The sequence below is a fragment of the Micromonospora sp. DT178 genome, assembly GCF_049841695.1.
Taxonomy (GTDB): domain Bacteria; phylum Actinomycetota; class Actinomycetes; order Mycobacteriales; family Micromonosporaceae; genus Micromonospora.
Genome location: NZ_JBNCKV010000001.1, coordinates 1 through 223,754, shown reverse-complemented (window position 1 = coordinate 223,754; position 223,754 = coordinate 1). Strand labels below are relative to the sequence as shown.

Here is a 223,754-nt window from a genome sequence, read left to right as displayed (position 1 = left end):
TGGCGACCGCCACCGTCCCGGGCGAGTTCTCGCTGGTCTACCTCGTCTACAACACGATCTCGAACCTGCTCACCCAGGCCGGGCAGGTGGCCTGCTTCCGCAACGCCGCCCGCCACCTCGCCCCGGGCGGCCGGTTCGTGATCGAGTTGTGGGTGCCGGAGTTGCGCAAGCTCCCACCGGGCCAGGAGGCGACGGTCTGGTCGTCCGAGCCGGGGTACATCGGCCTGGACACCTACGACCTGCTGCACCAGCAGGTCGTGTCGCACCACTTCCAGTTCGACGAGAGCACGAACGCCCGGCTGTTCCGGTCACCGCACCGCTACATCTGGCCGGCGGAGTTGGACCTGATGGGCCAGCTGGCCGGGTTCGAGCTGGAGAGCCGGCACGCGGACTGGTCCGGCGCCGAGTTCACCGCCGACTCGCGGTCCCACGTGTCCGTCTACCGCCTGCCAACCCCGAACTGACGCACCCGGGCCGCCGCCCCACCGGCTGGCGCAGCTCCGGGCCGTAGCCGCACCGGCACCCGGGCCGCCCGACCGGGCCAGACCGGCCGCCGGTCACGAACCGGCGCGCGGCAGGCCCCCGCGTCAGGCCGAGTGCGAGCCGCGGCCGGACTGGTAGGGCCGGCCACGCAGGCCGCCCGAGCGGCGGTAGGAGACCGAGCCGCCGTTGGCCGCCGCCGGCAGGTCCGCCGGGCGGTCCAGGCCCATCGCGGCGCGGCGCACCACCTCGCGCTGGGCCGCCAGGCGGCGCTGCGCCTCGCGGCGGGCCGCCGCCCGGCGGGCCTGCTCCCGCCGCACCTCGGCCTGCCGGGCGGCCAGCCACGCCGCCTCGCGGGCCTGCGCCCGCCGCCGCCGGCGATCCGCCACCGCCAGCCGCCGCAGGTGTACGACGTACGCGACCAGCAGCGCGGCGGTGACCCCGAAGCTGACCCAGAAGCCGGGGCTGACCACGATCACGCCGATGAGCTCGACGAAGTTCAGCAGCAGCAGCGCGGCGAGCACCCGGCGGCGCCGGTAGACGGCGGGGGCGTGCTGTCGCCGGGGTGGCGGCCGACGGCGGCCCTTGCGGGGAGCCGGCGGCACGGCGCGCAGCCGCTTCGACCGGCGCGCGACGGGGGGCGCGGAGACCGGCGCGGAGAGCCCGCCCGTGTTCGCGTCCTCACTGAGGGTGATGACGAGGCTGCGGGGCGGGTGCACCGGGCGGCGCCCCGGCACAGTGCGGCGCCGCCGGCGGCGCTGGAGCACCCGCGCCGTCGACTGCGCCCGCTCCGCCACCAGCCGCTCGGTGGCGTCGTACCGGCGAACCAGCGCCGGAGCGAGGGCGAGCAGGCCGGCGGCGGCGAGGACGGCGAGGAGCACCGAGGTCGGCACCCTCACCCCTCCCGTCACCGAATTCGGAGCAACCGCCGCCCGGCCGCAGGATCTTCCACCGATGGTGGTCGGGTGCGCGGATCGTACGGGTGGAGCAGCGCTTGCCACAGCTTGCAGTTACTTGAGGTTACGGGCCGTGGACGCGGATGCTGACACGCCGCGCCGATCCCGTGCGTGGGACGGCTCACCCCGCGGTGGCGCGGACCCGGTGCCAGCGGGCCAGCAGCCCACCCTCGGCGGCGACCTCCTCGCTGGTCATCGCGTATCCGATGTGATCACGCCACGCACCGTCGATGTGCATGTAGCGCACGTGGTACGACTCCTCGCGGAAGCCCAGCTTCTCCACCACCCGCCGCGACGGCCGGTTCTCGGGGCGGATGTTCACCTCGACCCGGTGCAGTCCACCCTCGCCGAACGCGTGGTCGACCGCGAGCGCCAGCGCGGTGGGGATGACGCCGCGACCGGCCACCCGGGAGTCCACCCAGTAGCCCACGTACGCCGAGCAGAACGCCCGCCGCACGATGCTGCCCACGTTGAGGTGGCCGACCAGCCGCTCCCGGCCGTCCTCGCGCAGGCAGACGGCGAAGGGCATCCCCTCGCCGGTGCGGGCCGAACGGCGCTGGTCGCGGTACACCCAGCGGAACGCGGCCGGCGAGTTCAGCTCGTACCAGCTCCCCGGCAGGGACGACTCCCATGGCGCGAGCCATTCCCGGTTGGCGCGGCGCACCTCCGACCAGGCGGCGGCGTCCGAACGTCGGTAGGGCCGCAGCAGCACCGGCCCGTCGGCCAGCACCGCCGGCCACCCCGGCGCCCGCCCGACCCCGAACAGACTCACGAACCAGACCTTCCGCTCACGACCGACGAAACCGATGCCCCGGCGACGCTCACCGGCGCCGGTCCAGTAGGAGGACGTCCACCGTGGACCCGGCCGCCGCGGTGGTCACCCGCTCGCCGAGCACCATCAGCCCGTTCGCCTCGGCCAGCCCCGAGAGGGTGTACGGGCCACCGTTGAGCGGCTGCACCGTGTAGCCGCCGCCGCGCCGCTCGGCGACGTGCGCGGGACGGAACTCGCGCAGCCCCACCGGCGACGAGATCGTCTCCAGCAGGTGCGCGCGGACGCTGGGCCGGAACACCGGCTCCGCCCCGGCCAGCAGGTTGATCGCCGGGCGGGCCAGCACCTCGAAGCCGATCAGGGCCGAGCCCGTGTCGCCGGGCAGGCAGACCACCGGCACCTCCTCGGCGCCGACCGTGCCGAACCCGAGCGAGGTGCCGGGATAGAGCGCGACCTCGGTGAAGGTGACCGGGCCGGCCCGGCTGCCCTCCCGCCGGGAGAGGATCCGCCGCACCATGTCGCCCGGCCCGGTGCCGGTGCCCCCGGTGGTGATGATCAGGTCGGCGCGCAACGTCTGGTCCTCCAGCAGCCCGCGCAGCCCCTCCGGGTCGTCGTCGCAGATGCCCACCCGGTACGCCAGGGCGCCCACCTCGGCCGCGGCAGCGGTCAGCGCGTGCGAGTTGGCGTCGACCGTCTGGCCGGGCTGGCTGCCCCGGCCCACGTCGACCAGCTCGTCGCCGGTGGCCACGATGACCACGCGGGGGCTGGGCCGCACCACGACGTGCCCGATGCCGGTGGCGGCGAAGACCGCCACCAGCGCCGGCGAGACGTAGGTGCCGGCCCGGGCCAGCAGGGTGCCGGCGGGCAGCTCCTCGCCGGCCCGGCGCACCCCGTACCCCCGTTTGGGCACGCGGAAGATCTCCACGGCGGCCATGCCCTGGTCGGTCCACTCCACCGGCACGACCACGTCCGCGGCGAGCGGCAGCGGCGCCCCGGCGGCGACGGAGAAGCAGGCGCCCGGGGTGAGCCGGACCGGCCGCCAGCTCGCCGCGCCGAGGTCGCCGACGACGTTGAGCCGGACGTTGCGCCCGCCCGGCCCGCCGGACTGGGTCGGGACGTAGCCCACGCCCCGACCACCTCCGGAGATGTCCTCCCAGCGGGCCGCGTACCCGTCCACGGCCGACTGGTCGAAGGCCGGGAAGGAGTGCGGCGCGACGACGTCCTCGGCGAGGACGTTGCCGTGCGCCTGGGTGAGGTCGAGGTCGAGCGGAGGCAGCGCGCGTAACCTGCGCAGCACGCTGCCCAGGTAGTCGGCGAGCGGCGTCAACTCGTTCGCGGCCGCCTCGGCGTCGGCCGACGCTGTCATGTACCAGTCACGCCCGACGCGTCGGAGTTGACGAACTCGGCCAGCCACTTGCGGAACTCGGCGCCGAGGTCGTCGCGCTCGGCGGCGATCTGCACCACGGTCTGGAGGTAGCCCAGCGGCATGCCGGTGTCGTAGCGGGTGCCCCGGTAGACGATCGCGTGCACCGGGGTGCCCTCGCTGCGCAGCAGCTCCATCGCGTCGGTCAGCTGGATCTCCCCGCCGCTGCCCGGCTTGGTCCGCCGGATCGCGTCGAAGACGCTGCTTGGCAGCACGTAGCGGCCCAGCACGGCGAGGTTGCTCGGGGCGTCCTCCGGCTTGGGCTTCTCCACCATGCCGGTGACCCGGACGACCTCGCCGATGTCGGACAGCTCCGCCTCCGCCGGCTCCACCGAGGCGATGCCGTAGCGCTTCGTCTCGGCCGGGTCGACCTCGAAGAAGGCCAGCACCACGCCGCCGGTGCGCGCCTGGAGCTCCAGCATGGCCGGCAGCAGCGGCTCCGACGGCTTGACGAACTCGTCACCCAGCAGCACCGCGAAGGGCTGGTCGCCGACGTGCGACTCGGCGTAGCCGACGGCGTGGCCCAGGCCGAGCTGCTCGGGCTGCCGGCAGGTGTAGATCTCGGCCAGCTCGCTGGGGCCGCGCACAGCGGCCAGCCGCTCGGTGTCGCCCTTCGCCTCCAGCCGTGCCTCCAGGTCGGGGCGGCGGTCGAAGTGGTCCACCATCGACGTCTTGCCCCGCCCGGTGATCAGCAGGACGTCGCCGATGCCGGCCTGGGTGGCCTCCTCGACGATGTACTGCAGCACCGGCCGGTCGACCACCGGGAGCAGCTCCTTGGGCACCGCCTTCGTGGCCGGCAGGAACCGGGTGGCCAGACCGGCGGCCGGGATGACGGCCTTGACCGCGCGGGAGCGACCGGTTGCGGCGGTCGCCGATGAGGGGTTCGCTGAGTGCTCCGACATGTCGCGAGACTATCGGCCACGGCTCTGTCGTGGAGGGTGAGGACCGGAAGACGCGCCGCCGCAGGGACCCGGCCGCACCGGGTCGGGTGCGGCCGGCGCGCTCCCCTGGGCAGTGTCGGCCGGATCGGCCGGTTCGGGGCGGGTCCGCACCGGCTGGCGGGGAGCGCCGGCGCGCGGCAGGCCGTCCTCGGGAGTGGCCGCCGCGGCCGGGACGGGGATCTCCCGCGTCGGCGGTCCGGCCCGCTCCTCGGCGATCCGCCAGGTGTCCCGGCCGGCCGCCTTGGCCGCGTAGAGGGCGTCGTCGGCGGCGTCCAGGACCTGCTGGCCGGTGCTGCCGTGGTCGGGGTGCACCGCGATGCCGATGGAGACGGTGACTCCGATGGCCACGGCCGCCCCGCCGTGCCCGTCGGCGGCGATCGGGGCGCCCCGGATCGCCGCGCCGAGCCGCTCCGCGACGATCGCCGCGCCCCGGGCGTCGGTCTCCGGCAGCAGCAGCACGAACTCCTCGCCGCCCTGCCGGAAGGCGAGGTCGACCTCGCGGATCTCGCCGCGCACCCGGCGGGCGAACTCGGCCAGCACGGCGTCCCCGGCCGCGTGCCCGTACGTGTCGTTGACGTCCTTGAACCGGTCCAGGTCGAGGGCGAGGATGCTGAGCATCCGGCCGAACCGGCTCGCCCGCTCGACCTCCCGGCGGATCGACTCCCGCAGGTAGCGGTAGTTCCACAGCCCGGTGAGCGGGTCGGTCAGCGAGAGCCGCTGCGCCTCCTCGTGCACCCGGACGTTGTCCACCGCCACCGCGGCGTGGCCGGCGAAGGTACGCAGGGTGACGAGGTCGTCGTCGTCGAACTCGTCCGCGCCGAGCCGGTCGTAGAGGGCCAGCACGCCGAGCGCCCCCGCCGGGGCGGCCGGCTCCGCCCCCGGGCGCGGGGCCGGGCCGTCGCGGGCGGTGGCGTCGGGCGGGCCCGTCGTGCCGGGGGCGGCGAACGGCACCGCGATGTACGTCCGGCAGTGCGGCTCCCCCGGCGGCGCGGCGGAGGGCTCCACCCGCCCCCGGCGCGGCTCCCCGGTCGCCGCGACGGCGCCCACCACGCCGCTGCCCAGCGGCACCCGCAACGGGCCCGGGCGTTCGTCCGCCGGGTCGGGCGCGTCCAGCCCTTCGGTGCACTGCGCGACGAGCACCCCGCCGTCGTCGACCAGCAGCACCGCCCCGGCCCGGGCGCCGGTCGCCGCGATCGCGCTGTGCAGGATCACCCGCAGGATGCGTTGCAGGTCGTGCGTGCTGGCCAGGGTGTCCCCCAGCACCGCGAGGTGCCCGCGCAGCTGGTCGCGGCTGCTGGTCAGCGCCGCCACGTAGGTGCCCGTCTCGCGGGTCATCCGGTTGAACGCGCCGGCCAGCCGGCCGATCTCGTCCCGGCTGCGCACCGGCACCCGGGCGGTCAGGTCGCCGCGCGCCACCCGGTCCACCGCGCCCGCCAGCTCGACCAGCGGGCGGGTGGTCACCCGGGCCAGCCGCCAGGCGGCCACCACGGCCAGCAGGGTCGCCACCAGCACCGCCGAGCCCAGTGCGACGTACAGGCCGCGTGGTCGTTCGCTGGGCACCGAGAGCACCAGCGGCAGGGGCTGCCCGGCGGACGGGCCGACCAGGCGGACGTACCGGCCGTCGGGGGTCTCGGTGACCCGCTCGCCGTGCAGCGTGTCGGCGGCGGCGAGCACGGCGTCGCGTACGCCGGTCGACTCGGTGCTGTGGGCGAGCCGGACGGGCGCCGCGGCGTCGTCGATCAGGGTGACCGCCACCCCCGTCACGGCCGCGAGGCGCGCGACGAAGGCCGGGTCGACCGGCTGCGCGGCGGTGACCGTGCCGAGCGGCCCGCCGGCCCGGTCGCGCAGGTCGGCCCGGGCCGCGAGCGCCCGCACCGGCCCGGCGGCCGGCGGGTCGGCGCAGTCCCGCCAGGGCGCCGCGGGGCCGCCGGGGCTGGCGTAGGTGACCCGGCCGCTGACGTCGGCGACCCGCACGGCGGCGGCCAGGCCACGGCGGATCACCTGGCTCGCGGCGGCGGGCCGGTCGCCGGCCAGGGCGACCGCGTCGGCGGCGGCCCGCAGCTGCTGGCAGAGGGCGTCGACGGAGGTGCGCACGGTCGAGGCGGCCACGGCGAGCCGCTCGGTGGAGCGGCTCGAGTCGACCGCCGCCACGGTCGCCCCGACGAACATCACCCCGAGCACCACCGGGCCGAGCGCCACCGCCAGGAAGGCTGTGGTCAACCGCCCGCGTAGCGTCACTCGGTCCCCCCGGAAGTTCCGCCGCCGTTGCTTGCGATGCTGACACAGAGCCACCAGGCGGCAAGCGTTGCGTCAGGAGTGTTGCGTGCCCGATTTTTCTGATGGAGCGGAAGAGGCGAAGCGGGATGTGCGTGCCGCCGTGCTCGCCCGCCGCCGGGAGCTGAGCGCGCCGCGGCGGGCCGACGCCGCTGGGCGCGTCCAGGCCGAGCTGGTGGCTCTCGTACGCCGCCTGCGCCCGCTGCGGATGACGGCGTACGTGCCGGTCGGCTCCGAGCCGGGCGGGCCCGACCTGCCGGCGGTGCTGCACGCGGCGCTGCCGCCGGGCGGAAAACTGCTGCTGCCGGTGCTCCGCGACGACCTCGACCTGGACTGGGCCGCCTGGAGCGGGCCGGCCGGGCTGGTGGCCGCCGGGCGGGGGATGCGCGAGCCGGCGGGGCCGCGACTGGGCCGGGCGGCGGTCGCCGGGGCGCAGCTGGTGGTGCTGCCCGCGCTGGCGGTGGACCGCCGAGGGCTGCGGCTGGGCCGGGGCGGCGGCTCGTACGACCGGGCGCTGGCCCGGGTGCCGGCGACCGCCCTGACCGTGGTCCCGCTGCACGACGGCGAGCTGGTGGAGGCCCTTCCCGCCGAGCCGCACGACCGACCGGTCCGCGCGGTCGTCACGCCCGCCGACGGCCTGCGTACGCTGGACGCCGCCCCGGGGGGCGTGGCGGGTGTCGCGCCCCACACTTCCGCTGGACGAATCCGGGGGCGATGACGCACCATTGGCACTCGAATACGTCGAGTGCCAACCGGCCGTGGCCAGATCCGGAGGAGAACGTGCCCACGTACCAGTACGCCTGCACCGCGTGCGGCCACCAGCTCGAGGCGGTGCAGTCCTTCTCCGACGCACCGCTGACCGAGTGCCCGGCGTGTGAGGGACGGCTGCGGAAGGTCTTCAACTCCGTCGGCATCGTGTTCAAGGGGTCGGGCTTCTACCGCACGGACTCGCGCTCGTCCGGCTCGGAGAGCACGAAGACCGGCGCCGCCGCCAAGCCGGCGAAGTCCGACTCGTCCTCCGGCGGTGACTCCGGCTCGTCCGGCGGGTCCTCGTCGTCGGGCTCGTCCGCCGGTTCCTCGTCCTCGTCGTCGGGCTCGTCCTCGTCGTCGGGCTCGGGCGGCTCCACCGGCGGCGGGGGCAAGGCCCCGGCCGCCAGCAGCGCCAGCTCCTCCTGACCCACGCCGCCCCGGCCCGGGACCGGCCCCCGAATCTGGGCCGGTCCCGGGCCGGGGCGCGCTCGTCCACAGCTCGGCGGAGGTTTTCCACAGCCCGGCGCGGGTCCTCGACAGGGCACCGACGGGCGTCCACCGGGCGGCGGTGGCCCGCTCAGTCCCAGTGCGGGGGGCGCTCCGCGAGCAGCCAGTCGTCGTTGCCGCCCGAGCGCTCGCCCCAGCCCCGGTCGGTGTCGTCGGCGGTCTGCTCGGGCAGCACCACGAAGTCGTCGCTGAGGTCGACGGCGCGGTCGTCGTCGCCGCGTGCCGTCGGCGTGCCCGGATCCTCGGTGATGCTCACGAGCGGCAAGACTAGCGCAGCCACCCCCGGCGGGAGCGGCGGACGAACCGCCGGGCCGCCGCGTCCGGCCGGCCGCCGGGCCGGGGCGTTGGTAGCGTCGGACGGCGTGACGACCCCCACCTCCGGCGGCTCCCCGGACGACTACTGGCGGCGGCCCGACGCCTCGCCCGAGCGGCCCACGGGCGTGCCCCCGGGGCCGGCCGCGTCGCCCCCGGCGCGTGGGAGCGGCTACCCGGGCCCGCCCGCGACCACCCCGCCCCCGGCCGGATGGCGCCCACCGGTGCACCTGCGACCGCCACCGCCCCGGCGACTGCCGCCGCAGGACATGGCGGAAATCGACGCGGCAGAGCAGCGGGCGCAGCGGCTCACGTACGGCGTGGGCACGGTGGCCGCCGTGGTGCTGGTGGTCCTCGTCTGCGTGCTCTGCTCCCGGCTCGTGTTCTGACCGGGGCCCGGTGGCCGGCCTCCCGCCGCCCGTCGGCCCGCCGCGACCGGCGGGACGTCAGAGGGTGTTGCCCCAGACGGTCTCGGCCCCGGAGTGCCCGGTCAGGTAGACGTAGACGAGGCTGACGACGCCGAGCGCCACCACCGCGACCGACAGCACCGGGGTCACCCAGGACGGCAGCTTCGGCACCCGCCGGTGCCCGCTCGTCACCGCGAGCAGCAGCAGCGACGCCACGGCCAGCGGCAGCACCCAGCGGAACAGGATGTCGCCGTAGCGCGAGTGCGCGAAGATCTGTTCCACGATCGGGCCCTGCATGCCCCGGGCGACGAACGCGTCCGTCAGCTCCTCCCCCGACTCGACCGCGACGAAGGCCGACACGGGCGCCACCACGGCGAGGATCGCCACCGCCCAGTCCAGCCGCGACCGGAACCGGGGCAACGCCACGTACGCGGCGGAGAGCAGCGCCAGCAGCGGCACGAGCACGACGACCGCGTGCACCACCAGCACGTGGGCCGGCAGACCCAGGATCTCCTTGAACATCCACACCTCCGGCGGTACGCGGTCGCGGGGCCAGCGTACGGTGCGCCGGTCGACCCGCCCAGTCAATCTCGATCGGGAACACGCGCCCGGAGCCGGTCCGGTTCACCGTTCCCCGGCGAGGAGCCCGCCGACCCGGCGGCCGGCTCGGGGCGACCGGGTTGTGGCCGGCGCCACCTCTCCCGGAGGCCGGTTGTCGGTCCCCGGCCCGCGTGCTGTCATTGGCACGTGCCCGGTGGCGAGGAACTGCTCCGGTCGAGGGGCCTGCGGGTCACCCGGCCGCGTCTCGCCGTGCTCGACGTCCTGGCCGCCGGCGGCCACCTCGAGGTCGACGAGATCACCCGCCGGGTGCGCCAGCGCCTCGACTCGGTCTCCACCCAGGCCGTCTACGACGTGCTGGGCGCGCTGTCCCGGGCCGGGCTGTCCCGCCGCATCGAGCCGGCCGGCAGCCCCGCCCGCTACGAGGCCCGCGCCGGGGACAACCACCACCACGTCGTCTGCCGGGGCTGCGGCGAGATCGCCGACATCGACTGCGCGGTCGGCAGCGCGCCCTGCCTGGACCCGGACATCGCCCACGGGTTCGAGGTCGACGAGGCGGAAGTGACGTTCTGGGGCCTCTGCCCCACCTGCCAGGCCCGCCGCTCCGCCGACGACTGACGGCCGACGGCTCTCCGCGCGGCGCCCGGTGGCGGGGCGTGGCACGCTTGGGCGGTGGACTCCGATGACCTCGGCCTCTTCGGTCCGGGTTCGGTCACGTGGAAGGTGCACGAGGAGCCGATCCTGATCGTCGCCGGCCTGCGTTCGCTCTACCTCCAGTCGTTGCATCCCCGGGCCATGGCCGGGGTCGCCCAGAACAGCAACTACCGCTCCGACGCCTGGGGCCGCCTGGTGCGCACCGCCACCTACGTGGGCACCACCATCTACGGCACCACCGCCGAGGCGGAGGCCGCCGGGCTCCGGGTCCGCCGCCGGCACGCCCGCCTGCGGGCCACCGACCTGTTCACCGGGGAGGAGTTCCGGGTCGACGACCCCGAACTGCTGCGCTGGGTGCACGTCACCGAGGTCGAGTCGTTCCTCGACACGGCCCGCCGGGCCGGGCTGCCGCTGACCGCCGACGAGATCGACGGCTACTACACCGAGCAGCGGCGCTCCGCCGCCCTGGTCGGCCTCGACCCGGCGACGGTGCCGGGCACCGCCGCCGAGGTGGCCGACTACTACCGGCGGATCCGTCCGGAGCTGCGGATGACCCGCGAGGCGGCCGAGACCGCGCTCTTCCTCACCGCGCCGCCGATCCCGTGGAAGCTCAGCCTGCCCGCCCGGATCGGGCTCAACCTCGGGCCGCCCCGCTGGGCGTACTTCGGCATCGCCGGCACGGCGCTCGCGCTGCTGCCGGCCTGGGCCCGGCGGATGTACGGCGGGCTCGGCCTGCCCACGACCGCGCTCTCGGCCGACCTGAGCGTCCGGGCGCTGCGGCTGACCCTCGCCGCGTTGCCCCGCCGGTGGCGGGAGGGGCCGTTGCAGCAGGCCGCCAAGGAACGCGCCGCCGCCGCCACGTTGACGGCCCCGGGCGCCGCCCGGCTCGCCGGCACGCCGGCCTGAGGGCGACGGCTGGGCGGCTGCCGGCTGGGCCGTGCCCTGCCGCTCAGTCCTGGCCGGGCACCGGATCGGCGGCGCGCTCGACGGCCGCCCACGGCTCCTTGCCCGGCGCCTGCGCCCCCACGGGGCAGGTGCGCCGGTAGTCGCACCAGCCGCAGCGCGGGCCCGGCGTGGTCGGGAACGCCTCGTCGGGGTCCTCCCCGTCGGCGACCGCCCGCTCGGCGGCCATGATGTCGCGGGCGGTCTCCTCCGCGCGGGTGAGCTGCCGGGCCAGGGACTCCACGGTGTGCTCGTGCGCGGCCACCGTGCCGGTCGGCAGGTGGTGCAGCTCCACCCGGCGGCACGGCCGGCGGAACACCCGCTCGGCGGCGTACGCGTAGAGCGCCAGCGCCTGCGAGCCGCGCGCGTCGTCGGCGTCCAGCCCCGTGCGGCCCGTCTTGTAGTCGACGATCACCAGCTCCGGGCCGTCGGGCCCGGGGCGGGAGTCGATCCGGTCGGCCCGGCCGTTGAAGGCCAGCACGGCGGTCTTGACCGCCACCACCCGCTCCACGCCGAGCGGGTCGGCACCGGGCTCCAGGGTCTCGACGTAGGACTCCAGCCAGCCCAGGGCCCGCCGGTAGGCCGCCCGCTCCTGCTCGTCGTCGCGGTAGCCCTCGCGCACCCAGGTGCCCTTGAGCAACGCGGCGAGCGCCTCCGGCCGGCGCCGGTCAGGGCTCAGCGCGTACCAGTTCTTCAGGGCAGTGTGCACGCTCGCGCCGAGGGAGTTGTGCGCCCACGGCGGACCCTTCTGCGGGGCCGGACGGTCGACGTAGGAGTAGCGGTAGCGCCGGGGACAGTCGGCGTAGGCGCCCAGCTTGCTGGGGGTGCAGACGAAGAGCCGCTCCGGCATGCCCTCGAAGCCGAGCTGCTCGGGCTGCTCGCCGCGCTGCCGGGGCGCCCGGCCGCCGCCGGTGGAGGACCGTCCCGCTGAAGAGGCTCGTCGCACACCGCGATCCTGCCATCCACCCCCGACGGAACCGGCCGCCGGTCAGGTCATGTTGGCGTACTGGGTCACGAACGCGGCCACCGCGTCCGCGATGAGCTGCACCGCGATCGCGGCCAGCAGCAGGCCGGCGATCCGGGTCAGCACCTCGATCCCGCCGGGACGCAGGATCTTGACGATCCCGCCGGAGAACCGCAGCACGACCCACACGGTGACCATCACGGCCACGATCGCGGCGGCGATGGCCGTGACGTCCGCCCCGCCGTCGGCCTGCTGGACGAAGAGCATGGTGGCCACGATGGCGCCGGGACCGGCCAGCAGCGGTGTGCCCAGCGGCACCAGGGCGATGTTCGAGGTGACCTGCTGGCTCGGGTCGTCGGCCTTGCCGGTCAGCAGCTCCAGCGCCACCAGGATGAGCAGCAACCCGCCGGCGGCCTGGAGGGCCGGCAGGTCCACGTGCAGGTAGTCGAGCAGCGTCTGCCCCGCCACCGCGAAGATCACGATCACGCCCAGCGCCAGGGCGACGGCCTGCCAGGCGGCGCGGTTGCGGTCCCGCGCAGTCAGCGGGCCGGTCAGCGCCAGGAAGATGGGCATCATGCCCGGCGGGTCGACGATCACCAGCAGGGTCACGAAGACCTCGCCGAACAGCTTGGCATCCACGTGATCAACGTAGCCGCGCCGCCGTGGGCGGAAACGCGGATCAGCCGGAAGCGACCTCGGTCACTCCGCTCGCCTCGGCGACGATCCGCTCGTACGCCCCGGGGTCGGTGGTGAACGCCCCGAGCCGGACGGTCTTGTGGGTGCCGTGGAAGTCCGACGAGCCGGTCACCAGCAGGCCCAGCTCGTCGGCCAGGGCCCGCACGTGCGCCCGCTCGGCCGGAGAGTGGTCCTCGTGGTCGACCTCCAGCCCCGCCAGCCCGATCGCGGCCAGGTCGGCGATCAGCTCGTCGGGCGCGATCCGCCCCCGCCGGGTGGCCCGGGGGTGGGCGAAGACCGGCACGCCGCCCGCCGCGCGGACGAGCCGGACCGCGCGGAAGACGTCGATGTCCTCCTTGGGTAGGCGGTAGCGCTCGCCCAGCCAGTCCGGCCCGAACGCCTCCGTGGTGGTGGCCACCAGGCCGGCCCGGATCAGCGCCTGCGCGATGTGCGGCCGGCCCACGGTCCCGCCGCCCGCGCCGGTCAGGATCTCCGGCCAGCTCACGTCGATCCCGTCGGCCCGCAGCAGCGCCACGATCCGCTCGCCCCGCTCCTCGCGGGCGGCCCGCACCCGGGCCAGTTCCGCGACGAGTTCCGGGGCGTCCGGGTCGAACAGGTACGCCAGCAGGTGCAGCGGCAGCGCCGGCTCCTCGCCGTACCACCGGCAGGAGAGCTCGGCGCCACGGACCAGGCTGAGCCCGGCCGGCAGCGCCGCCAGGGCCGGCGTCCAGCCGGCCGTGGTGTCGTGGTCGGTGATCGCCACGACGTCCAGCCCCGACTCCGCCGCCGCCCGCACCAGCTCGGCCGGGCTGAGGGTGCCGTCGCTGGCGGTGGAGTGGGTGTGCAGGTCGATCCGCGGTGCCGCGCTCATCGGCCCGACGCTACCGGCCGGCGGCCCGCCCCGGGCGCGCGGGCGCGGTCAGGGACGGCGGTCGCCGCCCACCGGCACCGCGCGTTCTCCCTCGGGCAGGCCGGTCACGGGCACGGACACGGACACCTCGCCGTCGAGTGCCCGGCTCACCTCGACCCGCACCAGGGCGCCGTCCGCGTCCGGGTAGTGGGCCGTCCCCCGCGGCGTCCACGCCACCGGCCCGGCCACGGGCGGGCCGGCCGGGCGGGTCGCCGGTGCGGGGGCGAGCCGGTCCAGGTCGACCAGCAACGCGCGGTCCTGCCGGCCCGCCTTCCCGTTGGCCAGGAGCCACCGCCCGTCGGCGGACACCCCGCCGGCTCCGTCGCCGGCCAGCGTCGGCCCGCACCCGGTCCGCACCGGCGCGAGGTTCCGGGCCGGGTCGAGCAGGGCTATACAGGGTCGGCGGGGGGTGCCGGCGGAGACCAGCGCGACCGCCAGCCCGTCGGGGCGGGCGCCGTAGACGTGCAGGGCCGCGTCGCCCGCGTCGCGCGGCGGACCCGCCGCCGGGCGCCACAGGGCGTGACCGGGCCGGTCCGGGTCGAGGCGGACCAGGACCGTGTCGCCGGCGAAGGCGACCGGCGCCGCGTCGGACGGTGCCGGAGTGCGGGCGGCGGCGACGACCTGGGTGCCGACGATGCCCGCGACGACCAGATCCGCCCCCTCCCGCCAGGCGACCTGCCGCCCGTCCGGGCTGAGGACGATGTCCCGCGCCCCGGCCAGCAGCAGGTGCGCCGTGCCGTTCGGCAGCACGACCCACAGCGACCGGCCGGCCGCCGTCGGCGCGCCCACCACCGCCCAACCGGCCCCGTCGGGCAGCCGCTGGGCACGCTCGGCGGCCGTGCCCACCTCGGGCAGGGGGAGCCGCTGCCCGCCGACGGTGACCAGCACGTCGTGGAGGATGAGGTCCACCTCGCCCCGGCCCAGGTCGGCCTTCGGGACGGCCGACAGCTGCGGGGTCGGGTCCGGCAGCGGCGAGGCGTACGGGTCGCCGAGCACCACCGTGGGATGGGTGGGTCGGCCGGGCTGCTGCCCCAGCTGCGCCATCCCGGCGCCGACCGTCACGGTGGCCACCGCGGCGAGGGCGATCCCGGTCAGCGTCCGCCGGCGCCGGGACCGGTCGGCCCGCCGGATCGCCAGCCCCGCCGGATCGGCGACGAGCGGGCGCGCGACGGACACCCGGCGGGCGAACGCCTCCCGTACCGCCTGCTCCAGCTCGTCCTCGGTCACGGCGAATGGACGCGTCGGGCCTTCGGTCCGGTTGTCACCACGGCCGACCGGACGGCTCACCGGTGTTCCCCGGTGCCGGCCGGTACGACCGGGAAGGCGGCCTGCCGGCCGCGCTGCTCGTCGCGGGCGGTACGCGCCCCGGCTCCGGCCCGCGCCCCCGACGCGACGGGCACCGGGTCGCCCGCCGACTCGTCGGTCGGCTCGGCGTCCGGCGTGCGACGCCCGGCGTCCGACGCCGGAGGCACGGTGGCCGCCTGCGCCGGAGGTTCGGTGGCCGCCTGCGCCGGAGGTTCGGTGGCGGCACCGCCCGGGACGGCGGCGCTGCCCGCCGCGGCCGGCGCGACGAGCGGTGGCCTGGCGTTCGTCGCCGCGACCACGGCCGCCGCGTCCTCGCCCACCACCATCGTCGGCGCCCCGTAGGCCGTCGACCGGCGGACCGGCGCGGGACGGTCGGCGCCGCCCTGCGCGGGAGCGGGACGGTCCGCGCCGCCGCGGGCGGGGGTGGACCGGTCGGTGCCGTCGTCCCGGGGCAGGGCCGGGGTCGGGTCGGCCCCGGTCGGCAGGTCGAGGGCGGCCTCGGCGCCCATCCGGCGGCGCAGGGTGCCCAGGGCGCGCGACGTCTGGCTCTTGACCGTGCCCGGCGAGATGCCGAGCAGCGCGGCGGTCTGCGCCTCGGACATGTCCTCGTAGAAGCGCAGCACGAGCACCGCCCGCTGCCGGCTGGGCAGCGCGCTCAGGTGACGCCAGAGCAGGTCCCGGTCGAGCTGCTGCTCGATCTCGTCGATGCCGGGCCGCTCCGGCAGCACCTCGGTGGGGCGTTCACCGTGCCAACGCCGCCGCCACCAGCTGGTCGAAGTGTTGATCATGACCCGGCGGGCGTACGGCTCGATCGCCTCGATCCCGCCGAGCCGCTTCCAGGCCAGGTACGTCTTGGTCAACGCGGTCTGCAACAGGTCCTCGGCGGTGGCCCAGTCCCCGCTGAGCAGGTAGGCGGTGCGCAGTAGGGCGCTGGAGCGGGCCGCGACGAAGTCGCGGAACTCCTCCTCCAAGGGATCCCTGCTCACCACCGGCCACCTCCGCGCCCCGTTTCCCTGGCAGGTTGCCATGCCCGGGGTGCTCGGGTCGACGGCGAACGGTGCGCAGTTCCTCCGATGTTCGGACGAAAAGTTTCACGCCCCGTCGTCGGCCTTGGCCTCGTCGGCCTCCTTGCCCAGCCGTGCCTCGACCGCCTGCGGCTCGTACATCTCCTCGACGACGCGCAGGTAGAGCTCGTTGGGGTTGGGCAGGTTCTTGATCTCACGCAGCGCCTGCTCCTGACCGGCGGACTCCAGCACGAACGTGCCGTAGTTGAGCGCCCGGCCGGTCGGGGTCTGCTCGTACTTCATGTCGGTGACCCGGACCAGCGGCATCATCGCGACCCGCCGGGTGATGATCCCGTTGACCACCATCACCCGCTTGTTGGTCAGGATGAAGCGGTCGTACCACCAGTCGGCGACCTTCCAGGCCACCCACCCCATCACAGCGAACCAGAGCAGCACCGCGATCGTGGTGAGCGCGCCCACGTCCTGCCCGGCGAGGAAGCCGGAGAGGTAGCCCAGCACGAAGGTGGCGGCGATGCCGACCAGCAGTGGGGTGGAGAGGTGGATCCAGTGCCGCTTCCACTCGCCCCGGTAGCGCTCGGTCGGGAAGAGGTAGCGGGCCACCAGCGAGCTGGGCTCGTCCTCCAACGGCAGCACCCGGCGCGGCGCCATGCCGGCGGCGTCGGCCCGCAGACCGGCCAGCTCGTCCTCGGAGATCTGCGGCGGCTGGTAGCCGGCCTCCGGGTCACGGACCCAGGCCCGACCGGACCGCCCCTCCCCGGCGTACGCCGGGCCGTCACCGAAGCCGGCGTCATCCGAGAGGGAGGGGCCGTCGGAGAGGCCCGGACCGGTGCCGTAGCCCGGCCCGTCGTCGGGACCGATCCGAGGGATCGGCTCCGTGTCTCGCTCCCGGCGCTCCCGATCGGGATCGTCGGGATCGAAGGGTGGACCGGAGGGGTTTCCCATCGGCGGCTAGGCGACGAGGCTGGTGAAGAAGTCGCCGAACCCCTGGGCGATGTCCATGATCCCGCCGCCCAGTGACTTGAACACGTCCGCCGCAGAATTTGGCCGATATGCGACGAAAAAGATCAAGAATGCGATTCCGGCCCAGGTGAGGACCTTCTTGACCATGGCGGGCCATCCTCTCGCGCGGCGCCGGGTCCCATTACCGCAGCGGCACCCAGAGTATCAGTGTGGTGTCGTACAGTGAATATCTGCGTCCGTTCTCCGACATTCCGGGATGCCTGTCAAGCCCTGAGGCCCGTCAAGCCTTCCCGTGCAGATACGGAGACGGTGCGCCGTACACGAGCTCGGGCGGTGTCCACTCGGTCAGGTCGTGCAGCACGACATCTTCCGCGAGCAGGTGACCCGCACTCGCCGGCCAGGCTATCGCATGGAGCCACAATCCCCGAGCCTCGCCGGCGTACGCGCTTCGATCCGTCGGCGAGTTCACGAGCCACAGTGGAGTGGGATGACCGGCCACCTTGATCCTGGCCTGCCCGACGTGCTCCGGATGCCCCGGCCCGGGATCGGTCAACGCCTGCGCGAGTTCCGGGCCCGGATCCGGGCCGGCCAGCCCCGCGAACCGGGTGCCCAGGCCGACGCCCGGCTCCTCGGCCACGAAGACCAGGTCCGCGGGGCCCCCGCCGAGTGGCTCCGGCCCGGCGCAGGCGACCGCCGTGGCACGCACCCCGGTGCGGTCGTCGCCGGCGTACGCCACGCCGGTCATGGTCCAGCCGGTCGGCAGCGGCCACGGGCACCACAACGGCGTCCTCGGCCGGGTCGGCGGGTCGGCGGCGGCGACGATCCGGTCCACCACGCTGGCCACGATGTCGGTCCCGATGTGCTCGGGCACGTGCAGCGGGGAAACCGGCCCGCAGTCCAGGCAGCGCGACTCGGTGTGCATCAGGTCCGGCGCCCGCACCGGTCCACCACATTTCGGGCAACTCACCGCGACACTCACCATCCCACCGTCACCCCCGCACGCCGCCCCGTCAAGCGGAGCGCCCGTTTCGGTGCCGCCGGACGGCGTCGGGCGGCCCTACATCGGGCCCGCTCAGCGGTGCCGCCGGACGGGACCGCATCGGGCCCGCTCGGCGGTGCCCGGGCCGCGTCGGGCGGGACCGTCTCGGGCCCGATCAGCCCGGTGGTGGACCGGCGTGTGCACGGATCCAGGCGTGCATGGCGATGCCGCTGGCCACGCCGGCGTTGATCGACCGGGTGGAGCCGTACTGGGCGATCGAGAAGAGCTGGTCGCAGGCGGCACGCGCCGGGTCCGAGAGGCCCGGGCCCTCCTGCCCGAACAGCAGGACGCAGCGCCGGGGCAGGGTGGTGCTCTCCAGCGGTCGGGAGCCGGGCAGGTTGTCGATGCCGACGACCGGCAGTTCCCGCCCGGCCGCCCAGGCGACGAACTCCTCGATGGTCTCGTGGTGCCGGACGTGCTGGTAGCGGTCGGTCACCATGGCACCGCGCCGGTTCCACCGCCGGCGGCCGACGACGTGCACCTCGGCGGCGAGGAAGGCGTTGGCGTTGCGGACGACCGTGCCGATGTTGAAGTCGTGCTGCCAGTTCTCGATCGCCACGTGGAAGTCGTGCCGCCGCCGGTCGAGGTCGGCCACCACGGCCTCGCGCCGCCAGTAGCGGTACCGGTCGACGACGTTGCGCCGGTCGCCCTCGGCGAGCAGCTCGGGGTCGTACCGCGGGTCGTCCGGCGGGTCCCCGGGCCACGGTCCCACGCCGACGTCGAGCTGGTCTCCGGTCACGGTCACGCAGGGTACGGCCTGCGGGCCCCGCCCCGGGTCGCCACCCCGGCGCGCCACTGCCCCGGGCCGGGGCGGACGGACCGCCCGGCGCGGCTCAGCGCAGCCCCAGCGCCCCGCCGAGCCGGTCGAGGAAGCGACGGTCGGCGGGGGCCGGCGGCAGCCCCGGGGCCCCGGCCGTCGCCGCCCTGCACACCCGGGCCGCCACCGACTGCACCCACTGCCGGTACGCGGCCGAGTCGGCGGGGTCGGCCCGCCGCCGCAGCACCCGGGTCGCGGCCCGGCAGGCGGCGAGCAGGTCCACCACGTCGGCGAGGCGCTCGACGGGATCGGTCGCCCCGTCGTGCCGGGCGTAGATGGCGGCGACCACCGCGCGTACGAGATCGCTGTCGAAGGCCCGGCCGGCCGCGACCGCGTCCAGGCCCGCGAGCCCGGCGGCGACTCCCGGGTGCTGCCGTCCGGGGCCGGGCGCGGCGGCGGCCACGATCACGCGGCCGGGCAGGCTGGTCAGCAGATCCCACTCGGCGGCGGAGTAGACGGCGGTGGTCAGCGGTGCGGCACGGCGGCCGGCAGAGGACGGCTCTCCGGCGACGGAGTGGCTCATGGGGACCTCCGGCGCCAGCATATGCCCCGGATCGGAAAAAGGGCCCCTACCACCCGGAACCCGGATGAGAAGGGCCCGTCGATCAGCGCGGCTCGGGGAAGCTGGGCCGTTCCGGGTCGACGCCCTCGGGCACCGCCGTCGCCGCGTACTCCTTCTTGGGGACCATCACCCGGCGGCGGAACACGCACACCATCGTGCCGTCCTGGTTGTAGCCCCGGGTCTCCACGGAGACCACGCCCCGGTCGGGCTTGGAGGACGACTCGCGCTTGTCCAGCACGGTGGTCTCGCCGTAGATCGTGTCGCCGTGGAAGGTGGGCGCCACGTGCCGCAGGGACTCCACCTCGAGGTTCGCGATGGCCTTGCCGCTGACGTCGGGCACCGACATGCCCAGCAGCAGGGAGTAGATGTAGTTGCCGACCACCACGTTGCGCTTGAACTGGCTCGCCGTCGCGGCGTAGTGCGCGTCCATGTGCAGCGGGTGGTGGTTCATGGTGAGCAGGCAGAAGAGGTGGTCGTCGTACTCGGTGACCGTCTTGCCGGGCCAGTGCCGGTAGACCGCGCCGACCTCGAACTCCTCGTAGTAGCGGCCGAACTGCATCCTTGTCCCCTTCGACGGGCGGCGATGGAGTTCGGCACAGCATGCCTTATGGAGTGTTAAGGCGAGGCGCGGGGCGCGGGGCGTGCGGAAATGTCACACCGCCACAACCGGGGGGAGACGCAATGAGCGGCGGGGCCCTCCCCGGCACCCGCCGCCCACGCTCTGATGCGGAAGATTCTGCCGCACGACAAGGGGACCCGAACAGAGACGGAGGTCACATTTACCTTTTCGTAACACTACTGTGCGTGCTTGACCGACCGGCCCCCGGCGATCTCCACACGCCGGATAGCCGCTTGTCAACCGCCTGATTGCTCATTCGTTCCGGTCAATCGTGTCGATCTCCATGGAAACGCTCCCATCACGACCGGTCACGCAAATGCGTCGTGCACTTGCGTACCGCAACGGCAGGCGGGAACAACCGACATCGATGCGAACGTGACCTGCGCAACGCCGTGACGAGGACGTTTCGGCGGGGGCGGGCCGGGAATTCCACGCGGTACGCCCTGGTTCCACCAGACGTAGCTATTCCGCGCCGATCGGAGACTTTCATGGCAACCGTAGAGCTGACCACGGCAAACTTCGACGAGGTGACCGGCAGCGACGGCATCGTGCTGGTCGACTTCTGGGCCGAGTGGTGCGGCCCGTGCAAGCGGTTCGCCCCGGTCTACGAGCGCTCCTCCGACAAGCACTCCGAGATCGTGTTCGGCAAGGTCGACACCGAGGCGCAGCAGGAGCTGGCCGCCAAGTTCGACATCCGCTCGATCCCGACCATCATGGCGATCCGCGACGGCGTCATCGTCTTCGCCCAGCCCGGCGCCCTCCCCGAGTCCGCCCTGGAGAACCTGATCGAGCAGGTCCAGGCCCTCGACATGGACGACGTCCGCAACAAGCTGGCCGGGCACAGCCACTGAGCCGCGGCGCTCCACGACGGCCGGGCCCCGACGGGCCCGGCCGTCGTCGTCCACCCGCCGGGTGACGGGGGGACCGGCACACGCGCTCCGCCCGCGGCCGTGGACGCAGGCGCCCCTGGCCCGCCGGCCAGCGGGAAGTGGCCGTCGGAGGGAGCCGGGGCGGGCGGTACATCCCGTATCGTCACGACCCGATGGAAACCTTGACCACCCGCGGTCGCGCCGCCCGGCTCGCCGCCACCGCCCTCGGCCTGACCGTCCTGCTGGCCGGCACCGCCTGGGGCACCGACGACCACTTCCCGTTCGGCCCGTTCCGGATGTACTCCACGTCCAACCCGCCGAACTCCCCCGCCCCGGACACCCGCGTCGAGGGCGTGGACAGCAGCGGAGCGGTCGTCGACCTGGGCGAGCGGGCCACCGGCATCCGCCGGGCCGAGATCGAGGGCCAGCAGAGCCGCTACGCCGCCGACCCCGCGCTGCTCGCCGAGGTCGCCGACGCGTACGCCGAGCGCCACCCGGGCGCGGCGGAGCTGGTCGAGGTCCGCATCGTCGTCCGCTGGCACGGCATCCGCCACGGGCGACCCACCGGCCGCTGGACCGACGAGACCGTGGTCGCCTGGCAGGCGGACCGGTGAGCCGCTGGCTGACCGAGGCGGTGCCCCGCGGTCGGGTGGCCGCCTTCCGCACGCTGATCTACCTCTTCGTCGCCGCCGACCTGGTCGTCTTCACCCCCTGGGTGCGCACCCGGGTGGCGGTGCCCGGGGAGCTCTACCAGCCGCTGCTGGTGGGCCGCGTGCTGCCCCTGCCGACGCCGACCCAGACGCTGGTCACCGTCGTCTTCTGGGCCCTGCTGCTGCTCGCCCTGCTCGCCGCGACCGGCCGGGCACCACGCCTGCTCGGCTGGGCGGTCTTCGCGCTCTACTTCGAGTGGATGATCGTCGCGATGAGCTACGGCAAGGTCGACCACGACCGGTTCGGCCTGCTCGTCGCCCTGGCCGTGCTGCCCACCGCGGGCCGGGCCCGGCACGGCGACGCCACCCGCACCGAGGCGGGGGGCTGGGCCCTGCGGGTCACCCAGATCGCCGTCATCTGCACGTACTTCCTGGCCGCCTGGGCCAAGCTGCGCTTCGGCGGGCTGGACTGGCTCACCGGCTCGGTGCTGGCCCGGGCCATCCTCCGGCGGGGCACCGAACTGGCCGATCTGCTCGCCTCGGTGCCGTACCTGCTGATCGTCGCCCAGTTCGGCATCGTCGCGTTCGAGCTGCTCAGCCCGGTGGTCTTCCTGCTCAGGGAGCGCTGGCGACTGGCCACCGTGGGCTTCTTCTACTCGTTCCACCTGGTCACCGTCGCGACCATCACGATCTCGTTCGCCCCGCACCTCGCGGCGATGACCGCCTTCCTGCCGCTGGAGCGGGTCCGGCCGGTGGTCTGGGCGCGCCGGCTGCTCACCCGCCGGGGGCGGGACACCGGAGCGCCCGCCGGCGCCGCGCCGGCACTCGCGGGTCAGGCGTCCGCGGCGGGGCGACCGGACGGTCCGTAGAGGCGCTCCCGCGCCTCCTGCGGCAGCGCGCAGGCGGCCGTGCCACCGGGCAGCCGGTGCCGGTTGCGGGCCACCCAGCGGTACGCGGGCCACGCGGCGGCGCGTACCGGGGGGAACCGCAGGCCGGCGCCCGCCACCCGCCAGAACGGACCGCTGTCGCCGAGGAGCCGCGCGATCGCGTCCGGGCCGGCCGCGCGGGAACCGTCGGCGCCCACCCACTGCACCGCCTCCTCGCACTCGGCCTCGCTCAGGCCCAGCGCGTCGAGGTCGGCGAACTGCCACGGCACCACCCGCACGCCGGTCGGAATGCGCCGGTCGATGAACTCGGCGCACCGGGTGCAGAACGCGCAGTCCCCGTCGTAGACGAACGTCGACCTCTCCATGCCCTCCATCCTCCACCCGCCGACCGTGCGTCCGGCGGCGAGGTGGTCGGGAACACGGCGGGTGGCTTGCGCTCCGCTCGTACGCGCGTGTTCGAATGAAGGCCATGCGCTGGGACAACCTCGCCGCTCCCCCGGACGAGGGGGTCCCCGACCGGGCAGCGCCGGCGACACCACCCCTGCCGCTGGCGCTGCCCGGCGCGGTCGCCCGCACCTTCGACACCCCGGGCTTCGCCGGCATGACGTTCTACGAGGTGCAGGCCAAGTCGATCATCAACAAGGTGCCCGGCACGTCCCGGGTCCCGTTCGAGTGGACGATCAACCCCTACCGGGGATGCAGTCATGCATGCAAATACTGCTTTGCACGTAACACGCACACCTATCTCGACCTCGACGCCGGGGCGGACTTCGACCGGAAGGTCATCGTCAAGGTCAACGCCGGTGAGCTGGTCCGGCGGGAGCTGGCCGCGCCGCGCTGGCGGGGCGCGCACGTCGCGATGGGCACCAACGTCGACTGCTACCAGCGGGCCGAGGGGCGCTACCAGCTCATGCCGCAGATCATCGCGGCGTTGCGCGACTTCGCCAACCCGTTCTCGATCCTTACCAAGGGCACGCTGATCCTGCGTGACCTGCCGCTGCTGCGCCAGGCCGCCGAGGTCACCCGGGTCGGCGTGTCGTACTCGGTGGGCTTCGTCGACGAGCGGCTCTGGCGCGCGGTCGAGCCGGGCACCCCCAGCCCGAGGCGGCGGCTCGACGCCGTACGGGCGCTGGCCGACGCCGGCTTCGACGTCGGCGTGCTGATGGCGCCGATCCTGCCCGGGCTCAGCGACGACGACGCCTCGATCGACGCGACCGTGGCGGCCATCGCCGCCGCCGGGGCGAGCAGCGCGACGCCGTTGGCGCTGCACCTGCGGCCGGGGGCCCGGGAGTGGTACGCGCGTTGGCTCGGCCGCGAGTTCCCGCACCTGGTCCCCCGCTACCGCGAGCTCTACCGCTCCGGCGCGTACGCCCCGCAGTCCTACCAGCGGGAGCTGACGGCGCGGGTGCGCATCGCGGCCCGCCGGCACGGGCTGCACCGGGGCGAGCGCGGCGACGACCGCCGCCCGACCGACCCGGTTCCCGCGCCGCCGGCCGCCGAGCAACTCACTCTCCTGTAGACGGCGCTGCCGGCGTAAGGGAGACGAGCACGAGGGGTCCGGCCGCGCGCTCGCGGGCGGGGGCTGAGCGGCGGGGTTAGAGTCGGCAGGTGCGCTCCGCTCAGCAGATCCTCGCCGACTCCGCCGTGATCGCCGTCGTGGGCGCGTCCCGCGACCCGCGCAAGGCCGCGCACAGCGTGCCGTTGCAGATGCAGCGGTACGGCTGGCGCATCATCCCGGTCAACCCGACGGCCGACGAACTCTTCGGTGAGCGGGTCTACCGGTCCCTGGCCGACATCCCGCATCCGGTGGACCTGGTCGACGTGTTCCGGCCGGCGCAGGACGCGGTCGACGTGGTGCGCGAGGCGGTGGCGATCGGCGCGCCGGCGGTCTGGTTGCAGCTCGGCATCGTCTCGGCCGAGGCGCGGCGGATCGCCACTGAGGCGGGCATCGACTACGTCGAGGACCGCTGCCTGATCGTCGAGCGCGCCGCCGCCGGCCTGACCCGACTGGGCTGATCGGGCGTACGGCGGGCGGCGTGGGTGCCGTCGGCTCGGCCCTGTCGAGCTGATGTCGTGAACGACTCGCGCCGCACGGCCCCGGGCGATGTCAGGGGCGACTCACGCCCGCGTTCCGGGTGGTGTCGCAGCCGACTCACGCCCGCACGTCCCGGGCGATGTCGTGGACGATTCAGCTCGACAGGGGCCGGCTGGCGGCACCGCCCGTGGGCCGGTGCCGCCGGCGCGGCGCAGGCGTCAGAGCTTGTACTCCTTGAGCAGGCCCCGGGAGATGATGGTCTTCTGGATCTCCGAGGTGCCCTCGCCGATGAGCAGGAACGGGGCCTCCCGCATGAGCCGCTCGATCTCGTACTCCTTGGAGTAGCCGTAGCCGCCGTGGATGCGGAACGCCTCCTGGACGACCTCGGCGCAGTACTCCGAAGCGAGCAGCTTGGCCATGCCGGCCTCGACGTCGTTGCGCTGGCCGGCGTCCTTGAGCCGGGCGGCGTTGACCATGAGCGCGTGGGCGGCCTCGATCTTGGTGCCCATCTCGGCGAGCTTGAACGCGATGGCCTGGTGCTTCGCGAGCGGCTGGCCGAAGGTGCGGCGCTGCTGGGCGTACGCGACGGCGAGTTCGAAGGCGCGGATCGAGATGCCGCAGGCGCGGGCGGCCACGTTGACGCGGCCGACCTCGATGCCGTCCATCATCTGGTAGAAGCCGCGGCCGACCTTCTCCGCGCCGCCGAGGACGGCGGACTCGGGGACGGTCACCCCGTCGAGCACCATCTCGGTGGTCTCGACGCCCTTGTAGCCCATCTTGTCGATCTTGCCGGGGATGGTCAGGCCGGGCGCGGTCTCGCCGAAGCCGGGCTCCTTCTCCAGCAGGAAGGTGCTCATGTTGCCGTAGACGGAGTCGGCGCCGGTGTCGGTCTTGACCAGGGTCGCCACCACGGAGGAGTACGCCCCGTTGGTCAGCCACATCTTCTGGCCGTTTATGACGTACCGGTCGCCGTCGCGCACGGCCTTCGACTTGATCGCGGAGACGTCGGAGCCGCACTCGGGCTCGGACATCGAGAACGCGCCGCGCACCTCGCCGGTCGCCATCTTCGGCAGCAGCCGGGCCTTCTGCTCGGCGGAGCCGTGCTGGGAGATCAGGTACGCGACGATGAAGTGGGTGTTGACGATGCCGGAGATCGACATCCAGCCCCGCGACAGCTCCTCGACCACCAGCGCGTAGGTGAGCAGGGACTCGCCGAGCCCGCCGTACTCCTCGTCGATGGTGAGGCCGAAGAGCCCCATCTCGCGCATCCCGTCGAGGATGTCGCTCGGGTACTCGTCGGCGTGTTCCAGCCGCTGCGCGTGCGGGATGATCTCCTTGTCGGCGAACTCCCGGACGGTCTCCAGGATCGACCGCTGCACATCGGTCAGGCCGGGCGTCTGGGCGAGTCGGGCCATCTCAGCCTCCGGGGGTCGGCGCCTTACTCATGGGTAACTGAACGCTTCGTCAGTATTGGCCGCACGGCGGTCGAGGCCAAGGTGACCAGTCCACACAACCGCTGTGAAAAGGTTCACCGCTGCGGGTAGCGTCCGGCAAGAGGGGACGCGATCCGCCACCGGCAGGAGGAGACCGTGAGCCAGCCACCGTCGTCGGGGCCGCCCGATCCGGACCGGTCGCCGTCGCCCTGGGAGCCCCCGCCGGGGCACGACCCGTCACGGTACGAGCCGCCGCCCGCCCCCGAACCGCCGTCCTACGAGCAGCCGTCCTACGAGCAGCCCGGCTACGAACAGTCGTCCTACGAACGGCCCGGCTACGGACAGCCGTCGCACGAGCAGCCCTCCTACGGGCAGCCGAGCTACGAGCAGCCCGGGGAGCCGCCGCACGGGCAGCAGTGGGCACACCAGCCCCCGTACACCCCGCAGGTGCCCTATGGGCAGTACGGCCCGCCGTCCGGTCACCGGCCCGGCGGGACGAACGTGCTGGCCATCCTCTCGCTGGTCTTCGCGTTCGTCTTCTCCCCGGCCGGCATCGTCCTCGGGCATCTGGCCAAGCGGCAGATCCGCACCACAGGCGAGGAGGGCGACCAGCTCGCCACGTGGGGCCTCATCCTCAGCTACGTCATCACCGGGCTCGGCCTGCTGGCCTGCTGCGGCTGGATCGCGCTGTTCGCCGTCGCCGGCAACAGCGGCCCCAACTACTGAGCCCTCAGATCAGCGGAACTCGGCCTCCCGGACGCTGTTGCCGCCGTCCACCACCAGCATCTGCCCCGTGATGTACGAGGCGGCCGGCGAGCAGAGGAAGGCGATCGCCGCGGCCACCTCGTCCGGTGTGCCGGGGCGGCCGACCGGGGTACCGAGGCCCTGCCTGATCTCCGCCACCGTCGAGGCCGCGGTGTGGATGGTGCCCGGCGCGACCGCGTTGACGGTCACCCCGTCGGCGATCATCTCCATCGCCAGCGCCCGGGTCAGCCCGACCACACCCGCCTTGGCCGCCGCGTAGGCCGCCTCGGTCGGCAGGGCGTTGACCGGCCCGGCGGTGGCCGACAGGTTGACGATCCGGCCCCAGCCCCGCTCGGCCATGCCGCCGATGAAGGCCCGGCTGCACAGGAACGCGGTGGTGAGGTTGCGGTCGATCTCGCCGCGCCACTCGTCGTAGCTGAGCTGGGCGACCGGGCGCAGCACCTCGGGGCTGGCCCGGCTGGCCAGCCCGGCGTTGTTGACCAGCACCTCGACGTCCCCGAGCTGCTCGGCGACCGCGTCGGCGAGCGCGCCCACCTCCGACTCGTCGGTGAGGTCGGCGACGAAGCCGGTCACGCCCAGCTCGCCGGCCCGTTCGTGGATGCGTCGGGTGGTGGAGACGATGGCCACCCGGGCGCCGAGGTCGGCCAGCCGGCGGGCCGTCGCGTACCCGATGCCGTCCGGGCTGCCCGCCCCGGTGACCAGGGCGACCTTCCCGTCGAGCCGCATGGTCACCGGGTCCGGCAGCGGCGCGGGCTCGTCGGTGCCGGCGGCGCCCGGTTGGGCGGCGGCGCGGGTGCGCCGGGCCACGCCGGGGCGGCTCGCGTCCCGTCTCGGTCGGCTGCCGGAGCGGTCCGCGGCTCGCGCGTCAATCACCATGCCAGGATCCTGCCCGCTTCCCCGGGCGCGGGCAACGCGGCACACCCGGTGGCGACACCTCGGGGTCTGGGCAGGGCTGACTACCCTGACGGGCGCACCCCGACCCTACGGAGCAGACGAATGACATATCCCCCGCCCTCCGGCGGCTGGAACGACCCGGCGTGGTCGGGCCAGCAGTCGAGCCCGCCCGCCGACCCCGCCCTCCCGGTGAGCGGTCAACCCGTCCCCGCCCAGCCCACCGGCGCCGACCCGTACGCCCCGGCGGACCCGTACGCCCCGGACCCGTACGCGGGCGGCGACCCGTACGCCGGGATGAAGCAGGCCTCCGGGCAGCCCGGGCCCGCCGCATATCCGCCGGCCTACCCGCCATACGGCTACGCCCCCGCGTTGAAGACCAACGGCCTCGCCATCGCCGCCCTGGTGCTCGCGCTGGTCGGCATCGGCTCCTGCATCACCGCGCCGATCGGCGCGATCCTCGGCCACGTCGCGCAGAACCAGATCCGGCAGTCCGGCGAGGGCGGCGAGGGCATGGCGAAGGCTGGCATCATCGTCGGCTGGATCGTCACCGGCCTGTACCTGCTGGTGGTCCTCTTCTACGTGGCGATCATCGTCTTCGCGATCTCCCAGTCCGGCAACAGCAGCAGCTACTGACGCGACGGTGCCGCCCCGGCGTGGACCGGGGCGGCACGGACGATCGGAAGGGCGGAACTACTCCGCCGGCGGGGTGAACGACGAGGTGCGGGTCATGCCTGCGGCCCGGCCCTTCGCCGCCACCACGAGGGCCATCTTGCGGGACGCCTCGTCGATCATCTCGTCGCCGAGCATCACCGCGCCGAGCCTGCCGCCCGCCTCCGACGTGTAGTGCTCGTACGCGTCGAGGATCAGCTCGGCGTGGTCGTAGTCGGCCTGGGCCGGCGAGTAGACCTCGTTCGCGGCGTCGATCTGGCCCGGGTGCAGCACCCACTTGCCGTCGAAGCCGAGCGCCGCCGAGCGCTTGGCCACCTCACGGAACGCGTCCACGTCCCGGATCTGCAGGAACGGGCCGTCGATGGCCTGCTTGTCGTGCATCCGGGCCGCCATCAGGATGCGCATGAGGATGTAGTGGTAGGGGTCGCCCGGGTAGTCCGGGATGAGCGCGCCGACCACCAGGGACTTCATGTTGATCGAGGCCATGAAGTCGGCCGGACCGAAGATGATGGTCTCGACCCGGGGCGAGGCGGCCGCGATGGCGTCCACGTTGACCAGGCCGGCGGCGTTCTCGATCTGGGCCTCGATGCCGATCCGGCCGACCTCCAGGCCGAGCGTCTTCTCCAGCTGGGTCAGCGTCATGTCGAGCCACTGCACCTGGGCCGCGTTCTGCACCTTCGGCAGCATGACGCAGTCGAGGTTGGCGCCGGCCCCCTCCACCACGTCGATGACGTCGCGGTAGGTCCACGGCGTGGTCAGGTCGTTGACCCGCACGACGCGGGTCTTGCCCGACCAGTCGCCCTCGTTGAGCGCCGCGACGATGTTCTTCCGGGCGTCGGGCTTGGCCAGCGGGGCGACCGCGTCCTCCAGGTCCAGGAAGACCTGGTCGGCCGGGAGGCCCTGGGCCTTGCCGAGCATCTTGACGCTGGAGCCGGGTACCGCGAGGCAGGACCGGCGGGGGCGACCGACTGCGGCCATGGATGTGCTCCTTCCAGCGTGCGGCGGGCACGCCGACGTCACCTGACGAGGACTTAACGATCCCAAAGGTCTTTGTGACGCCACGGTAACCTCGTGCCGTGACCGGGGTGAATGAACCTGTGGAAGATCTCACTGGGCGTCGGCTCGTGGTGGTGACCGGGGCCAGTTCGGGCATCGGGCTGGCGGCCGCCGTCGACCTGGCGCGCCGCGGTGACCAGGTGGTACTGGTCGGCCGGGACCCGGCCCGGCTCCAGGCCGCGGCGGAACAGGTGCGGGAGGCGTCCGGCGAGCGGCCGGAGCTGTTCCGGGCCGACTTCGCGGTGTTGGACGACGTCCGCCGGCTGGCCGGGAAGCTGCGCGAGGCGTACGACCGGATCGACGTGCTCGCCAACAACGCCGGTGCGATCGCGCTCCAGCCGCTCACCACGGTCGACGGCTTCGAGCTGTCGATCCAGGCCAACCACCTGGCCCCGTTCCTGCTCAGCAACCTGCTGCGCGACCGGATCGGCCGGATGGTGGTGACGGCCTCCGGCGCGCACCGCCATGGCGTGCTCGACCCGGCCGACCTGAACGCCCCGCTGCGCCGCTACTGGCCGATGCGGGCGTACGGCACCAGCAAGCAGGCGAACATCCTCTTCGCGGCCGAGGCGGCCCGGCGCTGGCCGGAGGTCCCCGCGTACTCCTTCCACCCGGGGGTGGTGCGCAGCCGGTTCGGCAACGACAACCGACTGGTCGCCCTGGGCATGCGGATCCTGCCGTTGCGCAGCCCGGAGAAGGGCGCGGAGACACTGGTCTGGCTGGCCCACCAGGACCCGGAGCGGCTGGTGACGGGCGGCTACCACATCGACCGGCGGCTGCGCCGACCGCTGCCCAAGGCGGCCGACCCGCAGCTCGCCGCCCGTCTCTGGGCGGCCAGCGCCGACGCCGTCGGCATCGCCGGATAGCGGGGCCGCCCGGCAGACGGTGCCGCCGGATTTGCGGTGTCACCGGGGCCGGGGCGCTGCGATACTCCGCCGCATGACGACCACGGGGAACGACGCCGGCGCCATCCTGCGCGTGCTCGGCGAGGACAAGGAGCTTCCGGGCCGGCTCGACGCCGAGCTGACCATCTTCAACAACCGGGCCACCGGCGCGGACGACGAGGCCACCCTCAACGTCCGGGTCGACGACGCCGACGGCGAGCTGGTGGCCGGCCTCACCGGCTGGTCCTGGGGCGGCTGCGCCGGGATCAACATGGTGTGGGTGCGCGAGGACCGCCGCGGCGAGGGCTGGGGCGGCCGGCTGCTGCGCGCCGCCGAGGACGAGGCCCGCCGGCGCGGCTGCACGGAGATGTCGGTCTCCTCGTTCTCGTTCCAGGCGCCGGAGTTCTACCGCCGGCACGGCTACCTCGACACGGGCCGAAGGGAGGGCATCCCCGGCGGCCACGTCGACCACCACTTCTTCAAGTCGCTGGTCACCGACCCGGCCGCCGCCGTGCGCCTGGTGGCGCTGGTGGAGCTGGCCCCCGACGCGGTCGAGGCCGGCCAGCGGTACGAGGACGCGGTGCTCGGCCTGCTCGGGCGGCACGGCGGGCGGCTGGAGCGTCGGCAGCGCACCGGCGACGGGCGTACGGAGGTGCACCTGATCCGGTTCGACACCCGCGACGGCTACGACGGTTTCCTGGCCGACCCGGAGCGGGTGGCGCTGCGCGAAGAACTGGGCGACGCCGCCCCGACCACCCGGGTGCTGGACGTCCACGAGGTCTGAACCGGCGCGGGTGCGGACAGGCTCGTTCCCCTCCGGGAGCTGTGTTCACTGTGGACGGTCTGATACGGTGCAACACAGTGATCAACGCCGATTAGTGAGGGGAGCTCCCACATGACCGAGCAGATCGAGGCCTTCGAGCCGGTGGCGTCCGACGACTACGACCAGGAACTGACCTGCCTGGAGCCTCCGGTCGAGGCCTGACCGGTCGAAGCCTGAGTAGTCATGCGTGTCCGTGTGTCCCGGCTGGTCGTCTTCCTGTGGCGTGACGGCCAACTGGTCTGCGACGACCCGCTGAGGCACCGGCAGTTCGCGCTGACCGTTGAGGCGGAGAGGCTGCTGCGCGACTACGCCGACTGGGCCGAGCTCGACGGCCGGCTCGCGCAGCAGCTCCTCGACGCCCACGTCCTCGTCGCCGAGGGCTCGCCCGAACACGCCCGGGAGGAACGCCTCGGCGCCTGGCGCGACCTGGGCCCGGCGGCCACCTACTACCACCTGGCCAGCCGCACGCTCGGCAGCGACGTCTTCCGCTCGGCCGCCGAGGACGCCGCGGTGCTCCGCGCCAAGACCGGCCAGCCGGAGCCGGTCAAGGAGCACGACGGTCCGCGGATCGCCCTGCCCCCCGCCGACCCGCCCGCCGTCGACTTCACCGCGGTCCTCGACGCCCGGCGGTCGACGCGATGGTTCGACCCGGACAGCCCGGTGCCGCTGTCGGCGTTCGCCGCCCTGCTGCGCTGGACGGCCGGGGTCCGCCGCGAGGTGGACGTCTCCGGAGTCGGTACGGCGCTGCTCAAGACCGCCCCCTCCGGCGGGGCCCGCCACCCGGTCGAGGTCTATCCGGTGGTCCGCGACGTGGAAGGGCTTGAGCCCGGCGTCTACCACTACGCGGTGCGCCGCCACGAGCTGGTGCGGCTCGCGCCCGCTCCTGGCGAGGACCAGCTGCGCGAGTGGTGCGGCGGTCAGCCGCACGCCGCCCAGGCCGGCTTCCTGCTGATGTACGCGGCGGTGCTCGACCGGACCGTGTGGAAATACCCGGCCGCGCGCGCGTACCGTGCGCTGCTGCTCGACGTCGGTCACCTGAGCCAGACCGTATACCTGACCGCGACCGCGCTCGGTCTCGGGACGTTCTTCACCGCCGCCACCCGCGACGCGCCCGTCGAGGACGCCCTCGGCCTGTCCTGGCCGGACGAGATCTTCCTCGGCGTGTCCGGCGTCGGCGTGCCGCACCCCGCCGAGCGGGACCGCCAGGCGGCGATGCTCGCGGGCGGCGACGCGGCCTTCTCCTTCCCCCCGGACGCCTGGCACGGACGGGGCGAATGACGCCGAGGGTGACCGTCGACCTGGCCCGGCTGGACGCGAACATCGCGCGGTACGGCAGGCGCGCGGCCGAAGCCGGGGTGGCCCTACGGGCGCACGTCAAGGGGCACCGGAGCCCCGAGATCGCCGCCCGGCAGGTGGCCGCGGGCGCGGTGGGCGTCGCGGTCCACTCGGCGGCGGAGGCCGAGGCCTACGTCGCGGTGGGCGTGACGGACGTGGCGGTGGCGTGGCCGTGGCGCGATCCGTGGCGGTGGACCCGGTTCGCCCGGCTCGCCCGGCACTGCGCGGTGACGGTGCACGTGGACCACCCGGACGCCGTGGCCGGGCTCGGCGCGGCGGCCGAGGCGCACGGCGTCGAACTCGGCGTACGGATCGAGGTCGACACCGGTCTGCACCGGGTCGGCGTCGACCCGGACGCGGCCGGGGAGTTGGCCGCCGCGGTCGCGAGGACCGGCGGGCTGCGCCTGGCGGGCGTGACCGGGTACGTGGGGATCGTCGATCCCGCCGCCGCGCACGACCGGGAGGATCTCGGCCGCCGCCAGGCGCGGCTGCTGGTGTCGGTGGCCCAGCGGATCCGCGCGGCCGGGTCGCCCTGCCCCGAGGTGAGCGTCGGGGGCACCCCCACCCTCGCCGGCGCGCTGGACGTCGCCGGCGTGACCGAGGTGTGCGCCGGCGCGTACGCGCTGCTCGACGGCGGGCTGGCCCGGCTGGGCGAGTGCGATCCCGAGGCGGTCGCGATCGCCGTCACCACGACCGTCACCGGTAACGACGGGCAGGCGCTGCGCACCGACGCCGACGCGCTGCTCGCGGGCGCCGACCAGACCTGGATGAGCGGTGTCGTGATGACCGGGCCGGACGGCGCTCCGGTCGCCGCGGACTCGGTGTCGGTGGGCGACGAGTTGCGGGTGCTGCCCGGGCACGTGTGCCCGGTGGTGGCCCGCCGGCCGCTGCTGCACGTGCTCGACAACGGCGAGCCGGTGGCGCGGTGGCAGGCACTGGTCCGCCCGGACCGGGCATGACCGACACCGTCGCGTCCGTGGACCGCCCGGCGGACCCGCTGCGCGAGCGCCGGTTCGTCCTGTTCGCCACGGCCAGGACGATCTCCGTCTTCGGCAACGCGATGGGGCCACTCGCGCTGACCTTCGCCGTCCTCGACCTGCCCGGCGGATCGCCTCCGGCGCTGTCGCTGGTGCTCGCCGCGATCTCGGTGCCCAGGATCGCGCTGATGCTGCTCGGCGGCGTCATCGGCGACCGGCTGCCGCGTCACCGCGTACTCGTGGCGGCGGAGCTGATGTGCGGCACGGCGTACGGCGCGATGACCGTCCTGGTGCTGACCGGTCGGGCGAGCGTCGCCACCCTCGCCGTCTGCGCGGCCGTCGCCGGCACCGCCTCCGCCCTGCTGCTGCCCTCGCTCAACGGGCTGACCGCCGAACTCGTCGCGCCCGGGGCGCGGCAGCGCGGCAACGCCGTGCTGCGGCTGGGTACGAACACCGCCACGGTGGCGGGCTTCACCGCGGGCGGGGCGCTGATCACCTGGCTGGGACCGGGTTGGGCGCTGGCCCTCGACACCGCGACGTTCGCCGTCGCCGCCGGGCTTCTCGCGCGGCTGCGCCTCACCGCGACCACCCGGACGGCCCGGCGGAACCTGCCCGCCGAACTCCGCGACGGTTGGCGCGAGTTCGTCCGACGGCGGTGGCTGTGGCAGATCGTGCTCTGCGCGGCCGTGATCAACGCCGCCGTCGGGGTCACCTTCGGGCTCGCGGGGCCGCTGCTCGCCAGAGCGCACCTGGGCGGCGCGGGCGCGTGGTCCGGCGTCCTCGCCGGGTACGCGGTGGGGATGTTCGCCGGCGTGCTGGTCGCGCTGCGGATCAGGACGACCCGGCCCCTGCGCACGGCCGTCCTCGCCGTGTCGATGCTGGGACTGCCGGCGTTGCTGCTCGGAGCCGGTGCCGCGCTGCCGTTCGTGATCCTCGCCGCCGTGCTGGCCGGGGTCGCCTTCGACGTCTTCGGCGTGCTGTGGGAGACCACCGTCCAGTCCGAGGTGCCGACGGAGGCGATGTCCCGCGTGAGCGCGTACGAGTGGCTGGGGGCGGTGGGACTCGGACCGCCGGTCATGATCGCCGCCGGTTTCGTCGTACCCGGGATCGGCGTGCGGACGACCCTGCTCGGTCTGGCCGCGGTGATCTTCGTCGCCGCGCTCGTCCCGTTGGCCAGTTCCCCCGTCCGGCACTACGAAAGGCAACTCGATGGCCGAGTACGTTGACGCCTTCGTCACGGCGTATGACCGCTTCTGGGCGCCGTACCCCGAGCGGATGGGCGACGCGTGGCTGCGGCTGCACGCGCACGTGGCACCCGGCGCCGAGCGGAGCCTGCTCGACGTCGGCTGCGGCACCGGCATCGTGGCCGCCCGGTTCGCCGCCGCCGGCTACCGGATCGTCGGCGTCGACGTCTCCGAGGCGATGATCGCCCGCGCGCGCGAGCGGCTGGCCGGCACCGACGCGGTGCTGATCGCCGCGGACGCCGTGGACTTCGAGGTGCCGCGGCCCTGCGCGTTCGCGGTCTCCACCTACGACATCGTCAACCATGTCGGCGGAATCGACCGGGTCCGCGCCTACCTGCGCCGCGTCCACCAGGCGGTCGCCCCGGGCGGATGGTTCGGCTTCGACATGTCCACGGTCAGGGGACTCTCCGCCGACGTCCCACCGGTCAGCCGGCAGGACGAGGCCGTCTCGGTCGTGGTGGCCCGGGGCCCGCTCGACGGCGATCGCCGCCCGCTGCACGTCACCGGTGAGCTACGCACCGACGACGGCCGCGCGACCCCCTTCGCCACGACGATCACCAACACCGCCCATCCCGTGGCCGACGTGCTCGCCGCCCTGGCGGACGCGGGCTGGGTGACGAGCCACGTCGCCGCGATCGACGACCTGCTCACCCCGGTACCGGACCCGGAGGCGCTGCCCCGGGTCGCCGTGGTCGCCCGCCGCCCCTGACGGCCGCCACCCGGCCCGCCGCCGGCGCCCGGCCGCGAGGGACCGGAGGGCCGGCCTGCCACCGGTGCCCGGCAGAGGGACCGGGGTGGCCGGCCCCGCGTGTGGGTGGCCCAGTCGGGGACGCCGGTGTGCACGTGACGCCACCACCCGCGACCGCGCGGGTCAGCCGGGCGGCGGGCCGGCGTCGGCGGGGACGGCGGTGGCGAGCGGTCGGAGGCGGCGGGCCGCGCGGGCGCCGCCGAGCACCACCACCGCGACGCCGGACAACAGCAGCGCCAGCCCGACCAGGGCGGTCACCCCCGGCAGCTGCCCGAGCCAGGCCCAGCCGATCAGGGCCGCGCCCGGAGCCTCCAGCAGGGCCAGCACGCTGACCGTGGTCGCCGAGACCTTCTTCAGCGCGAAGTTGAACATCGAGTGCCCGAGCAGCTGGGCGCCGGCCACCAGGGCCAGCACGACGAGCCAGGTGTCGGCGTCGAGGCCGGTCAGCGGCACCCGGCCGACCAGGCAGACCACGAGCAGGACCAGGGCGCAGACCCCGTAGCAGATGGTGGTGTAGGTGGTCGTGCTGATCGTCGTGCGGGCCCGCTCGCCGAGCGCGGTGTAGACCGCCGCGAACAGGCCGCCGGCCACCGCGAGCAGGTCGCCGGCGACGGCCCGGCCGGAGACGGCGAAGTCCGCCCCGGTCGCCACGACCGCCCCCGCGACCGCCACCCCGATGCCGACCCACACGGCGCCCGGCAGCCGGCGGCCCTGGGCGCGCGCGATCAGCCCCTGCCAGACCGGCTGGGTGGCGCACAGCGCGGTCGCCGCGGCGACCGAGGTGAGCTTGGTGCTGGGCATCCAGGTGGCGAAGTGCGCGGCGAGCGCGACCCCCGACAGCACGCAGTAGAGGCCCTCGCGCCGCCCGGCGCCGACCGTCAGCGACCGGAACTCGGCGCGTCGCCGGGCCACCGAGAAGGGGCCGAGCACCGCGACCGAGAGCAGGTTGCGCCAGAACGCGACGGCCAGCGCCGGCGCCGCCGCGAAGGCCACCAGCGGCGCGGACGACGAGACGGCGACCACGGCCAGGACGACCGCCCCGGTGGTCACCGGGTCGAACGGCGGGCGGTGCGCTGCGGGGGACACGAGGAGCAATCCTCACACGTCAGGAGTCGCCACGGAACGTCAGCACTCCGTTACGATCATGCCTGTCCGCGCCGGCGATTCCCCTACCGCCCGGAGGCGCTCCCCCATGCCCACGTACCAGGCGGTCCTGTTCGACTTCTTCGGCACGCTGACCCGTTCCGTCCAGCGGGGCGCGGCCCACCGGTCGACCGCCGAGCTGCTCGGCTGCCCGCCGCACACGCTCGTCGACGTGCTCGACCGCACCTACTACGAGCGGGCCTGCGGGCGACACGGCAACGCCGAGGCGACCCTGCGCTGGGTCTGCGAGCAGGCCGGCGTGCACCCGTCCGACGACGCGGTGCGCTCGGCGGTCGCCTCCCGGCACCGGGCCGTACGCGCCGACACCCGGCTGCGGGACGAGGCGGTGCCGACGCTGGCCGCGCTGCGCCGGCTCGGCCTGCGTACCGGGGTGATCAGCGACTGCACGCACGAGCTGCCGGCGTTCCTGCCGCAACTGCCGATCGCCCCGCTGCTCGACGTGCGGGTCTTCTCCGTGCTGGTGGGGCGCTGCAAGCCGGACCCGGCGCTCTACCAGGCGGCGTGCCGGCGGCTCGACCTGGCGCCAGCCGACTGCCTCTACGTCGGCGACGGCGGCAGCCAGGAGCTGACCGGGGCGGAGCGGGCCGGGATGACCGCCGTGCGGCTGGCCGCACCGGACCTGGCCGGTCACATGGTGTTCAACGCCGACGCCGCCTGGAACGGGCCGGTGCTGCGCTCGCTCGACGAGGTGGTCGGCCTCGTCGAGCGGGTGCCGGGGCCGGCGGACGTGCCCGTGCCGGCGGTCGCACCCGTGCCGGCCGGTTGCCTCTCCGCGTGAGCCCGGGCCCGGGCCTGGTGCCTCAGCGGCGGCGGACCCGGTGCAGGCGGAACGGCTTGCGGGTCGCCCGGACCGCCGGCGTCTCGCGGGGCACCTCGGCCAGCGAGTCCGCGGGCAGCCCGGCGCCGGCGACCGGCTCGCCGGCCGGCTCCAGCCGGTTCACCGCGCAGCCGTCGGCCGCCCAGCGCTCCACCAGCTCGGCCGTGGGCCCCGGCGCGTTGAGCCGCTTCGCGGCCACCAGCGGCGCGGCGGTCTCCCAGTGCTCGGTGCCGGGCGCCAGGCGGCTCACCCGGGCCGGCCAGGTCACGATCCGCCCGCCGTGGTCACCGCGCAGGGTGACCTGCGCCTCGGTCGCGTCGGCCAGGCCCGGGGCGGACTGCTCCCCGGGGCCGCTGACCACGAAGAGCGCCCCTTCCAGGGGCAGGCACCACAGCGCGAGCGCCGGCCCGCCGGGCACGCTCACCCAGGCCACGGCGGCCTTCTTCATCGCCTCGTCGACCAGCGGCGTGCTGGTCCGCTCCGCGTCGGTCACCCTCGCATCCTCCCGCATCAACCCTCGTCCCGTCAGCGCCGCCCGGGCGGGCGGCGCTGATCGCCGAGGTCAGCCGACGAACGGGGGAACGGTGATCTCGCCCCGCGCCACCGGCACGACGTGGCCGGCCACGGTGGCGCCCACCGCCTGACCGTCCGCGGCGGTCACCGTGCAGGCCAGCACGGACGGACGGTTGATCTCGATGCCCTGGTGGACGGTGTACTCCGCCCGCCCGTCGGCGGGCAGCAGGCCGCTGGCGACCAGCCACACCCCCAGGCCCAGGGCGGCCGAACCGGTGGCCGGGTCCTCCGGCACGCCGAGCCCCGGAACGAAGACCCGGGCGTGCGCGGTTTGGGCGGCGGCGTCCCAGGAGAAGACGCTGACGTGCTCCACTCCGTACCGCTGCGCCGCCGCCGCGTTGACCCGGGCGCGGGCCACCGCGTCCGGGCGGACCGGGAGGTACGGGAACTCCAGCCCGCAGCCGGCCACCCGGGGAGCCGGGCCGACGTGGTCGCCCGCGGTGAGCCCGGCCATCTCCAGCAGCGGCTCCGGGTCCAGCTCGGGGCCGAGAGTGGGTACGCCGCCGGTCAGCGTCGCCCCGGTGGCGGTCACCTCGACGGGCAGCACGCCCGCCCCGCATTCCTGAGTGACCTGCCCCACACCGAACATGCCGCGGCGGCGGGCGGTCACCGCCGCGCCGACGCTGGGGTGACCGGCGAAGGGCAGTTCCTCGGCCGGGGTGAAGATGCGGGCCCGGTAGGTGGCGCCGACCTGTGTGGGCGGGAGCACGAACACCGTCTCGGAGAGGTTGAACTCCAGCGCGAGCGCCTGCATCTGCTCGGTGGCCAGCCCTTCGGCGCCGAACACCACCGCCAGCGGGTTGCCGGCGAACGGGCGGTCGGTGAAGACGTCCACGATCTCGTAGGCCAAGGTCGACATGTTGATAAACACTAGGCGCTTAGGCTGGTGCCCGTGAGCACGCCGACCCGGGTCTACCTCGCCCGGCTCGCCGGAGTCGCCGTCTTCGATCCCAACGGCGACCAGGTGGGCCGGGTCCGCGACGCGGTGGGCAGGCTGCGGCCGACGCAACGCCCGCCCGAGGTGGTCGGTCTGGTCGCCGAGATGCCGATGCGGCGGCGGATCTTCCTCTCGCTGAACCGGATCACCTCCATCGACGCCGACGCGGTCGTGCTCGGCAGCGGCACGCTCAACCTGCGGCGCTTCGAGAAGCGCCCCAACGAGCTGCTCGTGCTCCAGGAGCTGCTCGACCGCCGGGTGCAGGTCGACCCCGGCGGGCAGTCGGGCTCCGTGGTCGACGTGGCGATGGAGTGCAGCCGGGGCGGCGAGTGGTCGCTGGCCCGGGTCGCCGTACGCGAGCAGACCGGCCGGTTGACCCGCCGGGGCCACCTGCACCAGGTCGAGTGGGAACGGGTACGCGGGCTCAGCGGCATCGCCGACAGCCGGGGCACGGCCAACCTGCTCTCGGTGCTGGAGGACATGCGCCCCGCCGACCTCGCCAACGCCCTCCAGGATCTCCCCGACACCCGGCGCAACGAGGTCGCCGCCGCGCTGGACGACGAGCGCCTGGCGGACGTGCTGAGCGAGCTGCCGGAGCGCGACCAGGTGGAGATCCTGGCCGCCCTGGACCGCGAGCGGGCCGCCGACGTGCTGGAGGAGATGGACCCGGACGACGCCGCCGACCTGCTCAGCGAGCTGCCGCCGCCCGAGCAGGACGTGCTGCTCGACCTGATGCAGCCGGGCGAGGCCGATCCGGTGCGTCAGCTGCTCAAGTACACGCCGGGAACGGCGGGCAGCGTGATGACCTCCGAGCCGGTCATCCTGCCGCCGGACGCCACCGTCGCCGAGGCCCTGGCCCGGATCCGGGAACCGCAGCTCTCCCCCGCGATCGCCGCGCAGGTCTTCGTGTCCCGGGCGCCGATGACCACGCCGACCGGCCGTTACCTTGGCATGGTGCACTTCCAGCGGCTGCTCCGCGAGCCGCCGGCCGACCTGCTCGGCGGCATCGTGGTCAACGACATCGACCCGCTGCGGCCGACCACCCCGCTGCCGGAGATCACCCGCCGGATGGCCACGTACGACCTGGTCGCCATGCCCGTCATCGACCGCAACAACCGGCTGGTCGGCGCGGTCACGGTCGACGACGTGCTGGACCACCTCCTGCCCCGGGACTGGCGGGACCGGGACGCCGCCGAGCGCCCGTCCACCGCCGGACCGACGCTGGACGGCGCGGATGGCTGAGCAGCGACGGGCGCAGCGGCTCGACCAGCCGCGCGAGCCCCGGGGCGTCAAGCTGCCCCGGTTCGACCCGGAGGCCTTCGGCCGGTGGTCCGAGGGGATCGCCCGGGGGATGGGCACCGCGAACTTCATCGTCTACATGACGATCGTGATCGCGCTGTGGTTCGGCTGGAACACCCTCGCCCCGGCGCACCTGCGCTTCGACCCGTACACCTTCACGTTCCTGACCCTGGTGCTGTCCCTCCAGGCCAGCTACGCGGCCCCGCTGATCCTGCTGGCGCAGAACCGGCAGGCCGACCGGGACCGGGTCTCCCTGGAGGAGGACCGCCGCCGGGCGACCATGCAGAAGGCCGACACGGAGTACCTGGCCCGGGAGATCGCCGCGCTGCGCAACGCGATGGGCGAGGTGGCGACCCGGGACTTCCTCCGCTCGGAGCTGGCCAGGCTGGCCGAGGAGCTGGACGAGGCGGGCCGGCGCCGGCAGCGGCTGGAGCGCCGGCAGCAGGACAGGATCCCGCAGCACGGCGACGGGCTGGAGGAGCCCCGCGACGACCTGGACGGCGACCAGGCCCACGGCGGCCGCCCGGAGGGTCGGGAGGCCGGGGCCTGAGCGGCCTGAACGCCGCCCGCCCCGGGGCACCGGCCGAGCGGGGCCGGCGCGATCGTCCCGCTTCGTCCGGTATGCCGTCCGCCCCAGCCGTCGCCATCGATTCGCTCACACCGCCCCCCGCTGACGGCGGTGGGGCACGGCCGCCGACGTAGCATTGCGGGCATGTCAGCACCCGTCAGCACCGTCTCCGACGCGATCCAGGCCGCGCTGGCCACCGTCAACGACCCGGAGATCCGCCGGCCCATCACCGAACTGGGCATGGTCCGCTCCGCCGAGGTCGGCGACGACGGCGTCGTACGGGTCGAGCTGCTGCTCACCGTCGCCGGCTGCCCGCTGAAGGACAAGCTGCGCTCGGACATCACGGCCGCCGTCGGCGCGGTGCCCGGGGTGACCGGCGTGACTATCGAGTTCGGCGTGATGAGCCCCGAGCAGCGCCAGGAACTCCAGGCGAAGCTGCGCGGCGGCGGCGCCTCCCAGGAGCCGGTCATCCCGTTCGCCCAGCCGGGCTCCCGCACCCGCGTGTACGCGGTCGCCAGCGGCAAGGGCGGCGTCGGCAAGTCCAGCGTGACGGTCAACCTGGCCGCCGCGCTGGCTGCCCGCGGGCTCTCCGTCGGCGTGGTCGACGCCGACATCTACGGCCACTCGGTGCCCCGGATGCTCGGCGCGGACGGGCGCCCGACCCGCGTCGAAGACATGATCATGCCGCCGCAGTCGCACGGCGTGAAGGTCATCTCGATCGGCATGTTCACCGCCGGCAACGCCGCCGTGGTGTGGCGCGGCCCGATGCTGCACCGGGCGTTGCAGCAGTTCCTCGCCGACGTCTACTGGGGCGAGCTGGACGTGCTCCTGCTCGACCTGCCCCCGGGCACCGGCGACGTGGCCATCTCCCTGGCCCAGCTGCTGCCCAACTCCGAGATCCTGATCGTCACGACCCCGCAGACCGCCGCCGCCGAGGTGGCGGAGCGGGCCGGCGCGATCGCGTTGCAGACCCACCAGCGCGTGGTCGGCGTCATCGAGAACATGTCCTGGCTGGAGCTGCCGGACGGCTCCCGGATGGAGGTCTTCGGCGCGGGTGGCGGCCAGGCGGTGGCCGAGTCGCTGACGAAGACCATCGGCGCGCAGGTGCCGCTGCTCGGGCAGGTCCCGCTCGACACCCGCGTGCGCGAGGCCGGCGACGTGGGCACCCCGATCGTGCTGGCCGAGCCGGAGTCGCCGGCCGCGAAGGCGCTGGGCCAGGTCGCCGACCGGCTCGCCGTGCGCCGGGAGTCGCTGCTGGGCAAGCCGCTGGGCCTCAAGCCCGCCGGCCGCTGACCGTACGCCGGCCACGGCCGGCGCTGTCGCCACCCGCACGGGGGCGGCGTTCCCCCGGGAGCGCCGCCCCCGTCGCCGTCTCCGGCGCGGCGCGGCGGGCGGGGTCAGGTCGCGTCGTCGTAGCTGGCCCGGGGGGCGGGGGCCGGGGCGCTGCCGGTGGCGGCGGCCGGACGGCTGCCGTTGGCGCGCACGTCGGCGGCGGAGGCCACGTCCTTCAGCTCGTTGTGCACGCCGGTGACGTCCGCCCGCAGGTTGTCGTAGACGCCCTGGAGGGGCTTCCGGATCGCCTGCTCGTCCTCCTCGCTGAGCAGGTGCTTGCGGATGAACGCCTTCGGGTGCAGATCCTCCAACTGGATGTCGGTGCCCAGCTCGCGACTGAGGTCGGTGGTGGCGTTGCTGGCCATCGTGCGCAGGTTGCGCACCATGCGCAGGCCGTCGCTGATCACCGCGGGCAGCCGGTCACCGAAGATCAGCAGCGCCAGGAGCAGCAGCGCACCGATCTCCCACCAGTTCAGGTTCTCGAACACTGCGCGGGCCTCCTTCGGCGTCAGCAGCAAGACTACGCACGTGGGGCACCACCCGGGGAGGGGGTGACCGGTCCCTACTTGGCGTCCGCGGCCAGGGTCACGGAGGCGTTCTGCCGGTTGGCGCCCCGGCGGTACTCCACGGTCACCACCGCGCCGGGTGCGAACTTGCGGACCAGGGCGATCAGGTCGGTCGGTTCGGTCATCGGGCGTCCGTCGAGCTTCAGGATCACGTCACCGGCCCGCAGCCCCGCGCCGGCCGCCGGGCCCGACGGCTCCACGGCCGCCAGGCGTACGCCGGCTCCCCCGGTGCCCGCGCCGGACCCGCCGACCTGGGCGCCGATCACGGTGCGCCGGGCCTTGCCGGTGCCGATGATGTCCTGCGTGATCCGCTTGGCCTGGTTGATCGGGATGGCGAAGGCGAGGCCGATGTTGCCCGCCTCCTGCCCCTCGGAGACCAGCGACTTGATTGTCGAGTTGACCCCGATGACCCGGCCCGCGCCGTCGACCAGCGGGCCGCCCGAGTTGCCGTGGTTGACCGCCGCGTCGGTCTGGATCGCCGCGTAGTAGCGCGTCGGGCCGCCGGGCTCGCCGGCCCGCATCGTCCGGTCCAGGGCGCTGACGATGCCGGCCGTGACCGTGTTGGCCAGCGAGAGCGGCGAACCCATGGCCAGCACCGGGTCGCCCACGGCCAGCGCGTCGGAGTCGCCGAACTCGACCGGCCGCAGGCCCGTCCGGGAGACCTTGATCACCGCGATGTCGGACTCCGGGTCCTGCCCGACGACGGTCGCCGGGGCCGAACTGCCGTCGTTGAAGACCACCGACGCCTTGCCGGTCGCCCCCGCCACCACGTGGTCGTTGGTGATCACGTGCCCGTCGGCGCTGGCGATGAAACCGGAGCCCTCGCTCGTGCCGCCGAGGCCCGCCACCCGGACGGTCACCACGCTGGGCAGCACCCGCTCGGCGACCCCGGCCAGCGACTCAGGCCGGCGCTGGGCCAGGCCGGGCGCCTGCGGGTCCGCGCCGAGCACCGTGCCGGCCACGCCGCCCCCGCGCACCGCGAAGGCGTACCCGAGCGCGCCGCCCAGGCTGCCCGCGAGCAGCGCGGTGATCAACGGGATGAGCAGCAACTGCCGCAGCGTCGGCCGGCCCGGGGCGTCCGGGTCGCTGACCGGCTCCGGCTCGGTGCCGGGGCTCGGCGCGGCCGGCAGCACCACGGCGGCCGGCGCGGCCGGGTCGCGCCACGGGTCGGCCAGCGCGTCGGACCACCAGGGCGAAGTCGTGCCGCCCCCGGCGCCCTGAGGCGTCGGCGGCGACCCCACCGGCGGATGTCCGGGCACCGGCGGTCGCGCCGGCGCCGGAGTTCCCCCGGGCTGGCGCCAGTCCCAGCCGTCGGTCACGTCGGTGCCCTCCCAGTCCATCCCCGGATCCCGCGCTCCACGGACCCGGCGACAGCGTCGCCCGGTCGCGCTCGCCGGAACACCGCTTCCAGGATTACACGGATGCCGCGGATGGAGTCACCGGTTGCCGACCGTGATCGTCGGGTGGCGGACGCGCGGCTGCGCCCGTTCGGCGTCGCCTCTAGGCTCACAGTGCCCACCCGCCCCCGCACCACGCATGCCGCCCGGAGGTGTCCCATCGCCACGGTCGCCGGTTCCGGCAATTCGACGGCCCAGACCCTGCACTTCGCCGAGTCGTACGTGACCGAGGATCTCGTCCTGCGCACCGCCCGCAGCCTGGCCCACGAGGTCGGCCTCGAGGCGGTCACGCCCGGCGCCGGCGCGGCGCTGCGGCTGCTCGCCGCCGCCGGCAGCGCCCGGGCGGTGGTGGAGATCGGCACCGGCACGGGAGTCAGCGGGGTCTGGCTGCTGCGCGGGATGCGCGCCGACGGCGTGCTCACCACCATCGACGTCGAGGTCGAGCACCAGCGGATCGCCCGACGCATCTTCACCGAGGCGGGCTTCGCCGCCGGCCGCACCCGGATCATCACCGGCCGGGCGCTGGACGTGCTCCCCCGGCTCGCCGACGGCGCGTACGACCTGGTCTTCGTGGACGCGGAGGCGACCGGGTTCGCCGCCTGCGTGGACGCCGCGCTGCGGCTGCTGCGGCCGGGCGGCGTGGTCGCGCTCAACGGCACGCTGGCCGGCGGCCGGATCGGCGACCCCGCCGCCCGGGACGTCGAGACGGTGACCGTCCGCGAGGCGATCAAGGCGATCCGGGAGTCGGAGCACTGGATCCCGGCGCTGCTGCCGGTCGGCCACGGGCTGCTCGCCGCCGTCAAGTGCTGACCCGCCGCTGACCGGGGGCCCGCCGGGGGCGGGCGCCGCCGGCCGGTCAACCCAGCGAGCCCAGCCAGCGCAGCAGCGAGCGTACGCCCCAGCCGGTCGCGCCCCGGGTCAGCTCGGCGTCGTCGCCGTCGGCCCACGACGGCGCGGACATGTCGACGTGCAGCCACCGGTCGCGCAGCCCGCCGGTGAACTCCCGCAGGTAGAGCGCAGCCATCACGGACCCGGCGCCCCGGTCCGGCGAGCTGTGCAGGTCGGCCAGCTCGCTGCCGAGGTGCTCGGCGTAGTCGTCGGGCAGCGGCATCCGCCAGGCGGCCTCGCCGGCGGCGGCGATCGCGGCCAGCACGTCCGCGGCGAGCCCGTCGTTGTCGCTGTAGAGGGCGCCGTGGCGCTTGCCCAGCGCGACCGCGTTCGCCCCGGTCAGCGTGGCGAGGTCGACCAGCAGGTCGGGCCGCAGCTCGGCGACGGCGTACGCGAGCGCGTCGGCCAGGACGAGGCGCCCCTCGGCGTCGGAGTTGGTGGTCTCGCTGGTCGTGCCGCCGTAGTGGCGGATGATGTCGCCGGGGCGGAACGCCGAGCCGCTGAGCATGTTCTCCGCCAGTGGCGCGAGCGTGGTGATCCGGACCGGCAGGCGCAGGGCCGCCGCGCCGAGGGTCGCCGCGACCACCGCCGCCGCCCCGGCCATGTCCTTGCGCATCAGCTTCATCGACGCCACCGGCTTGATGGAGATGCCGCCGGTGTCGAACGTGATCCCCTTGCCGACCAGCACCACGTGGGTACGCGCGTCGGCCGGCCGCCAGTCCAGCTCGACCAGGCGCGGGCCGCTGGCCGAGCCGCCTCCGACGGCGAGGATCCCGCCGAAGCCCTCGGCCGCCAGCTCCTCCGGGCCGCGTACGCGCAGGTGCAGGTCCGGCACGTCGGCGGCGAGGGCGGCGACCTGGTCGGCGAACCACTCGGGGTTCTTCACCGACGAGGGGGTGTTGGTGAGGTCGCGGGCGAACCGGGTCATCCGGGCCGTCGTCCGGGCCACCTCCAGGGTCGCGGTGTGCGCGTCCGGGTCGGCCACCACGACGTCGACCTCCGCCAGGGCGGGAGCGGTGCCGGCGTCGGTCAGCCGGAACCGGTACGAGGCCAGCAGCAGCCCCTCGGCCAGTCCGCGTATGGCCGCCTCGGTGGCGTCGGCCGGCATCGCCAACGTGACGTGGATCTCATCCTTCGCGGCCCGGGCCAGAGCGGCCCCGGCCGCCCGCCAGCCCGCCTCGTCGCCCTCGCCGACGCCGAGCAGCAGCAGCCGGCCGGGGTCCCGCCCGGGCCGCAACTGCGCCTGGACCTCGCCGGGACGCCCGGTCAGTCGTGCCGCCGGCACCAGGGCGGCGGCCTCCTCGGCCACGCCGTCGGGCAGCCTCGCCCCGGTCGGGGCCGGGCGGGCCTGGTCGTCGTCGGCCGGAGCGTGCCGGACGGGCAGAACGAGGGTGTCGAGCCGGTCCGGCTCGGCGAGCAGACGGATGGCGAGCACGCGGAGCCGTACCTCCAGGGAAGCTCGCGGAGCGCGGCTCCGCGGGGAATGAAGACCCTGAGCCACCGGCGGGGCCGGTGGCTCAGGGGTTGACGAAAGGCCCACGCGGGCGCGCGGACCGTTCCTCGGTCAGCCGGCGGCTGCCTTCAGTGCGTCGCCGAGTGCGTTGGCCTCGTCGGGAGTCATCTCGACGACGAGCCGGCCACCACCCTCCAGCGGGACGCGCATGACGATGCCCCGGCCCTCCTTGGTGACTTCCAGCGGACCGTCGCCCGTCCGCGGCTTCATCGCCGCCATGTTGTCTCCCCTCAGACCTACACCAGGGTCGGTGGGTTGCCCCACAGCCACTTCGTCTTGACCACCCGCAACGTACGCGGGGGTGTCGACCAACGATTTTCCCTGATGAACACCGCCGGACCCAAACCGAAGCAGCATTGATGTAACAGCATCTAGCTTATCCTGAGAAGGCCTGTCACAATGTGCGGTCATGCAGGCACGGTCGGCACTCTTCGACCTGTACGGCGACCACCTCCGGGCGAGGGGCGGCCGGGCACCCGTTGCCGCCCTGGTCAGGCTGCTGGCGCCGCTCGGGATCGCCCCGCCCGCCGTGCGTACGGCGGTCTCCCGGATGGTCCGCCAGGGGTGGCTCGACCCGTGCCGGCTGACCTCCGGGCCGGGATACTCGATCACACCGAAAGCCGCCCGCCGGCTGGACGAGGCGGCGGCGCGGATCTACCGGACCGGCCGGATCACCTGGGACGGGCGGTTCGACCTCCTGGTGCTGGAGGCCCCCCTGTCGCGGCGGGACCGGCAGCGGCTCGCGGCCAACCTCACCTTCCTCGGCTACGGCGCACTGGACGAGTGCACCTGGGTGGCGACCCGGCCCGGTGAGGACGTGGACGTGCTGCTCGACGAGGCGGGCGTGCGCTACGAGCGGTTCACCGCCGCGCACACCGCCGGCACCCCCGGCGCGATGGGCGTGGTGCGCCGGGCCTGGGACCTGGCGGAGATCGGCCAGGCGTACGAGCAGTTCGTCGCCGAGCAGCGACCCCTGCTGGCCGGGGTCACCGTGCGCAGCCTCGACGAGGAGGCGTACGCGGCCCGGTTCCGGCTCGTGCACGCGTGGCGTACCTTCCTGTTCCGGGACCCGCAGTTGCCCCCGGCGCTGCTCCCCGAGCGCTGGCCCGGCACCGCCGCGGCCAGTTTCTTCGACCGGCACGCGGCGCGACTGCGGCCGGCCGCCGACCGGTACGTCGAGCAGTGCCTCGACTCCGGCAACCGCATCGCCCGACAGAAGGGTCGTTAGAAGTGACCGAGCCGCTGCTCGTCGACCGCACCGACGCCGTCGTCACCCTGACGCTGAACCGCCCCACGGCGATGAACGCGCTCGACGTCGCACTCAAGGAGGCGCTGCGGGACACGCTGGCCGAGCTGGAGACCGACCGGTCCTGCCGCGCGGTGGTGCTCGCGGGCGCGGGTCGGTCGTTCAGCGCCGGCCAGGACCTGCGTGAGCACGTGCAGACCCTGGAGTCCACCGACGGCAACCCGCTGGACACCGTCCGCGCGCACTACAACCCGATCGCCGCCCGGCTGGCCAACCTGCCCAAGCCGGTGGTCGCCGCCGTGCGGGGGATGGCCGCCGGGGCGGGCGCCTCGCTGGCCTTCCTGGCCGACATCCGCATCGGCGGGCCGTCGACCAGCTTCCTGATGGCGTTCGCCAACGTCGGGCTCGCCGCCGACACCGGCGCCTCCTGGACGCTGCCCCGCCTCGTCGGGCACGCCAAGGCCATCGAGCTGCTGATGCTGGCCGAGCCGGTACGCGCGGCGGACGCCTGCCAGCTCGGGCTGCTCAACCGCCTGGTGGAGGACGACGAGCAGGTGCTGCCGACGGCGCAGGAGCTGGCCGCCCGGCTGGCCGCCGGCCCGACCGTCGCGTACGGGGCGATCAAGCGGCAGCTCTCCATCGCCGACGCCGGCACGCTGGCCGACGCCCTGGCCGCCGAGGCGCAGGCGCAGACGATCTGCGGGGGCACCGCCGACCACCGCGCCGCCACCCTGGCCTTCGTCAACAAGCAGAAGCCGGTCTACGAGGGCCGCTGACGCCCGCCGGGGGCGGGGTCAGTCGTCCTCCTCCGGATCCTGGTTGGCCTCCGCGCCGAGCACGAACGCCTGCATGGCCAGCTCGTCGCCGGAGGGCGAGACGAAGGCGGGCAGCTCGCGGGGGCCCAGCTCCTGCACGTAGGCCCAGAACAGGCGGACCGCCTCGGCGGGCGACGCGGCCTCGATCGGCAGGTCGAGGCTGACCAGCCAGGAGCGCCGCTGCGGCGGCGGGCCGAGCCGGTCGGCCAGCTCCCGGAAGGCCGACGGGTCCAGCGCGGTCACCGGCCCGTCGAGCGCCAGCGGGTCGGCCGGCACCGGCTCGTCGAAGGCCCGCCGGGTGTACGCCACCACCAGCGGCGCCTCGACCCGCTCGGACTGCGGGTCGTCCGGGTCCTCCGGCTCCTGGCCGCCGGCCCCGGTGACCCGGCCCAGCGCCACCAGCCGGGGCGGCGCGTCGACCAGCACGGCCACCCGGTCGCCGGGGCGGGGTCGGGTGGCGTCGGCCAGGCCGGTCAACTCGAGCGTGTCGTGGTGGACGAGCCGCTCGGCTTCGTAGCGCCCGGTGGGCAGCAGCACCGCCCAGGCGCCCGTGCCGTCGGCGGGGCGCGCCCCGTCCACCCGGTGCGCGGTGTCGGTCGTCATGGCCCCCATCCCATCACGCCGACCGTGCCGCCACGACGTGGCAGCCCGCAAGGTGGTCGTCGACCATCCCGGTGGCCTGCATCAGCGCGTAGGCCGTGGTCGGGCCGACGAAGCGGAAGCCCCGCTTCTTGAGCGCCTTGGCCATCGCGGTGGACTCGGCGGTCAGCGCCGGCACCTCCGCGAACGACGTGGGTCGGGCCGGCCGGGGCGGCGGGGCGAAGGACCAGAGCAGCGCGGAGAGCCCCTCGGGAAGCTCCAGCGCCGCCCGGGCGTTGGCGATCGCCGCCTCGATTTTGGCCCGGTTGCGGACGATGCCGGCGTCGCCGAGCAGCCGGGCGACGTCGGCGTCGCCGTAGCCGGCCACGGTCCCGATCCGGAACTCGTCGAAGGCCAGTCGGAACGCGGGACGTTTGCGGAGGATGGTCAGCCAGGACAGCCCCGACTGGAACGCCTCCAGCGTGAGCCGCTCGTAGAGCGCGTCGTCGCCGCGCAGGGGCCGGCCCCACTCGGTGTCGTGGTAGGCGGCGTAGTCGGGGGTGCTGTGCCCCCAGCCGCATCGCGGCAGCCCGTCGGCGCCGATCACCAGGTCAGTCACGCGTCCACGCTAGGGCACCGCCCCGACGGGCCCGTGGTCCGCGGTCCCGTGCCGCGCCCGCACGGCCGAGCCCGGTCCGACCGGGGTCGACGACATCGGGGCGTCCCGGTCACGCCGTCACCCCGATGTCAGCGACGTCGAGTCGATCAGGCCAGGTCGCCCCAAGGGGGCACGCGCACGATCCCCGGCCGCCCCGGTCAGGGGAGCCGGCCCTGCTCCACCAGCCGACCGAACTTCCTCAACGCCTGGCTCAGGCTGAACTTGGACCCGGGCCAGAGCACCGGCCAGGCCACCCGGCCCGCCGGCCCGCCGGGCAGGTGGAACCACTCGTGCCAGACCACCTGGGTGCGGTCCCGCTCCAGGGGCGTGCAGCGGAGCACGCCGGGGCCGCGCAGCAGCTTCCCGCAGTGCACGACGCCCACCTCGTAGGGCGCGTCCACCCGGACCACCCGCATCTCGTCGCGCAGCACGGCGGGGCCGAGCGCCGTGACCGCCTCGATCAGGCTGCCCTCGCCGCCGTCGCCCTCGACCACCCGGACGGTGGTGAAGGGGATCCAGTCCGACTGCCGCTCCCAGGCGGTCAGCGCCGCGAAGACCCGCTCCGCCGGCGCGTCGACGATCACCGTGGCGGTGACCTCGCCCGCGCCGGGCTGCGCCACGTCGCGCAGGTCGTCGCCGGGTTCCGGTCCGGTCACTTCGACTCCGACCCGACCACCGGGTCGGGGCTGGTCGCGTCGCCCGCCGGCCGCGTCGTGCCGTCGCCCGCCCCGGCCCGGTCCACGACGGCGTCGTCCCCGTCGGTCCGGTCCACGGCGGCACCGTCCACGGCGGCACGGTCCACGGCGTCGTCGTCGCCGGCCCGGTCCACGGCGGCACCGTCCACGGCGGCACGGTCCACCGCGGCATCGTCCTCGCCGGTCCGGTCCGCGGCGCGGTCGGCGGCGCGGTCGGCGCCGGTCCAGTCGGTGGCCCGGTCAGTGCCGGTCCGGTCCGCGGCACGGTCGGCGCCGGGGTGCGTGGCGGCTGCGGAGCCGGCCGGCGGCGCGTCCTTGGCCGCCGAGGCGACGGTCGGGCCCGCGAACGCGGGGATCGGCGCGACGACCACGTCGGTGTCCCCCGGGGCGTCCGCCCGATCGGCCCCGACCGGCACCGTCCCCCGGGCCTGCGGCGACGGCTCGGCGGCGGCGGCCGCCTGCTCCCGCGCCCGGCGCAGGGCGTCGGCATCCGCCGTCCGTCCCTCGCGAAGCGCGGCGACCTCCGCCTCCAGCACGCCGATCAGCTCGGATTTGTAGCCGATGTCGTAGGCCGCCCGGCGCATCGCGTGGTCGACCTGGGCCATGCGGTAGCCCCGCAGCGCGGTGTCGAACCGGACCTCGCCCACGTCGGACTCGGCGAGCGGGCGGGCCGCCGGCAACGGCACGGCCCGTCCGTCCGGCTCGGCCGGCACCAGGCCGGGATCCCGGCCGGAGACCAGCACCGTCACCCCGAACACGACCGCCGCGACGGTCAACGCCACGACCAGCAGGAGCAGAACCTGACCCATGCACAGATCGTGGCATGTCGAACCGCCGGGAGCGACCCCGCCACCCGCCGCGTCCCGGATCCGTGCCGGAGGACCTCCGCCCGACGCACCGGTCCGGGAGGCGGCGACGGCGGACCGGCGGGGCCCGACCCGGGCGGACCGGCTAGCGTCGTCATCGGCCGCCGGCGGGGACGGGTCGGCGGCGGACCTTCAGGAGGCGGCATGGCGGGGGCGCTTCGGCTCGGTGGGCGCACGTTCGGCCCGGACGAGCTGGTGGTGATGGCGATCGTCAACCGCACGCCGGACTCGTTCTTCGACCGGGGCGCGACCTTCGCCCAGGACAGCGCGTTGCGCGCCGTGGAGCGGGCGGTCGAGGAGGGCGCCGAGATCATCGACATCGGCGGGGTCAAGGCCGGCCCGGGCGCCGATGTCGACGTGGCTGAGGAGATCCGTCGCACGGTGGAGACCATCGCCGCCGTCCGGGCCGCCTTCCCCGACGTGGTGATCTCGATCGACACGTGGCGGGCCGAGGTGGCGGTGGAGGCGGTCGCGGCGGGCGCCGACCTGCTCAACGACACCTGGTCCGGCGCCGACCCTGCACTGGCCCAGGTGGCGGCGCGAACGGGCGCCGGCCTGGTCTGCTCGCACGCCGGCGGCCTGGCGCCCCGGACCCGCCCGCACCGCGCGGCCTTCGCCGACGTGGTCGCCGACGTGCTCACGACGGTGACCGGGCTCGCCGAACGCGCGGTCGCGCTGGGCGTACGCGCCGACGGGATCCTGATCGACCCGGCGCACGACTTCGGCAAGAACACCCGCCACTCGTTGGAGATCACCCGCCGGCTCGGCGAGCTCTCCGGCACCGGCTGGCCGCTGCTGGTGGCCCTGTCGAACAAGGACTTCATCGGCGAGACGCTGGACCTGCCGGTGGCCGAGCGGCTGGAGGGGACGCTCGCGGCCACCGCGGTCTCGGCCTGGCTGGGCGCCCGGGTGTTCCGCGCGCACCAGGTCCGCCCCACCCGTCGGGTGCTCGACATGGTCGCCTCGATCCGGGGCGACCGCCCGCCGACGCTGACCCGGCGCGGCCTCGCCTGACCGTCGCCGGGCGGGGACGGCGGGGCGACCGTCCAGTGGCGGCCGGCCTGCAGGTGGTCGACGACCGCGCGCTGGCCGCCCGGGGCCGTCAGGACCAGCGCAGGATGTTCTTCCGCCAGGCGTAGAGGATGCCGAGCGCCAGCACCGCGACGAAGACCGCCATCTCCACGACCGTGACCATGCCGAATCCCGGCCGGTCGAAGACGACCGCCCAGGGGAAGAGGAACACCGACTCCACGGCGAACAGCACGTAGAGGTACGCGTACACGTAGTAACGGATCTGCATCTGCGCCCAGTCGGCGCCGACGGGGTCGAGGCCGCACTCGTAGCTGGTGCGCTTGCCGAAGGGATCCGCCGGACGGGCGGGACGTAACACCCGGTTGGCCGAGAACGCCGTAACGAAGAAGAGGACGCTGGCGAGCAGAAGCAGCCCGAGCGTCGCGTACGAGCCCAGGTAACCGGTCACGGTCGCTGAGCCTACCGCTCCTCGTCGCCGCCCGGGTCGAACCCGTTACGGATTCGTTTCCCCGCGGGACTAGTGCCCTCTGGCAACAATTGTCGAATATTGGGATCTCACTCATCGTCACCGGAGGACAGATGGCTCGCGTGGACGTACGGCCCGGCCGGCGGGCGCGTGACCGACGCGCCGTGCCCCTGCTGGCGATCGGTCTCGCGGTCGGACTGACCGCCGCCGCGGTGCCGGGCTGGGCGACCGCCGCCCCGACCGCCGCCCGGGCCGCCTCCCCCACGACCGAGCCGGCCGGCGAGCCGGGCGGAGACCCACCCACGGCGGATCCGACGGACACGGCTCCGGTGCCCACCGAGGCGCCCTCGACCACCGCGCCACCGCCGGAGACCACGCCACCGGCCGCGACGACCGAGCCGGCCCCGACGACCACCGCTCCGGAGCAGCCGGCGCCGACCACCGCCGCGCCGACCACCGCCGCACCGCCCCCGGCGCCGTCGGTGCCGCCGGTCCGGCCCTCCGCGCCCGCCGCCACCCCGCCGGCGCCCCTGGCCGGGGTCAGCGTCACGACCGACGACATCACCCTGACCGCCGCGTACTGGAACGCGCCGAGCACGGTGACCACGCTGCGGGTGACCATCACGAACACGGGCACCACGCCCGCCCGGATCGGGCTGACCTACACGCTCCCGGCCGGGCTGACCGACGCCGGCACCGGGGGCTGCGCCCCGGTCGGCGGCGGGGAGCACCGCTGCGGCGAATGGGCGAGCGCGCCCGGCGCCCGGTTCAGCACCCTGCTCCGGGTACGGGTCGACGGCGACGCCTGGAAGCGGATGCCGCTCAGCGGCTCCGTCCGGGTCACCGCGACCGCGCCCGGCGTGCCCGGTGCGGTGGGCGACGACGAGGGCTTCGCGGTGCTCTTCCCGCCCGGCCCGCCGGTGCCGGGGATCAGGCTGGACGCCGACGCGGTCTCGTTCGACATCAGTGGCGGGTCGAGCGGGCTCGACGTGCGCCTGGGCAACACCGGGAAGGTGGACGCCGAGGGCCGGATCGAGGTGGTCCTGCCGGCCGGGGTGACCGTGCCCGCGCCCCCGTCCGGCTGCACCACGGTCGACCCCACCCGTACGCGCTGCCAGCTGGGCACCCTCGCCGCCGGCCGGACCGCGCAGCTGCGGCTGCCGGTCTCCGCGACCCCCGAGGCCCAGCGGCAGGCCCCGCTGGCCGGCGCGGTGCTCGGGCAGCTCGACCCGCGCAGCGGCCGGGCCCGGCAGGTGCAGATGAGCTTCCGGATCACCGCCGCCGCCGCGCTGGCGACCCCGGTGGCCTCGCCGCCCGCGCCGACCGGGTCGCAGGGCGTGCTCGCCGCCGACGCCCCGGCCGTCGGCGACGACGGCGGGGGCGGCTCGGTACGGCGGACGGCGATCCTGCTGATCGTGATCTCCACGCTGCTGGTGGTGTTCGCCCTCACGCTGGCGACCACCTCCCTGCGGCGGCGGATGACCGCCCCGGTGGCCGGACCGTCCACGGCACCGACCGAGTGACCCGGCCGGCCCCGGGGCGCCGGTCCGACCGGGCCGGCGTCCCGCCCGCCCCCGCCACCGGTGATCTGGATTACGGCGACGGGACGGAAACACCTCAAACCGGGGTGGAATCTCGCTGGATCCCATCCCACAGGGCGGCCTCCGAGAATGTTGGGGCGGCGATTCGACGTAGGCTCTCAGGTGAGGTAACTACAGCGGACCGGGCCCGCCTCGGCGGGTCTGGTGCAGCGGTGCGTCAAGGAGGTCACGTGGCCGGGCAAGGCGAGGTCACCATCACGTTCAGCCGCCCGCGCGACCGCGCCCAGCGAAGCGAGGTGCAGGCGTGACCAAGCAGATCCGTCAACTGGACCGGGTGGTCATCCGGTTCGCCGGTGACTCCGGCGACGGCATGCAGCTCACCGGCGACCGGTTCACCTCGGAGACGGCGCAGCTGGGCAACGACATCTCCACGTTGCCGAACTTCCCGGCGGAGATCCGGGCTCCCGCCGGCACCCTGCCGGGCGTGTCGAGCTTCCAGGTGCACTTCGCCGACTACGACATCCTGACCCCCGGCGACTCGCCGAACGTGCTGGTGGCGATGAACCCGGCGGCGCTCAAGGCGAACCTCGCCGACCTGCCCCGGGGCGCGGACATCATCGTCAACACCGACGAGTTCACCAAGCGCAACCTGGCCAAGGTCGGCTACCAGTCGAACCCGCTCGAGGACGACTCCCTCGCCGGCTACGTGGTGCACCCGGTGGCGCTGACCTCGATGACGGTCGGCGCGCTCGCCGAGCAGGCGGTGTCCAAGAAGGACGCCGAGCGGGCCAAGAACATGTTCGCCCTCGGCCTGCTCTCCTGGATGTACAACCGGCCCTACGAGTCGACGCTGCGCTTCCTGGAGCGCAAGTTCGCCGCCCGCCCCGAGCTGGTCGCGGCGAACGTCGCGGCGTTCCGGGCCGGCTGGAACTTCGGCGAGACCACCGAGGACTTCGCGGTCCGCTACGAGGTCAAGCCGGCGAAGATGCGGCCGGGCACCTACCGCAACATCACCGGCAACGCGGCCCTGTCGCTCGGCCTGGTGGCCGCCGGCGTCCGCTCCGGGCTGCCGGTCTTCCTGGGCGCCTACCCCATCACCCCGGCCTCGGACATCCTGCACGAGCTGAGCAAGCACAAGCGCTTCGGCGTGCTCACCATGCAGGCCGAGGACGAGATCGCCGCGGTCGGCGCGGCGTTGGGCGCGTCGTACGGCGGCTCGCTCGGCGTCACCACCACCAGCGGCCCGGGCGTGGCGCTCAAGAGCGAGACGATCTCCCTCGCGGTGGCGCTGGAGCTGCCGCTGGTCATCGTCGACGTGCAGCGGGCCGGTCCCTCCACGGGCATGCCCACCAAGACCGAGCAGGCCGACCTCAACATGGCGCTCTACGGCCGCCACGGCGAGGCCCCGGTCGCGGTGATCGCGCCGAAGTCTCCGGCGGACTGCTTCCACGCGGCCATCGAGGCGGCCCGGATCGCGCTGACCTACCGCACGCCGGTCATCCTGCTGTCCGACAACTACGTCGCCAACGGTTCCGAGCCGTGGCTGCTGCCCGACGTGGAGTCGCTGCCCGACCTGCGGGTCGAGTTCGCGACGAAGCCCAACGGCGACGACGGCACCACGTTCCTGCCCTACCTGCGCGACCCGCAGACCCTGGCCCGGCCGTGGGCCGTCCCGGGCACCGCCGGGCTGGAGCACCGCATCGGCGGCCTGGAGAAGGCCGACAAGACCGGCGACATCTCGTACGACCCGGCGAACCACGACTTCATGGTGCGCACCCGGGCGGCCCGGATCGAGACGATCCCGGTGCCGGACGTCGAGGTCGAGGACCCGGACGGCGACGCCCGGGTGCTGGTGCTCGGCTGGGGCTCCACGTACGGGCCGATCGGCGCGGCGTGCCGGGGCCTGCGCCAGCGGGGCCACACCATCGCGCAGGCGCACCTGCGGCACCTCGCCCCGATGCCGGCCAACCTCGGCACGGTGCTGCGCTCCTACGACCGCGTGGTCATCCCCGAGATGAACCTCGGCCAGCTCGCCCACGTGGTCCGGGCGAAGTACCTGGTCGACGCGATCGGCTACAACCAGGTCCGCGGCCTGCCGTTCACCGCCGCCGAGCTGGAGACGATGCTGGAAGAGGTCCTGAAGAATGTCTGAGCCCGTCGCCCTCAAGCTCACCGCCAAGGACTTCAAGTCCGACCAGGAGGTGCGCTGGTGCCCCGGCTGCGGCGACTACGCGATCCTCGCCGCGATCCAGCAGTTCATGCCGGAGCTGAACATCCCGCGCGAGCGGATCGTCTTCGTCTCGGGCATCGGCTGCTCGTCACGCTTCCCGTACTACATGAACACCTACGGGATGCACTCGATCCACGGCCGCGCCCCGGCGATCGCCACCGGCCTGTCGGCGAGCCGGCCCGACCTGTCGGTCTGGGTGGTCACCGGTGACGGCGACGCGCTCTCCATCGGCGGCAACCACCTGATCCACGCGCTGCGCCGCAACGTCAACCTGAAGATCCTGCTGTTCAACAACCGGATCTACGGTCTGACGAAGGGGCAGTACTCGCCGACCTCCGAGGTCGGGAAGGTCACGAAGTCGACCCCGGCCGGCTCGGCCGACGCGCCGTTCAACCCGCTGTCGCTCGCCCTCGGGGCCGAGGCCACCTTCGTGGGCCGCACCATCGACTCGGACCGCAAGCACCTCCAGTCGGTGCTGCGGGCGGCGGCGGAGCACCAGGGCTCGGCGTTCGTGGAGATCTACCAGAACTGCAACATCTTCAACGACGGCGCGTTCGACCAGCTCAAGGAGCCGGCCACCCGCGACGACTTCCTGATCCGGCTGGAGCACGGGCAGCCGATCACGTTCGGCAAGGACGGGCAGTTCTGCGTCGTGCACCCGCCCGGCGGGTTCGGCCTGGAGGTCCGGGAGACCGCGTCGGTCAGCCCGGGGGAGATCGTCGTGCACGACGCGACGGTCACCGACCCGGCGTACGCCTTCGCGCTGTCCCGGCTGCCCGGCCTGGACCTGCGGAACACCCCGATCGGCGTGTTCCGCTCGGTGGACCGGCCGTCGTACGACAGCGTGGTGCAGGAGCAGCTCGCCGAGGCGAAGGCGAAGGTCACCGAGACCCCGGAGCAGCAGCTCGCCGGCCTGCTCGCCAGCGGGGACACCTGGACCATCCTCTGACCGACGCGGCCGGTCGCCCCTGAGCGGGAGCCGGGCAGGCGCACCGCCGCGTTGCCGGAACGACAGGAGGGCCCGCAACCCGATCCCCGGGTTGCGGGCCCTCCTCGCTCACGTGTCGGGTCTCTGCCACCCGGTCGCCGGGTCGGTCGCCTCGGGACCTGAGCCGGTCGGGTCACCCGCTCCGGCGGGAAGGTCTGCCATCCCGTCACGTCCCGGCTGCGGCTCCTCCCCTTTGGAACAAGCGCAACCACCTGCGCAAACCGCCGACGCAGCCTGACTCGCCTCCGCCAGCATCCAGGCCTGGTTACGGTAAGTAACGGAGCCCGCCCTTCCGCCAGTTACTACAATGAGTGACGGCCTCGTCGGCACGGAAGGGCGGGGCGGTCGCCACCCTTGACGCCGCAATCTCGTGACCAGCGTCTTCAGCGTGACGCACCCTCGGGAGCGACGAAGTCCCACGCGCCCTTTGCTCTGCATCCTCATACGCAACAGGCACCCACGGTTACTGGTGCGCATGAGGATGCAGAGCAAAGCGTCCGGAGGACATGGGCCGGAGACCTACGGATCGAACACCGAGCGTAACTGTGCAGCCCGACGGGCAATGCGGCGCATGTTGCTCGGCGTCCCGTTGTGCCGCACCGGGCGGGCGCCGGCCCGACGCACGGGAGATCCGCCGCCGGCACCTGCGCGGCACCGGCGGCATGAGCCTCACCTGGCAGCGCGGCGGCGAGGCATCGCAACGACACCGGCAACGGCACCGGCACCGGCACCGGCCCGAGTCAGGGCGGGCCGCCGGTCAGGGGGCTGCGGTCGCCTGCGGGCGGTCGTCGCGTACGTGCACGAGCATGTCGCCGGTCTCGATGACCGCGCCGGCCTTGTCGGCCAGGGTGACCACCTTGCCCCGCCGGACCAGGGCGATGACCAGCGACTCCAGCTCCCGGGGGGAGCGGCCCACCTCGGAGCGCTCGGCGGAGCGCATCGCCAGCGCCATGCCCTGGCCGGGGGTGAGCAGGTCCTCCACCACGTCGATCAGCGGCGGGGCCGAGGTGGACAGGCCCAGCAGGCGGCCGGCGGTGGCCGAGGAGACGATCACGTGGTGGGCGCCGCTCTGCTTGAGCAGCGGGGCGTTCTCCGCCTCCCGGGCGGCGGCGATGATCCGCACCTGCCCGGCGGTGAGCTGCCGTACGGTCAACGCCACCAGGACCGAGGCGTCGTCGCTGTCGGTCGCGATGATCACCGCCTTGGCGTTGCGCACGTGCGCCTCGTTGAGCACCGACGAGCGGGTCGCCGAGCCCTCGATCGCCACCAGGCCGGCCGAGGTGGCCTGCCGCAGGGCCGGACCGCTGCGCTCCACCACCACGATCCGGGACTTGTCGAGACCGTTCTCCAGCAGGGCGGAGACCGCGCTGCGGCCCTTCGTGCCGTAGCCGCAGATGATGACGTGGTCCTTCACGGCTCTCCTCCACCGCGACAGGCGGCGCCCGGTGCGGTACTGCTCGGTCAGCACTTCCAGGGTGGTGCCGACCAGGATGATCAGGAAGATCACCCGGGCCGGCGTGATGTAGACGACGTTGATCAGCCGGGCGGTCTGGCTGACCGGGGTGATGTCCCCGTAGCCGGTGGTCGAGAGGGTGACCACCGCGTAGTAGAAGCAGTCGAGGAGGGTCAGCGCGTCCTCGTTGACGTCGCGGTAGCCGTCCCGGTCGAGGTAGACCACGGCGACGGTGGCGAAGACCAGGCCGATGGCGGCGGCCAGCCGGAGACTCAGCGCGCTCAGTGGGCCCCGTCGCTGGGCGGGAAAGTGGATCACGTGAGGGCCTTCCCCGGCCCTGTCGTCGCCTGCACGAGCACAACATAGCGGCCTGCACGGATCTCGCACGGCGGGGCCGTCGACCCGGGGCACGACGGCTCGCCCACGACGCGCGGCGGACGGGACGACCCGCGCGGCCGACAGAGGGCATGATGAGGGGTGTCCCCCGGACGACGAGCCCGAGAGTGAGGCCCGCATGTCGTTGCTGCGACGAGTGATCGGCGGGGTGCTGCGCCGGCTCCGGCTGCGGCAGGGCCGCACCCTGCGCGAGGTGGCCGAGGCCGCCGGAGTGTCCGTCCCCTACCTCTCCGAGGTCGAACGCGGTCGCAAGGAGGCCTCCTCGGAGGTGCTCGCGGCGATCTGCCGGGCGCTCGGCATCCACCTGTCCGACCTGCTCGAGGAGGCGCGCGACGACCTGCGTCGGGTCGAGCCGCGCATCCCGGCCGCGCCCCGGGCCGGCCTGGCCCGGCTGGAGCGGGCGGAGGTCGGCCGGCCCGACGCCGCCACCCCGGCCGTGCGGGTCGCGCCCCGGGCCGGCGGCCCCCTGCTCCACCTGGCTCCGCGCCCGGGCGGCACGACCCTCCGGGTCGGGCGGCCCACCTCCGCCGTGCACGGCCGCTCCGGCCCGCGTACCCGCGTCGCGCTTGGGTGCGGACGGGCGCGGGCGGGCGCGCGCGCATTGACGGTCGTCTAGCCGGCCGGTTCTGCCGTCGGCTGATCTGCCGCCGGCAGAATCATTGGCCCCGCGGGTGGCGTTCCGCGCAGGCTGGAGGTGCCGGTCCCCGGGCGCCCTCCGGTCGCCCGCCGGCAGTGCCGGAAGGGCGGACGCGATGATCGGTCTCGACGTGCGGATGTTGGACGGCGGGCAGCCGTCCTTCGGCGACCAGGTGTTCGACCGGCTGCTGAAGGAGCGGATCATCTTCCTCGGCACGGAGGTCACCGACGCCTCGGCGAACCAGATCTGCGCCCAGATGCTGCTGCTCGCCGCCGAGGACCCGGAGCGGGACATCGTGCTCTACATCAACTCGCCGGGTGGCTCGGTGAGCGCGGGCATGGCCGTCTACGACACGATGCGGTTCGTCCGCAACGACGTGGCCACGGTGGCGCTCGGCTTCGCCGGCTCGATGGGGCAGTTCCTGCTCTGCGCGGGCACGGCCGGCAAGCGTTACGCGCTGCCCCACTCGCGGATCATGATGCACCAGCCGTCCGGCGGGATCGGCGGCACCGCCGCCGACATCACGATCCAGGCGGAGAACATGCTGCACGTGAAGCGGACCATGCAGGAGCTGATCGCGCGGCACAGCGGGCGCAGCCTGGAGGAGATCCAGCGGGACTGGGACCGCGACCGGTGGTTCACCGCCGAGGAGGCCCGCGAGTACGGCCTGATCGACCGGGTGGTCACGAAGGCCGAGCAGCTCCCGGCGAGCTGACGGACCGGGCCGCGACGGGAGGTGGCGACACCGGCGTCGGACGCGCCCCCTCGATCCGCGTCCGACCTCCGGTACGCGATGGCCATCGCCGTGCTGGCCGCCGATACGACGGAGCCTATTCCCGCCAGTGGGAATCCGCGCGGACTGCCGGCGTAGCGTCTTGTACACGAATCTCGTTACACGAATCTCGCTACGTCCTGCGGCCCCGCCCGCACGAGGGCGCCGGTAGCGTGCCTGGGCGTGACCGAACCGGAGCACCTGCACGACACCCGATCGTCCTACGACACCCTGGCCGTCGACTACGCCGAACGGTTCCAGGACGAGCTGGTCGCCAACCCGTGGGAGCGCGCGGTCCTCACCGCCTTCGCCGACCTCGTACGCGCCGCCGGGAACGGGCCCGTCGCCGACGTCGGCTGCGGCCCCGGCCGGCTCACCGGGTACCTGCACGGGCTCGGGCTGGACGCGTTCGGCATCGACCTCTCCCCGCGGATGGTCGAGGTCGCCCGCCGGGCCCACCCCGACCTGCGCTTCGAGGTGGGCGCGATGCCCGGCCTGGAGCTGCCCGACGCCTCCCTCGGCGGCGTCGTGGCCTGGTACTCGACCATCCACGTCCCGGACGACCTGCTCCCGGCCACCTTCGCCGACTTCCACCGGGCGTTGACGCCCGGCGGCCACCTGGTCCTGGCGTTCCAGGTCGGCGACGAGCCGCTGCACCTGACCGAGGCGTTCGGCCACCCGGTCTCGCTGGACTTCCGGCGCCGCCGACCCGACCGGGTCGCCGACCTGCTGGCCGACGCGGGGCTGGACGTCCGCGTCCGGCTGGTACGCGAGCCCGAGACCTTCGGCAGCCAGCCGGAGCGCACGCCGCAGGCGTACCTGGTGGCCCGCCGGCCGGCCGGCTGAGGCGCCGGGTCAGCCCGCGCCGGTCAGCACCACCTTGCCGAGCGCCCGGCGCCCCTCCAGGTCGGCGTGCGCGGTGGCGGCGTCGGCCAGCGGGTAGGTCGAGACCAGCGGTCGCCACCAGCCCTGCCCGGCCAGCTCGAGCGACCGGGCGGCCAGCGCCGGGATGCCGCCGGGCAGGGCGCGGATCCGCTGCCCCAGCCAGCCCACGGTCAGGCCCCGGCCGACGACGTCGTCGGTGCCGATCCGGGTTGCCTCGCCTGCCGACCAGCCGAACATCATGAACCGGCCGCCCGGGCTCGTCAGCTCCAGGGCGGTCCGGCCGACCGTCCCGCCCACCCCGTCGTACACCAGGCTCAGGCCGCCGACCCGGTCCCGCACCACGTCGGCCCAGTCCGGGCGGCCGTAGTCCACCACGAGGTCCGCGCCCAGCTCGCGCAGCTTCGCCGTCCGGTCGGCCCCGCGCGCCGCCGCCACCACGGTGGCGCCGGTCGTCCGCGCGGCCTGCGCCAGCAGCCAGCCGACCCCGCCGGCCGCCGACGGCACGAAGACGACGTCGTCCGCCGTCGGCGGTTCCAGCTCGAAGATCCCGAGGGCCGTCCGGCCCGTGCCGACCGCGGCCACCGCCTCGGCGTCGGTCAACCCAGGCGGTACGGCGTACAGCGACGCGACGGCGGTGACCGCCTGCTCGGCGTACCCGCCCGGCACCATGCCCAGGTGCGCGACGACCCGCCTGCCGCGCCACGACCCGTCCACGCCCTCGCCCAGCCCGTCGACGACGCCGGCGACCTCCCGACCGGGGACGGTGGGCAGGTCGGGCAACGGCATCGGGCCGCCGGCCTCGCCCCGGCGCAGGGTCGTGTCGAGCAGGTGCACGCCGCTGGCCGACACGGCGATCCGGACCTGGCCGGGGTCGGGTGTCAGGTCGGGCAGGTCGTCGAGCACCAGGTTTCCGGGGGGACCGAACTCGTGAAGCCGAATGGCGCGCATGCCCCCATCCGACAACCTCAATCCCGCTTCAGGTCAACCCTCGCGGGGCGCTAGACGGTCGGCACCACCATCGGGGTGCCGGTCGCCGGGTTCGGTATCACCATGCTCGGCAGGCCGAACACCTCCCGCATGAGGGCGGCGTCCACCACGTCGGCCGGCGGTCCCTGCGCGACGACCCGGCCGTCCTTCATCGCCACGACGTGGTCGGCAAACCGGCACGCCTGGTTGATGTCGTGCAGGACGGCGACGATGGTGCGCCCCTCGTCGCGCAGCCGCGCGAAGAGGGCCAGCAGCTCGTACTGGTGGGTGATGTCGAGGAAGGTGGTGGGCTCGTCCAGCAGCAGGTACGGCGTCTCCTGCGCCAGCACCATCGCGATCCAGACCCGTTGCCGCTGGCCCCCGGAGAGTTCCTCGACGGGCCGCTCGGCCAGGTCCGTGACGCCGGCCACCGCCATGGCCGACCGGACGGCCTCCTCGTCGGCGGCCGACCCGGTGGCCAGCAGCGACTGGTGCGGGTACCGGCCCCGGGCGACGAGCCGCCGGACGACGATGTTCTCCGGCGCGACGAGGCCCTGGGGCAGGAACCCGACCTGCCGGGCGAACCGCTTCGGCCGGTGCCCGGCGACGTCCCGGCCGTCGAGGCGGACCGTGCCCGACGACGGCGTGAGCAGCCGGACGAACGCCTTCAGCAGCGTCGACTTCCCGCACGCGTTGGGCCCCACGATGGCCGTGAACGCGCCGTCCGGCACGGCCAGGCTCACCCGCGTCGACACCACCCGCTCGCCGTAGCCGAGCGTGACGTCCTCCGCGGTCAGGCGGTTCGTCACCGTCGTTTCACCTCCATGCCGAGCAGCCAGATGAGATAGCAGCCGCCGATGGCCGTGGTCACCACGCCGACCGGCAGCGCGACCGGCGCGAGCAGCACCTGCGCGACGAGATCGGCGGCCAGCAGCAGCACCGCGCCGGTCAGCGCCGCCGGCACCAGCGGCACACCGGCGGCCCGCGCGAGCCGGCGGCCGATCTGGGGCGCGGCGAGGGCGATGAACACCACCGGCCCGGCGACCGCGGTCACGGTCGCGGTGCAGCCGACGCCGGCCAGGACCATCAGCAGCCGGAGCCGGCCCAGGCGTACGCCGGTGGTGCGGGCGACCTCGTCGCCCAGCGCCGCCTGGTGCATGGCGTGCGAGATCGCGACGAGCAGCAGCACGAACAGGCCGATGACGACGAACGGGAGCCGGACCTCGGCCCAGTCGACGCCGTTGAGCGAGCCGGCGTTCCACCCGGTCGCGGCGAGCGCCACGTCGACCTCGGCCCGCAGGACGATCCAGGAGTTGAGCGCGGTCAGCATCGCGTTGACGGCGATCCCGACGACGACCAGCCTCAGGCCGCTGAGCCCGACGTCCAGCGACAGCACGTAGATGAGCGCGGCGGCCAGCAGCCCGCCGGCCACCGAGCCCGCCGCGAGCTGCCCGGCGGTGCCGTTCAGCACCGTGATCGCCACCAGCGCGCCGGTGTACGCGCCCGCGTCGAGGCCGATGACGTCCGGGCTGCCCAGCGCGTTGCGGGTCAGGTTCTGGAAGACCGCCCCGGCCAGCCCGAGGGAGGCGCCGAAGACGAGCGCCGCGGCCACCCGGGGCAGCCGCCACTCCCGGATGACGAAGGCCGACTCGCCGCCCCGGGTGAGGGCGGTGAACACCTCCGCCGGGGTGGCCCAGTCCTGCCCCTGGCAGAGGCCCAGCAGGGCGAGGGCCGCCGCGAGCGCGACGAGCGCCGACGACACGACGGCCGTGCGTCGTTCGACCTCGACCACGACCGGCCCCGCCCGCAGCGTCAGCGTGCTCACAGCGCCGCCGCGCCGTAACGACGGACGGCCCAGATCAGCACGGGGCCACCCAGGAACGCCGTCACGATCGACACCGGGACCTCGCCCGTGGGCAGCAGGACCCGCGAGCCGACGTCGGCGACGAGCAGCAGGATCGGCCCGAGCAGCATCGAGTAGGCCATGATCCACGGAATCGAGTCGACCGCCAGCCGCCGCGCCAGGTGCGGCACCATGAGACCGACGAACGCGATCGGCCCGGCGACGGCCGTGGCGACGCCGGTGAGCAGGGTGACCAGCACCAGGACGGTGACCCGGATCCGCGTCACGTGGGCCCCGAGCGCGTGGGCGACGTGCTCGCCGAGGGCCAGCGTGTTCAGCGGCCGGGCGGCGGCCGTCGCGGCGACCAGGGCGGCCACGGTCACCAGCGCGGGCAGCGCCAACGGCGTCTGCTCGGTGCCGGCCAGCGCCCCCACCGACCAGAACCGGTACCGGTCGAAGGCGTCGGGGAAGGTCAGCCGCAGGCCGAGCGAGACGCCCATCAGGACCCAGCTCAGCGCGACGCCGGCGAGGACCAGCCGCAGCGGCGAGGCCCGCCCGACGGCGTAGACCGCGACTGAGGCGAGGGCGGAACCGGCGACCGCGAGCCCGAGCTGGCCGGCCTGCGACCCGGCGACGCCCGCCAGGACGCCCACGTTGATCGCGAAGCCGGCCCCGGCGGTCACGCCGAGGATCCCGGGCTCGGCCAGCGGGTTGCGGGTCAGGGCCTGGATCAGCACGCCGGCCGCGCCGAGGGCGGCGCCGACGCAGACGCCGAGGATCGTGCGGGGCAGCCGGATGTCGCGTACGACGAGGTGGTCGGCGGTGCCCGCGAAGTCGGTGAGCGCCCGCCACACCTCGGCCGGCGCGACGGGGCGCGCGCCCACGGCCATGCTCGCGCCCGCCGCGACGACGAGCAGCGCGGCGGACACGAGCAGGAGGGTCGCCCGTCGGGGCAGCTCAGTCTTCAAGCCCGGCGATCCCGCGTTTCCAGTACCCGGTGACCAGCGAGTCGAGGCGGTCCCGGCTCCACGCACGCAGCGGTTTGATGTCGGTCGCCTCGCCGGCCGCGAACAGGAACGTCCGCCCGGCCGGCAGGCGCAGCGACCGCACCTCCTCCGCGAGCGTCGACCCGGCGCCCCCGCGCACCAGCCACGTCAACGCCACGCCGTCGCGCGGCGCCAGCGGGTAGTCCCGCTCGGCGGCGTCGTCGACCTCGGCCACCACGTGCGCCGACACGTCGGCCGGCGCCTCCTCCAGCCACCGGGCGACGGCCGGCAGGGCGGTGGCGTCGACCGCGAAGACGTAGTGGTCGTAGGTGTGCGGGAACGCCTTCGCCCCGGGCGGGCCCGCGACCGTCACCTCGTCGCCCACCGCCGCCGTCGCCGCCCACGTCGAGGCCAGGCCGCCGTCGTGCAGCACGAAGTCCAGGTCGAGTTCGTGGGCGGCGGGGTCGTACCGGCGCACGGTGTACTTCCGGGTGACCGGAAAGGGGCGGGGCCAGTCGAGCATCCCCTGCCCGTCCGGGACGGGGTCGCGCTGGGTGCCGTCCGGATCGGGAAAGACGATCCGGACATGGTCGTCGGCCTGGTACGTGTGGAAACCGGCGAGACCCGGCCCACCGAGGGTCAGCCGCAGCATGCGCGGAGTCACCGACCGCCGGGCGACGACCCGGACACGTCGTACGCCGATGGGGTAGCCGATCCGGGCGGTCCCGCTGCCGGCACGGTGGTGGGCGGCGACCCGACCGGCGGGGTCGTGACGGTCGGCGGTCATCGGGCGAGCAGCGGCGCGAACGCCTTGTCCAGGGCTTCGAGGGTCGTGAGCGCGGACTCGTAGGTCGACGCCTCCGTGTGCGCCAGCGGGAACACCCGGCCCGCCTTGACCGCGGGCAGCTCCTTCCACAGCGCGGAGTCGAGGACGTGCTTCACCGCCTCACCCGGGGAGCCGTCGGCCTCGAGCGTGTACGTGATGGCGTCGGCCTCGCCGAGGCTCTCCGGCAACTCCTCCAGCGCCGGATACTCGGTCACGTCGAGTGCGCCCCCGCCCTTCTCCTTGACCTGCCCGTAGTAGTTCACGCCCACGTCCTGGGCGATGTTGGTGCCCCACGAACCGGCGAACTCGCGGTGGAACGTGCCCTTGGCGACCTCGCCGTAGGCGCCCAGGTGGCCGAACTTCAGGCGGCTGAGCACGTCGCCGTACCTGGCCTTCAGCTCCCCCGCCCGCTTCTCGTACGCCTGCCTGGTCGCCTCGAAGTGGGCCGCGCGGCCGGCGGCGTCGACCTGCTTGCGGGACACCTCGCGCCAGGCGTCCGGCAGCTTGGGGCCGATCGCGACGACGGGAGCGATGCTCTCCAGCCGCTTCATGTCGATGTCGCCGAGGACCGGCTTCGGCACCCCGATCACGATGAGGTCCGGCTTGGCGGCGGCGATGGCCTCGTAGTTGGTCTCGGCGGCCAACTCGCCGGCGACCTTGGGCAGCCGGTCGTAGGTGGCCCGGTCCTGCTCGGTCATCATCGTCAGGCCGCGCTTCCAGGTCGAGATCCCGACCAGGGCGGCGTCCGCCTCGATGAGGACCGGCACCGCGTACCCGGTGGCGACGACCCGCTCGGGGTCGACCGGGATGTTGATCTCGCCGTTGTCGGCGGCGAAGACGCGGGTGTCGGAGGCGCCGTCGGACGTCGCGGATTCGGCGCCGTCGGATCCGCAACCGGTGACCACGGCGAGCGCCAGGGCGGCGGCGGCCAGGCGCCAGTGCTGTCGTACGGACATCTACTGTTCCTTCGAGGGGCTGCAAGGGGGTGGCAGCCCCACTGGGCTGCGAAGCTTAGGCTAGCCTTACCAACGTTTCCGGGATGTCGACGAGAGGTCAACCCATGTCGGGGAGAGGTCAGGTCACCGTCACGGACTCCCTCGGGGCGGACCCGGTCAGCTGCGAGGAGTTCGGCTACGGCCTCGGCCGGCCCGACGGCATCCTCGTCCTGAGATACCGCTCGGTGGCCCGCCTGGCGTTCGGCGAGAGCCGGCAGGACTTCCTGCACCAGCTCTACTGGTCGCCCGACGGCCTGCTCTCCGCCCGCCACGGCCGGCACACCGGCTTCATCGGCCCCGACGAGGTCTTCTGGGCCCACCGGGCGGTGACCCACGAGGTGCACGCGGCGGACCGGCAGACCGTCTACCGGATCTGCCTGCGCGAGGTGCCGGCCGCCCTGGACGGGCTGCGGGCCGGGGCCGCCCCGATCGACGCCGAGGCCGCCCGGCTCGTCCTCGCGCTCACCGACCCGGAGTACGACGAGCGCGACGCGCCTGAGGCGCGCCGCCGCATCATGGCCGGCATCGGCACCCCGCCCCAGCCCGTCGACGACCGGCAGTCGGGCCGCCCCGGCGTCGCGGCCACGGTCGCCCTGGCGCTGGCACACGACCCGGGCGACACCACCGGCCTCGCCGAGTGGGCCGAACGCCTGCACGTCAGCGTCAAGACCCTGCAACGCGACTTCACCCGCGAGTTCGGCATGTCGTACTCGCAGTGGCGGACCCGGTTGCGCCTGCGTGCCTCGCTGGCGCTGCTGGAGACGCGGCCCGTCGGCGAGGTCGCCCACCGCATCGGCTACGCCAGCCCGTCCGCCTTCATCGCCGCCTTCGCCCGGGAGTACGGCTACACGCCGGGCCGCGCCGCCGCGATGAGGCACGCCTCCGACGAGCCCCTGCCCCGGACGCGGAGGGCCTCCTCGTAGCCCTCCCGCCCGACCCCGGCGGGGAACATCCCGCGCGCGGGGAGGTTGGGCGAGACCCCGCTCCGGGTACCAGAAGGAGCCCGGACGGGACGCCGTCGCGGTCCGTCCGGGATTCGGTCCCCCGGGACGACCTTTAGACTAAGGTCACAGTCCGTAATCCGGATTCCCCGGACAATCGGAAGGACTACACGTGATCGAGACCATGCAGATGAGGCCGATCAACCCCGAGTCGGTGCCGGAGGCCACGGGCGGTTACCACAACGCGCTGGAGGTCCAGACCGCCGGACGGATGCTGTTCATCAGCGGGCAGATCCCCCAGTCCCGGGACGGCCACGTCCCGGCCACCCCTGAGGCGCAGTGCCGACTGGTCTGGGACAACATCCGGGCCGTCCTCGCCGACGCCGGCATGGACGTCGACAATCTGGTCAAGGTCACCACGTTCCTGGCCGACCGCCGGCACGCCGACGTCAACACCAAGGTCCGCAACGAGGTGCTCGGCGCGCACCGTCCGGCCCTGACGGTGATCGTCACCGGGATCTTCGACCCGGAGTGGATCATCGAGATCGAGGCGATCGCCGTCGCCTGACCGGCCGTCCGACGACCGGCCCGCCGACGACCAGCCGCCCGCATCCGGCCCACCGGCGCCCGGGCCGTGGGCAGCCGGGCCGCCGCACCCCGGGCCCGCTCGGGTCGGCTCACCGGCGCGGTCGGGCGGTCGTGGTGGGATGCTGCCCGTGCAGGGCGACGACCTGGTCGCACTCCGGGCTGCGGCCGAGTTCACGCACGTGGGCCCGGACGAGCTGGGGGATCCGGTAGCGGCCGTCCGGCAGCGCCTCGGCGAGCCCCGCGTCGACCAGGCGTTCGGCGGCGACCTCGGCGGCGGCCATCGGCTGGCCCGACAGCGCGGCGAGGTTCGCCACGCTGACCAGGCCCCGGTCCAGCCGGCTCAGCAGCCGCAGGGCCCGCAGCGCCACACCGTCGCCGTCGCCGTACCGGGTCAGCACCCGCACCGCGCCGGCGAGGCAGTCCCGGATCGTCATCGACTCGCAGACCAGGGCGTCGAGCCGGGCGGCGGGATCGGCCAGCCGGGCGGCGAAGGCGGCGAGAGACCAGTTCTGCCGCGTCGCCAGCCGGGCGGCCGCGATCCGCAGGGCCAGGGGCAGCGCGTCACAGCACGCCACGAGCGCGCGCGCCGCCTCGGGCTCGACGTCCACCCGCTCGACGCCGAGGTGGTACCGGAGCATGTCGAGCGCGTCGTCCGTGTCCAGGGAGCCGACGGAGACCCGGGTGGCGCCGTCGAGGGTGGTCATCCCGGACCGCGAGGTGACGATCAGGGCGCTGCCGACGGGCACCGGCCCGAGGACGCGCACCTCCGCGGCGGTAGCCACGTCGTCGAGGACGACCAGGACCCGACGGCCGGTCAACAGGGCCGACCAGCCCGACGCGGGGTGGTCGCCCGTCGGCGACGACAGCCCGAGCGCCTCGGCCACGACGCGCACCGCCCGGGCGGCCTCCGCCGGCCCGTCGGGTGTCCCCCCGCCCATGGGTACGAACACCGACCCGCCCGGATGCTCCGCGGCCAGCTCGTGCGCGGCGCGTACCGCCAGGGCCGTCTTGCCGGCGCCGGCCAGGCCCTGGACCACGCCCGGCCGCCCCGACCGCACGCCCCTGACCAGCCGGCCCAGCTCGGAGCCCCGCCCGTGCAGGGGCACCGGATCGGCGGGGAACCGGGAGGCCGGCGGGCCCGGCGTGACCACCCGGACGGGTGGGCGGGCCCCGGGGTGGTGCAGCCACAGCGCCGGATCGTTGCGCAGGATCCGCTGTTCCAGGTCGCGCAGGGACTCGCTGGGCTCGATGCCCAGCTCGTCGACCAGCAATCGCCGCAGGTCGCGGTACGCGCCCAGGGCGACCGCCTGCTGGCCGTCGCGGTACAGGGCGGTCATCAGGTGGGCGTGCAGGCGCTCCCGCAGAGGATGCTGGCTGACGAGCACCTTGAGTTCCGGCAGCAGCATGCTGTGCCGGCCCAGCTCCAGCTCGGCGCCGATGCGGGCCTCTACCGTCGCGATCCGGGTCTCCTCCAGACGGGCCACCTCGGCCATCACCAGCGGGGTCGGTCGGACGTCGGCCAGCGGGGCGCCACGCCACAGCGCCAGCGCCGCGTCGAACCCCTCGACGGCGGCGTCCGGCAGGCCGGCCGCGAGATCGGCGTGGGCCTGCCTGATCAGCCGCTCGCACTCGCCGATGTCGATCGTCTCGGCGGCGACCAACAGGCGGTAGCCGGGACTGCGGGTGGTCAGGACACGGCCGTCGCGGTCGTTCAGGGCGCGGCGCAGCCGCCACGCGTACCCGGCGACGAGGCCGCTGGCCGAGGCCGGCGGGTTGTCGTCCCAGAGCTCGGCCACCAGTTGTTCGAGCGACACCACCTGGTCGGCCTTGAGCAGCAGCATCGCCAGCAGCGCGCGCTGTTTCGCCGAGCCGATCCCCCGCCACTGGACGCCGTCGTGGAACTCCACCGGCCCCATCAACCGGAAGCGCGGGCGGGCGGGCGGTGCATGCGGCGGGATGGGCATCTCTGCTCTCGATTCGTGAGCGTGGTGGGAGTCGGTGCCGCTCAGACCAGTCCGACGTCCGCTGCCAGCCGCCGGCGGTCGACCTTGCCGTTGGCGTTGACCGGGAAGAACTCGACCCGGTGGTACCGCGCCGGCGCCATGTAGGGCGGCAGGTGGTCGGCCACCAGGGCCGCCAGGGCCGCCTCCGCCACGGTGTCGCAGGTGTAGAGCGCGTGCAGCTCGACCCCTCCGGCACCGGGCAACGCCAGGACGACGACGTCGTGCACCCCCGGGTGCCGGCGCAGGACTGACTCGATCTCACCCAGCTCGATCCGGTAGCCGTGGATCTTGACCTGGTCGTCGAGCCGGCCCAGGTGGACCAGTTCACCGCCCTCCCGACGGACCCGGTCGCCCGTCCGGTACCAGCTCCGCGGGCCGGGCGGGCCACCGACCGGGACCGTCCGGTGCCCGTCGTGGTCGACGAACCGGCCGTGGTTCTGCGCGGCGTCGAGGTAGCCGTCGAACCGCTGGCCGCCCCGCACGCAGAGTTCGCCGTCGTCTCCGGCGGCCCCGTCGGCCGCCAGCAGGACCCCCTCCAGGTGCGGATGGATCCGCCCGATCGGCACGGTGTCGTTGCTGGTGCGGGGCCACCGCGCCGGATCGGCGGGGAGCTGGTAGCGGGTGCAGGTGACGGTGAGTTCGGTGGGCCCGTACAGGTTCTCCAGGGTGCTGCCCGGCGCGGCGTCCGCCCACGCCCGCGCCTGGGCCAGGGTGAGCTGCTCACCGGCGAACAGGCTCCACCGCAGGCCCGGCATGCTGCCGGGCCGCAGGGTGCGCAGGCGGCGGGCCAGGGAGATCACCGACGGTACCGAGAACCAGTGGGTGATCCGGTTGTCGTTGACGTAGCGGACGGGAGCCAGGGTGTCGCCGGGCGCGGCGACCACCAGCAGCGCGCCGGACAGCCAGGCGACGAACATGTCGAACACCGACGGGTCGAAGGTCAGCTCGAAGGTCTGCGACAGCCGTGACCCCGGCCCCACCCGGTAGGCCTGCACGCAGTGCGCGAGGTACGGGGTGAGGTTACGGTGCCGGATCGGCACCCCCTTGGGCGTGCCGGTGGAGCCGGAGGTGAACAGGGTGTAGGCGACGTCGTCGGGGCCGCCGGCGTACGCGTCCGTCCACCGCTCGGCCGGCACGTCGTACCAGCGCTGCTCCGGGGTGTCGGGCAGGTGCAGGACGCCGGCCGGCCCGACCGCCTCGTCGGCCACCCGCCGGCCCGCGTCGTCGGCGAGCAGGGCGTCCACCCCGGCGTGGGCGCAGGTCCGCCGGATCCGTTCCGCCGGCGCGTCGGGGCCCAGCGGCACGACGGTCGCGGCCAGCCGCAGCGTGGCGAGATAGCCGACGTACGCCGCGAGGCTGCGCGACGCGCAGAGCCCGACGACCCGGGGCGGGCGGCCGTGCAGGGCGACCAGCCGGGTGGCCAGCCGCTCGACCCGGTCCAGGAGTTCGGCGTACGTCAGCTCGTGCCCGGCGACGCGCAGCGCCGGGGCGTCGGGATGCCGGCGGACGGCGTCGGTGAACCCCTGGAAGAGGGTCCGGCCGTCCGCGCTCACCGGGAGCCGCCGGTGGTCGCCGCCTCCGGCAGGTCCCCGCCGTCGTCGGCGGTGCCGGCGCCCCCGCTTTCGTCCGGGCCGCCGGACGCCGGCGCGGCGGTCGGGCCGTCGACCTCGGCGATCCGCTCCGCCGTGACCACCTTGAAGAACGGGTAGATCAGCAGCACGCAGAGCACCGCGAAGAAGCCGAACGCCACCTGGTAGGAGAAGACCTGGGCGAGGATGCCGGCGAGGATCGCGGCGACCGGGGTCATGCCCCAGGCCACGAGGCGGCTCGCGGCGCTGAACCGGCCGAGCATGTCGGCCGGCACCAGCGACTGCGTGATGAACCGGGAGTTGACCGTCCACATCGTGCCGCCGGCACCGGCGACGAACGCCGCGGCGCCGATGACCCAGGCGCTGGACGGCGCGGCGGGCAGCAGCGCGGGGGCCGCGACGAGGGCGAAGGCGCCGACGATGTCGGTGAACATGGACCAGCGTCGGCCGATCCACCGGTTGACCGGCCCGACGATGACGGTGCCGATCACCCCGCCCGCGCCGAGGCAGGTGAGCAGGAAGCCGTACTGCCGTTCGTCGAGGCCGAGCGGGCCGCCCACGGCGTAGACCGGGATGAGGGCGAGCCACGCCGCCCAGCAGCCGGCCATGATCGCGATGAGCAGCGCCATCGTCCGGAGCAGCCGATGCTGCCAGAGGAACCGGATGCCCTCGCGGATGTCCTCGTTGACCGATCGCTTGCGGGTGGTGGCGGCCACCTTGAAGTTGCCGACCAGCAGGAGCAGCAGGACCGCGCCGGCCACGTACGCGAAGCCGGTGACGCCGAGCGCCAACCCGAATCCGATCGCCACCAGGAAGCCGCCGATCGGCTGCCCGGCGAAGCCGTTGAACAGGTATTCCAGGGCGGTGATCCGCGCGTTGGCGGTCTCCCAACGGTGTTTCGGCACGGCCGACGGGACGATGGAGGCTCCCGCGATCCCGGCCACCACGTCGGCCAGGCCGATCACCAGGGCGGCGGCGTAGATCAGCGCCAGGGTGGGGCTCGCGGCGAGCACGGCGACGAGGAGCGCGCCGACGGAGACCATCCGCGCGATCTCGGCGGCCATCAGCAGGGCCCGCCGGTCCATCCGGTCGACGAAGACCCCGACGTGCAGCGCGGCCACCAACCACGGCAGGCTCATGATGGCCGCGACGGCGGTGACCACGACGGGCGATCGACTGATCTGGGCGGCGAGCAGCGGGAGGGCGATCCGGGCCACCGCGTCGGCGATGTTCGTGGTGCCCGTGAAGATGACCAGAATCCATTCGTTTCGCCTGGCTCCGGGCGGATCCGCCTGCGCTGTGGTTTGAGCTGTGGCCACGACAATCCCTCACACGGTCTTGAATTAGGAGAAGTGAATGGGAACTCTGCCGCGAAGTGCGCACACCACCCGGACAAACGATAAGGGACCATTTACCCGGTCGTGCGTGTCAATTAGCTGACACGCAATGCCGAGCGGATGGGCGACCGATCACGCACTTCCGCCCCGGTCATCCCCGGCAATTCCGATCGGGCTGGTCATCGGGGGCGGAGCGGAGGGGCAGGTCATCGGCGTCCGCGTTGACAGGGTGGTCGTACGCATATCGGCAGGCGGCTCCAACGATCGCGGAAAGTCCTTTTCGCACCTTATGGGAATACTCTGCGTTGTGCTGGTTGCACCATAGGTCATCCGGGGGGACGTGTCCATCCTCACGTCAGTGCATTGATCGGCCCCTCCGGCGGCGGCCACGACCGGCGATCACCGCCCGTCGGCGACCCGAATAATGCGTACGGGGCGTTTCTGTCGCCCGGTGCCGCATCTGGGCGATTACGGCGGCATTGCCGCCCCGTCGCGCACCGCCGCCCGGCCTCCGCCACTGGCCAGCACCCCTTTTGCGCCGCCCCGCCCGGAGCCGGACGGGGCACCGGGGTGCCGCCTGAATCAGCGACCAACGACATTCCATCTCGGGAACATCGAGAGAACATCGGCGCCGGGATGCTCGGACCCGTAGAACTTCCAAGCGCAAATTCAGTCGACCCCAACTCGATCGGCGCCTCGTCCGGTTTCCGATCGTTGCGCGGCCGACCTCAGGTGAACGGGAAGCAGGGATGACGACTCCAGCTGACCTCGACACGACGATCGCGAAGTACGCGTCGGTGGCCTTCGACGACTCGACCCCCCTGCTGGAGGCCGGCCTCGAATCGCTGTCCCTGCTGCGGCTCGCCGTCGAGCTGGCCGACGACGACGACGCGGAGATCGACGCCACCCGCCTGGTGGACCTCCGCACCGTGGGTGACCTCAAGCAGTGGCTACGCGAGCTGAGCGGCGTGGGAGCCGAGACCGGAGGCGCACGGTGACCACGACGGTCGGGACGGAACCCGCGACGGACACCGGGCCGGTGCGACTGCCGATCACCGAGTCGCAGAAGGGGCTGCTGGTCGTCAACGAACGCTCGCCCGGCCGCGCCGTCTACAACCAGCTCGTCCGGTTCGACATCGACCCGTCGATCCCCGACGAGACGATCGAGCGCGCGCTGGCCACGGTGGTCGTCGTCCAGCCGGCGATGCGCCAGGTCTTCGGGCTGCTCCCGGAGATGCACGCGCGGCTCACCCCGCCGCCGGGGCCGGAGGACTTCCCGCTCGAACGGGTCACGGCCCGGCTGCGCGACTTCGAGGAGGCGGTCGGCGCGGCACAGCGGCGGATCGGCCGACCCGAGTTCGACCTGGCCAACGGCCCCGCGTACCGCTTCGCCGTGGTCCGCTGCGTCGACGAGCCCCGCGTGGCCGTCCTCATGTGCGACCACCACATCATCCTCGACGGCGTGTCGATGGGGCCGCTGGTGCGGGACCTGGAGGAGGCGCTGTCCGGCCGCCTCGTCGGGGCGGAGATCGAGCAGCGGCGCGCCGCCCGCGAGAAGGCCTTCGTCAAGGAGCTGGCCGCGCAGAACCGCACCGCCACCTCCGACCGCGTCGTCGACCGGTCCCGGGAGTGGGCGGCCCGGTTGCGGGAGGTCCCGCCCCTGGTGCTGGCCCCCCTGCCCGGCCGCGCCGCGCAGACGGAGTTCACCGGCGACCGGGTCAGCTGGTACCTCAGCCAGGCCGAGACGGCCGCGCTGTCGGAGACCTGCCGGCGGCTGGAGATCTCCCCCTTCGTCTTCTTCTCCGGCATCTACGGCACCGTGCTGGCCCGGCACGGCAACGTGTCCAGCGTCCTGGTCGGCAGCCCGTTCATGGCCCGCCGCACGATCGGCGCGTTCGACCTCGGCGGCTTCTTCGTCAACACGCTGCCGGTCACCGTCGACGTGGAGTGGGGCCGCACCGTCGACGAGCATCTCGGCAAGGTGGTCCGGGAGTCCATCGACTTCTGCCGCGCGAACGTCGACGTCACCTTCAACCGGCTCGTCGCCGACGTACGGCCCGACCGCTCCAGCAACCGCAACCCGCTGTTCTCGGCGATGCTCGCCATGCAGGACACCTTCACGCCAGAGGCGGGCGGGGCCGTGCTGCGGGTCCTGGAGCCCGGCAACGGCACCGCCAAGTTCGACCTCTGGCTGGGCGCCACCCCCGTCGACGGCCGGTGGCTGCTCGAACTCGAGTACGACCGGCAGCTCATCGCGCCGGTCGTCGCCGACGGGCTGCTCACCTCGCTGCGCGACGCCGTACGCGGGGCGGTCTCGGACGGCTCGCGCCGGCTCGGTGACCTCTTCGCCGACGCCTCCGCCGCGGCCAGCGTCCGCTCCGACGGCTGGGCCAGCCCGCTGACCGGCGACACGCCGTGGGACTGGGTGACGGCGGCGGCCCGGCGGCGGCCCGACGCCCCCGCGATCGAGGACCCGACCCGCCGGCTCGACTACCGGCAGTTGCTGGCCGAGGCCGAGCGGATCAGCGCCGGGCTCGCCGCGCACGGCGTCGGCCCCCGGGCCGTGGTGGGCCTCGCCGCGACGACCCTCTGCGACACGGTGACCGCCATCCTGGCCATCCTCCGCCGGGGCGCGGCGTACCTCCCCCTGGATCCGGGCCTGCCCGCCGAGCGGCTGGAGTACATGGTCCGGCGGGCCGGCTGCGAGTTCGTCGTCGGCGAGGCGCTGGTGCCCGAGGTGCCCACGGTCGCGGTGGCGGACCTGGCCGCCGCGACGGATCCGGTGCCCGAACCGCTGGCCGATCCCGACGCCCCGATCTACGTCATGTACACGTCGGGCTCCACCGGGCAGCCCAAGGGCGTCCAGATGGGGCACCGCCCACTGGCCAACCTCACCAGCTGGCAGATCGCGGCCCTCGGCATGGACGCCGAGACCCGCTTCCTCCAGTACGCCCCGCTCGGCTTCGACGTCTCCTTCCAGGAGATCCTGCCGACCCTGGCGGCGGGCGGGACGGTGGTCTCCCGCGAGCCGGCCGACCGACGGATGTTCACCGCCGTGCTCAGCCGGATCGCCCGGACCGAGGTGACCCACGTCTACCTGCCGGTCGCGGCGCTGCGACCCCTGGTGCAGACCGCCGCGGGCCGCGGCACCCGGTTGCCCGCGCTGCGTTACCTGTGCGTCTCCGGCGAGCAGCTCATCGTCGACGAGGAGATCCGCGACTTCTTCCTCGCCCACCCGCACTGCACCCTGGTCAACCTGTACGGCCCCACCGAGACCCACGCGGTCACCTCGCACCGGCTGTCCTACCGGGACGCGGTCTGGCCGACCCACGTGCCGATCGGCCAGCCGTACCCGCGGGTGAGCGCGTACGTGGTCGACGCCACCGGCCACCTCGCCCCGCCCGGCGTCGCCGGCGAGCTGCTCCTGGGCGGGGACTGCCCCGCCGACGGCTACATCAACGACCCGGAGATCACGGCCGAACGGTTCGTGCCCGACCGCTTCTCCGGCACGCCCGACGCGACCGTGTACCGCACCGGGGACCTCGTGGTCCGCGACGACCGGGGCGACCTGGTCTTCCTGGGGCGGATGGACACCCAGGTCAAGATCCGGGGATACCGGATCGAGCTGGGCGAGATCGAGGCGGTCGCGAACCAGGTCGACGGCGTCCGACAGTCGGTGGCGGTGGTCCGGGGCTCCGGGGCCGACCGGGAACTCGGGCTGTTCGTCCGTCCCGACGCGGGCTCCACCGTCGACCCGGAACAGGTCCGCCAACGGCTGACCACGGCGCTGCCGGTCTACATGCGTCCCCTGTGGATCTTCCCGGTCGACCGGGTCCCGACCACGCCGACCGGCAAGACCGACCGCGACGCCCTGCTGCGGCTCGCCGACGAGCTGCTGGTCGAGCAGCAGAGCGCGGACAGCACGGAGGTCGCGTACGCCGACGACCTGGAGCGGGAGCTGGCCGGGCTCTGGGGCGGGGTGCTCGACGTCGAGGGCATCCGGCCGGACCGCCCGCTCATCGAGTACGGCGCCCACTCGCTGAACATCTTCACCACCCTCGCCGAGGTGCAGGAGCGCTACGGGGTGGCGGTGCCGCTGGTCGACTTCTTCGCCGCGCCCACCGTGGCCACCCTGGCGGGGCTCGTCCGCTCGGCGCGCGGCGACGACCCGGCGGTGACGCCGTGACGACCAGGCTGCCCGGCCGGCTGGTCCCCCTGCTGCGGCGGGGCGCCCGACCGACGTGCGTGCTGCTGCCGGGCGCCGGCGGCGGCCTGCACCCCTACCTGCGGCTCGCCGCGGCCATCGGCGGGACCCACAACGTCGCGGCGGTACGCGCGGCCGGCCTGCTGCCCGACGAGGAGCCGGACCTCAGCATCGCCGAGATGGCCGACGAGGCGGCGCGGGCGCTGGACGCGGACGGGACCGTCCCGGCGGCCGTCCTCGGCTGGTCCCTCGGCGGCTCGGTCGCCTGGGAACTGTGCGTCCGGCTGGCCGAGCGGGGGCACCTGCCCGACCTGGTGCTGGTGGACGCGACGCCGCTGCCGCGCCGCGCCACGGCCGAGGAGGACGCCCGGGTCCGCGAGACCGTCGTCGGGATGCTCGGGCCGCGCCCCGACCCGGCGACCGTCGAGCGGGTCCGGCGGGTCTTCGACACCCAGGTCGCCGCCCTCGCGGACTACCGGGCCGACCGGTCCTACGCCGGTCGGGTGCTGATGCTGATGTGCACCGACGAGGAGTTCGGGTTCCGGGCGGAGGCCTCGGCCCGGTGGCGGGAACTCGCACCGGACCTGCGCGCCGGGCGGCTCGACGCCGGACACTTCGACGTCTTCGACCCCGACCGCCTGCCGCAGCTGGTCGACGAGGTGACGCCGTTCCTCGGCCGGGCCTCCGGTGCGGTGCGGCGATGAGCCCGCTCGCGGTGGTCAGCGGCGGCACCCGGGGCATCGGGCTCACCTTCAGCCGCCGGCTGGTGAAGCTGGGGCACCGGGTGGTCGCGCCGTACCGGGGTGACGCCGTCGCGGCGGCGTCGGCGGCGGCCGAGCTCGGCGACGCGTTCCATCCCGTCCGGCTCGACGTCGGCGACCCCCCCGCGGTCGACGCCGCCGTGCGGACGGTCCTCGCGGAGCACGGCCCGCCGACCGTGCTGGTCAACAACGCGGGCATCAACATCGACCGGCCGTTCCTGGAGATGTCGACCGAGGACTGGCGGCGGGTGCTGGACACCAACCTCTCCGGCGTCTTCCACCTCACCCGGGGGTTCGCGCCGGCGATGCTGGCGGCCGAGCGTGACGGCGTGATCGTCAACGTGGGGGCGACCACCGGCATCCGCCCCCGCCGCAACGGCGTGAACTACTGCGCCAGCAAGGCCGGCCTGCTCCAGCTCACCAAGTGCCTGGCGCTGGAGCTGGCGCCCCGGATCAGGGTCAACTGCCTGATCCCCGGCATGACCGAGACCGACGAGCTGGTGACCCGGTTCCGGCTGGACGACCCGGCCGCCCGGGCGGCGGTGGTCGCGGAGATCCCCCGGGGCCGCATCGGCACCACCGAGGAGATCGCCGACGCCCTGGAGTTCCTCGTCGGGCCGGCGAGCGGATACCTGACCGGGCAGAAGCTGATCGTGGACGGTGGGCAGTTCATGTGGTGACCGATGTGGACGAGATCCTGGACGGCGCGACGCGGGCCCGGGCCGAGCTGCCCCCGCCCGGCGACGGGCGCTACGACCGGTACTGCGAGGCGCTCGCCGAGCGGCTCTCCTCCGGCTGGGCCGACGTCCTGGCGGCGAACGCCACCGACGTGGCCCGGGGCACCGAGGCGGGTCTCGGCCCCGAGCTGGTGGACCGCCTGGCGCTCGGCAAGCGCCACCTCGACGCGCTGGTCGACCTGATCGCGCGGACCCGCGCGGCGCTGCCGGCGGTGACCGCGCCGGCCGCCGGGCACCGGGCCGGCAACGGCGCCGCCGTACGCCGGCTGCCCAAGCCGCTCGGCGTGGTGCTGATGATCTTCGAGGCGCGGCCGACGGTGACGGTGGAGGGCGCCCTGCTCCCGGTGGCGGTCGGCAACGTGGCCGTCCTGCGCGGCGGGTCGGAGATCGCGGCCACCAACCGGGCCCTCGCCGTCGTCGTCGGGCGGGCGCTGGAGGACGCGGGGCTGCCCGCCGGCACCGTACGGATCGTCACCGACCCCGACCGCCGGCTGGTGCGGGCCCTGCTGAAGCGGCACGACGCGGTCGACGTGCTGATCCCCCGGGGCAGCCCGTCCCTGATCGACTACTGCCTGACCAGCTCCACCATCCCGGTCATCGCCAGCGGCGGCGGCGTCAACCACCTCTACGTCGACCGCAGCGCCGACCTGGAGCTGGCCGCCCGGATCGCACTCGACAGCAAGCTGGGCGAGCCGACCGCGTGCAACACCCTCGAACTGGTGCTGGCCCACGCCGACGTGGCCGAGGAGCTGACCCGGGCCCTGCTGCGGGCCGGCGCCGGGCTGCCCGAGCCGTGGCTGCTGCGGGTCGACCCCCGGCTGACCGCCGCCGTGCCCGCCGGGGCGCCGGTGGCCGAGCTGACCGCCGCCGACGACGGCCGCGAGTTCCTGGAACGCGCGGTCGGCATCCGGCCCGTCGCCGGTCTCGACGAGGCGGCGGCCCACATCCGCCGCTTCGGCTCCCGACACACCGAGGGCGTGGTGGCCGCCGACCCGGCGGTCGTGGCCGGGTTCCTGGCCAGGGTGGACGCCGCCGCGCTGGTGGTCAACGGCTCCCTGCGCCTGCACGACGGTCCGACGATGGCGCTGGGACCGGAGCTGTCCATCAGCACGGGCCGGCTGCACGTGCGCGGGCCCGTCGACCTGTCCGCCCTGCTGACCTGGAGCTGGGTCGTCGACGCCGGGGGCAGGCTGCGCGGCGACGGGACGGAGGCGGCATGACGGACCGGTCCCTGATCAACGAGGCCGTGAAACGGCTGGTCGTACGCGAGTCCCGGCTCGCGGTCGACCCCGGCACGGTCGACGACCACGAGCCCCTCAACGGCGACCTGCTGCGGGTCAACTCGCTGGGCTTCCTCGGCATGCTCGTCCGGCTGGAGGACGAGCTGGACGTGACGCTGCCGGACGACATCTTCGCCGGGCGGATCTTCACGACCGTCGCGGACCTGGTCGACGTCGTCGCCGACGTGGTGAAGGAGGAGTCGTGACCGAGACGCCCCGGGCCTGGCGCAGCGTCCTGCCGCACCTCGGCTACGAGCTGCCCGCGGACGTGACGCCGGAGGACACCGGTGGCCCGGTGACCGCGACCCTGCCCCTGGAGCTGATCCGGCAGAGCGTGTCGGCCCGGGAGTTCTGGCCGATCCCGGAGCCGGTGGCCGAGCGCTACCGGGCCTACCGGCCGGCGCCGCTGTGGCGGGCCCGACGCTTCGAGGCCGAGATCGGGGCCACCGTCCCGATCTACGTCAAGTACGAGGGCGGCAACATCTCCGGCAGCCACAAGTTCAACACCGCGCTGGCGCAGGCCCACTACTACCACCGCGCGGGCTTCCGGGAGCTGGTCACCGGCACCGGCGCCGGGCAGTGGGGCAGCGCCCTCGCCGCCGCCTGTGCCGCGTTCGGCATGGCCTGCACCGTCTTCATGGTCGGCGGGAGCCTGCGCGACAAGCCGTACCGGGGCAGCCTGATGCGCCTCTACGGCGCGGAGCTGCACGCCAGTCCCAGCCCGCTGACCGGGGTGGGACGCGCCGCCGCCGAGCGGCCGGGGCAGGGCAACAGCCTCGCGCTGGCCATCGGCGAGGCCGTCGAGTACGCCCGGGCGGACCCCAAGCGGGCGTTCTGCATCGGCAGCGGCGAGACGTACAGCATCCTGCACCAGTCGGTGATCGGCCTGGAGTCGATCGACCAGCTCGCCGCCCTCGACGCCACGGTGGACGCGGTGATCGGCTGCGTGGGCGCCGGCAGCAACTTCGGCGGGCTGGCCCTGCCGTTCTTCGCCGCCTGGCGGGCCGGCGAGCTGGACGTGCCCGCCGACCTGATCGCGGTCGAGTCCAGCGCCACCCCGAAGCTGACCCGGGGGGTGTACGCCTACGACCACACCGACTCCACCGGCACCGGCCCGATGGAGCCGATGTACACGATCGGCAGCGGGTACGCGATCCCCGCGTCGCACTCGGCCGGGCTGCGCTTCCACGGCGCGGCGAAGCTGGTCTCCGCCATGCGGCACCGGGACCAGATCTCGGCGCTGGCGGTGGGCCAACGGGAGGCGCTGACCGCCGGCCGGACGTTCGCCCTGACCGAGCTGGTGCTGCCCGCGCCGGAGTCGGGTCACGCGCTGGCCGCCGCCGCCCGCGTGGCGACCGGGCGCGAACCCGGGCACCCGGCGCGGCACGGGGTGCTGGTCTGCGTCAGCGGGCACGGCCTGCTCGACCTGGCCGCGTACGACAAGCTCCTCGCCGGTCTGCCCGAGGACCGGCCGGCCGACGCGGACGCGTTGCGGGCGGCGACGGCGTCGCTCCGCGCGGTCCACCCGACGTGAAGGGCGTGACATGGTCGCTGTGCCTGCGGTGCCGACGCGCAGCCGGGAGTGGACGCCGGTGCTGACCGGTCTCCGCGCCGACCTGCTGGACTGCGTCCAGGTGAACCTGGCCGCGCTGGCCGACCGGGCCTACCGGCCCGGGGCGCACCTGGCGCTCGGCGCCACCCTGCGGTTCCACGCCGCCGAGGGGCCCGCCGGGACGCCGGCGGTGACCGCGTCGGTGGACCGGCGGCTGGCCGAGGCGGCCGACCTGCTCGGCCTGCGGGTCGCCCGGCGCTGGGACGACGTGCCCGGCGCGCGGCTGCGCGAGCTGCTGGCGGAGCACTCGCCGCTCTACGTGGTCGCCGACACGTTCACCATGAGCTGGCTGCCGTACGCCGGCCACCAGCACATGGAGCACAGCTTCCTGCTGGTCGAGGCCGGCGAGCACTGCGTCGTGGTCGACGGCTACCACAACTCCACCCAGTGGGGTGACGCGCGACCGGGGACGTGGCGGATGTCGGCCGCCGACTTCGACGCGGCGGTGCCCCGGGCGACCGCGATGACCGTCGTCGCCGACGGTGCCCCGGTGCTCGACCGGACGGCGGTCCTGCGCGACAACGCCGCCGCGTTGCGCGCCGAGGCCGACCGGATCGAGGACTACCTGGCGGCGGTCCGGCGGCGGGCGGGCGAGGCGGAGGCGGCGGCCCAGCTGGTGCTCGACGTGTGGCTGCTCGGCCGCTCCCGGGCCCTGCACGCCGCCTGGCTGGCCGGCGACCCGGACACCGCCGACGCGGCGCGGGAGGCCGCCGAACGCGCCGACGCCTGGCTCGCCCTCGCCGGTCAGAGCTACGTGGCGATGCGCCGGGTCCGCCGGGGCGGCGTCTTTCCCGCCCCCGTCCTCGACCAGCTCGCCGGCCTGCTGCGCGACGACGTGGCGCTCGCCGGGCGCCTCGCCGACGCCGGGCCCGTGCCGCCGCCGCAGGACGGGCCGGCCGCCGACCCGGGCCGGATCCGCGCGGTGCTGGCCGACGAGGTACGCGCCGTCCTCGGCGTCGGTCCGGAGGTGCCGGTCGACGGGCGTCCGCTGCGGACGCTGTCGGGCTTCAACTCGTTCCGGCTGGTCGAGGTGATCGAGCGGGCGGAGACCCGGCTGGGGGTGGAGCTGGACCCGGACGACCTCACCGGGACGGCCCTGCACGACCTCGACTCGCTGGGCGTCGTGTTCGAGCGGGCCCGGCCGGCGACGCAGGGGGTGTCGGGCCGGTGAGCGGGCTGCTGCACGACCTGCTGGACCGCGCGGCGACCGCCCGGCCGGACGCGCCCGCGATCGCGCACGGCGACCTGGTCCAGAGCTACGGCGAGCTGGACGCCGCCAGTCGGCGGCTCGCCGGCTGGCTGGCCGGGCGGGGCGTCCGCCGGGGCGAGCGGGTGGTCGTCTGCCTGCCCACCGACCCGCTGCTGCCCGCCCTGCTGTACGCCTGCTCCCGGGCGGGCGCCGTGTTCAGCGTGGTCAACGACCAGTCCCCCGCGATCGCCCTGGCCCACGTGCTGACCGACGCGGAGCCCGCGCTGCTCGTCACCGACAGCCCCCGGGCGCTGGCCGCGGCCGCCGATCACGGGGTGCCGACCGTCGGCTCGACGGACCTGCGCGGCATCGTGCGGGACGGCCCCGACGCCGAGCCGGCGGCGGCCCCGCTGGCCGTCGACCCGGTCTGCCTCATCTACACCTCCGGCAGCACCGGCATGCCGAAGGCGGTGGTGTCCACCCACGCGCAGGTGGTCTTCGCCGTCGGCGCCATCGCCTCCCAGCTCGCCTACCGGGCCGACGACGTCGTGTGGTGCGCCCTGCCGCTCTCCTTCGACTACGGCATGTACCAGATCTTCCTCAGCACGCTGGCCGGCGCCCGACTGCACCTGGCCTCCCCCGCCGACACCGGCCCGACGTTGCCCCGGCACCTGGTGAACAGCGCCGCGACCGTGCTGCCCGCGGTGCCCGCGCTCGCCCGTGGCCTGGCCCGGATGCTGTCCCGCCCGGGCACGGCCACGCCCGCGCTGCGCCTGCTCACCAACACCGGCGCGGCGATGCCGCCCGAGGTCCTGCGCGACCTGCGCGCCCGGATCCCCACCCTGCGCGTACAGCTGATGTTCGGGCTCACCGAGTGCAAGCGGGCCGCGATCATGCCGGTCGACGAGGACCTGCGCCGGCCCGGCGCCTCCGGGCGGGCCCTGCCGGGCACCGAGATCCTGATCGTGGACGCGGACGGCGCGCCGGTGCCGCCCGGCACCGTCGGCGAGATCGTGGTCCGGGGCCCGCACGTGATGGCCGGCTACTGGCGTCGCCCGGAACTGACCGCGCAGCGCTTCCCCCGCGTCGAGGGGCTCTTCCCCCAGCTGCGCACGGGCGACCACGGCTGGCTCGACGCCGACGGCTACCTCTACTTCGTCGGCCGGCGCGACGACATCTACAAGGAGCGCGGCATCCGCGTCAGCGTCACCGAGGTCGAGGCGGCGGCGTACCGGATACCGCAGGTGCAGGCCGCCGCCGTGCTGCCGCCCCGCGCCGAGGACGGCGGCGACTCGGCCACCCTGTTCGCGGTGAGCGAGCTGACCGCGCCGGAGGTGCTCGCCGCGCTGCGTACCGAACTCGACGAGATCAAGACGCCCCGCACCTGCCTGGTCGTGCCGGAGATCCCGCTGACCCGCAACGGCAAGGTCGACCGGGCCGAGCTGTACCGGATGTGGACGGAGCGCGCCCGTGTCTGAGCTCGCGGCACTCTTCGACCGGCCGGACGCGCCGCAGACCCCGGCGTACCTCTACGACCTGGACGAGCTGGCCCGCTCGTACGCCGCGCTGCGCGCCGCCCTGCCCGGGCCCGCCGAGCTGTTCTACTCGCTCAAGGCCAACCCGCACCCGACGGTGGTCGCCGACCTGACCGCCGCCGGGTGCCGGGCCGAGGTCTGCTCCCCCGGCGAGCTGCGCGTCGCGCTGGCGGCCGGCTGCGATCCGGCCGAGGTCCTCTACACGGGTCCGGGCAAGCGGGACGTCGACCTGGTCGAGGCCGTACGGGCCGGCGTCGGGCTCTTCTCCGTCGACTCGCCGTACGGGCTGGACCAGCTCGACCGGGTGGCCCGGGAGCACGGCGTCGAGGTACGCGCGCTGGTGCGGATCAACGACGACACCCCGGCCCCCGGGCAGGGGCTCACCATGACCGGCGTCGCCTCGCAGTTCGGCGCGGACGTGCGCTGGGTGCTGGACCGGCCCGAGTTGTTCGGGCCGCGCCGGAACGTGGCCCCGGTCGGGTTCCACCTCTACATGGGCAGCAACGTCGACGGCGAGGACGCCCTGCTCGCCCAGTTCACCCAGTCCGTCGACACCGTACGGCGGCTGGCGGCGGCGACCGGGGTGCAGCCGGAGCTGATCGACCTGGGCGGCGGCTTCGGGGCGCCCTTCGCGCGGGCCGGCGACCGGCCGGAGCTGCCGAAGCTGGCGGACCGGCTGACGGCGCTGCTGGGCGACGCCTTCCCGGGCTGGCCGGAGCGCGGGCCGGGGGTCGCCTTCGAGTCCGGCCGGTATTTGGTCGGCACCTGCGGCACGCTGGTCACCCGGGTCCTGGACGTGAAGCGGTCGCAGGGCGCCACCGTGGTCGTGCTGGAGTCGGGCATCCACCACCTCGGCGGGATGTCCGGGCTGCGCCGGCTGCCGCCGATCGTGCCGGACCTGGTCACCGTGGAAGCGGCGGCCGGCACGCCGGCGCCCGGGACCATCGTCACCGGGCCGCTGTGCACGCCGCTGGACACGTGGGCCCGCGCCGCCGCCCTCCCGCCACTGGTCCCGGGCCAGCTGGTCGCCGTGCCCAACGTGGGCGCGTACGGCCTCTACGCCAGCCTGGTGGCCTTCCTCGCGCATCCCATGCCGGTCGAGGTCACCGTCGCCGGGGGCCGGATCACCGGCGTGACCCGGCTGGAGCTCACCCGGCACACCGTCATCGGCAGCGACAGGGGTTGATCTGACAATGGACGCCGCTTTTCCGGACCTGCTCAAGCCGTTCCTCAAGTACGCGGGAACGCAGCCCATCACCGCCGAGGCCTCGCTCAACGAACTGGGCCTGGACTCGATGCGCGCGATCGAGCTGCTGTTCACCATCGAGGACACCTACGGCGTGTCCATGCCCGACGAGCTGCTGACCGACAGCACCTTCGCCACCGCGGGCAGCCTGTGGAGCACCATCGAGTCGCTGCGGGGACGGGCGGCGTGAGCACCGCGACCCGCCACGAGGGGGCGCTGGAGGAGGTGCTGGCCGCCGCCGCCGCGCACGCGGAGCACGCCGACGAGACGGCGGAGTTCCCCACGGCGGCGCTGGACGCGATGCGGGCGACCGGCCTGCTCGGCCTGCTCGTGCCGGCGGAGCACGGCGGCGGTGGCGGCGGGCTCGGTGACCTCGTCGACGTGACGCTGCGGCTGGCCCGGGTGGACATGTCCGTCGCGTTGATCTTCGCGATGCACTGCCAGCAGGTCGTGGCGGTGGTCCGGCACGCCGACGGCCCGCTCGCCGAGCGGCTCCTGCCGGCCCTCGGCAAGGGGGACGTCTACCTCGCCTCGGTCACCACGGAGCGCGGCAAGGGCGGGCACCTGCTCAGCTCGGAGTCGACGGTCCGGCAGGACGCCGGGACCCTGACGATCGACCGGGACGCCCCCATCGTGACCGGCGGCCAGCATGCCGACGCGTACCTCATCACCACGCTGGCGCCGGACGCCACCTCGCCGAGCCAGGTCTCCCTGGTGTACGCCCGCCGCGACCAGCTCACGCTGGAGGTGCGCGGCGGTTGGCAGCCGCTCGGCATGCGGGCCACCCAGAGCGTGCCGATGCGACTGACCGGGCGGGTGCCGGCCGACCAGGTGATCGGCGCCCCCGGGAAGTTCCGCGAGATCGTCGCCCCCACCTTCGGCCCGCTGGCGCACATCGGCTGGTCGGCGGCGTGGCTCGGCGCGGCGACCGGCGCGCTGTCGAGGATCCTGCACCACATCCGCGACGCCGGCCGGGGCCAGTTCGATCCGTCGTCGGAGCTGCTGCTGACCCGGCTGGCCCGGGTCCGGGGCCGGCTGGACCTGGTCAACGCCCTGCTGCGGCACACCGTCGCCGCCGTGGAGAGCACCCCCGACGTGGCCGACCCGTCGACCCAGCTGCTGGTCAACTCCCTGAAGGTGCACGCCGCCGAGCAGTGCTTCGCCGCCGCCGACGAGATGGTGGAGCTGGTCGGCCTCCGGCACGGCTACCTCAGGTCGTCGCCGCTGTACCTGGAGCGGGTCTTCCGGGACCTCCGCTCGGCCTCGCTGAACTACGCCAACGACCGGCTGCTGCTGGTCAACGGGGCGCTGACGCTGCGCGACCGGCAGGTGCACCTTGCCTGAGCTGCGGACGGCACCGGCGACGGCCCGCACCGGGCCCGGCCCGGCGGCACCCGACCCCGGCGGCGACGTGGCCGCGCGTACCGGGGCGGCGCTGCGCGGGCTGACGACGCCCGGGGACGCCCGCGCGGTGTGGCGGGCGCTCGGCGAGCACGGCCTGCTGCGCGACCTCGGGCCGGCCGACCTGCCGGGGCTGCTCGGCACCCTCGACGCGCACTGCCCGGTCGGGGTGGTGCTGTCGGTCTGCGTCCAGGTCGCCAGCGCGCTGCCCGTCCTGCGCGAACAGGTCGACGCGGCGCCGGAGGACGGGCCGGTGCGGGCCGCGTACCTCGACGTGGTCGCCGGTCGCGCGACGCTCGCGCTGGCCGCGACGGACCGCGACGGCGCCGGCTCCGACCTGATGGAGCTCGGCACGACGGTACGCCTCGACGACCGGTCGCTGGTGCTCGACGGCGGGAAGCGGTGGATCACCAACGCCCGCACCGCCGGGCACGCGCTCGTGCTGGCCCGGCACCGCCCGCAGCGGCACTTCACCAGCTTCGTGTGGGTGCTGGTGCCCACGGACGCCCCCGGCGTCCGGGTGTCCGCGACCCGGGGCACCCCGCTCTCGGGCGCCGGCCTGGGCGACCTGCAATTCGACCAGGTGTGCCTGGACCGGTCGTACCTGGTCGGCCGGCCCGGCCGGGGGATGGTCAGCTTCGCCCGGCACATCGCCACGGAACGCTTCGCGGGCGGCGTGTGGGCCGCCGCGATGTGCCGGCGGGTGCTCGCCGACACCCACCGCCGGCTCGTCGACCGTCCCCTCGGCGGCGGCCGGGCCTGGGACAACGCGGCGATCCGGGAGCGGTTCGCCCGGTGCGTGGTGGAGGCCTGGCGGATCCAGGCGGCCTGCGACGCCCACCGGGTGAGCACCGAGCCCCTGGTGACCAGCATGCTGCTGAAGGTCTCGGTGGCGCAGGGCCTGGACGTGGTGCTCGGCGAGTGCGCCGCCCTGCTCGGCGCGGAGGCGTACGCCGAGGGCGGGCTGGCGCAGCTGCGGGCCGCGGCCGGCATGTTCGCCACGGCCGGCGGCGCCACCGGCGCGATGCTCGCCGGGATCGCCGAGCACGTGCCCGACCTGCTCGGGAGCCGACCGTGACGGCCCGGCAGCGGGCGGCGCTGGCCCGCCGGGCGCGGCCGCGCCGGGACCCGACGGGCCGCCACCGTGGCATCGTCCGGCTGCGGCTGGGCGCCCGGGTGCGGGTGGCCGTGGCCGATCAGCGGCTGCTCGCCCACCTTCCGCCGGCCCCGGCGGACCTGGCGACCGTCGGTGACCTCCCCACCGGGCCGCGCGCCGAACGGCTGGCCGCGCGGGCGCTGCTGCGCCTGCTGCTCGTCGCCGAGCTGGGCCCGACGGCCGGCGCCACGCCGATCGCCGCCCACGACGGCGGCCAGCCCCACCTGCCCGAGTGGCCGGGGGTCACGGTCAGCCTCTCCCACGACGCCGGGACGGTGGCCGCCGCGCTCGGGCGGGGCGTACCGGTCGGCGTCGACGTCCAGGTGCCCGTGCCCGCGCCGCCGGCGCTGCTGCGCCGCTGCTGCGCCCCGACGGTCCGCGCCGCCCTGGACCGGCTGCCCGGGCCGGCCCGGGTCCGCGAGTTCGCCTGGATCTGGACGGTGCAGGAGGCGTGCGTGAAGGCGACCGGCGCGGGCCTCGGCGGCCGGCCCTGGGCCATTCCGGTGCCGTCGGGGCGGCGGACGGGCCGGTGGGCCGACCTGCGGTGGGTGAGCCTGCGCGGGCACAGCCGCGTCCCGGCGAGCGTGGCGCACGGGGTGGGGACGCGATGACCGCCCCGGACCCCCGCTTCGCCGGGCTGAGCTGCTACACCGCCAACCTGGCCGGCTACCAGGCCGGCGAGTTCGCCGACGCCCCGGACCGGTTCGCCGACTCGGTACGCGTCGCGGTGCGCACGGACCTGCCGGAGCGGCAGCTCGCCTTCTCCCACCACGGGGTGCCGCTCGACCGGCTGCCGGACGGCACCCGGCTGACGTGGGCCACCGCCCCCGCCGACGGCGTCGTCGACTCCGTCGACGCGGAACTGCGCCGCCACGGCCGGGTGCTGGTGGTCACCGACAACGCGGCGCTGCCCTGGTCCCCCTCGACCGACGGCACCGCGCACGCGCCGCACTGGCTGCTGGTCGACGACCGGCGCGGCGACGACTGGCACGTGGTCGACGGGTTCAGCGGGCTGCTGCCCGCCGGCGAGCAGGAGCCGTACGCCGGCTGGCTCGGCACCGCCGGGCTGCTCGCCGCGATGACCCCGCCGCCGGCGTGGCGCCCGGAACAGGACCGGCGCAACGCGCTGGCCTTCGGCTTCTGGGCGCCCCCGCCGGCCGGCGGGCACCCGCACTGGCTGGTCCGTACGGACAGCGCCGGCGACGAGCCGGAGCTGCCCGGCGACTGGCTGCTCGACGAGGACACGGCCCTGGAGTTCCTCTGCGACCACGTCGTCGCGCACCCGCAGGCCGCCGCGTCGCACCTGGACGACCTGTGGGCCGTCGCGCAGCACCGGACGTTCCGGTACCGCCACCTCGGCGACGACGAGGCGGTGCGGGCCTGGGCGGACCTGCCCCGGGCCCTGCGCTTCGCGGTGGAGTCGGCCCGCCGGGGGCGCCCCCGGTCCGCGCTGGTGCGGACCACCTTCGACCACCTGCGGCACCTGGAACGAGACCGGTCGACCACCCCAGCGCCGGCGGCGGAACGCCCGCACCGGCAGACCTTGTGAAGGATGTGCGATGCAGACCCGTACCCTCTACGACTGGTTCCGTACGTCAGCCCGGCTGCACCCGGACAACGTGGCGATCGAGGTCGCCTCGGACGCACTGACCTACGCCGAGTTGCGGGCCGCGGCCGAGCGGTTGTCGGCCGCCATGCAGCGCGCGCCGGGGCGGCCACCCCGACGGGTCGGGCTGCTCACCTCCCGCAGCCTCGTCGGCTACGTCGCCTACCTGGCCGCCCTGCGGCTGGGTGCGACGGTGGTGCCGCTCAACCCCGCCAACCCGGCCGCCCGGAACCTCGCCATCTCCGACGAGGCGGGGCTCGACCTCGTCATGGTCGACGACACCTCCGGCGACGGGCTGGCCGAGTTCCGCGCGCAGACCACCGTCGCGGTCCTCGACCTGACCGGTGAGGGCTGGCGCCGGTTCCTCGCCCCGGGCGACGCGGCGGAGGTCCCGCCGGAGGTGGAGCGGGGCCGCGACGACTTCGCGTACATCATTTTCACCAGCGGCACCACCGGGAAGCCCAAGGGCGTGCCGGCGACCCACGCCAACGTCGACTCGTTCCTGACCGAGGTGATCAAGAGGTACCGGTTCCGGCCCGAGTCGCGGGTCTCGCAGACCTTCGAGATGTGCTTCGACGGCTCGATCCTGGCGATGTTCGGCGCGTGGGGCACCGGGGCCACCCTGTGCGTGGCGCAGCGCGGCGACGTGCTGACGCCGGTGCGCTTCATCAACACGAAGCGGCTCACGCACTGGCTGTCCGTACCGTCGCTGATCTCGTTCGCCAAGCGGCTGCGGGCGCTGGCGCCGGAGAGCATGCCGACCCTGCGGCTGAGTTCCTTCGGCGGGGAGCCGCTGACCATCGAGCAGGTGAACGACTGGACGGCCGCCGCGCCGAACACCGCCGTGATCAACTGTTACGGCCCCACCGAGACCACGGTCATCGTCACCGCGTACGAGGTGCCCGCCGACCCGGCCGCCCGGATCGAGTCGTCGAACCGGTCGGTGCCGATCGGGGACATCTACCCGCACCTCGACTACGTGCTGCTCGACGAGGACCTGCGCCCGTGCGACGACGGCGAGCTGTGCGTCCGGGGTGAGCAGCGCTTCCCCGGCTACCTGGACCCGACGGAGAACGCGGGCCGGTTCGTCTCCTTCGACGGCCACCGGGGCCGCCTCTACGACGGCACCGGGCCGCTGACCGCCGAGCACTGGTACCGCACGGGCGACCGGGTCCGCCGGGAGTTCGGCGAGCTGGTGCACCAGGGCCGGATCGACCACCAGGTGAAGGTGCGCGGCAACCGCGTCGAGCTGGCCGAGATCGAGGCCGCGCTGCGCGCCCACGCGGACGTGGTGGAGGCCGTGGTGCTCACCGTGGCCGGCGACGACGGGGAACTGGACCTGCACGCCGTCTACACCGGAGCGTCGCTGGCCGACGACGACCTCACCCGGCTGGTGGGACACCTGCCGCCGTACATGCGGCCACGGGCGTTCCACCACCGGGCGGAGATCCCGCTGACCGAGGTGGACAAGGTCGATCGCAAGCGGTTGACCTCCGAGCTGCTCGCCACCCGTGGCTGAGCAACGCGCCGGGGCCGCCCCGGGCCCGGTCCCGGCCACCGCGATGCAGGAGGCCCTGTGGTGGGTGCACCAGCGGGCCCGCAACCGGTCCGTCTACCACCTCACCTGGCGGCTCGCGGTCGACCAGCCGCTCGACGAGGCGGCGCTGGCCGTCGCGTGGCAGGCGATGGTCGACCGGCACGAGGCGTTGCGGACCTCGGTCGTACGGCAGGCGGACGCGGTCACGCTGGTGGTGGCGCCCCGGATCGTCGTGGGCCTGCACCGGGTGGAGGTGGACGACCCGGGACCGGCCGACCCGGGCACCCTGCTGCGGCTCGTCGCCGAGGAGGTGCACGCCGGGCCGATGGAGCCGGAGGCGGCACCGCTGGCCCGGATCACCCTGGTCCGGGTCGGTGACCGGCACGAGGTGCTGCTGACCGTGCACCACGTGGTGCTGGACGGTTGGGCGGTCCAGCTGCTCGTCGGCGAGTTGTCCGAGGCGTACGCGGCCGCGCGGGAGGGACGTGCCGTGAGCTTGCCGGCCGACCCGGTGCCGTTCAGCACGTACGCGCGGGAGCAGGCCGCGGCCCGCGCGGACGGCCGGTGGGACAAGAGCCTGGCGTACTGGCGCGACGCGCTCGCCGGCGCCGTCTCCGCCTCGTTGGAGCCCGACCTGCCGGGCGAGGTGGCCAGCGGCGCGCCCGGCGCGATCCTGCGCTACGGCTTCAGCGCCGAGGCGGGCGCCGGGATCGCCGCCCTGGCGAAGGCCACCTTCGCCACCCCGTTCGCGGTCGTCCTCGCCGCGGCGCAGATCGTGCTCGCCCGGGCCGGTGCCGGGCCGGACGTGGCGGTGGGCGTGGTGACCGCGAACCGGATGACCGCCCGCGACCAGGCGCTGCTCGGGTACACCGCCAACCTCTGCGTGGCCCGCGCCACGGTCGCCGAGGCGGACACCGTCGCCGGGGTGGTGGGCGCCGCGCGGGACGGGATGTGGCAGCTGCTCACCCACCAGGCGGTGCCGTACCCGGTGGTGTTCGGGGCGCTGCCCGAACGGACCCGGACCGCGCTGGGCGATCCCGCGCCGCTGCTGCTGAGCTACCTCGGCCCGATCGGCACCGACCTGCGGCTCGGCCCGGCCCCGGCGACGCTGCTGCCCAGCCCGAACCGGGCCGCCCGGGCCGACCTGGCGATGTCCGTCTGGGAGGCCGACGGCGGCTACCTCGCCGAGATCGAGTACCACGCCGGGCGCTACCGGGAGAGCAGCGTGCTGGCCCTGCTGCACGACCTGGACGCGGTGCTGGCCGACGGCGGCGCCGAGCCGCAGCGTACGGTCGGCTCGTTCGACGTCGCCACCCGCGCCCGTGCCGGCCGCGCGGCCCCGGCCGCCGTGGACCGCGACCGGGCGACCGGCCCGCTGCCCGAGTCGGCGGAATGGCGGCACGTCGTCGCCGCCTGGACCGACGTGCTCGGCGGCCCGCCGGCCGGCGCGGACGTCGACTTCTTCGCCGCCGGCGGCAACTCGCTGAGCGCCCTCCGCCTCGTGGACGCACTGACGGGCGACGGGCGGCCGACGGTGGACGTCATACGGTGGCTGGGCGAACCGACCCCCCGCCGGTTGGCCGACCTGCTGGGCAACGGGTCACAGCCGGTGGCGGCGGAGTCGACGCTTGTGGAGTTGCGGGCGGGCCCGGGGCTGCACCTGCACCTCGTGCACGGCGCCGGGGGCAGCCCGCAGGACTACCAGGACCTGCTGGCGGAGCTGCCGGAGCACTGGCGGGTGACCGCCTCCCGCGACAGCGCACAGCTGCCGGCGGTGGCGGCGCTGGCCCGCCGGTACCGGGCCGACCTGGACGCGGCGGGGCTGGTCCCGGACCTGCTCGGCGGCTGGTCCTTCGGCGGCCAGGTCGCCTACCAGATGGTGGCCGACCAGGTCGGGCGGCGCTCGGCGCTGGTGCTGCTGGACGCCGCCCCGCCGGTCGGGTACGAGCTGCCGGCCGACGAGGTCCGGCACCGCTTCGACACCTTCACCGAGAACATCCACCGGGCCCTCGACCTGGAGCCGGACGCCCCGAGGCCCCGGGTGACGGTTGGCCCGGAGCCGGCGGGCTTCGACGGGCGGCTGGCCCTCGGCACGCTCGCGGCCTGCCTGGCCGCCGTCGGGCAGCCCGTGCCGACGGCGTTGCTGGCGCACCGGTGGCGCAGCTACGAGCGCCACCTCCGGGCCAGCGCCGAGTACGTCCACGACGGCCCGGTCGACACGCCCGCGCTGGTGATCGGCGCGGACCTGCTCGACGCGCAGTTCGCCCAGTGGGCGGCACGGGTCGGGGCGGCCCGGTCCCAGCGGATCGGCACCGACCACTTCGGAGTGTTGCATTCCGCCGCCGTGACGCAGGTGGCGGCGGCCGTCATCGATTTCGCACGCGTCGCGGCGGCGCGAGGTTAACCAAGGAGGATCCGTGTTCGACTCGAGAGTCTTGTACCAGGAAGTGCGGGAGCACGTGGAGCGCGACGTGGCGCCGGACGACATCGCCACGGCCCGCCGCGACTTCTCCTACCTGGGGCACGCGAAGGTCTCCTTCGTCGCCCCCGACAGCGTCAAGAAGGCCGTCGCCGACGAGGTCAACGAGCTGATCGACAAGGCGGGCACGCGCCGGGACCTGCGGTTCGCCGAGACCGACTACACGCCGCGCCGGATGCGCAACGTGACCCGGGCCGAGATCGCCGAACTGGGCACCGTGATCAACGCGATCTACACCGCGGAGCCGATCCTGCGGGTGTTGTCGGAGGTGGCCGGCGAGCCGGTGCACCCGTGCCCGTACGAGCCGGAGCAGTTCGTCATCACCTGCCTGGAGAAGGACGGCGACACCCACGGCTGGCACTGGGACGACTTCACCTTCGCGCTGGTCTGGGTGGTCGAGTGCCCGCCGGTGGAGCACGGCGGCTTCGTCCAGTGCGTGCCCGGCACCACCTGGAACAAGGAGCGTCCGGAGATCAACCGGGCGCTGGTCAGCCGCCCGATCTACTCGATGGAGCTGTTCCCCGGCGACCTGTACCTGATGCGGACCAACACCACGCTGCACCGGGTCGCCCCGGTCCGCCAGGGCCGCCGCAAGATCATCAACATGGGGTACGCCTCGGCGTCCGACCTGACCCGCGACTTCACCCACGAAACCATGGACCAGCTGTGGGCGACCGTGCCCGCCGGAGAGGTGTGACCATCATGTCGACTCGGAACAACATCGCCCCCCAGCACATCGTGCTCGCCTTCTCCGGCGGGCTCGACACGTCGGTGGCCCTGGTCTGGCTCAAGGAGCGCTACCGCTGCCGGCTGACCGCCTTCATCGCCGACCTGGGGCAGGGCGAGGAGCTGGACACCGCCGCCCGCAAGGCCGAGAAGCTCGGCGCCGACGAGGTGCGGGTGGTCGACCTGCGCGAGGAGTTCGCCCGCGACTACGCCTTCCCCATGTACCGGGCCAACGCCCTCTATGAGGGGCAGTACCTGATGGGTTCCTCCATCGGCCGGCCGCTGATCGCCGCGGCGCAGGTGCGGGTGGCCGAGGAGGTCGGCGCCGACGCCGTGGCGCACGGGGCCACCGGCAAGGGCAACGACCAGATCCGCTTCGAGATGACCTTCGCCGCGCTGCGCCCCGACCTCACGGTGATCAGCCCGTGGCGGGAGTGGGACCTGGCCTCCCGCAGCGACCTGCTCGCCTACGCCGGCAGGCACGGCATCGAGCTGGACCTGAGCAGCGGCGAACGGCCGTACTCCATCGACAGCAACCTGCTGCACACCTCGTACGAGGGAGAGGCCCTGGAGGACCCGGCGCAGCCGGCGCCGGAGGGCCTGCTGTTCCGGGTGCGCGACCTCGCCGACACCCCGGACGAGCCCGAGACCGTCGAGATCCACTTCCAGGGCGGCAACCCGGTCGGCGTCAACGGGACGCCCCTGTCGGCCAGCGCCGTGCTGGAGACGCTCGACGAGATCGGCCGCCGGCACGGCATCGGCCGGCTGGACATCGTGGAGAACCGGATCTTCGGCATGAAGACCCGCAACATCTACGAGGCGCCGTCGGGCAGCCTGCTCTGGCACGCCCACCGGGCGGTGGAGTCGCTGGTGCTCGACCCCGAGGTGGCACAGCTCAAGGAGGAGCTGATGCCGAAGTACACCGCCCTGGTCTACCGGGGCCTGTGGTTCGCCCCCGAGCGGCTGATGTTGCAGACCGCCATCGACTTCAGCCAGCAGGACGTCACCGGCGACGCGATCCTGCGGGTGCACCGGGGCACCGTCCAGGTGATCGGCCGCCGTTCCCCGCACAGCCGCTACGACACCGCGTTCGCCACCTTCGAGGCCGACGACGTGTTCGACCAGCGGGACTCCTCCGGCTGGCTGCGGGTCAACACCGTCCGCTTCCGGGCCGGACGTACCGACGGGGCGGCGACGCGGTGAGGATCGTCTTCTTCGGGTACGGCGAGCTCGGCGCGACCGTGCTGCGGGGCATCGCGCCGCACCACGAGGTGCTGCTGGTGCTCACCCACCGGGCCGAGTTCAGCGGGCTCGGCGAGCCGGACGTGGAGCTGGCCGCGGCGGAACTGGGGCTGCCGGTGCGCTACTCGGCCACCGCCCGCGAGCCCGACCTGCACGAGCAGCTGCGCGAGCTCGCCCCGGAGCTCATCGTCTCCACCAACTGGCGGACCCGGGTGCCGGTGGAGGTGCTGCGGATCCCGGAACGCGGCGCGGTCAACACGCACGACGCGCTGCTGCCCGCGTACGCCGGGTTCGGCGCCGTCAACTGGGCGATCCGCAACGGCGAGGAGGAGACCGGCCTCACCGTGCACTACATGGCGGAGGAGCTGGACACCGGCCCGGTCATCACCCAGGCCCGCGTGAAGATCGGCCCGCACGACACCGCCGGCCAGATCCTGGAACGGCTCCTCGCGGAGTACGTGCCGGTCACGCTGGAGGCGTTGGACCGGGTCGCCGAGGGACACCGGGGCGAGCCGCAGCCGCCCGACGGGGCGTCGTTCTACCACCGGATCGGGGTCGAGGACACCCGCATCGACTGGCGGGACAGCGCCACCACGATCTGCAACCTGGTGCGCGGGCAGTCTGACCCGTTCGTGAACGCGTGGACGACGCACCGCGGGTTCCGGCTGTGGGTCAAGGCCGCCACCCGGCCGACCCGGGCGCACGGCGGCACGCCCGGCCGGATCGTCAAGGCCGACTACGGCGGCGTGGTCGTCGCCAGCGGCGGGCCGGGCGACGGCGACGACCGTGGGGTGGTGCTGCTCCAGGTCTCCACCGAGACCGGGCCACCCGTGCGCGCCATCGACTACTTCACCACCTTCGGCGAGTACCTTCACTGACGCGGTGGCCGGGGGCGCCGGTCATCGCGCACACGACGATGACGGGAGAGGTCGGATGATCGGTCGACTGCACTCGGTGGTGCTGGACTGTCCGGACGCCGAGAAGTTGGCGGAGTTCTACGTCGAGCTGACCGGCCTGGAGTGGGCCGACAGCGACGGGTACTGGGTGACGTTGAAGGGCGCGGACGGGCACCCCCGCCTCTGCTTCCAGAGCGTCGCCGACTACCAGCCGCCGCAGTGGCCGGATCCGACCTTCCCGCAGCAGGCCCACCTCGACGTGGAGGTGGACGACATCCAGGAGGCCGAGCAGGCGGTGCTCCGGCTGGGCGCCACCCTGCTGCGCGGCGGCGGGGGCCGCAACCACGGCTTCCGGGTCTACGCCGACCCGGCGGGACACCCGTTCTGCCTGGTCTGGGGTCAGGACTGACGCCATGACGAACCAGGACCGGGCAGTGGAGTTCCGCCGTACCGCCGGGGCGTTCGCCACCGGCGTCGGCATCGTCAGCAGCGTGTACGACGACATCCCGCTGGCGATGACGGTCAACTCGTTCACCACCGTCTCGCTGCACCCCACCCTGGTCCTGACCTGCCTGAAGCACCGGAGTCGACTGCTCGCCCAGATCCGCGACTCCGGCATCTTCGCGGTCACCGTGCTGGCGGCGGACCAACGGGACGTCGCCCGTTGGTTCGCCGACGCCCGACGGCCCTCCGGCGCGGCCGCGTTCGCCGGCGTCCCGGTGCACCGGGCGCCGGCCACCGGCTGCCTCGTGTTCAGCGAGGGACTGGCCTACTTCGACTGCCGGGTACGCGACCTCTCCGACCAGGGCGACCACTCGGTGGTCATCGGGGAGGCGGTGTCCTACGGCACGCTGAATCCGGCGAAGGCGCCGCTGCTCTATCTCCACGGGTCGTACCGGTCGATCGCACCGGCTCCCCCGGCGGTGTCGGCCGCGTAGCGGGCGGAGGCGGCCACCCGTCCTGACCCGGTGGCGTCGGCCGGTCACGTCGTCACCGGCTCACCCCGATGCCGTACGCGCGCATCCAGGTGTCGACCTCCAGCAGCGGCAGCACCAGGTGGGCCGCGTTGACGTGTGTCATCGTCCGGCTCCCCGACTCGATCAGCGCGCGGACGCGGTCGGGGTCGAACAGGCCGTGCAGCGGCGAGGTCTCGTCGACGACGAGTTTGTTGACCGCGCCCAGCACCGCGGCGTCGTAGCCGGGGTCGTGCATCGCCGGGTAGGCGCTCTTCCGCCGCCGCAGGATCTCCTCCGGCACCAGGTCGGCGACGGCCATCCGCAGCAGGCTCTTCTCCCTGCCGTCGGCCTTCTTCATCGACCAGGGCGTGTTCCACACGTACTGCAACAGCCGGTGGTCGCAGAACGGGACGCGGACCTCCAGGCCCGAGGCCATGCTCAGCCGGTCCTTGCGCTCCAGCAGCACGGACAGCGGCCCCTGGAGGCTGAGGTAGAGCGCCTCCCGCACGCGCGCCTCCGCCGGGTCCTCGCCCGGCAACCGCGGTACGGCGGCACAGAGCCGCCTGTAGTGGTCGCGCTCCAGCTCGTCGGGCCGGATCCGCCTGAGCACGTCGGGTGCCAGGCACTCCCACAGCCGTGGGGCGTCGCCCAGCCACGGGAACGTGTCCGCGCCGAGGGTCGCGGGATCGTGGAACCACGGGTATCCGCCGAAGACCTCGTCGGCCGCCTCGCCGGAGAGCAGGACGCGGGCGTCGGTGCGCTCCCGCACTCCCGCGAAGAGCAGGTACATCGAGGCGTCGAACTGGCCGCTGATCGGCCGGTCCATGGCGCGCATTGCCAACGGGCGGGCGTCCGCGACCGCCGCGGACGACAGCGCGACCACGGTGTGGTCCGTACCGATCCGTTCGCTCGCGATGCTCACGTAGGGCGCGTCGCGTTCGGGCCGCAGGACGGTCGGGCGGAACGACGCCTCGTCCTCGGGGAAGTCCACCGAGAAGGTGGTCAGCCTGCCCTCGCCGCGCGCACCGAAGGCGCGCGCGGCGATCGCGGTGGTGGCCGTGGAGTCCAGCCCGCCGGAGAGCAGCGTGGCGATCGGCACGTCGGCGACCAACTGCTGGTGGACCACCTCGAGGAGCAGGTCCCGCACGTTCCCCACCGTCGTGGGCAGGTCGTCGGTGTGCGGATCGGTGGTGAGCCGCCAGTAGCACTCCTGCCGTACGCCCGCGCGGTCCACCGTCACCACGTGTCCCGGCTCGACCTCGTGCAGTCCCCGCAACGGGGTCTGGCCTGGCAGCGCGAGCCGCCGGTTCAGCAGGACCGGCAGCATCGCCTCGTCCACCGAGGGGCGGAACACCGGGTTGGCGAAGATGGCCTTCGGTTCGGACGCGAAGAGCACGCCGTGCGGCAGCGGCGCGTAGAAGAGGGGCTTGATGCCGAGCCGGTCGCGGATCAGCACGAGTTGCCGCCTCGGTGCGTCCCACACCGCGAACGCGAACATGCCGACCAGGCGCTCGGCGCAGGCCGGCCCCCACTCCCGGTAGGCGTGCAGCACGACCTCGGTGTCGGAGCGCTCGACGAAGATGTGCCCACGTCGTTGCAGTTCGGCGCGCAACTCCCTGAAGTTGTAGACCTCGCCGCTGTAGGTGAGGACGGTCGCGGCGTCCGGCGCGACCATCGGCTGGCGGCCACCCACGAGGTCGATGATGGCCAACCGGCGGTGCCCCAGCGCGACATGCCGGTCGACCCACACGCCGTGGTCGTCGGGGCCGCGCTGCCGCATCGTCCCGGTCATCTCCCGGATCAGCTCGACGTCCTCCCCGAGGTCACGGGTGAAGTCGAGCCAGCCGACGATTCCGCACATTTTCCCTCTCCCCAGAAGTCACGCGGCCGCGGTCCGAGTCAGACTCTTCGCCCGGCGCATCGGTTTGCTCAGCGATGGAACGAGACACGTCGCCACGACGGCCACCGACGTCACCATCGCGACCCGCAGCCCGAACCGGTCGCCGACGAGGCCGGCGACGACCGCCCCCACCGGCATGACGCCCCAGGTGACGAAGCGGTGCACCGCGGTGGCGCGGGTCGACATGTGGTCGGGGGTAACGAGGTGGCGGATCGTCAACGCGTTGGTCTTGAAGGCCCCCGAGCCCGCCCCGTAGACGAACGTGCCGACGCTGATCATCACCGCGGCGTACCCACCGAACGCGCAGACCGTGGTGACGAGTCCCGCCACGATCGGCACGCTCACGATCCCGAGGGTCGGCCCGATGCCGAACCTCCGGGTCAGCCACCGGGCAAGCAGCGTGCCCACCGGGAAGCCGGCTCCGCCAAGGCCGACCGCGAGGCCGAAGACGGCCGGGGACAGGTGCAGGTGGTTGACCGCGAAGATCGCCACCATGGCCATGTACATCGCGATGCCGAGGTTGTAGACCAGGCCGCACGCCATGATCAGGCGCAGCAGCGGCTGCTGGAGCACGAACCGGATCCCGGCACCGACCTCCTGCCAGACCGGTTTGCGGTCCACGACGGGCACCGGCGCCGCACGGTGGCGGATCAGCAGCAACGTGACCATGCTGACGAGGAACGTGACGGAGTCGGCGAGCATCGCCCGCACCGCTCCGGTCAGGCCCACCACGAGGCCCGCCAGGCCCGGTCCCAGCAGCAATGCCATCGACTCGGAGAGGGTCAGCCGTGTGTTGGCCGCGTGCAGCCGGTCGCTGTCGGCGATCAGCAACGGCGCGTACGACTGGTAGGCGATCTGGAAGAAGACGCTGCACACGCCCGTCACCAGCGCGGCCACCACCAGGTGCGCGAAGCTCAGCACCCCGGCGAAGCCGGCCAGCGGCACCGACAGCACGGCCAGCGCGCGGATCCCGTCCGCACCGATCATCGACCGGCGCAGACCCACCCGCGCCACCCAGACGCCGGCGGGCAGCCCGATCAACAGGTACGGCAGCTTCACCGCCGCCGCCAGCAGGCCGACGTCGAACGCGCTGGCACCCAGCGCCTGCGTCGCCGCCAACGGCAGCGCGAGCATCAGGATCTGGTCGCCGACCAGGCTGACGCTCTGGCCGCCCCACAGCCACCGGAAGTCGCGCCAGCCCTGCTTCGCGTCCTCGCGTCCCCGTACGTCGACACTCATGACCGGGCACCTCCCGGTCGACACCGCACCACGGTCATCGGTCGGCCGCTCCCAGCAGGCAGCCGAGCATGGCGCCGCTCTTCACCGTGACCGCGCCCGGCCCGGTGGCCGTGTCGAACCGCATGAGACAGCCGGTGGGCACGCCCCCGACGCAGAACGGGCTGATCACCGGGTTGGCGAGCACCTCGTCGGTGCGACCGGACTCGTCCAGCATCACCCGCACCGGGCGTCGGACGGGCGTGACGAGTTCCTGCGCCACGTAGTACTCGGACTCCGTACCGGTACGCACCAGCTCGGCCCAACGCTCCGGCTCGGTGTTCGCGCCGAAGAACACCTCCAGCGACGACAGTCCGGCCGCGCCCTTGAGCACGAAGTGCTCCTGCCGCTCGACGAGCAGCCGGGGCAGCTCGTACGCGCGACCCCGCCAGTGCACCCGGCGCTCCCCCAGCACCCTGCTCCACGGCACGAAGCGCCGTACCAGCTCCCGGTCCTGCTCCGACATCCACGGCAGGCCCTCGGACAGCCAGGCCAGGACCTTCTTCGAGTCGACGAGCCGGGAGGTCTGCGACGGCACCGCGTGCATCCCGCCCTTGATGGCGGTCAGCAGCGGCGTCACGTCCCAGCCGAGCTGCCCCGCCTCGTCCTCGCAGAACTGGACGACACCGAGCAGATCGGTCGGCCGGATCTCGTCGAGCAGGTGCGGCAGCCGCGCGAAGCGGGCGGGCAGGCCGTGCTCGCCCAGCAGCTGGACCTGCATGTCGTTGACCCGGCCGCGCTTGCCGGGGTCCTCCAGCGTCCCGATCAACAGGGCGCCGGCCGGGAGGTTCAGCTCGGCGCAGGTTCTCCTGAGCAGCGCGGCGAAGAGCGCGAAGATGTCCTCGCCCGCGAGCGGCGGCAGCCCCGCCGCCGAGCGGACGCGGTGCCAGGCACGGCGCTGCTGCTCGAACTGCACCATGCCGCCGATGCCGGCGCCCACGTTGAGTTCGACGAACCGGGGGCCGTCCTCGCCGATCACGACGTCGGCGCGGACCACGTCACCGGTGTGCCGCAGCTCGAACGCCTCGTCCGGGTTCGCCCGCTGGTACTCGGCCGGGTCGACCCTCAGCGCGGCCATCCGGCCCGCCAGGTCCGGCGCCAGGCGCAGCACCGTCTGGTGCGACAGCTCGACCAGGCGCCTGGTGGCCGCCAGCAGCTCCCGGTACGCGTCGAGTGGCATGACGACGGGCTCGGCCGCGATCGGAAAGCCACCCATGGGAATGTCCCGCGTGTGGTCGGCGAGGATCTCGGCCACCCGCGCCGACGGCAGTCCGCTGAATGTCATGCGATGACGCTCCTCGTCGACGATCCTTCGGGTACGGGTGCGAGAAACTCGTCGAGGTCGACGTGGCGGGCGCGCCGCACGCCGGGAGAGTTCGCGGGGTAGTCGAGCCGTGGGGGCCGTTGGGTGTCGTGGAAGTAGACGGCCTCCAGGAAGCCCTGCTCCGTCTCCGCCACGAACGGGTTCGCCACCAGGAAGTCGCGCACCGCCGGGGTGTCCCGTCGGACCCGCAGCCACAACCGCTTGCCGCCGAAGTGGTTGGGCGGCAGGATCACGCGCGTACCGATGAGGCGCTTCGACTGGTACGTGCCCTTGCTGAGGAAGGGCTCCGTCCCCTGGAAGTCGAGCTGACGCACCCCGTTGGCCGCCGCCCACTCGATGAGCAGGACGTTCATCGCCTTGATCGCGCCGTTCGAGTAGTGCACGTCGGCGCCGTCACGCACTCCCACCAGCCGCGACGTCAGCACGCCGGTGGCCGGGTTCCAGTGGCACATCCGCCCGGCGATGCGCTCGCCGTCCTCGGTGAGCACGAACAGCCGGCCGGTGCGGAACAGGCATTCGTACGCCGACTCCCTGGATTCCGTGCGCTGCCGGGCGCCGTGCCGGTTGCGCATGGTGGCGCTGTAGTAGTGGTCGTAGAAGTGGTCGAACCACGCGGCGTCCCGCACGATCTCGCCACTCCACCGGTGCCTGCGCGAGTTCTTGCGGAAGTTGCGCCGCTGGTTCTTTGAGATCCGGCCGAGCACCGCCTCCGCGTCGCCGTCGAAGTCCACCACGAAGTGCACGCGCATCGGCAGGACCAGCGACGCGTCGGCAGGCATGCGCCGGGCCTGCGCCGCACTCGTGCCGAGGATCGTGATGTCGGCGTCCGGCAGCCGGTCGGCCGACCTCAGGTCGCGACCCCGCAGTGCGGTGGCGCGGCGCACCGCCGTCCGCTCCCCGTCCGCGCCGCGGCGCTGTTCGGTGAAGTCGAGCGTGTAGGCCAGGCCCTCCGGCAGCCCGGAGTACGAGATCGACAGGCCGCCGAGATCCGAGCGCACGGCGGGGAACCGGGCCCAGTCCCTGGTGTCCCAGGCGACCCGGGCCCTGGTCAGCAGCGGATGCCCGCTGTTGCGCCAGTGGTAGCCGGCGTGCAGGCGCAGCCGTCGGAGAAGGGGAACGCGGGCCGGGGCGATCGTTTCAGACACTGGATCGGTTCCTCGTCACTGCGCCGTGATCGCCTGGACAGGACAGCGGCTCGCCGCCTCGCGCACCGCGTCGTGCAGCTCGGCGGGCGGCCGGTCGTTCAGCAGCACGACCGTGCCGTCGGCGTCGTCCTGGTCGAAGAGTTCCGGCAGCGCGAGCGCGCACTGCCCGGAGCCGACGCAGAAGTCGCTGTCGACCTCGATTCGCACGTGTTCTCTCCTTCGTTCACCAGGTGACCGGCAGCTCGTGCACGCCGTAGACGCTGACGTTCGTCTTCAGCGGCACCTCGTGCGGCGCGACGGCCAGCGCCAGCCGGGGGAAGCGCCGGAAGATCGCCGGCAGCGCGACGCGCATCTCCATGCGCACCAGGTTCTGTCCGAGGCACTGATGGATGCCGTAGCCGAACGCCATGTGCCCGGCCGTCCGGCGGCCGAACTCCAACCGGTCCGGCTCGGGGAACCAGCTCGGGTCCCGGTTCACGGCGGGCAGCGAGATCGTGATCGACTCGCCGGCGCGCAGCAGGTGCCCCTCGAACTCCACATCCTCCAGCGGCGTGCGCGGCACTCCGAAGTGGAAGATCGTCAGGTATCTGAGCAGCTCCTCCACCGCGTTGTCGATCAGCGCGGGCTCCGCCTGGAGCCGGGCCAGGTGCTCCGGGTGCGACAGCAGGGTGAAGGTGCTCAGGCCCAGCGACCCCGCCGTGGACTCGTGCCCCGCGGTCAGCAGCAGCACCCCGATTCCGACGATCTCCTCTGTGGCGAGCGTGCCCTCCGCCGCCAGCATGCTCAGCAGCCCGCCGGTGTCGGTGTCGCGATCCACGACCAGTTGCCGCAGCAACCCGTACAGCTCGTCCATCGCCCGCGAGGCGTCCTCCGCGCTGGCCTCCAGGCTGAACAGCGTCGCGCTGTTGCGCTGGAACTCCGCCCGGTCGCGGTACGGCACCCCCAGCAGCTCGCAGATCGCCAGCGACGGCACCGGCAGCGCGAACAGCGACACCAGGTCGGCCGGCGGCCCGTGCTTCTCCATGGCGGTGAGCTGGTCGTCGACGATCCGCTCCAGCAGCGGCCGCATGTCCTTCATCCGCCTGGCGGTGAACTTCCCGGCCAGTTGCAGCCGCAGCCGGGTGTGTTCCGGCGCGTCCATGTCCACCAGCCAGCCGGGCAACGCGGGCGCGCCGAAGAACGGGTCCGCGCTCGGCCGCGCCACCGGCGCCCGCTTGAACTCCGACCGCGCGCTGAACCGCTGATCGGACAGCAGCCTCCTGGCCAGGCCGTGGCTGGTCACCAACCAGCCGACGTGCCCGTCCGGATAGACCATCCGCCGGATGGGCGCTTCCTCCCGGTACTCCGCCAGCTCGGCTGGCGGGTCGAACGGGGCGACCCGCGCTGTCGGCAACGGAACCGGCTTCATATCCTCACCTCTTCCTTCAGGAACTCGGCCAGCCGCCGCACCCCGGTGTCGATCTGGTCGACGTCGAGGTAGCTGCACGACAGCCGCAGCTGCCGCTCGCCGCCACCGCCGAGATAGAACTGGGCCATCGGGGTCCAGAGCACGCCGTACTTGCTCGCCGACCGCTCCAGCAGGTCGACGTCGGCCGCGACCGGCAGGCGCATGCGCACGAAGAACCCCCCGTCGGGCCGGTTCCACTCCAACCGGCCGGAGCGCGCGTCGCCGAGGTGCGCGTCGAGGGCCCCGATCAGGTGCTCAAGGTTGCGCCGGTAGAGCTCGGACTTGCGCCTGGACAGCTCCAGCAGGGAGCGGCCGTGCTCCAGCAGCATGCCCGCGATCACCGCCTGGCACAGCGGTGACGTGTTCACCGTGACCATGGTCTTGAGCGTGGCGAGTTCGTCGGCGAGCAGCCTTCCGCCGTGACCCACGCGCTGGTCGGCGACCACATAGCCGACCCTGGCGCCGGGGAAGCACACCTTGGCGAACGTGCCGATGTGGATGACGCGCCCGGCCTCGTCGAGCGCCTTGAGCGGCGGCAGTTGCTCGCCGGGCGGCGCGGTGAAGGCGTACGCGTCGTCCTCCAGCACGAAGAAGTCCTCGCGCTCGGCGAGCGCCAGCAGTTCCCGCCGCGCGGCCAGGGTCATCCGGCTGCCGCCGGGGTTGGAGAAGTCCGGCGCGACGTAGCACGCGCGGACCCGCCCGCCCGCCCGCCGGGCCTGCCGGCAGGCGGTCGCGAGCGCGTCGAGGTCGATTCCCGCCGGGGTCTCGCCGATCGCGCGGCGCTCGACGTCCAGCAGCCGGGCCGCCCCGGTCATCCCGACGAAGCAGGGATCGGCCACCGCGAGCACGTCGCCGCCGGAGCGGAACAGCGCGCGCAGGACCAGCAGCATGGCCTCCTGCGCGCCCACGGTGATCACGATGGCGTCCGGGTCGACGTCGATGCCGTGGTCCCGGGCCAGGGCGTCGCGGACGATGCCGTTGATCAGCCCCCGGCCGGGCCCGTACTCGTAGAGCAGCCGTTGCGCCTGGTCTGGCGTGCGGCCCTCGTCGCGCAGGTGCGCCAGGAAGCGGCCGATGTACCCCTGAACGTCGATCTCGGTGAGGAAGTCCGGGTGCGGCGCACCGGGCGCGAACGAGATCGCGTCCGGGTACCTGCCCATCACCTCGTTGAGGAAGCCGATCGACCCGAGCAGCGGGTCCCGCAGCGACGGATGCAGGGACTCCTGGTCGAGCCACCCGCCGCTCACCGGCGCGCCCCCGAGCGCTGCCAACGCCGTTCGACCTTGGCCAGGACGTCGTCGCTGTAGGCCCGGAGCGCCTGGGCGTACGCGAACTCGGCCAGGTACTCCCGGAACACGTCCAGCGGCTCCTCCGCGAGCGTCAGAACACGCCGGTTGGCGGCCACGGCCGGTGCGCCGAGTTCCCGTACGGCGCGCGCGATCGCGTCCGGCATGTCCTGCGGCGCGACGACCTCGTCGCAGATCAGCCGGCCCTCCGCGCTCGCCGCGGGGATGCTCCGCCCGCCCAGGATCACCTGGCGGGCGAGCCGCGCCCCGGCGAGCCTGGTGAGCCGGAGGTTGCCGAGCCCCGGCACGATGCCCTCCTCGGCCGCCGGCAGGCTGAAGTAGGCGTCGGGTTCGGCGATCACGCGATCGAGGACGAGCAGCAGCTGCATGCCACCACCGATGGCGAACGAGTCGACCGCGCCGATCCACGGTTTCGCGACCGTACGCTCCGACCAGGTGCCGGCCGCCGCGTCGACGAGCAGGCCGCGGCACATCTTGTTGATGTAACCGAGTTCCCGGCCCAGCAGGAACTCGAGCAACGGGATCGCGCCGTTGCGCAGGTCCTTGAGGTTGACACCCGCGCTGAACACCCGCCGACCCTGGTAGCGGGGGTGGTCCACCTCCCCGCCGCGCAGCACACCGACGCGCACCTGGTCGTCCAGCAGCACCAGGTCGACGGCCGTCTCCAGGTCGGCGATCAGGCCGGCGTCCTCGGCGTTGAGGCAGTGGGCGTTGCGGAAGGTGACCTCGGCGGCCTGCCCCCGGCGTTCGACCAGCACGGCGTCCAGCTCCGCCACGCCCGTACGCCGGAAGTCGGCGAGCAGCCCGAGGGCCCGCGGGGTGGGCATCAGCATCGCGTCGATCAGGTGCCGTCCGGCCGTGGCCGAACGCAGCACCGCCGCGCAGAAGATGCCCTGGTCGATCTCCCGGCCCTCCTTGTCCGCCTGCGCGTGCCGCAGTTCCGCCCCCATCTGGGCGGCCGACGGCACGAGCCCGGGAAACCGCTCGGCGGCGGCCGAGACGAGGGCGGGCAGTCGCGGATGGCTGGTGCGGCCGTCGGTGAGCAGGTCGTAGACGGCGTCCACGTGCAGGGCGAGGAACGCGCGGCGCGCCGCCCGGCAGGCGGCGTGGATCCGGTCAGCGGCCTGCCGCTGCGAGCCGTCGCGCGCGGCCTTCGCGGGCAGGGCGGCCAGCATCTCCTCGCCCACGGCGACGTACGCGGCCAGTTCCCGCGCGTCGTCGTCGAGCACGCCGACGAGGCTCAGGGCCGCCGCCTCCCACGCCAGCGCACCGGTGGCGGTCACGTGGCGGCTCCCACGGCCAGCCGCCGCAGTTCGCGGTCGCACGCGGCCAGGTGCACGCCGAGCGCGTCGTCGTACTCGGCGGCGGACGCCTCGAACAGCAGTTGCCGGCGCACCGCGAGTTCCTGGTCTGACACGCGGCCCATCAGCACGGTCGCCGTGTGCACCGCGTCGTCGAGGTCCTCGCTGACCTGGTCGACCAGGCCGAGTTCGGAAGCCTTCGCCACGGAGATGTCCATCCCCCAGATCACGATCTGGCGGGCCCTGGCGACCCCGAGGTTCTGCACCAGCCGGTAGACCGACATGCCCGGCCAGAAGTGCCCGTCGTTGACCGGCAGCACGAGCACCAGGTCCGGCGCGCCGATGCGGAAGTCGACGGCCAGCAGCAGGTCGAGTGCGGGGCCGCCACAGGGGCCGCTGGCCACCGCGACGTTCGCGGCCGGCAGCCGCTCGAGCCTGCGGACCGCCCGTTCCCACCGGTTGACGTCGCGGATGCCGACCTCGCCCGGCCACACCCGGCTCTCCGCCGCCGTGCCGTCGAGCCGCAGCACGACCACCGTCCGCCCGGCGCGTCTCTCCACCTCGTCACACATCGCGTTCACGGAGGCGGTCAGCTCCGCGAGCGGACGCGTGACGTCGACCGTCAGCGCGAGTCCGAGCCCGTCGGACACGCCTGTCAATTCGAGGTGCCTGCTCATCGTGGCGGCCTCCCCTTCCGTCACCAGGCCACCAGGGCCATTTCGATAGTTGATCCGGGCCCCATCGTCATGAGGACGCCGAATTCGCCGGGCGCCACGTTCCGCTCGGCGAGCAAACGCTCGTAGGAGAAGAGAAAGGACCCACTCGACAGGTTTCCGTGCTCCCGGAGGACACCTGTCGTGTGTCGCACGTCGTGTCGGGACAGCCCGAGATTCGCGCGCACGGAGTCGATCACCTTCTTGCCACCGGAGTGGATGATCCAGTGCGAGATGTCGGAGCGTCGCAGATCCAGCCCGTCGAGCAGCTTTCCGAGCGCGAGCTCGGCGTGCGCGCCGACCACGTACGGCACGTCCTGGTCGAGATGGAAGCTGAACTTGCCGTGGTCGTCGTCCCAGTCGTAACGCATCGCGTCGACGGCGTCGGGAATGATGCAGCTGGAGAAGCGCAGGAGCGCCGGGCCGGTGGGCGCGTCGCCGTCCGGCCTGCGCACCGCCACCGCCGCGGCACCGTCGCCGAACAGGCTGTTGACGACCGACGAGCGCATCGTGCCGTCGAAGACGTACGCCGCCGAGCACGCCTCGATGCAGACCATGAGCGCCAGCTCGCCGGGGCGTGCCCCGGCCCAGCCCGCGACCGCGGTCAGGCCGTTCAGCCCCGCGTTGCACCCCATGCCCACCACGTCGAGGCGCGAGCAGTGCACGCTGATGCCCAGTTCTTTGATCAACAGCGCGGAGAACCCGGGCGTGATGAATCCGGTCGACGAGACGCAGCACAGGTAGCGCACGTCGGACAGCGTCGCGCCGGCCGCCTTGAGGCACGCCTCGACGGCTTCGCTGCCCATGGCCAGACCGTTGGTGACGTGTTTACGCAGCAGTTCGCCCTGGCTTTCCGTACACCTCGAACCGTCGGGCCCGAGTGGCGGCAGCGTGAGGCCCCGGCGATCGATCGCGCTGTTGAGGAAGACCGACCTGATCCGCGGGTCGGTGATATGGAATTCGTCGAGCAGTTCATGCTGGCTGTACGACGTCGTCGGCACCGCGGTGCCGACCCCCACGATGCGTGGGGAATCGACCCGCTCCTTCACCCCGAGCCTCATCTACCTATTCCTCCCCATGAAGTGGAGCCGGCTAGACTCGCCGTCGTGTCCAATGGAGTGCGTTACGAGAAGAGCGGCCATGTCGCCGTCGTGACCCTCGACCGGCCCGAGGTGCTCAATGCGATGGACCTGCGCATGCACCAGGAACTCGCCCGGGTCTGGGACGATTTCGAGGCCGACGACGACATGTGGGTGGCCGTGCTCACCGGCGCGGGAACCAGGGCCTTCTCCGTCGGCCAGGACCTCAAGGAACTGGCCGAGCGGGTGCGGGCGGGCAGCGCGGGCACGGCGACCTTCGGCAGTCGCGGCAAGCCCGGCTGGCCCCGGCTGACCGAGCGGTTCGACCTGACCAAGCCGGTCGTCGCCAAGGTACGCGGGTACGCCATGGGCGGCGGCTTCGAGCTCGCACTGGCCTGCGACATCGTTGTCGCGTCGGCCGAAGCGACGTTCGCGCTGCCCGAGGCGCGGCTCGGCCTCATGGCGGGCGCGGGTGGCGTGTTCCGGTTGACCAGGCAGCTGCCCTGGCGCAGCGCGATGGGGCACCTGCTGACCGGCCGGCCGATGACCGCCCGACGCGCCTTCGAGCTGGGCCTCGTCAACGAGGTGGTGCCCGCCGACGAGCTCGACGCGTGCGTCGACGGTTGGGTGGCCGACATCCTGCGGTGCGCGCCGCTGTCCGTGCGGGCGATCAAGGAGGCGGCCACGAAGTCGGTCACCATGCCGCTGGAGACCGCGTTCTCGACCCGGTTCGTCTGGGAGGAACGGCGGATGCACAGCACGGATGCCGTCGAGGGGCCGCTCGCGTTCGTCGAGAAGCGCGAACCGCAGTGGCGGGGCCGCTGACCCGGCCATCAGCCGAGATAATCTTCCGCGCCGCCCTCGCGGACGGTGTCCAGGGTGAAGCAGTGGAAGCCCCCGCCGAACAGCCGGCGATGCCGGTGCCGGACCGGCACGACGGTGAAGCCGTTGCGCTCCAGCGTGCGCACCAGCTCCGGACACGCCTCGTTGACCAGGACCGTCCCCGGGTCGACCGAGAGCACGTTGAGGTCGATGAACGGGCTGGTGAGGATCAGGTCGTCGTCGTCGTAGCGGGGGAAGTTGTCACCCTCCGGCTCGGGCGCGACGATGTGGTCCCACCTGCGCAGCGGCTCGGGGAGCTTCTCCACCACCTGTGCGGAGCGCACCAGCAGGGTGCCCGGCCGCAACGCCAGCACCATGCTGTCGATGTGGCTGTCGCTGAGCTGGTGCACCCGGTGGATGCGGAAGCGCCCCTCCAGGTGTCGTTCGAGCCAGTCGCACGCCAGCGCGTGGTTCGCCGTCGAGACGTTGACGACGACGTCCCGACCCAGTCGCAGGCACTGGGCGCCGTCGAACATCATCTCGAACCCCACGTCGTACGGTGAGGGACCCGGATCCTCGATCGCCTCGGTGGGCCCGCCCGCCGTGCCGGTCCGGACGTAGGACAGGTCGAACGACGCGTCGGTCATCAACGGCCGAGGCATGACCGTCCACCGCGCACCCCGTCGGAAGTACTCGGCGAAGATCGGCTTGAGCAACTGCGTCTCGAAGTACCGCGAACGGATCATCGGTGGCGTCTCGATGATCTCGTCGCCGAGGATCAGGGTGTTGTCCCGCACGTTGAGCGGCGGGACGACGGCGGCCGACCACGCCGGCGTGGCCACCTCCACGGTGGACGCGTCCACGTCGAGCGGCCGGTGGACGGTGACCGACAGGGACTCGAGGGTCTTCGCGATCCCGTCGAGGTCCTCGCACAGTTCAGCGACGTACCGCTGCTTGATCGGCACCCGGCCGGGCTCCGGCGTCGGCCCGCCGGTGCCGCGCGCCGCCAGCCGCGGGTAGTACCACTCGGTGCGGAACGACCGGTTTTCCCTGATGTTGTCGTGGAAGAACAGGTCGAATGACAGCTCGCGCTCGTGCGACACGTAGTTCTCGGCCGACCCGACAATTACTTCCTTGAGCGGCGACCACTCATCAAAGCTGTTGAGCTGCATGCACTCCCCCGGGGCTGCATCCGATTAGTCTGCGCCGGACACCCCGCGGTGCCAGTGGTTCGGCCCTACCGGAGGTGTCAAGAGGTGCGCAAGACTCTGACCACAAGCGCTTTCATTCGCTGATCCGGGCACCTGAGGCGTTCGTAATCACCTAATCACAGAGAATCACCTCGGTACATGTGATCCACGTCACACTATTTGGGTCGCTCCGCCTTTCGGCCTTCCGGTAGTCTCGCCAACGCGGTCCACCCATTCAGTCTGCTCGATCGAGCCATGGGGTGATCAGAAGAGACGGGGGTCTCTGCGACAAATTCCGAGTTCAAACGCGGCCGCCACCCGCGATGGTGATTTAATCGCGAGATGGCGCCGAAACAATTCCTGCCCGGAATTCTCGCCAATCCACACAGGAGCGATGGGATTTATGCGCGCCGTACACGAAGGCGATCCGGTCTACGACCGTTTCCAGTTCTTGATGAACGCTCCCGCGTTGTTCAACGCGGTGGCCACCTCGGTCGAGCTGAGGATCTTCCACTTCCTCGCCGACCGGCCGGAGTCCACGTTCGACCAGATCCGCGAGTTCACGGATCTGCCGCCGCACCAGCTCCGCGTCCTCCTCCAGGCGGTCTGTTCGACCGGGCTACTGACCCGGCACGACGGCCGGTACGCGAACTCGACGGTCGCCCAGGACCTCCTCGCCTCCGACGACGAGGACAGTTGGGCGCACATCATCGTCGGCTGGAAGGAGGTCTACTACCCCGCCTTCGCGCAGATGACGAAGGCGCTGCGAGCGGGCACCAACACCGCGCTCGACGCCTACCCCGGCGACGAACCCACGCTCTACCAGCGGCTTTCCCGCGATCCCGAACTCGAGGCGGTGTTCCACCGCGCGATGAGCGCCTTCACGCTGCGCTCCGTCGACGCGCTGGTCGAACGGCCGGAGTTCGCCGAGGTACGGCACCTGCTCGACGTCGGCGGGGGCGACGGCACGACGTCCATCCGCCTCGCCGCCCGCCACGGTCAACTCAAGTCGACGATCTTCGACATCCCCAGCGTGTCCAGACTCGCCGACGGCAAGACGACCTCGCTGGCCGACCGGGTCGACCTGCTCCCCGGCAACATGTTCACCGACGACTTCCCCCTCGGCCCGGACGCCGTCCTCTTCAGCCACGTGCTGGAGATCTTCTCCGGCGAGCAGATCCTGGCGATGCTGAAGAAGGCGTACGACGTACTGCCGGCCGGCGGACGCGTATTCCTCTACGGCTACAACGTCTCCGACGACGAGACCAGCGGCATCTTCTCGGCGCGACTCGGCCTCTACTTCAACGTGCTCGCGAGCGGGCAGGGAATGGCCTACCCGGCGGCAGACTATGAGCGCTGGTTGCGTCAGGTGGGTTTCCAGGATGTGACGACGGTCCGCGGCCTTCCTTTCGAACACGGCCTCAGCATGGGCACCAAATAGCATCGACGACCGAAGTAAGCGCGGAACCGGAAGGCTGTCCACATGCTTCTCGAGAACGCCCTCGCACACTATTACCCGCAGGTTCAAGAGGCACTGCGAACACTGCTGGGCAATTCAGGGTCGAGCGAGTTCACGCCCGGTGTCGACCTGCCCGAACTGACGCCCGCGGTGCGCGAGTACCTTTCGGCCTCCGAACTGAGGCACACCCGGATGGGGCAGTACCGCGGCAAGGACCTCTCGCTGCTGGACCTCACCCGCAATCCCGGGACGATGACGACCAAGACGTTCGCCTCGCTGGTCATCGTCGCCCGCGCGGTTCGGCACATCCAGAGCACCGGCGAGCGCGTCACGATCGTCACGCCGTCCTCCGCCAACAAGGCCGTCGCCATGCGCGACGCGGTGCTGCGGGCGATCACCGCCGGGTTGGTCACGCCCGACCAGCTCAACGTCGCGGTCGTCGTGCCGGCCGGTTCCGTGCACAAGATCCGCGCGTCGGAGCTGCTCACCGACCCGCACCTACGCGCCCGCAATCCCATCGCGGTGTACCGCGGCGAGGTGGCCGGAACCGTGAAGACGATCGCGCGAAACATGTTCGACAAGCACGGGGAGGCGCTGGAGAAGAGCGCCAAGACCAACCTCTGGTACACCCTCCAGTTGGAGAACTACCTGGCCGCCGACGTGGTGCGGGCGCTGGCGGAGGCCGAGTTCTTCCCGCCGGCCACGGCTGAGCCGCGGCTGCACGTGCACGCCGTGTCCAGCGCGTACGGCCTGCTTGGGCACGCGTACGGCCGGGAACGGTTCGGCGGTCCCGGCCTGCCCTCGCGGTACTTCCTCGTGCAGCACCTCGGCGCGCCCGACATGGTGATCAGCCTCTACAACGACGGCGCATTCGACACCGCACACCTGCCCGCCTACTCCTACGAGGCGGAGTCCGGCCGTTACGTCCAGCGGGAGAGCCCGCACTTCCCAGCGGTCACCTTCGACCCGCGGGAGACGCTGGACCCGACCTTCTACACCAGGACCCCGGTGACCTCACCCCGGATGAACTCGCTGATCCACAACCAGGGCGGCGGCGGGGTGGTGGTCTCGCTCGCCGAGTGCCTCGAGCGGTTCGGCCAGGTGCGCTCCCTGCTGGGCGCGGCCGGCGTGCCGGTCGCGGCGAACCCGACCGCCCTGCGCGAGTGGTCGCTGGTCATGGCGGTGACCGGGATCCTGAACGCCATCGACCGGGACCTGGTGCCGGAGGACGACATCGTCGTGCACGGTTCCGGCTGCTACTCCGTCGGCGACTTCGACGAGGTGACCCTCCGCGACATGCACGAGGTCGGCACCGACGACGACTCGCTCAGGAACGTGGTGCTGGAAGCCACCGCGCTGTGACCGCCCACCGCCGCTCCACGAGGAAGGGACCCTCTCGATGCGCCTGAACAGCTACGACGACTTCTCACCACTCAAGGAGGTCGTCCTCGGCTCCGCGGCGAACTACCTCGAACGCATCCATGACCTGTCGTTCGACATGTTCGTCAGCGACAACCTCACCGGCGCCAAGGGCTACTACCCGAGCATCACGGACTGGCACGACGGCGCCTCCCGCGCCAGCCGCAACGAACCGCACCGGCTCGCGACGAAGAAGCGCTTCCTCGGCGAGCTCATCGAGGACGTCGAGGGCATCTCGACCATCCTCGAATCCCTGGGGGTACGGGTCCTGCGGCCGATGCCGCTCGACCCAGAGCCGAAGGACATGGCGACCCCCGCCTGGTCGGCGCCGGTCACTCCCCCGCTCAACGTACGGGACAACACGCTGATCCTCGGCGACGAGATCATCGAGACGCCGCCGACCCTGCGGGCGAGGTACTTCGAGACGCAGTTCCTCAAGCCGATCTTCATGCGGTACTTCGCCGAGGGCGCACGCTGGACGACGATGCCCCGGCCGATGATGACCGACGCCTCGTTCGACCCGGAGAACGTCGCGAACGCGGCGCCCAACATCGAGGTGCCGGTGCACCCGCAGCCGTCGCCGTACGACGTCGGCCCGGAGATCATGATCGACGGCGCGAACTGCCTGCGGCTCGGCCACGATCTGATCGTCAACATCTCCAACGCCAACCACGCGCTGGCGTGCGACTGGCTGGAACGGCACCTGGCGGGGCGCTTCCGCGTCCACCGCATGCACAAGCTGACCCAGAGCCACATCGACAGCGTGGTGATCCCGCTGCGGCCGGGCACCCTGCTCATCCGGTCCGAGCGGGTGCTCGACTTCCTGCCGGAACGGCTGCGCAGGTGGGACACGATCGTCTCGCCGGTTCCGGACGTCAGCGACTACCCGCAGTACGACAACGACGACCCGATCCCCGCCAGCCCGTACATCGACCTCAATCTGCTGTCGATCGACGAGAACACGGTGCTGGTCAACGACGCCTGCAAGACGCTGATCCGCACGCTGGAGGACCACAGGTTCACGGTGGTACCGGCGCGGCACCGGCACCGCCGGCTGTTCGGCGGCGGCTTCCACTGCTTCACCCTCGACACCGTCCGTACCGGCGGCGCCGAGGACTACCTCAGCTAGGAGGGGCTCATGGCGGTTCTCGACTGCGCATCGGCCCTGTCCGACGCACTGCTGGAGCGGAAGTTCGCACCGTTCTTCGGCACCCCCTGCGGCATCCTGGCGCCTCTCTACAGCCGGCTCGAGGCCGCCGCGAACCTGTGCACCGTCTCGCGCGAGGACAACGCGGTCGGTGTCGCCGCCGGGGCCGCGATGACGGGGAGGAGCCCCGTCGTCCTGATGCAGAACTCCGGCCTCGGCCAGTCGGTGAACGCCATCGCGTCACTCGTCGTGCCGTACCGGATCCCGATGCTCCTCATCGTCAGTCTGCGCGGCGTCCCCCCGGACTTCACCACGGAGAACATCGTCATGGGTCGTCTGACCGAACCAATGCTCCGCGAGGCGGGGATACCGACCGCCCAGCTCGACGAGGAGAACCTGTCGGCACGCACCGACTGGGCCAGCACCCTCGTCGTCGAGCGCCGCCAACCGGCGGCGCTGCTCGTTCCCCCGTCCCTGTTCGGGTGGCGGGCATGAACAAGACGGCCGCCATCCGCGCGCTCATCGAGGCGACATCCGCAGATCCGATCATCTTCACCACCGGTTACTCCTGCCGCATCGCCAGGAACGTGGCCGACCGGCCGAACCACTTCTACATGACCGGCAGCATGGGCCTGGCGGCCTCCATCGGCACCGGCATCGCCATGTCGACGGGCAAGCTCGTGGTCGTCGTCGATGGTGACGGCGCACTGACCATGAACCCTGGCTGCCTCATCACCGCCGGCGCGCTCGCCCACCTTCCGCTGTTCCACCTCGTCCTCGACGACGGCCGGTACGAGTCCACCGGGGGCCAGAACGTCCCGTCGCGACGCATCAACTTCACCGCTCTCGCCGAAGCCGCCGGATACACCGGCGTCTGGCACGTCGACGACCTGAGCAAGTTCAAGGAGTTGCTGCACAGCGAGCTGAGCACGTGCGCCAACCCCACGTTCGTGCACTGCGAACTCACCGAACAGGACGAGGCCGGCGCGCCGCCGAGAATCGAGGCCGAACTCGCGCAGCACCAGCTCCGGTTCAGCGGACACCTCGCCGCACGCCGGTGACCACCGACCGACGCCAACGCCGCTGAGGCCAGTTCCCAAGGCCACTCGTCGACAATCGTTCCGTGGATGGTCCGTGACGGTCCGGGCCATCCACGGACCGGCTGCGGCCGATGGTGGCGCAGGGATCGATGCAGTACGGCCAGCTAACCGTGCCCCTGCCCAAGCGAGCCGTTGTTTGCGCAGTGTGGGCACTCCGGGTCTCTACCGCCCGAGGGCCACAGGTACACGACCTCGTCGCCGGTCTCCTCCGCGAGCCGTTCGGCCAGCACCCGGCCGTTGGCACGCCAGCGCACCCAATCCTCGGTTGTCGTGGGCGGCGGCGTGTCGCACGTCCCACGCCATGCCGAGTGCTGGTGTCGGTCCTGCCAAGCCGCCCAGGTCTGCAGATCGGCGGCCAGCGCGGCGGAGATCCGTAGGTATGCGGGACCGACGGAGGCGCACACCTCTCGCGGCCGTTCGGCATGTCCCACGGGCAGCGTGATCCAGGCCCAGACAGGGAAGGCGCCGTAGTCGGTGTCGACGTCGAGCCGGCGCGCCCCGTCGGGCCGGCCATCGGGACAGTGACGGGAATGGAGTCGGAACTCCTTCATGGTCCGCAACTCAACACTCTGGTGGAGCTGAACTGCTCCATTGGGTCGATCACCCGCCCGTTCGGTCAAGATCACTGTACCTACTCGGCGCGGTACGCGAAGTGCCTATCGGTCGACGGTGACGTGCGCCGTCTTCGATGTCGGAGGAGCGAGGATAGACGACGGTCCCGGACACAGGAGGTGAGCCATGACGTCGAGCGGCGCCGAGCAGCCGCCCGTGTGGCCGGCCGCCGAGCACGTGCCGGCTGCGGAGTTGGCGTGTCGTCAGGGGATTCAGCCAGTCGCCTCCGTTGACGACCTGGCCCGGTCGGGCCTGTTCGGGCCGGACGAGGAGTTGGACGCCTTCCTCGCCGACCTGTACGCCTCCCGGCGGGCTGGCCATCCCGGGAGCCTCGTCGTCCTGGACACCGACGTAGCGTGTTCCTGCTGATCTTCGAGGTGCCCCCGGCAGGATTCGAACCTGCGACACACGGTTTAGGAAACCGATGCTCTATCCCCTGAGCTACGAGGGCGCGAGGGCCTAGTCTAGCGACCTGGGGGTTCACCTGGGGTGGCAGGGAGTGGCCCACGTTCACCCACGTTCCCCGGAACCCCGTTCGCCCAGCCCAGGACCACACCCGGAGCACACGAACCCCGGTTTGCGACCGGCGGTCGGCCGTGGTGACCCGCGTTGGCACCGGTTGACCCGGGTTGGCATCCGCTGGAGAGCACACACCGCGCACATCATCGAAGATCATGTGGGGCTACCCGCTTCCCCGGCTGGGCGCGCTTCCTACGGGGATGCGGCCACGTCGCCATCAGCCGGGCGGTGGCTCGGTCGCGGGTCAGCTCCGTCGGGTCGGCGAAGACGAGTCGACGTCACGCACGGACGGCGGGTCGAAGCCGCGTCGTCCGTCAGCGAGTCACCCACGCGCGGCTGGCTCATGGGGTGATGAGGTCGGCTACACCGTAGTGGCTCCACCAGGTAGGCCGATGTCTGCGGAGTTCGCCCGCGGTGCGGGTCAGCAGGAGCCAGTTTCCGTTCTGGACCAGCGCCGCGTCCTCCTGCCGGGCGGCCAACACCCGGGCCACGGCCTTCATCATGTTCGGGATGCCCTTGTCGACCACGTCGTCTGCCCGCATGGAGAAGTCGATGTCGACGTACGTCTCCGGCTCCCACTCCCAGCGGGCACCGTCGTCGGCCTCGGCATCGAAATAACCCTGGCTCCCTGAGGAGACGGTCAGCGCGTACCCGCGGGTGTCGTAGAGGCGAGCACTGAACAGCCGCGGGTTGGTGCCGCTCGGCCTGGGCTTCTCGGCGGCGTCCACCGCCACGAGATCAGCCACGTGGTCTAGGGGCAGGTCACCCGCCAGGGTCAACCTGAATTCGACAGCCATCTCTGCGCCTCTCCTCAGTCTCGACGGACGATCTGCACGATCGCGCCACTCGGCGTTACCGCGACGAGTTCTTTCAGTCTCTCGACGGGCCAGGTGTCGAACTGTGTCCGCAGGGCCGCGAGGTCTCCGTGCCAGTCGTGCAGGTTCAGCACCACGCGTTGGGTCTGTTCCTTGTCGACCTTGGCGCGGACCTCGCTCCAGACGCCCCGCACCGGCTTGCCGAGAGTGGGCGAATAGCAGTCGAACACATGACCCTCGATCAGGTAATCCGGGTCTTTGTTCGGGTTGCCCGAGTCGCCGGTACGGAGCCGGGCGTCGGCGATCTCCTGCCTGGTGGGGTTCTGGTGGACCCGGTAGCTCTTGCTGGCGACTATATCGGCGCATTCGTTCTCGAGCTCCAACGGACGCCGCCCTTCGTCGTCCAAGCGGGGCGGAATTCTGGTTCTCGGACCGGTCGGCGTCCCGCCCGGGACTCCGGTTGGCTGTCTGGTCCAGGGCGTGCCGTGGCCGTGGTCAGCGGATGTGGCGTCGCCGGCGGCATGAGGTGTCGACGGCGGGTCACCGTGCTCGGAAGGGGTAGGGCTGGTCGGTGGATGACCGCCAGCCCATGTCAGTTTCCCGAAGACCCCAGCTGCCGGGCCTGCGCGATCGCCGCTTCGACGGCCTGCCGGGCCCCGCCGGTGCGCGCAACGACCAGCACCAGGACCTGCTTGATGGCCTCCAGGGCCTGCAGCAGCGGCCCGGGCTGCCCGCCCTGCAGGACCATGGCGACGAGTTGCTGCGCCTCACCGACTCCGGTGATGGCCCCGGTCGCCGCGTCACGAGCGGCGTCCACGGCGCTCTGCACGGGCGCCAGCCCGGCGATCGTCTCCTGCGGGGTGGCCTCGTTCGGCACCACCGCGGTGGCCTTCGTCGCTTCACCGATCGAACCGGCGAGACTTCCCAGGCCGCCTTGGATGCTCGTGATCGCGTTGCGCACCCGCGCCACACCCGCCGCCACGGCCACGAAGCCCACGCCCGCGGCCCGTAACGCTACCTCCTGCGCCTGACTGTCAGCGGCGGCTGCCAACCCCTGCGCGCGTTCGACCCCGGTCATCAACGCGCGGAGCTCACCGGTGATCTTCTCGACCTGCGACACGTGGCCGGCGCCCCAATCGACGGTAATGAAAGTGCTTGATGCCTGAACCTACCGGGCTACTCGCGAGGCCACTAGACACCGGCTTTCGGCACCGCAGACAGCCACCGCGATGCGAACAAGTCGCTTGAGCGGCTTCCGATCCAGATTCCACCTCTGGTGGCAGGCGTGGATACCACTGGCCTCTCAGTTGTCGCCGATCCGCAACAGCGGCACGTCGTAGAGGCTCGCCTCAGGGATACGACGCATGACGGGCGCAGCGACCTCGATGATCAGCATCTCGGTGAGGAACTGGATCGTCGCGGCGAGCAGGTGACTGGTGTAGCCGGTCGCGCTGTGTGAGCAGCTCCTGCAACCGGAACAGGGTCGCGACACGCTGCCCGACGAGGTCGGCGCGATAGCCGGTGAGCTCGGCGAGGAGCCGGTCAGAGGGTTCCAGGATCGGGATATCGGAGCGCATGCGGATGGTCTGGGCGATGACCACCGCGTCGCGGGCGTCAGTCTTGTTCTCCCCGGCGAACGCGGCGGCCATGTGGAACGCGACCGTGCCGGAGACGTAGCGGACCTGGACCCGGCGCCGCCATAGCAGGGCCAGCAGCAGCGCGGACAGGCCGGTGGTGATGTCCACCGCCCAGCAGACCGGGCGGCCGTGCGTTGACACCTCGGCCATGACCGTCAGGAGGGCGGTTTCGTCGTTGGCGACGCGGCGGGAGTAGACCAACCGGCCGTCACCGTCGACCGCGGCGACATGGTGGTGGGCTTTGCCGATGTCCACGCCGATCCACAGCTTCCCCACCGTCTCGCCTGCCTTCGTTGATGAGTTTTTCGGATGGTCCTCGTCTGTGGATTCGGGTTGCCGGCACCTTCTAACGATGCGAACGCAGGTCGCGGGTCTCCATCAGCGGTCTACCGAATCTCGCAGACGACGAAGCGGCGGGTGGCATCTCCTACCGTCAGCCAAGCGATCTCGGCGAAACACACGCAGCCATACCCACCGTTCCCGGGCATCAGGGACTACGGCCACCAGGGCCGCGCCCGTTCAACCCGTCCGCCCGCGACGACGGGAGTGGATGGCACCTCGAAGGTCAGCCACAGAAACGGCGGAACACACAGAGGCCATCCCCACCCCCGGCCCAGCGGGCACGGCGACCCCAGCCTGCCGCACCCACCGCCGGAAATCTCGGACCCGCTGTGCGAGGTCCGGGAGCATCAGCCCCACATCGAGCGGGGAAGAGCTCGGTGTGACTGACCATGACGGAGGCCGCCGACCGCCCCGCGACCGGCGCGATTTTCACGCCAACCATCACCGCAGCGGCTTGAATAGCGGTGTGCAGGTCAGCAAGGACGGGCGGAGTTGGCGCATCGGCGCCGCCGCCGACGTGGGCTGGATCGCTGGTCACACCACTGCCGGCGTCTCGATCACCACCGCCATCCCAGAGATCTTCGACGCCTACGCCACCACGTACCAGGCCGACGACGTCACCGCCGCCGCCTACGAGCACGCCCTGGTGGAAGACCTCATCACGCACACCCCCGACCAGCCGTGGTGGCTGGCCTACCTCGACACCGGCGCCCACGACGTCGTCTTCCCCCATGCCCCCAGGGTGTCGCTCTACTGGAACTGGCCGTACGTGCTGGTCGAGGCCGGCCCTGAGCAGGCCCTAACCTGGCGGACCGGTGGTCACATGCGCCACCCCCGCGGATCGCTACCCGACCTGTTCTTCCCCGCAGACCGATCATGGCTGGTCTCCGCACTCTGGGACGACACCTGGACCTGCGTCGGCGGCCCGGAACCACTGATCCACACCCTCCAACGAGATCCCCTGGCCAACGCCCGCCGGGTTCGACCCGACGAAGACGCGCTGCCACCGGGCCTGACCCGCGAGTGACACCCCGAAGGCTGGCGACGGTCGAGTCAGCCGGAACCACGGGGTCATTTTCAGGCGGGGCCGACAGAGCCAGGTGCGCGCACTCTCCTGGGAAGGAACGACTGTTCGCTGCACGCACCCTCGTAACGCACCCGGGACGCTCGGTCAGCGGCTAGAGAGTTGACGGTTCCTGGCAGAGTCTACCGATCAACACGGTCTTGCCCTCGTCGCTGCGTCAGAGCAGATTGACCGCGTCGCGGCGGCGATGTAGCCGGCGTATGATCAGAATGATGCGGGTCCGCGGCCTGCCAACGACATCAATACCTGCGTGGCGAGTAGCTTGCGTATGCCGGTGACGGCGACTGTCCCCACGCGATCGTAGGGCAGCTCCAATTGCAGCCCCCTGGACTGCGTTGCGAAGGTCTGTCGTGATCTCGTCCCGGACGGAACGTGCCGCCCCAGCCGTTGAGTCCTCCGCGCTGGTTGGTACTGAGGGAAGCCATGCCGGAGATGCAGGCGCCGTCGACCAGGATCAGCCTCGCAGGACCGGAGTAGGTCGTCGTCATAGTCATCAACCCTTAGGATGTAGCGCCGTGCACCCCGGGTCCCGGCTGTCTGACAGTCATCGGGAGGTAAGGCGTCGAGTCCGACCATGGTGTGTTCCACCTGACCGCGACCGTACGTGCCTCGACCGTCAGGGCGGCGATGCGGTATTCGGCTCGTTAGGGGTAAGGGTCGATGCTTGGCAGTCTAGCGCCCGAGGTCCGAATCGCTCCAGGAGGAGAACACGGGGGCAATGCTGAGCTGGTTCCACACCGAGATGACCGGCCTTCTGCCGATCGACGATTTTCGCGATGCCGTGGTGAGCGCATGAAACGCCGAACGGCGGCCCGCTGAACCAGTCGGACCGCCGCTCACAGAATGTGGATCAAAGCGGGCGGATGTTCTCCGCCTGCGGGCCCTTCTGGCCCTGGGTGATGTCGAACTCCACCTTCTGATTCTCGTCGAGGCTGCGGAAGCCGCTCGCCGAGATCGCGGAGAAGTGGGCGAAGACGTCGGCGCCGCCGCCGTCCGGGCTGATGAAGCCGAAGCCCTTGTCGGCGTTGAACCACTTCACGGTACCTGTAGTCATGTCTGCTCCTTCGCAGGCTGTGAGAGACCGCACTGTGCGGACCCTTACGCCGCCGCGTTGATCACCCGCGTCGAAACGACACGAAAAACGAAAAGCGCCTGGATGGGTTTCAGATGCCCCATCAGGCGCCGGAAAACGTCTACGGAAATCAAAACTGCAACTCGGCTACCGTAGCACATGATCCGTCATCGATCCGATGGCGGGGAGTGGACCTGCCAATCAGCTTGCTTTCCTGCGGAGGCGCGCCCGGATCCACGCCGCGCTCGGCGAAACCCGGCGCGCCTGGCGATCGTGGACGCGCTCACCCTGGGTGACGCCGCTCCCCTCGACGAGATGCGCGACCTCCTCACCGTCCTCGACGCCCTCAACACTGCAACCGGCACCGACCGCGCCGATTTGCTCGACAGGCTTGCCACGTTCCACACCCGCCGCCACAGCCCTATCGACCATCAGTCCTTTGGTGAGCTGCTGCGCCAGCCACAGTCCCCGGTGGCCGACCTCCCCCGGCGACGGCAGGGCGACGTCTACCTCACCCAACCCAGGCCCGTCGTCGCTGACCTGGCAGGTCAGCAGGCCAGAGTGCTGGAACAGACGCACCTCGCCGCTACCCCCGCCATGGCGCACCACGTTGGTGACCAACTCGTGCACCGCCAACACGAAGTCCTCCAGCCCGTGGCCCACCAGACCCGCCGAACGGGCTGCCGCCGACCGCGTGTCGCAGCGCGGTCACCCGCGCAGCGGTGATCTCTTTCGACAACAACGCCGCTTCGTCGGCGCCACGAGCGGTGCGCCACCCGGCACCCACGTCGTCCGTCCCGCCGCTGCCCATGGTCGGACGCTACACGCGGCCGACCCGCCGCGCCCCGAGCACCGGCGGCCGACGGCCGCCTCGGACCGCTGGTCACGAACAGCAACATCCCGGCCGACGGCCGGGATGCGAAGAGGTGCGACGAGCAGGAGTACGGGCTACCAGGACCGAGCCGGGGACGGGGGACTCTCGCTCTGGCGGGCGGCCGGCTCATCACCCGACGGCCTCAGCCGAGAGCGGGCCGGCCAGTCTGCCGCCACGGCCCACGCTACTGCTTCTCGTTCTGCCGCAGGGCCTCCTCGAGCTGGTCTTCCAAGATGATGATCCGGCAGGCGGCTTCCAGGGCGATGCCCTGATCCACCATCTCGCGGGCCCGGGCGGCCAGACGCAACTGGTAGCGGGAGTAGCGGCGGTGCCCGCCGGCGGAGCGGTGCGGGTTGATCAGTTTCGCCTCGTCCAGGCGGCGCAGGAAGTCCTGCGTGGTGCCGAGCATCTCCGCGGCCTGACCGATGGTGTAGGCCGGAGTGTTCTCGTCGCCGAACATGTCATCGGGGTTTCGCCCCATGTCACCTCCACGTCGAGGGCCCCGGCGCTTACGCGCCGGGGCCCAGGGTTACGGGTCAGAACACCATCTACCGACAGGAACGTCGGCTTGTCGTATCCGCACCAGCCGCAACTGACGGCTTCGGGTGCGAGGATCGCATATGCGTGACCGGAGACCACCTCTCGTTCGATGGAAACTGCGGTGTCCGCCGAGCCTGGAATGACGGCTACTGGCGGGCGATCCAACGGTGTACGGGCCCTCCCTTTCCTCTGCGTCTTCTTACCCTTGCGGTCGTACGGTCTGCCGGCGCCGGAGCCCACGCGACTTCATGGCCCCGACACGTACGGCGAACATCAGCTGGAGCCCTGAGCAAGCCTTGGCCCCACCTGCGCGCCCCATCGCGCATCACACGTTGGGGCTGACGTACTCCTACTGCCGTTCTGGCGGAACGAATCCCGCTTCTTGCCGTCCGTCGTGACCTCACGGCCGGGCGGCCTCGTCTGCGTCTTTGACAGATCTTCTCTCTCGACTCGAAGAAGAGTATTCCACAACGCCGAGGATGTCTAGTTGTTCCAGCCTAGATTCTCTGGTCGGACGTCGTCAGGGTCACCGGCGTGCCCCAGCAGGCACGGCGAGGGCCGCGCCGACATCGACCCGACACCGGTACCGCCTACCGACCGATCAACAGCGCCGTACGGTCGCGACGCACTCCGGCTGGCACGCCCGTTGTCCCACGACAGCGAGACCCAGCCCTGCACGGTTCTCTCCACCGCGCCACGAGCATCGCGGACACCGATGACGGTCTCCGTTCTCTACGCTGCTCCCATGGCAGCGTGTCCCGAGCTGACCAGGCCGCTCCCCCACGCGGGGTCCGGTCATGGTCTCTCCGGGGCAACCCCGGGGACGCGACACTCACCTCGGCACGACACCACAGGTGCGTCGGCACGCTCCGCGAGCCTGTGCACCCGTACGACCGGGCATCGTCGGGACACGCTGCCACCCCTACCGGCCTGCCCGTGACCACCGTCCAGGCCCTGGCCACCGCGCTCGCCGACGCGTTCCTCGCCGGCGAGGGCTGGCGCCGCGCCGATCTCGTCGGCCAGGGTGGGCTCGTCCTCGGGGTCCGGCGGCGATGGCTGCGGCCGGTCGCCGACGCGGTGCTGGCCGCCTACCCGCACCCACCCACCGACCGGCCACGCGAACTGGCCACGTTCCTGAGCACCCTCGACCCGCTCCGCGCGGCAGTCGCCGCCGCCCGCCAGCACCAGCGGCCCATCGTCATCCGCGCGCGGCCCGTGACGCCGACCCGCACCGTCCGCCGCCCCTGGCACACCCCCGTCATCGACGACGTCAGCGACCTGGCCGCGATGCTCGACCTGAGCATCGAGCACCTCGACTGGTACGCCGACCGACGCGCCATGAACCGGCGCGCCACCGCCCACCGGCTGCACCACTACCACTACCGGTGGACCGACCACGGCCGGCTGATCGAGGCGCCGAAGTCTCGGCTCCGCGCCCTGCAACGCCGGCTCCTCACCGAGGTCCTCGGCCCCATGCCGGTCCACCTCGCCGCCCACGGCTTCGTACCCGGCCGCTCCGCGCACACCTTCGCCGCCGCCCACACCGCGCAGCCGGTCGTCGTCCGGATCGACCTGCTCGCCTTCTTCACCCACATCCCCGCCACCCGCGTCTACGGACTATTCCGCACCGCCGGCTACCCCGAACCCGTCGCCCACACCCTCACCGGACTCTGCACCACCCGCACCCCACACCCCGTCCTCCGCCGCGCACCAGCCCACCTACCGCACCGAGCAACGCGGCTCGCCACGCTGCGCACCAGCCACCTGCCCCAAGGCGCGCCCACCTCACCCGCACTGGCCAACCTGTGCGCCTACCGACTCGACCGACGCCTCACCGGCCTCGCCGACGCCTACGAGATCACCTACACCCGGTACGCCGACGACCTCGCCTTCTCCGGCAACCTCACCACCCGCCGAATCCACGACCTGATCACCGCCGTCACCGACATCGCCCGCGACAAGGGCTTCCAAGCCCACCCAGGTAAGACCCGCATCCGCGGGCGCGCCGACCGGCAACTTCTCGCCGGACTCGTCGTCAACCAACACCCCGCCACACAACGCGACGAATACGACCGGCTCCGCGCCATCCTCCACAACGCTGCCCGCACCGGCCTCGCCATACAGAACCGGACGGGCCACCCCGATTTCGCTCAATACCTCATCGGACGAGTTCTCTGGGTCGGTCATCACCACCCAGCACGCGCAGCCAAACTCGCCGCGCTGCTGGCCCAAGCTCTTGCGGCACCCTAGACTGACGCGGCGCGGCAGCTTCGCCGGATCTCGGCAAGGACACGTCGGACCAAACGAAGCATGGCCTGAGCAGGACTTACGCCTGTTCTGCTGATCTTCGGCAAGCGAGCACAGCAATGCGCGTGTGCGACCCGCTAACGTAAAGACAGAATAGGAACCCGCAGGCAGTAAGCCTCTGGGTACAGATAGAGCGTCGTCTTAGGAAACCGATGCTCTATCCCCTGAGCTACGAGGGCGCGAGGGCCTAGTCTAGCGACTGCGGGCTCACCTGGGGTGGCAGGGAGTGACCCACGTTGACCCGCGTCACCCGGGCCCCTGTTCTCCCAGCCCACGACCACACCCGGAGCACACGAACCCCGGGTTGCGACCGCCGGTCGGCCGCGGTGACCCGCGTTGGCACCCGGTCGACCCGGGTTGGCATCCGTCGGGCGCCACCGTGCACTTACTGCGGCCCCCGATGCATGTCCGGCGGCGAGCGGACCGGCCGGCCTCCGTCGGGCCGTACGCTGTCGCGTGCTTGACGGGAGTCGCGGTGCTGTCGCTCAGCCGGACCGTCGCGCCGGCCGCCGGCCCGGCATCCACCGCCGTCGCCGCAGCATCGACCCGGTAAGAGATGACGCCCGCGGTCGCGACGGCGCGCTCGGCCGCCGCGGCGTCGGCCGGGCAATCCTGTGGCAGAGCCTCACCCCCGCCCTGCCAGCAACCTTCCTCGCACTCGCCGGCGGCGTAGCCCTGCCTGGCGGCACGGGCACCGGGCTGGCCTCGCCCCGCACAGGGCGATGTTGTGTTGGCAAGGCCGGAAGCGGCCTCGGCCAATGTGCGGGTGGCGCGGCGACACTCGTGGAGGGATCTTCCAGTCTTCATCCTGGGAAGGGCGTTCGACCTCGGCGCCGATCGTTGGGATGGTCGAGGGTGTGGCTGGCAACGCCGTCCCACACGCCCACTTGCGCCCACGGTCGCGGGCCGTGGGTGCGGAGCGGGGGTGAGGTTGAGGGCAGGCTCCCGATCGGGGGTCCGCGAGGCAAGCGGGGGCATAGGGTCGCGTGGTGACTGATGCCGCCGTGCAGTCTGATGCTCAGTTGATCGAGGGTGTGACGCGAGTGCGGGCCGCAGCTGGGGCACTGCTGCTCGACGAGGCCGGCCGTGTACTGGTCGTGCACCCGACCTACAAAGACGTCTGGGAAGTTCCGGGCGGAATGCTGGAGTTCGGCGAGTCGCCGTTACAGGCATGCGAGCGGGAGATCGAGGAGGAACTCGGCTTAGCCCTACTCGTTGGCGACTTGTTGTGCGTGGACTGGGTGGCGCCGAGCCCGCCATGGGATGGCGGGCTGATGTTCCTGTTCGATGGCGGGGTGCTCAGTGGCGAGCAAGTCGCCGCGATGCGGTTGCGCCGGGAGGAACTGGACCGGTTCGAGTTCGTCGAACCAGCCGCCCTGGGACAGGTGTTGATCCCTCGTCTGGCTCGACGGATCACCGAAGCGCTATCCGCGCGGAATGGCGCTCGAGCCGTGTACTTGGAGGACGGCTCCCAGCCTGCCCGACGTGCCGCGTCTGAGGTAGATCGTCGCTGAGCCGGTGGCCCTGTAGGCCCCCGCCACAGCCGATGCGGCGCTCGCTTCGGCCGTGACGACGCATGCTGCACGGAGAAGCGGCAATCCTCAGTGTGGTCTGGCCACGGCATACTCGGCAGTCATGGGATTCGAAGAGGAGTGGCAGGACCTGGTTCCGGGAACCGACCGCATTTCCGGTATCGGGGTCGCGGTCGGCGGGCTCGACGGTGATGTCTGGACTGCCGGTCACGACCTGCTGTTCCCGGCGTGCTCGATCAGCAAGCACGTCGCCGCGTTCGGCACGCTGCGGCTGGTCGCCGACGCGACCCTCGACCTCGACACCGACGTCAACGCCTACCTGTCCGCCTGGCAGCTGCCGGGCACCGGCACGACCGTGCGCCAGCTTCTGGCCCACACCGCAGGCCTGACCAAGAACTGGTTCCCCGGGTACGCCGCGGGCCAGCCCGTGCCATCACTGCAGCAGATTCTGCGGGGTGAGCCACCGGCCAACACGCCCAGGGTCCGGCGCGAGCTGCCGCCGGGCACTGAATTCCGTTATTCAGGCAGCCACTACGCAGTTCTCGAGCAACTCCTGACCGACGTGACTTCGACGCCGTTCGACAAGCTGATGGCGACGCTCGTGCTGGAACCGGTGGGCATGGCGGAGAGCAGCTACGATCAGCACTTCCCGAACAGGCACCGGGACCGTGCGGCCCGCGGCCACTGCGGCGGCACCCCCGTGCATGGCGGCTGGCATACGCAGCCGGAGATGGCCGGCGCTGGGCTGTGGAGTACCCCGGCGGACCTGGTGCGGCTGGAGCTGGAAATCTGCCGTGCTGCCGCCGGCGAATCCGCGCTACTGCCGCAGGATCTGGCCGCGCAGATGCTGACCCCGCAGGTGCCCGGCGGGTTTGGTCTCGGCACCGAACTTGGCGACGGGCGCTTTGGGCATACCGGACAGAACACCGGCTACAGGTGCTTCTCGTTCGCCTGGCCGGTGTCGGGCACAGCGGTCGCCGTGATGATGAACGTCGAGGACTGCCGCGACACGATGCTCGCCCTCATCGAACTGGCCGACCGCAACTACGGCTGACGCCGGCAGCGCCAACTCACCCGGCATTGCGGGCACGCGGGCATTCTTCGAGAGAAGCTCCTCGACGAGGAGCGCGACGTGCTCTCATGGCACCGAGCGAGCGTCAGGGCGGCACCTGCGAGATCGACAAGTCAGCCGACTGCTCGTGCCGGGAGAAGTGCTGTTCGGACCCCCGTAAGGTATGGCCAATGGGGTGGGGGGCACTCGGGCAATGGGGTGAAGGCGCCGCTCGCATCGAACCGCTCGCTGGCGGAGTCGCCAACGACGTGTGGAGCGTGCGGGTCGACGGGCACCTCGCGGTCGGTCGTCTCGGCACCAGGAGCGACGCTGATCTTGCGTGGGAGACAGAGCTCCTCCGACACCTCGACCGTGAAGGTCTGACCGTGCCGGTCCCGATCCCGACTACGGACGGCCGGCTGTTCGTCGACGGTCTGGTGGTGATGACCTACCTGGATGGCGGACCGCCCGAGACGCAGGCCGACTGGCGTCGCGTGGCCGCCACGCTCCGCGAGTTGCACCGGCTGACGCAGGGATGGCCGCAGCGCCCGGGCTGGCGGTCGTCGACCGACCTCCTGCACGCCGAGACCGGGACGAAGATCGACCTTGGCGCGATGCCCCCTGAGGGCGTTGCTCGATGCCGGGCAGCGTGGGCGCGGCTCACCGGACGTCAGACATGCGTCGTCCACGGCAACCCCAACAACCCTGGCAACGTCCGTATGACCGCGAGTCAGGTCGCGCTGATCGACTGGGACGAGGCGCACGTCGACGTCCCCGACCTCGACCTCGCGCTGCCCGAAAACGCCGCCGGCCTCGACGACGGCGCGCTCGACATCGCCGGGCAGGCGTCGGCCGCATGGGAAGCCGCCGTCTGCTGGGACGACGAGTACGCAGTCAGGCGGCTCGCCGAAGTTCGAGCGGTCTGAGAACGCGTTCGAGGAGTGGGGTCAGGTCCGCTACGCCCTCGGCGGCGGCCCTCCGCGGGCTTCGAGCGCCGGTTCAGGTCACGACGCGGACGCCGGGCCAGCGTTCGGCGGGGCGGTGGCGGGCGAGTCGTTGCCGGAATATCTCCGGGCTGACCCTGGTCGGGTTGCGCCGCCACACGCTGTCGAGCAGGTCGTCGAGGCCGTGCGGCGCGCACACCGCGATCCGGTCGTGCGCGTCGAGGCGTACGGCCACGGCGGTGGCGTACTCGGGCCAGGTGGCGACCGCGTCGGCGATGGTGCGCAGCGGGGCCACCGGGTCGCCGCCGAACTTCGCGGGATACCAGGTGTGCACGGCGGCCTGGTTCTTCGCCTCCCACGGCGGATCCGGCCAGGCCGCCACGAGCCGCCGGGTGGCCCGGTCGTCGTTGTCGCGGCTCAGGTCCGCCGGGTCGAGGAAGACGACATCGACGTCTCGCACCAGCGAGGGGTCGAACCCGTCGCCGTACCGCTCGCCCCAGACGAGGTCGCGGATGGCGCCCGCGCCGATCCAGGCGTCCGGCAGGCCGCAGTCCCGAACGACGCCCAGCGCCCGCATCAGCCACGGGCTGTGCTGGACCAGGTCCCGCAGCTCGTCTTCCCGCATCAGTTCCCCTGGTTGCCGCTGTTGGATTCCTGGTCAGTCGAACAACCGGCCCAAGAGGGCACCCTGGCCGGATTGCAGACGTGCGCGGCCTCCAACGGTATCCAGAAGCACTCGAACCGGGTGGGCTCCCGCTCGCCGTCGTGGTCTTCCCGGCTCGCCCCACCGCTCGGGCGTCGCCCCATGCAGCGCCAGCTCGAAGACGTGACGACGCTGGATCTCGAATCGGAGCGGGCTGATGTCGTACTCGACCTCCCCCAGCTTGCGCACGACGGTGAAGCCCGTCAGTCCGGTCTCCTCGCGGGCCTCGCGCAGCGCCGCGTCCGCCGGGTCCTCACCCGGGCGGACGCTGCCGCCCGGCACCTGGATGCCCACCTCCTCGTAGCTGTGGTCCGTGTGACGGAAGACGAGCAACCGTCCCTCCCCCACCACGTAGCACAGAACCTTGTCCACGACGGTCTTCTTCGGCACGGTGCGATCTTCCGTATCGGCATCGGGCGGGACGTGACTGCGACAGCCCGCTCCGCCGGTCCTCGGAACCCCTGAGGCGAGTTCCTCCGGCACGCCCAGGCCGCCCCGGGTCACGCCCCGAGGCTGGCGGCGGGTCAGGAGGTTGCGGCGGGCTTCCTGGTGGGGTCGGCCGAGGTGGCATCCTGAGTGGGGCGGCGGGTCAGGACCCGAGGGCCGGAAGGCGTGATGGCGACCGTGTGTTCGGAGTGGGCGGTGCGGGAGCCGTCGGCGGAGCGGATCGTCCAGCCGTCCTTGTCGAACTTGATCTTGTCGGTGGAGCGGCAGAACCAGGGCTCGATGGCGATGGTGAGGCCGGGGTCGAGTTTCAGGCCGCGGCGGGGGCGTCCGTCGTTGGACACGTGCGGGGCCTCGTGCATGGTGCGGCCGATGCCGTGGCCACCGAACTCGGCGTTGACGCCGTAGCCGTAGGAGCGGGCGACCTCGCCGATCGCGGCGGAGATGTCACCGAGGCGGCCGCCGGGCTGGGCGGCGGTGATGGCGGCCTCCAGTGCGACCTCGGTGGCCTCGATCAGCTTCAGGTCTGCCGGGTCGGGGGTGCCGACGACGACGGAGAGCGCGGAGTCGGCGACCCAGCCGTCGATGCCGACCGCCATGTCGATGCTGAGCAGGTCACCGTCGCGCAGGACATAGTCGTGCGGCAGGCCGTGCAGCACCGCGTCGTTGACCGACAGGCACAGCACGTTGCGGAACGGGCCGCGGCCGAACGAAGGGGCGTAGTCCCAGTAGCAGGATTCGGCACCGCGCTCCTTGATCCGGCGGCGGGCGTGGTGTTCGAGGTCCATCAGGTTGACGCCGACCGCGGCGACACCACCCAGCTCGGCGAGCAGCTCGCCGACGAACTGGCCGGCCACCGCCATTCGGTCGATCTCCTCGGCGGACTTGAGTTCGATCACGACAGCCTCCCTCTCCCCTGTGCGGTATTTTTATACCACGCCAGGTCGGGACGCTCCGGGGGTATCCTGCTGGCATGGTGCGCCAACCACTCACCGCCGAACAGATCGCAGCGGGCCAGCGCCTCGGAGCTGCCCTCCGGGCCGCGCGGGCGGGCCGCAGCCTCGTCGAGGTGGCCCTGGCAGCCGGCATCTCCCCCGAGACGCTGCGCAAGATCGAGGCGGGCCGCCTTCCCGCACCGGCGTTCGGCACCGTGGTCGGCCTCAGCCACGCCCTCGACGTCCCCCTCAGCGACCTGGCCGACGTCTGGCGGGCCGACATGCCCGTCCGCCAGGCTTCCTAGAGACCAGCCGCTCAAGGCGGTGATGGCTGACGGAGCGGAACCGCGTCCGTGGAGGGAACCCTGCGGCCGGACGGCGCCGGCTCGGGGCGGGCCGTCCTCACCTCGCGGGTAATCGAAGGCCGTGGCCTCGGGCTCATGCCGGCCCGACGGTCTGTCCGCCGTCGATGACCATGGCGTGGCCGATGACGAAGGCCGCGGCGTCCGAGCAGAGCCAGAGCACGGCTGCGGCGATCTCGTCGGCGGTGCCCATGCGTCCGATCGGCTCCTGGGCGATGACGCGGTCGCGTCCTTCGGAAGTGCCGCCGGTGAAGCGGTCCATCATCTCGGTGGCGACGATGCCGGGGCAGACGGCGTTGATGCGTACGCCGGAACGGGCGTAGTCGAGGGCGGCGGACCTGGTGAGCCCGACGACGCCGTGCTTGGCGGCGGTGTAGGCGGCCTGTCCCGCGATGCCGACGACCCCGGCGCCGGAGGAGGTGTTCACGATCGCGCCACCGCCGTGCTGGAGCAGCAGCGGGATCTCGTGCTTCATGCACAGGAACACGCCGCGCAGGTTGATCGCGACGGTCCGGTCCCAGTCGTCCTCGGTAATGTCGGCGGTGGGCGTGACGGGCTGCTCGACGCCGGCGTTGTTGAAGGCGACGTCGAGGCGACCGAACGTTTCGACGGTCTGTGCCAGGGCGGCGGTCACGTCGTGGGACGAGGTGACGTCGCACCGGACGGCGAGCGCCCGACCGCCGAGTTCCTCGATCATGCGCGCGGTTTCCCGGACGCCTGGCTCGGAGACGTCGGCGGCGGTGACGCTGGCGCCGGCGCGGGCGAACGCCAGTGCGGTGGCGCGGCCGATGCCGCTGGCCGCGCCGGTGACGAAGGCGACCTTGCCCTCGTAGTCGGCGGTCTTGCCGGTGGCGGTCATGGTCTGCTCCTCGTCGTCGGGGGCGGTGGCGCCGGTGCTCGTCATGGCCTCGCAGCCCGCTGCGGAAGCTGCGGGGCCACCGGCTGGCTTCCCTCCCGTGCGGCGTTGAATCTGCTCGCGGTGCCAGCCGGCGCGAGCGATGGTGACGGTGGGACCGCCCTGCACTCTCCCGCGCTGATGCGCCGTCGCTGTCGGGCGGCGCGAAGGATCACGGACGTAGCAGCACCTTGATGGCGCGACGCTCGTCCATGGCCCGGTACGCCTCGGCCGCCCGGTCGAGGGGCAGGTCGAGGTCGAAGACCTTGCCGGGGTCGATCTGCCGGCTCGTGATCAGGTCGACCAGTTCGGGCAGGAAGCGGCGCACGGGTGCGGGCCCGCCGTGCAGGTGTACGTGGGAGAAGAACAGCTCCATGCCGGGCAGCCGCACGTCGTGGGTGACGCCGACGTAGCCGACGTGCCCGCCCGGGCGGGTGGCGCCGATGGCCTGCATCATCGACTCCTGGGTGCCGACCGCCTCGATGACCGAGTGCGCGCCCAAGCCGCCGGTCAGGTCCTTGATCCGCGCCACCCCGTCGGCGCCGCGCTCGGTGACGATGTCGGTCGCCCCGTACTCGATGGCGAGCTTCTGCCGTGGCTCGTGCCGGCTCATCGCGATGATCCGCTCGGCGCCGAGCTGCCGGGCCGCCAGGACGCCGAGCAGCCCGACGGCGCCGTCCCCGACCACCGCGACCGTCCGGCCCGGGCCGACCTCGGCGGCCACCGCGGCGAACCAGCCGGTCCCCAGGACGTCGGAGGCGGTCAGGAGGCTCGGGACCAGGTCGTCCGACGGCATGTCCGGGGTGGCGACCAGGGTGCCGTCGGCCAGGGGTACGCGCAGGTACTGCGCCTGGGCCCCGCCGATGCCCTCCCGGTGGACACACGCGCTCTGGTATCCGGACCGGCAGGTCTCGCAGGTGTTGTCGGAGGCGAAGAAGGAGCCGACCACGAACTGCCCCGGCCGCACCGTACGGACGTCGCCGCCGACCTCCTCGACCACACCGACGTACTCGTGCCCCATCGGCCGCGGCCCGTCGAGCTTCTCGATCCCCCGGTACGGCCACAGGTCGGAGCCGCAGACACAGGCCGCGGAGAGCCGGACGACCGCGTCCGTGGGCGCGAGGATCCGTGGCTCGTCGAGCCCTTCGACCCGGACGTCACCAGGGGCGTGCAGGACGGCACCACGCATGGCGGTTCTCCTCTGTCTCAGCTTGGACTCTGACCACGTTTCCCAGGCCGGCCAGCGGGTCGCGCGGCCGGCCACGGGACAACGGCCACCAGCAAAGCGCGGATCCCGCCGAACAGGGAGTTCCTGCTGAAGGGTGTACCGACAGGGCACCCCACCGCCGCGCCACGCGACGTACCGTCGGAGCCGTGGACAACCGCACCGAGGTCCGCGAGTTCCTCGTCTCGCGCCGCGCCAAGATCACGCCCGAGCAGGCCGGCCTGCCCGCCGGGACCAACCGCCGCGTCCCCGGGCTGCGCCGCACCGAGGTCGCCGCCCTGGCCGGGGTCAGCATCGAGTACTACTCCAAGCTCGAACGCGGCGCCCTGGCCGGGGTGTCCGCCAGCGTGCTCGACGCGGTCGCCCGCGCCCTACAGCTCGACGACGCCGAACGGGCACACCTCTTCGACCTCGCCCGCGCCGCCGACGGCAGCGCTCTGCTGAAGCCCCGGCGCCGCCGCACCAGGCAGTGGACCCCGCACCGCAGCCTGCAGTGGACCCTCGACGCCGTCACCGCCGGCCCCGCGTTCGTCCGCAACGGCCGCATGGACCTGCTCGCCGCCAACCAGCTCGCCCGAGCCTTCTACGCCCAGGCGTACGCCGACCCGCAGCGCCCGGCGAACATCGCCCGGTTCACGTTCCTCGACGACAACGCCCACGACTTCTACCCCGACTGGGACTCCGCCGCCGACGTCTGCGTCGCCATCCTGCGTACCGAGGCCGGCCGCGACCCGCGGGACAAGGACCTGCACGACCTCATCGGAGAGCTGTCCACCCGCAGCGCCGAGTTCCGCACCCGCTGGGGAACCCACGACGTCCGGCACCACGGCACCGGCGCGAAACGGTTCCACCACCACATCGTCGGCGACCTCACCCTCGCCTACGAGGGCCTGGAGATGGCCGCCGAACCCGGCCTCACCCTCACCATCTACGCCGCCGAACCCGACTCACCGTCCGAGGACGCGCTGCGCCTGCTCGCCTCATGGGCCGCCTCGCAGGAATCGGACACCACCGCGCAGAAACTGCCCACCGAGTAATTCACCCCAGCGCGCCGGACACCTCATTCCGACGGCCTGTAGGTGCGCTGCATGCCTGCAACCGCTGTGACTAACGGCAGCAAACGGGCACGAGGCCTTTGGGCAGGGTCACTCGCCGGGAGGGATGTTGTCGAAAGCTCCGTCGTGCCACAGGGCCGGGTTGTGCTTGCGCAGGGTTCCTGCGACCCGCGTCAACAGCAGCCAGTTGCCGTCCTGTACCAGTGCGGCGTCCTCGGCTCGATCGTCCAGCACACGGGCCACGGTCGCGAGCATGTTCGGGATGCCTTTGTCGCCCATGTCGTCGGCTCGCATGCGGAAGCCGACGTTGACATAGGTGTCCGGTTCCCACTCCCAGCGGGAGCCGTCGTCGTCCTCGGCGTCGTAGTAGCCGTGGCTACCCGCAGTGATGCTGACCGCGTAGCCGCGCTGTTCGTAGAGGTCGGCGCTGAGAAGTCGTGACTGACCGGGAAGCGTCGGCTTCTCGGTGGCCTCAGGAGCAGCGAGTTCAGCCATCTGCTCCAGAGGGATGTCACCCGCCAGCGTCAATCGGAACTCGACAGCCACGTCCGCGGCCCCCCTTCAGTCCCGGCGCACGATCTGCACGATCGCATGCCCTGGTGTCACCGCGACCAGTTCCTTCAGCCCCGTTATGGGCCAGTCGTCGAACTGCTTGCGCAGGGCTACGAGATCTCCACGCCAGTCCTGAAGGTTCAGCACCACACGCTGCGTCTGCTGCTCGTCGACCTTTTGCGAAACCTCGCTCCAGATGCCCCGCACCGGCTTGGACGCAGAGGGAGAGTAGCAATCGAAGACGTGGCCCTCGATGAGGTAATCAGGATTCTTGTCCGGGTCACCAGCGTCACGCGTGTGGGCGCGAGCGTCTGCCACCTCCTGCTTGGTGGGGTTCTGGTGAAGACGGTAACCCTTGTCGGCAATCGTGTCGGCGCACTCGTTCTCGAGCTGAACCGAGCGTTGCGCCACCACGGACTTCTGGTTGGGCGAGACCTTGGTCCGCGGTCCTGTCGGCGATCCACCGGGCACGCCGGTGGATCGCCTGCTCCAAGGATCGACTGTGGGGCTGCGATCAGTAGAAGCGTCACCCGGGGCAGGAGCGGTCGAGGATGTAGCACCGTTGTCGGGAAGGGCGGGGCTGGCCGGTACGGGACCGCCAGCCCCGGTCAGTTTCCCGAGGACCCCAGCTGTCGTGCTTCGGCGACCGCCGTTTCGATGTGTTGCCGGACGGTGCCGGTGCGCTGGGCCACCAGCACCAGGACCTGCTTGATGCTCTCCAGCGTGTGCAGTAGCGGGCCAGGCTGCCCGCCCTGAAGGACCATGGCGACGAGTTGCTGTGTCTGACCGATCTGGGCGATGGTTCCGGCCATCGCGTCGCGTGCGCTGTCCACCGCGGCCTGGACCGGTGTCAGCCCGGAGATCGTCTCCTGTGGGGTGGGTTCGTGCGGGACGCCTGCGGTGGCCTTCGTCGCTTCACCGATCGAACCGGAGAGGCTGCCGAGGCGGCCCTGGATTCCCGTGATCGCGCTGCGCACCCGGGCCATGCCCGCTGCCATGGCGACGAAGCCGGCCCCCACAGCCCGCAGGGCGACCTCCTGCGCCTGGCTGTCAGCGGCGGCCGTCAGTCCCTGCGCTCTTTCGACACCGGTCAGCAGCGCCCGCAGTTCACCGGCGATGTTCTCGAGGTGCGACACGTAGCCGACTTTCCGTCGAAGGCAATGAATGTGCTGGAGAGCTGAAACTACCCGGGGTATCCATTCGGCCACCAGACCTCACCGACAGCGGGCGCCTGCCGTGTGGACCATGACGGCTCGAACCTCGTCGCCGTACCAACCATGGTCCCGGTCCGGGTTCGCGAGGCGCTTCCAGCTTGCCCATGTCCCGCGCCTTGACGTAGGTCGGTGCTGAGCCGGTGGCTCCCACCGCTGCTGACGCGGCGCCCGCCCCGGTTCAGCGACAACACATGACGCCACCGATGGAGCACCACTCGACGCCGGCCTGGACGTTCGGCCGCGCCGGCACTCACGCTGCGAGTGCCGGCGTCGGGACGGTCGAGGCGCTCAGGCGCAGCCCAACCCCTGGGCGTACGCGGGCGGCGGGTTTCCGGCGGCGACCTTGTCGGCGATCTCCCAGAACACCTCCGGCCAGTCGCCCTCGTCGTTCATCTGGTGCAGCACCCGCCAGTTGTGGCTGCTGCGCAGGGCGTCGCCGGCCCGCTGGAGTGCGGCGGCGTCGCCGACCCGCTTCGCGCGTAGCCATTCGGCGATCCATGCGCAGCCGACCCGGGAGGTCACCTGTGCGCCGAACTGGTAGGAGTCGTTGGTGCCGACGTCACCCAGCGCGGTGGGGTCGAAGTTCGGCGGAAGCGGCACGTCGGCGAGCACCTTGGCCGCCTGCTCGTCCACCCGCCCAGGCGTGACGATCTCCGCCGGAAGCGCGGCCAGCCAGGTGCGTACGTCGACGCGGACGATGTCGGCGAGGACCCCGTCGAAGTCGTCCCGGCTCCAGCCTCCTCCGGTACGGAGTTCGACGAAGACACCGTCGCGGGGGCGGAGCATGACCGCGAAGTCGTCGGAGCTGTAGCGGAACAGGTCACCCGGCCAGCCGTCGACCCGTACCGCCTTCGGGGGGCTGACGTTGCGCCGGTCGGCGTGGAAGCCCTCGTACTGTGCGGCCGGGTACCAGTTCATCTCCAACTGGCGCCCACCGCTGCTGAACGCGATGGTGCCCTGCTGCTCGGTGAACCCGTAGACGGTGGTCACCTTCCAGCCCGGCTGGTCGATGAGCAGCCGCGGGTTCCCCTCGGCGGCCTTCATCGCCACGGGCGAGTAGACGACGGGGGCACCCGCGCTGGCGGCGTCCGTGGGAGGGGCCTGGCTGTCGTCCGGACGCTCTCGGAACACGGTGGAGACGGCGAGGACGCTGGTGAGGACGGCGGCGGCGGTCAGCGCGCCGGCGAAGCGGCGGACCGTGCCGCGCCCCATCCGGGAGCGTGGTGGCGGTGATTCGACGACGCGATCGAGCCTCGGCTCAGACATGATCTCCTCCAGGAGGATCTGCTTCGCCCCGTCCAGGTGCCCGACGACATCGGGTCGGTAGGGGTCGGCGTCTCGAACCATCCGGTCGAGGTGCTCCTCGGTCATCGGTCCTCCTTCGGGGTGGGTGCGGTCAGGACGTCGAGTACATGTCCGGGTGGGTCGGGGTCGTCACGGACGAGGTCGCGCAGCCTGGCCCGGGCGCGCGAGAGGCGGGTACGGACCACGGCCGGGCTCACCCGGAGGACCGCCGCCGCCTCACGGGGCTCCAGCCCCTCCCAGACGGTCAGCATCAGCACCTCCCGGTCCAGCTCGCACAGGCGGGCCAGCGCGGCCCGGACGGTGAGCCGTTCCGGCACCTCACTGCCCGGGTCGGCGGCGATCGCGGCCGTGATCCCCTGCCGTAGCCGCTCGCCCAGCCGCTGCCGGCGTCTGCCACTGCGGTGGTGGTTGGCGAGCACACGCCGGGCGACGCCGTACAGCCACAGCCGGGTCTCGGCGTCCGTCGGCATCTCGTGTCTGCGCCGCCAGGCCACGAGGAAGGTCTCCGCGACCACGTCGGCCGCGTCCTCGGGGTGCTCGACGCGCCGCAGGGCGTACGCCAGCAGCGGCTCGAAGCCGTCGGCGTAGACGCGTCGGAAATGGTCCTCGTGCTCGGTCGCGGAGGTCACGTCCATCCCATGTCCGGTCGGACGCCGATCGTGACGGGCCCGGCCCGGAACGGGCCTCGATCCGTCCCCGCGAGTCGTCCCGGCCGGCCGCGCCCCCCGGAGAGCTGCCGCGGCCCTCCGGTCAGGATCGGCCGGAGCTGATGCGGTCCAGGTGGGGCGCGAGTTCGTCGGTGATCAGCAGGTCGCGGCGGATCTCGTCGTGCGGGTAGCCGGCCCGGCCCACCATGTGCGCCGCGACGGGCGCGGTGGCGAGCTGGAAGGCGCCGACGAGCACGAGGGTGGTGATGTCCACCCCCGTACGCAGGCGCAGCGCGCAGCCGAGCAGGACGAGCAGCAGGCCGAGCACCTGGGGCTTGGCCGCCGCGTGCATCCGGGCGAGCAGGTCGGGGAAGCGCAGCAGCGCCGCCCCGGCGGCGACGCAGAGCAGCGCGCCGGCGATCAGGCAGACGCCGGCGGTGACGTCGAGGACGGCGTCGAGCGTCACTTGTCGTTCCTCCGGGCGGCGAACCGGGCGACGCTGACCGAGCCGACGAACCCGAGGATGGCGAGGACGACCAGCACGGGCAGCGCGGTGGCGTCGCGGCTGTAGGCGGCCTCGGTGGCGATGGCGGCGACGACGACGGCGAGCAGGACGTCGGTGGCGACGGCGCGGTCGAGGATGGACGGTCCGCGGATGATGCGGACGAGGGTCAGTCCGACGGCCACGGCGAGCAGCGCGGCGACGGTCACGGCGACGACGGTCAACTGGGTACCCCTTCCGGGTGGGCCGGCTCCGAGAGGCCGGCGGCGTGGGGTTGCGTCACGCGGCGCAGTTCGTCGGGCGAGCCGATGGCGGCGACGATCCGCGCTTCGAGGTCGAGCACGCCCTGCCGGAACCGCTCCACCTCCTCGCGGCTGCGGACGCCGATGACGTGCACGTAGAGGGTGCCGGTCGTCCGGTCGGCCTCGATGATGAGGCTGCCGGGCACCAGGGACAGCGCCTCGGCGGTCAGCGTGAGGTTGAGGTCGGTGTTGACCCGCAGCGGTACGGCGATGATCGCGCTGAGCGGGGGGTGCCCGATCCGCATCGCCAGCCAGGCGATCTGGGCGGAGGCGACCACGAGGTCCCGCAGGAACCGCACCCAGAACCGGGCGAGCGGCACGGGGCGGATCCGCCCGGCGAAGGTCACCGGCGGCAGCGGGAACACCGCCAGCAGCACGACGGAGAGCACCAGCCCGCTGATCACGTTGGCCCAGGAGAGGGTGCCCCACAGCAGGACCCAGACGCTGGTCAGCCCGGTCACGGCGACGATCCGGTTGCGCCGGCGGGCCCTGCGCGTCAGCGGCGGGTTCGCCGGCCCGGTGGGGCCCGTCGGATTCGTCCGGTCACCGGTCACGGGGCACCGTCCGGGAACACGGCCTCGACGTACGGGGTCCGGCGCAGCAGGTCGTCGGCGGCGTCGGTGCTGATGTCGAACAGCGGCCCGGCCACCGCGGTCAGCGCCAGGCCCAGCACCACCAGGGCGGCGGTCGACCCGATCATCAGCCGGGGCAGCACGACGCCCGACCCTTCGGGGTCCGGTGCCCGGCGCGGCTGCTCGGCGCCGTCGGTGCGGGCGGCCCGGACGGCGTCGCCGGCCTCCGGCATGTCCGGGTGCGGGGCGCGCCAGAAGGCGAGGTTCCACACGCGGGCGATGGCGTAGAGGGTGAGCAGGCTGGTGAGCAGCCCGCCGGCGACGAGCGTCCACGCCAGCGCGCCGCCGTCGTCCACGCCGGCCTGGACGAGGCCGAGCTTGCCGAGGAAACCGGAGAACGGTGGGATGCCGGCGAGGTTGAGCGCGGGTACGAAGAACAGCACGGCCAGCAGCGGCGAGAGTCGGGCCAGCCCGCCGAGGCGGTCCAGGGCGGTGCTCCCGCCACGGCGTTCGACGAGGCCGGCGGCGAGGAACAGGGTCGTCTGGATGGTGATGTGGTGCACCACGTAGAAGATCGCCGCGGACAGCCCGAGGGAGGTGCTCAGGCCGACGCCGAAGAGCATGTAACCGATGTGGCTGATGAGGGTGAACGACAGCAGCCGTTTGACGTCGGACTGGGCGACCGCGCCGAGGATGCCCACCACCATCGTCAGCGCCGCCACCACCAGCAGCAGGTCGGCGGTGCGCCCGCCGGGGAACAGCAGCGTCTCGGTGCGGATGATCGCGTACACGCCGACCTTGGTGAGCAGGCCGGCGAAGACCGCGGTGACCGGGGCCGGGGCGGTCGGGTAGCTGTCCGGCAGCCAGGCCGACAGCGGGAACACGGCCGCCTTGATGCCGAAGGCGAGCAGCAGCATCCCCTGCAGCACCAGCCGCAGGTCGTCCGGCAGCGCGTCGAGCCGGTCGACGAGCTGGGCCAGGTTGAGCGTGCCGGTCGCCGCGTAGACCAGGCCGATCGCGACCAGGAAGATCAGCGACGAGAGCAGGCTGACCACGACGTACGTGGTGCCGGCCCGGATCCGGGTCTCCGTGCTGCCGAGGGTCAACAGCACGTAGCTGGCCACCAGCAGGATCTCGAAGCCGACGTAGAGGTTGAACAGGTCGCCGGAGAGGAAGGCGTTGCACACGCCGGCGGTCAGCACGAGGTAGGTCGGGTGGTAGACCGACAGCGGCGTCTCCTCGTTGCCGTCGGCCGTGCCCTGCCCGATCGAGTAGACCAGCACGCAGAGGGTGACGGCGGCGGAGACGACGAGCATGAGCGCGGCGAGCTGGTCGGCGACCAGGACGATGCCCAGCGGCGCCACCCAGCCGCCGACCTCGACGACCAGCGGCCCGTCGACGGAGGAGCGGACCAGCAGCGTGGCCGCCACGGCGACGGTGGCGGCGAGGACCGTGAGGCTGACCCAGCGCTGGGCGCGGGGCCGGCCGACGAGCAGCAGCGTCAGGGCCGCGCCGAGCAGCGGCATCACCACCGGCAGGGGTACGAGCCAGGTCATCGGCCCCTCCCCGCGTCCCCGGCCGGGCTCGCCGTGGCGTCGTCGGCGGGCACGGTGACCAGGGCGACGTCGCCGTCACCGTCTCCGGCGTCGGTGTCGGCGGTGCCCGGCCCCTCGTCCCGGTCGGCCAGCTCCATGATCCGGCGGTCCTCGACGTCGTCCTGCACCTCGTCGTGCCCGTTGAGGTGCCAGCTGCGGTACGCCAGGGCAAGCAGGAACGCGGTCATGCCGAGGGTGATGACGATCGCGGTCAGCACCATGGCCTGGGGCAGCGGGTCGCTCATGTCCCCCTCGGCGGTGGTGCCGACGATCGGCGGCCCGCCGGCCCTGCCGCCGGTGAGCAGCAGGAGGTTGGCGCCGTTGCCGAGCAGGATGACGCCCATCAGCACCCGGGTGAGGCTGCGTTCCAGCAGCAGCGTCACCCCGGCGGCGAAGAGGACACCGACCACGAGGACGTAGGTCAGGTTCGGGTTCACACCAGCTCCTTCGTCCGGTCGTCGGCCTGTTCGGTCTCGCGTTGGTCGGTCTCCTGCTGGCGGTCCATCTCCGCGCCCAGGCTGCGCAGGATGTCCAGGACCAGGCCGACGACGATGAGGTAGACGCCGACGTCGAAGAAGACCGACGTGACGAAGTGGACGTGGCCGAGGACCGGCAGGTGCAGGTCCAGCAGGGCGCTCTGGAGGAACTCCCCGCCCAGCAGCATCGCGGCGACGCCCGTGCCGACCGCGACGAACAGCCCGGCGCCGAGCACCGCGCCGGCGTCGACGGGGGCGGCCCCGTTGAGTTCGGTGCGTCCGCCCGCCAGGTAGCGCACGGCCAGCGCGAGCCCGGCGACCAGCCCGGCGGCGAAGCCGCCGCCCGGGGCGTTGTGCCCGGAGAAGAGCAGGTAGATCGAGAAGAGCACGATGGCGTGGAACAGCAGCCGGGTGACGACCTGGAGGATGACCGACTGTTGGCGGGTGGTGGCGCCGGTGGTGAGCCAGCGGGGCCGCGCCGACTCGGTGCGGCCGACGCCGGGGATGCCCCTGCGCAGGTCGAGGTCCCGGGAGTGGCGGAAGATGAGGCTGGCCACGCCGGTGGCGGCCACCACCAGGACGGCGATCTCGCCCATGGTGTCCCAGGCCCGGATGTCCACCAGGGTCACGTTGACGATGTTCTTGCCGCCGCCGTAGGAGACGGCCTCGTCGGGGAAGTCGACGGAGATCGGGGTGGCGATCCGCGCTCCGGCCGCGACGTACGCCATGCCGGCGGTGACCACGCCCACGGCGACGCCGAGCGCGATGCGACCGCGCCGGCTGGACCGGATGGGCCGCTCGGAGAACTTGGCGGGGAGGTGGCGCAGGACCAGCACGAACATGACGATCGTGACGGTCTCCACCAGGAACTGGGTCAGGGCCAGGTCGGGGGCGCCGTGCAGGATGAACAGCAGCGCGGTGCCGTAGCCGGCGACGCCGACGAGGATCATCGCGGTCAGTCGGCGCCGGGCGCGGGCGGCGGCCACGGCGGCCACGATCACCACCGCGGCGGCGACGGCCTGCAACGGGGTGTCCCACAGCTGGAACCGCTGCGGCCAGGGCATCCCGGCCAGCAGCGCCCCACCCGGCAAGGCGATCAACACCAGCAGGATGACGCCGAGGTAGAACGGGAGGGATCCGCGCTGGGTGGCGCCGGTCAGCTCCACCGCGAGCCGGTCCACGCCGCCGATGAGCCGGTCGTAGACCGCGGCCCCGTCGAAGGGCAGGCGGGCCGCCGGGCCCAGCCGCCCCCGGTGCCGCAGGAGGAACAGCCCCACACCGCCGGCGACCGCCAGCGCCGACAGGCCCAGCGCCAGGGTCGGCCCGTGCCACAGCGCGAGGTGGTAGCCGGGCTCGGCACTCGGGTACAGGTCCGCGTACGGGGCGAGGACCTTGTCGACGGCGGGCGCGAAGAGCCCCGCCGCCAGGCCTGCGGCGGCGAGCACGACGGCCGGCGCGAGGAAGGGCCACCGGACCGGCCGGGCCTGGGTGGCGGGCACGTCGCCTTTGGTGGCGAACGCGCCCCAGACGAAGCGCAGCGTGTACGCCACGGTCAGCGCCGAGCCGAGCACCACGCCGGCGAGCACCACCAGGTCGGCGGTGCCGCCGTGCAGGAACGCCTCGACCGCCGCCTCCTTGGCGACGAATCCGGCCAGCGGCGGAAGGCCGGCCATGGAGGCCGCCGCGAGGCCGGCCACCGCCGCGAGCGCCGGTGCCCGCCGCCCGAGGCCGCTGAGTTCGCGCAGGTCACGGGTGCCGGCGACGTGGTCGACGACCCCGACGACGAGGAACAGGGTGGACTTGAACAGCGCGTGGGCCAGCACCATCGCCGCGCCGGCCAGCGCGGTGTCGCGGGTGCCGGCGCCGAGGACCACCATCAGCAGGCCGAGCTGACTGACCGTGCCGTAGGCCAGCAGCAGCTTCAGGTCGGCCTGCCGCAGCGCCGCCCAGCCGCCGAGGAACATGGTGATCAGCCCACCGGCCAGCAGCACGGGCCGCCACGGCGTGACCCCGACCACGGCCGGTCCCATCAGCGCGACGAGGAACACACCGGCTTTGACCATCGCGGCGGCGTGCAGGTAGGCGCTGACCGGGGTGGGCGCGGCCATCGCGCCGGGCAGCCAGAAGCTGAAGGGGAAGATCGCCGACTTGCTCAGCGCGCCGAGCAGGATCAGCACGAGGGCCACGGCCAGGTAGCCGCCGCCGGGCAGGTCCGTGGCGATCTCGGACCAGCGGTAGGTGCCGGCGTGCTGCCCGAGCATGACGAACCCGGCGAGCATCGCCAGGCCGCCCAGGGTGGTCACCAGCAGCGCCTGCATGGCGGCGCGCCGGCTGGCGCGTCTGGTGGGGTCGCTGCCGATCAGCAGGTAGGAGAGGACGGTCGTCAGCTCCCAGAACACGTACAGCAGCAGCAGGTCGTCGGAGACCACCAGGCCGAGCATCGCCCCGGCGAAGGCGACGAAGACGGCCGCGAAGCGGCCCAGGCCCGGGTCGTCGGAGCGGAAGTAGCGGGCGCTGTAGGCGAGCACCAACGCCCCGACCCCGCCGACGAGCACCACCATCAACCAGGCCAGGGTGCCCATCCGCAGGGCGATCTCCAGGCCGAGCTGCGGGACCCAGGTGACCGTCTCGACGACCGGGGTGCCGGAGCGGACCGTCCCGGTCCGGGTCAGCGCCCAGACCAGGGTCGCGGCCGGGGCCAGGGCCACCAGGTAGAGGGCCCGTCGCCCCCAGATACGTATCAGTCCCGGGGCGATCACGGCTGCGAGTGCGTGGACCGCCACCAGAACCAGCACATACCCTCCCCAGAGCTCGACAGCCGGTTAGCCAACCCTAACCGGTAAGGAGCGAATCTGCATATTGCCGATACGGGGTCGGCGGCGTGCCCGCGCCCGCCGAGCGGTCGTCGACCTCCCGCGCGCGGAGATCCACGGCGGCCGATGTGACGGCGTCGTCGCCCGCGCTCCCCCTGCCTATCATGATCAGGAGGCGATCGCCCACCCTCCGGATACCCTTGGCGGCCTGGCGAACAGGGCGGACGACGCGCACCCGGGCACGCCGGACGACGCCCGAGATCGAAGACGACGGATGGGTGGGACGATGCGGAGTGGGTTGCTGGTGTCGACCCGGACGGCGCTCGCCGGGGCGACGGGCAACGCCCTCGTGATGGGTGTGGCCGAGGTGAGCACGCCGCTCGGCTGGGTGCTGCTTCCGGGGCTGCTCGGCGTGTCCACCCGCCCCCGGGTGGCGGCGCTGGTCTCTGCCTGGGCGGCCGCCCTGCTGGCGGCGTCCGTGGTCGTCCCCGTCGTACCCGGGCACCGCGCCGACCCGTGGGCGCTCGGCGCCTCCGTGGCGAGCCTGGCCGCCGTACCGCTGCTGGCCTGGGCCAGGCGACGCCGCGAGGAGCGCGCGGTCGCCCGCGTGCCCGCGCCGCGCGACGTCGCCGTGTTCACCATGCCCGCCGGCACGGGCCGCGCCGCGCTGGCCGTCTGCCGCGCCCCGGGGGAGGTCGCCGCGGCGGTACCGCTGCGCCGGGGCGGCCTGCGCGTCCTCGTCGGCGTGGCGCACGGCGCCACCCTGGCCCGCCCGGAGCACACCCGGGCGCTGGAGTCGGCCTTCCGCGACGAGGCCCTGCGCGGCGGAGGATCGCTGCCGCGGATCGCCGGGGCCCTCGACCACCTCGTGCGGGACATCGCCCCGGGCGGCTACCTCGCCGCCACCCTGGTGGAGGTCTCCCCCGACGGGCGCGTCACCCTGCTGCGCCGCGGCGGCCCGGACGTCGCCGCGCACGCCGGGGACGCGACCCGTCCCGGGGACCTGCCCGACGCCGGCCCGCTCGGCCTGGCCGGGACGGTGCCGACGAGCGTGGCGGAGGCGCCGGCCGGCGCCCGGCGACTGGCGGTCGCCCCGGCCGCCGACGGCGCCGGATCGCGCCGGCTGACCGACGAGGCGCTGCGCTCCCCGCGTGCCGCGGACGCCGTGGTCGCGCTGACCCGACGCCCCGGCGGCGGTCGCCGGAGCGGCCCGGCGCTGGTGGTCGACCTGCGGCCCGAGCGGCCCGCCTGACCGCCGGCCCCGCCCCGGCGGCCGGCGGCGGGTCCGGTCAGCGCTGCCAGCGCACGACCCCGCCGACCACGGTGAGCGCCACCGTGAGGTCGCGCAAAGCCGCCGGCTCGACCCGGTACGGGTCGGTGGGCAGCGCGATGAAGTCCGCGAGCATCCCCGGGGTCAGCCGCCCCTTGAGGTGCTCCTCGTAGGAGGCGTACGCGCCGGCCTCGGTGAAGCAGCGCAGCGCCGTGTCGAGATCCACCCGCTCGTGCGGGTCCACGCCGCCGGGCGGGGTGCAGTCGGGCTGCTGCCGGGTCACCGCGGCGTGGATGCCGAAGAACGGATCCGGGTCCTCCACCGGGGCGTCCGAACCGAACGCCACCGTCGCGCCGGCGTCCAGCAGGCTGCGCCAGGCGTACGAGGCGAGGTCCCGGCCGGCGAGCATCCGGCTGGTCAGGGGGATGTCGCTGGTGCAGTGGGTGGGCTGCATCGAGGCGGTCACGCCCAGCCGGGCGAGCAGCGGCACGTCCGCCGGGCGCAGGTGCTGGGTGTGCTCGATCCGGTGCCGCAGCCGCCGTACCGCCCCGGCGACCGTCGGGTTGGTACGCGCCGACTCCTGCCAGTTGGCGTACGCCCGCAGCACCATCTGGTTCGCCGCGTCGCCGATGGCGTGCGCCGCGACGGCGATGCCGGCCCCGGCCGCCTTCGCCACCAGCCGCTCGAACTCCTCCGCCGGGGTGACCGCGATGCCGTGGTTGTGCGGCTCGCCCTCGTACGGCTCGGTCATCAGGCACGTGTGCGAGCCGAGCGCCCCGTCGGTGAAGATCTTGACCGGGCCGGTGCTGAGCCAGCGGTCCCCGTCGCCGGTCGCCCAGCCCCGGTCGATCACCTCGTCCAACGCGGTCGACGGGATGGACTTGTGCACCCGCAGCGGCAACTCGCCCCGGGCGTACAGGGTCTCGTAGGCGGCCCGGCAGTCCATACCGTCGAGGTCGTGGATGCTGGTCAGGCCGACGGAGAGCAGCCGGGGCAGGTGGGTACGCAACTGCGCGACCAGGTCGCCGGCGAGCGAGGAGCGCATGACGTCGTACGCCGCGTCCCCCGCCGCCTCCCGCAGGATGCCGGTCGGCTCGCCGCGTTCGTCGCGGACGATCTGCCCGCCGACCGGGTCGGGGGTGTCGGCGTCGATGCCGAGCCGGCGGAGGGCGGCCGTGTTGACCCAGGTGGTGTGCCCGTCGATGCTGGGCAGCACGGCGGGCCGGTCCGGGCAGACGCGGTCCAGCTCGGCCCGGGTCGGCTGCACCGGCCGGTCCCACTTGTGGCTGTCCCAGCGTCCCCCGAAGAGCCAGGCGTCGGGCGGCAGGGTGGCGGCGTGCCGCCCGATCCGCGTCAACGCCTCGTCGAGGCTCGTCGTACCGCGCAGGTCCACCTGCTCCAGGCCGCGCACGTAGAGCGCCGAGTGGAGGTGGCTGTCGATCAGCCCGGGCAGCACGGCCATCCCGGCGAGGTCGACCCGGCGCGCCCCGGCGCCGGCGCGGTCGCGGCACTCGTCGAGGTCTCCGACGGCGACGATCCGCTCGCCGCGTACCAGCATCGCCTCGGCGTGCGGGCGGGCGGGGTCGAGCGTGTGGATCCGGGCGTTCTCGAAAACCGTACCGGTCATGGGCTGCCTGCTTCGACGGTCGGGCGGGGGCCGTCCATGCTAGACAGCCCCGGCGACGGGCGCGGTGGCACCCGGAGGCGGGACGTCGGGGAGGGCCACCACCGGGCCGCCTGCGGTACGCTGCCGACCAGTCACTACTACGACCTGTCGTGATTGTCGTCGGGGGCACCCGCTCTCCGGCGGCCCGACACGGAGGTGCCGGATGGCTGACGACGCGGAGCTGACCGCGTGGGCGCTGGCCGCCGGCCGGGGTGACCGGGCGGCCGCCGCCTGCTTCGTTCGGGCGACGCAGCAGCAGGTCCGCCGCTTCCTCGCCGCGCTGGTCGCGCCCCGCGAGGCGGACGACCTGACCCAGGAGACCTTCCTGCGGGCGATGCGGTCGCTGCCGTCGTACGCCGGGCGCTCCTCGACGCGGACGTGGCTGCTCGCCATCGCCCGCCGGGTCGCGGCGGACCACGTCCGCACCGTGACGTCACGGCCGCGCACGGTGCCGATGCCGGACGGGTACGACGTCCCCGACCCGGCGCGCAGCGGCTTCGACCGGCAGGTCGTGCTCGAACGCCTCATCGCGGCGTTGCCCAGGGACCGGCGGGAGGCGTTCGTCGCCACCCAGGTTCTCGGCCTGTCCTACGCCGAGGCAGCGGAGGTGTGCGGCTGCCCGGTGGGCACCATCCGCTCCCGGGTGGCCCGGGCCCGGGAGGATCTGGTCGCCGCCGTGCGCAGCTGGTCGGAGCCGGACACGGGCCGGGGCGGCGACGCCACCGGCTGAGCCGCCTGCCCGCCCTGACCTGCGGGAAGGCGATGGTCCACGAAACCGCGCGGGAACCAACGACGGGTCCGGGACGACTACCGGTACATGGGGTGTGAGCAGTGGCGTGAGGTGCTGTCGGCGCAGTTGGACGGGGAGGAGACCGCGGCCGAGCGGACGGCGGTGGCGGCCCACCTGGCCGGCTGCGGCGGCTGCCGGACGTGGTACGACCGGGCCACGGCGGTGACCCGCCGGGCCCGACTGTCGGTCGCCGTCGCCGGTGACGACCGCACCGACGTCATCCTCGGCGCGCTGCCCACCCCCGCTCCGCGTCGCCGGCGGGAGCGGGTCGTGCTCACCCTGCGGGCGGTCCTGGGGCTGGTCGGGGCACTGCAACTCGTGCTGGGCCTGGCGCAGATCGGGCGCGGCACGGCGAGCGCCCACGCGCACGCGGCGGCCGGCGGGCTGATGTCGGGGCACCTGTGGCACGAGTCGGCGGCGTGGAACGTCGCCGTGGGCGCGGGTTTCCTCTTCGTCGCGGCCCGGCGCACGCCGCCGACCGGGCTGGTGCCGATGTTGAGCGCCTTCGTCGGCATGCTTGCGCTGCTCTCGGTCAACGACCTGCTGACCGGGCGGGTGGACACCGCCCGGCTGGTCAGCCACGGTTTCCTGCTCGCGGGCTACGTCATCGTCGTCGCCATGTCCCGCCCGGGGCTGCGCCCCGACGGCCCGGCGCGGCGCAGCCGTCCGGACGAGCCCCGCTGGAGCCTGCCCGCCGACGAGCCCACGGAGTCGCCGGGGCTGCGGCTGCTCCCGTCGCCGTATCCCGGCTCCGCGCGCGTCTCCGACCGCCGCGCGGCCTGACCGGGCTCCGGGCCGAGGTGCCCGCCCGGGTCGGAACATCCCCGGCTCCCCGCCCGGCCTGCCCCGAGGGCGGCTGCCTCGGCCGCCGACCGCTCGGCTGACCACCACCACCATTCAGGAGAAGCACCAGACATGCACACCCGGTTCCGCCGCCCGACCGCCGCGGCCCTCGTCGCCGCCGCGCTGGCCGCCGCCGCGCTGCTGCTCGTACCGGCCGCCCCCGCCGCCGCGCACAACACGCTGCGGGCCGCCAGCCCCGCCGAGGGCGACCGCCTGACGACCCCGCCGACGAAGCTCACGCTGGAGTTCGCCCAGCGGCTCGACCCGACCTTCACCACCATCGCGCTGACCGACGCCGCCCGGCGGAAGGTCCCCACCGGTGCGCCCGCCGTCGACGGGACGAAGGGCACGGTGACCGTCGACGAGACGCTGGGCGAGGGCACCTACACCGTGGCCTACCGGATCGTCTCCGCCGACGGGCATCCCGTGCAGGGGTCGTACCGGTTCACCGTCGCCGGCGGCGTCGACACCGCCGGCGGGGCGACCGCCACCCCGCCGACCGCCGCCGCATCGTCCGCCACCGCACCGACGGCCGCCACCGCGCCGCCGGCCGCCGTGTCGGTCGGACCCGCCGCCGCCTCGGCGACCGGCTCGGGCGGCCCCGGGACGGGCGCCGTGCTGCTGGCCGCCGGGGTCCTGGTGGCCGTCCTCGGCGGGGGCGCGCTGCTGCTGCGCCGGCGCCGCGAGACCCGCTGACCGGCAGCACCCCGACCCTCGGAGCCCCGGCACCTGCCCAGGGCCGCGAACCGCCGCCCTCCCCGAACCCAAGGGACACCGACGTGCCAGACACCACTTCCCGCCCCGCCCAGCCCGTCCGGGGCCCGGGCGCCGAGCCCGTGGCGACTACGGCGGGTGACGCCAACGTGGACGACCGGCTTGCCGCCGTCGCCCCGGTCGCGGCCACGCCCGGCCCCGACCTCCGTCCCGGCTCCCGGGGGCGTGGCGGGTGGCTCGTACCCGTCGCGGCCGTGGCGTCGGCGGTGGCCGTACTCCTGCTCGGCCTGCGTGCCGGCGACGCGCTCGCGGTCGCGATCCCCGGGCTGCCCGACCCGGGGCCGGTCACGACGTGGGCGCTGCCCGTGGTCCGGCTGCTCGCCGACGGCCTCGCCACCCTGACGGTCGGCATGGTGGTGACGGCGGCCTTCCTGCTGCCCGGCGACGGGCGCAGCGTCTCGGCGTACGGCTGGCTGCTGCTGCGCCGCGCGGGCGCGGCGGCGGCGGGCTGGGCGGTGACCGCGGTGACGCTGATCGTGCTGACGGTCTCGGACCTGCTCGGCGTCCCCGTGGACGAGCTCGGCGTCCCCACCGTGGTCAGCTTCGCCTCCTCGATCTCGCAGGGGCGGGCGCTGCTGCTCCAGGCGGGGCTGGCGCTGGCGGTGGCGGTGCTGGCCCGGGTGGGCGTCTCGCGTGGGCTCGCCGCCGCGACGGCGTTGATCGCGCTGGTCGGGGTGCTGCCGCCGGCGTTCACCGGGCACGCCGCCGGGGCGGGCAACCACCAGATCGCGGTGTCCAGCCTCGCCCTGCACGTGCTGGCCGCCGCCCTCTGGGTCGGCGGCCTGGTGGCGCTGCTGATGGTCCGCCGCAGCCGGCAACTGGCCGACGCCGCCGGCCGGTACGGCCGCCTCGCCCTGGGCTGCTTCGTGGCCGTCGCGGTGAGCGGAACGGCCAACGCCGCCGTACGCCTCGGCGACGTCTCCCAGCTCTGGCAGTCCCGGTACGGCTGGCTGGTCCTCGGCAAGCTCGTCGCCCTGGCGGTCCTGGGCACCCTGGGCGCCGTGCACCGGTCGCGGACCCTGCCGGCCCTGCGCGCGGGCCGGCGCGGCGCGTTCGCCCGGCTGGCCGCCGGCGAGGTGGTCGTGTTCGCCGCCACCGTCGGGCTGGCGGTGGCGCTGTCCCGCAGCCCCACCCCGGTGGCGCAGGACCCCCTCGACGCCGACCCGATCACCGAGCTGCTCGGCTTCCCGATGCCCGCCGCGCCGACCCCGGAACGCCTGGTGGGCCAGCCGCTGCCGGACATGTTCTTCCTGACCCTCACCGTCCTCGGCATCGGCGGTTACCTGGCCGGGGTGTGGCGGCTGCACCGGGCCGGGCACCGCTGGCCGCTGGCCCGGACCGCGAGCTGGTCGGCCGGTCTGCTGCTGCTGGCCGCCGTCACCAACCTGGGCGTGGCCCGCTACGCGTACGTGCTGTTCAGCGCCCACATGGTGCAGCACATGGTGTTGTCGATGCTGGTGCCGATCCTGCTCGTCGGCGGCGCCCCGGTCACCCTCGCCCTGCGCGCCCTGCGCCGCCCCACCGACCCGCAGGTCCGTGGGGCCCGGGAGTGGCTGCTGCTGGCGCTGCACAGCCGGCCCGCGAGGCTGCTCACCCACCCCCTGGTCGCGCTGGGCATCTACGCCGGCAGCCTCTTCGGTCTCTACCTCAGCGACCTGCTCGGCGCGCTGATGCGCTCCCACCTCGGGCACCTGGCCATGCTCACGCACTTCGTGGTCGCCGGGTACCTGCTGTTCTGGGTGCTCATCGGGGTCGACCCGGGCCGGCCGAGGCTCGCCCACCCCCTCCTGGTGATCATCCACCTCGCGTCGATGATGGCGCACGGCTTCTTCGGCCTCGTGCTGATGCAGACCACCAGCCTCATCGCCCCGGACTGGTACGTCGCCGTGCACCCGGACTGGGCGTCGTCGCTGATGGAGGACCAGCGGCTGGGCGCGGGCATCGCCTGGGCGTTCGGGGAGATCCCCGCCGCGGTCGTCCTGGTCGTGCTGGTCCGCCAGTGGATCCGCGCCGACCGGCGGGAACAGGCCCGCCTCGACCGGGCCGCCGCCCGCGCCGAGGCCACCGGCGAGCCGGACGACCTGGCCCGCTACAACTCCTTCCTGGCCGCCGCCGGCCGCGCCGATCCCGCCGGCCCTGATGGTTCCGCCGCCCCCGGCGACGGTCGGGTCCGACGCGCGGGGCCCGACTGAGGGCGCCTCACGCGGCGACGGTCATGGCGCGGGCGGGTGGTAGGTGATGGCGGGCCGCCCGGTGCCCGGGTGCGTCGCGACGTCGGCCCGCACCCCGTAGACGTCGGCGAGCAGCCCGGGGGTGAGGACCTCGGCGGGCGTACCGGCGGCGACGACCCGCCCGGCGGCCAGGACGACCACCGCGTCGCAGAACATGGCGGCCAGGTTGAGGTCGTGCAGCGCGGCCAGGGTGGTGACCCCGGAGCGGCGGACCAGGTGCAGCAGGTGCAGCTGGTGGCCGATGTCGAGGTGGTTGGTGGGCTCGTCGAGCAACAGCAGCAGCGGTTGCTGGGCCAGGGCGCGGGCCAGCTGCACCCGCTGCCGCTCGCCGCCGGAGAGGGTGTGCCAGCGGCACCCGGCGTACCCGTCCAGGTCCACCCGGGCCAGCGCGTCGGCCGCCGCGGCGCGGTCGGCGCCGCTGTCGGACCAGCGCGAGCCGCGGTGGGGCGTACGGCCGAGCAGCACCACCTCGCCGACGGTGAGGTCCAGGTCCGTGTCGGCGTGCTGGGCGAGCAGCGCCGTCCGGCGGGCCAGCGTGACCCGGGGCAGGGCGGCGACGTCGTCGCCGCCGACCGTGACCAGCCCGGCGTCCGGCGCGGCGAGCCGGGCGACGATCCGCAGCAGGGTGGTCTTGCCGCAGCCGTTGGGGCCGAGCAGCCCGACGAGGCTGCCCGCCGGCACCGCGCAGGTGACGTCGTCGAGGATCCGCCGGGCCGCGACGGACCAGGACACGCCGGTGACGGTGAGCATCAGCCACGCACCTTCCGGCGGTGCAGCAGGACCACGAAGGCGGGCACCCCGAGCAGGGCCGTCAGCACGCCGACCGGCAGCTCCCGGGGCGCGAAGAGGGTCCGCGCGGCGGTGTCCACCCAGACCAGGAAGATCGCCCCGGCGAGGACGACGACGGGCAGCAGGCGCCGGTGGTCCGCCCCGGTGAGGAACCGGGCGGCGTGCGGCAGGATCAGCCCGACGAAGCCCACCGCGCCGCTGACGGCGACCAGCGCCGCGGTGAGCAGCGCGGTGGCGACCAGCAGCAGCCACCGGACCCGGGCGACGGGGACGCCGAGGGTCGCCGCGGCGTCCTCGCCGAAGGCGAACGCGTTGAGCGTGCGGGCGTACGCCGCCACCAGGGCGAGCACGGCGGCCAGGACCGGCGCGGCCCAGGCCAGGGCGGCCCAGTCGACGCGGGCCAACGAGCCGGAGAGCCAGAACGTGATGCTCTGGGTGGCGTGCGGGTCGGCGACCCAGATGATGACGAACGAGGTCGCCGCCCCGCAGAGCTGCGCGACGGCCACGCCGGCCAGCACCACCCTGGTGGGGGCCAGTGCCGCCCGCCGGCCGGCCACCGCGGCCACGACCGCGAACGCGGCCAGTGCCCCGGCGAAGGCGCCCCCGGTGAGCGCGGCGACCCCACTGCCGAAGCCCAGGACGAGGACCGCGACCGCGCCGAGCGACGCCCCCGAGGAGACCCCGAGCAGGTACGGGTCGGCCAGCGGGTTGCGGGTGACGGTCTGCATCACCGCGCCGACGGCCGCCAGTCCGCCTCCCACGGCGGCGGCCCCGAGCACCCGGGGCAGGCGCAGCCGCCAGACGATGTGCTCGCGCAGCAGCGGCACCTCGGCGTGCGGGAGTCCCAGCCGGTCGGCCACGACCGACCAGACCGTCGACACGGGGATGTCGGCCGGCCCGACGGTGACGGCCACCCCGATCGACACGACCAGCCCGGCCAGCAGGGCGACCAGCAGCACCACCAGGCCGAGCGGGTTGGCCGCCCGGACTCCGGCGGGGGTGGCGCGGTCGGCGGACCCGAGGGCGGCGCGGTCGGCGGACCCGGGGCCGGCGCGGCGGGTCGGGTCGGGGGCGGTGCGGCGGGCTGGTCCGGGGCCGGCGCGGCGGGCCACGGCGGTCAGCGGTCCGCCCCGGCGGGGAGCTGCGCCACGCCCGCGGCGAGCGCCTCGACGCCCAGCACGACGCGCACCCCGGCGGAGGTGGAGGAGAACGGGATGACGACGAACCGTTGCCGGGCCACCGCCGGCAGCTCCTTCAGGCCGGGGTGGCGGGTCAGGAAGGCCCGCTTCGCGGCGGCCGCGTCCCAGCCCGCGTCGACCAGCACGATCACGCCGGGGTCGCGGTCCACGACCGCCTCCCAGCTGGTGTCGGCCCAGCCGCCGGTGAGGTCGCCGAACACGTTGCCCACCCCGACCGCCGACATGATCATGTTGGGGCTGCCGCAGCAGGCGCCCACGCTCGGGGCGTCGGCGCCGGCGTCCCACCAGAGCACGGACACGTCCCGCGCGCCGCCGATCCGGGCGGCGGCCGTCGCGATCCGGGCCCGCTGGTCGGCGATGAGCTTCTCGGCCCGCTCCGGCACCCCGAAGACGGCCGCCACGTCCCGGATCTCGGCGAACACGTCCTCGACGGTCAGCTTCGCCGGCCGGTGCTGCTTCGGGCACCCGGCCGGCGAGAGGTACGTGCCGATGCCGAGCCCCGCGAGCGCGGCGCGGTCGCCGACGCCCTCGTCGCCGAAGGCGCTGTGGAACGAGGCGTAGACGAAGTCCGGCGCCGCCTCCAGCAGCTTCTCCTTCGCCGGGTACCTGTCCGACAGCACCGGCACGGCGGCGTACGCGGCGGCGTGCTCCGGCAGGATCGCGTCGTCCAGGTACGCCGTGCCGGCCATCCGGTCGGCGAGGCCGAGCGCCAGCATGATCTCCGTGGCGGGCTGGTTCAGGGTCACCGCCCGCTCGGGCGGGGCGGCGACGGTGACCGGCGTACCGCAGTTGGTCAGCGCGACCGGAGCGGCGGACGGCGGGGGCGTCGTGGCCGGGGCGTCCGTGGCGCACCCGGCGAGCAGGACGACGAGGACGGACAGGGGCGCGGCAACGCGCCGGGACAGGGTGGACCGCACTGCGCGCACGCGCATCGGGACCGCCTTCCAACACCTCGTGGACGGGTCATCGCAGTGCCGTGGCCGGTCTCCTGGCTGACGGGAGGTGCGTCCGTGGCCGGCCTTCCCAGGCGGGTTACGCCCAGTGACCTCGTACGACGAGGGCCGCGAACTTCCCGATCACAGTGGCGAGGGCCGCACCGGTCTTGCACCGGCTTCCCGAGCACCACGGCAGCGTCACCCTAGCCGCCGACCGCCCCGAAAGTCACGTGACGAACACCGTCAGGGACGGTCCGCCGGGGGCTGTCGGGAGGGCGCGCCGGTCAGGGCTGCGCGGCGGTCGGCAGGTCGACCACCCGGGTGGCCCAGCGGGCCATCAGCGCCGGGTCGTGGGTGATGAGCAGCACCCCGGCGGCGTGCTGCCGCTGGTAGTCGGTGATGACGGCCGCGAGGTGCGCCTGGGTGGAGGCGTCGAGCATGGCGGTGGCCTCGTCGCAGAGCAGGTAGTCGGGCCGGTGCACGAGCGCGCGGGCGAGGCAGGCGCGTTGCAGCTGCCCGTCGCTGACCGCGTGCGGGCGGCGGGCGAGCAGGTCGGGCGTGAGGCCGACGAGGTCGGCCAGCTCCGCCGCCCGGGCCCGCGCCGGTTCCTCGGGCGTGCCGGTGGCGCGCAGCGGCTCGGCGATGATGTCGGCGAGGCCCAGCCGGGGATCGGTGGCGGCGCGGGGGCTCTGGAACAGGATCGCGACCCGGGTACGGACGGCGGCGGGCACCCGGTGCCGGGAACCCGCAACCCGGTGGCCGTCGAGGGTGACGTGCCCGGCCTCGGGGGCGTGCAGCAGGGCCAGCACCCGGGCGAGGGTGGACTTGCCGCTGCCCGAGGGCCCGCGCAGGCCGACCGTCTCGCCGGGCGCGACGCGCAGGTCGACGCCGTCGAGGACGCGCCGGCCGCCGTAGGAGACCGCCACCTCGTGGGCCGCGAGGGCGGTGCTGGTCGTGCCGGCGCTCCCGGCGGTGCTGGTCATGCCGGCGCTCCCGGCGGTGCTGGTCATGCCGGCGCTCCGAGGGTCAGCGGGTGGTGGCAGGCGACTCTGCCCGGTCCACCCGCCGGGGGTGCGGGCGGGGTGCGGCAGACGTCGGTGGCGCGGTCGCAGCGCGGGGCGAAGGCGCAGCCCGGAGGCAGGTCGGTGAGCATCGGCGGATGGCCGGGGACCGGCCGGAAGGCCCGCTCGGGCAGGGCGTCGAGCAGGCCGGCGGTGTACGGGTGGGCGGGCACCGCGAACAACTCGGCCGTCGGCCGCCGTTCCACGATCCGGCTGGCGTACATGACGGCGACCGTGTCCGCGACCCGGCGGGCGGCGGCCAGGTCGTGGGTGATGAGCAGGACGGCGCCGCCGGCGTCGCAGCGGCGACGCAGCAGGTCGAGGGTGTGGTCGACCAGGGGCCGGTCGAGGCCCGTGGTGGGTTCGTCGGCGAGCAGCAGCGGCGGGTCCGGGGCGAGGGCGAGGGCGGTGGCCAGGCGCTGGGCCATGCCGCCGGAGAGTTCGTGCGGGTAGCGGTCGAGGTCGGCGGGGTCGAGACCCACCTCGGCGGCGACCCGCTCGGCCGCCGCGGGCGCCTCGCGCCGGGTGTGCCCGTGGGCGCGCAGGGTCTCCTCCAGCAGCCGCCGGCCCGTCCGTACGGGGGTCAGGGCGGTGGCGGGGCTCTGCGGCACCAGCCCGACCGCGCGGCCGCGTACGACGCGGGCGAGGTGGCGCTCGGAGGAGCCGACCAGGTCGACCTGCGCCCCGGTGGGCGGGCGCAGGCGGGCGTGCCCGGTGACGGTGGCGTTGCCGGGGAGCAGGCCGAGCAGGGCGTGCGCGAGCACCGACTTGCCGCAGCCGGACTCCCCGACAACCGCCAGGAGCTCGCCCGGGTGGACGGTCAGGTGCAGGTCGGTGACGGCCTGCACGACGGCGTCGCGGAGCTGGAAGCGGACGGTCAGCCCGTCGACCTCCAGCAGGCCGGGCCGACCGTCGGCGGCGGTGCCACCCGGGCCGGCGCTGCCGGCGGTCTCGCCGGTGCCGGCGGTGCCACCCGGGCCGGCGTTGTCGGCCGGGGCGATGGTGTCGGCGGGGGCGGGCTCGCGGATGGTGGTCACAGGTTCAGCTCCGCTCGTACGCGCGGGTCGAGGCGGTCGCGCCACCGGCCCGTGAGGGCCGCCAGGGCCAGCGTGACGACGACGAGGAGCAGGCCGGGCACGATGCTGGCCCACCAGGCGCCGGTGAGCAGGGACCGCTGCCCGTCGTTGATCATGTTGCCGATCGAGGCCAGGTGCGGGGGCAGGCCGAGGCCGAGGAAGGACAGCGCGGTCTCGTGCCAGACGGCGTGCGGCACCATCAGCGTGGTGGCCAGCGCCAACCGGGGCAGCACGTGCGGAAGCAGGTGCCGGGTGATCACCCGGGCCCGGCTGGCGCCGCCGGAGATCGCGGCGTCGATGAACGGCCGGGTGCGCAGGCTGAGCAGCTCGGACCGGACGATGCGGGCGGTGGAGAGCCAGTGCGTCAGCCCGATCGACAGGATCACCGCGCCCAGGCTCGGCCGCAGCATCGCGACGATGAAGATGCCCAGCAGCAGGTGCGGCAGCGCAGCGATGGTGTCGACCACCCGCATCAGCACGCGGTCGACCCAGCCGCCGAGGGTGCCGGCCACCGCGCCGACGAGGCCGCCGATCACGGTGGCGACGAGCGCGGCGACCGCGCCGACGAGCAGCGAGACCCGCAGGCCGTAGAGGCTGCGGTGGGCCACGTCGCGGCCGAGGTCGTCGGTGCCGGCCGGGTGCGCCCAGGAGGGCGCGAGCCGGGTCCGGGCCAGGTCCACCGCGCTCTCGTCGAGCGGCCAGAGGACGGGGGCGAGGAGGCAGGCCAGGCCCGCGCCGACGAGCACGGCCCAGGCGACGGCGGCGCCGACCCGGCCCGTACGCGGCTTCGGCCGCCGGACCCGCAGGGGCAGGGCGAGGTCAGTCATCGAGGCGTACCCGGGGATCGGCGGCGGCGTAGGCGAGGTCGGTGCCGAGGTTCGCGGCCAGCACCACGACGGTGGTGGCCAGGGTCGTGGCGGCCAGCAGCGGGAAGTCGCTGCCCAGCGCGCCCTGCACGGTGACCGCGCCGAGGCCGGGCAGGGAGAACACGGTCTCCACCAGGACGGCGCCGCCGATCAGCTCCGGCAGGTGGGTGCCGACGAGGGTGAGGAACGGCAGCAGCGCGGTACGCAGGGCGTGGCCGAACAGGACGGTGCGGCCGGGCAGGCCCCGGGCCCGGGCGGCGAGGACGTGGTCGTCGCGGAGGCTGTCGGCGACGGCGTCCCGGATGAACAGGACGAACCACGGCATCTGGGCGATCGCCAGCACGCCCACCGGCAGGATCAGGTGCCGGGCCACGTCGACGGGGTCGGTGCCGGTGGCGGTGATGTCGGTGAGCCCGCCCGCCGGCAGCCAGCCGAGGGTGAGGGCGAACAGGGCGATCGCGGCCAGCCCGATCCAGAACACCGGCATCGACTGCACGGCGTACGCGGTGGCGCGCAGCGCCCGGTCGAACCAGCCGCCACGCCGGTACGCGGCCAGCGTGCCCAGCAGCAGGCTCGCCACGAGGACGAGGGCGAGTGCGGCGCCGACGAGCAGCAGGGTCCAGCCGGCACGGGCGGCGAGCACGGAGGTGACCGGCTCGTGGCGGCTGGTGGACCAGCCCAGGTCGCCCTGGAGCAGGTTGCCCACCCAGCGCAGGTACTGCACCGGCAGCGGGTCGTCGACACCCCAGTTGGCGCGGATCTGCGCCAGGTTCTCCTCGCTGGTGGTGAACGCCGCCGCGCCCGCGTACTGCTGGGCGGGGTCGATGGGCGAGGCCGCGCCGAGGGCGAACATGCCGACGCTGGTGGCGGCGAGGATGGGCACGGCCACCAGCAGCCGTCGGCGGACCACCGCGCCGGCTCCCGCCATCCGGCGCGTCCGACGCCGGGGGGTGGGCCTCGCCGGTGCCGGCGCGGCTGTCGGGGCGGGCGTCGTCACGACTTCCTCGTCCAGGTGTGGATGTTCCACCAGAGGCTGTTGGCGACGTCGTGCTCGTGCGGCTCCACCCGGGGGGTCACCCCGGCGAGCCCGTCCTTCACCACGTAGGTGTGCTGGAGGTAGGTGAGGAACACCCACGGCATGTCGGTGGCGAGCTGCTTCTGGAACGTGGCGTACGCGGCCTTGCGGGCGGCCGGGTCGGCGTTGGCGCGGCCGTCCTGCAACGCCTTGTCCACCACCGGCGACCGGTAGGAGCCGGGGTTGAAGAAGCCCTGACCGGCGAAGGCGGAGCCGAAGAGCTTGTAGGAGACGAAGTCCGGGTCGTACGGCGTGCCGTAGCCCATGACGAGCGCGTCGCTCTTCATCCGGGGGGTGATCGCGTCCCAGGTCAGACCCTCGGGAGTGATCTTGATGCCGACCTTCTTCGCGTCGGCGGTCACCGCGAGGGCGAGTTCCTTGCGGAGGCTGTCCGTGGCCGGGTACATCAGGGCGAACGCCGCCTGCCGGCCGCCCTTGGCGCGGATTCCGTCCGGGCCCGGCTGCCAGCCGGCGGCGTCGAGGGCGGCGGTCGCGGCGGCCGGGTCGGCGGCGGGTTTGCCGGCGATCGACGGCTCGGCGAACTCCGACGTCGGCGGGACCGGCCCGAACGCGGGCTCGCCCGCCCCGCCGAGCAGCCCGGTGACCATCGCCGCGCGGTCCACCGCCGCGTTCAGCGCCTGCCGCACCGCGAGGTCGGCGGTGACCGGGTTGCCCATCGGCAGCATCACGCCCCGGTAGTCGGCCGTGGGCACCCGCTGCACCCGGTAGCCGGCCTGCCCGTCGAAGCCGGTGGTCAGCTTCGGCGCCAGCTCCGCCACGTCGAACTCCCCCGCCCGCATCCGCTGCGCGCGTACGTTGTCGTCGGCGACGAACGCCACCACCACGCCGCCGTTGGCGGGCTTGCCGCCCCAGTAGCTCTCGTTGGCCGCGAGCACGAGCCGGTCGCCCGGGGTCCACGACGTCACCCGGTACGGGCCGGTGCCCACCGGCTTGCGGTTGAACTCGGCCTTGTTGATGTCCTGCCCGGCCAGCGCCTTGGCCGGCACGATCCCGAGGGCCAGCCGCTGCGGGAACGGCGCGTAGGCGTACTTCAGGGTGAACACCACGGTCGACGGGTCGGGCGCGGTGACCGAGGCGAGCATGTCCAAGTCGGAGCGGAGCGTGGAGTCGACCTTCGGGTCCAGCACCGCCTGGTAGGTGAAGACCACGTCCTGGGCGGTGAACGGGCTGCCGTCGTGGAACAGCACGCCGTCGCGCAGCTTCGCGGTGACCGTCCTGCCGTCCGCCGACACGGTCGGCAGTTCCCGGGCCAGCGCCGGCACCAGCTCGTTGCGGGCGTCGCGGGCGACCAGCCCGTCGAAGATCAGGGAGCCGCCGTCGACGCCGTAGTTCAGCACCGGGTTCAACGTGTCCGGCTCACCCGCCGTCGCCACGACGAGCGTGCCGGCGCCGGCCGCGCCCGTCGACGTGGTCGTCGGCGAGGAGCAGCCGGCCACGGCGAGGACACCGGCGGCGGCCACCGCCGCCACGCGCTTGGACACAGGCGTACCCATCACATGCTCCCGGGTCTGTTCTTCGCGCGACCGCCCGGCGTCACGCCGGGGCCGGCGTCCTGATCTGACCGACCGTGCCCGCGGCGGTCCACGGTCACGAGCGGGCGGACGCCCCGGCGATGGTCTGGATCATCGCGTGCCGGGGCAGCCGGCCACTAACGCCAGCATTCCGCAATTGCCAATCTTATGCAACAAGCGCCGACCGGCTGTGTCGCCCAGGCCACACCCCGTCCGCGTGGGAGCGCGACGGTCAGCCGGCGGCGCCGCGGTCGTACGCGGCGCGGGCGCGATGAACCTGCTCGATGTGCGTCTCGGCCCAGTTCTTGATCGCCTGCTGGATCGGAAGCAGGGTACGGCCCAGCGCGGTGATCCCGTAATCGACGCGCACCGGCACCGACGGCGTGACGGTGCGGGTGAGCAGGCCGTCGCGTTCCAGCTTGCGCAGCGTCTGGGTCAGCATCTTCTGGCTGGCGCCGGGGATGGTGCGGCTCAGGTCGCTGTAGCGCAGGGGCCCGTCGGCGAGGGCGGCGAGGACCAGCGTCACCCACTTGTCGCTGAGCGTCGCCAGCAGCTGGTGACCCGGGCACTGCGCGAGGAAGGCGTTGTACTCGTCGCGCTGGTGCTCCCGCAGCTGGGCGGCGCTGAGGGTCGCCATGACGGACCTCCGGGAGGGTTACGCACCTTCGGGTACCTACTTACCGTCGGAGAGTAGCAGCCCTAGCGTGAGCGGCATGAAGGCTGTTGCCGTACGCCGCTTCGGCGGCCCCGAGGTCCTGGAAATCGTCGATGTACCCGTGCCGGAGGCCGGGCCCGGCCAGGTGCGCGTCCGCGTGACCGCGGCGGCGGTCAACCGGATCGACCTGTCCACCCGCAACGGGGCGCTCAGCGAGGCCGGCCTGCTCGCCCCCGCCCCGGTGGTGTGGCTCGGCTGGGACGTGGCCGGGCAGGTCGACCAGGTCGGCCCCGGCGTCACCCGGTTCGCCCCCGGGGACCAGGTGATCGGCCTGCGCGACGTGCTGTCGGCCGGCGGCGCCCAGGCGGAGTACGTCGTCCTGGACGACCGCGCGGTGGCCCCGGTGCCGGCCGGCGTCCCCGCCGCGCGGGCCGCCGCCCTGCCGCTCGCCGGGCTCACGGCCGACCGGTCGCTCACCCTCACGGGCCTGCGCGCCGGGCAGACGCTGCTCGTCACCGGCGCCGCGGGCGGCGTCGGCGGGCTGCTGCTCGAACTGGCCGCCATGCGGGGCGTGCGCACCGTGGCCGTCGCCGACTCCGACGACGAAGCGGTCGTCCGCGGCCTGGGCGCGACCTGGTTCGTGCCGCGCACGCAACGGCTCGCCGAGGCCGTACGCCGAAAGGTGCCCGGTGGCGTCGACGCGGTGGTCGACGCCGCGGTGGTCGGCGTCGCGGCGCACGAGGCACTGCGGCCGGAGGGCACCTTCGTGGCCCTGGTCGCACCGTTCGCGCCGCCGCCCCTGCGGGCCACGCGCGTCGTCGTGCAGGAGGTGTTCGCCGACGGCGCGCGGTTGACCGAACTGGCCGCGCTGGTGGGCGCGGGACGGCTCAGCCCGCGCGTCGCGGACACCCTGCCGCTGGACCAGGTCGGCGTGGCCCACGACCGCCTCGCCGGAGGCGGCCTGCGCGGGCGCCTCGTCCTCACGCCCTGACCACACCCGGACGCCCGGCGGGGACGGCCCGGCTCCCACCGGGCAGCGCCTGCCCGGCGTTCCTGTCGTCGGGTCAGCCGACGGGAAGGGCGACCAGCCAGTCCTGCCAGGCCCGCTCGCTCCGGGCCGGGTCCTGCCCGGGGGCGAAGACGTGGTGGCCGAGGACCAGGGCGTCGCCGCGCTCGGCGCCGGAGTGGAGGAACCGGTAGAGCGCGTCGGGGGTGCGGACACCGACGTAGGTCGGGAGGCCGGCCAGGTCGACGACGCCGTCGATCGGGGGCAGCCCGGCGACGGTGAACCGGACCCGCTGCCCCTCGGCGAGCGGACCGGCGACGCCGAGGGCTTCGGCCACGGCCGCCCACGCCCGGTCCGCGCCGCCGACGCCCGGGCGGAAGGCCGAGACCGGGGTCGCGGTCCGGCCGGGGAAGTGGGCGAGGTACGCGGCCAGCGTCCCGAGGTACATGTCCCAGCCGACCCCCATCGCCTCGTACTCGGTCTCCCAGTCGTCCCCGAGGACGCCGCTCTGGACGAGCCGCAGGGTCGTGCTGCCCCGCTCGCGGCCCTCGATGAGGTATTCCATCGCCATGAAGGTGCCGTCCGGGGCCGTCGCGGTGCGGTCGGCGAGCCGCTTGCCGGGCTCCCACGCGGTGATCGTCGACTCCTCGACGTGGCCGGCCATGGTGAGGCGGGTCCGGCCCCCCTCGCCCGGCTCGACCTCGGTGCGGCCCATGAACCAGGAGTCGATGCCCGGACCGGTGGCGATGGCCTCCCACACCTGCTCGGGCGTGGCGGCCAGCTCGACGTCCTTGCGCAGCTCGAAGTGGTGTCCCATGTCAGTCAGTGCTCCTCGTTCGCGGTGCTGTCGTCGGGGTCGGCGCTGGGGTGCAGGGCGACCACCACCCGGTGCTCGCGGCCGCCGGGGGCGTTCTCGTCGTGGTACCTGCCGACCAGGGCGGTGACGGTGGCGGCCAGTTCCTCGGCGAAGGCCGCCCGGTCGGCCGCCGAGGCGAACCGGACGGTGCCGTCGACCGCGAACGTCGCCACCCGCTGCTTGGCCCGCTCGGCGCCGGTGATGAGCGCGCCGACGTCCTGCACGAGGCGGGCGGCCAGCGCCAGCAGCCATCGCGCCGACAGCCGGTCCGGCGACTGCGCCGGGTCGGGCCGCACGGCGGCGAGGGCCGCGGGCGAGATCACGTACGACGCCGCGGTCGCCCGCATGACCCGCTCGGTCACGTTGCCCTTCCGGCGCTCCTCCACCAGTTCGACCAGGCCGTGCTGCTCCAGCGCCCGGAGGTGGTAGTTGACCTTCTGCCGGGGCAGGCCGACGCGGGCGGCGAGCATCGTCGCCGAGGCCGGCTCGGCGAGCGCGGCCAGCAGCCGGGCCCGCATCGGGTCCAGCGACGCCTCGGCCGCCGCCGGATCCTCGATCACTGCGATGTCGAACATGACCACAGCGTCCCACCGACAGTTTTTCTTGTCAAGACAATCCGATTGATCGGCGAGGACGCCGCGCCGCTCACTCCTCCCGGGGGCGCAGGCGCACGCGGCGCAGCAGTTGGGCGTTGAGCGCCACCACGATCGTCGAGGCGGACATCAGGATCGCGCCGACCGCCGGGCTGAGCGTCACCCCGGCCCAGGCCAGCACGCCCGCGGCCAGCGGAAGGGCGACGACGTTGTAGCCGGCCGCCCAGCCCAGGTTCTGGATCATCTTGCGGTACGAGGCCCGGGACAGCCGGATCACGCCGGTGACGCCCCGCGGGTCGGACGAGGCGAGCACCACCCCGGCGGACTCGATCGCCACGTCGGTGCCGGCGCCGATGGCGATGCCCACGTCGGCCCGGGCCAGCGCGGGGGCGTCGTTCACCCCGTCGCCGACCATCGCCACCCGCAGCCCGCGCCGTTGCAGGTCGGCCACGGCGTCGTCCTTGTCGGCGGGCAGCACCTCGGCGAAGACCTCGTCGACGCCGGGACGGAAGCCGAGGTCGGCGGCGACCGCCTCGGCGACCGGGCGGGCGTCCCCGGTGATCATTACGATCTTGCCGACGCCCTGCTCCCGCAGCTCGGCGATCGCCTCCCGGGCCTCGGGGCGGACCTGGTCCTCCAGCGCGAGGGCGCCGAGCGCGGTGGCCGTCTCGCCGTCGAGGCGCAGCAGGTGCAGCACCGCCGCGCCCCGGCGCGACCACTCGCCCTGCCGGTCGGCCAGGTCGTCCGGCACCTCGGCGCCCAGCTCGCGGAGCAGGGCGGGACCCCCGACGGCGTACGCCGTGCCGTCGACCTCGGCGCGGACGCCGCGCCCGGTCAGCGAGCGGAACCCCGTCGCCCGCCGGGCCGCGCCGCGCTCGGCCCCGGCGGCCACGATGGCCCGGGCCAGCGGATGCTCGCTGTCCGCCTCCACCGCCGCCGCCAGGGCGAGCACCTCGTCCTCGCTGCCGTCCCCGGTGGCCGCCACCCCCGACACCACGTGCTCGCCCCGGGTGAGGGTGCCGGTCTTGTCGAACAGCACCGCGTCGACCGTGCGCATCCGCTCCAGCGCCAGCCGGTCCTTGACCAGGATCCCGCCCCTGGCCGCCACGGCGGTCGACAGCGCGATCACCAGCGGGATGGCCAGGCCCAGCGCGTGCGGGCAGGCGATCACCAGCACGGTGACGGTACGCACCACGGCCGCACCGGGGTCGCCGAGCACGGCCCAGGTCACCAGGGTCGCCAGGGCCACCACGGTCGCGACGTAGAACAGCCAGGCGGCGAACCGGTCGGCGAGCACCTGCGCGCGACCGCTGGACTGCTGGGCCTGGGCCACCAGGCGCTGGATGCCGGCCAGCGCGGTGTCCTCGCCGACCGCCTCCACGCGTACCCGGATCGCCGCGTCGGTGGCCACCGTGCCGGCGACCACCCGGTCCCCGACGCCCCGGGAGACCGGCCGCGACTCGCCGGTGACCATGGACTCGTCCAGCTCGGCGCCGCCCTCGGTGATCCGGCCGTCGGCCGGCACCCGGGCGCCGGGCCGGACCAGCACCAGGTCGTCGACCCGCAGGTCCGCCACGGACACCCGCTCGACCCCGCCGTCCGCCGTCACCCGCTCGGCGTCGTCGGGCAGCAGCGCCGCCAGGGCGGACAGCGCGCCCTGTGCCTGGCCGATGGCCTTCATCTCCTGCCAGTGCCCGAGGAGCATGATCGTGACCAGGGCGGCGAGTTCCCACCAGAAGTCCAGGTCGAAGACGCCGAGCGCGGTGGCCGCCGAGGCGACGTACGCCACCGTGATGGCCATCGCGATCAGCAGCATCATGCCGGGCGCCCGGTCGCGCACCTCCCGCACGGCGCCGACCAGGAACGGCCAGCCGCCGTAGAGGAAGACGACCGTGCCGAGGACCGGGCCGACCCACGCCACGCCCGGGAACTCCAGCCGGTAGCCGAACCAGTCCATCACCATCTCGCTGGTCAGGACGATCGGCACGGTGAGCGCCAGGCTCAGCCAGAACTTCCGGCGGAACATCTCCGGGTCGTGCCCGGCGTGCTTGTCGTGCCCGGCGTGCCCGCCCGCGCCGTGGGCGTGCTGGCCGGCGTGCGTGTCGGAGGCACCCGTCGCGCGGGGCGGGTGGCCGTCGTGGTGGTGCGTCTCGTGGGGCATCTGCGCCTCCTCCCGACCCACCATACATACCCCCTCCGGGTATATGCCGTCGGATCGCTTCGAGAAGCCGGCCCCGGGCCCGCGCCTCCCCCCGCGATCCCGCACGGCAGCCCCGGGTTTGGCCGACCCCCGGCGGGTCACCCGGGAGAGGCGGGCGGAGGGTTTGCGGCGGTGGGCGCCGGGAAGCTCGACGGTCGAACCCGCGCGAGAGGGAGATGACGCCATGCACGTGCTCCACGAGGATCCGCGCCGGGTCGCGGACGAGGCCGCGCCGCGTCCCGGGGGCGCGTCGTGAGCGGGCCGGTCGCCGCCGAGCCGGTCGGCGAGCTGGAACTCGTCCACGCCTTCACCGGCCCGATGCCCACCGGCGTGAGCGTCTCGCACACCGGCCGGATCTTCGTCAACTTCCCGAAGTGGGGCGACGAGGTGCCCGCCACGGTGGTCGAACTGCGCGACGGCCGCGAGGTGCCCTTCCCCGACCAGCGGTGGAACAGCCCGTCGGGCGACGACGACGCGGAGGCGTTCGTGTCGGTGCAGAGCATCGTCGTCGACCCCGCCGACCGGCTCTGGGTCCTCGACACGGGCAGCCCGATGTTCCGCCCCACCTCGCCCGGCGGCCCGAAGCTGGTCCGGGTCGACCTGGACACCGACACCGTCGCCCAGGTGATCACCTTCCCGACCGACGTCGCCCTGCCCAGCACCTACCTCAACGACGTGCGCTTCGACCTGCGCCGCGGCGAGGCGGGCGTCGCCTACATCACCGACTCCTCCGACTCCGGCCCGAACGGGATCATCGTGGTGGACCTGGCCAGCGGCGCGTCCTGGCGGCGGCTGCACGACCACCCGTCCACGAAGGCCGAGCCGCTGGAGACGTTCCGGCCCGTGGTCGAGGGCCGGCCGTTCCTGGAGCGCCCCGCCGACGGGCCGCCGAAGCCGGTGACGATGGGTTCGGACGGCATCGCCATCTCCGCCGACGGGGCCCGGCTGCACTACTGCCCGCTCGCCTCGCGGCGCTGGTACAGCGTGCCCACCGACGCGCTCACCGACCGTTCGGCGGCCGACGACCAGGTCGCCGCGTCGGTGGTGGACGAGGGCGACAAGGGCGGCGGCTCCGACGGCCTGGAGACCGACGACGCCGGCCGGCTCTACCTCACCTCGTACGAGCACGACGCGGTGCTGCGCCGCCGTCCCGACGGCGAGTACGAGACCGTGGTGCACGACCCCCGGCTGCTCTGGCCCGACACCATGTCCGTGGCGAGCGACGGGCACCTGTACGTGACCGCCAACCAGTTGCACCGCCAGGCGAAGTACCAGCGCGGGCAGGACCTGCGGCGCAAGCCGTACGCCCTGTTCCGCGTCCGGATCGACGCCGGCCCGGTCCGGCTGCGCTGACCACCGACACGACGGCGCCGGCACCCCGCGCGGGATGCCGGCGCCGTTGCCGTCCGCGGACCAGTCAGCTCATGGTGGCGAGCAGGTCCCGGCAGGCCCGCTCGCACGCGCGGCAGGCGTCGGCGCAGACCCGGCAGTGCTCGTGCATGCCCGCGTGGCTGGCGCACTCGTCGCCGCAGGACTTGCAGGCGGTGGCGCACGCCTCCAGCAGGGTGCGGCTGATGTTGGCGTCGTAGCCGGTGTGCCGGGACAGCACCCGGGCGGTCGTCGTGCAGATGTCCGCGCAGTCCAGGTTCGTCCGTACGCACTTCGTCAGCTCGGCGACCATGTCCTCGCTCAGGCAGGCGTCGGCGCAGGCGGTGCACGCCTGGGCGCAGGTGTTCAGTGCGTCGACGACGGCGGCCAGCTTGGCCCGGTCCAGATTGATCGACTTCGGGTACGTCTCGAGCATCGGCATCGTGGTGCTGGGCACGGCGTTCTCCTCTCGGTCATTGCCTGTGCACTACCCGCGACCGTCGCCCGGCATGCGGCCACCGGCGGTGACGGTCGCGTCCGGCCGTCGACCGGGCCGACCACCGCGCCCGGGTCCCACCGGCTGACCGGCTGCGAGGGCAACGGCGCGCCGGTCGTCGCGGTGGCCGATGATCGGGCCATGTTCAGACGCCTCCGCGAGACGGCCCGCGAGAACCGCCGGCAGCAACGGCTCATGTCGAAGTCGAAGAACCCCGACGGCTGCTGTGACTGCTGCGATCTGGGGCTGTTCTCCACCCTGCTGATGCTCGGCTCGGCGACGGCGGCGGCGACCCGGGCGCCGGTGCTGGACCGGGCGGGGGTGGCGGCGATCCGGGGCTACCGCCGGTGGCTGTCGCCGCACTGGCCGGGGCGGTGCCGCTTCACGCCGACCTGCGGGGCGTACGGGTTGACGGCGGTGGAGCGGCACGGGCTGGCGGTGGGGGGACGGCTGGCCGCCGAGCGGGTGCGCCGCTGCCGTCCCGGAGTGCCCCGGGGCACCCACGATCCGGTGCGCCGACCGATGAGCCGTGGAATGAGCCGACCGGAGATCGGGTAGAACGAGACCATGGGCCAGCTGAGCAGTTCCCCACCCCCGCCGCAGGCCGTTGAGCTGCGGCGGTGGACGTTGCAGGAGCCGGTGGACCTGCGTGCCCTGCGGGCGTCCCTGCACGAGGAACTGACCGGCGACGTGCTCGGTGAGGGCGAGGCCCTGGAGGAGGTTCCGGAGCTCGTCGCGCTGATCGCCACGGAGCTGGCCACGAACGCCCTGCGCCACGGGATGCCGCCGACCATCGTCCGGCTGCTCGCCACCGACGACTGCCTCATCCTCGACGTCGCCGACCACGACCTGGGGTCCCTGCCGCAGCTCGCCGAGGCCCGGCCCGTCGGTGACGGCGGGCGCGGCCTGGAGCTGGCCCGCGCCCTCTCCCTCGACGTCGGCTGGTACGCCACGGGCACCACCAAGAACATCTGGGCGTCCTTCCCCCGCACCGAGCGCCTGAGCGGCGCGCGGAGCGCCTGACCGGGCATCGGCCGGCGCAGAGCGGAACAGCCGACCGGGAGCCCGCCCCGGGGCGACGAACCGGTCGAAAGCCCCCTCCTGGCGTCCTGGCAGGTCGCGGGCCCGGCACCCGTTCCCGGGCGACCTACACTGGTCGCCGTGAGGAAGTCAGCATGACCAGCAGCGAGCGGCGGGCCGCGCAGGGCGGTCACATCTGCTGGTCGTACGACGACCCGGAATCCCTGGCCGACCAGGCGGAGCGCCACCTCGCCACGAGCCTCGCCGCCGGCGAGCGCTTCTGGTACGTGACGCCGCGCCCCTCGGACCTGGTGGCCGAGCGGCTGCGCGCGCTGCCGAGCTTCTCCGACGCCGTGAGTCGGGGCGCCGCCGCGGTGGTCCCCCTGGTCTCGACCTACTCGCCCGACCACGTCGTCGACCCGGCGGCGCAGGTCGCCGCCTACGCGGCGGCCACGGACGGGGCACTGGCCGCCGGCCACACCGGGCTGCGCGTGGTCGCGGAGGCCACCGAGCTGGTCCGCACCCCGGCCCAGCTCGACATCTTCACCCGCTACGAGCACCTCATCGACCGCTACATGCGCACCCGGCCGTTCAAGGCCATGTGCGCCTACCACCGGCTGAAGCTGGGCGACCGCACGGTCACCGAGCTGGCCTGCATGCATCCGCAGACCAACGTCGAGGACCTGCTGTTCCGGTTGTACGCCGTGGCGCCCGCGGACGGGCACGCCGCGCTCGACGGCGAGCTGGACATGTCGAACCACGAGCTGTTCCACACCGCCCTGGACCGCGCCGACCTGCGGCCCACCGACGGCGAGCTGGTGCTGTCGGCGGCCGACCTGCGCTTCGTGGACCACCGCGCCCTGACCATCCTGGCTGAGTACGCGCACCTCCGCGGCGCGACCGCCGTGCTGCGCACCCCCCGCTCGGCCGCGGCCCGTCTGGTGGAGCTGCTGCGCCTGCCCGGTCTGCGGGTGGAGATCACGCCATGAGGACCGGTGCGGCCGCCCACCACCACGGCTACTACCACGAGGCCGTGCGCTACGACTCCGACGACGAGCTGCTCGCCGTGGCGGTGCCGTTCCTGCTGGGCGGCGTCGAGGCGGGCGAGCCGACCTTCGTCGCGCTGGGCGAGCGCACCGGCGAGCTGGTCCGCTCGGCGCTGCCGGCCGGTTCCGGGGTCGAGTTCCTGCCCGGCGGCGACGTCTACGCCCGGCCCGCCGCCGCCATCCGCTCCTACCGTCAGCTCCTCGCCGAGCAGGTGGCCGCCGGCGCCGGGCAGATCCGGATCATCGGTGAGGTGCCCCCGGTCTCGTTCGGCGCGACCTGGGACTGGTGGGCCCGCTACGAGTCGGCGATAAACCACGCGTACGACGACTTCCCCCTGTGGAGCATGTGCGCGTACGACACCCGGATCACGCCGCCGGAGGTGCTGGCGGACGTGGCCCGTACGCACCCCCGGTTCGCCACCCCCGACGGGCGGCACGTGCCCAGCCCGACCTGGACGCCGCCGAGGGAGTACCTGCGGCAGGGCCCCCGGGTCGTGCCCGACCCCCTCCAGGCGCAGCCGCCGGCCGTGGAGCTGGCCGACCCGACGGCGGCCGAGGCGCGCGCCGCCGTGCACAAGGCCGACCAGGGCCAGGTGCCGGTCGTCGACCTGGAGGATCTGGTCGTCTCGGTCAGCGAGATCGTCACCAACGCGCTGCGCCACGGCAGGCCGCCGGTCCGACTGCGCGTCTGGGCCGGCGACGACCGCATCGTGGCGACGGTCAGCGACGGCGGCGAGGGGCCGGGCGATCCGTTCTGCGGGCTGCTCCCCGTGTCCGGCGGCGCCCCCGGCGGGCTCGGTCTCTGGATCACCTACCAGTCCTGCAACCACGTGACCTGGCAGCGCGACGACGGCGGGTTCACGCTCCGGCTGACGGCCGGGAAGGCGTACACCGGCTGACGGGCGCGACCCGGGCGGCCCCGCGTCCGGGCGGGCCCTCCCCGACGGCGGGTGCCGGCGGGCGGGGCCGACGCCGGTGGTACCAGGCGGCGAAGAGTGCGGTGGCGAGCAGCAGTTCGGCCACGTCGCCGCCGTAGTACATCAACCGGGCCGCCGCGCGCAGCGCCGCGACGTCCCGGTCGGGCAGCCCGGGCGGCAGGGTGGCGGCGTGCGCGTACAGGTACTTGGCCAGCACGGCGTGCCCGGCCCCCGCGCCGAGCAGCGCGCCGGCCCGCACCGCCAGGCCCGGCCGGCGCGGGGCCGGGTCCGGGCCGGCCACCGACCAGGCGAGCAGGTAGCCGGCGGCGACGTAGTGCACGTGCAGGGCGTGGTGCAGCACCGGGTTCCGCTCGGCCGCCGCGTAGAGCGGGGTGAGCAGCACCAACGCCAGCCCGCCGGTGGTGAGCAGCGCCGCCGTCACCGGATGGGCGAACACGTGCACCGGCCCCGCCCGCAGGAACCGGCCCACCCGGCGGCCGACCGGCGGCGGCACGACCCGCAGCAGCAGGGTCACCGGCGCGCCGAGGGCCAGCGCGAGCGGCGCGACCATGCCCAGCAGCAGGTGCTGGGCCATGTGGACGCGCGGGTCGCCGGGCCCGCCCGCCAGCGGGCCGAGGGCGACCGCGAGCACCGCGCAGCCGGCCAGCCAGGCGACCGTACGCCGGCGACGCCAGCCGCGCCGGTCCCGGGACACGGCCAGCAGGTAGCCGGCGGCGAGCAACGCGACCGCCGCGAGCGGCAGCGGGGCCGGCCCGGCGGCGGCACCGGTGTGCGCGAGCGCCGTCACCGGGCGTCGCGGCCGGAGCGGGACCGCACCCGCCAGGTCACCCACGCGCCGAGCAGCAGCAGCGCCACCGCCGCCACGTTCCACACCACGTCGTACGGCAGCAGGTGCACCCCGTAGCGGATCTGGTGCAGCCGCAGCACCTTGTGGTCGACGATCCCGTCGAAGAGCTGGAACGCCCCGGCGCCGAGCAGGAACCCGCCCCAGGCGGCCCGGGGCACCAGGGCGCCCCGGCGGCGCAGGTCGGCGTACCAGAAGAAGCCGCCGACCAGGGCGAGCAGCTCGGCCGAGTGCAGCAGCCCGTCGGAGAGCAGCCCGACGGAGGGGGTGGACCGGTCGTAGAAGTGGTGCCAGCCGAGGATCTGGTGGAAGACGATCTCGTCGACGGCGGCCATCACCGCCACCCCGATCACCGCGGCGGCGAGGACCGACCGGCGAAGATCAGGTGCGCCGGAGCCGATGCCCGGCAACCACGATCCCGCCATTGCACCACCTCGCCTCGCCCGCTTCCCCCGAACTACCCGGGACCGGCCGAACCATGCGGAACTTCCCCGGAGGGACGGGCGGTCCGGTGGCACGGGTCACGACCGGCGGACGGCACGCGGGCCCGGGGGTACCTTCGGCGGGCGGGCGACGATCGTTTCCCGGGCGCGGAAGAAGCAGACCCCAGGAGGACACGGCCGTGCCGGACGCCGAGGAACTGGTCAACGACGCGCTCGCGGCGGTACGCGGCACCGACGTACGCCTCGCGGAGCGGCAGCTGGACCGGCTGATGATCGGGTCGGGCGCCGCGGACGGCGCGGCGGCGGTGGACGCCGCCCTTCTGCGCCGGCTGGCCCGGGGCGTCGGGCGGCTGGCCCGGCACGGCTGGCAGCCGGTGGACCTCGCCCGGCTCGCCGCCCGCCGGCTCGGCCCCCGGGGGGCCGGGCTGGTCACCGACGCGCTCGCCGCGCAGCGCCGCGAGCTGGCCGACCCGGTGCCGCCGTGGTGGGACGACCAGCTGCGCGACCTGGGCGCCGGGGTGTGGTGGGACGCCGACGAGGGCCACCTGGCCGCCTGGTCCGCCCGCGCCGGCTGCGACCGGTTCACCGCGCTGCGGGCGGCGGTCGACGCGCTGGCCCTGGTCGAGGGGCTCCCGCCGATCGCCGTGCTGCGCCCGCCGCCCGGCGCGCCCGGGACGGCCGTCGCGCGTGGCGGGTCGGGCAGCGCCTCGCGGATGCTCGACCGGGTGCGGGCGCTGCTGGCCAAGGCGGAGTCGACCACCTACCCGGCCGAGGCGGAGGCGCTGACCGGCAAGGCCCAGGAGCTGATCGCCCGGCACAGCATCGACCAGGCGCTGCTGGCGGGCGTCGCCGAGCCCGCCGACCGGCCCGGCGGGGTGCGCCTCGGCACCGAGGCCCCGTACGCGGGCGCGAAGGCGCTGCTGGCGCAGGAGGTGGCGGCGGCGAACCGCTGCGAGGCGGTCTGGTCCGACGACCTCGGCTTCACCACCGTGCTGGGCTGGCCGGCCGACCTGGAGGCGGTCGAGCTGCTCTACACCTCGCTGCTGGTGCAGGCCACCGCCGCGATGCTGCGCGGCCGGGGGGAACGGCGGGCCAAGGGCACCGGCCGGCGGACCCGCGACTACGACGAGTCCTTCCTCAACGCCTTCGCGCTGCGGATCGGCGAGCGGCTGCGGGCCGCCACCGACGCGGCCGACCGCGAGGCGACGGCGCAGGCCGGGCCGGAGCGGCTGCTGCCGGTGCTCGCCACCCGCGCCGAGGCGGTACGCGAACGCCTCGACACGCTCTTCCCCGGCGTCGTCAGGGGCCGGCTGACCGTGCGCGACGCCGAGGGCTGGTCGTCGGGCACCTCCGCCGCCGACCGCGCCTCGCTCGGCGCCGGCCCCGCCCCGAAGCGCCAGGTACGCGGCCGGCGCTGAGATTCCGCACGGCCGGTTGTCGGAACCGGCGGGTCGGCTCCGACCTTTCACCGCAGACGCGCCACCATGGGCGCGGCCGACGCAACGAGGAGCACCCGATGAAGTACATGCTGCTGATCTGGAACCGCCCGGGGTTCGTTGAGGGGCTGTCGGAGCAGGAGCGCACCGCGCTCTTCGGCGAGGTCGACGAGGTCATGCGGGAGCTGACCGAGTCGGGCGAGTTCCTCGGCGGCCAGGCCCTGGCCGACCCCTCGCAGGCGCGTACGGTCCGGCTGGCCGGTGACCGGCCGGAGGTGACCGACGGGCCGTACATGGAGAGCAAGGAACAGTTCGCCGGCTACCTGATGGTCGACTGCGACAGCCCCGAGCGGGCCACCGAGATCGCCGCCAGCTGGCCGGACGTGCGGCGGGGCTTCGGCGTGCTGGAGGTGCGGGCGATCATGGACGAGGCCGGGACGGAGATGTGACCGGAGGGCACCTCGAGGACCTGCTGCGCGACCTGGCGCCGCAGGTCCTCGGCCTGCTCGTCCGCCGGCACGGCCAGTTCGACGCCGCCGAGGACGCCGTGCAGGAGGCGCTGCTCGCCGCCGCCGTGCAGTGGCCGGAGCAGGGCGTGCCGGACAACCCCCGGGCCTGGTTGCTCACCGTCGCCACGCGCCGGCTGACCGACGAGTGGCGCAGCGAGCGCGCCCGGCGGGACCGGGAGGCCGCGCTGGCCGCCCGCGAGCCGGCGTACGCGACGGTCGCGCCGGCCGCCGACGAACAGCCGCCGGCGGGGGACGACACCCTGGCCCTGCTGTTCCTCTGCTGCCACCCGGCGCTGGCCCGGTCGGCTCAGGTCGCGCTGACGCTGCGGGCGGTCGGCGGCCTCACCACCGCGCAGATCGCGAGGGCGTACCTCGTGCCCGAGGCGACGATGAGCCAGCGCATCCGCCGGGCCAAGCAGCGGATCGAGGCCGCCGGGGCGCGGTTCACGATGCCCGCCCCCGGGGACCGGGACGAGCGGCTACGGGCCGTGCTCCAGGTGCTCTACCTGGTCTTCAACGAGGGGTACACCGCGTCCAGCGGGCCGGACCTGCACCGGGCGGACCTGACCACCGAGGCGATCCGGCTGGCCCGGCTGGTGCACCGGCTGCTCCCGGGCGACGGCGAGGTGACCGGGCTGCTGGCGTTGATGCTGCTCACCGACGCGCACCGGGCCGCCCGCACCGGGCCGGCCGGGGAGCTGGTCCCGCTCGCCGAGCAGGACCGCGCCCGCTGGGACCACGCCGCCATCGCCGAGGGGACCGCGCTGGTCACCGAGGCGTTGACCTGGTCACCGCCCGGCCCGTACCAGCTCCAGGCGGCGATCGCCGCCGTGCACGCCGAGGCCCCGTCCGCCGGGCGCACCGACTGGCGACAGATCCTGGCGCTCTACCGGCTGCTGGCCCGGACCGCCCCGAGCCCGATGGTCACCCTGAACCAGGCCGTCGCGGTGGCCATGGTGGACGGTCCCCGCGCCGGACTGGCCCTGCTCGCCCCGCTCGACGACGACGACCGCACGGCCGGGCACCACCGGCTCGCCGCCGTCCGCGCCCACCTGCTGGAGCTGGCCGGCGAACCGGAGCGGGCGCGGGCGGCGTACCTGGCGGCGGCCCGGGGGACGACGAGCCTGCCGGAGCAGCGCTACCTGGAGTTGCGGGCCGCCCGGCTGACGGGGACCGATGAGTCCCGGTGCCCGCGGGAGTCACATTGACGGACGCCGGCCGGCGTGCGGCACGGGGTGCAGGCCGGCCGGCGTCCCGGGGTCAGGCGTCGGCGACGCAGGGCGACGCGCCGAGCGGCTTCAGGCGCGGCACTCGCGGGTGAGCTTCGGTGGGATTCCGGTGAAGGTGGAGTCCATCCAGGCGGCCGGCCGGACCGCCCGGGAACCGGCGTCGATCCGGTCGGCGGTCTCCTGGATCAGGGCGCGGATGTCCGGGTCGGCGGCGCGACGGGCCTGCCCGCGTACGTCGTCCGCCAGCTCCGCCAGGTTGCGCCGGAGCTGGTCGGCGACCTGCTCACCGGTGAGGTCGCGGGTGACCGAGGCGGCCGAGTCGGTGGCGATCCGCCGGCTGCCGGCGACGATGAGCCGGTCGACCTCGCGGCAGACCTCGGCGGTGTTGGCGGCGGTCGTGGCGACCGGGGAGGGGCTCGGGGCGGCGCTCGCCGACGCCGTCGGGCTCGGCGGGGCCGCGCCGGTCCGGGCGGCCTCCTCCCGCGCGCTGTCCTGGCATCCCACGGCCAGCACCCCGAGCGCCACCGTGGCGGCGGCGCGCCGCGCGTAGACGACGGATCGGGACAAGGGACCTCCCGTTCGGGGTCTCGGCCGTCAGGGGTGACGGCACGGGTTCGGCCGGCGCCGGGCGGCGGGACGTCGACCTGCCAACGAGTGGCGCCTCCCGCGGGACACGCCAGTACGCCCCCCGCCGGGTCGGCTTGAGACCGATCCGGCGGAGGGCGCGTACGCGGGTCAGCTCTTGAAGGCGTCCTTGATCTTCTCGCCGGCCTGCTTGAGCTTGGCACTGGCCTGGTCGTTGCGCCCCTCGGCCTCGAGCCGCTCGTTGTCGGTGGCCCGGCCGGCGCCTTCCTTCAGCTTGCCGGCCGCATCCTCGGTCGTGTTGTTGATCTTATCGTCGAAACCCATGTCAACCTCCCGATTGGCGGTGCCGGTACGCCCTTCGAATACCCCGTACCGCCGCCGTCCAACCGCCCCGGTCACCCACCGCAGGCGGGCGGCGCGGGCCGGCGGGCCGGCGGACCCGCCACGATCCGTGCCGCCGGCCCCTGGCGGGTGGGGGCCGGCGGCACGGGGCGGAGGGCTCAGGCAACCGGGCGGAAGCCCCGCAGCCGGAGGCTGTTGGCGACCACGAAGACCGAGGAGAAGGCCATCGCGGCGCCGGCGATCATCGGGTTCAGCAGGCCGGCGGCGGCCAGCGGCAGGGCCGCCACGTTGTAGGCGAAGGCCCAGAACAGGTTGCCCTTGATGATGCCGAGGGTGCGCCGGGCGAGCCGGATCGCGTCCACGGCGGCCATCAGGTCGCCCCGGACCAGGGTCAGGTCGGACGCCTCGATCGCCACGTCCGTGCCGGTGCCCATCGCCAGGCCGAGGTCGGCCTGGGCCAACGCGGCGGCGTCGTTGACCCCGTCGCCGACCATCGCCACCACCCGCCCCTCGTCCTGGAGCCGCCGCACGACGTCGACCTTGTCGGCGGGCAGCACCTCGGCGATCACCTCGTCGATGCCCAGCTCGGCGGCCACGGCGCGGGCGACGGTGGTGTTGTCGCCGGTCAGCAGCACCGGCGTCAGGCCGAGCGCCCGGAGCCGCGCGATCGCCGCCCGGCTCGTCGGTCGGACCACGTCGGCCACCGCGAGGACCCCGCGGGCCCGGCCGTCCCAGCCGGCCAGCACCGCCGTCCGCCCCTTCGCCTCCGCCGTGGCCACCGCCCGCGCGACCTCCTCCGGTACGTCGAGGCCGTGCTCGCGCAGCAGTCGGGGCCGGCCGATCAGCACCTCCCGACCGTCGACCGTCCCGCTCACGCCGAGCCCTTCGGCGTTGACGAAGCCGGTCACCGGCGGCAGCGTGCCCGCCTCGGCCGCCCCGGCGGCGACGGCCCGGGCGATCGGGTGCTCGGACGCGGACTCCAGCGCGCCGGCGAGCCGCAGCAGTTCGGCGCGGTCCTCGCCGGCCGCCGGGACCACGTCCACCAGGGTCATCCGGCCGGTGGTGACGGTGCCGGTCTTGTCCAGCACGACGGTGTCCACCTGCTTCGTGGACTCCAGCACCTCCGGCCCCTTGATCAGCACGCCGAGCTGCGCGCCCCGGCCGGTGCCGACCAGCAGGGCGGTCGGCGTGGCCAGCCCGAGGGCGCACGGGCAGGCGATGATCAGCACCGCCACGGCGGCGGTGAACGCGGCGGTGCCGCCCGACCCGCTGCCGAGCCACCAGCCGAGGGTGCCCACCGCGAGGGCGATCACGATCGGCACGAAGACGCCGGAGATCCGGTCGGCCAGCCGCTGCACCGCCGCCTTGCCGGTCTGCGCCTGCTCGACCAGCCGGGCCATCTGGGCCAGTTGGGTGTCGCCGCCGATGCGGGTGGCGCTGACCACCAGCCGGCCGCCCGCGTTGACGGTCGCGCCGACCACGGAGTCGCCCGGGCCGACCTCGACCGGGACGGACTCGCCGGTGAGCATGCTGGCGTCGACCGCCGAGGTGCCCTCGTCGACCACGCCGTCCGTGGCGATCTTCTCGCCGGGCCGCACCACGAACCGGTCCCCCACCACGAGCTGGTCCACCGGGATCCGGGTCTCCGTGCCGCCGCGCAGCACCGCGACGTCCTTGGCGCCCAGTTCGAGCAGGGCGCGCAGGGCCGCGCCGGCGGTCCGCTTCGCCCGCGCTTCGAAGTAGCGGCCGGCGAGGATGAACACGGTCACCCCGGCCGCCGCCTCCAGGTAGATGTTGCCGGCGCCGTCGGAGCGGTTGATCGCGAGACTGAACGGGTGGGTCATCCCCGGCGTCCCGGCCGTGCCGAGGAAGAGCGCCCAGATCGACCAGCCGAACGCCGCCAGGGTGCCGAGCGAGACCAGGGTGTCCATGGTCGCCGCGCCGTGCCGCAGGTTGATCCAGGCCGCCCGGTGGAAGGGCAGCCCGCCGTAGACCACGACCGGGGCGGCCAGGGTCAGCGACAGCCACTGCCAGAAGTCGAACTGCCAGGCGGGCACCATCGCCAGCACGATCACCGGCACGGTGAGCACGGCCGAGACCCACAGCCGGGTACGCAGGCCGCGCAGCTCGTCCACCGGCTCGGCGGCCGGTTCGCCACCGGCGGGCGTGGGCGGGGGCGGCAGGGCCGCCGTGTAGCCGGTCTTCTCCACCGTGGCGATCAGCTCGTCCGGGGTGACCTCGTCGGCGTACCGGACGGTGGCCTTCTCCGTGGCGTAGTTGACGGTGGCGGTCACCCCGTCCATCCGGTTCAGCTTCTTCTCGATCCGGGCGGCGCAGGAGGCGCAGGTCATGCCGCCGATCGCCAGCTCGATCTGGTTCGGCGCCGTCAGCAAGGGCTTGGTTGTCATCACGCTTCCCGTCAGTCGTGCCCGTGACCGGGGACGCCGTGGCCGGCGTCGGCGGTCGGGGAGCTCGTGGCGGCGGGTGTGCCCGCCGCCGGGGAGCCGGTCGTGGCCGGGACACCCGGCGCGGTCGGGCTGCCGGCGACGACGGTGAACTCGGCGGTACGCACGACGCCGCCGTGCTTGAAGTCCAGGTAGAGCCGGTAGGCGCCCGCCGACGGCATTTCCGCCGAGAAGCTCACCTCGGGGCCGGGCCGCGTCCGCCCGTCGCCCGGCTCACCGTGCGGGTGCACGTGCAGGTACGCCAGGTCGCCCTGGCGCAGCGCCACCAGGTGGCCGTACGCGCCCAGGTAGGGCTCCAGGTCGGTGACCGGCGCGCCGTCGCGGCTCACGGTCAGGGTCAGCTCGGCGGTGCGGCCGGGCTGCGGGGCGCCGGCGAGCGTGACGGTGTAGCCGTCGACCGTGGTGCTGGTCGCCGGCGCGGGCAGGGGCCGCGCGGTCAGCGCGCCGGGGACGCTCACGTCGACGCCGAGGGTCAGCGCCTCGCCCCCGGTCGGGGTGAAGTCGGCGAACGCGCGCCAGACGCCCGGCCCGGCGAGCGGCGAGTCGACCCGCCAGGTGCCGTCGGGCGCCATCTCCGGGTGCACGTGCCGGAAGCCGGAGAGATCGCGGCGGGCCACGATCAGGTGCATGCGCTTGTCGTGCGCCACGTCGTACGCGGTCACCGCCCGGCCGTCCGGACCGGTGACCTGGAAGGCGAACTGCCCGGCCGGGGCGTCCACCGGACGCAGGGTGTAGCCACGGTCGGAGACGAGCAGGCCGCCGGGCAGGTGCCCCGCCGCGCCGTTGTCGCCCCCGTGTCCGGCTCCGCCGTCCTCGCCGTGCCCCCCGCCGGCCTCGTGCGGGGCCTCGGCGGGCGGCGCCACGGGGTCGGCCACCCGACCGACCCCGTACGTCGCGCCGAACACCACCGCGAGGCCGAGGGCGAAACCGCTCAGCTTCGTCGCCGTGTTCATGATGTGCCTCGTTTCCCCCGTGCCCGATCTCAGGCGCCGACGAGGCTGTAACCGGCCTCGTCGACGGCGGAGCGCACGGTGTCGGTTTCCAACGGGCCCTCGCTGGTGACGGTGACCCGACCGGCGGCGACGTCGACCTGGACGTCGCTGACGCCCGGGATCGCGCCGACCTCGGTGCTGACCGCGGTGGCGCAGTGCCCGCAGGTCATGCCCTGCACCTGGTACGTCGTGGTGATCATCGAACTCTCCTCTCGCCGCCCCCAGCATATACCCCCCGGGGGTAATGCGGAGGCGGACCGGTGCCTGTGTCTTGTACCGGTACCCGGTGGGGGTATGCCGGCCAGGAACGAACGTACCATACCCCCGAGGGGTACGCTATCCTCGTCCCCATGACCACACCGACGCCCACCCCGATCAGGGGATACACCGCCACCAAGGACCAGCTGCTCGCGCGGCTGCGCCGCGTCGAGGGGCAGGTCCGTGGCATCGAGAAGATGGTCGACGAGGACCGCTACTGCATCGACGTGCTCACCCAGATCTCCGCGATCCAGGCCGCCCTGGACAAGGTCGCGCTCGGCCTGCTCGACGGGCACGCCCGGCACTGCATGCACGAGGGCGCGGCCGAGGGGCGCGCCGACGAGATGGCCACCGAGATGATGGCCGCCGTCGGCCGCCTGATGAAGCGCGGCTGACCCGCCCCGCCCCTCGGCCCCGCGACGAGACGCGGGCACACGGCGACGCCACACCCCGACATCACCCGCACGACCTGCGCCCGGATGTCGGGGTGGCTACCATTCGGCCGGTGGCCCTCCGGATTCCGCACCGCCCGCCCCGCGCGCCCCGCCGGGCGGCAACACCGACCACCCGCGACCGGACGGAGGCCCGGGACCGCGGTACGTGACCGCGCCGCCACACGGAAGCGATCCCCGTCCCGCCACGCGGCGACGGGTGAACCGACCGGCCCGCCGGCACGTACCCCGCCCTGGATTCGTTGGGAGAAACTCGTTGGGCGCCGACCACACCCGTCCCGCTCCGTCCGCCCCGCCGAGGGTGCGGCGGATCCTCGTCGCGACGGTGGTGCCCCTCTTCGTCGCCACGCTGATCGCCGCCCTGGTGCTGTGGCCGTGGGACGCGCCCGACCCGCCGACCGGCACCGACGCGCCCCGCTACCACGGCACGGTGACGCGGGTCGTGACGGAGCCGTGCCCGCCCACCCCGGAGATTCCGGAGGGGAGTCCCGGCGGGTCGCAGGGTCCCTGCGGCACGGTCACCGTACGGGTGCAGGACGGTCCCGACGCCGGCCAGCAGGTGGAGACGCCGGTGCCCGCCGGCCCCGGCGCGCCGACCGTCGCCGTGGACGACGAGATCATCCTGGTCGAGCTCACCGACCCCGCCGACCCCACGGCCAGCACCTACAACATCGCCGAGCACCAGCGCGGCAAGCCGCTGGTCTGGCTGGTGGCGCTCTTCGCGGCCGCCATCGTCGCCTTCGGACGGTGGCGCGGGCTGGCCGCGCTGGCCGGCCTGGCGGCGAGCTTCGCCATCCTGCTGACCTTCGTGCTGCCGGGCATCGGCGCCGGGAGCCCGCCCCTGCTGGTCGCGGTCGTCGGCGCCGCGCTGATCATGTTCGTGGTGCTCTACCTGACCCACGGCGTGACCGCGCAGACCTCGGTGGCCGTGCTCGGCACGTTGGGCAGCCTGGTGCTGACCGGCGTCCTCGGCACGATCGCCACCGCCGCGACCCACCTGACCGGATTCGGCTCCGAGGACGCCACCACGCTGTCGATGTACCAGGCCGACGTCGACCTGCACGGGCTGCTGCTGGCCGGGATCATCATCGGCTCCCTCGGGGTGCTGGACGACGTCACGGTGACCCAGGCCGCCACGGTCACCGAGCTGGCGCACGCCAACCCCGGGCTGTCCCGGACGCAGCTCTACCGGGCGGCGACCCGGGTCGGCCGGGCGCACATCGCCTCGACGGTGAACACCATCGTGCTGGCGTACGCCGGCGCCTCCCTGCCGGTGCTGCTCCTGCTGACGGCCGACTCGCGGGCGGTGACCCAACTTCTCACCAGCGAGTTCCTCGCCCAGGAGATCGTCCGCAGCGCGGTCGCCACCCTGGGCCTGATCGCCGCCGTGCCACTGACCACCGGGCTGGCGGCCCTGGTGACCACCGCCGGCCGCCGCGGCGGGGACGCCACCGACCGCGCCGCGCCCGCACCGACGCCCCGGCCGGCCGCCGACCGGTCCGAGGCGCTGGAGGCCCTCAGCGGGCCGCGCGGAGACACGCCGTCCGCCGCTCCCGCCGGATGGCCCGACCGGGACAGGAGCACGGACACCGCATGGTGACACTCCTCAGCGTGACCGAACAGGACGTACGGCCTGATAAACGCGTCACTGCTCACCGTCCGCCATTACGAAATAACGCATTTAGTCGGCTTAGGGACGTAGATCCCCGGGAGTGTTCTCGGGTAACCTCGCTGCCGGTCACCGCCGAAGGCGCGCAGCGGCGCCTGCGGTGCCGCCGCCCAATCGCCGCGAGGCGAACCGGGGACCCAGGTACGTGGGGTGAATCCGCGACAGCGGTAGGGGCCACTTCCGCCCCGAACCCGTCAGCTAACCCGGTCGGCGGTCGACGGAAGGGAAAACTGTGACGGCACCCCTACGCCGCTGGTTGACGCCCGTGGTGGCCGTACTCGCCGCCCTGGCGGTCTTCGCCGGGCCTCTCCCGGCGGCGGCCGCGCCCACCCCGCCCAAGCCCTCCGGGCACGGGGACGACGAGCCCAAGCTGCTCGACGACCTCATCGAGGCCCGCAACCGGTCCTACGTGCAGGCCAAGGCGAAGCTGAAGAAATCGGAAGAGCGCCAGCTCGAGCTGGCCCTGGAGGTCAACCGGGCGCAGGCCGAGCTGGACGCGCTGGCCCCCCAGGTCAGCCAGATCGCCGCCCAGTCCTACCGCACCGGGCGGATCGGCGCGGTGTCCATGCTGCTGGACACCGCCAGCCCCGACTCCTTCGTCAGGCGCGCCGCCGCCCTCGACGAGATCAACCTGGTCAACTCCAAGAAGCTGGCCGAGGTCAACGCGATCAAGGACCGCGCAGAGCAGGCCAAGCTGGCGGTCGACGCCGAGGTCCGCGAGCAGCAGAAGCTGAAGAACGAACTGGCCCGTGGCAAGCGCGAGGCGGAGAAGGCGCTCGCGCTGGTCGGCGGCAGGGGGCTGACCAGCGGCAAGGTGGTGGCCACCTCGCCGGTGGCGAAGATGGCGCCGGGGCGCACCGCCGACGGCGACTGGAAGCCCCTGTCCTGCACCGAGAACGACCCCACCACCTCCGGCTGCATCACGGCGCGCACGCTGCACATGTACAAGGAGGTCAAGCGGGCCGGCTTCAACCGGTTCGTCGGCTGCTACCGCTCCGGTGGGCCGTACGAGCATCCGAAGGGCCGGGCCTGCGACTGGTCGCTGCAACGCAGCGGCTTCTCCCCCTGGCACAACGACGACACCTACATGTACGGCAACAACCTCACCGCGTTCCTGGTCCGCAACGCCGACCGGCTCGGCATCTACTACGTGATCTGGAACCGGCAGATCTGGTTCCCGGCGACCGGCTGGAAGTCCTACAGCGGCCCGTCGAACCACACCGACCACGTCCACGTGTCACTGCTCTAGCCGGGACCACACGCACACAGAGGGCCGCCCCGCCGGACGCGGGAGCGGCCCTCTGTCGTCGTGCGGGCCCGCCGCGACGGTCTGCCGGCGGGCGAGGTCAGGCGAGCGCGGCGCTGGCCGCCGGCTCCGGCGCGTCGGCCGCACGGGCGGGCACCGAGGCCACCGTCCGCACCTCGCCGGCGGTCAGCCGGTACGACATGCCGACCACCCCGCAGCGGCCGGCGGCCACCTCCGCGGCGAGCACGGCGGAGCGGCCCAGCATCGCCTCGACGGTGTGCGCGATGTGGATGTCGACGATCCGGTCGATGTCGTCCACCCCCTCGGCGGCGGCCCGGCGCAGGCTCGGCACCACGGCGTCCACCACGGCGCACAGGTGCCCGACCGGCGGGGTGCCGGTGGCGTCCGCCGTACGCGCCGCCTGGACGGCCCCGCAGGAGTCGTGCCCGAGCACCACCACCAGCGGCGTGCCCAGGACCGTGACGGCGTACTCCACGCTGCCCAGCACCTCGGGGCCGATGGTGTGCCCGGCGGTGCGGACCACGAAGAGGTCACCGAGGCCACGGTCGAAGATGATCTCGGCGGCGAGCCGGGAGTCGGAACAGCCGACGATCACCGCGAAGGGGTGCTGCCCGTCGGCGACCGCGGCGCGGTGCCCGGCGTCCTGGTTGGGGTGGCGCGGGGCGCCGGTCACGAACCGCCGGTTGCCGGCGTGCAGCTCGGCGAGCGCCTGCTCGGGACTCGCCGGGACGGCGAACGTGGCGCCGACGTCGGCCGGCACCCCGCCCGTGGTCGACACCGGGAGCGTCCGCTCCGGGCCCGGTTGAGTTCCTGGCGATCCGGGACGACTCATCCCACACCTCGCTCCGCACGTGAACGGCCTGGTCACCCGGGCCGACGCTGGACGCGGGCTGCCACCACCGTCACACGCACTGCAAGATACGTCAAGGTATGCGTGATATCCATTTCATATGTTCGGCGGGCCCGGCGCGGCGGCGGTCGGGCCCTCCGCGCGTCCGCCGGCCGCGAGGGCACACAGCAAAACACGAAGCAGGGGCCATACGATGGCGGACATGGCGACGACAGGGGAGAACGGGAGCACCCGCAACTGGACGTTCCTCACCAACCACGGGCACGTGCTGCTCGCCATCGCCCGCAACCCCACCGCCCGCCTCCGCGACGTGGCCGACGAGGTGGGCGTCACCGAGCGGGCCGCGCAGGCGATCGTCGCCGACCTGGAGGCCGGCGGCTACCTGCACCGCACCCGGGTGGGCCGACGCAACGAGTACACCCTCAACCCCGCCGGGCGGTTCCGGCACCCCGCCGAGGCGGACCGGCAGGTCGGCGCCCTCCTCGCCCTCTTCGCCGACGAGCAGGAACCGGCCGAGGCCACCGAGCGTTCCTGACGACGGGTCGGGCGGCGGCACGCGCCGTGGGCCCACGGCGGTAATCTCACCGCGTGCGCGAGAGTTTCCGACCGGGCGGGACCGGGCCGGCCCGCCGAGGCGGGCGCGGTGCCCGCGCGGTCCTCGGTGGAGCGGCCGCGGTCCTGCTCGGCACCGCCGTCGTCGCCCCGTCGCCCGCCGCCGCGGCGGTCCCCCGCTGCGGACCCCCCGGCGTCGCCGCCCCCGCCGAGACGCCGTGGCCGCTGAAGAGACTCGAACCCTCGTCGGCCTGGCGGATCTCCCGGGGCGCCGGCGTCACGGTGGCGGTCATCGACTCCGGCGTCTCCGCCCTACATCCCGCCCTGAAGGGTCAGGTCAGGGTGGGCCGGGACTTCAACGGCCTGCCGCAGCAGGAGGGCCGCTGCGACCTGGCCGGGCACGGCACCATCGTCGCCGGCATCATCGCCGGGAAGGAGGGCACCGGCGCGTCGTTCAGCGGCATCGCGCCGCAGGCCAGGATCCTCCCGGTACGCGTCCTGCCCGACACGAAGACCACCGCCGACGAGGGGCTGCCGGGGCAGATCGCCGAGGCGATCCGGTGGTCGGTGCGCAACGGCGCCGACGTGATCAACCTGTCGTTGGTGACCCTGGACCGGCAGGATCTCGCCGACGCCGTCCGCTACGCCCTCGACGAGGGGGTGGTCGTGGTGGCCGCCGCCGGCAACCGCCAGGAGAACCAGCAGGACAGGCCCGCGTTCCCGGCCGCCTACCCCGGGGTGATCGCGGTCGCCGGGGTGGACGAGGAGGGCGGTCACGTGGGCAGCTCGGTGAGCGGAGACTACGTCGACCTCGCGGCACCCGGGCTGAACATCCTCGGCCCGGCCCCCGGGGGCGAGGGCTTCCTCGCCGAGCCGCAGGGCGGCACCAGCTTCGCCGCCGCGTACGTCTCCGGGGTGGCCGCGCTGGTCCGGGCCGCCCACCCCGACCTTGACCCGGAGCAGGTCGCCGACCGGCTGATCCGGACGGCCGACAGCCCGCCCGAGGGGAAGAACGCCGAGGTCGGCCACGGGGTGGTGAATCCGTACCGCGCGGTGGCGACCGTGCTCGGCACCCGTACCGACCCGCCGGCCGGCGCGATGCCCGCACCGCCCTCCACCGAGGATCCGCTCGCCTGGCAGGGCACCGTCGCGGTCTGGGTCGCCGTCGTCGGCGCGCTCGTCGCCGGGCTGCTGCTCTCCGTCAAGCCGATCCTGGTCCGCGGGCGACGCCGGGGCTGGCGCCCGGGCCGCCGCCCGTCCGCGACGGACGCCACGACCGGCTGACGCCCCTCTCCGGTCTCCCCGGAAAGCGCCGAGCGCCGCCCACCGGTGCGGTGGACGGCGCTCGGCGCGATTCCGTCAGCGCAGGATGCCCGGCGTACCGCCGCCGTCCGCGCCCCAGACGTCCTCGTCCTCCTCCAGCCAGGTGTTGCGAGGGGTCTCCTCCTCGCCGTAGCCGGCACCCATGCCGGCCATGCCACCGACGCCCCGTGCGCCCGCGCCGACGCCCTTGGCGCCCGCGCCGGCGGCACCCGCGCGCCCGCCGCCACGGCCGGCCCCACCGGCCGCGCCGCCCATCATCGGCGCCATGCCGCCCGCACCGAGCTTGCCGCCGGCACCGAGCTTGCCACCAGCGCCCCGGCCGCCACCGCGGTTGGCGCCCGCCGCGCCGCCGCCCATCATCGGCCCCATGTTGGGGCTCACCGGCCGGCCGAGCGAGCCGCCGCCCGGGATGACGCCCCCGCCGCCGAGCCCGCCACCGGAGCCCAGGCCGCCACCGCCGCCGAGCCCGGAGGTGCCGGGCAGACCGCCGCCACCGCCGCCGCCGAGTGCGGGAACCGTCGGGGCGCCGGCACCGGCCAGACCGCTGCCGTAGTCGTCGGCGAGGCTGCCGGTGCTCGGGTCGTAACCGCCGCTCGGGTCGTAGCCGCCGCTCGGGTCGTAGCCGCCACCGGTCAGGTTGGGATGCGCGGTGGAGCCGATCCCGGTGGTCCCGGTCTCGGGCACGCCGGCCCCGCTGAGCGACGGCATGCCACCGCCCGGCATGCCACCGGTCGAGGGCATGCCGCCCATGCTGGGCGCGCCGCCGACGCTGCCGGCGCCGGGGCCGGCGCCGAGGTCGGGGGTCTGCACGTCCGGCGACTGGGTGGTGCCCGGCGTGGTCTGGCCGGGCGTGCCCGAGTCGATCGTCACGTACTCGCCGCTGACCTGGTTGTAGACCTTGGCCGCCTCGTCGGACTTGTCGTTGAGCCAGTCGGCGAGCGAGGTGAGCGGGTCGAGCAGGCCCAGGAAGTCGGGCTTGACCTTCATCTCGAAGAGGCCCGTGTCGATCACGATGCGGCCGTTGCGCGCCTCGAGCACGTCGTTGACGCAGCTCGCGGGGATGGGGAACTCGGCCTGCGCGGCGCTCAGCTTGTCGGCGGCGGTCTTCAACGACTGGACGATGCCGTTGTGCTTCTCGGCGTCGTCGACGACCCGGCCCGTGTCCGTGGCGATCTGCTTGATGTGGGTCTTGAAGGACTCGTACGCCGGGCCCTTCCACACCTCACCGAGATCGGCGACGTTCGTCTCCAGGCTCTCCTTGACGGAGTTCAGGTTCTTCAGCAGTTGCTCCCAGCCCAGGGCGGCGCTGGTGACGTCGCCCGGCCTGCCCGCGACGACGATCTGCTGGCACATCTCTTCCCAGCTCGGCATCCTGTCACCCTCCCGATCAGCCGTTGGATCCGTTGGTGGCGGCTTGGCTGAAGGCGCGCTCCATCTCGGCGGCGGACATGGCGTTCGCCTTCTCCGCCGTCTCGTAGTTCTCCTTGACCTCGCGCAGCGCGTTGGCGGCCTGGTAGAGGTCCTCGGCGAGCTTGCGGACGCTCTGCTGCGTGGTGGTGAAGAGGCTGCCGTGCTTGCGGGCCAGGTCGCCCGCCCGGTCGAAGGCGCCGAGCGGGCTCGTCGCCCCGCCGCCGACGCCGTTCAGGCCGCCCGACGCCGCCGCGCCGCCCATCCTGTCCTGGATCTCGACCATCGTGTACGACTGCTTGTTGAGAAACGAGGCGTGCGACTCCAACCACTCGATGGCGCTGTCCAGGCTGGACGCGTCCCACTCCGTGTTGTCGCCGCTCTCGCCCGCCCCCGGCACCAGGCCGGAGGGGGTCTGCGCCCGGTTGACGTTGTCCATCGTGATGCCGCTGACGTGCACGGTGGGTGCCAGCGGGGTGATGGGCATGTATGGGGTGTCCACCCGGATCTCCTCCGGCTGGTCCGTCCTGTCGTCCGTCATCGGTTCCTCCCCGTCGCCGACTGACAATGTGGCTTACTGCTGGTGTCCGCCGGGGGCCGGCGGGGGTGGTGCCGTCGGCGCGGCGCCGGGCGGCTGCCAGGCACCGGCCTGGGGTGCCGGCGGCGCACCGTACGGGTGGGTCCCGCCGGTGGGCGTCGGGCCGTACCCGGGCGGGGGTCCCGCCTGGGGCGGTGCGGGCATGCCCGGTGCCCCGCCCGGTGGCGGATATCCGGGCGCGCCGAACTGAGGGTTACCGTGCGACCCGCCCGGTGCGCCGCCGGCCGGCGGGTGGCCGGGGGGCGGCGGATAACCGGGCGGACCGGCCTGCGGGCCGCCAACCGGTGGATAGCCCGGCGGCGGATAGCCGGGCGGGCCGCCGGGCGGCGGGTACCCGGGCGGGCCGGGCCGGGCAGCGGCCGCCTTCCGTCGGGACCGACGCACCAGCACGATCACGAGAATCAGCAACGCGACGGGCACGAGCAGGCAGAGCGCTCCCCGGACCAGCGCGCCGGTGTCCTTCTTCATGCTGATCGACACCGCCGGCCCGTCGTCCTTCTGCGGCTCCGCCGCGCCCGCGGACGGGGCGGCGCCGTTCGCGGCACCGGCGAGCAACGGGTGCGCGTCCACCGCCGGCACCGAGCGGGTCAGCGCGGCCAGCGGGTCGATCGCGCCGAAGCCGTACTGGCTGTCGCGGCCGGCCGGGCCCTGGTCCCGGGCGGTGCGGATCAGCCGGTTCGCCACGTTGGCCGCGTCGAGGTCCGGGTACTTCGCGCGGACCAGCGCCGCCACCCCGGAGGTGATGGCGGCGGCGTCGCTCGTGCCGCTGCCGATGCCGTAACCGTTGGACGACACCGACGCGGACCGGGGAGAGATGATCTCCTGCATCGGCGCGGCGAGCACGGCCTCCCGACCGGTGGCGCTCTGCGCGAAGAACTCGCCGTTCTTCGCCAGCCCGGTCACCGCGATGACGCCGGGGATGTTCGCGGGGCTGGTGACGACGCGGTCGTTCTGCAGCCGGTTGCCGGCCGAGGCGATCAGCACGACGTCCTTGTCCAGGGCGTACCGCACGGCGGCGATCTCGTCGGGGGTCGCCGCCGTGCCCGTCCCGACGGACATGTTGATCACGTCGGCGCCGGCGTCGGCCGCCCAGCGGATGCCCGCCGAGAGGTCTGCCGAGTCGAAGGAGTCGCCCATCGCGACGGGCAGGATCTTCGCCTCCGGGGCGATGCCCAGGTGCCGCATCGCGCCACCGCCCCGGGACGCGATGATCCCGGCCATCGCCGAACCGTGGGCCTTCCTGGCGTCGTCGTCGCGGCGACCGTCGGCCGCCGTCCCGGAACCGATGCCCTTGCCCGGCAGGACCTGACCGCGCAGATCCGGCAGGTTGGGGTTGACCCCGGTGTCGATGACCGCGACGGTGACGCCCTTGCCCTTGGTGAGCTTGTGGGCCTGCGGGATCTTCAGGGTGTCGAGGTACCACTGGAGGCCGCGCACCGTGTCGGCGCGTGCCGGGGCCGGCGCGGCCAGTGGACCGGAACCGGCGCCGACGACCAACGCCAGCGCCGCGACGGCCAGCCGGAGCTTGGGCCGCGAAGGCTTCCCCGCACGCATGATTCTCCCAGGACCTATCGACGCACAACGCGACGCGGCTCCGGCCCGGTCGAACCGGACCGGAGCCGCGTCGGCGATTGTGTCAGTTCCACGCCTTGGCGTTGCTCATCTCGGTGCTGACGTAGTTCTCGCGGGCGATGCCCACGGCGCCACCGATGTCGTTCAGGATCTTGTTGATGTCCCGGACGGCGGCGTCCCACTGCGCCTGGTGCTGCTCGTAAGCGGCACGGTCCTCACCGTCCCACTGGAGCTTCGACAGCATCGAACGCAGCGTGTCCAGCTTCTCGTCGATGGTCCGCGAGATGGCCATCATCTGCTGGTTGCTGCTCTCGAGGACCGCGTAGTCAACCTTGATGCTCATGAGTCCCTCCCCTGCTCGTCTCGGCGGATCACGGGTTGAGTGCAGAGTGGAACTTGTCCAGCATCTGCTGCTGCTCTTCGTCGTTGACCTGGTGCGTCGTACCCGACTTGTCGAGCAGGTCGGCGATGTTGTCCATCGCCGTCAGCAGCTTGCCCGTGTCCTCGTTCCAGCGCTGCATGAGCGACTGGAAGCCGGTGGACGCCTGCCCCTTCCAGGCGATGGCCAGGTCGTCGACCACGTTCCACAGCTTCTTCAGCTCGCCGTCGACCTCGCTGCGCGTGGAGCGCACGTCACCCGCGGCGGTATGCAGAGTCGCTGCTTCGACCTCGAACGCCATGCTTCACACCCTTCCGTCTTCTTGTGGCGGCGCAGTCGCCGCGTCCTCCCCCGCCGCAAGGCAATCACCCCACCGACGGACACTCAGTCAAGACCGTAGCGGACGGTGTCCACCACGCGCAGCCCTGCCCCGCGCCGTACGCGGATGCCCGCCGCAGAACCCCGTCCGACTAGGAGGAACGGGAGTACGAGCGGACGTGCATCACCAGGCCGACCACGAAGATGAGGGCGAGCATCGACACGAGCACCCACTGCACCGCGTCGTCGGCGAGGGTGCCGAGGGCCAGCCCGAACGCCGCCACCCCACTGAGCAGGACGAGTTCCATCGCCCTGCGGGCCACCCGCGACCGGGCGAGCTGCGCGACCAACCCCAGGACGAGGAAGACCGGGACGGTCGCCAGCGCGTACCCGAACAACATGCTCTGCCACACGGTGGCACCCAACCTCTCGGCCCGGTCGCTCAGGCCCGGTAGAAGCCCGAATCCTGCACCCAGTCGATCTTGATGTCCTGGATGTCGGGGTCGGCGTCGCCGGTCGCCCAGCCCGGACGGGAGTCCGAGACGAAGTTGTACTGGCTGTTGCCGCGGAACGCCGACGCCACCGTGGAGAACAGCGCGCCGATGTCCGTGAAGATGAGCCCGAGGATCGCCGCGGTGGCGGTGAGGCCGGCCACCCCGATCGCCTGCGCCAGCGGCGCGGTCGCCGGGAACGCCTGGAGGGCCACGGCCGCGATGACCGCGATGAGGATCGGCACCAACGCGCCGACCAGGGCGTCGATCGAGGCGTTGAAGTGGTCACGGACGGCGGTCAGCGCGTCCTTGTTGGCGTTGAGCGCCTCCGCGAGCGCCCCGATCTCGGCGTTCAGCTTCTGCACGAAGGCGTCGAACGCGTCCCGGTCCTCGAAGTCCCACTCGTCGCTGGAGGGGATCACGCTCTCCAGCGCCGCGCCGAACTGGTCGCCGCCCAGGAAGCGGGCCGCGTCGCCCCACTCCTTGATGGACTGGTTGACCTCGTCGTTGTCGAACGTCTCGAGGTGGATGATGGCGGCGGTCAGGAACGCGGCGCCGACCAGCCACACCCAGTTGGCCCGGGCCGCCCCGGCCAACGAGCGGACCGGCGCGGTCTGCGCGGCGACGCTGTGCGTCCCCACCACCGAGCCCGAGGAATTCGCGATCAGGATCTCCGGCATCGAGCCCTCCCTGCGTCCCGCACCCGCGAGGTCACTTGACCACCCAGGGCTGGTCCGACTTCTCCCAGTTGAGCGCGCTCTGTTCGAGGTTGGCGGCGGCCCTCTCCAGGTGCTCGACGCCGGTGCGCAGGTTGTCGAGGTGACCGTCGACGGCATCGTTGTGCGCGCTGACGGCGGACAGGCCGAGCAGCGTCATGGACATGCCCGACAGTTTGACGCCCTCCAGCGCCCGCTGCGCGTTGCGCAGGTAGGCCATCGGGCCGTCGGCGGCCGCGAGCTTCTGCCCGGCCTTGCGGATGGCGTCGACGTCGACGACGTTGGCCACTGACCCTCTCCTCTCGTCAGCCGCGCAGCCGGCGCAGCGGGTCGTTGAGATCCACCCCGAACTGCTGGAACCACTCCTCCGGGGTGACCTTGCCCGCCTCGGCCCGTCGGACCAGGTCGGCGCCGCCGAGCATCTCCTCCAGCAGCTCGCGCTGCCGCTCGGCGTGCGCGTCGTAGGCGGCGTCGATGGCGGCCTGGAGCGACTCGGCCAGGCTGAAGCTGTCCAGCCGCATCGCCCGTGCGTCGATCTCGACGTCGCCGACCTTCATGTCGCCGTCGACGGTGACCTGGACCAGGCCGTCCGGGCTCTCCCCGACGACCCGCAGCTCGGCGCGCTGCCGCTGGAAGTCCGCGAGCCGGCGCTGCTGCTCCTGCGCCTGGCGCAGGATGCCCTCGAGTCCGGCCCCGCCCATGCCGCCGGGCGTCCACGATGTGCTCAAAACGGTCCTCTCGTCGGCTGCGACGCTCGTGCCGCAGGTTACCGGATGCCGTCACACCGGGGCGGTCCCGCCGACCGCCGTCTCGGCGGGGGACCCTCAGGCCGGCTCCGACCAGGCGGTCTGGATGAGCTGCTGGCCGTCGCGGCGGCGCACCAGCGTGCCCCGGCCGGGCGGCTGCGGGCTCGGCCGCAGCGTGCCGAAGACCGCGCCCTCCTCCCGGTTGCCGGACATCAGCAGGCCGGGCTGGTCCAGCTCGCGCAGGCGTTGCAGGACCGGCTCGTAGAGCGCCCGGGCCACGCCACCCACCCGCCGGGTGACGATCAGGTGCAGGCCGATGTCGCGGGCCTGGGGCAGCAGCTCGTGCAGGGCGCTGAGCGGGTTGTTCCCGCCCGAGGCGACCAGGTCGTAGTCGTCGACCAGGATGTAGAGGTCCGGCCCCTTCCACCAGCTGCGGTCGCGCAACTGCGCGGTGGTGACGTCCGGGCCGGGCAGCCGGTTGGACAGCGCGCTGCGGATCGAGGCGAGCCCCTGCGCGAACGCCTGGTTCGACGGCGCGTAGTCGAGCAGGTGGTCCCCCTCGACCGCACCGAGCAGACCGCGCCGGTAGTCGGCGATGACCAGCCGGGCCTGCGCCGGGGTGTACCGCTCCGTGATGCCCCGCGCGATCAGCCGCAGCAGGTTGGTCTTGCCGCACTCGGCGTCGCCGAAGACCGTCAGGTGCGGCTCGTTGACGAGGTCGAGGTAGACCGGGGCCAGCGCCGACTCGTTGACGCCGATCGGCAGGCCCGGCGCCGACCGGTCGACGACCCGGGCCAGCTCGCTGAGGGGCAGCCTGCGCGGCAGCAGTCGCACCTTCGGCGCCGGCTGGCCCTTCCATGCCTCCGCGACGTGCCGGGACAGGGCGATGGACGCCTCGGTAAGGTCGTCGATGTCGCGCCGGCCGTCGATCCGGGAGATGGCGGTCAGGAAGTGCAGCTTGTCGCGGGTCAGGCCGCGCCCGGGCGAACCGGTCGGGACGTTCGCCGCCGCCCGCCGGTCGATCTCCGACTCGTTGGCGTCACCGAGACGCAGCTCCAGCTTCGTGCCGAGCAGGTCCCGCATGTTGATCCGGATCTCCGCCCACCGCACGGCGGTCAGCACCACGTGCACGCCGAAGCCCAGGCCACGGTTGGCCAGGGTGGTGATGGTCTGCTCCAGCTCCTCGTACTCCTGGCGCAGCGTGTTCCAGCCGTCGACGACGAGGAAGACGTCGCCGAACGGGTCGTCGGCGAACTCCCCGGCCGCCCGGCGCCGGCGGTAGCTGGCCACCGAGTCGATGCCGTGCTGGGCGAACCGGTTCTCCCGCTCGTCCAGGACGGCCACCACCTCGGCCACCGTACGGCGTACCGCCTCGGTGTCCCGCCGCCCGGCCACACCGGCCGTGTGCGGCAGCCCGTCCAGGCTGCGCAGCGCGCCACCACCGAAGTCCAGGCAGAAGAACTGCACCTCGCGCGGGGTGTGGGTGAGCGCGAGCGAGGCGAGCATGGAGCGCAGCATCGTGCTCTTGCCGCTGAGCGAGGCGCCGACGATCACCACGTTGCCGCCCGCGCCGGCCAGGTCCACGAGCATCGGGTCCCGGCGCTGCTCGTACGGCCGGTCCACGATGCCGACCGGAGCGGCCAGCCGCCCGCGACCACCCCACGAGGCGGTGCAGAGGCCGTACCTCGGGTCGACGCTCAGCGGCGGCAGCAGCTCGCCGAGGCCCGGCGGCTCCGCCAGCGGCGGCAGCCAGACCTGGTGCGCCGGGCGGCCCCGCCCCTTCAGCCGGTCGATGAGCACGTCCAGCATCGCCACGACCTTGCCGTCGGCGGGCTGCTCCGGCTCGGGCGCGTCCGGCACCGGCAGGGTCGGGTTCTGCACCGGCACGAAGTCCACCCCGTACCGGACGATCCGGCGCTGCACCAGCGCCCGCGACGACACGCCGGCCTGCCCCGGGGCCCGGTACGGCCCGGACACGTACGCGGCCCGGAACCGCAGCATGGTGCTGGTGTCGGTCTTCAGGTAGCCGTGGCCGGGGGCGTTGGGCAGCTCGTACGCGTCCGGCACGCCGAGCACGATCCGGCTCTCCACCGCCGAGAAGGTACGCAGGCCGATCCGGTACGACAGGTGGGTGTCCAGGCCACGCAGCTTGCCCTCCTCCAGCCGCTGGCTGGCCAGCAGCAGGTGCACGCCGAGCGACCGGCCCAGCCGGCCGATCATCACGAAGAGGTCGATGAAGTCGGGCTTCGCGGCGAGCAGCTCGCTGAACTCGTCGCAGATGATGAGCAGGCTGGGCATCGGGTCCAGCGGCTCGCCGGCCGCCCGGGCCTTCTCGTAGTCGTAGCGGGAGACGTAGTTGCCGGCGGCCCGCAGCACCTCCTGGCGGCGGGTCATCTCGCCGGCCAGCGCGTCCTTCATGCGGTCGACCAGCGGCAGCTCGTCGGCCAGGTTGGTGATCACCGCGCTGGTGTGCGGCAGCGCGTCCAGCGAGGCGAAGGTGGCGCCGCCCTTGAAGTCGACCAGGACGAAATTGAGCTCCTCGGAGGAGTGCGTCACCGCCAGCGCGCCGACGATCGTGCGCAGCAGCTCGCTCTTGCCGGAACCGGTCGCGCCGATGATCAGGCCGTGCGGGCCCATGCCCTCGTGCGCGGACTCCTTGAAGTCCAGCTCGACCACGTTGCCGTCCGGCCCGACGCCGAGCGGGATGCGCAGCCGGTCGCGGTGGCTGCGCGGGCGCCAGGTCTGCTGCACGTCGACCGCGGCGGCGTCGCCGACGCCGAGCAGGTCCGGCAGCTCCATGCTCTTCGCCAGCGGCTCCTCCGACGTGGTCTGCTGCTGCGACAGCCGGTACGGGGCGATCTGCCGGGCCAGCCCCTCGGCGGCGGCCTCGGTGAGCCGGTCCGGCCGGCCGAGCCGGGACGAGGAGGTGCCGCGGACCAGTTCGAGGGAGCTGCCGTCGCCCACGTCGAGGCAGAGCAGCCAGCGGCCGGCGTCCCGGGGCACGGTGCCGGAGAGGTCGATGACGGTCGCGCCGAGCAGCCCCGGCCCCATGAGCTGGCAGGCCGCCGAGACCTCGCCGCCGTCGATCACCACCACGAGGTGCGCCGCGCTGGTCAGCGGCTTCGCCTCCGGCGCGAACCGGGGCCGGCCGGCCAGCTCGCCGGCGAGCGCCTCCTCGGCCTCGGCGAGGCTCGCGAAGACCATCCGGCGGGCGCCCGCCGCGTCGGTGCGGGCGCTGTGGTGGTTGTGCGGCAGCCACTTCACCCAGTCCCAGGACGGCTGCCGGTCCGGCGCGGCGACGATCGCGACGACCATGTCGTCCGGGGCGTGGAAGGTGGCGAGCTGGCCGAGCGCGGCCCGCGTCAGGTCGAGCACCGGCTCCCGGTCGCCGCGCAGCACCACCCGGCTGAACGCCCGCACGGAGAGCGCGGTCGGCAGGTCCGGCACGCTCGAGTGGGCGCGGACGAAGCGACGCAGCGCGATGGCGCTCATCGGCTCCAGGTCCTCGACCGGCTTGGTCTCCGGCGGGACGATCTCCACGGCCAGGCGCTGCGGACCGGTGGCGATCCGGGTCTCGCCGAAGTCGTCCTCGGTGATCCGCCGCTCCCACAGCCGGCGGGAGGCGGCGATCGACCAGAGCGCGTCCGGCTCCGGGTGCCGCCAGGCCATCGCCGCCCGCTGCTGCTCGGCGGCGCGCCGGGTGCGCTTGCGCATCTGGGCCAGGTAGCGCATGTAGTCGCGCCGGTCGGCGTTGAGTTCGGCCTTGTCGTTGTTGCCGTTACTCAGCGACCCGATCGCCATGCCCAGCATCGAGACGCCGAAGAGGCCGCCGGCGATGTAGGTCATCGTGCCGCCACCCCGGCCGGCGTAGAGGAACGCCATGGCGCCCACGCCGCAGACCATCGGCAGGATCATCAGCAGCTGCCCCATCCCACGCGGGGTGGGCTCGGGCAGCTCCGGAGGCGACTCCAGCAGCACCTCGCCTCGCGGCAGCGCAGGCCCCGGCTGACGCGGGAGCCGGCGGAACACCACCGTGCTCACGGCTGTCTCCTCCCCAGAAGCGGCCCTGATGAAGTTCGGCGAGCGACCGGAGTCGTCGGGTGGGCATCGTACGTGCCCGCCATCGTAGGTAATCTCCCGTGGGCGTCAGGAACCCGTGCGTCGGCGTCGCCGGCCAGGGGTGATCGTAGAGAGCGCGAGGAGGCCACTGTGGCGACGAAGACGGCGACCGGCGGCCTGAGCCGGATCACCATCGTGGCGCCCCGCACCCGGATGGACCTCGCGCTGCCGTCGGACGTACCGCTCGCCGACCTGCTGCCGACCCTGCTCCGTTACGCGGGTGAGGACCTGGCCGACGAGGGGGTGCGGCACGGCGGCTGGAGCCTGGCCCGGCTGGGCGGCCAGCCGCTGGACGGCGGCCGGACCGCCACGCAGCTCGGCATCCGCGACGGCGAGGTGCTCTACTTCAATCCCCGGTCCGCCACCGCGCCGGAGATCGTCTTCGACGACGTGGTCGACGCCGTCGCCACCGCCACCAACCAGCGCCCGGGCGCCTGGCAGGTCGGCACCACCCGTTCCTTCGCGGTGCTCTTCGCCGCCGCGGCGCTCGGCGCCGGCGCGGTGGCGGCGCTGTTCACCGGGCCGCCGCACCTGCCGGGCGCGCTGGCCGCGCTGGTCGTCGCGGTCGCCCTGGTGGTCGCCGCGGCCGTGTTGTCCCGGGCCGCCGCCGACAGCGCGACCGGGTCGGTGCTGGGGGTCGTCGGCCTGGCGTACGCGGGGGTCGGCGGCCTGCTGCTGCTCGCCGGCGACCGCCCGTTGACGGAGCTGGCCGCCCCGCACGTGCTCCTCGGCGCCACGGCGGTGGTGCTCTGCGCGGCGGTGGCCGCGCTGGCCGTCGGCGACCGGCTGCCGCTCTTCTTCGGCGCGGTCGCGGTCGGCGCCGTCACCGGCCTCGGCGCGGTGGTCAGCCTGGCCTTCGACACCGACGCGCCGGCCGCCGCCGCGGTGGTGGCCGCGATCGCGTTCGGCGCGGTGCCGGCGCTGCCGATGGCGGCGTACCGGCTGGCCCGGCTGCCGGTGCCGTCCATCCCGACCGGCCCCGACGACCTCAAGAGCGACACCGAGTCGGTGGACGGCCGGCAGGTCCTCCAGCTCAGCGAGCGGGCCGACGAGTTCCTGACCGGCCTGCTCTGGACGGTGTCGCTGCTGGTGCTCGGCGCCCAGGTCGTGCTCGCGCTGCACGGCAGCCTGCCGGCGGTGCTGCTCTGCCTCGTGCTGGCCCTGCTGTCGCTGCTGCGGGCCCGGCCGTTCCTGGGCCGCGCCCAGCGCACCCCGGTGCTGTTCGCCGGCACCGCCGGGCTCGGCCTGACCGCCGCTGCCACGTTCGGCAACGGCTCCACGGCGGTACGCCTCGGCGTGATCCTCGGCGGCCTGGTGCTCGCGGCCGTGGTGAGCCTGATCTACGGGCTCACCGTGGCCGGCAAGCGGATCTCCCCGGTCTGGGGCCGGCTGCTCGACATCGTGGAGATCATGCTGATCATCGCGCTGGTCCCGCTGGCCGTCTGGGTCGTCGGCCTCTACGGCTGGATCGTCAACCTCCGCCCCTGACCGGCTCTTTCGGCCCCGCTCTCAGTCGGTCGGGTGCAGGGTCGTGACGATGGTGGCCACCGGGGCGGTGGCGTAGACGCCGGGACCGTGCTGGCCGTCCACCGGGCGGGCCGGGGCGCCGGACCGGCGGGCCACCTCGCGCACCGCCTTGACCAGCGCCTCCACGTGATCGTCGAGCGCCGCCACACGCAGCATCGGCGGGGCGACGCGCCCGCCCGGCAGCACCGCGACGGCCAGGGTGTGCGAGGGGGCGGACGTCGCCGTCACCGCGTCCACCAGCGGGCCGAACGGCGCGTCGGCCCGGGGCCGCAGGACCAGGCAACGCTGGGTCCAGCCGCCGCCGCGCAGCCCCGTCCAGGTCTCCGCCGGCGGCGCCGGCGCCAGGTCCAGCCCGGCCGCGGAGACCACCGCCGCGCGCAGCTCGTCGCGGCTGAGGGGGCGGTGGGCGAGCCCGGCCGCGGTCAGCGCCTTGCCCAGCCGACCGATGCCGGCGGAGAGCGTGCGGTGCACGCCGGGCATGCCCCCGCCCCGGCTGACGGTCTCGACGCGGGCGTCCCGTACGGAGAGCCGCAGCGCCAGCCAGACCGTCCGGTGGGCCGCGGGCGGCGCTCCCGGTGCCGGGTACCAGACCAGGGTGTGCGAGACGACCTGGGCGCGGGTGACCGGGCCGGTGAAGTCAGCGAGCACCCGCAGTGCCCGGTCCATCACCGACGCCTCGACCGAACCGGCGGGAGCCCCGGCGTGGCCCTGCAACGCCACCGCCGCGAACCAGCCCTGCGCGTCCTGCCCGATGCCGAGGCGGGTGCCGCGGTCCGTGAGTTCGGTCACAGTCAGCTCCGGGGCCAGGGGCGCCAACCTGGGGTCGGTCCCGCCACCGGCCGCCACGGTGCTCCTGGCCGCCTCCCGGCGCCGCCGCAGCCGCCGACGCAGCAGCAGGTCCTCGTACCACCAGCGGCCGCCCCGGCGGGCGAAGGCCGCGCCCACCACCGCCAGCGACAGCACCCCGACGACGGCGGCGAGCCAGACCGGCCCGCCCAGCGCCGCCCAGACGGCCAGGGCGCAGAGTTCCAGCACCACGAGCTGCCCCACGGCCACGGGCCCGATCCGACCACGGTCGCGCCGGTCGGCCGGGACGACCGGCCGCTGGGCGACGCCGGACGGCTGCGGTGCCGGACGACCGGGTGGCGCCTGAACCTGCGTCATCGCTGACAGTCCTTTCTGGACGGCGGAGCGTCCGCCGGATCGGGTCGGGCGCTGGTCCCGGTGACCCGTCGACGGCCCCTTATCGTAGGGAAGCCCGCGACACCGACTCGGACCTGCTCGTCGCGGACCCACCCCCCGCCGGAGGTAAGTCATGCGGACCCGCCGCGATCAGGTGCAGGCGTACCGCTTCGTCACCCGCCGGATCGTCTCGGCGCTGCTGTCGGGCGACCCGGAGACCAGCAACCTGCCGATGCGGCGGCTCGGCATGGCGGTCTTCGGCAGCGTCATCGCCGCGGCCGTGGTGCTCGGTGGCGTCGGCGCGTACGGGCAGTTCACCGGCAACACGGCGCCGCTGGAGCCGAACACCCTGGTGATCGAGCGGGAGACCGGGGCGACGTACGTCTTCGTCGACGGGCAGCTGCACCCCACCCTCAACTACGCCTCGGCCCGACTGATCATCAACGAGCCGGCCCCGCAGGTGCGCACGATGTCCCAGGCGTCGATCCGGGACCGGCCCCGGGGCCGTACGGTCGGCATCGTCGGCGCCCCCGACGCGCTGCCGGACCGGAAGTCGTTGACGGGCCTGCCCTGGTCCGTCTGCGACGTGCCGGACCCGGCCGATCCCCGCCGTTCCGGCACCCGGGTGGTGATCGACCGACCGCTGCCCGGTGGCGCGCCGCTCGGCGACCGGGCCGTGCTGGTGGAGGCCGACGGCCAGCGGCACCTGCTCACCGGCGACACGCGGTTGCAGGTGACGGGCGGCGACTCCGCGCTCGCCGCGCTGCGGATGGCCAACGCGCCCCGCCTGCCCGTGGGGCAGCAGTTGCTCAACGCCGTGCCCGCCGGGCCGGTCCTGCGCAAGCCGGCGATCGCCGGCGAGGACGAGGCCAGCACCCTCACCGAGCGCCCGGCCAAGGTCGGTCAGGTCTTCCGGGCGGCCGGCCAGCATTACGTGCTCACCCGGGAGGGCCTCTCCGCGATCGGCGAGATCAGCGCGCTGCTGCTGCTGCGCGACGGCGGTCAGGTCACCGACATCACCCCGGCGCAGGCCGGCAAGCTGCTGACCGACCAGCGGGCGGAGGAGGCCGGGATGCCGCAGGCCCTGCCCGCGCTGCACCCGGTCACCGCGGGCCGGACGGCGGTCTGCGCGACCTACCGGGCGGGCGCCGACGGCGGGCCGCCCACCACCACGCTGGAGGTCTTCGACCGCGTGCCGGCGGAGCTGGCCGCGCCCGGCGGGGTGCCCGTGCGGCAGAGCGCGCGCGACGGCGTGCGTACCGCCGAGGGCGTGCTGCTGCCCGGCGGCAAGGGCGTGCTCGTGCAGGCCACGCCCGGCTCCGGCGAGAGCGGCACGGCCGCCCCCGGCGCGACCGTGCATCTGATCAGCGCCCAGGGCGTCCGCTACCCGCTCGGCGTCGGCGCCATGGCGGCGCTGGGCTACGAGGGGGTCACCCCGCTGGCCGTACCCGCGTCGCTGCTGGCCCTGGTGCCCACGGGGCCGACGCTCTCGCGCGACGACGCGCTCGCCCACTTCGCGCCCGGGCCCGCGGTGTCGGCCCCGGCGGTCGCCCCGGCGAAGCCGACGGCCAGCCCCACTCCGGAGAAGTCCGGCGCGTCGGCGACGCCCTCCGACGAGCCCGATTCCGGGTCGCCGGCCCCGTCCGGCACGTCCTCGCCGAGCCCGGAGACGGACGGCTGAGCACCCACCCGGTGGATCGACACCGGTGGCGGGTCGCCCGAGTCGCACCCGTCGACTAACCTGAGCCCTGCCAACGGTTATCGACGATGACGTACGGGGATGCTGCCATGACCGGGCGCACGACAGTCGACCTGCTGTCCCTGGAAGACTTCCACCAGAAGTTGGCCCACCGGCTGACCGAGGCGGAGAAGGCGTTGCGGAAGCTGAGCACCGAGATGCAGTGCCGGCCCCCGGCGCTGGGCTCGTTCGCCGACGCCACCGAGAACTCCCGCCGCTACTCCGACATCCACCAGTCCTACGTGGACCAGGTCGACCGGCTGCGTGCGGCGGTGAAGGCGGCGCAGAGCGCCACCGCGACGATCCTGGCCAACTACCGCACCGCCGAGGAGCGCAACGCGGCCAACTCCGCCGACATCGCCGCCGCGCTCAACGGGGTGGACGACGCGTTGAAGCGGAAGGAGGATCCGCGTGTCTGAGTACACCCAGCGCTACCAGCACGTCAGCCACCAGCAGCTCTACGACGGCGTGATGGCCGGCCAGCCCGGCCAGATCGACGGCGTCGCCGCGCAGTGGACGGCGCTCAAGGGCATGCTCGACGGGCTGTCCCGCGAGCTCAGCGGCGACCTCGACAAACTCGCCAACACCTGGACGGGCTCGGCCTCGCAGGAGTTCCAGCGGCGGTTGACGCTCGTCACCGACTACGCCGACAAGCTCGGCGAGGGCATGGCGGACGTGAGCCGGGGCCTGACCCTGATGGCCGGCGAGCTGCGCACCGCCCGCGAGCAGGCGGAGAGCCCGGCCGAGACCGATGACCACGACCAGGCGCTCTCCGGCGCGGCCAAGGGCGCCGTGTTCGGCGTGCCGGGCATCGTGGTCGGCGGACTGCTGGGTCACCAACAGGACAAGGCCGAGCAGGAGAAGGCGCACCAGCGCATGGTCAACGTGGTGGCCGAGCTGGCCGCCGGCTACGACCTCTCCGCCTACGGCCGGCTCGTTTCGCCGCCGCCACCGCACCCGGACACGCCCGGCACGACCAGCCGCGATTCCTCGACGACCCCGCGCAGCGGCCCGAGCGCCGGCACGCCGACGGCCGCGCCGAAGACCTCCGGCCTCGCCGGGCAGCCGGGCGGCGCCACCGTCGCGGCCCCCGACCGGCCGAGTTCCGGACCGGGCGGCGGCGGAACCGGGACGCTCGTCCCGGGCGCCGTCGGCGGCGGACACCCGGGCGGCGGCGGCATCGGCGGCACGGTCGACGGCGCGCCCGGCGGCGTCACGCCCGGCACCTCCCTCGCCGGTGCCACGGTGCTGACCGGCACGGCCCCCACGACGGGCCCCGTCGGACTGGGCGGCACCTCGACGGCCTCGGCCGGCACCGGGGCGGGCCTCCAGTTCGGCCCCCAGGGCGGCGTGCTCGGCACCGGAGCCCTCGCGGCGAGCGGTAACGCACCGGCCACGGCGGTCCGGTCCGCCGGCGGCACCCCGGTGGCGGACAACCGGTCCGCGACCGGGATGGGCCGGCGCTTCGACAACGGGGCACGACAGGGCGCCGCCGGCGACCGGGCGGTCAGCGGGACGGGGCGTGCAGGCGGCGCTCGTGGCGGGGCGAACCGCCCCGGCGTCCTGGGCGGCGTTCAGGGCGCCAACGACGACGACACCGACGGCCGGCTGACCTGGCTGACGGAGGACGACATGGTCTGGGGGGACGGCGCCGCCGCCGCTCCGCCCGTGCTCGGCACCGACAGCTGACGCGACCAGCACGACGACGGCCCACCCGGCGGGCGTACCACCGGGTGGGCCGTCGCACGTGCGGCATCGGTCCCGGCGGGCGCGGTCGCACCCGCCCGACGATCCTTTTCGGACATCGTGGCGGCGGTCACCCGATCCCGGGTCGTCGGCGCGCTGCGGGAGCCGGGCCCGGACGATAGGTTGGACGGGTGCCTCACGTAGCGTCCCTCGACCCGTTCTGGTCGGTGACGCTGCGCTCCCTGCGTGAGCTGACCCGGCTGGCGATCGCCGCGCTGGTGCTCGCCGTGGGCCTCGGGGGCGCGTCCGCCGCCCCGGCACCGTCCGCCGGCGCACCGGCCGCCGTCACCGTTCCGGCCGCCGTCACCGCCGCCGCTCCGACCGTCGCGGGCGCCCGGCTCACCCCACCGCTGTCGCGCCGCGAGCCGACGGCCGAGCAGGTCGACGGCTTCGCCGCCCCGCCGGCGGTCCGGCGCGACGACACTCCGGCCGACACCTCCGCCGTGGCGGTCGCCCGCCAGGACGGCCCCGCCCGCGACCCCGGCCGGGGCGTCCCCGCCCGGCGCGGTCCGCCCGCCGCCTGACCGTCGGCCACCGGCTCCGCATCCGGGGTCGCCGGCCGCGACGGACCGCCGTCACGCGGCGTCCGTCCGCCCCGGCCCCCCCTGCTCCGGCCACACGTCACCGGCGTTCACCCGTCGGGCCGTCGCCGTCCGTCGCCGGAGCGGCCACCGCCGCGGTACGCCCCGCACGCGCGCCCACGATGCCCACCCGCCCGTACGCCGGGCACAGACCCTGTCGATTCCCTCGATCGACCGCGAGGTGCTGACCATGGAAAACGTGTTCTCCTCCGTCCTGCTCGACGTGCCCCGGGCCGCCGTGATCTGGCTGAGCCTGCTCGGCGTCGTCGCCGTCACCGTGGCCGGTCTGCTGCTGCGTCCCGGCCGGTTCCGCTTCGACGCCGGCTCCCGCATCCGGCGCGCCGCGATGCCGAGCGAGCTGGAACGGGCCGAGGAGGCGCGCGAACGTTCCCGGTACGCCGGTGAGGTCTCGGTCGCCGCGGAACGGGCCGCCACCACCGCCGCCCGGCTGCGGGCCGAGTGGCTGTCCGCGCAGGAGGAGGTCGAGGCGGCCTGGCAGGCGTACGAGGCCGCCGAGGCGGACGTCCGCCGGCTGGCGGTCGCCGAGGCGATGCCCCTTCCGCGTACCGTCCGGACGCCCGCCGAGTACGCCGAGCGCGAGCGCTTCCTGCACCGGGCCGCCCTCGACGCGTACTGGCGCAAGGAGCTGTCGGTGGAGCAGCTCAGCGACGTCTTCGCGCACCGCGACGGCTGGGACCCCCGGCTGCACCCGGTCGAGCAGGAGCTGGTGCTGCGCCGGGCGGTACGGGACAACCTGCTCGCCCGGCAGCGGGCGGCCCGGGAGCGGGAGCAGGCCGCGTGGCGGGCCGCGGAGACCGCCGCCGAGGCGGCGCGCAGCCTGCGGGACGAGGCGTTCGCCGCGGTCAACCGCCGCCCCGAGGAGTCGCAGTCGCTGCTGCCGCTGGTCGAGGGCGCCGGGGTGGCGGAGCAGACCCGGGAGTTCCCGGCGGTGACCGGCCGCGAGGTGCCGGCGGTGGCCCGGGGCCGGGCGGCGGTCCCCGCGTACTGACCGGCAGAGCCGGGCGGAACCGGTCCCGCTGGGCTAGCGTGACGGCATGTCCAGGGAGGCGTGGGTTCTCGTCGGCGTCGTGGCGGTCGCCACGCTGGCCGGCGCGGTGGTGCTGGCCGTCCGCGTGATCCGCACCCGCCGCCTGCTCGGCACGCTCGGGCTGAACGGCAAGCTCACCTTCTACGGCGCGCTGCTCTACACCGTCCTGCCGATCGACCTGATTCCCGACCCCATCTACCTGGACGACATGGCGGTGCTGACCGGCGCGCTGCTCTACCTCGGCCGGCTGGTCCGGCAGCGCCGCGCCGCGAAGCCACCGCTGCCCGGGGCACCCGACGCGCCGTCCGCCCCCGACCGGGCGCACCGCCGCGTGCCATGATCGGTGCCGCGCGCGAGACGGGGGACGGACATGGCCGGTGACCACCGGTTGGCACCCCACGACGAGCGGGTCGTGGCGTTCTGCCGGGAACGGCATTTGGCCACGTTGACCACCCTGCGCCCGGACGGCACCCCGCACGTCGTCCCGGTGGGGGTCACCTTCGACGCGTCGACCGGCCTGGCCCGCGTGATCACCGGCGGCGCGTCCCGCAAGGCGCGGCACGTCGCCGCCGCCGGTCCCGGGGGCGCCCCGGTGGCCGTCTGCCATGTCGACGGGCGACGCTGGCTCACCATCGAGGGGCGGGCCGTCGTGCGCTCCGACCGGACGGCCGTCGCCGAGGCCGAGCGCCGGTACGCCGAGCGCTACCGGATGCCCCGCCCCAATCCCGACCGGGTGGTCATCGAGATCGCGGTGACCCGCCTGCTGGGCAGCCTGTGACCGGATGACCGGTTCGTCCCGTCGCGTGCCGCCCACGTACGCCTGACCGGTCCGTCCCGTCCCGCGCGACACACCGGCGCGGCGACCCCGGCGGGGGTGTGACGCGGGGCTCCCGTACGCCGGAATCCTGCCGCCCGTGGCCCGGTTGAACCTCGACGTGCGGCCGGTACGCCCCGGTCGAGGGCCGGAATGCCCGCCGGAGCAGGGCCGTTGCATCCCTGAGTACGCCCGTGGGCCGACCGCTCCGGGCCGTCGAATTCCCCGAGCCGAGCGCCTTTCCCGGTGCTGTGCGCCCCGGTCCCCCCGGAGGCGTCGACCCCCGATTGGAGCCCGACCATGAATCCGATCGTCCAGAAGAGCGGCCTCTCCGTCGCCGGCCTGCTGGTGGCCGGCGGATGCCTCGCGGGCCCGGCGGTGACCGCCCAGGCGGCGCCGGCCGCGACCACCCCGGTCGGTGCGGTGCACACGGGCGACCGCGCCGCCAAGGACGGCCGCGCCGACCGGCGTGCCGAGCGCACCGTGCGCATCGAGTACCAGGCGCAGCCCAACTTCTACTACTGCGGCCCGGCCGCGACCCGGATCGCCCTGTCGGCGCTGGGCAGGGCGCTCACCCAGGACGAGGTCGCGAAGAAGCTGGGCACCACCGAGGCCGGCACCGACTCGGCCCTGGACATCACCCGCGTGCTCAACGAGCTGACCGGCGGCGGGTACCGGACCACCGAGATCCCGGATCCGGTGGCCAAGCCGGAGCAGGTCGACCGGCTGCGGTCCGACGTCGTCGCGGCCCTGGACAAGGGCCGGCCGGTGGTGGCCAACATCAAGGGCACCGCCGTCGACACCGTCGGCAACCCGCACTCGTACGAGGGCGGGCACTACCTGACCCTGGTGGGCTACCGGGACGGCGGTGACCTGATCCGGATCGCCGACCCGGCCGCCCCCGAGGGCGAGTACTGGATGACCCTGGAGAAGGTCGCCAACTGGATCGCCGAGCGCGGCTACTCGTCCTGATCCGACCCCGACGAGGGCCGGCCCTTCCGCGAGGGCCGGCCCTCGGCCCTTTCGCGTGACAGGCGCCCTGCCTGGGCGGGGCCGGCGAGACGGTGGCGAAGGCCGGCGACGGCGAGCCCGTGATCCGGGTCGGCGACGCATCGATGGCCGGTGGGTTCGGTCGACGGTTCCCGGGTACCTGGCCCACAGCCGACCGTTCCGCAACCGGTAAGGGGCAGACATGACCAACCCACAGGACACCAGGAGTCAGGACGTGGTGGACGTCCTGACCGCCGACCACCGTGAGGTCGAGGCACTCTTCGTGCAGTTGGAGAGCCGGCAGGGCACCCCCGAGCACCGCCGGCAGCTGGCCGACGTGGTGATCGCCGAGTTGGTCCGGCACGCCGTCGCCGAGGAGATGCACGTCTATCCGACCGCCCGCAAGGCGCTGCCGGACGGCGACCAGATCGCCGAGCACGAGATCTCCGAGCACGCCGACGCCGAGCGGACCATGAAGGAGCTGGAGTCGGTCGACCCGTCCGACCCGCGCTTCGACGAGCTGCTGGCGCACCTGACGAGCACGATCCGGCACCACGTCAAGGACGAGGAGTCGGACCTCTTCCCCCGCCTGCGCGCCGCGGTCGCCGCCGAGGAGATGGTCGAGCTGGCCGGGAAGGTGGAGGCGGCCAAGAAGACCGCCCCGACCCGACCGCACCCGGCCGCGCCCGACCGGCCGCCGGCGAACCGGCTGCTCAACCCCGGCGCCGGTCTGGTGGACCGGATGCGGGACGCGCTGAGCGGCCGCACCACGTCAACTGCGGAGCTGGGCCAGAACCAGCGCTGACCGCAACCGCTCATGGTGGCCACGCCCGGCCCGGGGCGTGGCCACCGTCGTCCCGCCGGCCGGCCGCAGGTCTCCGGCCGCTGACCGCCGGGCCGGCCCACGTCTCCGGCCTCTGGCCGCCGGGCCGGCTCAGGGCTCGGTCGCTGGCCGCTGGGGCTGCTCAGGGCTCCGGCGCGATCCGGTGCAGGCCGTCCGCCTCGGACACGATGACCGCCTCCATCGGGCAGGAGTCCGCGGCGTCCACCAACGCGTCGTCCGGCGCCACCCGCTCGGCCAGCGGGCGGGCCAACCCGTCCACCAGCACGAAGTGCCCCGGCGCGGTGCCCGCGCAGATCCCCGACCCGATGCACCGGGTCGGGTCCACGTGTACCCGCCACTGCTCGTTCGTCGCACTCATCGGTTCACCAACTCACCGGCATGGCCACCAGCCCCCGGACCAGCAGGCCGCTCTTCCAGGTCAGCTCGGATTCCGGCACGGCCAGCCTCAGGTCGGGCGTGCGGGCGATCAGCGTCTCCAGGACGACCTGCAGCTCCATCCGGGCGAGCTGCGCGCCGACGCAGTGGTGCGCCCCGTGCCCGAAGCCGAGGTGGGGGTTGGCCTGTCGGGTCACGTCGAGCCGGTCCGCGTCGGCGAACACCGTCTCGTCCCGGTTGGCCGACGAGATCGACACCACCACCGGCTCGCCGGCCCGTACCAGCACGCCGCCGAGCTCGACGTCCTCCAACGCGTAGCGGGCGAAGGCCGAGGACGCGCCGAGCGGCACGAACCGCATCAGCTCCTCGACGGCCGCCGGCACGAGGTCGGGCCGCGATCGCAGCCGGGCCCACTCGTCCGGGTGGGTGAGCAGGGCGTACACGAAGTTGGGGATCTGGGTCACCGTCGTCTCGTGCCCGGCGGCGAGCAGTCCGGCGGCCAGGCGTACGACCTCGTCCTCGGCGAGCCGGTCGTCGGCGTCGCGGGCCCGGACCATCGCGCCGAGCAGGTCGTCGGTGGGTTGCTCGCGCCGCCGCGCGATCAGCTCGCCCATGTACGCGAAGAGGCTGTCGATGTACTCCTGGGCCTGCTCCGGGCTCAGCGACGTGGTCGACACGATCGCCTCGGACCAGGTGTGGAAGCGGTCCTGGTCGGCCACGGGAACGCCGAGCAGGTCACAGATGACCCGGATCGGCAGCGGGGTGGCCAGGTGCTCCACCAGGTCGGCCGGCGGACCGGCGGCGAGCATGCCGTCCACCAGCTCGTGGGCCACCTCACTGGTCCGGGGCCGCAACTCCTCCACCCGCCGGGCGGTGAACGCCTTCGCCACCAGCCGACGCAGCCGGGTGTGCTCCGGCGGGTCCATCGACAGGATCCCGCCCTCCTGCTGCCGTGGCGAGTTGCGGGGCTCGTCCCGGTCCACCGAGGCGGCCCGGCTGAACCGCGGGTCGCCGAGCACGGTCCGGACGTCGGCGTGCCGGGTGGCGAGCCAGGCCGGCTCGCCGAACGGCATCCGGATCCGGGTGAGCGGTTCGTCCCGGCGCAGCCGGGCGTAGCGCGGGTCGAGATTGAGCCGGTCGGGGTCGCTGAACGGATAGCGGTGGGGGACGGTCGTCTCGGGGGCCTCGGTCACCGGATGACTTCCTCTCGTCACGGCGCCCCAAGGGGAGGGCACCGGTCCGGTCGGGGACGACTCCACGTTGAGTCATGTTCCGACTGCGGATAGTAGCGAGAGTGGTCGATCCTTGGCTAGCGGTACGCGTCGATCCGTCAGGAAGCGACATCCCGGGCCACCCGTGCGGGGCGACCCGGGACGCCACGAAGGGTTCAGCGGACCTCGTCGCCCTCGCCGGTGCGCGCCTGGGCCTGGTCTACGCCCTTGTCGATCTGCTCGTCGTACTTGCCGCCCGTGCGCTTGTCGGCCATGTCGCCGCCCTTCTCCAGGCCCTGGTCGACCTGCTTGTCGTGCTTGTCGGCGAAGTCCTTGGCCTTGTCCATGAAGTCGCTCATCGGGGTCCTCCTCGAATGCGGGTCCGATCTCTGCCTTCCCTGGGTCCAGGGGCGCAAACGCGACGGAGAAGCCGCCGGAGGGCGCTCGGGAAACGACCGGTCGTCCCCGACGCCTCGGCCGCCCATCTAGCGTGAAAGGGGACGCGGGTGTCGGAGGGACGCCGGCCGGGTACCGACTCGCCGGAGATCGAGGAGGGCCGACGTGGTCGCAGACGATGCCGGGCGTACGCCCGAGGGAACGACGGGCCGGGGCGCGGGCTCCCGCCAGACCTGGGCCGCGCTCCCGTGGCTGGTCCGCTCGGCCGTGACGTGGAGCGCCTGCCTGGTGGTGATCGTCGCCGGCCTGTACCTGCTGGGGAAGATCGCGGTGCTGCTCGCGCCGCTGGCCATCGCGCTGGCCGTCACCATCTTCCTCGCCGCGCTGCTCGACCCGGTGCAGCTCGCGCTGCGCCGGCTCCACCTGCCCGCCGCACTGGCCGCCCTGCTCACCGTACTGCTGCTGCTCGGCCTGCTGTTCGGCGTCGGCGCGCTGGTGTGGAGCCTCACCGCCAACCAGTTCAGCGAGCTGAGCCAGGAGCTGGTGCAGGGCCTGCAACGGACCCGGGACTTCGTGACCTCGACGCTGCCGGTCAGCGACCGACAGCTCGACCAGCTGCTCGACCAGGCCCGCCAGGGGCTCGGGCAGGGCTCGGTCGACCCGGTCTCCGGCGCCAGGACGGCCGCGGAGGTGCTCGGTTCGGCGCTGCTCGCGCTCGTCCTGCTGTTCTTCCTGCTCAAGGACGGCAGGTCCATGTGGCGCTGGACGCTGTCCCGGACGACCGGGCCGAACCGGGAGGTCACCGCCGAGGCGGGCCGGGTGGGTTGGCGGACGCTCGGCGCGTACAGCCGGGGCACGATGATGATCGCCACGATCGACGCGATCGGCATCGGTCTGGCGCTCGTGGTGCTCCGGGTACCGCTGGCCTTTCCGCTCGCGCTCATCACCTTCTTCGGCGGCTTCATCCCGATCATCGGGGCGACCGTGGCCGGCGCCGTGGCGGTGCTTGTCGCGCTCGCGGCGAAGGGGCCCGTGACCGCGCTGCTCGTCCTCGCCGCCGTGATCACCGTCCAGCAGGTCGAGGGCAACCTGCTGGAGCCGCTGATCATGAAGCGTCAGGTACGCCTGCACCCGGCGGTGATCCTGGTGGCGGTGACCGCCGGCACCCTGATCGCCGGCATCGCCGGGGCCTTCGTCTCGGTGCCGATCACCGCCGTCGTCTGGCGGGTCATCGACACCATCCAGCAACACCGCCAGCGCCAGACACCCGCACCCCCGCCACCAACCCCCGCCTGACCCCCGGCCCACCCCGTCCCACCCCGGCCCCGGTTCACCCCGGTGATCATGAGGTTTGCGGCGGTAATGGAGATCCACTTCGCCGCAAACCTCATGATCAACGCACGTGGGGCGGGCGGGTGGGGAGGTGGGTGGCCTCAGTGGGGGGTGGGGAGGTGGGTGGTGAACCAGTCGGCGGCGCTGTGGGCCACCTGTTCCAGGGTGCCGGGCTCCTCGAAGAGGTGGGTCGCCCCCGGGATGATCGTCAGCTCGGCCGTGTCCGGCAGCGCCTCCTGCGCCTGCTCGTTGAGCATGATCACCTGCTCGTCCAGGCCACCGACCAGCAGCAGCGTGGGCGCGCGTACCTGGTCGAGTGCGGCGCCGGCCAGGTCGGGACGGCCGCCCCGGGAGACGACCGCGCCGACGAGGTCCGGTCGGGCCGCGGCCGCCACCAGGGCGGCGGCGGCCCCGGTGCTGGCCCCGAACAGCCCGATCGGCACCGCGCCGAGGGGTCGCTCCGCCGCCAGCCAGTCCACGATCGCGGCGAGCCGACGGGCGAGCAGGGGGATGTCGAAGCGCAGCTCGGCCGTCCGGGCATCCACCTGGTCCTCGGCCGGCGTCAGCAGGTCGACCAGCACGGTGCCGAGGGCGCTGCGGTTGAGCACGTGCGCCACGGCCGTGTTGCGCGGGCTGTGCCGGGAGCTGCCGCTGCCGTGCGCGAAGAGCACCACGCCGGCCGGATCCGCCGGGACCAGCAGGTCGGCCGGGAGTTCGGCGTCCCCCGCCGGGATCGCCACCGCACTACTGCGCACGTCCATCTCGCCTCCGTACGTCCTCGGTCGTCCCCCGTTCCGGCCGCATACCCGTCCCCGACCCCGGCAAGCCGCCCCGACGCCCCCGGCGTTTGTCGCCGGAGGGCCCCGGGTAGGCGGCGGGTGACCGCAGACCGTACCGGCGCAACCGCGCCCCGACGGATCGCGAGGATCGCCATGGCGCAGCAGCAGCGAGAGACCCGGCAGCAGACCACCGACCGGGACCGGCGGGAACAGGACACCGAACGCGGCCGGGACTGGGCGGACGACGCCGCCCAGGCGCGCACGGCCGACGACCCGCGGGCGATGGCGCCCCGCGACGCGGCGGACCGCCCGTCACAGGGCAGGCCGCTCTGACCGACGCCGCCGGCCGCCGGTCACACTGCGGGCCACGCCGACCGACCCCAACCGGGCCGCCGGTCACAGTGCGGGCCACGCCGACCGACCCCACCGGGCCGACCGGCACCGCGCGGGCCACGCCGACCGGCACCACCAGGCCGACCGACACCGCGCGGGGCACGCCGACCGGCACCGCGCAGGCCATGCCGACCGGCACCGCGTGGGCCACGCCGACCGGCACCGCCGGCCGTCCGTGACAGGGCCCTACGCCGCCGGCCCGCCGTCGTCGACGGCGGGCCGGCGGTCGGTCACGGCTCGTTCTCCGGCAGGCGGAGCAGGGGAGCCCGGCCGGGGGCCTGCTCCGGGGCCGGGCCCGACACCTCCGCCGTGGGGATCGGCATCGTCACGGGCTCCCCGCAGGTGACCCGGACCGGCTCACCGTGGTGCCGCAACTCCAGCATGTCGCCCGGGTCGCCGTGACGCAGCGCGTACGTGGTCTGGTCCGGCCGGACGTCGACCCGCAGCCGCATCCCGCGCCACTGCAGCGAGAACTCCAGCCGTTCCAGCCGGCTGGACAGCCGTGGCGCGAAGGAGAGGTTGCCGTCGTGGTCGCGGAGCCCGCCGAACCCGGCCACCAGGGCGATCCACGCGCCGGCGAGCGAGGCCATGTGCACGCCGTCGCGGGTGTTCTCGTTGAGGTCGTGCAGGTCCATCAGCGCGGCCTCGCGCAGGTAGACGTGCGCCAGTTCGGGGTGGCCCACCTCGGCGGCCAGCACCGACTGGGTGCACGCCGACAGCGAGGAGTCGCGCACCGTACGCCGCTCGTAGTAGAGGAAGTTGCGCAGCTTCTGCTCCGGCGTGAAGGCGTCGCCGCGCCAGTGCATGGCCAGGACCAGGTCCGCCTGCTTGACGACCTGCTTGCGGTAGAGGTCGAAGTACGGGTAGTGCAGCAGCAGCGGGTACTTCTCCGGCGGCGTGTGCGCGAAGTCCCACTCCTGGAGCCGGGTGAATCCCTCCACCTGCTCGTGGACGTCGATCTCCTCGTCGTACGGGATGTGCATGGACGCCGCCGCGTCCCGCCAGGCCGCCGCCTCCTCGTCGGTGACGCCGAGGTGGAACGCCTCGTCCCGGTAGCGCATCACCGCGTCGGCCGCGCTGATCAGGTTCCGCTGCGCCATCAGGTTGGTGTAGATGTTGTCGTTCTTCACCGCCGTGTACTCGTCGGGGCCGGTGACCCCGTCGATGTGGAACTGGCCGTGCCGGTCGTGGTGGCCCAGCGACCGCCACAGCCGGGCGGTCTCCACCAGCAGTTCCAGCCCGATCTCGCGTTCCAGTTCGGTGTCCTGGGTGACCTGGACGTAGCGCCGCAGCGCGTCGGCGACGCCGGCGGCGATGTGGAAGGCCGCGGTGCCGGCCGGCCAGTACCCCGACGACTCCGGCCCCTCGATGGTGCGCCAGGGGAACGCCGCGCCCTCCAGGTTGAGCGTCCGGGCCCGCTCCTGCGCGGCGGCCAGGGTGCCGTGCCGCCAGTGCAGCGCGTCCCGCACGGCGGCCGGCTGCGTGTAGGTGAGCACCGGCAGGACGAACATCTCCGTGTCCCAGAACGCGTGCCCGTCGTACCCCGGGCCGGTCAGGCCCTTCGCGGCGATGGGCCGCCGCTCCGCCCGGGAGCCGGCCTGGAGGACGTGGAACATGCCGAACCGGACGGCCTGCTGGATCTCCGGGTCGCCCTCCACCACCACGTCGGCGGCGTCCCAGAACTCGTCGAGGTATTCGCGCTGCTCGCGGCGGAGCCCGTCCCAGCCGTCGAGCCGTGCCCCCGTCAGGGCGGCCTCGACCTGGTCGCGCATCGCCGGCAGCGACCGGCGGCTCGACCAGCCGTACGCGAGGTACTTGACCACGCGCAGCGTCTCGCCGGGCCGGAGCACGCACCCGATCGTGGTACGCACCCAGTCCTCGTACCCCTCGGACTGGCTGGTCGTGCGCCCCGGGGCGTAGACCTCGTGTTCCATGGCGGCGGCCACCCGCAGCCCGGAGACCTTGGTCCGGTGGATCAGCAGCCCGCCGTCGGCGGTGGTGAGTTCCTCCTCGGCCTGCAACGGCGACTCCAGCACGGCCGCGACCCGCGGGTCCTTGCTCTGCGCGGGCAGCGCCTCGTTCGCCACCAGTTCCGACTGGAGGATCAGCCGCAGCGGGCCGTCCACCGCCTCGACCTCGTAGTCGATGGCGGCGACGGCGCGCTGGGTGAACGAGACGAGCCGGGTGCTGCGGACCTTGATCTCGCGCCCGGCCGGGGAGCGCCAGTGCAGCTCCCGGTGCAGGGTGCCGGCGCGCAGGTCGAGGACCCGTTCGTGGGCGAGCAGTTCGCCGTAGCGGACGTCGAGCGGCTCGTCGTCGACCAGCAGCCGGATCAGCTTGCCGTTGGTCACGTTGACGACCGTCTGGCCGGACTCGGGGAACCCGAAGCCGGCCTCGGCGTACGGCAGCGGGCGCAGCTCGTAGAAGGAGTTGAGGTACGTGCCGGGCAGGCCGTGCGGCTCCCCCTCGTCGAGGTTGCCACGCAGCCCGACGTGCCCGTTGGAGAGGGCGAAGACCGACTCGGACTGGGCCAGGACGTCCATGTCCAGCCGGGTCTCCCGGACGTGCCACGGCTCGACCGGATAGGCCCGTTCCCGGATCACGTGGGTCGCCCGGGGTCGAGCAGGTCGGCGAGGTCGGTGACCACGACATCGGCGCCGTGGGCCAGCAGCTCGGCGGCCTGACCGACCCGGTCCACCCCGATCACGTACCCGAATCCGCCAGCGCGGCCGGCGGCGACCCCGGCGAGGGCGTCCTCGAAGACGGCGGCGTCGCGCGGTTCGACCCCGAGCAGTCTCGCGCCGGCCAGGAACGTGTCCGGCTCGGGCTTGCCGCGCAGCCCCTCGGCGCGGGCGACGATCCCGTCCACCCGCGCCTCCAGCAGCGGTTCCAGCCCGGCGGCGGCGACCACCTCCCGGCCGTTCGCGCTGGCCGTGACGACCGCCCGGCGCAGGCCGGCGGCGGTGGCCGCCTCCAGGTACGCGACGGAGCCGGGGTAGACGTCCACGCCGTGGGTGCGCAGCCGATCCAGCAGCAGCACGTTCTTGCTGTTGCCGACCCCGTTGACGGTGTCGGCGTCCGGCGGGTCGTCGGGCGAGCCCTCGGGCAGCACGATGCCCCGGGAGGCGAGGAAGGTGCGCACCCCGTCGGCGCGCGGCCGGCCGTCGACGTAACGGTTGTAGTCCGGCCCGGGGTCGAACGGACGGAACTCCCCGCCCGTGGTGGCGGCGTGGCGGCGCAGGAAGCCGTCGAACGTCTCGGTCCAGGCGGCGTTGTGCACCCGGGCGGTCTGCGTCAGCACACCGTCCAGATCGAAGAGACAGGCGGTCACGTGAGCAGGCAGGCCCAACACGGTACGAATCTATCCAGACCTCCGTGCCCGCAAACCGCTTTCGGTCCGCTTGCCGCCCGGCTCAGTTCGGGCGCAGCGTCCAGACCACTGTCATCCCGCCGGTCGGCTTGCCCTCCTCGGTGGCGATCTCCACCTGGACGGGGAACTCCGGCCGGCGGCCGGACTCCAGTTCCGCGACCACCTCGGCGACCGGCCGGTCGAGGCGCGCGGTGGCCCGGACGGCGCCCATGGCCAGCTTCCGGTACGCGATCTCGGCCCGCACCGCCAGCGGCGTGGCCCGGTCGAGCAGGTGCCCGAACGCGGCCAGCACGACCGCGCCGGAGGCGGTCTCACCGAGGGTGAACATGGCCCCGGCGTGCGGGCCGCCGACGTGGTTGTGGGTGGCCGGCGAGTCGGGCAGCCGGACGGTCACCCGTACCCCGCCCTCCGCCTCGGGGGCCACTTCGACGAATTCGATGCCGAGCGTGCGGGCGAACGGCACAGCCTCCAGCATGCCGGCCGCCACCTGGCGCGAGTCGATGGTCATGGCCCGACGTTACTAGCCGGTAACTTTCTCGGCAAGGACTACCCCGTCAGCGCCAGCCCACGTCGATCCGGTCGCCGCGCTCGTCGAAGAAGTGCAGCGCGTCCATGCGTACGGAGACGGCCAGGGGGTGACCGGCGGCGATCCCCGGGTACGGCGCGAGCCGGACCGCGAGCTCGGCGGGGCGCCGGTGGTGCCGGCCCGGGTCGTTGAGCACGCTGGTGCGGGTGGCGGCCACCGGGGCGGCCTTCTCCTCGGCGGCGCGCCCGGTGAGCCGCTGCATCACCTGCCCGAAGCGGCGCAGCCCGCGCTGGCCGGTGGGCGCCTCGGCCCGGGTGCCCATCTCGTCCACCACGATCGCGGTGGCCCCGATGTCGAGGAAGGCGAGCGACTCGTGCCCGTGGTGCTCCAGGTAGCGGATGCGGCCGTGCAGCACGGCGCCCTGGGTGTCCGGCGCGACCGGGGTGAGCGCCTCGGCCCGCATCCCGACCACGATCCGCTCACCGTGGTAGTGCGCGACCGCCCGGCTGCGGATGTCGTCCCACGGCAGGTGCAGCGCCTGGTCGCCGAGGGTGAGGGTGACGTAGCGGTCGAGGTGGACGTAGACCGAGGCCTCCAGCAGGTTCATCCGCGGGCTACCGAGGAACGCGGCCACGTAGAGGGTGGCCGGCCGGCCGTACACCTGGGTGGGGGTGCCGACGTCCTGGAGCACGCCCTTGCGCATGATGGCGACCCGGTCGGCCATGGTCAGCGCCTCGGCCTGGTCGTGGGTGACGTAGATGGTGGTGACGCCCAGCTCCCGGGTCAGGCCGGAGATCTCCGCGCGCAGCTCGGCCCGGAGCCCGCTGTCGAGGTTCGACAGCGGCTCGTCCATCAGGAACAGGCCCGGGCGGCGCACGATCGCCCGGCCCATCGCGACCCGCTGGCGCTGCCCGCCGGAGAGCTGGCTGGGCTTGCGGCCGAGCACGTCGCCGATGCCGAGCGCGCTGGCCACGTCGGTGACCCGCTCGCCACGCGGTTCGGGCTCCAACCCGGCCAGCTTGAGCGGGAAGGCGATGTTGTCGCCGACGGTCATGTGCGGGTAGAGCGCGAAGTCCTGGAAGACCATGGCGATCTTCCGGTCGCGCGGCGGCAGGTCGTTGGCCAGCTCGCCGTCGAGCATCACCGCGCCCGACGTCGGGTCCTCCAGCCCCGCCACCATCCGCAGCACCGTGGACTTGCCACAGCCCGACGGGCCGAGCAGCACCATGAACTCGCCGTCGTCGACGTCGAGATTGACGCTGTCGACGGCGAGGGTGCCGTCCCTGAACACCTTCGTGACGTCCTTGAGCGCGACGGTTGTCACCGTGCCCTCCCCCCACCTCGTCGGCCGAACCCCGAATGACTGTGACGAGGATCATGCGGTTCGCACATCGGGTAAACGTGCCATGTTCGGCTTGTGACGGCCCTGTGACGCCCACCCGGCGGGACGAGCACACCGTCAGCGGGCTCCGCCTCCCGTCGGCGCCGCCGGGGCCAGCGCGCCGGCTCCCCGCGCCGACCTGCCGGCCGTGGCCGGCTCGCCGAGGAAGACCCGACGGACCACCCGCTCGGCGGCGTGGCCGTCGTCGAGCGCGCAGAACCGGGCCCGGAACCGCTGCCGGGCCGTGCGCGCCGCCGCCGAGTCGACCCCGCCGGCGCGGAACAGGTCGAGCAGGTCGGCGAAGCTGGTGGCCACCGCGCCCGGCGGCTCCGCGGTCACGTCGAAGTAGACGCCGCGGGCCAGCCGGTACGCCTCCCAGTCGGGGGCGTAGAGGACGATCGGCCGGTCGAGCACGGCGTAGTCGAACATCGCCGAGGAGTAGTCCGTGATCAGCACGTCCGCGACGAGGTAGAGGTCCTCCACGTGCGGATGGCCGCTCACGTCGCGTACCCGGTCCCGGTCCGCGGGGCGCCGGGCGCGTCGGTCCCGGTCGTGGAAGTAGTGGCTGCGGATCAGCAGCCGGCCGGCCGGGCCGAGCACGTCGAGCAGCCGCTCCGGGTCGAACGGCGGCCGGTAGCCGGGCAGGTGCTCCCGGTGCGTCGGGGCGTACAGGACGACCTGTTCGCCGGGCCCGAGGCCGAACCCGGCACGCAGCCGGAGCACCTCCTCGGTGGTCGCGGTGACCAGCCGGTCGTTGCGCGGGTAGCCGACCTCCAACGTCGTGTACGCGGCCGGGTACGCGCGCTCCCACATCTGGCTGGAGAAGCTGTTCGCGCTGACGCTGTAGTCCCAGCGGTCCACCCGGCGCAGCAGCCCGGCGAAGTCCATCCCGACCGCGCCGACCGGGTACCGCTGCTGGTCGAGCCCCATCACCTTCACCGGCGTGCCGTGGTGGGTCTGGACGTGCACCGTGCCCCGCCGCTTGCGGACGAAGTCCGGGAAGTTGACGTTGTTGACCAACCAGCGCGCCCGGGCCAGCGCCCGGTAGTACGCGGGCGTCCCGGCGACCACGTACGCGACGCCCTCGGGCACGGTGTGCACGCGGTCGCGCCGGACGATCCACACCCCGCGGATCTCCGGCGCCAGCCGCCGGGCCGCCTCGAAGACGGCCGCCGGGTTGTCCGAGTACCCGCGGTACCAGTAGGCCGCGTAGACGGCCAGCATCGGGTCGACCGGCCGGCGCAGCTCGGCCCGGTAGTACTCGCGCAGCAGGGCGTCCCGGGCCAGCCGCGCCGCGTGCCGGGCCGGGGGCGCGACCCGCCGCTTCGCGCTCCGCGCGGTACGCCGGGCGACGTCCCGCGCGCGGTAGGCGGTGCGCAGCGCGCTGAAGGTACGCCACCGGCCGGCGGCCACCAGCCGGTGCTTGAGCCCCTCCGCGCCGGCCGGCGCCGGATAGCCGCCGGGGGGCAGCCAGCGCGCGTGGTCGGCGGTGATCTGGGCGAAGAAGGCCGGCCGCAGCCCGGGGTCGATCCGTTCCCCGTTGCCGAGCACGCTCAGGTAGTGCCAGATCATCCGCTCGAACAGCGCGGGGCGCAGGTCGTCGACCGCCGGTCCCCAGGCGTCCATCAGCCGGAACACCCGGTGCCACTGGTCGAAGACCTCGAAGTGCCGCTCGCCCCTGGTCCGGGTGATCGCCCCGGTGCGGCGCTGCCGGTAGTTGACGCAGACCCGGTCCAGCACGCCGATCCGCTCGGCGGCCATCAGCACCGGGTAGCTGAACGAGACGTCCTCGTACCAGCCGGGGGCGAAGCGCAGCCCCTCGTCGAGCAGGAACCGCCGGCGGACCACCCGGTTCCACGCGGTGTGCAGCAGCCGGAGCGTCTCGGGCCGCTCCCGCAGCCGGAAGGTCTCCTCGCCGGGCGGCTCCGGGAACACCTCCGCCATCGCGCTGCGGCTGGTGGTGTCGTTCCAGTGCGTCCGGACGTGGTCGACCAGGAGCACGTCGGGGCGGGTGGCGCGGAGGCGCCCGACCACCTCCGTGAGGCACTCGGGGGCGAGCCAGTCGTCGCCGTCGACGAACCAGACGTACTCCCCGGCGGCCCGGTCCAGCCCGATGTTGCGGGCCGGACCGAGCCCGACGTTCTCCGTCAGCCGGACGGCGTGCATCCGCGGGTCGCGGGCCGCGTACTCGGTGAGGATCTCGCCGCTGTCGTCCGGCGAGCAGTCGTCGACACCGATCACCTCGATGTCGGCGACGGGCTGCCCGAGGATCGAGTCCAGGCATTCGCGCAGGTAGCCCTGCACCCGGTAGGCCGGCACGACGAAGCTGATCAGTGTCATCGGCCGGCCCCTGTCGTCAGCCCGGCGAGCGACCTCCCGCGCCGACCAGGCCCACCGACGCCCGCGCGGCGCGGGCGGGCAGGACGACCCAGGCGAGGGCGACACTCCCCACGAAAACCACGAGAAGGTACGTACTGAGTGTAGCCATCCCGATACCCGCAAAACCGGCTATCGCCGCCAGGGCCAGCAGCACCGACCGGCCCTCCCAGCCCAGCGTGCCGCCGTGCAGCGGCGGGGCGGACTGCCGCTTCTCCAGCCGCGCGGTCAGGTCGTAGTGGTGCAGGGTCAGCACGAAGACGTACCCGAAGATCAGCCACGGCGGCACGTCGCCGACCACCCCCACCGCGATGGCGAAGAGGTACTCCCCCGCCCGCAGCGCGGCCGGCACCAGCCAGTCCAGCGGCCCGGCGTGCGCCGCGCCGGCGCCCAGCCCGGCGGCCAGCAGCACCAGCAGCGCGACCGGCACCGCCCACCGCAGCCCCTCCGACCCGTCGCGGGTCAGCAACGCCGCCACCAGCAGCGCCGCCGGGCCCAACGCCGCGACGACCGCCAGCGTCAGCGGCCCCACCGGCCGGAGCACCGGCAGGAGCCGGCCCAGCGGCCCGTCGTCGCGGTGCAGGGTGGCGTCGACCGTGTCCAGCACCGGCACCCGCATCCAGCGGGCCCGCAGCGTGCGCAGCGCCCCGGTGTACGCGAAGGCCAGCACCCCCCAGGCCAGCACCGCGTAGAGGCTGACCAGCGGGCCGAACAGTGCCACGGTGATCGCGATCAGCGCCCACCGCTCCCCGATCGGGAAGACCACCGTGCGCTTCAGCCAGTACGACACCGAACCCGTGTCGGCCTGCACCCGGTTGGAGGCGGCGTTCAGCTTGTCGCCGATGCCGCCGCCGGAGGTGCCGACCGCCTTCGGCCGGCGGGCCGCCTCGTCGTGCAGCACGCCGTACCAGGTGTCCGTCATGTGCCGGACGGTCTGCAGGGTGATCGCGGCGATCGCCAGCGCCCAGCCGTACCGGAAACCGGTCTGGGTGGCCCCGTAGCCGAGGCCGGCGTAGACCACGTACTCCTTCGCCCGGTCGGCCATCGTGTCCAGCCAGCCGCCCCAGGCGCTGAAGTGCCGGGTGTAGCGGGCGACCTGGCCGTCCACGCAGTCCAGCACGAAGCCGAGGTAGAGCAGCACCGCCCCGGCGACCAGCGCCAGCCGGCCGCCGGTGCCGAAGAGCACGGCGGCGGCCACCGCGAAGGCCACCGAGACCATCGTGACGGCGGTCGGGCCGAGCCCGAGCTTCGCCGACGCCTTCGTCACGTACGGCGACCAGGTGCTGACGAAGAAGGTGGTGAAGAAGTCGTCCCGCTCCTTCACCGAGAGCTTCAGCTCGGCCCGGTCCTCGTCGACGGCGGCCACGGCCGCCTCCGCGGCGGCCAGCCCCGCCGGGTCGCCCACCCGGTGCGCCACGAGCAGGCGTACGCGCTGGGCGAAGGTCAGCACGCCGCGCCCGGCGAGGCCGGCGAAGAGCCGGTCCACGGTGGGCCCGGCGACCGGCGGCGCGGCGGCGGCCGCGCGTGCGGCGGCGGCGAGCGACGGCAGGTCGCCGACGCCGACCCGCAGCGCCCCGCCGAACACGCCGGTGGCCCCGCCGTCCAGCGCCTCCGGCGGTCCGGCCCCGACCACCTGGCCGCGCTCCTCGCGCACGGCCGTGTGGCCGTCGCCGGGCGGGTCGGTGAGCACCAGGGCGACCGTCGGCCCGACGGGGCTGGTGGCCAGGTGCCGCAGTACGGCGGTGTGCGCGACTAGGTCGGCGCCGGTGACGAGCACCGGGTGCGTGGCCGCGTCGACGAGGGCGGCCAGCTCGCCCAGGTCGGCGGCGTGGCGCACCTCGTCCGCCCCGGCGCGCCGGAGCTGGTCGGCCAGCCGGTCGGCGAGGCGTTCGCCCGAGCGGGTCGGCAGGCTCGCGGCCGGGGCGTCGGCGGCGAGCACGATCGCGAGCGTCACCGCGGAACCGCGACGTGGTACGCGTGCAGCGCCTCGGCGATCGTGCCGTCGACGCCCACCCGGCCCCCGTCGAGGTACAACCCCCGACGGCAGAACCGGGTCAGGTCCTTTTCGTTGTGTGACACCAGCACCAGAGTGCGCCCCTCCCCGAGCAGACGGTCGATCGTCGCATAACACTTCTTGCGGAACTCCTCGTCCCCGACCGCGGTCACCTCGTCCATGAGCAGGATCGGGTGCGGCAGGTGCGAGATGATGGCGAAGCCGAGCCGGACCTTCATGCCGGACGAGTAGTGCCGCACCGACGTGTCGACGGCCCGCTCCACCTGCTCGCCCGCGAACGAGACGATGTCGTCGAAGTGTCGCCGCAGGTAGCCCGACGAGAGCCCGTGCAGGCCGCCGACCAGGTAGAGGTTCTCCCGCCCGGTCAGGTCGTTGGAGAACCCGGCCGAGAGCTCCAGCAGCGGCGCGACGTCCCCGCCCACCCGGATCCGGCCCTCGTCGGGGATGAGCACGCCGGCGATCAGCCGCAGCAGGGTGCTCTTGCCGGAGCCGTTGCGGCCGATCACGCCGACGGTCTCCCCGGCCCGGACCGAGAACGACACGTCCCGCAACGGCCAGAACCGGCCGTCGGCCGCAGCACGCCGCCCCCGGTGGATGAACAGCTCCCGCAGCCGCAACTGCCGCCGCCGGTTGCGGACGAACCGGATGCCGAGCCCCTCCGCCTCGATGATCGGGTCGGTCATCTCTACAGTTCCTTGAGCACGGCGGGTTCGAGCCGGCGGAACGACCACCAGCCGGCGGCCAGCACCAGCAGGCTGACACCGACGGTGGTGGCCAGCAGCCGGGTGTCCGGGAACTCGTCCGGATACCAGACCGCGTGGTGCAGCTGGAAGATTCCGACCAGCGGGTTCAGCTCGTAGGCGACCTTCAGCCAGCCCGGCAGGTCGGCGTCCCGCACGAGGCTCAGCGGATAGATGATCGGGGTGGCGTAGAAGAGCACCCGGATGACCAGCCGCATGAAGCGCTCGACGTCGCGCATCAGCACGTTGACCGCCGAGAGCAGCAGCGCCAGCCCGACCAGCAGGACAGCCTGCACCGCCACCGCGAGCGGCAGGGCCAGCAGCGACCAGCCCAGCTCGATCCGGCCGTACGCGGCGTAGCCGACGGCGATGGCCAGCAGGATCGGCAGGCCGGCGGCGTACTCGGCGAAGCGGCCGGTGACCCGGCCGATCGGGAAGACCTGCCGGGGCAGGTTCATTGTCGTGATCAGCCGGGCCTGGCCGGTCAGCGCGTTGGTCGCCTCGCTCAGCGCCGAACTGGTCCACATCCAGGCGAAGATCCCGGTGAGCAGGAACAGCGGGTACGAGTCGGCCGCGTCACCGAGGTGGCGGTTGGTGTCGCGGGAGTAGAGGACGCCGAAGACGAACCAGTAGATCGCCCCCATGCCGAGGGGCTCGATCAGCGACCAGAGGTACCCGAGCACGGACTGCTGGTACTTCACGGCGAGGTCGCGCCGGACGAGGATGCGCAGCGAGGTGCGGTGCGACCACAACGCCGCGACGCCAGAGGTCACCGCCGCCTCCCGCCTGACCGGACGGACGACAGGCTAGCAGTCGTGGAACGAACGCCCCCTCAGCACTCGATCACGTTGACGGCCAGTCCGCCGCGCGCCGTCTCCTTGTATTTCACCTTCATGTCCGCGCCGGTCTCGCGCATGGTCTT

223 protein-coding genes, 1 tRNA gene, 4 pseudogenes and 2 riboswitches (1 of these 230 running past the window's edge) are annotated in these 223,754 nt (G+C 73.7%); of the genes and pseudogenes, 102 read left to right on the top strand and 126 right to left on the bottom strand.

All coding sequences use genetic code 11. The features are described 5' to 3' along the window. Positions 1 to 464: the 3' portion of a class I SAM-dependent methyltransferase gene (locus ACLQ22_RS01140; RefSeq protein WP_425690653.1), read on the top strand. It extends 280 nt beyond the left edge of the window; 464 of the gene's 744 nt are visible here — the last part of the coding sequence; the start codon falls outside the window, past its left edge; the stop codon is at positions 462 to 464. A gap of 123 nt (positions 465 to 587) precedes the next feature. On the opposite strand, the gene ACLQ22_RS01135 is transcribed toward ACLQ22_RS01140, so the two are convergent. The 5 genes from ACLQ22_RS01135 to ACLQ22_RS01115 all read right to left on the bottom strand — a co-directional run bounded on the left by ACLQ22_RS01135 (position 588) and on the right by ACLQ22_RS01115 (position 6,807). Continuing rightward, positions 588 to 1,379: a hypothetical protein gene (locus ACLQ22_RS01135; RefSeq protein ID WP_425690652.1), complete on the bottom strand. Its 792-nt coding sequence runs from the start codon at positions 1,377 to 1,379 to the stop codon at positions 588 to 590. A 178-nt stretch (positions 1,380 to 1,557) separates the two neighbouring features. After that, positions 1,558 to 2,208, bottom strand: a complete 651-nt coding sequence (locus tag ACLQ22_RS01130) for a GNAT family N-acetyltransferase (RefSeq protein WP_425690651.1) — start codon at positions 2,206 to 2,208, stop codon at positions 1,558 to 1,560. A gap of 49 nt (positions 2,209 to 2,257) precedes the next feature. Continuing rightward, positions 2,258 to 3,571 (bottom strand): molybdopterin molybdotransferase MoeA, encoded by a 1,314-nt coding sequence (glp, locus tag ACLQ22_RS01125; protein ID WP_121396714.1) that lies wholly within the window; start codon positions 3,569 to 3,571, stop codon positions 2,258 to 2,260. Further along, the gene (locus ACLQ22_RS01120; protein ID WP_425690650.1) at positions 3,568 to 4,530 is read right to left on the bottom strand and encodes a UTP--glucose-1-phosphate uridylyltransferase; all 963 of its coding nucleotides are present in this window, start codon (positions 4,528 to 4,530) and stop codon (positions 3,568 to 3,570) included. The genes glp and ACLQ22_RS01120 overlap by 4 nt, the downstream gene beginning before the upstream one ends. Before the next feature lie 9 nt (positions 4,531 to 4,539). Then, positions 4,540 to 6,807: a diguanylate cyclase gene (locus tag ACLQ22_RS01115; RefSeq protein ID WP_425690649.1), complete on the bottom strand. Its 2,268-nt coding sequence runs from the start codon at positions 6,805 to 6,807 to the stop codon at positions 4,540 to 4,542. Between the two features lie 85 nt (positions 6,808 to 6,892). On the opposite strand from ACLQ22_RS01115, the gene ACLQ22_RS01110 reads away from it, so the two are divergent. Beyond that, positions 6,893 to 7,561: a 5-formyltetrahydrofolate cyclo-ligase gene (locus ACLQ22_RS01110; protein WP_425690648.1), complete on the top strand. Its 669-nt coding sequence runs from the start codon at positions 6,893 to 6,895 to the stop codon at positions 7,559 to 7,561. Beyond that, positions 7,558 to 7,716, top strand: a pseudogene (locus ACLQ22_RS01105) (FmdB family zinc ribbon protein); the annotation flags it as partial. The gene ACLQ22_RS01110 and the pseudogene ACLQ22_RS01105, both read left to right, overlap by 4 nt. A 62-nt stretch (positions 7,717 to 7,778) precedes the next feature. Here ACLQ22_RS01105 and ACLQ22_RS01100 read toward each other — a convergent pair. Next, the gene (locus tag ACLQ22_RS01100) at positions 7,779 to 8,024 is read right to left on the bottom strand and encodes a hypothetical protein (protein WP_425691075.1); all 246 of its coding nucleotides are present in this window, start codon (positions 8,022 to 8,024) and stop codon (positions 7,779 to 7,781) included. Positions 8,025 to 8,170: 146 nt separating this feature from the next. Next, the gene (locus tag ACLQ22_RS01095) at positions 8,171 to 8,365 is read right to left on the bottom strand and encodes a hypothetical protein (RefSeq protein ID WP_425690647.1); all 195 of its coding nucleotides are present in this window, start codon (positions 8,363 to 8,365) and stop codon (positions 8,171 to 8,173) included. 97 nt (positions 8,366 to 8,462) lie between these two features. On the opposite strand from ACLQ22_RS01095, the gene ACLQ22_RS01090 reads away from it, so the two are divergent. Further along, the gene (locus ACLQ22_RS01090) at positions 8,463 to 8,801 is read left to right on the top strand and encodes a hypothetical protein (protein ID WP_425690646.1); all 339 of its coding nucleotides are present in this window, start codon (positions 8,463 to 8,465) and stop codon (positions 8,799 to 8,801) included. 57 nt (positions 8,802 to 8,858) lie between these two features. On the opposite strand, the gene ACLQ22_RS01085 is transcribed toward ACLQ22_RS01090, so the two are convergent. Beyond that, positions 8,859 to 9,341: a DUF2231 domain-containing protein gene (locus tag ACLQ22_RS01085; RefSeq protein WP_425690645.1), complete on the bottom strand. Its 483-nt coding sequence runs from the start codon at positions 9,339 to 9,341 to the stop codon at positions 8,859 to 8,861. A gap of 225 nt (positions 9,342 to 9,566) precedes the next feature. Between ACLQ22_RS01085 and ACLQ22_RS01080 the strand changes: the two genes are divergently transcribed. Beyond that, the gene (locus ACLQ22_RS01080) at positions 9,567 to 9,995 is read left to right on the top strand and encodes a Fur family transcriptional regulator (protein ID WP_089002133.1); all 429 of its coding nucleotides are present in this window, start codon (positions 9,567 to 9,569) and stop codon (positions 9,993 to 9,995) included. 54 nt (positions 9,996 to 10,049) lie between these two features. Continuing rightward, positions 10,050 to 10,937: an oxygenase MpaB family protein gene (locus tag ACLQ22_RS01075; RefSeq protein ID WP_425690644.1), complete on the top strand. Its 888-nt coding sequence runs from the start codon at positions 10,050 to 10,052 to the stop codon at positions 10,935 to 10,937. Between the two features lie 43 nt (positions 10,938 to 10,980). On the opposite strand, the gene ACLQ22_RS01070 is transcribed toward ACLQ22_RS01075, so the two are convergent. The 11 genes from ACLQ22_RS01070 to ACLQ22_RS01020 form a co-directional block, all read right to left on the bottom strand. After that, entirely contained in the window at positions 10,981 to 11,823 is an 843-nt protein-coding gene (locus ACLQ22_RS01070) for a RecB family exonuclease (RefSeq protein WP_425691052.1), read from the bottom strand. Positions 11,824 to 11,961: 138 nt separating this feature from the next. Continuing rightward, positions 11,962 to 12,576 (bottom strand): MarC family protein, encoded by a 615-nt coding sequence (locus tag ACLQ22_RS01065; protein ID WP_132231586.1) that lies wholly within the window; start codon positions 12,574 to 12,576, stop codon positions 11,962 to 11,964. Between the two features lie 40 nt (positions 12,577 to 12,616). Then, complete coding sequence (locus ACLQ22_RS01060; RefSeq protein WP_425690643.1) at positions 12,617 to 13,483, bottom strand: PHP domain-containing protein; 867 nt, start codon at positions 13,481 to 13,483, stop codon at positions 12,617 to 12,619. A gap of 48 nt (positions 13,484 to 13,531) precedes the next feature. Then, complete coding sequence (locus ACLQ22_RS01055) at positions 13,532 to 14,749, bottom strand: hypothetical protein (protein ID WP_425690642.1); 1,218 nt, start codon at positions 14,747 to 14,749, stop codon at positions 13,532 to 13,534. Positions 14,750 to 14,805: 56 nt separating this feature from the next. After that, a complete protein-coding gene (locus tag ACLQ22_RS01050) occupies positions 14,806 to 15,813 on the bottom strand; it encodes a SigE family RNA polymerase sigma factor (RefSeq protein WP_425690641.1) in 1,008 nt (335 codons plus the stop codon). A 105-nt stretch (positions 15,814 to 15,918) separates the two neighbouring features. Then, positions 15,919 to 16,794 carry a PH domain-containing protein gene (locus tag ACLQ22_RS01045; RefSeq protein WP_425690640.1) on the bottom strand — a complete coding sequence of 292 codons (876 nt, stop codon included), beginning with the start codon at positions 16,792 to 16,794 and terminating at the stop codon, positions 15,919 to 15,921. A gap of 6 nt (positions 16,795 to 16,800) precedes the next feature. Then, entirely contained in the window at positions 16,801 to 16,959 is a 159-nt protein-coding gene (locus ACLQ22_RS01040) for a hypothetical protein (protein ID WP_007455302.1), read from the bottom strand. A 133-nt stretch (positions 16,960 to 17,092) separates the two neighbouring features. Beyond that, entirely contained in the window at positions 17,093 to 17,794 is a 702-nt protein-coding gene (locus ACLQ22_RS01035) for a DUF6758 family protein (RefSeq protein ID WP_425690639.1), read from the bottom strand. 172 nt (positions 17,795 to 17,966) lie between these two features. Next, a complete protein-coding gene (locus ACLQ22_RS01030) occupies positions 17,967 to 18,590 on the bottom strand; it encodes a TrmH family RNA methyltransferase (RefSeq protein WP_425690638.1) in 624 nt (207 codons plus the stop codon). A gap of 94 nt (positions 18,591 to 18,684) precedes the next feature. Next, the gene (locus ACLQ22_RS01025; protein ID WP_425690637.1) at positions 18,685 to 19,212 is read right to left on the bottom strand and encodes a hypothetical protein; all 528 of its coding nucleotides are present in this window, start codon (positions 19,210 to 19,212) and stop codon (positions 18,685 to 18,687) included. 61 nt (positions 19,213 to 19,273) lie between these two features. Beyond that, positions 19,274 to 19,789 carry a MaoC family dehydratase gene (locus ACLQ22_RS01020; protein ID WP_425690636.1) on the bottom strand — a complete coding sequence of 172 codons (516 nt, stop codon included), beginning with the start codon at positions 19,787 to 19,789 and terminating at the stop codon, positions 19,274 to 19,276. A gap of 548 nt (positions 19,790 to 20,337) precedes the next feature. Here ACLQ22_RS01020 and trxA point away from each other — a divergent pair. The 3 genes from trxA to ACLQ22_RS01005 all read left to right on the top strand — a co-directional run bounded on the left by trxA (position 20,338) and on the right by ACLQ22_RS01005 (position 22,237). Next, a complete protein-coding gene (gene trxA / locus ACLQ22_RS01015) occupies positions 20,338 to 20,700 on the top strand; it encodes a thioredoxin (protein WP_121396727.1) in 363 nt (120 codons plus the stop codon). 191 nt (positions 20,701 to 20,891) lie between these two features. Then, complete coding sequence (locus ACLQ22_RS01010; protein ID WP_425690635.1) at positions 20,892 to 21,332, top strand: hypothetical protein; 441 nt, start codon at positions 20,892 to 20,894, stop codon at positions 21,330 to 21,332. Then, the gene (locus ACLQ22_RS01005; RefSeq protein ID WP_425690634.1) at positions 21,329 to 22,237 is read left to right on the top strand and encodes an HTTM domain-containing protein; all 909 of its coding nucleotides are present in this window, start codon (positions 21,329 to 21,331) and stop codon (positions 22,235 to 22,237) included. Before ACLQ22_RS01010 ends, ACLQ22_RS01005 begins: the two co-directional genes overlap by 4 nt. Here the strand turns inward: ACLQ22_RS01005 and ACLQ22_RS01000 are convergent. After that, on the bottom strand, positions 22,201 to 22,620 hold the full coding sequence (locus ACLQ22_RS01000) for a thiol-disulfide oxidoreductase DCC family protein (RefSeq protein WP_416607110.1): 420 nt from the start codon (positions 22,618 to 22,620) through the stop codon (positions 22,201 to 22,203). The two genes, ACLQ22_RS01005 and ACLQ22_RS01000, sit on opposite strands and share 37 nt — an antisense overlap. 104 nt (positions 22,621 to 22,724) lie before the next feature. Between ACLQ22_RS01000 and ACLQ22_RS00995 the strand changes: the two genes are divergently transcribed. Together ACLQ22_RS00995 and ACLQ22_RS00990 are read left to right on the top strand one after the other, a co-directional pair. Continuing rightward, positions 22,725 to 23,774 (top strand): Rv2578c family radical SAM protein, encoded by a 1,050-nt coding sequence (locus tag ACLQ22_RS00995; protein WP_425690633.1) that lies wholly within the window; start codon positions 22,725 to 22,727, stop codon positions 23,772 to 23,774. An 89-nt stretch (positions 23,775 to 23,863) separates the two neighbouring features. Next, positions 23,864 to 24,271: a CoA-binding protein gene (locus ACLQ22_RS00990; RefSeq protein WP_425690632.1), complete on the top strand. Its 408-nt coding sequence runs from the start codon at positions 23,864 to 23,866 to the stop codon at positions 24,269 to 24,271. 237 nt (positions 24,272 to 24,508) lie between these two features. On the opposite strand, the gene ACLQ22_RS00985 is transcribed toward ACLQ22_RS00990, so the two are convergent. Further along, the gene (locus ACLQ22_RS00985) at positions 24,509 to 25,705 is read right to left on the bottom strand and encodes an acyl-CoA dehydrogenase family protein (RefSeq protein ID WP_425690631.1); all 1,197 of its coding nucleotides are present in this window, start codon (positions 25,703 to 25,705) and stop codon (positions 24,509 to 24,511) included. 174 nt (positions 25,706 to 25,879) lie between these two features. Here ACLQ22_RS00985 and ACLQ22_RS00980 point away from each other — a divergent pair, with 174 nt between their 5' ends. Further along, positions 25,880 to 26,449: a DUF4190 domain-containing protein gene (locus ACLQ22_RS00980; RefSeq protein ID WP_425690630.1), complete on the top strand. Its 570-nt coding sequence runs from the start codon at positions 25,880 to 25,882 to the stop codon at positions 26,447 to 26,449. 9 nt (positions 26,450 to 26,458) lie between these two features. Here ACLQ22_RS00980 and ACLQ22_RS00975 read toward each other — a convergent pair whose 3' ends face one another. After that, positions 26,459 to 27,364 carry an SDR family NAD(P)-dependent oxidoreductase gene (locus ACLQ22_RS00975; protein ID WP_425690629.1) on the bottom strand — a complete coding sequence of 302 codons (906 nt, stop codon included), beginning with the start codon at positions 27,362 to 27,364 and terminating at the stop codon, positions 26,459 to 26,461. A 120-nt stretch (positions 27,365 to 27,484) separates the two neighbouring features. Between ACLQ22_RS00975 and ACLQ22_RS00970 the strand changes: the two genes are divergently transcribed. Further along, positions 27,485 to 28,015, top strand: coding sequence for a DUF4190 domain-containing protein (locus ACLQ22_RS00970; protein ID WP_425690628.1), 531 nt, complete (start codon positions 27,485 to 27,487; stop codon positions 28,013 to 28,015). A 57-nt stretch (positions 28,016 to 28,072) separates the two neighbouring features. Here ACLQ22_RS00970 and ACLQ22_RS00965 read toward each other — a convergent pair whose 3' ends face one another. Continuing rightward, on the bottom strand, positions 28,073 to 29,029 hold the full coding sequence (locus ACLQ22_RS00965) for an HpcH/HpaI aldolase/citrate lyase family protein (RefSeq protein WP_393258192.1): 957 nt from the start codon (positions 29,027 to 29,029) through the stop codon (positions 28,073 to 28,075). Positions 29,030 to 29,148: 119 nt separating this feature from the next. Between ACLQ22_RS00965 and ACLQ22_RS00960 the strand changes: the two genes are divergently transcribed. From ACLQ22_RS00960 to ACLQ22_RS00935, 6 genes are all read left to right on the top strand, one after another. After that, positions 29,149 to 29,973: an SDR family NAD(P)-dependent oxidoreductase gene (locus ACLQ22_RS00960; RefSeq protein WP_425690627.1), complete on the top strand. Its 825-nt coding sequence runs from the start codon at positions 29,149 to 29,151 to the stop codon at positions 29,971 to 29,973. Positions 29,974 to 30,046: 73 nt separating this feature from the next. Continuing rightward, on the top strand, positions 30,047 to 30,775 hold the full coding sequence (locus ACLQ22_RS00955; protein WP_425690626.1) for a GNAT family N-acetyltransferase: 729 nt from the start codon (positions 30,047 to 30,049) through the stop codon (positions 30,773 to 30,775). Positions 30,776 to 30,997: 222 nt separating this feature from the next. Further along, positions 30,998 to 32,092: a SagB family peptide dehydrogenase gene (locus tag ACLQ22_RS00950; protein WP_425690625.1), complete on the top strand. Its 1,095-nt coding sequence runs from the start codon at positions 30,998 to 31,000 to the stop codon at positions 32,090 to 32,092. Continuing rightward, a complete protein-coding gene (locus tag ACLQ22_RS00945; RefSeq protein ID WP_425690624.1) occupies positions 32,089 to 33,108 on the top strand; it encodes an alanine racemase in 1,020 nt (339 codons plus the stop codon). Before ACLQ22_RS00950 ends, ACLQ22_RS00945 begins: the two co-directional genes overlap by 4 nt. Then, a complete protein-coding gene (locus ACLQ22_RS00940; protein ID WP_425690623.1) occupies positions 33,105 to 34,352 on the top strand; it encodes an MFS transporter in 1,248 nt (415 codons plus the stop codon). Before ACLQ22_RS00945 ends, ACLQ22_RS00940 begins: the two co-directional genes overlap by 4 nt. Beyond that, positions 34,336 to 35,079, top strand: a complete 744-nt coding sequence (locus tag ACLQ22_RS00935) for a class I SAM-dependent DNA methyltransferase (RefSeq protein WP_425690622.1) — start codon at positions 34,336 to 34,338, stop codon at positions 35,077 to 35,079. The genes ACLQ22_RS00940 and ACLQ22_RS00935 overlap by 17 nt, the downstream gene beginning before the upstream one ends. 162 nt (positions 35,080 to 35,241) lie before the next feature. On the opposite strand, the gene ACLQ22_RS00930 is transcribed toward ACLQ22_RS00935, so the two are convergent. Next, complete coding sequence (locus tag ACLQ22_RS00930) at positions 35,242 to 36,213, bottom strand: DMT family transporter (protein ID WP_425690621.1); 972 nt, start codon at positions 36,211 to 36,213, stop codon at positions 35,242 to 35,244. A gap of 97 nt (positions 36,214 to 36,310) precedes the next feature. Between ACLQ22_RS00930 and ACLQ22_RS00925 the strand changes: the two genes are divergently transcribed. Further along, on the top strand, positions 36,311 to 37,060 hold the full coding sequence (locus ACLQ22_RS00925; RefSeq protein ID WP_425690620.1) for an HAD family hydrolase: 750 nt from the start codon (positions 36,311 to 36,313) through the stop codon (positions 37,058 to 37,060). Between the two features lie 22 nt (positions 37,061 to 37,082). Here ACLQ22_RS00925 and ACLQ22_RS00920 read toward each other — a convergent pair whose 3' ends face one another. Continuing rightward, complete coding sequence (locus ACLQ22_RS00920; protein ID WP_425690619.1) at positions 37,083 to 37,610, bottom strand: hypothetical protein; 528 nt, start codon at positions 37,608 to 37,610, stop codon at positions 37,083 to 37,085. A gap of 51 nt (positions 37,611 to 37,661) precedes the next feature. Next, a complete protein-coding gene (locus ACLQ22_RS00915; protein ID WP_425690618.1) occupies positions 37,662 to 38,531 on the bottom strand; it encodes a PhzF family phenazine biosynthesis protein in 870 nt (289 codons plus the stop codon). A 33-nt stretch (positions 38,532 to 38,564) separates the two neighbouring features. Here ACLQ22_RS00915 and ACLQ22_RS00910 point away from each other — a divergent pair, with 33 nt between their 5' ends. The 3 genes from ACLQ22_RS00910 to ACLQ22_RS00900 all read left to right on the top strand — a co-directional run bounded on the left by ACLQ22_RS00910 (position 38,565) and on the right by ACLQ22_RS00900 (position 41,769). Then, a complete protein-coding gene (locus tag ACLQ22_RS00910; protein WP_425690617.1) occupies positions 38,565 to 39,851 on the top strand; it encodes a magnesium transporter MgtE N-terminal domain-containing protein in 1,287 nt (428 codons plus the stop codon). Then, positions 39,844 to 40,458 (top strand): DUF1003 domain-containing protein, encoded by a 615-nt coding sequence (locus ACLQ22_RS00905; RefSeq protein WP_121396748.1) that lies wholly within the window; start codon positions 39,844 to 39,846, stop codon positions 40,456 to 40,458. The genes ACLQ22_RS00910 and ACLQ22_RS00905 overlap by 8 nt, the downstream gene beginning before the upstream one ends. Before the next feature lie 162 nt (positions 40,459 to 40,620). Further along, on the top strand, positions 40,621 to 41,769 hold the full coding sequence (locus ACLQ22_RS00900; protein ID WP_121396749.1) for an Mrp/NBP35 family ATP-binding protein: 1,149 nt from the start codon (positions 40,621 to 40,623) through the stop codon (positions 41,767 to 41,769). A 104-nt stretch (positions 41,770 to 41,873) separates the two neighbouring features. Here ACLQ22_RS00900 and ACLQ22_RS00895 read toward each other — a convergent pair whose 3' ends face one another. Both ACLQ22_RS00895 and ACLQ22_RS00890 read right to left on the bottom strand, forming a co-directional pair. Beyond that, positions 41,874 to 42,296 (bottom strand): preprotein translocase subunit TatB, encoded by a 423-nt coding sequence (locus tag ACLQ22_RS00895; RefSeq protein WP_366640969.1) that lies wholly within the window; start codon positions 42,294 to 42,296, stop codon positions 41,874 to 41,876. 74 nt (positions 42,297 to 42,370) lie between these two features. Further along, positions 42,371 to 43,714: a S1C family serine protease gene (locus ACLQ22_RS00890; RefSeq protein WP_425690616.1), complete on the bottom strand. Its 1,344-nt coding sequence runs from the start codon at positions 43,712 to 43,714 to the stop codon at positions 42,371 to 42,373. Positions 43,715 to 43,993: 279 nt separating this feature from the next. Between ACLQ22_RS00890 and ACLQ22_RS00885 the strand changes: the two genes are divergently transcribed. Next, positions 43,994 to 44,581: an O-methyltransferase gene (locus ACLQ22_RS00885; protein ID WP_089003702.1), complete on the top strand. Its 588-nt coding sequence runs from the start codon at positions 43,994 to 43,996 to the stop codon at positions 44,579 to 44,581. 46 nt (positions 44,582 to 44,627) lie between these two features. Here ACLQ22_RS00885 and ACLQ22_RS00880 read toward each other — a convergent pair whose 3' ends face one another. Together ACLQ22_RS00880 and ACLQ22_RS00875 are read right to left on the bottom strand one after the other, a co-directional pair. Then, complete coding sequence (locus ACLQ22_RS00880) at positions 44,628 to 46,094, bottom strand: leucyl aminopeptidase family protein (protein ID WP_425690615.1); 1,467 nt, start codon at positions 46,092 to 46,094, stop codon at positions 44,628 to 44,630. A gap of 129 nt (positions 46,095 to 46,223) precedes the next feature. Beyond that, complete coding sequence (locus tag ACLQ22_RS00875) at positions 46,224 to 46,391, bottom strand: DUF3117 domain-containing protein (RefSeq protein WP_007455245.1); 168 nt, start codon at positions 46,389 to 46,391, stop codon at positions 46,224 to 46,226. 190 nt (positions 46,392 to 46,581) lie between these two features. Between ACLQ22_RS00875 and ACLQ22_RS00870 the strand changes: the two genes are divergently transcribed. Both ACLQ22_RS00870 and ACLQ22_RS00865 read left to right on the top strand, forming a co-directional pair. Further along, the gene (locus tag ACLQ22_RS00870; RefSeq protein WP_089002167.1) at positions 46,582 to 47,400 is read left to right on the top strand and encodes a PaaX family transcriptional regulator; all 819 of its coding nucleotides are present in this window, start codon (positions 46,582 to 46,584) and stop codon (positions 47,398 to 47,400) included. 2 nt (positions 47,401 to 47,402) lie between these two features. Continuing rightward, the gene (locus ACLQ22_RS00865; protein ID WP_366640972.1) at positions 47,403 to 48,194 is read left to right on the top strand and encodes an enoyl-CoA hydratase/isomerase family protein; all 792 of its coding nucleotides are present in this window, start codon (positions 47,403 to 47,405) and stop codon (positions 48,192 to 48,194) included. An 18-nt stretch (positions 48,195 to 48,212) separates the two neighbouring features. On the opposite strand, the gene ACLQ22_RS00860 is transcribed toward ACLQ22_RS00865, so the two are convergent. From ACLQ22_RS00860 to ACLQ22_RS00845, 4 genes and pseudogenes are all read right to left on the bottom strand, one after another. Then, positions 48,213 to 48,836, bottom strand: a complete 624-nt coding sequence (locus ACLQ22_RS00860; protein ID WP_425690614.1) for a hypothetical protein — start codon at positions 48,834 to 48,836, stop codon at positions 48,213 to 48,215. Between the two features lie 13 nt (positions 48,837 to 48,849). Continuing rightward, positions 48,850 to 49,431 (bottom strand): DNA-3-methyladenine glycosylase I, encoded by a 582-nt coding sequence (locus tag ACLQ22_RS00855; RefSeq protein WP_425690613.1) that lies wholly within the window; start codon positions 49,429 to 49,431, stop codon positions 48,850 to 48,852. A gap of 197 nt (positions 49,432 to 49,628) precedes the next feature. Beyond that, positions 49,629 to 50,126 carry an SRPBCC family protein gene (locus ACLQ22_RS00850; RefSeq protein ID WP_366640975.1) on the bottom strand — a complete coding sequence of 166 codons (498 nt, stop codon included), beginning with the start codon at positions 50,124 to 50,126 and terminating at the stop codon, positions 49,629 to 49,631. A 485-nt stretch (positions 50,127 to 50,611) separates the two neighbouring features. After that, a pseudogene (locus tag ACLQ22_RS00845) lies at positions 50,612 to 50,974 on the bottom strand (DivIVA domain-containing protein); the annotation flags it as partial. Between the two features lie 201 nt (positions 50,975 to 51,175). Between ACLQ22_RS00845 and folP the strand changes: the two are divergent. Beyond that, positions 51,176 to 52,045, top strand: a complete 870-nt coding sequence (gene folP / locus ACLQ22_RS00840; protein ID WP_425690612.1) for a dihydropteroate synthase — start codon at positions 51,176 to 51,178, stop codon at positions 52,043 to 52,045. Between the two features lie 88 nt (positions 52,046 to 52,133). On the opposite strand, the gene ndhC is transcribed toward folP, so the two are convergent. Continuing rightward, positions 52,134 to 52,511: an NADH-quinone oxidoreductase subunit A gene (gene ndhC / locus ACLQ22_RS00835; RefSeq protein ID WP_121396759.1), complete on the bottom strand. Its 378-nt coding sequence runs from the start codon at positions 52,509 to 52,511 to the stop codon at positions 52,134 to 52,136. Between the two features lie 131 nt (positions 52,512 to 52,642). On the opposite strand from ndhC, the gene ACLQ22_RS00830 reads away from it, so the two are divergent. From ACLQ22_RS00830 to ACLQ22_RS00820, 3 genes are all read left to right on the top strand, one after another. Continuing rightward, a complete protein-coding gene (locus ACLQ22_RS00830; RefSeq protein WP_425690611.1) occupies positions 52,643 to 54,052 on the top strand; it encodes a hypothetical protein in 1,410 nt (469 codons plus the stop codon). A gap of 322 nt (positions 54,053 to 54,374) precedes the next feature. Next, positions 54,375 to 56,222 (top strand): 2-oxoacid:acceptor oxidoreductase subunit alpha, encoded by a 1,848-nt coding sequence (locus ACLQ22_RS00825; protein ID WP_425690610.1) that lies wholly within the window; start codon positions 54,375 to 54,377, stop codon positions 56,220 to 56,222. After that, positions 56,215 to 57,249, top strand: coding sequence for a 2-oxoacid:ferredoxin oxidoreductase subunit beta (locus ACLQ22_RS00820; protein ID WP_089002176.1), 1,035 nt, complete (start codon positions 56,215 to 56,217; stop codon positions 57,247 to 57,249). The genes ACLQ22_RS00825 and ACLQ22_RS00820 overlap by 8 nt, the downstream gene beginning before the upstream one ends. A gap of 796 nt (positions 57,250 to 58,045) precedes the next feature. On the opposite strand, the gene ACLQ22_RS00815 is transcribed toward ACLQ22_RS00820, so the two are convergent. Further along, complete coding sequence (locus ACLQ22_RS00815; protein WP_311410628.1) at positions 58,046 to 59,059, bottom strand: potassium channel family protein; 1,014 nt, start codon at positions 59,057 to 59,059, stop codon at positions 58,046 to 58,048. Between the two features lie 196 nt (positions 59,060 to 59,255). Here ACLQ22_RS00815 and ACLQ22_RS00810 point away from each other — a divergent pair, with 196 nt between their 5' ends. The 3 genes from ACLQ22_RS00810 (at position 59,256) to ACLQ22_RS00800 (ending at position 61,392) form a co-directional block, all read left to right on the top strand. Further along, entirely contained in the window at positions 59,256 to 59,753 is a 498-nt protein-coding gene (locus ACLQ22_RS00810) for a helix-turn-helix domain-containing protein (RefSeq protein ID WP_425690609.1), read from the top strand. Between the two features lie 136 nt (positions 59,754 to 59,889). Next, a complete protein-coding gene (locus ACLQ22_RS00805) occupies positions 59,890 to 60,489 on the top strand; it encodes a ClpP family protease (protein WP_425690608.1) in 600 nt (199 codons plus the stop codon). 240 nt (positions 60,490 to 60,729) lie between these two features. Then, entirely contained in the window at positions 60,730 to 61,392 is a 663-nt protein-coding gene (locus tag ACLQ22_RS00800; RefSeq protein WP_425690607.1) for a class I SAM-dependent DNA methyltransferase, read from the top strand. A gap of 9 nt (positions 61,393 to 61,401) precedes the next feature. Here ACLQ22_RS00800 and ACLQ22_RS00795 read toward each other — a convergent pair whose 3' ends face one another. From ACLQ22_RS00795 to ACLQ22_RS00770, 6 genes are read right to left on the bottom strand one after another with little or no spacing between them, the layout of a single operon-like run. After that, on the bottom strand, positions 61,402 to 62,379 hold the full coding sequence (locus ACLQ22_RS00795) for a zinc-binding dehydrogenase (protein WP_425690606.1): 978 nt from the start codon (positions 62,377 to 62,379) through the stop codon (positions 61,402 to 61,404). Between the two features lie 50 nt (positions 62,380 to 62,429). Continuing rightward, the gene (locus ACLQ22_RS00790; RefSeq protein ID WP_425690605.1) at positions 62,430 to 63,206 is read right to left on the bottom strand and encodes an ABC transporter ATP-binding protein; all 777 of its coding nucleotides are present in this window, start codon (positions 63,204 to 63,206) and stop codon (positions 62,430 to 62,432) included. Further along, the gene (locus ACLQ22_RS00785; protein WP_425690604.1) at positions 63,203 to 64,222 is read right to left on the bottom strand and encodes a FecCD family ABC transporter permease; all 1,020 of its coding nucleotides are present in this window, start codon (positions 64,220 to 64,222) and stop codon (positions 63,203 to 63,205) included. Before ACLQ22_RS00785 ends, ACLQ22_RS00790 begins: the two co-directional genes overlap by 4 nt. Continuing rightward, complete coding sequence (locus ACLQ22_RS00780) at positions 64,219 to 65,208, bottom strand: FecCD family ABC transporter permease (RefSeq protein ID WP_425690603.1); 990 nt, start codon at positions 65,206 to 65,208, stop codon at positions 64,219 to 64,221. Before ACLQ22_RS00780 ends, ACLQ22_RS00785 begins: the two co-directional genes overlap by 4 nt. Continuing rightward, the gene (locus ACLQ22_RS00775; protein ID WP_425690602.1) at positions 65,198 to 66,013 is read right to left on the bottom strand and encodes a siderophore-interacting protein; all 816 of its coding nucleotides are present in this window, start codon (positions 66,011 to 66,013) and stop codon (positions 65,198 to 65,200) included. Before ACLQ22_RS00775 ends, ACLQ22_RS00780 begins: the two co-directional genes overlap by 11 nt. Further along, positions 66,010 to 67,008, bottom strand: coding sequence for an ABC transporter substrate-binding protein (locus ACLQ22_RS00770; protein ID WP_425690601.1), 999 nt, complete (start codon positions 67,006 to 67,008; stop codon positions 66,010 to 66,012). Before ACLQ22_RS00770 ends, ACLQ22_RS00775 begins: the two co-directional genes overlap by 4 nt. A 104-nt stretch (positions 67,009 to 67,112) precedes the next feature. On the opposite strand from ACLQ22_RS00770, the gene ACLQ22_RS00765 reads away from it, so the two are divergent. Together ACLQ22_RS00765 and ACLQ22_RS00760 are read left to right on the top strand one after the other, a co-directional pair. Beyond that, positions 67,113 to 67,970 carry a helix-turn-helix transcriptional regulator gene (locus ACLQ22_RS00765; RefSeq protein ID WP_425690600.1) on the top strand — a complete coding sequence of 286 codons (858 nt, stop codon included), beginning with the start codon at positions 67,113 to 67,115 and terminating at the stop codon, positions 67,968 to 67,970. A gap of 190 nt (positions 67,971 to 68,160) precedes the next feature. Further along, positions 68,161 to 68,556, top strand: coding sequence for a RidA family protein (locus ACLQ22_RS00760; protein WP_151455537.1), 396 nt, complete (start codon positions 68,161 to 68,163; stop codon positions 68,554 to 68,556). 109 nt (positions 68,557 to 68,665) lie between these two features. Here the strand turns inward: ACLQ22_RS00760 and ACLQ22_RS00755 are convergent, their stop codons facing one another. Genes ACLQ22_RS00755 through ACLQ22_RS00745 form a run of 3 tightly spaced genes read right to left on the bottom strand, consistent with a single transcriptional unit; the run spans position 68,666 to position 73,487 of the window. Continuing rightward, complete coding sequence (locus tag ACLQ22_RS00755; RefSeq protein ID WP_425690599.1) at positions 68,666 to 70,540, bottom strand: BTAD domain-containing putative transcriptional regulator; 1,875 nt, start codon at positions 70,538 to 70,540, stop codon at positions 68,666 to 68,668. A gap of 41 nt (positions 70,541 to 70,581) precedes the next feature. After that, positions 70,582 to 72,132 (bottom strand): amino acid adenylation domain-containing protein, encoded by a 1,551-nt coding sequence (locus tag ACLQ22_RS00750; RefSeq protein WP_425690598.1) that lies wholly within the window; start codon positions 72,130 to 72,132, stop codon positions 70,582 to 70,584. Continuing rightward, entirely contained in the window at positions 72,129 to 73,487 is a 1,359-nt protein-coding gene (locus ACLQ22_RS00745; protein ID WP_425690597.1) for an MFS transporter, read from the bottom strand. The genes ACLQ22_RS00750 and ACLQ22_RS00745 overlap by 4 nt, the downstream gene beginning before the upstream one ends. Before the next feature lie 767 nt (positions 73,488 to 74,254). Here ACLQ22_RS00745 and ACLQ22_RS00740 point away from each other — a divergent pair. The 22 genes from ACLQ22_RS00740 to ACLQ22_RS00635 are packed head-to-tail and all read left to right on the top strand — an operon-like array spanning position 74,255 to position 98,050. Continuing rightward, complete coding sequence (locus ACLQ22_RS00740; RefSeq protein ID WP_121396771.1) at positions 74,255 to 74,503, top strand: phosphopantetheine-binding protein; 249 nt, start codon at positions 74,255 to 74,257, stop codon at positions 74,501 to 74,503. Continuing rightward, positions 74,500 to 77,691: a non-ribosomal peptide synthetase gene (locus ACLQ22_RS00735; protein ID WP_425690596.1), complete on the top strand. Its 3,192-nt coding sequence runs from the start codon at positions 74,500 to 74,502 to the stop codon at positions 77,689 to 77,691. The genes ACLQ22_RS00740 and ACLQ22_RS00735 overlap by 4 nt, the downstream gene beginning before the upstream one ends. After that, positions 77,688 to 78,413 (top strand): thioesterase domain-containing protein, encoded by a 726-nt coding sequence (locus ACLQ22_RS00730; RefSeq protein ID WP_425690595.1) that lies wholly within the window; start codon positions 77,688 to 77,690, stop codon positions 78,411 to 78,413. The genes ACLQ22_RS00735 and ACLQ22_RS00730 overlap by 4 nt, the downstream gene beginning before the upstream one ends. Beyond that, the gene (locus tag ACLQ22_RS00725; RefSeq protein WP_425690594.1) at positions 78,410 to 79,150 is read left to right on the top strand and encodes an SDR family NAD(P)-dependent oxidoreductase; all 741 of its coding nucleotides are present in this window, start codon (positions 78,410 to 78,412) and stop codon (positions 79,148 to 79,150) included. Before ACLQ22_RS00730 ends, ACLQ22_RS00725 begins: the two co-directional genes overlap by 4 nt. Beyond that, positions 79,147 to 80,427, top strand: a complete 1,281-nt coding sequence (locus ACLQ22_RS00720) for a glutamate-5-semialdehyde dehydrogenase (protein ID WP_425690593.1) — start codon at positions 79,147 to 79,149, stop codon at positions 80,425 to 80,427. Before ACLQ22_RS00725 ends, ACLQ22_RS00720 begins: the two co-directional genes overlap by 4 nt. Continuing rightward, positions 80,424 to 80,693 carry an acyl carrier protein gene (locus ACLQ22_RS00715; RefSeq protein ID WP_121396776.1) on the top strand — a complete coding sequence of 90 codons (270 nt, stop codon included), beginning with the start codon at positions 80,424 to 80,426 and terminating at the stop codon, positions 80,691 to 80,693. The genes ACLQ22_RS00720 and ACLQ22_RS00715 overlap by 4 nt, the downstream gene beginning before the upstream one ends. Further along, positions 80,690 to 82,021 (top strand): TrpB-like pyridoxal phosphate-dependent enzyme, encoded by a 1,332-nt coding sequence (locus tag ACLQ22_RS00710; protein ID WP_425690592.1) that lies wholly within the window; start codon positions 80,690 to 80,692, stop codon positions 82,019 to 82,021. The genes ACLQ22_RS00715 and ACLQ22_RS00710 overlap by 4 nt, the downstream gene beginning before the upstream one ends. Before the next feature lie 10 nt (positions 82,022 to 82,031). Next, positions 82,032 to 83,270 (top strand): acyl carrier protein, encoded by a 1,239-nt coding sequence (locus tag ACLQ22_RS00705; protein ID WP_425690591.1) that lies wholly within the window; start codon positions 82,032 to 82,034, stop codon positions 83,268 to 83,270. Then, the gene (locus tag ACLQ22_RS00700; RefSeq protein ID WP_425690590.1) at positions 83,267 to 84,766 is read left to right on the top strand and encodes a class I adenylate-forming enzyme family protein; all 1,500 of its coding nucleotides are present in this window, start codon (positions 83,267 to 83,269) and stop codon (positions 84,764 to 84,766) included. The genes ACLQ22_RS00705 and ACLQ22_RS00700 overlap by 4 nt, the downstream gene beginning before the upstream one ends. Then, positions 84,759 to 86,009: a type III PLP-dependent enzyme gene (locus tag ACLQ22_RS00695; protein WP_425690589.1), complete on the top strand. Its 1,251-nt coding sequence runs from the start codon at positions 84,759 to 84,761 to the stop codon at positions 86,007 to 86,009. The genes ACLQ22_RS00700 and ACLQ22_RS00695 overlap by 8 nt, the downstream gene beginning before the upstream one ends. Positions 86,010 to 86,016: 7 nt before the next feature. Next, positions 86,017 to 86,259, top strand: coding sequence for a phosphopantetheine-binding protein (locus tag ACLQ22_RS00690; RefSeq protein ID WP_091623462.1), 243 nt, complete (start codon positions 86,017 to 86,019; stop codon positions 86,257 to 86,259). Beyond that, the gene (locus ACLQ22_RS00685) at positions 86,256 to 87,413 is read left to right on the top strand and encodes an acyl-CoA dehydrogenase family protein (protein ID WP_121396781.1); all 1,158 of its coding nucleotides are present in this window, start codon (positions 86,256 to 86,258) and stop codon (positions 87,411 to 87,413) included. The genes ACLQ22_RS00690 and ACLQ22_RS00685 overlap by 4 nt, the downstream gene beginning before the upstream one ends. Next, positions 87,406 to 88,548, top strand: a complete 1,143-nt coding sequence (locus ACLQ22_RS00680) for an acyl-CoA dehydrogenase family protein (protein WP_425690588.1) — start codon at positions 87,406 to 87,408, stop codon at positions 88,546 to 88,548. The genes ACLQ22_RS00685 and ACLQ22_RS00680 overlap by 8 nt, the downstream gene beginning before the upstream one ends. After that, positions 88,545 to 89,237 carry a 4'-phosphopantetheinyl transferase family protein gene (locus ACLQ22_RS00675; RefSeq protein WP_425690587.1) on the top strand — a complete coding sequence of 231 codons (693 nt, stop codon included), beginning with the start codon at positions 88,545 to 88,547 and terminating at the stop codon, positions 89,235 to 89,237. The genes ACLQ22_RS00680 and ACLQ22_RS00675 overlap by 4 nt, the downstream gene beginning before the upstream one ends. After that, positions 89,234 to 90,175, top strand: coding sequence for a hypothetical protein (locus ACLQ22_RS00670; protein ID WP_425690586.1), 942 nt, complete (start codon positions 89,234 to 89,236; stop codon positions 90,173 to 90,175). The genes ACLQ22_RS00675 and ACLQ22_RS00670 overlap by 4 nt, the downstream gene beginning before the upstream one ends. A gap of 10 nt (positions 90,176 to 90,185) precedes the next feature. Next, positions 90,186 to 91,751, top strand: coding sequence for an amino acid adenylation domain-containing protein (locus tag ACLQ22_RS00665; RefSeq protein WP_425690585.1), 1,566 nt, complete (start codon positions 90,186 to 90,188; stop codon positions 91,749 to 91,751). Then, on the top strand, positions 91,744 to 94,173 hold the full coding sequence (locus ACLQ22_RS00660) for a condensation domain-containing protein (protein ID WP_425690584.1): 2,430 nt from the start codon (positions 91,744 to 91,746) through the stop codon (positions 94,171 to 94,173). Before ACLQ22_RS00665 ends, ACLQ22_RS00660 begins: the two co-directional genes overlap by 8 nt. 13 nt (positions 94,174 to 94,186) lie before the next feature. Beyond that, complete coding sequence (locus ACLQ22_RS00655; RefSeq protein WP_425690583.1) at positions 94,187 to 94,945, top strand: HalD/BesD family halogenase; 759 nt, start codon at positions 94,187 to 94,189, stop codon at positions 94,943 to 94,945. 5 nt (positions 94,946 to 94,950) lie between these two features. Next, positions 94,951 to 96,177, top strand: a complete 1,227-nt coding sequence (locus ACLQ22_RS00650) for an argininosuccinate synthase (protein ID WP_121399086.1) — start codon at positions 94,951 to 94,953, stop codon at positions 96,175 to 96,177. Continuing rightward, positions 96,174 to 97,094, top strand: coding sequence for a methionyl-tRNA formyltransferase (locus ACLQ22_RS00645; protein WP_425690582.1), 921 nt, complete (start codon positions 96,174 to 96,176; stop codon positions 97,092 to 97,094). The genes ACLQ22_RS00650 and ACLQ22_RS00645 overlap by 4 nt, the downstream gene beginning before the upstream one ends. A gap of 55 nt (positions 97,095 to 97,149) precedes the next feature. Further along, positions 97,150 to 97,521 carry a VOC family protein gene (locus tag ACLQ22_RS00640; protein WP_425690581.1) on the top strand — a complete coding sequence of 124 codons (372 nt, stop codon included), beginning with the start codon at positions 97,150 to 97,152 and terminating at the stop codon, positions 97,519 to 97,521. A 4-nt stretch (positions 97,522 to 97,525) separates the two neighbouring features. Further along, the gene (locus ACLQ22_RS00635) at positions 97,526 to 98,050 is read left to right on the top strand and encodes a flavin reductase family protein (RefSeq protein ID WP_425690580.1); all 525 of its coding nucleotides are present in this window, start codon (positions 97,526 to 97,528) and stop codon (positions 98,048 to 98,050) included. Between the two features lie 52 nt (positions 98,051 to 98,102). On the opposite strand, the gene asnB is transcribed toward ACLQ22_RS00635, so the two are convergent. From asnB to dpgA, 10 genes are read right to left on the bottom strand one after another with little or no spacing between them, the layout of a single operon-like run. After that, positions 98,103 to 99,929: an asparagine synthase (glutamine-hydrolyzing) gene (asnB, locus tag ACLQ22_RS00630; protein ID WP_425690579.1), complete on the bottom strand. Its 1,827-nt coding sequence runs from the start codon at positions 99,927 to 99,929 to the stop codon at positions 98,103 to 98,105. 18 nt (positions 99,930 to 99,947) lie between these two features. Then, positions 99,948 to 101,207 (bottom strand): MFS transporter, encoded by a 1,260-nt coding sequence (locus ACLQ22_RS00625; RefSeq protein WP_425690578.1) that lies wholly within the window; start codon positions 101,205 to 101,207, stop codon positions 99,948 to 99,950. Between the two features lie 34 nt (positions 101,208 to 101,241). Then, positions 101,242 to 102,528 carry a hypothetical protein gene (locus ACLQ22_RS00620; RefSeq protein ID WP_425690577.1) on the bottom strand — a complete coding sequence of 429 codons (1,287 nt, stop codon included), beginning with the start codon at positions 102,526 to 102,528 and terminating at the stop codon, positions 101,242 to 101,244. Further along, on the bottom strand, positions 102,525 to 103,712 hold the full coding sequence (locus ACLQ22_RS00615) for a GNAT family N-acetyltransferase (RefSeq protein ID WP_425690576.1): 1,188 nt from the start codon (positions 103,710 to 103,712) through the stop codon (positions 102,525 to 102,527). Before ACLQ22_RS00615 ends, ACLQ22_RS00620 begins: the two co-directional genes overlap by 4 nt. Before the next feature lie 15 nt (positions 103,713 to 103,727). Next, positions 103,728 to 103,919, bottom strand: a complete 192-nt coding sequence (locus tag ACLQ22_RS00610) for a ferredoxin (RefSeq protein ID WP_425690575.1) — start codon at positions 103,917 to 103,919, stop codon at positions 103,728 to 103,730. 16 nt (positions 103,920 to 103,935) lie between these two features. After that, a complete protein-coding gene (locus tag ACLQ22_RS00605) occupies positions 103,936 to 105,120 on the bottom strand; it encodes a cytochrome P450 (RefSeq protein WP_101413989.1) in 1,185 nt (394 codons plus the stop codon). Next, the gene (locus ACLQ22_RS00600; protein WP_425690574.1) at positions 105,117 to 106,406 is read right to left on the bottom strand and encodes a PLP-dependent aminotransferase family protein; all 1,290 of its coding nucleotides are present in this window, start codon (positions 106,404 to 106,406) and stop codon (positions 105,117 to 105,119) included. Before ACLQ22_RS00600 ends, ACLQ22_RS00605 begins: the two co-directional genes overlap by 4 nt. Next, complete coding sequence (dpgC, locus tag ACLQ22_RS00595) at positions 106,403 to 107,749, bottom strand: (3,5-dihydroxyphenyl)acetyl-CoA 1,2-dioxygenase DpgC (RefSeq protein ID WP_425690573.1); 1,347 nt, start codon at positions 107,747 to 107,749, stop codon at positions 106,403 to 106,405. Before dpgC ends, ACLQ22_RS00600 begins: the two co-directional genes overlap by 4 nt. Then, the gene (dpgB, locus tag ACLQ22_RS00590) at positions 107,746 to 108,417 is read right to left on the bottom strand and encodes an enoyl-CoA-hydratase DpgB (protein WP_425690572.1); all 672 of its coding nucleotides are present in this window, start codon (positions 108,415 to 108,417) and stop codon (positions 107,746 to 107,748) included. Before dpgB ends, dpgC begins: the two co-directional genes overlap by 4 nt. Positions 108,418 to 108,464: 47 nt before the next feature. After that, positions 108,465 to 109,541 carry a 3,5-dihydroxyphenylacetyl-CoA synthase DpgA gene (gene dpgA, locus ACLQ22_RS00585; RefSeq protein WP_425690571.1) on the bottom strand — a complete coding sequence of 359 codons (1,077 nt, stop codon included), beginning with the start codon at positions 109,539 to 109,541 and terminating at the stop codon, positions 108,465 to 108,467. 45 nt (positions 109,542 to 109,586) lie between these two features. Here dpgA and dpgD point away from each other — a divergent pair, with 45 nt between their 5' ends. Beyond that, the gene (gene dpgD / locus ACLQ22_RS00580; protein ID WP_425690570.1) at positions 109,587 to 110,384 is read left to right on the top strand and encodes an enoyl-CoA-hydratase DpgD; all 798 of its coding nucleotides are present in this window, start codon (positions 109,587 to 109,589) and stop codon (positions 110,382 to 110,384) included. An 8-nt stretch (positions 110,385 to 110,392) separates the two neighbouring features. On the opposite strand, the gene ACLQ22_RS00575 is transcribed toward dpgD, so the two are convergent. Continuing rightward, positions 110,393 to 111,553 carry a glycine amidinotransferase gene (locus ACLQ22_RS00575; protein WP_425690569.1) on the bottom strand — a complete coding sequence of 387 codons (1,161 nt, stop codon included), beginning with the start codon at positions 111,551 to 111,553 and terminating at the stop codon, positions 110,393 to 110,395. Positions 111,554 to 111,974: 421 nt separating this feature from the next. On the opposite strand from ACLQ22_RS00575, the gene ACLQ22_RS00570 reads away from it, so the two are divergent. Genes ACLQ22_RS00570 through ACLQ22_RS00550 form a run of 5 tightly spaced genes read left to right on the top strand, consistent with a single transcriptional unit; the run spans position 111,975 to position 116,657 of the window. Then, positions 111,975 to 113,012 (top strand): methyltransferase, encoded by a 1,038-nt coding sequence (locus ACLQ22_RS00570; RefSeq protein ID WP_425690568.1) that lies wholly within the window; start codon positions 111,975 to 111,977, stop codon positions 113,010 to 113,012. A gap of 42 nt (positions 113,013 to 113,054) precedes the next feature. After that, on the top strand, positions 113,055 to 114,392 hold the full coding sequence (locus tag ACLQ22_RS00565; protein ID WP_425690567.1) for a DUF6002 family protein: 1,338 nt from the start codon (positions 113,055 to 113,057) through the stop codon (positions 114,390 to 114,392). A gap of 37 nt (positions 114,393 to 114,429) precedes the next feature. Then, positions 114,430 to 115,578, top strand: a complete 1,149-nt coding sequence (locus tag ACLQ22_RS00560) for a glycine amidinotransferase (protein WP_425690566.1) — start codon at positions 114,430 to 114,432, stop codon at positions 115,576 to 115,578. 9 nt (positions 115,579 to 115,587) lie between these two features. Then, entirely contained in the window at positions 115,588 to 116,091 is a 504-nt protein-coding gene (locus ACLQ22_RS00555) for a thiamine pyrophosphate-binding protein (protein ID WP_357716133.1), read from the top strand. Further along, on the top strand, positions 116,088 to 116,657 hold the full coding sequence (locus ACLQ22_RS00550; RefSeq protein ID WP_425690565.1) for a thiamine pyrophosphate-dependent enzyme: 570 nt from the start codon (positions 116,088 to 116,090) through the stop codon (positions 116,655 to 116,657). Before ACLQ22_RS00555 ends, ACLQ22_RS00550 begins: the two co-directional genes overlap by 4 nt. A gap of 143 nt (positions 116,658 to 116,800) precedes the next feature. On the opposite strand, the gene ACLQ22_RS00545 is transcribed toward ACLQ22_RS00550, so the two are convergent. Beyond that, a complete protein-coding gene (locus ACLQ22_RS00545) occupies positions 116,801 to 117,247 on the bottom strand; it encodes a hypothetical protein (protein WP_425690564.1) in 447 nt (148 codons plus the stop codon). Positions 117,248 to 117,434: 187 nt separating this feature from the next. Here ACLQ22_RS00545 and ACLQ22_RS00540 point away from each other — a divergent pair, with 187 nt between their 5' ends. Next, on the top strand, positions 117,435 to 117,677 hold the full coding sequence (locus ACLQ22_RS00540) for a hypothetical protein (RefSeq protein WP_425690563.1): 243 nt from the start codon (positions 117,435 to 117,437) through the stop codon (positions 117,675 to 117,677). 9 nt (positions 117,678 to 117,686) lie between these two features. On the opposite strand, the gene ACLQ22_RS00535 is transcribed toward ACLQ22_RS00540, so the two are convergent. From ACLQ22_RS00535 to ACLQ22_RS00515, 5 genes and pseudogenes are all read right to left on the bottom strand, one after another. After that, a tRNA-Arg gene (locus tag ACLQ22_RS00535) sits at positions 117,687 to 117,759 on the bottom strand. Positions 117,760 to 118,168: 409 nt separating this feature from the next. Next, positions 118,169 to 118,624 (bottom strand): SitI3 family protein, encoded by a 456-nt coding sequence (locus tag ACLQ22_RS00530; protein WP_425690562.1) that lies wholly within the window; start codon positions 118,622 to 118,624, stop codon positions 118,169 to 118,171. Positions 118,625 to 118,638: 14 nt separating this feature from the next. Next, positions 118,639 to 119,049, bottom strand: a complete 411-nt coding sequence (locus ACLQ22_RS00525) for a hypothetical protein (protein ID WP_088986537.1) — start codon at positions 119,047 to 119,049, stop codon at positions 118,639 to 118,641. A gap of 185 nt (positions 119,050 to 119,234) precedes the next feature. After that, positions 119,235 to 119,762 (bottom strand): DUF6244 family protein, encoded by a 528-nt coding sequence (locus tag ACLQ22_RS00520; protein WP_425690561.1) that lies wholly within the window; start codon positions 119,760 to 119,762, stop codon positions 119,235 to 119,237. 334 nt (positions 119,763 to 120,096) lie between these two features. Next, a pseudogene (locus tag ACLQ22_RS00515) lies at positions 120,097 to 120,555 on the bottom strand (IS110 family transposase); the annotation flags it as partial. 532 nt (positions 120,556 to 121,087) lie between these two features. On the opposite strand from ACLQ22_RS00515, the gene ACLQ22_RS00510 reads away from it, so the two are divergent. Beyond that, a complete protein-coding gene (locus ACLQ22_RS00510; protein ID WP_425690560.1) occupies positions 121,088 to 121,648 on the top strand; it encodes a hypothetical protein in 561 nt (186 codons plus the stop codon). 907 nt (positions 121,649 to 122,555) lie between these two features. On the opposite strand, the gene ACLQ22_RS00505 is transcribed toward ACLQ22_RS00510, so the two are convergent. From ACLQ22_RS00505 to ACLQ22_RS00495, 3 genes are all read right to left on the bottom strand, one after another. Continuing rightward, positions 122,556 to 122,759 carry a cold-shock protein gene (locus ACLQ22_RS00505; protein ID WP_007074326.1) on the bottom strand — a complete coding sequence of 68 codons (204 nt, stop codon included), beginning with the start codon at positions 122,757 to 122,759 and terminating at the stop codon, positions 122,556 to 122,558. Between the two features lie 219 nt (positions 122,760 to 122,978). After that, a complete protein-coding gene (locus ACLQ22_RS00500; protein WP_425690559.1) occupies positions 122,979 to 123,440 on the bottom strand; it encodes an ATP-binding protein in 462 nt (153 codons plus the stop codon). Positions 123,441 to 123,835: 395 nt separating this feature from the next. Continuing rightward, positions 123,836 to 124,132: a helix-turn-helix domain-containing protein gene (locus ACLQ22_RS00495; protein WP_400324897.1), complete on the bottom strand. Its 297-nt coding sequence runs from the start codon at positions 124,130 to 124,132 to the stop codon at positions 123,836 to 123,838. Positions 124,133 to 125,127: 995 nt separating this feature from the next. On the opposite strand from ACLQ22_RS00495, the gene ACLQ22_RS00490 reads away from it, so the two are divergent. The 4 genes from ACLQ22_RS00490 (at position 125,128) to ACLQ22_RS00475 (ending at position 130,007) form a co-directional block, all read left to right on the top strand. Then, the gene (locus ACLQ22_RS00490; protein ID WP_425690558.1) at positions 125,128 to 126,441 is read left to right on the top strand and encodes a reverse transcriptase family protein; all 1,314 of its coding nucleotides are present in this window, start codon (positions 125,128 to 125,130) and stop codon (positions 126,439 to 126,441) included. A 1,046-nt stretch (positions 126,442 to 127,487) separates the two neighbouring features. Next, positions 127,488 to 128,012, top strand: coding sequence for an NUDIX domain-containing protein (locus ACLQ22_RS00485; protein ID WP_425690557.1), 525 nt, complete (start codon positions 127,488 to 127,490; stop codon positions 128,010 to 128,012). A gap of 121 nt (positions 128,013 to 128,133) precedes the next feature. After that, positions 128,134 to 129,084, top strand: coding sequence for a serine hydrolase domain-containing protein (locus ACLQ22_RS00480; RefSeq protein ID WP_425690556.1), 951 nt, complete (start codon positions 128,134 to 128,136; stop codon positions 129,082 to 129,084). An 86-nt stretch (positions 129,085 to 129,170) separates the two neighbouring features. Continuing rightward, positions 129,171 to 130,007, top strand: a complete 837-nt coding sequence (locus ACLQ22_RS00475; protein WP_425690555.1) for a phosphotransferase enzyme family protein — start codon at positions 129,171 to 129,173, stop codon at positions 130,005 to 130,007. Between the two features lie 73 nt (positions 130,008 to 130,080). Here the strand turns inward: ACLQ22_RS00475 and ACLQ22_RS00470 are convergent, their stop codons facing one another. The 3 genes from ACLQ22_RS00470 to map all read right to left on the bottom strand — a co-directional run bounded on the left by ACLQ22_RS00470 (position 130,081) and on the right by map (position 132,071). Beyond that, complete coding sequence (locus ACLQ22_RS00470; RefSeq protein WP_425690554.1) at positions 130,081 to 130,650, bottom strand: nucleotidyltransferase family protein; 570 nt, start codon at positions 130,648 to 130,650, stop codon at positions 130,081 to 130,083. Positions 130,651 to 130,683: 33 nt separating this feature from the next. Further along, positions 130,684 to 131,118, bottom strand: a complete 435-nt coding sequence (locus tag ACLQ22_RS00465; RefSeq protein ID WP_425690553.1) for an NUDIX hydrolase — start codon at positions 131,116 to 131,118, stop codon at positions 130,684 to 130,686. Positions 131,119 to 131,252: 134 nt separating this feature from the next. Then, positions 131,253 to 132,071: a type I methionyl aminopeptidase gene (gene map, locus ACLQ22_RS00460; protein WP_425690552.1), complete on the bottom strand. Its 819-nt coding sequence runs from the start codon at positions 132,069 to 132,071 to the stop codon at positions 131,253 to 131,255. Between the two features lie 74 nt (positions 132,072 to 132,145). On the opposite strand from map, the gene ACLQ22_RS00455 reads away from it, so the two are divergent. Beyond that, positions 132,146 to 132,412 carry a helix-turn-helix domain-containing protein gene (locus tag ACLQ22_RS00455; protein WP_121396910.1) on the top strand — a complete coding sequence of 89 codons (267 nt, stop codon included), beginning with the start codon at positions 132,146 to 132,148 and terminating at the stop codon, positions 132,410 to 132,412. Between the two features lie 133 nt (positions 132,413 to 132,545). Here the strand turns inward: ACLQ22_RS00455 and ACLQ22_RS00450 are convergent, their stop codons facing one another. Further along, the gene (locus tag ACLQ22_RS00450; protein WP_425690551.1) at positions 132,546 to 133,373 is read right to left on the bottom strand and encodes a glucose 1-dehydrogenase; all 828 of its coding nucleotides are present in this window, start codon (positions 133,371 to 133,373) and stop codon (positions 132,546 to 132,548) included. A gap of 163 nt (positions 133,374 to 133,536) precedes the next feature. Beyond that, positions 133,537 to 134,553, bottom strand: a complete 1,017-nt coding sequence (locus ACLQ22_RS00445; protein WP_425690550.1) for a zinc-dependent alcohol dehydrogenase family protein — start codon at positions 134,551 to 134,553, stop codon at positions 133,537 to 133,539. A gap of 185 nt (positions 134,554 to 134,738) precedes the next feature. On the opposite strand from ACLQ22_RS00445, the gene ACLQ22_RS00440 reads away from it, so the two are divergent. Beyond that, on the top strand, positions 134,739 to 135,626 hold the full coding sequence (locus tag ACLQ22_RS00440) for a helix-turn-helix transcriptional regulator (protein WP_425690549.1): 888 nt from the start codon (positions 134,739 to 134,741) through the stop codon (positions 135,624 to 135,626). A 108-nt stretch (positions 135,627 to 135,734) separates the two neighbouring features. Here ACLQ22_RS00440 and ACLQ22_RS00435 read toward each other — a convergent pair whose 3' ends face one another. The 11 genes from ACLQ22_RS00435 to ACLQ22_RS00385 form a co-directional block, all read right to left on the bottom strand. After that, positions 135,735 to 136,190: a SitI3 family protein gene (locus tag ACLQ22_RS00435; RefSeq protein ID WP_425690548.1), complete on the bottom strand. Its 456-nt coding sequence runs from the start codon at positions 136,188 to 136,190 to the stop codon at positions 135,735 to 135,737. 15 nt (positions 136,191 to 136,205) lie between these two features. Next, on the bottom strand, positions 136,206 to 136,607 hold the full coding sequence (locus tag ACLQ22_RS00430; protein WP_425690547.1) for a hypothetical protein: 402 nt from the start codon (positions 136,605 to 136,607) through the stop codon (positions 136,206 to 136,208). Between the two features lie 197 nt (positions 136,608 to 136,804). After that, positions 136,805 to 137,332, bottom strand: a complete 528-nt coding sequence (locus tag ACLQ22_RS00425) for a DUF6244 family protein (RefSeq protein ID WP_425690546.1) — start codon at positions 137,330 to 137,332, stop codon at positions 136,805 to 136,807. Between the two features lie 366 nt (positions 137,333 to 137,698). After that, positions 137,699 to 138,781: a hypothetical protein gene (locus ACLQ22_RS00420; protein ID WP_425690545.1), complete on the bottom strand. Its 1,083-nt coding sequence runs from the start codon at positions 138,779 to 138,781 to the stop codon at positions 137,699 to 137,701. Next, entirely contained in the window at positions 138,778 to 139,350 is a 573-nt protein-coding gene (locus ACLQ22_RS00415) for an RNA polymerase sigma factor (RefSeq protein WP_425690544.1), read from the bottom strand. Before ACLQ22_RS00415 ends, ACLQ22_RS00420 begins: the two co-directional genes overlap by 4 nt. A gap of 115 nt (positions 139,351 to 139,465) precedes the next feature. Continuing rightward, positions 139,466 to 139,828: a monovalent cation/H(+) antiporter subunit G gene (gene mnhG / locus ACLQ22_RS00410; RefSeq protein WP_121396912.1), complete on the bottom strand. Its 363-nt coding sequence runs from the start codon at positions 139,826 to 139,828 to the stop codon at positions 139,466 to 139,468. Further along, complete coding sequence (locus ACLQ22_RS00405) at positions 139,825 to 140,088, bottom strand: monovalent cation/H+ antiporter complex subunit F (RefSeq protein WP_089002241.1); 264 nt, start codon at positions 140,086 to 140,088, stop codon at positions 139,825 to 139,827. The genes mnhG and ACLQ22_RS00405 overlap by 4 nt, the downstream gene beginning before the upstream one ends. After that, entirely contained in the window at positions 140,085 to 140,720 is a 636-nt protein-coding gene (locus ACLQ22_RS00400; protein ID WP_425690543.1) for a Na+/H+ antiporter subunit E, read from the bottom strand. Before ACLQ22_RS00400 ends, ACLQ22_RS00405 begins: the two co-directional genes overlap by 4 nt. Further along, positions 140,717 to 142,294: a Na+/H+ antiporter subunit D gene (locus ACLQ22_RS00395; RefSeq protein ID WP_425690542.1), complete on the bottom strand. Its 1,578-nt coding sequence runs from the start codon at positions 142,292 to 142,294 to the stop codon at positions 140,717 to 140,719. The genes ACLQ22_RS00400 and ACLQ22_RS00395 overlap by 4 nt, the downstream gene beginning before the upstream one ends. Next, the gene (locus tag ACLQ22_RS00390; RefSeq protein ID WP_416611961.1) at positions 142,291 to 142,770 is read right to left on the bottom strand and encodes a Na(+)/H(+) antiporter subunit C; all 480 of its coding nucleotides are present in this window, start codon (positions 142,768 to 142,770) and stop codon (positions 142,291 to 142,293) included. The genes ACLQ22_RS00395 and ACLQ22_RS00390 overlap by 4 nt, the downstream gene beginning before the upstream one ends. Continuing rightward, positions 142,767 to 145,604 carry a Na+/H+ antiporter subunit A gene (locus tag ACLQ22_RS00385; protein ID WP_425690541.1) on the bottom strand — a complete coding sequence of 946 codons (2,838 nt, stop codon included), beginning with the start codon at positions 145,602 to 145,604 and terminating at the stop codon, positions 142,767 to 142,769. Before ACLQ22_RS00385 ends, ACLQ22_RS00390 begins: the two co-directional genes overlap by 4 nt. Before the next feature lie 304 nt (positions 145,605 to 145,908). Here ACLQ22_RS00385 and ACLQ22_RS00380 point away from each other — a divergent pair, with 304 nt between their 5' ends. After that, the gene (locus ACLQ22_RS00380; RefSeq protein WP_425690540.1) at positions 145,909 to 146,874 is read left to right on the top strand and encodes a hypothetical protein; all 966 of its coding nucleotides are present in this window, start codon (positions 145,909 to 145,911) and stop codon (positions 146,872 to 146,874) included. 37 nt (positions 146,875 to 146,911) lie between these two features. On the opposite strand, the gene ACLQ22_RS00375 is transcribed toward ACLQ22_RS00380, so the two are convergent. Beyond that, a complete protein-coding gene (locus tag ACLQ22_RS00375) occupies positions 146,912 to 148,519 on the bottom strand; it encodes an amidohydrolase (protein WP_425690539.1) in 1,608 nt (535 codons plus the stop codon). A 202-nt stretch (positions 148,520 to 148,721) separates the two neighbouring features. On the opposite strand from ACLQ22_RS00375, the gene ACLQ22_RS00370 reads away from it, so the two are divergent. From ACLQ22_RS00370 to ACLQ22_RS00355, 4 genes are all read left to right on the top strand, one after another. Beyond that, on the top strand, positions 148,722 to 149,288 hold the full coding sequence (locus ACLQ22_RS00370) for a sigma-70 family RNA polymerase sigma factor (RefSeq protein WP_121396919.1): 567 nt from the start codon (positions 148,722 to 148,724) through the stop codon (positions 149,286 to 149,288). 87 nt (positions 149,289 to 149,375) lie between these two features. Then, complete coding sequence (locus ACLQ22_RS00365) at positions 149,376 to 150,131, top strand: zf-HC2 domain-containing protein (protein WP_425690538.1); 756 nt, start codon at positions 149,376 to 149,378, stop codon at positions 150,129 to 150,131. A gap of 132 nt (positions 150,132 to 150,263) precedes the next feature. Beyond that, complete coding sequence (locus ACLQ22_RS00360) at positions 150,264 to 150,887, top strand: copper resistance CopC family protein (protein WP_425690537.1); 624 nt, start codon at positions 150,264 to 150,266, stop codon at positions 150,885 to 150,887. An 83-nt stretch (positions 150,888 to 150,970) separates the two neighbouring features. After that, the gene (locus ACLQ22_RS00355; RefSeq protein ID WP_425690536.1) at positions 150,971 to 153,157 is read left to right on the top strand and encodes a cytochrome c oxidase assembly protein; all 2,187 of its coding nucleotides are present in this window, start codon (positions 150,971 to 150,973) and stop codon (positions 153,155 to 153,157) included. Between the two features lie 21 nt (positions 153,158 to 153,178). Here ACLQ22_RS00355 and ACLQ22_RS00350 read toward each other — a convergent pair whose 3' ends face one another. The 9 genes from ACLQ22_RS00350 to ACLQ22_RS00310 all read right to left on the bottom strand — a co-directional run bounded on the left by ACLQ22_RS00350 (position 153,179) and on the right by ACLQ22_RS00310 (position 162,366). Further along, entirely contained in the window at positions 153,179 to 153,946 is a 768-nt protein-coding gene (locus ACLQ22_RS00350) for an ABC transporter ATP-binding protein (RefSeq protein WP_425690535.1), read from the bottom strand. Beyond that, positions 153,946 to 155,097 (bottom strand): FecCD family ABC transporter permease, encoded by a 1,152-nt coding sequence (locus ACLQ22_RS00345; RefSeq protein WP_425690534.1) that lies wholly within the window; start codon positions 155,095 to 155,097, stop codon positions 153,946 to 153,948. The genes ACLQ22_RS00350 and ACLQ22_RS00345 overlap by 1 nt, the downstream gene beginning before the upstream one ends. A 5-nt stretch (positions 155,098 to 155,102) precedes the next feature. Next, complete coding sequence (locus tag ACLQ22_RS00340) at positions 155,103 to 156,116, bottom strand: ABC transporter substrate-binding protein (RefSeq protein WP_425690533.1); 1,014 nt, start codon at positions 156,114 to 156,116, stop codon at positions 155,103 to 155,105. 29 nt (positions 156,117 to 156,145) lie between these two features. After that, positions 156,146 to 156,326, bottom strand: a riboswitch (cobalamin riboswitch). Positions 156,327 to 156,403: 77 nt separating this feature from the next. Further along, entirely contained in the window at positions 156,404 to 157,129 is a 726-nt protein-coding gene (locus ACLQ22_RS00335) for an ABC transporter ATP-binding protein (RefSeq protein ID WP_425690532.1), read from the bottom strand. Next, positions 157,126 to 158,217: an ABC transporter ATP-binding protein gene (locus ACLQ22_RS00330; RefSeq protein WP_425690531.1), complete on the bottom strand. Its 1,092-nt coding sequence runs from the start codon at positions 158,215 to 158,217 to the stop codon at positions 157,126 to 157,128. The genes ACLQ22_RS00335 and ACLQ22_RS00330 overlap by 4 nt, the downstream gene beginning before the upstream one ends. After that, positions 158,214 to 159,083 carry an ABC transporter permease gene (locus tag ACLQ22_RS00325; RefSeq protein WP_121396925.1) on the bottom strand — a complete coding sequence of 290 codons (870 nt, stop codon included), beginning with the start codon at positions 159,081 to 159,083 and terminating at the stop codon, positions 158,214 to 158,216. Before ACLQ22_RS00325 ends, ACLQ22_RS00330 begins: the two co-directional genes overlap by 4 nt. Continuing rightward, positions 159,076 to 160,050, bottom strand: coding sequence for an ABC transporter permease (locus ACLQ22_RS00320; protein WP_425690530.1), 975 nt, complete (start codon positions 160,048 to 160,050; stop codon positions 159,076 to 159,078). The genes ACLQ22_RS00325 and ACLQ22_RS00320 overlap by 8 nt, the downstream gene beginning before the upstream one ends. 65 nt (positions 160,051 to 160,115) lie before the next feature. Further along, positions 160,116 to 161,711, bottom strand: coding sequence for an ABC transporter substrate-binding protein (locus tag ACLQ22_RS00315; protein ID WP_425690529.1), 1,596 nt, complete (start codon positions 161,709 to 161,711; stop codon positions 160,116 to 160,118). Positions 161,712 to 161,961: 250 nt separating this feature from the next. After that, a complete protein-coding gene (locus ACLQ22_RS00310; RefSeq protein WP_151455135.1) occupies positions 161,962 to 162,366 on the bottom strand; it encodes a winged helix-turn-helix transcriptional regulator in 405 nt (134 codons plus the stop codon). A 76-nt stretch (positions 162,367 to 162,442) separates the two neighbouring features. Here ACLQ22_RS00310 and ACLQ22_RS00305 point away from each other — a divergent pair, with 76 nt between their 5' ends. Then, positions 162,443 to 163,375, top strand: a complete 933-nt coding sequence (locus tag ACLQ22_RS00305) for an NADP-dependent oxidoreductase (RefSeq protein ID WP_425690528.1) — start codon at positions 162,443 to 162,445, stop codon at positions 163,373 to 163,375. Between the two features lie 73 nt (positions 163,376 to 163,448). Here ACLQ22_RS00305 and ACLQ22_RS00300 read toward each other — a convergent pair whose 3' ends face one another. The 3 genes from ACLQ22_RS00300 to ACLQ22_RS00290 all read right to left on the bottom strand — a co-directional run bounded on the left by ACLQ22_RS00300 (position 163,449) and on the right by ACLQ22_RS00290 (position 167,000). Further along, positions 163,449 to 164,207, bottom strand: a complete 759-nt coding sequence (locus ACLQ22_RS00300; protein WP_425690527.1) for an SRPBCC family protein — start codon at positions 164,205 to 164,207, stop codon at positions 163,449 to 163,451. A gap of 5 nt (positions 164,208 to 164,212) precedes the next feature. Next, a complete protein-coding gene (locus tag ACLQ22_RS00295) occupies positions 164,213 to 164,821 on the bottom strand; it encodes an ArsR/SmtB family transcription factor (protein WP_192581427.1) in 609 nt (202 codons plus the stop codon). Between the two features lie 70 nt (positions 164,822 to 164,891). Further along, positions 164,892 to 167,000 (bottom strand): heavy metal translocating P-type ATPase, encoded by a 2,109-nt coding sequence (locus tag ACLQ22_RS00290; protein WP_425690526.1) that lies wholly within the window; start codon positions 166,998 to 167,000, stop codon positions 164,892 to 164,894. A 291-nt stretch (positions 167,001 to 167,291) separates the two neighbouring features. Here ACLQ22_RS00290 and ACLQ22_RS00285 point away from each other — a divergent pair, with 291 nt between their 5' ends. Next, entirely contained in the window at positions 167,292 to 168,392 is a 1,101-nt protein-coding gene (locus ACLQ22_RS00285) for an L-dopachrome tautomerase-related protein (protein WP_425690525.1), read from the top strand. Between the two features lie 64 nt (positions 168,393 to 168,456). Here ACLQ22_RS00285 and ACLQ22_RS00280 read toward each other — a convergent pair whose 3' ends face one another. After that, positions 168,457 to 168,864 carry a four-helix bundle copper-binding protein gene (locus ACLQ22_RS00280; protein WP_233599695.1) on the bottom strand — a complete coding sequence of 136 codons (408 nt, stop codon included), beginning with the start codon at positions 168,862 to 168,864 and terminating at the stop codon, positions 168,457 to 168,459. A 180-nt stretch (positions 168,865 to 169,044) separates the two neighbouring features. On the opposite strand from ACLQ22_RS00280, the gene yidD reads away from it, so the two are divergent. From yidD to ACLQ22_RS00260, 4 genes are all read left to right on the top strand, one after another. After that, complete coding sequence (gene yidD / locus ACLQ22_RS00275; RefSeq protein WP_425690524.1) at positions 169,045 to 169,461, top strand: membrane protein insertion efficiency factor YidD; 417 nt, start codon at positions 169,045 to 169,047, stop codon at positions 169,459 to 169,461. Positions 169,462 to 169,470: 9 nt separating this feature from the next. Next, entirely contained in the window at positions 169,471 to 169,926 is a 456-nt protein-coding gene (locus tag ACLQ22_RS00270; RefSeq protein WP_425690523.1) for an ATP-binding protein, read from the top strand. A 152-nt stretch (positions 169,927 to 170,078) separates the two neighbouring features. Continuing rightward, entirely contained in the window at positions 170,079 to 170,912 is an 834-nt protein-coding gene (locus ACLQ22_RS00265) for an MEDS domain-containing protein (protein WP_425690522.1), read from the top strand. After that, complete coding sequence (locus tag ACLQ22_RS00260; protein WP_425690521.1) at positions 170,909 to 171,868, top strand: anti-sigma factor RsbA family regulatory protein; 960 nt, start codon at positions 170,909 to 170,911, stop codon at positions 171,866 to 171,868. Before ACLQ22_RS00265 ends, ACLQ22_RS00260 begins: the two co-directional genes overlap by 4 nt. Here the strand turns inward: ACLQ22_RS00260 and ACLQ22_RS00255 are convergent. Then, positions 171,828 to 172,694 carry a cytochrome c oxidase assembly protein gene (locus tag ACLQ22_RS00255; RefSeq protein ID WP_425690520.1) on the bottom strand — a complete coding sequence of 289 codons (867 nt, stop codon included), beginning with the start codon at positions 172,692 to 172,694 and terminating at the stop codon, positions 171,828 to 171,830. The genes ACLQ22_RS00260 and ACLQ22_RS00255 overlap by 41 nt on opposite strands. Next, a complete protein-coding gene (locus ACLQ22_RS00250) occupies positions 172,691 to 173,176 on the bottom strand; it encodes a DUF2243 domain-containing protein (protein WP_425690519.1) in 486 nt (161 codons plus the stop codon). Before ACLQ22_RS00250 ends, ACLQ22_RS00255 begins: the two co-directional genes overlap by 4 nt. A gap of 197 nt (positions 173,177 to 173,373) precedes the next feature. On the opposite strand from ACLQ22_RS00250, the gene ACLQ22_RS00245 reads away from it, so the two are divergent. The 3 genes from ACLQ22_RS00245 to ACLQ22_RS00235 all read left to right on the top strand — a co-directional run bounded on the left by ACLQ22_RS00245 (position 173,374) and on the right by ACLQ22_RS00235 (position 176,347). Then, on the top strand, positions 173,374 to 174,612 hold the full coding sequence (locus tag ACLQ22_RS00245) for a DUF2786 domain-containing protein (protein WP_425690518.1): 1,239 nt from the start codon (positions 173,374 to 173,376) through the stop codon (positions 174,610 to 174,612). A gap of 98 nt (positions 174,613 to 174,710) precedes the next feature. Beyond that, positions 174,711 to 175,079, top strand: a complete 369-nt coding sequence (locus ACLQ22_RS00240; RefSeq protein ID WP_425690517.1) for a YciI family protein — start codon at positions 174,711 to 174,713, stop codon at positions 175,077 to 175,079. Beyond that, entirely contained in the window at positions 175,076 to 176,347 is a 1,272-nt protein-coding gene (locus tag ACLQ22_RS00235; RefSeq protein ID WP_425690516.1) for an RNA polymerase sigma factor, read from the top strand. Before ACLQ22_RS00240 ends, ACLQ22_RS00235 begins: the two co-directional genes overlap by 4 nt. 90 nt (positions 176,348 to 176,437) lie before the next feature. On the opposite strand, the gene ACLQ22_RS00230 is transcribed toward ACLQ22_RS00235, so the two are convergent. The 5 genes from ACLQ22_RS00230 to ACLQ22_RS00210 form a co-directional block, all read right to left on the bottom strand. Continuing rightward, positions 176,438 to 176,935: a hypothetical protein gene (locus ACLQ22_RS00230; protein WP_425690515.1), complete on the bottom strand. Its 498-nt coding sequence runs from the start codon at positions 176,933 to 176,935 to the stop codon at positions 176,438 to 176,440. 168 nt (positions 176,936 to 177,103) lie between these two features. Next, positions 177,104 to 177,277, bottom strand: coding sequence for a CsbD family protein (locus ACLQ22_RS00225; protein WP_121396938.1), 174 nt, complete (start codon positions 177,275 to 177,277; stop codon positions 177,104 to 177,106). 176 nt (positions 177,278 to 177,453) lie between these two features. Further along, positions 177,454 to 179,703 (bottom strand): heavy metal translocating P-type ATPase, encoded by a 2,250-nt coding sequence (locus tag ACLQ22_RS00220; RefSeq protein ID WP_425690514.1) that lies wholly within the window; start codon positions 179,701 to 179,703, stop codon positions 177,454 to 177,456. An 11-nt stretch (positions 179,704 to 179,714) separates the two neighbouring features. Continuing rightward, a complete protein-coding gene (locus tag ACLQ22_RS00215) occupies positions 179,715 to 180,713 on the bottom strand; it encodes a hypothetical protein (RefSeq protein ID WP_425690513.1) in 999 nt (332 codons plus the stop codon). Positions 180,714 to 180,742: 29 nt separating this feature from the next. Continuing rightward, positions 180,743 to 180,952, bottom strand: coding sequence for a heavy-metal-associated domain-containing protein (locus ACLQ22_RS00210; RefSeq protein WP_425690512.1), 210 nt, complete (start codon positions 180,950 to 180,952; stop codon positions 180,743 to 180,745). Positions 180,953 to 181,102: 150 nt separating this feature from the next. Between ACLQ22_RS00210 and ACLQ22_RS00205 the strand changes: the two genes are divergently transcribed. The 3 genes from ACLQ22_RS00205 (at position 181,103) to ACLQ22_RS00195 (ending at position 184,380) form a co-directional block, all read left to right on the top strand. Further along, positions 181,103 to 181,405, top strand: coding sequence for a metal-sensitive transcriptional regulator (locus tag ACLQ22_RS00205; protein ID WP_121396942.1), 303 nt, complete (start codon positions 181,103 to 181,105; stop codon positions 181,403 to 181,405). 313 nt (positions 181,406 to 181,718) lie between these two features. Then, on the top strand, positions 181,719 to 183,062 hold the full coding sequence (locus ACLQ22_RS00200) for a YibE/F family protein (RefSeq protein ID WP_425690511.1): 1,344 nt from the start codon (positions 181,719 to 181,721) through the stop codon (positions 183,060 to 183,062). A gap of 166 nt (positions 183,063 to 183,228) precedes the next feature. After that, a riboswitch (cyclic di-AMP (ydaO/yuaA leader) is annotated at positions 183,229 to 183,360 on the top strand. A gap of 3 nt (positions 183,361 to 183,363) precedes the next feature. Further along, positions 183,364 to 184,380, top strand: coding sequence for a coiled-coil domain-containing protein (locus ACLQ22_RS00195; RefSeq protein WP_425690510.1), 1,017 nt, complete (start codon positions 183,364 to 183,366; stop codon positions 184,378 to 184,380). Between the two features lie 97 nt (positions 184,381 to 184,477). Here ACLQ22_RS00195 and ACLQ22_RS00190 read toward each other — a convergent pair whose 3' ends face one another. Further along, positions 184,478 to 185,230 carry a carbonic anhydrase gene (locus tag ACLQ22_RS00190; RefSeq protein ID WP_425690509.1) on the bottom strand — a complete coding sequence of 251 codons (753 nt, stop codon included), beginning with the start codon at positions 185,228 to 185,230 and terminating at the stop codon, positions 184,478 to 184,480. 211 nt (positions 185,231 to 185,441) lie between these two features. On the opposite strand from ACLQ22_RS00190, the gene ACLQ22_RS00185 reads away from it, so the two are divergent. Together ACLQ22_RS00185 and mycP are read left to right on the top strand one after the other, a co-directional pair. After that, positions 185,442 to 185,783: a helix-turn-helix transcriptional regulator gene (locus tag ACLQ22_RS00185; RefSeq protein ID WP_121396946.1), complete on the top strand. Its 342-nt coding sequence runs from the start codon at positions 185,442 to 185,444 to the stop codon at positions 185,781 to 185,783. A gap of 53 nt (positions 185,784 to 185,836) precedes the next feature. Next, complete coding sequence (gene mycP / locus ACLQ22_RS00180; protein WP_425690508.1) at positions 185,837 to 187,084, top strand: type VII secretion-associated serine protease mycosin; 1,248 nt, start codon at positions 185,837 to 185,839, stop codon at positions 187,082 to 187,084. 75 nt (positions 187,085 to 187,159) lie between these two features. Here mycP and ACLQ22_RS00175 read toward each other — a convergent pair whose 3' ends face one another. The 10 genes from ACLQ22_RS00175 to eccCa form a co-directional block, all read right to left on the bottom strand. Next, a complete protein-coding gene (locus ACLQ22_RS00175) occupies positions 187,160 to 188,494 on the bottom strand; it encodes a WXG100 family type VII secretion target (protein WP_425690507.1) in 1,335 nt (444 codons plus the stop codon). A gap of 16 nt (positions 188,495 to 188,510) precedes the next feature. Continuing rightward, positions 188,511 to 189,071 carry a hypothetical protein gene (locus tag ACLQ22_RS00170; protein WP_425690506.1) on the bottom strand — a complete coding sequence of 187 codons (561 nt, stop codon included), beginning with the start codon at positions 189,069 to 189,071 and terminating at the stop codon, positions 188,511 to 188,513. A 33-nt stretch (positions 189,072 to 189,104) separates the two neighbouring features. Next, a complete protein-coding gene (locus ACLQ22_RS00165) occupies positions 189,105 to 190,682 on the bottom strand; it encodes a S8 family serine peptidase (RefSeq protein ID WP_425690505.1) in 1,578 nt (525 codons plus the stop codon). Positions 190,683 to 190,764: 82 nt separating this feature from the next. Then, the gene (locus ACLQ22_RS00160; protein WP_089002279.1) at positions 190,765 to 191,043 is read right to left on the bottom strand and encodes a WXG100 family type VII secretion target; all 279 of its coding nucleotides are present in this window, start codon (positions 191,041 to 191,043) and stop codon (positions 190,765 to 190,767) included. A gap of 28 nt (positions 191,044 to 191,071) precedes the next feature. After that, positions 191,072 to 191,380 (bottom strand): WXG100 family type VII secretion target, encoded by a 309-nt coding sequence (locus ACLQ22_RS00155; RefSeq protein WP_121396950.1) that lies wholly within the window; start codon positions 191,378 to 191,380, stop codon positions 191,072 to 191,074. A gap of 169 nt (positions 191,381 to 191,549) precedes the next feature. Beyond that, positions 191,550 to 191,810 (bottom strand): hypothetical protein, encoded by a 261-nt coding sequence (locus tag ACLQ22_RS00150; protein WP_425690504.1) that lies wholly within the window; start codon positions 191,808 to 191,810, stop codon positions 191,550 to 191,552. A 29-nt stretch (positions 191,811 to 191,839) separates the two neighbouring features. Beyond that, entirely contained in the window at positions 191,840 to 192,568 is a 729-nt protein-coding gene (locus ACLQ22_RS00145; protein ID WP_121396952.1) for a hypothetical protein, read from the bottom strand. Positions 192,569 to 192,599: 31 nt separating this feature from the next. Next, a complete protein-coding gene (locus ACLQ22_RS00140; RefSeq protein ID WP_121396953.1) occupies positions 192,600 to 192,893 on the bottom strand; it encodes a hypothetical protein in 294 nt (97 codons plus the stop codon). 16 nt (positions 192,894 to 192,909) lie between these two features. Beyond that, positions 192,910 to 193,332, bottom strand: a complete 423-nt coding sequence (locus ACLQ22_RS00135) for a YbaB/EbfC family nucleoid-associated protein (protein ID WP_425690503.1) — start codon at positions 193,330 to 193,332, stop codon at positions 192,910 to 192,912. Positions 193,333 to 193,428: 96 nt separating this feature from the next. Next, complete coding sequence (gene eccCa / locus ACLQ22_RS00130) at positions 193,429 to 197,391, bottom strand: type VII secretion protein EccCa (protein ID WP_425690502.1); 3,963 nt, start codon at positions 197,389 to 197,391, stop codon at positions 193,429 to 193,431. Positions 197,392 to 197,559: 168 nt separating this feature from the next. Here eccCa and eccD point away from each other — a divergent pair, with 168 nt between their 5' ends. Next, positions 197,560 to 198,957 (top strand): type VII secretion integral membrane protein EccD, encoded by a 1,398-nt coding sequence (gene eccD, locus ACLQ22_RS00125; protein WP_425690501.1) that lies wholly within the window; start codon positions 197,560 to 197,562, stop codon positions 198,955 to 198,957. 21 nt (positions 198,958 to 198,978) lie between these two features. Here the strand turns inward: eccD and ACLQ22_RS00120 are convergent, their stop codons facing one another. Then, on the bottom strand, positions 198,979 to 200,160 hold the full coding sequence (locus tag ACLQ22_RS00120; protein ID WP_425690500.1) for a type VII secretion protein EccE: 1,182 nt from the start codon (positions 200,158 to 200,160) through the stop codon (positions 198,979 to 198,981). Positions 200,161 to 200,311: 151 nt separating this feature from the next. On the opposite strand from ACLQ22_RS00120, the gene eccB reads away from it, so the two are divergent. The 9 genes from eccB to ACLQ22_RS00075 all read left to right on the top strand — a co-directional run bounded on the left by eccB (position 200,312) and on the right by ACLQ22_RS00075 (position 207,900). Further along, positions 200,312 to 201,859 carry a type VII secretion protein EccB gene (eccB, locus tag ACLQ22_RS00115; RefSeq protein WP_425690499.1) on the top strand — a complete coding sequence of 516 codons (1,548 nt, stop codon included), beginning with the start codon at positions 200,312 to 200,314 and terminating at the stop codon, positions 201,857 to 201,859. A 107-nt stretch (positions 201,860 to 201,966) separates the two neighbouring features. Then, positions 201,967 to 202,335 carry a hypothetical protein gene (locus ACLQ22_RS00110; protein WP_121396959.1) on the top strand — a complete coding sequence of 123 codons (369 nt, stop codon included), beginning with the start codon at positions 201,967 to 201,969 and terminating at the stop codon, positions 202,333 to 202,335. Continuing rightward, the gene (locus tag ACLQ22_RS00105) at positions 202,328 to 203,605 is read left to right on the top strand and encodes a WXG100 family type VII secretion target (protein ID WP_425690498.1); all 1,278 of its coding nucleotides are present in this window, start codon (positions 202,328 to 202,330) and stop codon (positions 203,603 to 203,605) included. Before ACLQ22_RS00110 ends, ACLQ22_RS00105 begins: the two co-directional genes overlap by 8 nt. Before the next feature lie 188 nt (positions 203,606 to 203,793). Further along, positions 203,794 to 204,186 (top strand): hypothetical protein, encoded by a 393-nt coding sequence (locus ACLQ22_RS00100; RefSeq protein ID WP_425690497.1) that lies wholly within the window; start codon positions 203,794 to 203,796, stop codon positions 204,184 to 204,186. A gap of 247 nt (positions 204,187 to 204,433) precedes the next feature. Further along, on the top strand, positions 204,434 to 205,252 hold the full coding sequence (locus ACLQ22_RS00095; RefSeq protein ID WP_425690496.1) for a hypothetical protein: 819 nt from the start codon (positions 204,434 to 204,436) through the stop codon (positions 205,250 to 205,252). A 46-nt stretch (positions 205,253 to 205,298) separates the two neighbouring features. Further along, on the top strand, positions 205,299 to 205,631 hold the full coding sequence (locus ACLQ22_RS00090) for a DUF1232 domain-containing protein (RefSeq protein WP_425690495.1): 333 nt from the start codon (positions 205,299 to 205,301) through the stop codon (positions 205,629 to 205,631). Between the two features lie 30 nt (positions 205,632 to 205,661). Beyond that, positions 205,662 to 206,069, top strand: a complete 408-nt coding sequence (locus ACLQ22_RS00085; protein WP_425690494.1) for a pyridoxamine 5'-phosphate oxidase family protein — start codon at positions 205,662 to 205,664, stop codon at positions 206,067 to 206,069. A gap of 336 nt (positions 206,070 to 206,405) precedes the next feature. After that, entirely contained in the window at positions 206,406 to 207,077 is a 672-nt protein-coding gene (locus ACLQ22_RS00080) for a C39 family peptidase (RefSeq protein ID WP_425690493.1), read from the top strand. A gap of 220 nt (positions 207,078 to 207,297) precedes the next feature. Next, a complete protein-coding gene (locus tag ACLQ22_RS00075; RefSeq protein ID WP_425690492.1) occupies positions 207,298 to 207,900 on the top strand; it encodes a hemerythrin domain-containing protein in 603 nt (200 codons plus the stop codon). Between the two features lie 160 nt (positions 207,901 to 208,060). Here the strand turns inward: ACLQ22_RS00075 and ACLQ22_RS00070 are convergent, their stop codons facing one another. The 3 genes from ACLQ22_RS00070 to ACLQ22_RS00060 all read right to left on the bottom strand — a co-directional run bounded on the left by ACLQ22_RS00070 (position 208,061) and on the right by ACLQ22_RS00060 (position 209,884). Beyond that, on the bottom strand, positions 208,061 to 208,297 hold the full coding sequence (locus ACLQ22_RS00070; RefSeq protein WP_366641088.1) for a ferredoxin: 237 nt from the start codon (positions 208,295 to 208,297) through the stop codon (positions 208,061 to 208,063). A 4-nt stretch (positions 208,298 to 208,301) separates the two neighbouring features. Further along, positions 208,302 to 209,507 (bottom strand): cytochrome P450, encoded by a 1,206-nt coding sequence (locus ACLQ22_RS00065; RefSeq protein WP_425690491.1) that lies wholly within the window; start codon positions 209,505 to 209,507, stop codon positions 208,302 to 208,304. A gap of 194 nt (positions 209,508 to 209,701) precedes the next feature. Then, positions 209,702 to 209,884 (bottom strand): antitoxin, encoded by a 183-nt coding sequence (locus ACLQ22_RS00060; RefSeq protein ID WP_425690490.1) that lies wholly within the window; start codon positions 209,882 to 209,884, stop codon positions 209,702 to 209,704. A 202-nt stretch (positions 209,885 to 210,086) separates the two neighbouring features. Between ACLQ22_RS00060 and ACLQ22_RS00055 the strand changes: the two genes are divergently transcribed. Next, positions 210,087 to 211,217 carry an AI-2E family transporter gene (locus ACLQ22_RS00055; protein ID WP_425690489.1) on the top strand — a complete coding sequence of 377 codons (1,131 nt, stop codon included), beginning with the start codon at positions 210,087 to 210,089 and terminating at the stop codon, positions 211,215 to 211,217. Between the two features lie 137 nt (positions 211,218 to 211,354). Here ACLQ22_RS00055 and ACLQ22_RS00050 read toward each other — a convergent pair whose 3' ends face one another. Next, positions 211,355 to 212,014 carry a dienelactone hydrolase family protein gene (locus ACLQ22_RS00050; protein ID WP_425690488.1) on the bottom strand — a complete coding sequence of 220 codons (660 nt, stop codon included), beginning with the start codon at positions 212,012 to 212,014 and terminating at the stop codon, positions 211,355 to 211,357. A gap of 171 nt (positions 212,015 to 212,185) precedes the next feature. Here ACLQ22_RS00050 and ACLQ22_RS00045 point away from each other — a divergent pair, with 171 nt between their 5' ends. Continuing rightward, complete coding sequence (locus tag ACLQ22_RS00045) at positions 212,186 to 212,365, top strand: hypothetical protein (protein WP_132231888.1); 180 nt, start codon at positions 212,186 to 212,188, stop codon at positions 212,363 to 212,365. Positions 212,366 to 212,655: 290 nt separating this feature from the next. Here the strand turns inward: ACLQ22_RS00045 and ACLQ22_RS00040 are convergent, their stop codons facing one another. The 8 genes and pseudogenes from ACLQ22_RS00040 to ACLQ22_RS00005 all read right to left on the bottom strand — a co-directional run bounded on the left by ACLQ22_RS00040 (position 212,656) and on the right by ACLQ22_RS00005 (position 223,605). Then, the gene (locus tag ACLQ22_RS00040) at positions 212,656 to 215,028 is read right to left on the bottom strand and encodes a glycoside hydrolase family 65 protein (protein ID WP_425690487.1); all 2,373 of its coding nucleotides are present in this window, start codon (positions 215,026 to 215,028) and stop codon (positions 212,656 to 212,658) included. Further along, positions 215,025 to 215,777 carry an HAD family hydrolase gene (locus ACLQ22_RS00035; RefSeq protein ID WP_425690486.1) on the bottom strand — a complete coding sequence of 251 codons (753 nt, stop codon included), beginning with the start codon at positions 215,775 to 215,777 and terminating at the stop codon, positions 215,025 to 215,027. Before ACLQ22_RS00035 ends, ACLQ22_RS00040 begins: the two co-directional genes overlap by 4 nt. 61 nt (positions 215,778 to 215,838) lie before the next feature. Further along, positions 215,839 to 216,303: a DUF4442 domain-containing protein gene (locus tag ACLQ22_RS00030; protein ID WP_366641094.1), complete on the bottom strand. Its 465-nt coding sequence runs from the start codon at positions 216,301 to 216,303 to the stop codon at positions 215,839 to 215,841. Positions 216,304 to 216,349: 46 nt separating this feature from the next. Continuing rightward, the gene (locus ACLQ22_RS00025; RefSeq protein WP_425690485.1) at positions 216,350 to 217,645 is read right to left on the bottom strand and encodes an ABC transporter ATP-binding protein; all 1,296 of its coding nucleotides are present in this window, start codon (positions 217,643 to 217,645) and stop codon (positions 216,350 to 216,352) included. 135 nt (positions 217,646 to 217,780) lie between these two features. Then, positions 217,781 to 220,042, bottom strand: a complete 2,262-nt coding sequence (locus ACLQ22_RS00020; RefSeq protein WP_425690484.1) for a bifunctional glycosyltransferase/CDP-glycerol:glycerophosphate glycerophosphotransferase — start codon at positions 220,040 to 220,042, stop codon at positions 217,781 to 217,783. 16 nt (positions 220,043 to 220,058) lie between these two features. Then, on the bottom strand, positions 220,059 to 222,032 hold the full coding sequence (locus ACLQ22_RS00015) for a DUF5941 domain-containing protein (RefSeq protein WP_425690483.1): 1,974 nt from the start codon (positions 222,030 to 222,032) through the stop codon (positions 220,059 to 220,061). Further along, positions 222,029 to 222,634 (bottom strand): annotated as a pseudogene (locus tag ACLQ22_RS00010) (ABC transporter ATP-binding protein); the annotation flags it as partial. The gene ACLQ22_RS00015 and the pseudogene ACLQ22_RS00010, both read right to left, overlap by 4 nt. A gap of 143 nt (positions 222,635 to 222,777) precedes the next feature. Next, positions 222,778 to 223,605: an ABC transporter permease gene (locus ACLQ22_RS00005; protein ID WP_425690482.1), complete on the bottom strand. Its 828-nt coding sequence runs from the start codon at positions 223,603 to 223,605 to the stop codon at positions 222,778 to 222,780. Positions 223,606 to 223,754 lie beyond the last annotated feature (149 nt).

Coding starts and splice junctions, on each gene's coding strand:
- ACLQ22_RS00085 (WP_425690494.1), top strand. CDS start 205,662: ATGGCCGGTGACCACCGGTTGGCACCCCACGACGAGCGGGTCGTGGCG.
- ACLQ22_RS00380 (WP_425690540.1), top strand. CDS start 145,909: ATGCGGAGTGGGTTGCTGGTGTCGACCCGGACGGCGCTCGCCGGGGCG.
- ACLQ22_RS01025 (WP_425690637.1), bottom strand. CDS start 19,212: ATGCTGGCGCCGGAGGTCCCCATGAGCCACTCCGTCGCCGGAGAGCCG.
- ACLQ22_RS00970 (WP_425690628.1), top strand. CDS start 27,485: ATGACATATCCCCCGCCCTCCGGCGGCTGGAACGACCCGGCGTGGTCG.
- ACLQ22_RS00340 (WP_425690533.1), bottom strand. CDS start 156,116: ATGCGCGTGCGCGCAGTGCGGTCCACCCTGTCCCGGCGCGTTGCCGCG.
- ACLQ22_RS00240 (WP_425690517.1), top strand. CDS start 174,711: ATGAAGTACATGCTGCTGATCTGGAACCGCCCGGGGTTCGTTGAGGGG.
- ACLQ22_RS00670 (WP_425690586.1), top strand. CDS start 89,234: ATGACCGCCCCGGACCCCCGCTTCGCCGGGCTGAGCTGCTACACCGCC.
- ACLQ22_RS00715 (WP_121396776.1), top strand. CDS start 80,424: ATGACGGACCGGTCCCTGATCAACGAGGCCGTGAAACGGCTGGTCGTA.
- ACLQ22_RS00965 (WP_393258192.1), bottom strand. CDS start 29,029: ATGGCCGCAGTCGGTCGCCCCCGCCGGTCCTGCCTCGCGGTACCCGGC.
- ACLQ22_RS00905 (WP_121396748.1), top strand. CDS start 39,844: ATGGCTGAGCAGCGACGGGCGCAGCGGCTCGACCAGCCGCGCGAGCCC.
- ACLQ22_RS00620 (WP_425690577.1), bottom strand. CDS start 102,528: ATGACATTCAGCGGACTGCCGTCGGCGCGGGTGGCCGAGATCCTCGCC.
- ACLQ22_RS00300 (WP_425690527.1), bottom strand. CDS start 164,207: ATGGGACACCACTTCGAGCTGCGCAAGGACGTCGAGCTGGCCGCCACG.
- ACLQ22_RS01010 (WP_425690635.1), top strand. CDS start 20,892: ATGGAAACCTTGACCACCCGCGGTCGCGCCGCCCGGCTCGCCGCCACC.
- ACLQ22_RS00505 (WP_007074326.1), bottom strand. CDS start 122,759: ATGACTACAGGTACCGTGAAGTGGTTCAACGCCGACAAGGGCTTCGGC.
- ACLQ22_RS00640 (WP_425690581.1), top strand. CDS start 97,150: ATGATCGGTCGACTGCACTCGGTGGTGCTGGACTGTCCGGACGCCGAG.
- ACLQ22_RS00320 (WP_425690530.1), bottom strand. CDS start 160,050: ATGGCGGGAGCCGGCGCGGTGGTCCGCCGACGGCTGCTGGTGGCCGTG.
- ACLQ22_RS00765 (WP_425690600.1), top strand. CDS start 67,113: ATGTCGGGGAGAGGTCAGGTCACCGTCACGGACTCCCTCGGGGCGGAC.
- ACLQ22_RS00530 (WP_425690562.1), bottom strand. CDS start 118,624: ATGGCTGTCGAATTCAGGTTGACCCTGGCGGGTGACCTGCCCCTAGAC.
- ACLQ22_RS00060 (WP_425690490.1), bottom strand. CDS start 209,884: ATGAGCGACTTCATGGACAAGGCCAAGGACTTCGCCGACAAGCACGAC.
- ACLQ22_RS00360 (WP_425690537.1), top strand. CDS start 150,264: ATGCACACCCGGTTCCGCCGCCCGACCGCCGCGGCCCTCGTCGCCGCC.
- ACLQ22_RS00050 (WP_425690488.1), bottom strand. CDS start 212,014: ATGGACGTGCGCAGTAGTGCGGTGGCGATCCCGGCGGGGGACGCCGAA.
- ACLQ22_RS01020 (WP_425690636.1), bottom strand. CDS start 19,789: ATGCAGTTCGGCCGCTACTACGAGGAGTTCGAGGTCGGCGCGGTCTAC.
- ACLQ22_RS00395 (WP_425690542.1), bottom strand. CDS start 142,294: ATGACCTGGCTCGTACCCCTGCCGGTGGTGATGCCGCTGCTCGGCGCG.
- ACLQ22_RS00860 (WP_425690614.1), bottom strand. CDS start 48,836: ATGACGACCGACACCGCGCACCGGGTGGACGGGGCGCGCCCCGCCGAC.
- ACLQ22_RS00940 (WP_425690623.1), top strand. CDS start 33,105: ATGACCGACACCGTCGCGTCCGTGGACCGCCCGGCGGACCCGCTGCGC.
- ACLQ22_RS00155 (WP_121396950.1), bottom strand. CDS start 191,380: ATGGCGTTCGAGGTCGAAGCAGCGACTCTGCATACCGCCGCGGGTGAC.
- ACLQ22_RS00625 (WP_425690578.1), bottom strand. CDS start 101,207: ATGAGTGTCGACGTACGGGGACGCGAGGACGCGAAGCAGGGCTGGCGC.
- ACLQ22_RS00755 (WP_425690599.1), bottom strand. CDS start 70,540: ATGCCCATCCCGCCGCATGCACCGCCCGCCCGCCCGCGCTTCCGGTTG.
- ACLQ22_RS00900 (WP_121396749.1), top strand. CDS start 40,621: ATGTCAGCACCCGTCAGCACCGTCTCCGACGCGATCCAGGCCGCGCTG.
- ACLQ22_RS00635 (WP_425690580.1), top strand. CDS start 97,526: ATGACGAACCAGGACCGGGCAGTGGAGTTCCGCCGTACCGCCGGGGCG.
- ACLQ22_RS01070 (WP_425691052.1), bottom strand. CDS start 11,823: ATGCCGGAGCGGCTCTTCGTCTGCACCCCCAGCAAGCTGGGCGCCTAC.
- ACLQ22_RS00725 (WP_425690594.1), top strand. CDS start 78,410: ATGAGCCCGCTCGCGGTGGTCAGCGGCGGCACCCGGGGCATCGGGCTC.
- ACLQ22_RS00270 (WP_425690523.1), top strand. CDS start 169,471: ATGGGCCAGCTGAGCAGTTCCCCACCCCCGCCGCAGGCCGTTGAGCTG.
- ACLQ22_RS00795 (WP_425690606.1), bottom strand. CDS start 62,379: ATGCGCGCCATTCGGCTTCACGAGTTCGGTCCCCCCGGAAACCTGGTG.
- ACLQ22_RS00740 (WP_121396771.1), top strand. CDS start 74,255: ATGACGACTCCAGCTGACCTCGACACGACGATCGCGAAGTACGCGTCG.
- ACLQ22_RS00030 (WP_366641094.1), bottom strand. CDS start 216,303: ATGACCATCGACTCGCGCCAGGTGGCGGCCGGCATGCTGGAGGCTGTG.
- ACLQ22_RS00920 (WP_425690619.1), bottom strand. CDS start 37,610: ATGCGGGAGGATGCGAGGGTGACCGACGCGGAGCGGACCAGCACGCCG.
- ACLQ22_RS00210 (WP_425690512.1), bottom strand. CDS start 180,952: ATGATCACCACGACGTACCAGGTGCAGGGCATGACCTGCGGGCACTGC.
- ACLQ22_RS00550 (WP_425690565.1), top strand. CDS start 116,088: ATGAACAAGACGGCCGCCATCCGCGCGCTCATCGAGGCGACATCCGCA.
- folP (WP_425690612.1), top strand. CDS start 51,176: ATGGCGGGGGCGCTTCGGCTCGGTGGGCGCACGTTCGGCCCGGACGAG.
- ACLQ22_RS00260 (WP_425690521.1), top strand. CDS start 170,909: ATGAGGACCGGTGCGGCCGCCCACCACCACGGCTACTACCACGAGGCC.
- ACLQ22_RS00310 (WP_151455135.1), bottom strand. CDS start 162,366: ATGGCGACCCTCAGCGCCGCCCAGCTGCGGGAGCACCAGCGCGACGAG.
- ACLQ22_RS00190 (WP_425690509.1), bottom strand. CDS start 185,230: ATGAGTCGTCCCGGATCGCCAGGAACTCAACCGGGCCCGGAGCGGACG.
- ACLQ22_RS01045 (WP_425690640.1), bottom strand. CDS start 16,794: ATGGGAAACCCCTCCGGTCCACCCTTCGATCCCGACGATCCCGATCGG.
- ACLQ22_RS00335 (WP_425690532.1), bottom strand. CDS start 157,129: ATGACCAGCACCGCCGGGAGCGCCGGCATGACCAGCACCGCCGGGAGC.
- ACLQ22_RS00540 (WP_425690563.1), top strand. CDS start 117,435: ATGACGTCGAGCGGCGCCGAGCAGCCGCCCGTGTGGCCGGCCGCCGAG.
- ACLQ22_RS00975 (WP_425690629.1), bottom strand. CDS start 27,364: ATGGTGATTGACGCGCGAGCCGCGGACCGCTCCGGCAGCCGACCGAGA.
- ACLQ22_RS00570 (WP_425690568.1), top strand. CDS start 111,975: ATGCGCGCCGTACACGAAGGCGATCCGGTCTACGACCGTTTCCAGTTC.
- yidD (WP_425690524.1), top strand. CDS start 169,045: ATGTTCAGACGCCTCCGCGAGACGGCCCGCGAGAACCGCCGGCAGCAA.
- ACLQ22_RS00890 (WP_425690616.1), bottom strand. CDS start 43,714: ATGGACTGGGAGGGCACCGACGTGACCGACGGCTGGGACTGGCGCCAG.
- ACLQ22_RS00565 (WP_425690567.1), top strand. CDS start 113,055: ATGCTTCTCGAGAACGCCCTCGCACACTATTACCCGCAGGTTCAAGAG.
- ACLQ22_RS00295 (WP_192581427.1), bottom strand. CDS start 164,821: ATGTTCGACATCGCAGTGATCGAGGATCCGGCGGCGGCCGAGGCGTCG.
- ACLQ22_RS00935 (WP_425690622.1), top strand. CDS start 34,336: ATGGCCGAGTACGTTGACGCCTTCGTCACGGCGTATGACCGCTTCTGG.
- dpgA (WP_425690571.1), bottom strand. CDS start 109,541: ATGAGGCTCGGGGTGAAGGAGCGGGTCGATTCCCCACGCATCGTGGGG.
- ACLQ22_RS01120 (WP_425690650.1), bottom strand. CDS start 4,530: ATGTCGGAGCACTCAGCGAACCCCTCATCGGCGACCGCCGCAACCGGT.
- ACLQ22_RS00370 (WP_121396919.1), top strand. CDS start 148,722: ATGGCTGACGACGCGGAGCTGACCGCGTGGGCGCTGGCCGCCGGCCGG.
- glp (WP_121396714.1), bottom strand. CDS start 3,571: ATGACAGCGTCGGCCGACGCCGAGGCGGCCGCGAACGAGTTGACGCCG.
- ACLQ22_RS00650 (WP_121399086.1), top strand. CDS start 94,951: ATGTCGACTCGGAACAACATCGCCCCCCAGCACATCGTGCTCGCCTTC.
- ACLQ22_RS00160 (WP_089002279.1), bottom strand. CDS start 191,043: ATGAGCATCAAGGTTGACTACGCGGTCCTCGAGAGCAGCAACCAGCAG.
- ACLQ22_RS00080 (WP_425690493.1), top strand. CDS start 206,406: ATGAATCCGATCGTCCAGAAGAGCGGCCTCTCCGTCGCCGGCCTGCTG.
- ACLQ22_RS00915 (WP_425690618.1), bottom strand. CDS start 38,531: ATGTCGACCTTGGCCTACGAGATCGTGGACGTCTTCACCGACCGCCCG.
- ACLQ22_RS00830 (WP_425690611.1), top strand. CDS start 52,643: ATGGCTCGCGTGGACGTACGGCCCGGCCGGCGGGCGCGTGACCGACGC.
- ACLQ22_RS00665 (WP_425690585.1), top strand. CDS start 90,186: ATGCAGACCCGTACCCTCTACGACTGGTTCCGTACGTCAGCCCGGCTG.
- ACLQ22_RS00475 (WP_425690555.1), top strand. CDS start 129,171: ATGGCACCGAGCGAGCGTCAGGGCGGCACCTGCGAGATCGACAAGTCA.
- ACLQ22_RS00070 (WP_366641088.1), bottom strand. CDS start 208,297: ATGAGTGCGACGAACGAGCAGTGGCGGGTACACGTGGACCCGACCCGG.
- ACLQ22_RS00220 (WP_425690514.1), bottom strand. CDS start 179,703: ATGACAACCAAGCCCTTGCTGACGGCGCCGAACCAGATCGAGCTGGCG.
- ACLQ22_RS00985 (WP_425690631.1), bottom strand. CDS start 25,705: ATGGCCCGACTCGCCCAGACGCCCGGCCTGACCGATGTGCAGCGGTCG.
- ACLQ22_RS00810 (WP_425690609.1), top strand. CDS start 59,256: ATGTCGTTGCTGCGACGAGTGATCGGCGGGGTGCTGCGCCGGCTCCGG.
- ACLQ22_RS00870 (WP_089002167.1), top strand. CDS start 46,582: ATGCAGGCACGGTCGGCACTCTTCGACCTGTACGGCGACCACCTCCGG.
- ACLQ22_RS01060 (WP_425690643.1), bottom strand. CDS start 13,483: ATGAGCGCGGCACCGCGGATCGACCTGCACACCCACTCCACCGCCAGC.
- ACLQ22_RS00820 (WP_089002176.1), top strand. CDS start 56,215: ATGTCTGAGCCCGTCGCCCTCAAGCTCACCGCCAAGGACTTCAAGTCC.
- ACLQ22_RS00925 (WP_425690620.1), top strand. CDS start 36,311: ATGCCCACGTACCAGGCGGTCCTGTTCGACTTCTTCGGCACGCTGACC.
- ACLQ22_RS00110 (WP_121396959.1), top strand. CDS start 201,967: ATGACCGGGCGCACGACAGTCGACCTGCTGTCCCTGGAAGACTTCCAC.
- ACLQ22_RS00325 (WP_121396925.1), bottom strand. CDS start 159,083: ATGACTGACCTCGCCCTGCCCCTGCGGGTCCGGCGGCCGAAGCCGCGT.
- ACLQ22_RS00705 (WP_425690591.1), top strand. CDS start 82,032: ATGGTCGCTGTGCCTGCGGTGCCGACGCGCAGCCGGGAGTGGACGCCG.
- ACLQ22_RS00090 (WP_425690495.1), top strand. CDS start 205,299: ATGTCCAGGGAGGCGTGGGTTCTCGTCGGCGTCGTGGCGGTCGCCACG.
- ACLQ22_RS00950 (WP_425690625.1), top strand. CDS start 30,998: ATGCGTGTCCGTGTGTCCCGGCTGGTCGTCTTCCTGTGGCGTGACGGC.
- ACLQ22_RS00995 (WP_425690633.1), top strand. CDS start 22,725: ATGCGCTGGGACAACCTCGCCGCTCCCCCGGACGAGGGGGTCCCCGAC.
- ACLQ22_RS00775 (WP_425690602.1), bottom strand. CDS start 66,013: ATGACCGCCGACCGTCACGACCCCGCCGGTCGGGTCGCCGCCCACCAC.
- ACLQ22_RS00875 (WP_007455245.1), bottom strand. CDS start 46,391: ATGGCGGCGATGAAGCCGCGGACGGGCGACGGTCCGCTGGAAGTCACC.
- ACLQ22_RS00225 (WP_121396938.1), bottom strand. CDS start 177,277: ATGGGTTTCGACGATAAGATCAACAACACGACCGAGGATGCGGCCGGC.
- ACLQ22_RS00455 (WP_121396910.1), top strand. CDS start 132,146: ATGGTGCGCCAACCACTCACCGCCGAACAGATCGCAGCGGGCCAGCGC.
- ACLQ22_RS00495 (WP_400324897.1), bottom strand. CDS start 124,132: ATGGGGCGAAACCCCGATGACATGTTCGGCGACGAGAACACTCCGGCC.
- ACLQ22_RS00120 (WP_425690500.1), bottom strand. CDS start 200,160: ATGACGCAGGTTCAGGCGCCACCCGGTCGTCCGGCACCGCAGCCGTCC.
- eccB (WP_425690499.1), top strand. CDS start 200,312: ATGCGGACCCGCCGCGATCAGGTGCAGGCGTACCGCTTCGTCACCCGC.
- ACLQ22_RS00415 (WP_425690544.1), bottom strand. CDS start 139,350: ATGGACGTGACCTCCGCGACCGAGCACGAGGACCATTTCCGACGCGTC.
- ACLQ22_RS01000 (WP_416607110.1), bottom strand. CDS start 22,620: ATGGAGAGGTCGACGTTCGTCTACGACGGGGACTGCGCGTTCTGCACC.
- ACLQ22_RS00020 (WP_425690484.1), bottom strand. CDS start 220,042: ATGACACTGATCAGCTTCGTCGTGCCGGCCTACCGGGTGCAGGGCTAC.
- ACLQ22_RS00315 (WP_425690529.1), bottom strand. CDS start 161,711: ATGGGTACGCCTGTGTCCAAGCGCGTGGCGGCGGTGGCCGCCGCCGGT.
- ACLQ22_RS00185 (WP_121396946.1), top strand. CDS start 185,442: ATGGCGGACATGGCGACGACAGGGGAGAACGGGAGCACCCGCAACTGG.
- asnB (WP_425690579.1), bottom strand. CDS start 99,929: ATGTGCGGAATCGTCGGCTGGCTCGACTTCACCCGTGACCTCGGGGAG.
- ACLQ22_RS00445 (WP_425690550.1), bottom strand. CDS start 134,553: ATGCGTGGTGCCGTCCTGCACGCCCCTGGTGACGTCCGGGTCGAAGGG.
- ACLQ22_RS00095 (WP_425690496.1), top strand. CDS start 204,434: ATGGAAAACGTGTTCTCCTCCGTCCTGCTCGACGTGCCCCGGGCCGCC.
- ACLQ22_RS00290 (WP_425690526.1), bottom strand. CDS start 167,000: ATGCCCCACGAGACGCACCACCACGACGGCCACCCGCCCCGCGCGACG.
- ACLQ22_RS00165 (WP_425690505.1), bottom strand. CDS start 190,682: ATGCGTGCGGGGAAGCCTTCGCGGCCCAAGCTCCGGCTGGCCGTCGCG.
- ACLQ22_RS00265 (WP_425690522.1), top strand. CDS start 170,079: ATGACCAGCAGCGAGCGGCGGGCCGCGCAGGGCGGTCACATCTGCTGG.
- ACLQ22_RS01085 (WP_425690645.1), bottom strand. CDS start 9,341: ATGTTCAAGGAGATCCTGGGTCTGCCGGCCCACGTGCTGGTGGTGCAC.
- ACLQ22_RS00145 (WP_121396952.1), bottom strand. CDS start 192,568: ATGCCGGAGATCCTGATCGCGAATTCCTCGGGCTCGGTGGTGGGGACG.
- ACLQ22_RS00250 (WP_425690519.1), bottom strand. CDS start 173,176: ATGGCGGGATCGTGGTTGCCGGGCATCGGCTCCGGCGCACCTGATCTT.
- ACLQ22_RS01040 (WP_007455302.1), bottom strand. CDS start 16,959: ATGGTCAAGAAGGTCCTCACCTGGGCCGGAATCGCATTCTTGATCTTT.
- ACLQ22_RS00205 (WP_121396942.1), top strand. CDS start 181,103: ATGACCACACCGACGCCCACCCCGATCAGGGGATACACCGCCACCAAG.
- ACLQ22_RS00215 (WP_425690513.1), bottom strand. CDS start 180,713: ATGAACACGGCGACGAAGCTGAGCGGTTTCGCCCTCGGCCTCGCGGTG.
- ACLQ22_RS00605 (WP_101413989.1), bottom strand. CDS start 105,120: ATGAAGCCGGTTCCGTTGCCGACAGCGCGGGTCGCCCCGTTCGACCCG.
- ACLQ22_RS00555 (WP_357716133.1), top strand. CDS start 115,588: ATGGCGGTTCTCGACTGCGCATCGGCCCTGTCCGACGCACTGCTGGAG.
- ACLQ22_RS00560 (WP_425690566.1), top strand. CDS start 114,430: ATGCGCCTGAACAGCTACGACGACTTCTCACCACTCAAGGAGGTCGTC.
- ACLQ22_RS00045 (WP_132231888.1), top strand. CDS start 212,186: ATGGCGCAGCAGCAGCGAGAGACCCGGCAGCAGACCACCGACCGGGAC.
- ACLQ22_RS00770 (WP_425690601.1), bottom strand. CDS start 67,008: ATGTCCGTACGACAGCACTGGCGCCTGGCCGCCGCCGCCCTGGCGCTC.
- ACLQ22_RS00170 (WP_425690506.1), bottom strand. CDS start 189,071: ATGACGGACGACAGGACGGACCAGCCGGAGGAGATCCGGGTGGACACC.
- ACLQ22_RS00480 (WP_425690556.1), top strand. CDS start 128,134: ATGGGATTCGAAGAGGAGTGGCAGGACCTGGTTCCGGGAACCGACCGC.
- ACLQ22_RS00955 (WP_425690626.1), top strand. CDS start 30,047: ATGACGACCACGGGGAACGACGCCGGCGCCATCCTGCGCGTGCTCGGC.
- ACLQ22_RS01035 (WP_425690639.1), bottom strand. CDS start 17,794: ATGGTGAGTGTCGCGGTGAGTTGCCCGAAATGTGGTGGACCGGTGCGG.
- ACLQ22_RS00075 (WP_425690492.1), top strand. CDS start 207,298: ATGACCAACCCACAGGACACCAGGAGTCAGGACGTGGTGGACGTCCTG.
- ACLQ22_RS00805 (WP_425690608.1), top strand. CDS start 59,890: ATGATCGGTCTCGACGTGCGGATGTTGGACGGCGGGCAGCCGTCCTTC.
- ACLQ22_RS00305 (WP_425690528.1), top strand. CDS start 162,443: ATGAAGGCTGTTGCCGTACGCCGCTTCGGCGGCCCCGAGGTCCTGGAA.
- ACLQ22_RS00545 (WP_425690564.1), bottom strand. CDS start 117,247: ATGAAGGAGTTCCGACTCCATTCCCGTCACTGTCCCGATGGCCGGCCC.
- ACLQ22_RS00420 (WP_425690545.1), bottom strand. CDS start 138,781: ATGACCGAGGAGCACCTCGACCGGATGGTTCGAGACGCCGACCCCTAC.
- ACLQ22_RS00365 (WP_425690538.1), top strand. CDS start 149,376: ATGGGGTGTGAGCAGTGGCGTGAGGTGCTGTCGGCGCAGTTGGACGGG.
- ACLQ22_RS00575 (WP_425690569.1), bottom strand. CDS start 111,553: ATGCAGCTCAACAGCTTTGATGAGTGGTCGCCGCTCAAGGAAGTAATT.
- ACLQ22_RS00375 (WP_425690539.1), bottom strand. CDS start 148,519: ATGACCGGTACGGTTTTCGAGAACGCCCGGATCCACACGCTCGACCCC.
- ACLQ22_RS00450 (WP_425690551.1), bottom strand. CDS start 133,373: ATGACGAGCACCGGCGCCACCGCCCCCGACGACGAGGAGCAGACCATG.
- ACLQ22_RS00945 (WP_425690624.1), top strand. CDS start 32,089: ATGACGCCGAGGGTGACCGTCGACCTGGCCCGGCTGGACGCGAACATC.
- ACLQ22_RS00350 (WP_425690535.1), bottom strand. CDS start 153,946: ATGCTCACCGTCACCGGCGTGTCCTGGTCCGTCGCGGCCCGGCGGATC.
- ACLQ22_RS00690 (WP_091623462.1), top strand. CDS start 86,017: ATGGACGCCGCTTTTCCGGACCTGCTCAAGCCGTTCCTCAAGTACGCG.
- trxA (WP_121396727.1), top strand. CDS start 20,338: ATGGCAACCGTAGAGCTGACCACGGCAAACTTCGACGAGGTGACCGGC.
- ACLQ22_RS00470 (WP_425690554.1), bottom strand. CDS start 130,650: ATGCGGGAAGACGAGCTGCGGGACCTGGTCCAGCACAGCCCGTGGCTG.
- ACLQ22_RS00175 (WP_425690507.1), bottom strand. CDS start 188,494: ATGCCGAGCTGGGAAGAGATGTGCCAGCAGATCGTCGTCGCGGGCAGG.